This is a genomic window from Pseudosporangium ferrugineum, assembly GCF_003002065.1.
In the GTDB taxonomy this organism is placed as follows: domain Bacteria; phylum Actinomycetota; class Actinomycetes; order Mycobacteriales; family Micromonosporaceae; genus Actinoplanes; species Actinoplanes ferrugineus_A.
In genome coordinates this window covers 569,376-800,061 of record NZ_PVZG01000001.1, presented here as the reverse complement: position 1 = coordinate 800,061, position 230,686 = coordinate 569,376, and the positions used below count along the sequence as shown (strand labels likewise).

189 protein-coding genes, 2 pseudogenes and 1 riboswitch (1 of these 192 running past the window's edge) are annotated in these 230,686 nt (G+C 73.6%); of the genes and pseudogenes, 102 read left to right on the top strand and 89 right to left on the bottom strand.

All coding sequences use genetic code 11. From position 1 onward, the window contains the following. Positions 1 to 243 precede the first annotated feature (243 nt). Complete coding sequence (locus CLV70_RS03455; RefSeq protein WP_106124812.1) at positions 244 to 1,347, bottom strand: pentapeptide repeat-containing protein; 1,104 nt, start codon at positions 1,345 to 1,347, stop codon at positions 244 to 246. Positions 1,348 to 1,536: 189 nt separating this feature from the next. Between CLV70_RS03455 and CLV70_RS03450 the strand changes: the two genes are divergently transcribed. Together CLV70_RS03450 and CLV70_RS03445 are read left to right on the top strand one after the other, a co-directional pair. Then, positions 1,537 to 3,750 carry a glycoside hydrolase family 9 protein gene (locus tag CLV70_RS03450; protein ID WP_425440104.1) on the top strand — a complete coding sequence of 738 codons (2,214 nt, stop codon included), beginning with the start codon at positions 1,537 to 1,539 and terminating at the stop codon, positions 3,748 to 3,750. Positions 3,751 to 3,942: 192 nt separating this feature from the next. Further along, positions 3,943 to 7,227 carry a fibronectin type III domain-containing protein gene (locus tag CLV70_RS03445; RefSeq protein WP_106124810.1) on the top strand — a complete coding sequence of 1,095 codons (3,285 nt, stop codon included), beginning with the start codon at positions 3,943 to 3,945 and terminating at the stop codon, positions 7,225 to 7,227. A gap of 12 nt (positions 7,228 to 7,239) precedes the next feature. Here the strand turns inward: CLV70_RS03445 and CLV70_RS03440 are convergent, their stop codons facing one another. Further along, entirely contained in the window at positions 7,240 to 8,694 is a 1,455-nt protein-coding gene (locus CLV70_RS03440) for an XRE family transcriptional regulator (protein WP_106124809.1), read from the bottom strand. Positions 8,695 to 8,813: 119 nt separating this feature from the next. Here CLV70_RS03440 and aceA point away from each other — a divergent pair, with 119 nt between their 5' ends. From aceA to CLV70_RS03425, 3 genes are all read left to right on the top strand, one after another. Further along, positions 8,814 to 10,103: an isocitrate lyase gene (aceA, locus tag CLV70_RS03435; protein ID WP_106124808.1), complete on the top strand. Its 1,290-nt coding sequence runs from the start codon at positions 8,814 to 8,816 to the stop codon at positions 10,101 to 10,103. After that, a complete protein-coding gene (gene aceB, locus CLV70_RS03430; protein ID WP_106124807.1) occupies positions 10,103 to 11,719 on the top strand; it encodes a malate synthase A in 1,617 nt (538 codons plus the stop codon). Before aceA ends, aceB begins: the two co-directional genes overlap by 1 nt. Positions 11,720 to 11,876: 157 nt before the next feature. Then, complete coding sequence (locus tag CLV70_RS03425; RefSeq protein ID WP_106124806.1) at positions 11,877 to 13,355, top strand: mannitol dehydrogenase family protein; 1,479 nt, start codon at positions 11,877 to 11,879, stop codon at positions 13,353 to 13,355. Between the two features lie 18 nt (positions 13,356 to 13,373). Here CLV70_RS03425 and CLV70_RS03420 read toward each other — a convergent pair whose 3' ends face one another. After that, positions 13,374 to 14,621: a sensor domain-containing phosphodiesterase gene (locus CLV70_RS03420; protein WP_106124805.1), complete on the bottom strand. Its 1,248-nt coding sequence runs from the start codon at positions 14,619 to 14,621 to the stop codon at positions 13,374 to 13,376. A 217-nt stretch (positions 14,622 to 14,838) separates the two neighbouring features. Between CLV70_RS03420 and CLV70_RS03415 the strand changes: the two genes are divergently transcribed. The 4 genes from CLV70_RS03415 to CLV70_RS03400 are packed head-to-tail and all read left to right on the top strand — an operon-like array spanning position 14,839 to position 17,265. Continuing rightward, positions 14,839 to 15,579 (top strand): lytic polysaccharide monooxygenase, encoded by a 741-nt coding sequence (locus CLV70_RS03415; protein WP_106124804.1) that lies wholly within the window; start codon positions 14,839 to 14,841, stop codon positions 15,577 to 15,579. After that, positions 15,564 to 16,166, top strand: coding sequence for a DUF305 domain-containing protein (locus tag CLV70_RS03410; RefSeq protein ID WP_245907988.1), 603 nt, complete (start codon positions 15,564 to 15,566; stop codon positions 16,164 to 16,166). The genes CLV70_RS03415 and CLV70_RS03410 overlap by 16 nt, the downstream gene beginning before the upstream one ends. A 48-nt stretch (positions 16,167 to 16,214) precedes the next feature. Beyond that, entirely contained in the window at positions 16,215 to 16,724 is a 510-nt protein-coding gene (locus tag CLV70_RS03405) for a MarR family winged helix-turn-helix transcriptional regulator (protein ID WP_106124802.1), read from the top strand. Between the two features lie 10 nt (positions 16,725 to 16,734). After that, positions 16,735 to 17,265 carry a GNAT family N-acetyltransferase gene (locus tag CLV70_RS03400; protein WP_106124801.1) on the top strand — a complete coding sequence of 177 codons (531 nt, stop codon included), beginning with the start codon at positions 16,735 to 16,737 and terminating at the stop codon, positions 17,263 to 17,265. Here CLV70_RS03400 and CLV70_RS03395 read toward each other — a convergent pair. Continuing rightward, positions 17,249 to 17,893 carry an O-methyltransferase gene (locus CLV70_RS03395; protein WP_106124800.1) on the bottom strand — a complete coding sequence of 215 codons (645 nt, stop codon included), beginning with the start codon at positions 17,891 to 17,893 and terminating at the stop codon, positions 17,249 to 17,251. The genes CLV70_RS03400 and CLV70_RS03395 overlap by 17 nt on opposite strands. 50 nt (positions 17,894 to 17,943) lie before the next feature. Here CLV70_RS03395 and CLV70_RS03390 point away from each other — a divergent pair, with 50 nt between their 5' ends. Next, complete coding sequence (locus CLV70_RS03390) at positions 17,944 to 18,531, top strand: TetR/AcrR family transcriptional regulator (RefSeq protein ID WP_106124799.1); 588 nt, start codon at positions 17,944 to 17,946, stop codon at positions 18,529 to 18,531. Here CLV70_RS03390 and CLV70_RS41650 read toward each other — a convergent pair. From CLV70_RS41650 to CLV70_RS03375, 3 genes are all read right to left on the bottom strand, one after another. Next, entirely contained in the window at positions 18,494 to 19,663 is a 1,170-nt protein-coding gene (locus tag CLV70_RS41650; protein ID WP_106124798.1) for an outer membrane protein assembly factor BamB family protein, read from the bottom strand. The two genes, CLV70_RS03390 and CLV70_RS41650, sit on opposite strands and share 38 nt — an antisense overlap. Before the next feature lie 77 nt (positions 19,664 to 19,740). Then, complete coding sequence (locus tag CLV70_RS03380) at positions 19,741 to 20,379, bottom strand: response regulator (RefSeq protein ID WP_106124797.1); 639 nt, start codon at positions 20,377 to 20,379, stop codon at positions 19,741 to 19,743. Further along, positions 20,376 to 21,545: a sensor histidine kinase gene (locus CLV70_RS03375; protein ID WP_106124796.1), complete on the bottom strand. Its 1,170-nt coding sequence runs from the start codon at positions 21,543 to 21,545 to the stop codon at positions 20,376 to 20,378. The genes CLV70_RS03380 and CLV70_RS03375 overlap by 4 nt, the downstream gene beginning before the upstream one ends. Before the next feature lie 165 nt (positions 21,546 to 21,710). Here CLV70_RS03375 and CLV70_RS03370 point away from each other — a divergent pair, with 165 nt between their 5' ends. The 3 genes from CLV70_RS03370 to CLV70_RS03360 all read left to right on the top strand — a co-directional run bounded on the left by CLV70_RS03370 (position 21,711) and on the right by CLV70_RS03360 (position 25,711). Beyond that, entirely contained in the window at positions 21,711 to 22,502 is a 792-nt protein-coding gene (locus CLV70_RS03370) for an ABC transporter ATP-binding protein (RefSeq protein WP_106124795.1), read from the top strand. Beyond that, positions 22,499 to 25,057, top strand: a complete 2,559-nt coding sequence (locus tag CLV70_RS03365) for an ABC transporter permease (protein ID WP_106124794.1) — start codon at positions 22,499 to 22,501, stop codon at positions 25,055 to 25,057. Before CLV70_RS03370 ends, CLV70_RS03365 begins: the two co-directional genes overlap by 4 nt. Before the next feature lie 324 nt (positions 25,058 to 25,381). Continuing rightward, complete coding sequence (locus CLV70_RS03360) at positions 25,382 to 25,711, top strand: alpha/beta hydrolase (protein ID WP_245907987.1); 330 nt, start codon at positions 25,382 to 25,384, stop codon at positions 25,709 to 25,711. 9 nt (positions 25,712 to 25,720) lie between these two features. Here CLV70_RS03360 and CLV70_RS03355 read toward each other — a convergent pair whose 3' ends face one another. From CLV70_RS03355 to CLV70_RS03315, 9 genes are all read right to left on the bottom strand, one after another. Next, positions 25,721 to 26,023, bottom strand: coding sequence for a DUF427 domain-containing protein (locus tag CLV70_RS03355; RefSeq protein ID WP_106124792.1), 303 nt, complete (start codon positions 26,021 to 26,023; stop codon positions 25,721 to 25,723). A 9-nt stretch (positions 26,024 to 26,032) separates the two neighbouring features. Beyond that, on the bottom strand, positions 26,033 to 27,988 hold the full coding sequence (locus tag CLV70_RS03350; protein WP_106124791.1) for a response regulator: 1,956 nt from the start codon (positions 27,986 to 27,988) through the stop codon (positions 26,033 to 26,035). Further along, entirely contained in the window at positions 27,985 to 29,061 is a 1,077-nt protein-coding gene (cheB, locus tag CLV70_RS03345; protein WP_106124790.1) for a chemotaxis-specific protein-glutamate methyltransferase CheB, read from the bottom strand. The genes CLV70_RS03350 and cheB overlap by 4 nt, the downstream gene beginning before the upstream one ends. Beyond that, entirely contained in the window at positions 29,058 to 31,115 is a 2,058-nt protein-coding gene (locus tag CLV70_RS03340; protein WP_106124789.1) for a hybrid sensor histidine kinase/response regulator, read from the bottom strand. The genes cheB and CLV70_RS03340 overlap by 4 nt, the downstream gene beginning before the upstream one ends. Continuing rightward, positions 31,112 to 32,581 carry a HAMP domain-containing methyl-accepting chemotaxis protein gene (locus CLV70_RS03335; protein WP_106124788.1) on the bottom strand — a complete coding sequence of 490 codons (1,470 nt, stop codon included), beginning with the start codon at positions 32,579 to 32,581 and terminating at the stop codon, positions 31,112 to 31,114. Before CLV70_RS03335 ends, CLV70_RS03340 begins: the two co-directional genes overlap by 4 nt. Beyond that, positions 32,578 to 33,117 carry a chemotaxis protein CheW gene (locus CLV70_RS03330; RefSeq protein ID WP_106124787.1) on the bottom strand — a complete coding sequence of 180 codons (540 nt, stop codon included), beginning with the start codon at positions 33,115 to 33,117 and terminating at the stop codon, positions 32,578 to 32,580. Before CLV70_RS03330 ends, CLV70_RS03335 begins: the two co-directional genes overlap by 4 nt. After that, entirely contained in the window at positions 33,114 to 34,562 is a 1,449-nt protein-coding gene (locus tag CLV70_RS03325; RefSeq protein WP_106125031.1) for a CheR family methyltransferase, read from the bottom strand. Before CLV70_RS03325 ends, CLV70_RS03330 begins: the two co-directional genes overlap by 4 nt. Next, positions 34,559 to 35,050, bottom strand: a complete 492-nt coding sequence (locus CLV70_RS03320) for a chemotaxis protein CheW (protein ID WP_106124786.1) — start codon at positions 35,048 to 35,050, stop codon at positions 34,559 to 34,561. Before CLV70_RS03320 ends, CLV70_RS03325 begins: the two co-directional genes overlap by 4 nt. 64 nt (positions 35,051 to 35,114) lie before the next feature. Continuing rightward, positions 35,115 to 36,434 carry an acyltransferase family protein gene (locus CLV70_RS03315; RefSeq protein ID WP_106124785.1) on the bottom strand — a complete coding sequence of 440 codons (1,320 nt, stop codon included), beginning with the start codon at positions 36,432 to 36,434 and terminating at the stop codon, positions 35,115 to 35,117. A 188-nt stretch (positions 36,435 to 36,622) separates the two neighbouring features. Here CLV70_RS03315 and CLV70_RS03310 point away from each other — a divergent pair, with 188 nt between their 5' ends. Next, positions 36,623 to 37,474, top strand: coding sequence for a CAP domain-containing protein (locus tag CLV70_RS03310; protein WP_146163942.1), 852 nt, complete (start codon positions 36,623 to 36,625; stop codon positions 37,472 to 37,474). 103 nt (positions 37,475 to 37,577) lie between these two features. Next, a complete protein-coding gene (locus CLV70_RS03305) occupies positions 37,578 to 38,333 on the top strand; it encodes a L,D-transpeptidase family protein (protein ID WP_245908015.1) in 756 nt (251 codons plus the stop codon). Positions 38,334 to 38,395: 62 nt separating this feature from the next. Here the strand turns inward: CLV70_RS03305 and CLV70_RS03300 are convergent, their stop codons facing one another. After that, positions 38,396 to 38,614 (bottom strand): hypothetical protein, encoded by a 219-nt coding sequence (locus CLV70_RS03300; RefSeq protein WP_245907986.1) that lies wholly within the window; start codon positions 38,612 to 38,614, stop codon positions 38,396 to 38,398. 307 nt (positions 38,615 to 38,921) lie between these two features. Here CLV70_RS03300 and CLV70_RS03295 point away from each other — a divergent pair, with 307 nt between their 5' ends. From CLV70_RS03295 to CLV70_RS03275, 5 genes are read left to right on the top strand one after another with little or no spacing between them, the layout of a single operon-like run. Continuing rightward, complete coding sequence (locus CLV70_RS03295) at positions 38,922 to 40,265, top strand: efflux RND transporter periplasmic adaptor subunit (RefSeq protein ID WP_106125030.1); 1,344 nt, start codon at positions 38,922 to 38,924, stop codon at positions 40,263 to 40,265. Continuing rightward, positions 40,262 to 40,963: an ABC transporter ATP-binding protein gene (locus CLV70_RS03290; protein WP_106124781.1), complete on the top strand. Its 702-nt coding sequence runs from the start codon at positions 40,262 to 40,264 to the stop codon at positions 40,961 to 40,963. Before CLV70_RS03295 ends, CLV70_RS03290 begins: the two co-directional genes overlap by 4 nt. After that, positions 40,960 to 42,144 (top strand): ABC transporter permease, encoded by a 1,185-nt coding sequence (locus CLV70_RS03285; protein WP_106124780.1) that lies wholly within the window; start codon positions 40,960 to 40,962, stop codon positions 42,142 to 42,144. Before CLV70_RS03290 ends, CLV70_RS03285 begins: the two co-directional genes overlap by 4 nt. Continuing rightward, positions 42,141 to 43,004, top strand: a complete 864-nt coding sequence (locus CLV70_RS03280) for an EamA family transporter (protein ID WP_245907985.1) — start codon at positions 42,141 to 42,143, stop codon at positions 43,002 to 43,004. Before CLV70_RS03285 ends, CLV70_RS03280 begins: the two co-directional genes overlap by 4 nt. A gap of 37 nt (positions 43,005 to 43,041) precedes the next feature. Then, positions 43,042 to 44,118, top strand: coding sequence for a GGDEF domain-containing protein (locus tag CLV70_RS03275; protein ID WP_245907984.1), 1,077 nt, complete (start codon positions 43,042 to 43,044; stop codon positions 44,116 to 44,118). On the opposite strand, the gene CLV70_RS39565 is transcribed toward CLV70_RS03275, so the two are convergent. From CLV70_RS39565 to CLV70_RS03255, 4 genes are all read right to left on the bottom strand, one after another. Next, positions 44,087 to 49,450 carry a hypothetical protein gene (locus CLV70_RS39565; protein WP_158277689.1) on the bottom strand — a complete coding sequence of 1,788 codons (5,364 nt, stop codon included), beginning with the start codon at positions 49,448 to 49,450 and terminating at the stop codon, positions 44,087 to 44,089. The genes CLV70_RS03275 and CLV70_RS39565 overlap by 32 nt on opposite strands. A 739-nt stretch (positions 49,451 to 50,189) precedes the next feature. Then, positions 50,190 to 50,627, bottom strand: coding sequence for a hypothetical protein (locus tag CLV70_RS03265; RefSeq protein ID WP_211303611.1), 438 nt, complete (start codon positions 50,625 to 50,627; stop codon positions 50,190 to 50,192). 333 nt (positions 50,628 to 50,960) lie between these two features. After that, complete coding sequence (locus CLV70_RS03260; RefSeq protein ID WP_106124778.1) at positions 50,961 to 51,920, bottom strand: pirin family protein; 960 nt, start codon at positions 51,918 to 51,920, stop codon at positions 50,961 to 50,963. A 146-nt stretch (positions 51,921 to 52,066) separates the two neighbouring features. Then, positions 52,067 to 53,371, bottom strand: a complete 1,305-nt coding sequence (locus tag CLV70_RS03255; RefSeq protein WP_106124777.1) for an acyltransferase family protein — start codon at positions 53,369 to 53,371, stop codon at positions 52,067 to 52,069. Between the two features lie 140 nt (positions 53,372 to 53,511). Here CLV70_RS03255 and CLV70_RS03250 point away from each other — a divergent pair, with 140 nt between their 5' ends. Beyond that, on the top strand, positions 53,512 to 54,441 hold the full coding sequence (locus CLV70_RS03250) for a hypothetical protein (RefSeq protein ID WP_106124776.1): 930 nt from the start codon (positions 53,512 to 53,514) through the stop codon (positions 54,439 to 54,441). Here the strand turns inward: CLV70_RS03250 and CLV70_RS03245 are convergent. Both CLV70_RS03245 and CLV70_RS03240 read right to left on the bottom strand, forming a co-directional pair. After that, complete coding sequence (locus CLV70_RS03245; protein WP_211303610.1) at positions 54,428 to 54,835, bottom strand: pyridoxamine 5'-phosphate oxidase family protein; 408 nt, start codon at positions 54,833 to 54,835, stop codon at positions 54,428 to 54,430. The two genes, CLV70_RS03250 and CLV70_RS03245, sit on opposite strands and share 14 nt — an antisense overlap. Further along, positions 54,832 to 56,262, bottom strand: coding sequence for a DUF2252 domain-containing protein (locus tag CLV70_RS03240; protein ID WP_106124775.1), 1,431 nt, complete (start codon positions 56,260 to 56,262; stop codon positions 54,832 to 54,834). The genes CLV70_RS03245 and CLV70_RS03240 overlap by 4 nt, the downstream gene beginning before the upstream one ends. Before the next feature lie 310 nt (positions 56,263 to 56,572). On the opposite strand from CLV70_RS03240, the gene CLV70_RS03235 reads away from it, so the two are divergent. The 7 genes from CLV70_RS03235 (at position 56,573) to mmsB (ending at position 65,485) form a co-directional block, all read left to right on the top strand. Further along, complete coding sequence (locus CLV70_RS03235) at positions 56,573 to 57,559, top strand: LacI family DNA-binding transcriptional regulator (RefSeq protein ID WP_211303609.1); 987 nt, start codon at positions 56,573 to 56,575, stop codon at positions 57,557 to 57,559. A gap of 119 nt (positions 57,560 to 57,678) precedes the next feature. After that, the gene (gene araB, locus CLV70_RS03230) at positions 57,679 to 59,304 is read left to right on the top strand and encodes a ribulokinase (RefSeq protein WP_106124774.1); all 1,626 of its coding nucleotides are present in this window, start codon (positions 57,679 to 57,681) and stop codon (positions 59,302 to 59,304) included. Beyond that, complete coding sequence (locus tag CLV70_RS03225; RefSeq protein WP_211303608.1) at positions 59,301 to 59,975, top strand: L-ribulose-5-phosphate 4-epimerase; 675 nt, start codon at positions 59,301 to 59,303, stop codon at positions 59,973 to 59,975. Before araB ends, CLV70_RS03225 begins: the two co-directional genes overlap by 4 nt. Next, on the top strand, positions 59,972 to 61,459 hold the full coding sequence (gene araA, locus CLV70_RS03220) for an L-arabinose isomerase (protein ID WP_106124773.1): 1,488 nt from the start codon (positions 59,972 to 59,974) through the stop codon (positions 61,457 to 61,459). The genes CLV70_RS03225 and araA overlap by 4 nt, the downstream gene beginning before the upstream one ends. Positions 61,460 to 61,569: 110 nt before the next feature. Then, positions 61,570 to 62,697: a multiple monosaccharide ABC transporter substrate-binding protein gene (gene chvE / locus CLV70_RS03215; RefSeq protein ID WP_106124772.1), complete on the top strand. Its 1,128-nt coding sequence runs from the start codon at positions 61,570 to 61,572 to the stop codon at positions 62,695 to 62,697. A gap of 23 nt (positions 62,698 to 62,720) precedes the next feature. Further along, complete coding sequence (mmsA, locus tag CLV70_RS03210; RefSeq protein WP_106125023.1) at positions 62,721 to 64,238, top strand: multiple monosaccharide ABC transporter ATP-binding protein; 1,518 nt, start codon at positions 62,721 to 62,723, stop codon at positions 64,236 to 64,238. Then, positions 64,235 to 65,485, top strand: a complete 1,251-nt coding sequence (gene mmsB, locus CLV70_RS03205) for a multiple monosaccharide ABC transporter permease (protein ID WP_106124771.1) — start codon at positions 64,235 to 64,237, stop codon at positions 65,483 to 65,485. Before mmsA ends, mmsB begins: the two co-directional genes overlap by 4 nt. A 108-nt stretch (positions 65,486 to 65,593) precedes the next feature. Here mmsB and CLV70_RS03200 read toward each other — a convergent pair whose 3' ends face one another. The 3 genes from CLV70_RS03200 to CLV70_RS03190 form a co-directional block, all read right to left on the bottom strand. Further along, positions 65,594 to 67,267: a protein kinase domain-containing protein gene (locus CLV70_RS03200; RefSeq protein ID WP_106124770.1), complete on the bottom strand. Its 1,674-nt coding sequence runs from the start codon at positions 67,265 to 67,267 to the stop codon at positions 65,594 to 65,596. A 78-nt stretch (positions 67,268 to 67,345) separates the two neighbouring features. Next, positions 67,346 to 68,617: a DUF1501 domain-containing protein gene (locus CLV70_RS03195; RefSeq protein WP_106124769.1), complete on the bottom strand. Its 1,272-nt coding sequence runs from the start codon at positions 68,615 to 68,617 to the stop codon at positions 67,346 to 67,348. A gap of 2 nt (positions 68,618 to 68,619) precedes the next feature. Continuing rightward, positions 68,620 to 70,167, bottom strand: coding sequence for a DUF1800 domain-containing protein (locus CLV70_RS03190; RefSeq protein WP_170148560.1), 1,548 nt, complete (start codon positions 70,165 to 70,167; stop codon positions 68,620 to 68,622). A 115-nt stretch (positions 70,168 to 70,282) separates the two neighbouring features. On the opposite strand from CLV70_RS03190, the gene CLV70_RS03185 reads away from it, so the two are divergent. Beyond that, the gene (locus CLV70_RS03185; protein ID WP_211303607.1) at positions 70,283 to 71,323 is read left to right on the top strand and encodes an ROK family protein; all 1,041 of its coding nucleotides are present in this window, start codon (positions 70,283 to 70,285) and stop codon (positions 71,321 to 71,323) included. Positions 71,324 to 71,465: 142 nt separating this feature from the next. Then, positions 71,466 to 73,412: a PPC domain-containing protein gene (locus tag CLV70_RS03180; protein WP_106124767.1), complete on the top strand. Its 1,947-nt coding sequence runs from the start codon at positions 71,466 to 71,468 to the stop codon at positions 73,410 to 73,412. Between the two features lie 66 nt (positions 73,413 to 73,478). Here CLV70_RS03180 and CLV70_RS03175 read toward each other — a convergent pair whose 3' ends face one another. Both CLV70_RS03175 and CLV70_RS03170 read right to left on the bottom strand, forming a co-directional pair. Next, positions 73,479 to 73,871 (bottom strand): peptidase inhibitor family I36 protein, encoded by a 393-nt coding sequence (locus tag CLV70_RS03175; protein WP_158277688.1) that lies wholly within the window; start codon positions 73,869 to 73,871, stop codon positions 73,479 to 73,481. Positions 73,872 to 73,986: 115 nt separating this feature from the next. After that, entirely contained in the window at positions 73,987 to 74,319 is a 333-nt protein-coding gene (locus CLV70_RS03170; protein ID WP_106124765.1) for an STAS domain-containing protein, read from the bottom strand. Positions 74,320 to 74,445: 126 nt separating this feature from the next. Between CLV70_RS03170 and CLV70_RS03165 the strand changes: the two genes are divergently transcribed. Further along, the gene (locus tag CLV70_RS03165) at positions 74,446 to 74,922 is read left to right on the top strand and encodes a peroxiredoxin (protein WP_106124764.1); all 477 of its coding nucleotides are present in this window, start codon (positions 74,446 to 74,448) and stop codon (positions 74,920 to 74,922) included. Between the two features lie 84 nt (positions 74,923 to 75,006). Here CLV70_RS03165 and zwf read toward each other — a convergent pair whose 3' ends face one another. Beyond that, positions 75,007 to 76,500 (bottom strand): glucose-6-phosphate dehydrogenase, encoded by a 1,494-nt coding sequence (zwf, locus tag CLV70_RS03160; protein ID WP_106124763.1) that lies wholly within the window; start codon positions 76,498 to 76,500, stop codon positions 75,007 to 75,009. A gap of 158 nt (positions 76,501 to 76,658) precedes the next feature. Between zwf and CLV70_RS03155 the strand changes: the two genes are divergently transcribed. Continuing rightward, on the top strand, positions 76,659 to 77,603 hold the full coding sequence (locus CLV70_RS03155; protein WP_106124762.1) for an exopolyphosphatase: 945 nt from the start codon (positions 76,659 to 76,661) through the stop codon (positions 77,601 to 77,603). A 145-nt stretch (positions 77,604 to 77,748) separates the two neighbouring features. On the opposite strand, the gene CLV70_RS03150 is transcribed toward CLV70_RS03155, so the two are convergent. Beyond that, the gene (locus tag CLV70_RS03150; RefSeq protein ID WP_158277687.1) at positions 77,749 to 78,648 is read right to left on the bottom strand and encodes a DUF1775 domain-containing protein; all 900 of its coding nucleotides are present in this window, start codon (positions 78,646 to 78,648) and stop codon (positions 77,749 to 77,751) included. Positions 78,649 to 78,729: 81 nt separating this feature from the next. Between CLV70_RS03150 and CLV70_RS03145 the strand changes: the two genes are divergently transcribed. The 5 genes from CLV70_RS03145 (at position 78,730) to CLV70_RS03125 (ending at position 83,213) form a co-directional block, all read left to right on the top strand. Continuing rightward, a complete protein-coding gene (locus tag CLV70_RS03145) occupies positions 78,730 to 78,939 on the top strand; it encodes an RNA-binding S4 domain-containing protein (protein ID WP_106124760.1) in 210 nt (69 codons plus the stop codon). A gap of 148 nt (positions 78,940 to 79,087) precedes the next feature. Next, on the top strand, positions 79,088 to 80,461 hold the full coding sequence (locus CLV70_RS03140) for an ABC transporter substrate-binding protein (RefSeq protein WP_106124759.1): 1,374 nt from the start codon (positions 79,088 to 79,090) through the stop codon (positions 80,459 to 80,461). Between the two features lie 6 nt (positions 80,462 to 80,467). Beyond that, positions 80,468 to 81,427, top strand: a complete 960-nt coding sequence (locus CLV70_RS03135) for a carbohydrate ABC transporter permease (protein ID WP_106124758.1) — start codon at positions 80,468 to 80,470, stop codon at positions 81,425 to 81,427. Next, a complete protein-coding gene (locus CLV70_RS03130) occupies positions 81,424 to 82,275 on the top strand; it encodes a carbohydrate ABC transporter permease (RefSeq protein ID WP_106124757.1) in 852 nt (283 codons plus the stop codon). Before CLV70_RS03135 ends, CLV70_RS03130 begins: the two co-directional genes overlap by 4 nt. 56 nt (positions 82,276 to 82,331) lie before the next feature. Then, positions 82,332 to 83,213: a hypothetical protein gene (locus tag CLV70_RS03125; protein ID WP_106124756.1), complete on the top strand. Its 882-nt coding sequence runs from the start codon at positions 82,332 to 82,334 to the stop codon at positions 83,211 to 83,213. Positions 83,214 to 83,333: 120 nt separating this feature from the next. Here CLV70_RS03125 and CLV70_RS03120 read toward each other — a convergent pair whose 3' ends face one another. Continuing rightward, entirely contained in the window at positions 83,334 to 83,702 is a 369-nt protein-coding gene (locus tag CLV70_RS03120) for an FKBP-type peptidyl-prolyl cis-trans isomerase (RefSeq protein WP_106124755.1), read from the bottom strand. A gap of 155 nt (positions 83,703 to 83,857) precedes the next feature. On the opposite strand from CLV70_RS03120, the gene CLV70_RS03115 reads away from it, so the two are divergent. Further along, positions 83,858 to 84,799: a lytic polysaccharide monooxygenase gene (locus CLV70_RS03115; protein WP_106124754.1), complete on the top strand. Its 942-nt coding sequence runs from the start codon at positions 83,858 to 83,860 to the stop codon at positions 84,797 to 84,799. Between the two features lie 119 nt (positions 84,800 to 84,918). Here the strand turns inward: CLV70_RS03115 and CLV70_RS03110 are convergent, their stop codons facing one another. Then, the gene (locus CLV70_RS03110) at positions 84,919 to 86,124 is read right to left on the bottom strand and encodes a helix-turn-helix domain-containing protein (protein WP_106124753.1); all 1,206 of its coding nucleotides are present in this window, start codon (positions 86,122 to 86,124) and stop codon (positions 84,919 to 84,921) included. Between the two features lie 58 nt (positions 86,125 to 86,182). Then, complete coding sequence (locus tag CLV70_RS03105) at positions 86,183 to 87,091, bottom strand: TIGR03619 family F420-dependent LLM class oxidoreductase (RefSeq protein ID WP_106124752.1); 909 nt, start codon at positions 87,089 to 87,091, stop codon at positions 86,183 to 86,185. A gap of 199 nt (positions 87,092 to 87,290) precedes the next feature. Between CLV70_RS03105 and CLV70_RS03100 the strand changes: the two genes are divergently transcribed. Continuing rightward, on the top strand, positions 87,291 to 87,902 hold the full coding sequence (locus CLV70_RS03100) for an RNA polymerase sigma factor (protein WP_146163941.1): 612 nt from the start codon (positions 87,291 to 87,293) through the stop codon (positions 87,900 to 87,902). A gap of 11 nt (positions 87,903 to 87,913) precedes the next feature. Here the strand turns inward: CLV70_RS03100 and CLV70_RS03095 are convergent, their stop codons facing one another. Next, positions 87,914 to 90,640 (bottom strand): helix-turn-helix transcriptional regulator, encoded by a 2,727-nt coding sequence (locus CLV70_RS03095; protein ID WP_106124750.1) that lies wholly within the window; start codon positions 90,638 to 90,640, stop codon positions 87,914 to 87,916. 59 nt (positions 90,641 to 90,699) lie between these two features. Between CLV70_RS03095 and CLV70_RS03090 the strand changes: the two genes are divergently transcribed. After that, a complete protein-coding gene (locus tag CLV70_RS03090; RefSeq protein WP_106124749.1) occupies positions 90,700 to 91,278 on the top strand; it encodes a hypothetical protein in 579 nt (192 codons plus the stop codon). Beyond that, positions 91,262 to 93,070, top strand: a complete 1,809-nt coding sequence (locus tag CLV70_RS03085) for a Dyp-type peroxidase (RefSeq protein ID WP_146163940.1) — start codon at positions 91,262 to 91,264, stop codon at positions 93,068 to 93,070. Before CLV70_RS03090 ends, CLV70_RS03085 begins: the two co-directional genes overlap by 17 nt. A gap of 80 nt (positions 93,071 to 93,150) precedes the next feature. On the opposite strand, the gene CLV70_RS03080 is transcribed toward CLV70_RS03085, so the two are convergent. Next, complete coding sequence (locus tag CLV70_RS03080; protein WP_106124747.1) at positions 93,151 to 93,438, bottom strand: peptidoglycan-binding protein; 288 nt, start codon at positions 93,436 to 93,438, stop codon at positions 93,151 to 93,153. Between the two features lie 118 nt (positions 93,439 to 93,556). Continuing rightward, entirely contained in the window at positions 93,557 to 94,456 is a 900-nt protein-coding gene (locus CLV70_RS03075; RefSeq protein ID WP_106124746.1) for a LysR family transcriptional regulator, read from the bottom strand. A gap of 95 nt (positions 94,457 to 94,551) precedes the next feature. On the opposite strand from CLV70_RS03075, the gene CLV70_RS03070 reads away from it, so the two are divergent. After that, entirely contained in the window at positions 94,552 to 95,937 is a 1,386-nt protein-coding gene (locus CLV70_RS03070; protein WP_245907983.1) for an MFS transporter, read from the top strand. A 9-nt stretch (positions 95,938 to 95,946) separates the two neighbouring features. On the opposite strand, the gene CLV70_RS03065 is transcribed toward CLV70_RS03070, so the two are convergent. After that, positions 95,947 to 96,408 carry a DUF732 domain-containing protein gene (locus CLV70_RS03065; RefSeq protein ID WP_106124745.1) on the bottom strand — a complete coding sequence of 154 codons (462 nt, stop codon included), beginning with the start codon at positions 96,406 to 96,408 and terminating at the stop codon, positions 95,947 to 95,949. 155 nt (positions 96,409 to 96,563) lie between these two features. Between CLV70_RS03065 and CLV70_RS03060 the strand changes: the two genes are divergently transcribed. Beyond that, positions 96,564 to 97,436, top strand: coding sequence for a S1C family serine protease (locus CLV70_RS03060; protein WP_106125020.1), 873 nt, complete (start codon positions 96,564 to 96,566; stop codon positions 97,434 to 97,436). A 38-nt stretch (positions 97,437 to 97,474) separates the two neighbouring features. Here the strand turns inward: CLV70_RS03060 and CLV70_RS03055 are convergent, their stop codons facing one another. Continuing rightward, the gene (locus CLV70_RS03055; RefSeq protein ID WP_106124744.1) at positions 97,475 to 100,936 is read right to left on the bottom strand and encodes an ATP-binding cassette domain-containing protein; all 3,462 of its coding nucleotides are present in this window, start codon (positions 100,934 to 100,936) and stop codon (positions 97,475 to 97,477) included. A 113-nt stretch (positions 100,937 to 101,049) separates the two neighbouring features. Between CLV70_RS03055 and CLV70_RS03050 the strand changes: the two genes are divergently transcribed. Beyond that, entirely contained in the window at positions 101,050 to 101,973 is a 924-nt protein-coding gene (locus CLV70_RS03050; RefSeq protein ID WP_106124743.1) for an aminoglycoside phosphotransferase family protein, read from the top strand. Here CLV70_RS03050 and CLV70_RS03045 read toward each other — a convergent pair. Next, positions 101,941 to 104,037, bottom strand: coding sequence for a M1 family metallopeptidase (locus CLV70_RS03045; RefSeq protein WP_211303606.1), 2,097 nt, complete (start codon positions 104,035 to 104,037; stop codon positions 101,941 to 101,943). The genes CLV70_RS03050 and CLV70_RS03045 overlap by 33 nt on opposite strands. Before the next feature lie 115 nt (positions 104,038 to 104,152). On the opposite strand from CLV70_RS03045, the gene CLV70_RS03040 reads away from it, so the two are divergent. Together CLV70_RS03040 and CLV70_RS03035 are read left to right on the top strand one after the other, a co-directional pair. Further along, positions 104,153 to 108,688 carry a glycoside hydrolase family 2 TIM barrel-domain containing protein gene (locus CLV70_RS03040; RefSeq protein WP_245907982.1) on the top strand — a complete coding sequence of 1,512 codons (4,536 nt, stop codon included), beginning with the start codon at positions 104,153 to 104,155 and terminating at the stop codon, positions 108,686 to 108,688. Positions 108,689 to 108,826: 138 nt separating this feature from the next. Further along, entirely contained in the window at positions 108,827 to 112,240 is a 3,414-nt protein-coding gene (locus CLV70_RS03035) for an EAL domain-containing protein (RefSeq protein ID WP_146163939.1), read from the top strand. 293 nt (positions 112,241 to 112,533) lie between these two features. Here the strand turns inward: CLV70_RS03035 and CLV70_RS03030 are convergent, their stop codons facing one another. The 4 genes from CLV70_RS03030 to CLV70_RS03015 all read right to left on the bottom strand — a co-directional run bounded on the left by CLV70_RS03030 (position 112,534) and on the right by CLV70_RS03015 (position 115,399). Then, on the bottom strand, positions 112,534 to 113,715 hold the full coding sequence (locus tag CLV70_RS03030; protein ID WP_106124741.1) for a metallophosphoesterase: 1,182 nt from the start codon (positions 113,713 to 113,715) through the stop codon (positions 112,534 to 112,536). A gap of 24 nt (positions 113,716 to 113,739) precedes the next feature. Continuing rightward, positions 113,740 to 114,402 (bottom strand): nucleoside/nucleotide kinase family protein, encoded by a 663-nt coding sequence (locus CLV70_RS03025; protein WP_106124740.1) that lies wholly within the window; start codon positions 114,400 to 114,402, stop codon positions 113,740 to 113,742. Positions 114,403 to 114,439: 37 nt separating this feature from the next. Beyond that, entirely contained in the window at positions 114,440 to 115,090 is a 651-nt protein-coding gene (locus tag CLV70_RS03020; protein ID WP_106124739.1) for a hypothetical protein, read from the bottom strand. A 66-nt stretch (positions 115,091 to 115,156) separates the two neighbouring features. Continuing rightward, complete coding sequence (locus CLV70_RS03015; protein ID WP_106124738.1) at positions 115,157 to 115,399, bottom strand: hypothetical protein; 243 nt, start codon at positions 115,397 to 115,399, stop codon at positions 115,157 to 115,159. 176 nt (positions 115,400 to 115,575) lie between these two features. Here CLV70_RS03015 and CLV70_RS03010 point away from each other — a divergent pair, with 176 nt between their 5' ends. Next, a complete protein-coding gene (locus CLV70_RS03010; RefSeq protein ID WP_146163938.1) occupies positions 115,576 to 116,382 on the top strand; it encodes a polysaccharide deacetylase family protein in 807 nt (268 codons plus the stop codon). Then, the gene (locus CLV70_RS03005) at positions 116,379 to 117,434 is read left to right on the top strand and encodes a glycoside hydrolase family 26 protein (protein WP_106124736.1); all 1,056 of its coding nucleotides are present in this window, start codon (positions 116,379 to 116,381) and stop codon (positions 117,432 to 117,434) included. The genes CLV70_RS03010 and CLV70_RS03005 overlap by 4 nt, the downstream gene beginning before the upstream one ends. Here the strand turns inward: CLV70_RS03005 and CLV70_RS03000 are convergent. From CLV70_RS03000 to CLV70_RS02975, 6 genes are all read right to left on the bottom strand, one after another. Further along, positions 117,424 to 118,317, bottom strand: a complete 894-nt coding sequence (locus CLV70_RS03000) for a bifunctional 5,10-methylenetetrahydrofolate dehydrogenase/5,10-methenyltetrahydrofolate cyclohydrolase (protein WP_106124735.1) — start codon at positions 118,315 to 118,317, stop codon at positions 117,424 to 117,426. The two genes, CLV70_RS03005 and CLV70_RS03000, sit on opposite strands and share 11 nt — an antisense overlap. 15 nt (positions 118,318 to 118,332) lie before the next feature. After that, a riboswitch (ZMP/ZTP riboswitch) is annotated at positions 118,333 to 118,414 on the bottom strand. A gap of 52 nt (positions 118,415 to 118,466) precedes the next feature. Then, positions 118,467 to 119,336, bottom strand: a complete 870-nt coding sequence (locus tag CLV70_RS02995; protein WP_106124734.1) for a hypothetical protein — start codon at positions 119,334 to 119,336, stop codon at positions 118,467 to 118,469. Continuing rightward, the gene (locus CLV70_RS02990; protein WP_106124733.1) at positions 119,333 to 121,819 is read right to left on the bottom strand and encodes a hypothetical protein; all 2,487 of its coding nucleotides are present in this window, start codon (positions 121,817 to 121,819) and stop codon (positions 119,333 to 119,335) included. Before CLV70_RS02990 ends, CLV70_RS02995 begins: the two co-directional genes overlap by 4 nt. Positions 121,820 to 121,931: 112 nt before the next feature. Beyond that, entirely contained in the window at positions 121,932 to 123,296 is a 1,365-nt protein-coding gene (locus tag CLV70_RS02985) for a glycosyltransferase family 2 protein (protein ID WP_245907981.1), read from the bottom strand. After that, complete coding sequence (locus CLV70_RS02980) at positions 123,293 to 124,258, bottom strand: glycosyltransferase family 2 protein (RefSeq protein ID WP_158277686.1); 966 nt, start codon at positions 124,256 to 124,258, stop codon at positions 123,293 to 123,295. Before CLV70_RS02980 ends, CLV70_RS02985 begins: the two co-directional genes overlap by 4 nt. Before the next feature lie 74 nt (positions 124,259 to 124,332). Further along, complete coding sequence (locus tag CLV70_RS02975) at positions 124,333 to 125,394, bottom strand: glycosyltransferase family 2 protein (RefSeq protein WP_106124731.1); 1,062 nt, start codon at positions 125,392 to 125,394, stop codon at positions 124,333 to 124,335. Positions 125,395 to 125,904: 510 nt separating this feature from the next. Between CLV70_RS02975 and CLV70_RS39560 the strand changes: the two genes are divergently transcribed. The 5 genes from CLV70_RS39560 (at position 125,905) to CLV70_RS02955 (ending at position 130,113) form a co-directional block, all read left to right on the top strand. Further along, positions 125,905 to 126,045 carry a hypothetical protein gene (locus tag CLV70_RS39560; RefSeq protein ID WP_158277685.1) on the top strand — a complete coding sequence of 47 codons (141 nt, stop codon included), beginning with the start codon at positions 125,905 to 125,907 and terminating at the stop codon, positions 126,043 to 126,045. Between the two features lie 566 nt (positions 126,046 to 126,611). Next, positions 126,612 to 127,547 carry a sulfotransferase domain-containing protein gene (locus CLV70_RS02970; RefSeq protein WP_106124730.1) on the top strand — a complete coding sequence of 312 codons (936 nt, stop codon included), beginning with the start codon at positions 126,612 to 126,614 and terminating at the stop codon, positions 127,545 to 127,547. A 79-nt stretch (positions 127,548 to 127,626) separates the two neighbouring features. Then, positions 127,627 to 128,541 (top strand): glycoside hydrolase family protein, encoded by a 915-nt coding sequence (locus tag CLV70_RS02965; RefSeq protein ID WP_106124729.1) that lies wholly within the window; start codon positions 127,627 to 127,629, stop codon positions 128,539 to 128,541. A gap of 343 nt (positions 128,542 to 128,884) precedes the next feature. Next, positions 128,885 to 129,235 (top strand): S-adenosylmethionine decarboxylase, encoded by a 351-nt coding sequence (locus CLV70_RS02960; RefSeq protein ID WP_106124728.1) that lies wholly within the window; start codon positions 128,885 to 128,887, stop codon positions 129,233 to 129,235. Next, the gene (locus tag CLV70_RS02955) at positions 129,235 to 130,113 is read left to right on the top strand and encodes a hypothetical protein (protein ID WP_245907980.1); all 879 of its coding nucleotides are present in this window, start codon (positions 129,235 to 129,237) and stop codon (positions 130,111 to 130,113) included. The genes CLV70_RS02960 and CLV70_RS02955 overlap by 1 nt, the downstream gene beginning before the upstream one ends. Before the next feature lie 183 nt (positions 130,114 to 130,296). Here CLV70_RS02955 and CLV70_RS38930 read toward each other — a convergent pair whose 3' ends face one another. Further along, positions 130,297 to 130,479, bottom strand: coding sequence for a hypothetical protein (locus CLV70_RS38930; RefSeq protein WP_146163937.1), 183 nt, complete (start codon positions 130,477 to 130,479; stop codon positions 130,297 to 130,299). Between the two features lie 90 nt (positions 130,480 to 130,569). Here CLV70_RS38930 and CLV70_RS02945 point away from each other — a divergent pair, with 90 nt between their 5' ends. Continuing rightward, positions 130,570 to 131,538 carry a serine/threonine-protein kinase gene (locus CLV70_RS02945; protein WP_106124727.1) on the top strand — a complete coding sequence of 323 codons (969 nt, stop codon included), beginning with the start codon at positions 130,570 to 130,572 and terminating at the stop codon, positions 131,536 to 131,538. A gap of 39 nt (positions 131,539 to 131,577) precedes the next feature. Here the strand turns inward: CLV70_RS02945 and CLV70_RS02940 are convergent, their stop codons facing one another. Beyond that, the gene (locus CLV70_RS02940; RefSeq protein WP_106124726.1) at positions 131,578 to 132,447 is read right to left on the bottom strand and encodes a universal stress protein; all 870 of its coding nucleotides are present in this window, start codon (positions 132,445 to 132,447) and stop codon (positions 131,578 to 131,580) included. After that, complete coding sequence (locus CLV70_RS02935; protein ID WP_106124725.1) at positions 132,444 to 133,904, bottom strand: amino acid permease; 1,461 nt, start codon at positions 133,902 to 133,904, stop codon at positions 132,444 to 132,446. The genes CLV70_RS02940 and CLV70_RS02935 overlap by 4 nt, the downstream gene beginning before the upstream one ends. A gap of 331 nt (positions 133,905 to 134,235) precedes the next feature. Between CLV70_RS02935 and CLV70_RS02930 the strand changes: the two genes are divergently transcribed. The 7 genes from CLV70_RS02930 to CLV70_RS38925 are packed head-to-tail and all read left to right on the top strand — an operon-like array spanning position 134,236 to position 141,496. Then, positions 134,236 to 134,586 carry an STAS domain-containing protein gene (locus CLV70_RS02930; protein ID WP_106124724.1) on the top strand — a complete coding sequence of 117 codons (351 nt, stop codon included), beginning with the start codon at positions 134,236 to 134,238 and terminating at the stop codon, positions 134,584 to 134,586. Between the two features lie 28 nt (positions 134,587 to 134,614). Further along, complete coding sequence (locus CLV70_RS02925; protein WP_106124723.1) at positions 134,615 to 135,637, top strand: alpha/beta hydrolase; 1,023 nt, start codon at positions 134,615 to 134,617, stop codon at positions 135,635 to 135,637. Positions 135,638 to 135,650: 13 nt separating this feature from the next. Then, positions 135,651 to 136,886: an ATP-grasp domain-containing protein gene (locus CLV70_RS02920; RefSeq protein ID WP_106124722.1), complete on the top strand. Its 1,236-nt coding sequence runs from the start codon at positions 135,651 to 135,653 to the stop codon at positions 136,884 to 136,886. 29 nt (positions 136,887 to 136,915) lie between these two features. Continuing rightward, positions 136,916 to 137,359: a DUF5990 family protein gene (locus CLV70_RS02915; protein WP_106124721.1), complete on the top strand. Its 444-nt coding sequence runs from the start codon at positions 136,916 to 136,918 to the stop codon at positions 137,357 to 137,359. Then, complete coding sequence (locus CLV70_RS02910) at positions 137,356 to 140,478, top strand: DEAD/DEAH box helicase (protein WP_245907979.1); 3,123 nt, start codon at positions 137,356 to 137,358, stop codon at positions 140,476 to 140,478. Before CLV70_RS02915 ends, CLV70_RS02910 begins: the two co-directional genes overlap by 4 nt. Next, positions 140,471 to 141,208: an SWIM zinc finger family protein gene (locus CLV70_RS02905; RefSeq protein ID WP_245907978.1), complete on the top strand. Its 738-nt coding sequence runs from the start codon at positions 140,471 to 140,473 to the stop codon at positions 141,206 to 141,208. The genes CLV70_RS02910 and CLV70_RS02905 overlap by 8 nt, the downstream gene beginning before the upstream one ends. A 24-nt stretch (positions 141,209 to 141,232) precedes the next feature. Then, a complete protein-coding gene (locus CLV70_RS38925; protein ID WP_146163936.1) occupies positions 141,233 to 141,496 on the top strand; it encodes an MFS transporter in 264 nt (87 codons plus the stop codon). Between the two features lie 105 nt (positions 141,497 to 141,601). Here CLV70_RS38925 and CLV70_RS42060 read toward each other — a convergent pair. Then, positions 141,602 to 142,426: pseudogene (locus CLV70_RS42060) on the bottom strand (ricin-type beta-trefoil lectin domain protein); the annotation flags it as partial. 264 nt (positions 142,427 to 142,690) lie between these two features. Here CLV70_RS42060 and CLV70_RS02895 point away from each other — a divergent pair. Further along, positions 142,691 to 144,487 (top strand): alpha/beta fold hydrolase, encoded by a 1,797-nt coding sequence (locus CLV70_RS02895; RefSeq protein ID WP_106124720.1) that lies wholly within the window; start codon positions 142,691 to 142,693, stop codon positions 144,485 to 144,487. Between the two features lie 49 nt (positions 144,488 to 144,536). Here the strand turns inward: CLV70_RS02895 and CLV70_RS02890 are convergent, their stop codons facing one another. The 6 genes from CLV70_RS02890 to CLV70_RS02860 form a co-directional block, all read right to left on the bottom strand. Further along, on the bottom strand, positions 144,537 to 146,858 hold the full coding sequence (locus CLV70_RS02890; RefSeq protein ID WP_106124719.1) for a VIT domain-containing protein: 2,322 nt from the start codon (positions 146,856 to 146,858) through the stop codon (positions 144,537 to 144,539). Continuing rightward, positions 146,855 to 147,622: a MerR family transcriptional regulator gene (locus tag CLV70_RS40070; protein ID WP_245907976.1), complete on the bottom strand. Its 768-nt coding sequence runs from the start codon at positions 147,620 to 147,622 to the stop codon at positions 146,855 to 146,857. The genes CLV70_RS02890 and CLV70_RS40070 overlap by 4 nt, the downstream gene beginning before the upstream one ends. A gap of 32 nt (positions 147,623 to 147,654) precedes the next feature. Beyond that, entirely contained in the window at positions 147,655 to 149,763 is a 2,109-nt protein-coding gene (locus CLV70_RS02875) for a M6 family metallopeptidase (RefSeq protein ID WP_245907975.1), read from the bottom strand. Between the two features lie 48 nt (positions 149,764 to 149,811). Beyond that, complete coding sequence (locus CLV70_RS02870; protein WP_106124718.1) at positions 149,812 to 150,078, bottom strand: hypothetical protein; 267 nt, start codon at positions 150,076 to 150,078, stop codon at positions 149,812 to 149,814. Between the two features lie 28 nt (positions 150,079 to 150,106). Then, complete coding sequence (locus CLV70_RS02865; protein ID WP_106124717.1) at positions 150,107 to 150,895, bottom strand: polysaccharide deacetylase family protein; 789 nt, start codon at positions 150,893 to 150,895, stop codon at positions 150,107 to 150,109. Between the two features lie 73 nt (positions 150,896 to 150,968). Continuing rightward, positions 150,969 to 152,180 (bottom strand): dipeptidase, encoded by a 1,212-nt coding sequence (locus CLV70_RS02860; RefSeq protein ID WP_245907974.1) that lies wholly within the window; start codon positions 152,178 to 152,180, stop codon positions 150,969 to 150,971. A 193-nt stretch (positions 152,181 to 152,373) separates the two neighbouring features. On the opposite strand from CLV70_RS02860, the gene CLV70_RS38915 reads away from it, so the two are divergent. Continuing rightward, positions 152,374 to 154,317, top strand: coding sequence for a CBM96 family carbohydrate-binding protein (locus CLV70_RS38915; protein ID WP_245907973.1), 1,944 nt, complete (start codon positions 152,374 to 152,376; stop codon positions 154,315 to 154,317). A gap of 61 nt (positions 154,318 to 154,378) precedes the next feature. Here CLV70_RS38915 and CLV70_RS02850 read toward each other — a convergent pair whose 3' ends face one another. Genes CLV70_RS02850 through CLV70_RS02840 form a run of 3 tightly spaced genes read right to left on the bottom strand, consistent with a single transcriptional unit; the run spans position 154,379 to position 156,863 of the window. Beyond that, a complete protein-coding gene (locus CLV70_RS02850; RefSeq protein WP_106124716.1) occupies positions 154,379 to 155,173 on the bottom strand; it encodes a hypothetical protein in 795 nt (264 codons plus the stop codon). Next, positions 155,170 to 155,742 carry an RNA polymerase sigma factor gene (locus CLV70_RS02845; protein ID WP_106124715.1) on the bottom strand — a complete coding sequence of 191 codons (573 nt, stop codon included), beginning with the start codon at positions 155,740 to 155,742 and terminating at the stop codon, positions 155,170 to 155,172. Before CLV70_RS02845 ends, CLV70_RS02850 begins: the two co-directional genes overlap by 4 nt. Further along, the gene (locus tag CLV70_RS02840) at positions 155,739 to 156,863 is read right to left on the bottom strand and encodes an acyltransferase family protein (RefSeq protein WP_106124714.1); all 1,125 of its coding nucleotides are present in this window, start codon (positions 156,861 to 156,863) and stop codon (positions 155,739 to 155,741) included. The genes CLV70_RS02845 and CLV70_RS02840 overlap by 4 nt, the downstream gene beginning before the upstream one ends. Before the next feature lie 157 nt (positions 156,864 to 157,020). Here CLV70_RS02840 and CLV70_RS02835 point away from each other — a divergent pair, with 157 nt between their 5' ends. Beyond that, a complete protein-coding gene (locus tag CLV70_RS02835; RefSeq protein ID WP_106124713.1) occupies positions 157,021 to 157,899 on the top strand; it encodes an isocitrate lyase/phosphoenolpyruvate mutase family protein in 879 nt (292 codons plus the stop codon). A 22-nt stretch (positions 157,900 to 157,921) separates the two neighbouring features. Here the strand turns inward: CLV70_RS02835 and CLV70_RS02830 are convergent, their stop codons facing one another. Then, positions 157,922 to 158,482: a TetR/AcrR family transcriptional regulator gene (locus CLV70_RS02830; protein WP_106124712.1), complete on the bottom strand. Its 561-nt coding sequence runs from the start codon at positions 158,480 to 158,482 to the stop codon at positions 157,922 to 157,924. Between the two features lie 111 nt (positions 158,483 to 158,593). Between CLV70_RS02830 and CLV70_RS02825 the strand changes: the two genes are divergently transcribed. Further along, the gene (locus CLV70_RS02825; RefSeq protein ID WP_106124711.1) at positions 158,594 to 160,702 is read left to right on the top strand and encodes a putative bifunctional diguanylate cyclase/phosphodiesterase; all 2,109 of its coding nucleotides are present in this window, start codon (positions 158,594 to 158,596) and stop codon (positions 160,700 to 160,702) included. A gap of 1 nt (position 160,703) precedes the next feature. Here CLV70_RS02825 and CLV70_RS02820 read toward each other — a convergent pair whose 3' ends face one another. Then, positions 160,704 to 161,711: a zinc-dependent alcohol dehydrogenase gene (locus CLV70_RS02820; RefSeq protein ID WP_106124710.1), complete on the bottom strand. Its 1,008-nt coding sequence runs from the start codon at positions 161,709 to 161,711 to the stop codon at positions 160,704 to 160,706. Between the two features lie 127 nt (positions 161,712 to 161,838). Between CLV70_RS02820 and pgi the strand changes: the two genes are divergently transcribed. The 11 genes from pgi to CLV70_RS02765 all read left to right on the top strand — a co-directional run bounded on the left by pgi (position 161,839) and on the right by CLV70_RS02765 (position 175,291). Next, positions 161,839 to 163,470, top strand: coding sequence for a glucose-6-phosphate isomerase (gene pgi / locus CLV70_RS02815; protein ID WP_106124709.1), 1,632 nt, complete (start codon positions 161,839 to 161,841; stop codon positions 163,468 to 163,470). 12 nt (positions 163,471 to 163,482) lie between these two features. Next, positions 163,483 to 164,595: a winged helix DNA-binding domain-containing protein gene (locus CLV70_RS02810; RefSeq protein ID WP_425440106.1), complete on the top strand. Its 1,113-nt coding sequence runs from the start codon at positions 163,483 to 163,485 to the stop codon at positions 164,593 to 164,595. A gap of 34 nt (positions 164,596 to 164,629) precedes the next feature. After that, complete coding sequence (locus CLV70_RS41645) at positions 164,630 to 167,176, top strand: ATP-binding protein (protein WP_281260425.1); 2,547 nt, start codon at positions 164,630 to 164,632, stop codon at positions 167,174 to 167,176. A gap of 98 nt (positions 167,177 to 167,274) precedes the next feature. Then, on the top strand, positions 167,275 to 167,871 hold the full coding sequence (locus CLV70_RS02800; protein WP_146163935.1) for a hypothetical protein: 597 nt from the start codon (positions 167,275 to 167,277) through the stop codon (positions 167,869 to 167,871). 98 nt (positions 167,872 to 167,969) lie between these two features. After that, the gene (locus tag CLV70_RS02795; protein ID WP_106124705.1) at positions 167,970 to 169,292 is read left to right on the top strand and encodes a carbohydrate-binding protein; all 1,323 of its coding nucleotides are present in this window, start codon (positions 167,970 to 167,972) and stop codon (positions 169,290 to 169,292) included. 72 nt (positions 169,293 to 169,364) lie between these two features. After that, positions 169,365 to 170,114, top strand: a complete 750-nt coding sequence (locus CLV70_RS02790; protein WP_106124704.1) for an SDR family NAD(P)-dependent oxidoreductase — start codon at positions 169,365 to 169,367, stop codon at positions 170,112 to 170,114. A 74-nt stretch (positions 170,115 to 170,188) separates the two neighbouring features. Then, complete coding sequence (locus tag CLV70_RS02785; protein WP_106124703.1) at positions 170,189 to 172,114, top strand: glycoside hydrolase family 76 protein; 1,926 nt, start codon at positions 170,189 to 170,191, stop codon at positions 172,112 to 172,114. Continuing rightward, a complete protein-coding gene (locus CLV70_RS02780) occupies positions 172,089 to 172,874 on the top strand; it encodes a maleylpyruvate isomerase N-terminal domain-containing protein (protein WP_106124702.1) in 786 nt (261 codons plus the stop codon). The genes CLV70_RS02785 and CLV70_RS02780 overlap by 26 nt, the downstream gene beginning before the upstream one ends. Positions 172,875 to 172,967: 93 nt before the next feature. Further along, entirely contained in the window at positions 172,968 to 174,068 is a 1,101-nt protein-coding gene (locus tag CLV70_RS02775; RefSeq protein ID WP_106124701.1) for an LLM class flavin-dependent oxidoreductase, read from the top strand. Next, complete coding sequence (locus tag CLV70_RS02770) at positions 174,065 to 174,679, top strand: FMN reductase (RefSeq protein ID WP_106124700.1); 615 nt, start codon at positions 174,065 to 174,067, stop codon at positions 174,677 to 174,679. Before CLV70_RS02775 ends, CLV70_RS02770 begins: the two co-directional genes overlap by 4 nt. A gap of 45 nt (positions 174,680 to 174,724) precedes the next feature. After that, entirely contained in the window at positions 174,725 to 175,291 is a 567-nt protein-coding gene (locus tag CLV70_RS02765) for a histidine phosphatase family protein (protein ID WP_106124699.1), read from the top strand. A gap of 2 nt (positions 175,292 to 175,293) precedes the next feature. On the opposite strand, the gene CLV70_RS02760 is transcribed toward CLV70_RS02765, so the two are convergent. Genes CLV70_RS02760 through CLV70_RS02745 form a run of 4 tightly spaced genes read right to left on the bottom strand, consistent with a single transcriptional unit; the run spans position 175,294 to position 181,570 of the window. After that, positions 175,294 to 177,042, bottom strand: coding sequence for an L-lactate permease (locus CLV70_RS02760; protein ID WP_106124698.1), 1,749 nt, complete (start codon positions 177,040 to 177,042; stop codon positions 175,294 to 175,296). A gap of 46 nt (positions 177,043 to 177,088) precedes the next feature. Further along, on the bottom strand, positions 177,089 to 178,165 hold the full coding sequence (locus CLV70_RS02755; protein WP_106124697.1) for a carboxylate-amine ligase: 1,077 nt from the start codon (positions 178,163 to 178,165) through the stop codon (positions 177,089 to 177,091). Continuing rightward, positions 178,162 to 179,091 carry a methyltransferase gene (locus CLV70_RS02750; RefSeq protein ID WP_245907972.1) on the bottom strand — a complete coding sequence of 310 codons (930 nt, stop codon included), beginning with the start codon at positions 179,089 to 179,091 and terminating at the stop codon, positions 178,162 to 178,164. The genes CLV70_RS02755 and CLV70_RS02750 overlap by 4 nt, the downstream gene beginning before the upstream one ends. A 58-nt stretch (positions 179,092 to 179,149) precedes the next feature. Continuing rightward, positions 179,150 to 181,570, bottom strand: coding sequence for a glycoside hydrolase family 3 protein (locus tag CLV70_RS02745; RefSeq protein WP_106124695.1), 2,421 nt, complete (start codon positions 181,568 to 181,570; stop codon positions 179,150 to 179,152). Positions 181,571 to 181,688: 118 nt separating this feature from the next. Between CLV70_RS02745 and CLV70_RS02740 the strand changes: the two genes are divergently transcribed. Continuing rightward, positions 181,689 to 182,684 (top strand): LacI family DNA-binding transcriptional regulator, encoded by a 996-nt coding sequence (locus tag CLV70_RS02740; RefSeq protein WP_106124694.1) that lies wholly within the window; start codon positions 181,689 to 181,691, stop codon positions 182,682 to 182,684. Between the two features lie 169 nt (positions 182,685 to 182,853). Here the strand turns inward: CLV70_RS02740 and CLV70_RS02735 are convergent, their stop codons facing one another. Continuing rightward, complete coding sequence (locus CLV70_RS02735) at positions 182,854 to 183,747, bottom strand: helix-turn-helix domain-containing protein (RefSeq protein WP_106124693.1); 894 nt, start codon at positions 183,745 to 183,747, stop codon at positions 182,854 to 182,856. Between the two features lie 33 nt (positions 183,748 to 183,780). Beyond that, positions 183,781 to 184,593 (bottom strand): AraC family transcriptional regulator, encoded by an 813-nt coding sequence (locus CLV70_RS02730; RefSeq protein WP_342750353.1) that lies wholly within the window; start codon positions 184,591 to 184,593, stop codon positions 183,781 to 183,783. A 26-nt stretch (positions 184,594 to 184,619) separates the two neighbouring features. On the opposite strand from CLV70_RS02730, the gene CLV70_RS02725 reads away from it, so the two are divergent. Further along, positions 184,620 to 185,153, top strand: coding sequence for a VOC family protein (locus CLV70_RS02725; RefSeq protein ID WP_106124691.1), 534 nt, complete (start codon positions 184,620 to 184,622; stop codon positions 185,151 to 185,153). An 8-nt stretch (positions 185,154 to 185,161) separates the two neighbouring features. Here the strand turns inward: CLV70_RS02725 and CLV70_RS02720 are convergent, their stop codons facing one another. From CLV70_RS02720 to CLV70_RS02705, 4 genes are all read right to left on the bottom strand, one after another. Continuing rightward, the gene (locus CLV70_RS02720) at positions 185,162 to 186,289 is read right to left on the bottom strand and encodes a serine hydrolase domain-containing protein (protein WP_106124690.1); all 1,128 of its coding nucleotides are present in this window, start codon (positions 186,287 to 186,289) and stop codon (positions 185,162 to 185,164) included. A gap of 59 nt (positions 186,290 to 186,348) precedes the next feature. After that, positions 186,349 to 186,879 (bottom strand): hypothetical protein, encoded by a 531-nt coding sequence (locus tag CLV70_RS02715; protein ID WP_106124689.1) that lies wholly within the window; start codon positions 186,877 to 186,879, stop codon positions 186,349 to 186,351. 69 nt (positions 186,880 to 186,948) lie between these two features. Beyond that, positions 186,949 to 187,608, bottom strand: coding sequence for a lytic polysaccharide monooxygenase auxiliary activity family 9 protein (locus CLV70_RS02710; protein WP_245907971.1), 660 nt, complete (start codon positions 187,606 to 187,608; stop codon positions 186,949 to 186,951). 82 nt (positions 187,609 to 187,690) lie between these two features. Continuing rightward, positions 187,691 to 189,307: a histidine kinase N-terminal 7TM domain-containing diguanylate cyclase gene (locus CLV70_RS02705; RefSeq protein WP_158277684.1), complete on the bottom strand. Its 1,617-nt coding sequence runs from the start codon at positions 189,305 to 189,307 to the stop codon at positions 187,691 to 187,693. A gap of 148 nt (positions 189,308 to 189,455) precedes the next feature. On the opposite strand from CLV70_RS02705, the gene CLV70_RS02700 reads away from it, so the two are divergent. Beyond that, positions 189,456 to 189,920, top strand: a complete 465-nt coding sequence (locus CLV70_RS02700; RefSeq protein ID WP_106125012.1) for a hypothetical protein — start codon at positions 189,456 to 189,458, stop codon at positions 189,918 to 189,920. Between the two features lie 5 nt (positions 189,921 to 189,925). On the opposite strand, the gene CLV70_RS02695 is transcribed toward CLV70_RS02700, so the two are convergent. Continuing rightward, positions 189,926 to 190,753: a metallophosphoesterase family protein gene (locus CLV70_RS02695; protein ID WP_245907970.1), complete on the bottom strand. Its 828-nt coding sequence runs from the start codon at positions 190,751 to 190,753 to the stop codon at positions 189,926 to 189,928. A 136-nt stretch (positions 190,754 to 190,889) separates the two neighbouring features. Between CLV70_RS02695 and CLV70_RS02690 the strand changes: the two genes are divergently transcribed. Genes CLV70_RS02690 through CLV70_RS02680 form a run of 3 tightly spaced genes read left to right on the top strand, consistent with a single transcriptional unit; the run spans position 190,890 to position 194,460 of the window. Beyond that, the gene (locus CLV70_RS02690; protein ID WP_245907969.1) at positions 190,890 to 191,549 is read left to right on the top strand and encodes an RNA polymerase sigma factor; all 660 of its coding nucleotides are present in this window, start codon (positions 190,890 to 190,892) and stop codon (positions 191,547 to 191,549) included. Then, positions 191,549 to 193,636: a bifunctional diguanylate cyclase/phosphodiesterase gene (locus CLV70_RS02685; RefSeq protein ID WP_106124685.1), complete on the top strand. Its 2,088-nt coding sequence runs from the start codon at positions 191,549 to 191,551 to the stop codon at positions 193,634 to 193,636. Before CLV70_RS02690 ends, CLV70_RS02685 begins: the two co-directional genes overlap by 1 nt. A gap of 29 nt (positions 193,637 to 193,665) precedes the next feature. Then, positions 193,666 to 194,460, top strand: a complete 795-nt coding sequence (locus CLV70_RS02680) for an SAM-dependent methyltransferase (protein WP_106124684.1) — start codon at positions 193,666 to 193,668, stop codon at positions 194,458 to 194,460. 419 nt (positions 194,461 to 194,879) lie between these two features. Here the strand turns inward: CLV70_RS02680 and CLV70_RS02675 are convergent, their stop codons facing one another. After that, the gene (locus tag CLV70_RS02675) at positions 194,880 to 195,908 is read right to left on the bottom strand and encodes an LLM class flavin-dependent oxidoreductase (RefSeq protein ID WP_106124683.1); all 1,029 of its coding nucleotides are present in this window, start codon (positions 195,906 to 195,908) and stop codon (positions 194,880 to 194,882) included. A 162-nt stretch (positions 195,909 to 196,070) separates the two neighbouring features. On the opposite strand from CLV70_RS02675, the gene CLV70_RS02670 reads away from it, so the two are divergent. From CLV70_RS02670 to CLV70_RS02660, 3 genes are all read left to right on the top strand, one after another. Next, positions 196,071 to 196,748, top strand: a complete 678-nt coding sequence (locus CLV70_RS02670) for a hypothetical protein (protein ID WP_245907968.1) — start codon at positions 196,071 to 196,073, stop codon at positions 196,746 to 196,748. A gap of 15 nt (positions 196,749 to 196,763) precedes the next feature. Further along, on the top strand, positions 196,764 to 198,044 hold the full coding sequence (locus CLV70_RS02665; protein WP_106124681.1) for a copper amine oxidase: 1,281 nt from the start codon (positions 196,764 to 196,766) through the stop codon (positions 198,042 to 198,044). Between the two features lie 61 nt (positions 198,045 to 198,105). Next, the gene (locus tag CLV70_RS02660; protein WP_106124680.1) at positions 198,106 to 198,735 is read left to right on the top strand and encodes a DUF305 domain-containing protein; all 630 of its coding nucleotides are present in this window, start codon (positions 198,106 to 198,108) and stop codon (positions 198,733 to 198,735) included. Here the strand turns inward: CLV70_RS02660 and CLV70_RS02655 are convergent. Continuing rightward, positions 198,713 to 199,816: an acyltransferase family protein gene (locus CLV70_RS02655; protein ID WP_106124679.1), complete on the bottom strand. Its 1,104-nt coding sequence runs from the start codon at positions 199,814 to 199,816 to the stop codon at positions 198,713 to 198,715. The genes CLV70_RS02660 and CLV70_RS02655 overlap by 23 nt on opposite strands. 52 nt (positions 199,817 to 199,868) lie before the next feature. Beyond that, positions 199,869 to 202,847, bottom strand: a complete 2,979-nt coding sequence (locus tag CLV70_RS02650) for an MGH1-like glycoside hydrolase domain-containing protein (protein WP_106124678.1) — start codon at positions 202,845 to 202,847, stop codon at positions 199,869 to 199,871. 116 nt (positions 202,848 to 202,963) lie between these two features. On the opposite strand from CLV70_RS02650, the gene CLV70_RS02645 reads away from it, so the two are divergent. After that, a complete protein-coding gene (locus CLV70_RS02645) occupies positions 202,964 to 203,815 on the top strand; it encodes a GDSL-type esterase/lipase family protein (protein ID WP_106124677.1) in 852 nt (283 codons plus the stop codon). Here CLV70_RS02645 and CLV70_RS02640 read toward each other — a convergent pair. Beyond that, complete coding sequence (locus tag CLV70_RS02640) at positions 203,805 to 204,434, bottom strand: MarR family transcriptional regulator (RefSeq protein ID WP_106124676.1); 630 nt, start codon at positions 204,432 to 204,434, stop codon at positions 203,805 to 203,807. The genes CLV70_RS02645 and CLV70_RS02640 overlap by 11 nt on opposite strands. A gap of 94 nt (positions 204,435 to 204,528) precedes the next feature. Between CLV70_RS02640 and CLV70_RS02635 the strand changes: the two genes are divergently transcribed. From CLV70_RS02635 to manD, 6 genes are all read left to right on the top strand, one after another. Further along, complete coding sequence (locus CLV70_RS02635) at positions 204,529 to 205,371, top strand: MBL fold metallo-hydrolase (protein ID WP_106124675.1); 843 nt, start codon at positions 204,529 to 204,531, stop codon at positions 205,369 to 205,371. A 140-nt stretch (positions 205,372 to 205,511) separates the two neighbouring features. Beyond that, complete coding sequence (locus tag CLV70_RS02630; protein WP_106124674.1) at positions 205,512 to 206,723, top strand: extracellular solute-binding protein; 1,212 nt, start codon at positions 205,512 to 205,514, stop codon at positions 206,721 to 206,723. After that, a complete protein-coding gene (locus CLV70_RS02625; protein WP_106124673.1) occupies positions 206,720 to 207,781 on the top strand; it encodes an ABC transporter ATP-binding protein in 1,062 nt (353 codons plus the stop codon). The genes CLV70_RS02630 and CLV70_RS02625 overlap by 4 nt, the downstream gene beginning before the upstream one ends. Beyond that, entirely contained in the window at positions 207,778 to 208,650 is an 873-nt protein-coding gene (locus CLV70_RS02620) for an ABC transporter permease (RefSeq protein WP_106124672.1), read from the top strand. The genes CLV70_RS02625 and CLV70_RS02620 overlap by 4 nt, the downstream gene beginning before the upstream one ends. Then, entirely contained in the window at positions 208,650 to 209,492 is an 843-nt protein-coding gene (locus tag CLV70_RS02615; RefSeq protein WP_106124671.1) for an ABC transporter permease, read from the top strand. The genes CLV70_RS02620 and CLV70_RS02615 overlap by 1 nt, the downstream gene beginning before the upstream one ends. After that, positions 209,489 to 210,697, top strand: a complete 1,209-nt coding sequence (gene manD, locus CLV70_RS02610; RefSeq protein WP_106124670.1) for a D-mannonate dehydratase ManD — start codon at positions 209,489 to 209,491, stop codon at positions 210,695 to 210,697. Before CLV70_RS02615 ends, manD begins: the two co-directional genes overlap by 4 nt. Before the next feature lie 4 nt (positions 210,698 to 210,701). On the opposite strand, the gene CLV70_RS02605 is transcribed toward manD, so the two are convergent. The 4 genes from CLV70_RS02605 to CLV70_RS02590 form a co-directional block, all read right to left on the bottom strand. Beyond that, on the bottom strand, positions 210,702 to 212,324 hold the full coding sequence (locus tag CLV70_RS02605; protein ID WP_106124669.1) for a serine/threonine-protein kinase: 1,623 nt from the start codon (positions 212,322 to 212,324) through the stop codon (positions 210,702 to 210,704). A 96-nt stretch (positions 212,325 to 212,420) separates the two neighbouring features. Further along, the gene (locus CLV70_RS02600; protein WP_106124668.1) at positions 212,421 to 214,814 is read right to left on the bottom strand and encodes a penicillin-binding protein; all 2,394 of its coding nucleotides are present in this window, start codon (positions 214,812 to 214,814) and stop codon (positions 212,421 to 212,423) included. A 122-nt stretch (positions 214,815 to 214,936) separates the two neighbouring features. Further along, complete coding sequence (locus tag CLV70_RS02595) at positions 214,937 to 216,103, bottom strand: glycosyltransferase family 4 protein (protein ID WP_170148559.1); 1,167 nt, start codon at positions 216,101 to 216,103, stop codon at positions 214,937 to 214,939. Between the two features lie 129 nt (positions 216,104 to 216,232). Further along, positions 216,233 to 216,805 carry a DUF4304 domain-containing protein gene (locus CLV70_RS02590; RefSeq protein WP_146163934.1) on the bottom strand — a complete coding sequence of 191 codons (573 nt, stop codon included), beginning with the start codon at positions 216,803 to 216,805 and terminating at the stop codon, positions 216,233 to 216,235. A 90-nt stretch (positions 216,806 to 216,895) separates the two neighbouring features. Here CLV70_RS02590 and CLV70_RS02585 point away from each other — a divergent pair, with 90 nt between their 5' ends. The 4 genes from CLV70_RS02585 (at position 216,896) to CLV70_RS02570 (ending at position 219,870) form a co-directional block, all read left to right on the top strand. After that, positions 216,896 to 217,228, top strand: a complete 333-nt coding sequence (locus CLV70_RS02585) for a hypothetical protein (RefSeq protein ID WP_106124665.1) — start codon at positions 216,896 to 216,898, stop codon at positions 217,226 to 217,228. A 214-nt stretch (positions 217,229 to 217,442) separates the two neighbouring features. Further along, on the top strand, positions 217,443 to 218,480 hold the full coding sequence (locus CLV70_RS02580; RefSeq protein ID WP_146163932.1) for a hypothetical protein: 1,038 nt from the start codon (positions 217,443 to 217,445) through the stop codon (positions 218,478 to 218,480). Between the two features lie 155 nt (positions 218,481 to 218,635). After that, positions 218,636 to 219,262, top strand: a complete 627-nt coding sequence (locus tag CLV70_RS02575; RefSeq protein ID WP_106124663.1) for a ClpP family protease — start codon at positions 218,636 to 218,638, stop codon at positions 219,260 to 219,262. Next, on the top strand, positions 219,259 to 219,870 hold the full coding sequence (locus CLV70_RS02570; protein ID WP_106124662.1) for a ClpP family protease: 612 nt from the start codon (positions 219,259 to 219,261) through the stop codon (positions 219,868 to 219,870). Before CLV70_RS02575 ends, CLV70_RS02570 begins: the two co-directional genes overlap by 4 nt. A gap of 22 nt (positions 219,871 to 219,892) precedes the next feature. On the opposite strand, the gene CLV70_RS02565 is transcribed toward CLV70_RS02570, so the two are convergent. Next, positions 219,893 to 220,264: a helix-turn-helix domain-containing protein gene (locus tag CLV70_RS02565; RefSeq protein ID WP_106124661.1), complete on the bottom strand. Its 372-nt coding sequence runs from the start codon at positions 220,262 to 220,264 to the stop codon at positions 219,893 to 219,895. A 163-nt stretch (positions 220,265 to 220,427) separates the two neighbouring features. Here CLV70_RS02565 and CLV70_RS02560 point away from each other — a divergent pair, with 163 nt between their 5' ends. Next, positions 220,428 to 220,790 (top strand): nuclear transport factor 2 family protein, encoded by a 363-nt coding sequence (locus CLV70_RS02560; protein ID WP_106124660.1) that lies wholly within the window; start codon positions 220,428 to 220,430, stop codon positions 220,788 to 220,790. Between the two features lie 50 nt (positions 220,791 to 220,840). Here CLV70_RS02560 and CLV70_RS02555 read toward each other — a convergent pair whose 3' ends face one another. Continuing rightward, a complete protein-coding gene (locus tag CLV70_RS02555) occupies positions 220,841 to 222,220 on the bottom strand; it encodes a DUF11 domain-containing protein (RefSeq protein ID WP_146163931.1) in 1,380 nt (459 codons plus the stop codon). Between the two features lie 332 nt (positions 222,221 to 222,552). Here CLV70_RS02555 and CLV70_RS38910 point away from each other — a divergent pair, with 332 nt between their 5' ends. Further along, entirely contained in the window at positions 222,553 to 222,939 is a 387-nt protein-coding gene (locus tag CLV70_RS38910) for a hypothetical protein (protein WP_146163930.1), read from the top strand. 44 nt (positions 222,940 to 222,983) lie between these two features. On the opposite strand, the gene CLV70_RS02540 is transcribed toward CLV70_RS38910, so the two are convergent. Continuing rightward, positions 222,984 to 224,369 carry an SGNH/GDSL hydrolase family protein gene (locus tag CLV70_RS02540; protein ID WP_245907967.1) on the bottom strand — a complete coding sequence of 462 codons (1,386 nt, stop codon included), beginning with the start codon at positions 224,367 to 224,369 and terminating at the stop codon, positions 222,984 to 222,986. Positions 224,370 to 224,466: 97 nt separating this feature from the next. On the opposite strand from CLV70_RS02540, the gene CLV70_RS02535 reads away from it, so the two are divergent. The 3 genes and pseudogenes from CLV70_RS02535 to CLV70_RS02525 all read left to right on the top strand — a co-directional run. Further along, entirely contained in the window at positions 224,467 to 225,432 is a 966-nt protein-coding gene (locus CLV70_RS02535; protein ID WP_106124655.1) for an SAM-dependent methyltransferase, read from the top strand. A gap of 439 nt (positions 225,433 to 225,871) precedes the next feature. After that, positions 225,872 to 227,221 (top strand): glycoside hydrolase family 10 protein, encoded by a 1,350-nt coding sequence (locus CLV70_RS02530; RefSeq protein ID WP_106124654.1) that lies wholly within the window; start codon positions 225,872 to 225,874, stop codon positions 227,219 to 227,221. 11 nt (positions 227,222 to 227,232) lie between these two features. After that, positions 227,233 to 227,472 (top strand): annotated as a pseudogene (locus tag CLV70_RS02525) (extracellular catalytic domain type 1 short-chain-length polyhydroxyalkanoate depolymerase); the annotation flags it as partial. 45 nt (positions 227,473 to 227,517) lie between these two features. Here CLV70_RS02525 and CLV70_RS02520 read toward each other — a convergent pair. Continuing rightward, positions 227,518 to 228,639 (bottom strand): sugar ABC transporter substrate-binding protein, encoded by a 1,122-nt coding sequence (locus CLV70_RS02520; RefSeq protein WP_106124653.1) that lies wholly within the window; start codon positions 228,637 to 228,639, stop codon positions 227,518 to 227,520. A 119-nt stretch (positions 228,640 to 228,758) separates the two neighbouring features. Continuing rightward, positions 228,759 to 229,721, bottom strand: coding sequence for a SemiSWEET transporter (locus tag CLV70_RS02515; RefSeq protein WP_245907966.1), 963 nt, complete (start codon positions 229,719 to 229,721; stop codon positions 228,759 to 228,761). Positions 229,722 to 229,868: 147 nt separating this feature from the next. Here CLV70_RS02515 and fliQ point away from each other — a divergent pair, with 147 nt between their 5' ends. Next, positions 229,869 to 230,138, top strand: a complete 270-nt coding sequence (gene fliQ / locus CLV70_RS02510; protein ID WP_106124652.1) for a flagellar biosynthesis protein FliQ — start codon at positions 229,869 to 229,871, stop codon at positions 230,136 to 230,138. A gap of 51 nt (positions 230,139 to 230,189) precedes the next feature. On the opposite strand, the gene CLV70_RS02505 is transcribed toward fliQ, so the two are convergent. Further along, positions 230,190 to 230,686: the 3' end of a hypothetical protein gene (locus CLV70_RS02505; protein ID WP_106124651.1), read on the bottom strand. Its footprint extends 781 nt past the window's final position; 497 of the gene's 1,278 nt are visible here — the last part of the coding sequence; its start codon lies off the right edge, out of view; the stop codon is at positions 230,190 to 230,192.

Genomic DNA, 230,686 nt, shown 5'->3' with positions numbered 1-230,686 from the left:
CCGCGCCCCCTTCCGCCGGGCCCGGGCCTGCCTGCGCGAGACGCCGCTCACCCCTGACCGGAGCCGGGCCGGTCCGCACGGCCTCCGCGATGCAGCTCTGGCCGGAGCTGGTCCGGTCCGTGGGCGGCCTCGCCGGTCCGTGGCGCCGCCGGTCCGTGGGTGGCGCCGCCGGTCCGTGGCCTCGCCGGTCCGTGGGTGGCGTCGCCGGTTCGTGGCGTCGCCGGTCGTGGGTGGCTCGCCGGTTCAGCTCAGGCCGAGGCCGGGTGGGAGTTCGGTGTTGCCGTCGAGGCGGGCTGAGCGGAGTTGGCGGGCGGTGAGTCCGGTCGCGTCCGGTGGGGTCAGGACGGCGCCCTCGAGCCGGGCGTCGTCGAGGATGGTGCCGGTCAGGGCGGTGGAGGTCAGCACCGCGCCGCGGAGGTCGGCTCCGCTCAGGTCGGCGCCGCTCAGGTCGGCGGCGGTGAGCAGGGCGCCGGCCAGGGTCGCGCCGCGTAGCAGGGCGCCGCGCAGGTCGGCGCGCATGAGGTTGGTGTCGGTGAGGTCCGCTTCGGACAGTTCGGCGTCCCGCAGGTCGGCTCCGGGCAGCTCGGCCGTGGCCAGGAACGCCCCGGCGAGGCCGGCGCCGGGCAGGACGACCCCGGGCAGGGTGAGCGGGTGCCGTTCGGGCCGCCGGGGGCGCCGGCCGAGCACCGTCAGCGCGGTTCGCACGTCGGTCGGCAGCCCGCCTCCCGCGCCGCCGGGGAGTCTCTGGGCCTCCGCGCCGGTCGGCTCCGGCGGCTCGGCTCCGGTCGGCTCCGGCGGCTCGGCGCCGGGAGAGCGACCGGTGGCGGATGGTGGACCGCCGCCCGGGGCGCCGGGTGGGGCGGAGGTGCGGTCGCGGACGAAGGCGGCCAGGACCTCCATCACCGTGGTGTGGTTGCGGTCCGATTCGTGCATGAGGTGTTCGAGGGCGTAGATGCCGCCGACGCGTTCCACCAGGCGTTCGGAGGCCAGTTGGGACATGGCCTTGGCGTAGCGGTCGGCGATCTGGCCGCGGCGGGTGAGGAAGAACGAGCGGGCGGTGAAGGCGAGGCCGCCCAGCGCGAAGGCGCCGGCGATGCCCGCGAGCAGCACCTGGCGGGTGGCGTTCAGGGCGGCGGAGCGGTCCTTCGTGGCCACGCCGGCGAGCGGGGTGAGGGCGGCCGACACCGGTCCGAGCAGGACCGTGACCAGGGCGAGTCCACCGAGGACGGCGGCGGTCACGGTGAGGACCGGCCAGCGGCGGCGGGCGTCCGCGAGCCGGGCCAGGCGGGCCTCCGCGCGGTCGAGGGCGGCGCGGATCCCGCGGGATCCGGGGCGTGAGGCGCTCATCGCCCCAAGTATCGAGCACGGCGGAAGTCCCGAGGGCGGCGGAAAGTGCCGAGGGCGGCGGAAAGTGCCGAGGGCGGCGGAAAGGGTCCCGCCCGGCGTCACCGGATGTTTCGCTGGTGTTGACAGCGTGTGACCTGCGCATCAACATATGTCCACCAACCTATGGAAGCGCTCCCAAGGAGACTGTCCGTGAAACGCGCAATCGGTGCGGCCGCCGTTCTCGCGGCCGCCTTCTTGGTCGTACCGTCCGGGCCCGCCCTGGCCGACGAGGTCGAACAGGTCGTCAACGGCGGCTTCACGGCCGGCGTCGACCCCTGGTGGTCGAGCCCCGGCATGCCGATCACCCTCACCGACGGGCGGGCCTGCGTCACCGTGCCCGGCGGCACCACCGACAAGTGGGACGTGTCGGTCGGCCAGAACGACATCGATCTCGTGGCGGGGGAGACGTACCGGTTCTCGTTCACCGCCTCGGGCGCCCCGGAGGGCCACGTCGTACGGGCGATCACCGGCCTGTCCGTCGCGCCGTACGACACGTACTTCGAGGCCTCGCCCGCCCTGACCGTCGCGGGTGACTCGTACGCGTACACCTTCACCTCGGCGGTGACCACCGCCCAGGCGCAAGTGGCGTTCCAGCTCGGCGGAAGCGCCGAGTCCTGGGGTTTCTGCGTCGACGACGTGTCGCTGCTCGGCGGCGTCCCGCCGGAGGTCTACGAGCCGGACACCGGTCCCCGGGTACGCGTCAACCAGGTCGGCTACCTGCCGTCCGGGCCGAAGCGCGCCACCCTCGTCACCGCGGCCACCACCGCCCTGCCGTGGCAGTTGAAGAACTCGGCCGGCGCGACCGTGGCCCGCGGCCGCACCACCCCGCGCGGGACCGACGTGTCCTCCGGGCAGAACGTGCACTCGATCGACTTCAGCGGTTACCGCCGGGCCGGCACGGGCCTCACCCTGGTCGCGGACGGTGAGACGAGCCGGCCGTTCGATCTCGGGAAGCAGGCGTACGACCGGCTGCGCGCCGATTCGCTCAAGTTCTTCTACACCCAGCGCAGCGGCGCCGAGATCCGCGCGGACCTGCGCCCCGGGTACGCCCGCCCGGCCGGCCACGTCGACGTGGCGCCGAACCTCGGCGACGGCGACGTGCCCTGCCAGCCCGGCGTCTGCGACTACCGCCTCGACGTCACCGGCGGCTGGTACGACGCCGGCGACCACGGCAAGTACGTCGTCAACGGCGGCATCTCGACGTGGCAGCTGCTGAGCGAGTACGAGCGCGGCACCCGCGTGCACGCCCCGAACCCGTCGCTGGCGATCCCGGAGAGCGGCGACCGCGTCCCGGACATCCTCGACGAGACCCGCTGGGAGCTGGAGTTCCTGCTCAAGATGCAGGTGCCGGCGGGTCACCCGTACGCGGGCATGGCGCACCACAAGATCCACGACGCTGCCTGGACCGGGCTGCCGCTGCTGCCGCACCTGGATCCGCAGCAGCGTGAGCTGCACCCGGTCTCGACCGCCGCGACGCTGAACCTGGCCGCGACGGCGGCCCAGGCGGCCCGGCTCTACCGCCGCTTCGACCCGGCGTTCGCGAAGCGGTCGCTGGCCGCGGCCCGCACCGCCTTCACCGCGGCGCAGGCCAACCCGGCACTGTTCGCCCCGGTCACCGACGGCACCGGCGGCGGCGCGTACAACGACAGCGTCGTCGACGACGACTTCTACTGGGCCGCCGCGGAGCTGTACCTGACCACGGGCGAGAAGCGCTACGCCGACGTGATCCTGGCCTCGCCGGTGCACACCGCGGACATCTTCGGCGCGGGCGCCTTCGACTGGGCGAACACTGCGGCCGCGGGCCGCCTCGACCTGGCCCTCGTGCCCAGCAAGCTGCCCGGTCGCGCCGAGGTCAGGGCCTCGATCGTACGCGGCGCCGAGAAGTACCTGGCCATCCAGAAGGCGCACCCGTACGGCGTCCCCTACGCCCCGGCGAACAACATGTGGGACTGGGGCTCCAACAGCACCATCCTGAACAACATGGTGGTGCTGGCCTCGGCGTACGACCTCACCCACGACCGCCGGTTCCGCGACGCGGTCCTGGAGGGCATGGACTACCTCCTGGGCCGCAACGCCCTCAACATGTCCTACGTGACCGGCTACGGCGAGGTCAGCTCCCACAACCAGCACAGCCGCTGGTACGCCCACCAACTCGACCCGGCCCTGCCGAACCCCCCGGCCGGCTCCCTGGCCGGCGGCGCCAACTCGTCCATCCAGGACCCGTACGCCCAGAGCAAACTGACCGGCTGCGTCGGCCAGTTCTGCTACATCGACGACATCCAGTCCTGGTCGACGAACGAGCTGACGATCAACTGGAACTCGGCCCTCGCCTGGATCGCCGCCTTCACGGCCGGCCTCCACTGACCCCCTCCCGGCGCCGGGCGACCCGCAACGCCCGGCGCCGGCAGGGCCCCCGGCTGCCGGGTCCCCAGGGCGTCGACAATCATGGCAAACCGTCACGAATAGGGTGACGTTTAGCTATATTCCCGATGTCAGCCTTTCGGCACGGGGAGTCTCAGAATGCGCTCGGATCGCTCCGCCAGCAGTCAGCGCCGTATGTCCCGGCGGTGGGTCGTCGCATTCCGGGCAGTCTGCCGGCGGACCGCGGCCGTACTCGTCGTGTCGCTGGTGGCCAGCGGCCTCGTCGCCGGGGGCTCGGCCGGGCCCGCGGCGGCAGCCACCGGCTCCGACCCGTACGCCGACCTGTACATCGTCGGGCAGTACAACTCCTCGCTGCTGCGGATCGCGGCCGGCGGCGGGGAGACCAGCGTGGGCAGCGGGCTGAGCGACCCGTACCAGGTGAGCCGCGCGCGCGACGGCTCCCTCTACGTCGCCGACGCCGGCAACAACCGGATCGTCCGGATCGCCGCCGACGGCACCCAGACCACCGCCGTCACCGGGCTGAGCTATCCGAACGCGGTGAACATCGACTCGACCGGCACGATCTACGTCGGCCAGGGAAACCAGCTGCTCAAGGTCGTCGGCGGCGTGCAATCCACGATCACCGTCCCGGGCGGGGTCACCCCGTACGGCATCGCGGTCGATCCCAGCGACAACGTCTTCGTCGCCGACTACACGCGCAACCGCGTGATCAAGGTGACCAGCACCGGCATCGTGAGCGTGTACGCCACCGGCATCGCCTTCCCGACCGGCATCGTCGCCGACGCCAACGGCGTCGTGTACGTCACCAGCGCCACCGCCTACACCATCATCCGGATCGCGACCGACGGCACCTGGACGCCCTTCGCCACCGGCGTCCAGTACTCGTGGGGTCTGGCCATCGACGGCCGCGGCAACCTCTTCGCGTCCAGCAACGGTTCCAGCGCCGTGTACAAGATGCCCCCTGACTTCCCCGGCGGCAACGCGACCGCGATCGTCACCGGCCTGAACAGCCCGATCGGCCTGGTCGTCAGCTCCGCGCCGCCGCCGCCGACCGCCGTCGCCGGCACCCCGGGCGACACCAAGGTCACCGTCGACTGGACCGCGTCGGCGACCTACGGCGGCTGGCCCGTCACCAACTACACGGTGACGTCCAGCCCGGGCAACCACACGTGCACGACCAGCGGGGCCACCACCTGCGAGGTCACCGGCCTGACCAACGGGCAGGCGTACACCTTCACGGTCACCGCCACGAACAACGGTGGGGTCACCGGCCAGTCCGCGGTCAGCGACCCGTCCGCGCAGGTCACCCCGGCGGCGCCGGGGCCGCCCAGCGCGCCCGCGAGTCTGACGGTCGTTCCCGGCGCAGGCGAGCTGGACCTGAGCTTTCCGCCGGCCGGCGGTAGCGGGATCCTGCGGTACGAGGTGTCCGTCGACGGCGGCGCCTGGACAACCCTCACCACGGCCGGTACGGACCCGTTGAGCGCCACGGTCGGCAACCTGACCAACGGCACCACGTACGGCATCAGGGTCCGCGCTGTCAACGCGAACGGCGACGGCGGCGCGGTCGGCCCGGTCGACGGCACCCCACGCACCGTGCCCGGCGCACCGACCGGAGTCGGCACCACCGGCGGCAGCGAGTCGGCGACGGTGACGTTCACCCCGCCGGCCGACAACGGCGGCAGCTCCATCATCGACTACGAGGTGTCCACCGACGATGGCGGCACCTGGACGAGCGTGACGACCACCGCCGGCGCCAATGGCACCCGGGTGGCCACCCTGACCGGTCTGACCAACGGTACGGCGTATCAGGTGAAGGTCCGCGCGGTGAACGCCGCCGGCCCGGGCGCCGAGTCCCCGGCATCCTCGGTCACCCCGGCCGTCCCCGTCATCCCCCCGCCCGTCCCCAGCCCCCCGGCTGCGCCGGCGTCAGCGACCGCCACGGCGGGCACCTCGTCGATCGCGGTGTCCTGGCCGGCCGCGTCCGGCGCGGTCACCGGCTACACCGCGTACGCGTCACCCGGACCAGGGTCTTGCGCGACGACAGCGTCGGACACCTCGTGTGTGATCGGCGCCGTCGCCGGCACCAGCTACGTCGTGACGGTCATCGCCCAGGGGCCGGGCGGCAGCTCGGCGCCGTCGCCGGCGTCGAACGCGGTCATCCCGTCCGCGCCGGTGCCCCCGGCGCAGGTACCCGACGACGTGCCGCTGACGTTGACCACGGACAAGGGCCGGCTCGCGCTCGCCGCTCCGGCGCAGCAGATCACCGTCATCGGCACCGGGTTCGCGCCCTACTCCACGGTCCAGGTGAGCATCTACTCGGCGCCGATCCAGCTCGCGACGGTCACCACCGACGGCAACGGCACCTTCTCCATGCCGGTCACCGTCCCGGCGGACCTGGCGGCCGGACAGCACACCTTCCTGGCCGTCGGCGTCAACGAGGCCGGCACCGCCCGCAAGATCGGCCTGCCGGTGACCGTCCCACCGACCCGCTCCGGCAGCACCGGCACCAACTCCGACACCCAGCGGACAAACCTGCCCGTCCCGGCCGGCGGCGGCATCACCCTGCTCGACGCCGGCGGCCGGCCGGTCACCATGGTCACCATCGACGGACAGGGCACGTACGCACTCGACGCGACCACCGGTGTCATCACCTTCGTCCCCGTCGCCGGCTTCGCCGGCACCGCCAACTCCGTCACCTACCGCATCAGCGACGCCGTGGGGTCCGTGGTCACCGGCACCTACACCGCCGTCGTGACCGAGGGCGGCGCCGGGACTCCCGGACCGTCTCCGTCGACCGGCTCGGCGAAGGTCACGGTCACCAAGCTCATGGTCACCCGGGGCGCACCGGCCCGGGCCACGCTTCCGGTCATCGTCACCTTCACCTCGGCGATCAAGGGCCGCAACACCGTCGTGCTCTGGAGCACCGTCTCCGGCAAGCGCGTCATCCTCGGCACCGGCCGGGTCGGCATGACCACCGCCGGCCGCCGGGCCGCCGTCACGGTCAAGCTCAACCCACTCGGCCGGGCCATGGCCGCCACACCGGGCGGGTACCCGGTCGCCGTCGCCGGCACGACCGTACCCGCCACCGGCCGGACCCTGCGCGCCACCAGCCGCACCCGCCTGGTCCTCAACCAGTTCACCGTGCCCCGCTCGGTGTACTTCGGCACCGACTCCAGCCGCATCAGCGTCGCCCAGCAGCGCTACCTTGTGACGCTGCGAGCCAAACTCAGCGGAGCCCGGGCGGTGACCTGTATCGGCCGTACCGACGACCGCGGCAGCAAGAGCTACAGTCAGCGGCTCGGCAAACGCCGCGCGACGGCGGTCTGCCGGCTCGTCAGCACCCGCCCGAATCTCACGACGCACGCGATCTCCAAGGGCGAGGCGAACCCCACCGCCGGCAACGACACCGCCGCAGGAAGGGCCCGCAACCGCCGGGTGGACATCACCATCCACTACTGAGCGCGTACCCGGTCAGGGCTGGGCTCGGCGGTCCAGGAATTCGTAGACGTCCTGGGCGTCGACACCCGGGAAGGTGCCCGGCGGGAGGGCCGCCAGCAGGTGCGAGTGCACCCGGGCGCTCGGCCAGGCGTGGCCCGACCATTGCCGGACCAGGGCCGCCGGGGGGCGGCGGCAGCAGTCCGGGTCCGGGCAGCGGGAGACCGTGCGGCGGGCGGTGTCGCCGCCGCGGAACCAGCGGGCGTGTTCGTACGGGGTGCCGACCGTCACCGAGAATTCGCCCGAGCGGGTCGATTCCACGTGCACCGTGCACCAGTACGTGCCGCCGACGGTGTCGGTGAACTGGTAGAAGGACGAGTACGGGTCCGGGGCCTGGAAGACCGTGCGGGAGGCCCAGTTGCGGCAGACCGGCTGGCCCTCGATCGCGCCGGTCACGTCGGCGGGGAAGCGGACGCCGTCGTTCTCGTACGCCTTGTAGACCGTGCCGCTCTCGTGGACGCGGCAGAAGTGGACCGGGATGCCGAAGTGGTGGGTCGCCAGGTTGGTGAAGCGGTGCGCCGCCGTCTCGTAGGAGACCCCGAACGCGTCGCGGAAGTCGTCGATCGCCAGGGCCCGGTCGGCCTTCGCCTCGCTGAGGAATTCGACGGCGAACTTCTCCGGCATCAGCAGCGCCGCCGCGAAGTAGTTGGCCTCGACGCGCTGGCGGAGGAAGTCGCCGTAGTCCGCCGGGTCCTCGTGGCCGAGGACGAAGTGGCCGAGGGTCTGCAGCACCACGGCGCGCGGGTCGTGGCCCTTGTTGCTGGCCACCTGCGGCAGGTAGATGCGGCGGTTGCGCAGGTCGGTGACCGAGCGGGTGGAGCCGGGCAGGTCGGGCACGTAGTGCAGGCTGAAGCCGAGGTGGGCCGCGATGTCGAGGATGCCGCGCTGCGACAGCGGGCCGGTGGCGTGCTTGACCGACTGGAGGACCTTCGCCGCGGCCCGCTCGACGTCGGCGAAGTAGTTGTCGCGCCGGCGCATCCGTTCGCGCAGCTGCTGGTTGGCCCGCCGCGCCACCTCGGGCGTGGCACTCTGCTCGGTGAGCAGCCGGGTCAGCTCCCGGTGCAGGCCGATCAGCGACTCGAGGGCGTCCGCGGGCAGCCGCCGCCCGGCCCGCACGGCCGGCAGCCCCAGCGCCAGGTAGGCGGGTTCGCGCTGGAAATGGGCCAGCTCGATCTCCAGCCCGGCGCGCCGGCTCGGCGCTTCCGGCCGCAACAGATCCTGCATCGGTACGCCCAGAGCACCCGCGATCGCCTGCAGCACGCTGAGCTTGGGTTCCCGTTTGCCGTTCTCGATCAGGGACAACTGGGAGGGCGCCCGGCCCACCGCGGCGCTGAGCTGGTCGAGGGTCATGTTCTTCGACCGGCGCAGATGGCGCAGCCGCTGGCCGAGGGTCACGAGATCGACGCTGGCGTCGGAAGGTGAAGCCGTCACGGGTTTTTACGCTAGCAGAAGATTAACGATTCTTCTCCTCACAAACGGCTTCAGAGGGCGGGTGGGGCTGCGCAACAGTCGAGTTCTTCCACCGGGGAGCAGGGCGGAAAGGACAAGAGATGACTGATCAGCTGACCGACGTCAGGGGCGGTACCGCCGCGGACCTCACTCGGGCCTGGGCCGGCGATCCTCGATGGCTCGGCGTCAAGCGCAGCTACACCGCGCAGGACGTCGTCCGTCTGCGGGGCAGCTTGCAGGAACGGCACACCCTCGCCGAGCGCGGTGCGCAGCGGCTGTGGGAGCTGCTGCACGACGAGGAGTACATCAACGCGCTGGGCGCGCTCACCGGCGGGCAGGCGGTGCAGATGGTGCGGGCCGGCCTGAAGGCGATCTACCTCTCCGGCTGGCAGGTCGCCGCCGACGCGAACCTGTCCGGGCACACGTACCCGGACCAGAGCCTCTACCCGGCGAACTCGGTGCCGGCCGTGGTCCGCCGGATCAACAACGCCCTGCTGCGCGCCGACCAGATCGACACCGCCGCCGGCCGCCACGAGCGCGACTGGTTCGCACCGATCGTCGCCGACGCCGAGGCCGGCTTCGGCGGTCCGCTCAACGCGTTCGAGCTGATGAAGGCGATGATCGCCGCCGGCGCCGCGGGCGTGCACTGGGAGGACCAGCTGGCCTCCGAGAAGAAGTGCGGCCACCTGGGCGGCAAGGTGCTCATCCCGACCGCGCAGCACATCCGTACGCTCAACGCCGCCCGCCTCGCCGCGGACGTCGCCGGGGTGCCCAGCCTGATCATCGCCCGCACCGACGCGCTCGCCGCCGACCTGCTCACCACCGACGTCGACGAGCGGGACAAGCCGTTCCTCACCGGTGAGCGTACGGCCGAGGGGTTCTTCCGGGTGCGCAGCGGCCCGGAGTCCGCGATCGCCCGCGGGGTGGCGTACGCCGACTACGCCGACCTGCTCTGGGTCGAGACCGGCAAGCCCGACCTGGAGTTCGCGCGGTCCTTCGCCGAGGCGGTCCACAGGGTGCACCCGGACAAGATGCTGGCGTACAACTGCTCGCCGTCGTTCAACTGGAAGCGCAACCTCGACGACGCCACGATCGCCCGGTTCCAGAAGGAGCTCGGCGCGATGGGTTACAAGTTCCAGTTCGTCACGCTGGCCGGCTTCCACGCCCTGAACCACTCGATGTTCGAGCTGGCCAAGGGCTACTCCGAGACCGGCATGAGCGCGTACGTGAAGCTCCAGGAGGCCGAGTTCGCGGCCGAGTCCGAGGGCTACACCGCGACCAAGCACCAGGCCGAGGTCGGCACCGGCTACTTCGACGCCGTCTCGACCGCGCTGAACCCGGAGAGCTCCACGACGGCGCTGTCCGGCTCGACCGAGGCGGAGCAGTTCTGATGAGCGGCGAGGAGATCACCATCACCGGCGAGAGTCAGGGGCGCTATGCCGAGATCCTCACCCCCGAGGCGATCGACTTCGTCGTGGCGCTGGACCGCGAGTTCGGCGCGCGGCGGGTGCAGCTGCTCGAGCGGCGGCGCCGGCGGCGGGCCACCCGCACCACGGAGCTGGACTTCCTGCCGTCGACCGAGGCTGTCCGCAAGGACGACTCGTGGACGGTGGCACCGCCCGCCGAGGACCTGACCGACCGGCGGGTGGAGATCACCGGCCCGCCCGAGCGCAAGATGACGATCAACGCGCTCAACTCCGGCGCCAAGGTGTGGATGGCCGACTTCGAGGACGCCACGTCGCCGACCTGGGAGAACGTGGTGCTCGGCCAGCTCAACCTGCGCGACGCGCTGGACGGCAGGCTGGACTTCACCGCCCCGGACGGCAAGGAATACAGGGTCGGGGAGTCGATGCCGACCATCATGGTCCGGCCCCGCGGCTGGCACCTGCCCGAGTGCCACCTGCGGATCGGCGGTCGCGCGGTGTCGGCGTCGCTGTTCGACTTCGGCATGTACCTGTTCCACTGCGGCCGCAGGCAGCTCGACCGCGACAGCGGCCCGTACTTCTACCTGCCCAAGCTCGAGAACCACCTCGAGGCGCGGCTGTGGAACGACGTGTTCGTCTTCGCCCAGCAGCAGCTCGGCATCCCGCGCGGCACGATCCGGGCGACGGTGCTGATCGAGACCATCACCGCGGCCTTCGAGATGGACGAGATCCTGTACGAGCTGCGCGAGCACTCGGCCGGGCTCAACGCGGGCCGGTGGGACTACCTGTTCAGCATGATCAAGAACCGGCCGGACGTGGTGCTGCCGGAGCGCTCGCAGGTGACGATGACGGCGCCGTTCATGCGGGCGTACACGGAACTGCTGGTCCGGACCTGCCACCGGCGCGGCGCCCACGCGATCGGCGGCATGGCCGCCGTCGTGCCCAGCCGTGACCCGGTCGCCGCCAAGCGGGCCCTCAACCAGGTCCGGCAGGACAAGCGGCGCGAGGTCGGCGACGGCTTCGACGGCTCGTGGGTGGCCCACCCGGGCCTGGTCGAGACGTGCCGGGAGGTGTTCGATCAGTGGCTCGGCTTCGAGCCGCATCAGATCGTGCGCCGCCGCGACGATGTGCACGTCACCGCGGAGGACCTGCTCGACGTCAAGGAGACGGCCGTGGCGGTCAGCGAGGTGGCACTGCGCACCAACGCCAGCGTGGCGCTGCGGTACACGGCCGCGTGGCTCGGCGGCCGGGGCGCGGTGGCGCTCGGCGGGCTGATGGAGGACGCGGCGACCGCGGAGATCTGCCGTACCCAGCTCTGGCAGTGGATCTCGACCGGGACCCCGACCGACTACGGCGTGCCGGTGACCGCCGGGCTGGTGACCCGGATGCTCCGCGAGGAGCTGGACGTGCTCGCCGAGACCGGCGCGCTCGACGAGGACGCCGCCCGGCGCTTCGGGCAGGCCCGCACCCTGCTCACCGTGCTGCTCACGGAGCGGACCTGCCCGGAGTTCCTCACCCTGCCCGCCTATCTGCGGCATCTGACCGGCGACAAGCCCGCCCCGGCGCCGGTTCTGACCGCCTGAGCGGCGGGAACGGCACGGCCCGGCGGTGCACCACCGCCGGGCCGTGACCGTTTGCGCACGGCGCCCGCCCGGGTCGGCGGCCGGGCACCAGCGGGCGGCTCCGCGGGATGCGATGCTGGGGTTGTCCCAGGCCCCTCGCCGTGCGGGAGGACACCCGATGTTGCCGCTCAACGCCCGGAACCTGTCGTCATTGCCGGCCGGGTTGCCGGTCCCCGCGTACGACCGCGGCGCCCTGCGTACCGGGATCGTGCACTTCGGGGTCGGGGGGTTCCACCGGGCCCACGAGGCGATGTATCTCGATCGCCTGATGTCCGCGGGCAAGGCCCTCGACTGGGCGATCTGCGGGGTCGGGGTGATGCCCGCCGACCGGCGGATGCGTGACGTGCTCGCGGCCCAGGACGGCCTCTACACCCTGGTCGTCAAGGCGCCCGGCGGCACGCTGGAGCCCCGGATCGTCGGCGCCATCACCGAATACCTGTACGCGCCCGACGATCCCGAGGCCGTCATCGAGAAGATGGCCTCCGCCGGCGTCCGCATCGTCTCGCTGACCGTCACCGAGGGCGGCTACAACTTCAGCGCGGTCACGGGGGAGTTCCTCGCCGACAACCCGGACGTCCGGCACGATCTGCGGCCCGGCGCCGTGCCCCGGACCACCTTCGCGCTGATCACCGAGGCGCTGGCCCGCCGCCGCGCCCGCGGCCTGCCGCCCTTCACGATCATGAGCTGCGACAACATCCAGGGCAACGGGGACGCCGCCCGGCGCAGCTTCGTCGCCTTCGCCACGCTGCGCGACCCGGAACTCGGCTCCTGGGTGGACGGGAACGTCGCGTTCCCGAACAGCATGGTGGACCGGATCACCCCGGTGACCACCGACGACGATCGCGAGGAGGTCCGCAGCCGGTTCGGCGTGGACGACGCCTGGCCGGTGGTCTGCGAGCCCTTCACCCAGTGGGTGCTCGAGGACGCGTTCCCGCTCGGCCGGCCGCCGTTCGAGGACGCCGGGGTGCAGGTCGTGGCGGACGTCGAACCGTACGAGCTGATGAAGCTGCGCCTGCTCAACGCCGGCCACCAGGCGCTCTGCTACTTCGGCTACCTCAGCGGCTACCGGCTCGTGCACGACGCCGCCCAGGACCCGCTGTTCGCGGACTTCCTGCTGGCGTACATGGCCCGCGAGGCCGCCCCGACGCTGGCACCGGTGCCCGGCATCGACCTGGACGAGTACCAGCACCAGCTCATCGACCGCTTCTCCAACGCCCAGGTCAGGGACACGGTCGCGCGGTTGTGCGCGGAGAGCTCCGACCGGATCCCCAAGTGGCTGCTGCCGGTGATCCGCCACAACCTGCGTACCGGCGGCGAGATCCTCCGCGCGACCGCGGTGGTGGCGTCGTGGGCCCGCTACGCCGAGGGCGTGGACGAGCAGGGCAGGCCGATCGAGGTCGTGGACAACCTCCGCGAGCCCCTCATGGAGGCCGCCCGCCGCCAGCGCGAGGACCCCCTGGCCTTCCTCGCGAACCGCGACGTCTTCGGCGACCTGATCGACGACGAGCGCTTCGTGTCGGCGTACCGGTCGGTGCTCTCCTCCCTGCACACCAAGGGCGCCCGGGCCACCCTGGAGGATCTCGCCGCCGCGTCCTGAGCGCGACCGCCGGCCCGGTCAGGCCGGGGTGAGCAGGCCCGCGGCGTCGGCGCCCTCGGCCGGGGCGATGATGCGGAGCAGCGAGCGGGCCGCCGCTATCACCAGGTCGCGGTCGTGGGTCGTGGCGAACGCGAAGCGGCGGTCGCGGTCCGGACCGGTGTCGCCGAGGTCACGGGCCACCAGGGCGGCCGCGCGGTGCGGGCCCACGACGATGACGTTCCATTCGTCGCGCAGCGGATCGCCGGTCGTGAGCGAGGCGCCGCGGATGCCGGGGGCCGGTCGTTCCGGCAGGCCGACCCCGATCGCCGCGACCAGCGGGCTGTGCCGGGCGATGCGGGCGAAGCGGCGGGCGGTCGCGGGGGTGAAGTGCTGGGCGTCCTGGAAGCAGGCGAGCAGGACCGGGCCGTCCTCGGCGAGGGCCTCGAGGTGGCGGCTGATCGGCATCAGCTCCCCCTTGGTGGTCTCCACGACCGGGCGGCGCGGCGCGACGATCTCGTACGGCGTCCCCGCGATCGACGCCGGCCGGGACGCCGGCGTCAGGAGCGGTGCCGCGGCCGGGGCAGTGGCGGGCAGCGGTCCCGGCCGTCCGTAGCGCCACCCCTGACCGATCGTGGCGCCCATGGTCCGGGCGATGCGCTCGTGCACCGCGGTCTCCACGCCCTCGGCCAGGATCGTGGCCCCGCTGGCCTCCGCGTACGCCTGCACGGCCGCGACCACCTGCGCGGTGTACGGCTCCGACGGCGAGCGCAGCAGGCTCATGTCGAGCTTGACGACGTCGGGGTGGACGAACGGCATCAGGGCCAGCGACATGGGGTCGGCGCCCACGTCGTCGAGGGCCACGCCCCAGCCGGCCGCGCGGCAGTGCGCCGTGGCGGCCAGCAGCGCGGACGGGTCGTCGGCGATGGCGCGCTCGGTCATCTCGGTGACCACGCGCAGCCGGTCGTGGGCCGCGGCGACCACCCCGGCCAGGTCGGGCGGGCAGGGCGTACGCCAGGCCCGGGGTTCCATGTTGACGAACAGCGGGGTACGCAGGCCCGCCTCGAGCGCCACCCGGTACGCCGCCGCCCGGCACACCCAGTCGAGTTCCCCGTCCAGCCCCGCCTCGCGCGCGGCGGCGAACAGCGTCGCCGGGGCCTCCCAGCGGGTGCCGGCCGGTCCGCGGGCGAGGGCCTCGTAGCCGACCAGGGCGCCGGACGCCAGCGACACGAGCGGCTGGAACACCGGCGTGACCGCGCGGCCGCCGATCACGTCGCGAAGTTCACCCACGTCCTGCTGTTCGGCAGGCCCGCGGGGAAGCTGAGCGCGGGGAATACAGGGATCGAAAAACTTCACTATCTCTCTTTACTGTTAACAAGCTTTAACTTATGTTGAGCGAACAGCCGGGATCCCCCCAGTGCCCTTCCCGCGCACTTCCCGGACGTGTCCCGCGGCGGGCCGGGTCCCCCCAGCCCGGCTCGCCGTCCCCCATGAAGAGGAGCCCTTCATGAGACGCCGGATCGCCCTTCCCCTGCTCAGCGCCGCCACCATCGGAGCCTCGTTCTTCGTCGCCGTCGCACCCGCCTCGGCGCACGGCTACATCTCCTCGCCGCCCAGTCGGCAGGCCAACTGCGCCAGCGGCGCGGTGGCGAACTGCGGCGACATCATCTACGAGCCGCAGAGCGTCGAGGCCCCGAAGGGTTCCATGCAGTGCAACGGCGGCGGCAGCCGCTTCGCCGTCCTCAACGACAACGGCAAGAACTGGCCGGCCGCGTCGGTCGGGCGGACGGTGACGTTCAACTGGGTGCTCACCGCCCGGCACGCCACCAGCACGTGGGAGTACTTCATCGGCAACACCCGGCTCGCCTCCTTCAACGACGGCGGCGCGCAGCCCGGCGCCACCAAGTCGCACACGGTGAGCATGGGCAGCTTCTCCGGCCGGCAGACCCTGCTGGCCCGGTGGAACATCGCCGACACGGTGAACGCCTTCTACGCCTGCGTGGACCTCAACATCGGCGGCGGTGGCACCCAGCCGCCGCCCACGACGCCGCCGACCACCCCGCCGAACCCGCCGCCGACCACCCCGCCCACGACGCCGCCGGCCGGTGGCACCTGGCAGGCCGGTACGGCGTACGCGGTGGGCAGCACGGTCACCTACGGCGGGGCGACGTACCGCTGCCGCCAGGCGCACACCGCGCTCGCCGGCTGGGAGCCGCCGAACGTGCCGGCGCTGTGGGAACGGATCTGACGATGACCCCGGGGCGGGTCCACGGCCACCGGCGTGGACCCGCCCCGCGCGTCGTGGCGCTGCTCCTCGCGCTGCTGCTCGCGGGCTGCGGCGGCGCCGCCACGCCGGAGCCGGCGCCCGCTGCGGCGTACAACGGCACCGATGTGATGTTCCTGCAGATGAGCCTGGAGTACATCGCCCAGGGCGACCGGGTCGTCTCGCCCGCCGCGCGGCGGGCGGCGGACCCGCGGATCCGGGCGCTCGCGACCGAGCTCGGCGGGCAGTGGGCGGCCGAGGCCGCGACGATGCGCCGCTGGCTGACCGGCTGGCAGCAGCCGGCGTCCGCGGACCCGGACGCCGGCGCTCACGCCGGCCACGGAGACCTGCACTCGCTGCGGCCGTCCGACATCGCCGAGCTCACCGCGGCGAAGGGCGGCGACTTCGACCGTACGGCGGTCAGCCTGCTCCTCGGCCACCTGCACAACTGCGTCGAGGTGGCCCGGATGGAGTCCGCGGGCGGCCGGTACCCGCCGGCCCGGGACCTCGCCGGCCGGATGACCGTCGCCCGCCAGTCCCAGATCCAGCGCCTGCTGGGCCTGGCCGCGTAGCCCGTACGGGCCCTAGTTGAAGCTTCAAACTCACAGTACGATGGTGGCGTGAGTGCCGAACCCGCGCGACCGGCCCGCTGGCTGAGCAGCGAGGAGCTGGAGTCCTGGCTCCCGGTGGGCGGGCTGCTGCTGCGCCTGCCCGCGGCACTGGACGCCCAGATGCAGCGCGACTCCGGCCTCAACCACTTCGAGTATCTGGTGCTGGCCAACCTCTCCGAGGCCCCGGGGCGGACCCGCCGGATGAGCGCGCTGGCCGCCCTCGCCAACGGGTCGCTGTCCCGGCTGTCGCACGTGGTCAAGCGGCTCGAGGGGCGGGGCTGGATCGAGCGCCGGGCCTGCCCCGAGGACGGCCGGTACACCAACGCCGTGCTCACCGAGGCGGGGTGGCAGAAGGTGCGGGAGAGCGCCCCCGGCCACGTCGAGGCGGTGCGGTCGCTGGTCCTCGACGCCCTCTCCGGCGAGGAGCTGGCCGCCCTCGGCGACATGGCCCGCCGCGTCCTCGCCCGGCTCGAGGCGTCGGACCTGAATCAGGTGGCCGGTCCCGCACCGCGCCGTTAATCTGCCTGCCATGCCGCAGCTGATCGCGCCCACCGCCCGTCTGCACCGCCAGTGGCTCGCCGCGCGGGACGACTGGGGGCGCGGCGTCCACCAGGACGGGTCCGGGCTGCGGCCCGGGGACGAGGTGGACACCGCGGACGGCTTCGCCGCCTACGTCCGCAGGCTGCTGCGCGAGTCGGATCCCGAGGTGCCGCCGGTGCCGGGGTGGGTGCACTGCACCTATTGGTGGATCGTCGAGGGCGACGAGGTGCTGGGCACGATCTCGCTGCGGCACGAGCTCACCGAGGCGCTCCTGGACGGTGGCGGGCACATCGGTTACGGCGTACGCCCGGCGGCCCGCCGTCGTGGCCTCGCCTCGGCCGCGCTGGCGGAGGTTCTCGCGTACGCGAGGAAGCTCGGTCTTGATCGGGTGTTGCTGACGTGCAAGGTGGACAATCAGGGGTCGCGCCGGGTGATCGAGGCGAACGGCGGGGTGCTGGAGGACGTCCGGGACACCGCCTACGGCCCCGTGCGGCGCTACTGGATCACGCTGCCGGGGTGAAGCAGCTCAGCTCCATGCCGTCCGCGACCGGGAAGTCCACGGTGACGTATCCGTTCGCGGGATCGCGCACGTACGCCAGATAGTCGCCCATGCTCGCGAACGTGGTGTCGTCGGCGACCACGAGCGCTCCCGGCCGCAGCCGCGGTTCGAGCAGCCGCAGGACCGGCAGGCACAGCTCCTTCCAGCCGTCGAGCAGCACGAGGTCGACGGGGCCGGGCACGTCCGCGAGCGTCTCGAGGGCGTCGCCGGGCAGGATCGTGACGACGCCGGCCAGGCCCGCCCGCGCCAGATTGTCCCCCGCCGCGGCGACCTTGTCGGCGCTCAGTTCGGTGGTGAGGACGTGCCCCTCGCCGTTGTCGCTCACCGCCGCGGCCAGAAAGATCGTCGAGATGCCGTGCGACGTGCCGAACTCGACGACCGTGCGGGGGCGGCAGGTGCGGGCGAGCGCGTAGAGCAGTTCGCCGCCGCTGCGGGAGACCGGCATGTAGATGTCCCGCAGGGCGTCGGCCCGCTGCCGGGCGTCCGCGCGCGACAGATCGGGAACGGGACGGTCGTCGTCCCGCTCGGCGGCGGCGAAGAGCCTGTCGAGTACGGCGGCAGCGGCCGACCGTGTCAAGGTGGTGGTCATGGCAGTTAGAGTAGACGCAACGTTGCGTCTCGACAAGAAGGGCGTCGAGGATGAACCACCGGGGCAACCGGCACGGGCGGAGCGAGGAGGCCCGGCGCAGCGTGTTGCGGGCGGCCGACGACCTGCTCGCGGAGAAGGGCTTCGCCGCCCTGACCATCGAGGGCATCGCGGCCCGGGCCGGCGTCGCCAAGCAGACGATCTACCGGTGGTGGCCGTCGAAGACCGACGTGCTGCTCGACGCGTACGCCGAGGACGCGGCCGAGGATCTGACGCCGCCCGACACCGGGAACCTGGCGGACGATCTGCGGGGGTATCTGATCTCGCTGGCCCGGTATCTCACCGGCTCCGACGCCGGCGCGGTGTTCCGGGCGCTCGCCGGGCAGGCGCAGCACGATCCGGCGCTCGCGGCGCGGCTGCGCCAGGACCATCTGACGAGGCAGCGGGCGCGCGACCGCGGGCCGCTCGAACGCGCGGTGGCGCGTGGCGAGCTGCCCGCGGGCACGGACCTCGAGGTGCTGGTGGACCGCCTGGTCGGCCCGGTCTACTACCGGATCCTGGTGACCGGCCAGGAGGTCACCGAGGACTTCGTGGACGAGCTCGTCACGGCGTGTACGTCCGCACCGTCCGCCCGTTCGTGACGTACAGCCGCCCGGCGGAGAGGACCACGTGGTCGGTGGCGGTGCCGAACGTGCGGATCGTCTTGCCGCTCGTCGGCGCCAGCACCAGCAGCGACTTGCCGCTGGTCGCGTACAGCAGGCCGCCCGCGCGGACCAGGTGGCCCGGGGTCTTGAGCGCCCGCGTCCAGAGCAGCTTGCCCTTCGCCGTGTCGTACGCGTTGATCCGCCCGGCCGAGGCGACGTAGACCCGCCGCCCGTCGGTGGCCAGCTCGCCCGCCTCGTTCTTCACCGACCACAGCGTCTTGCCGCTGGTGGCGGCGAGGGCGCGCAGGCCGGCGGAGTTCGACACGTAGAACTGGGGGAGGGACGGGTCGGCGGCGCCGGCGGCGTACCGCAGGCCGGTGCCCCAGGTGCCGATGCCGGTCTTGATGGAGGCGTCCTCGGTGTACGCGCTGGTCGTGCCGGCGAGCAGGATGCGCCCGCCGCGGGAGACCGGGCCGGCCAGGACGGCGTTCGGTCGGCTCCACAGCGACGCGCCGTCGGACAGCCGGAAGGCCTGGACGCCGTGCTCCTCGTCGCAGATGCCGCAGTAGCCGGAGACCGCGACCGTCCCGGCGTCGACGACGACGGTGTCGGTGGTCCAGCCGGTGATGCTGCTCCACCGTTCATCGCCGGTGGCCGCGTCCAGCGCGATCACGTTGCTGTCGTAGTTGCTGTTGGAGTAGCAGGCGATGTCCGTGACGACGACCGTGTCGCCGGCGACCGCGAGCCCGGTGGCCTCCAGGTAGCCCGCGAAGTGGGCCCAGAGCTTCTTGCCGGTCTTCGTGTCGTACGCCCCCACGCCGTTGCCGTCCGGCTCCAGGACGAACATCCGGCCGTCGGCCACCACGGGTGCCACCGGGTTCAGCGGGCAGCTGTCCACGGCGGCCTTGGGGGTCACCGTCCAGCGGGTCTTCAACTTCTTGACCGTGCCGGAGTTGATCACGGATTCGGCGGGGTTGTAGAAGGTGTGGCCGGCCCCGTAGCCGTCCTGGTTCCAGTTCGCCGCCGGTGCGGCCGCCGCCGTCGGGGTGACGGCGGCGGCGAGGCCGGCGGTGGTCAGGAACGCTGTCGTCGCGGCCAGGCCGAGGCGCGCACTTCGCTTGAGCTGCATGGCCAAGATCGTCGGCGCGGGGCCGGTCGGCGCGGGCCTGTTTTGATGGACAAAGGGGAGGAATCCCCCGTTCAGGGTCAGCTCACCAGCCGACGCTCCCACGCCCACGCCGCGATCTCCACCCGGTTGCGGGCGCCCAGCTTGGTCTGCACGCTGCCGAGGTGCGTCTTCACCGTGCCGACGGAGATGAACAGCTGCGTGGCGATCTCGGCGTTGGTCAGCCCGCGGGCGGCGAGCTTGACCACGTCCAGCTCACGCGGGGAGAGGCCGCCGTCGTCGTCGCTGGGCGCCGGCGGGGACAGGTGCTCCAGCAGCCGTACGGTGATCGACGGGCTGATCAGCGCGTCCCCGGACACGGCCGCGCGGACGGCCTCGACGAGCAGCGACGGGCCGGAGTCCTTCAACAGGAAACCCGCGGCGCCGTTGCGCAGGGCCTGGTGCACGTACTCGTCGAGGTCGAAGGTGGTCACCACGACGACCTTCATCGGATCGGCGACGCCGGGGCCGGCCAGCAGCCGCAGCGCCTCCAGGCCGTCCATCCGGGGCATGCGGATGTCGAAGAGCGCCACGTCCGGCTTGAGCTTGCGGGCCATCGCCACCGCCTCGACGCCGTCGGCCGCCTCGCCGACGAGCTCCATGTCGGGCTGCGCACCGATGATCATGCCGAAGCCGGTGCGTACCATCGCCTGGTCGTCGGCGATCATCACGCGGATCACCGCGTCACCTCCTGGTCGAGCGGCAGGGCCGCGTCGACCACCCAGCCGCCGTCGATGCCCGGCCCGGCGGTGATGCGCCCGCCGACCGCGCGGACCCGCTCCTGCAGGCCCACGAGACCGTACCCCGGCGCCTCCCGGGTCGCGGGAGCCCTGGGGGGCAAACCGTCGTTCGCCACCCGGACGAGCAGCCAGTCGGGCGTACGCCGGACCCACACGTCGGCCACCCGGGCGCCCTGCGCGTGCCGGCGGATGTTGGTCAGCGCCTCCATCACCACCCGGTACGCCGAGGTCGACACCTCCACGGGCACGCCGGTGGTGCTGCCGTCCAGGTGCAGCCGGGCCAGCGGGCCGCCCGAGTTGGTGAACTGCTCCAGCAGCGGGCCCAGCTCGTCCACCCCGGCCAGCGGGGTCAGCGGCGCGTCCGGCTTCGCCTCGGGGTCGCGCAGGACGCCGACCATCCGGCGCATGGACGCCATCGTCTCCGCGCCCGCGGCCTCGATCTGCTCCAGCGCCAGCAGCACCCGCTTGGGGTCCTGCTCGGCGACGAAGCGGGCGCCCTGGGCCTGGATGACGATGCCGGTCACGTGGTGGGCGATGAAGTCGTGCAGGTCGCGGGCGAACTCGGCGCGTTGCTCCGCGCGTACCGAATCCATCGCCCGGCGGCGGGTCGCCTCGATGTTGCGCAGGTAGACGCCGAGGCCGATCACGGCCGTGGCGGCCAGGCCCTGGATCAGGCCGACGATGACCATCTCGTAGTCCAGCCCGCTGCGCAGCGGGAGGAAGCCGAGCGCCATCGACACCGCGAGCACCCCGCCGACGGCCCACTGCGCGTCGCCGCGGCGGCTGACCACGAAGAGGACGCCCAGCAGTCCGACGGTCTCGGCGAGGCCGTAACTGCCGCCCGTCCCGGAGTCGCCGGTCAGCACCATCGTCAGCAGCAGGGAGCCGATGCCGAGCGCCAGTGCGACTTTCGGCAGACGCTTCGAGCCCTGGCGATGGCGGGGCAGCCAGACGACCGCCGTCGCGATCGCGGTCAGGATCTGGATCAGCACGAAGGAGCCGCTGTTGGTCATGCCGTTGGCCAGGTCGAAGAGACCGAGGCAGGCCATGAGGAACAGGGCGGCGAGCTGGCCGAGGCGCAGCAGAAGCAGGCGTTGCGTCAACATCGTGACCCAGCGTAATGGCATCCTCCCGGCGCTCCATCGGCCGAAAGGCAGATCCACGCCGGACCGCGAGCCCCACCCCGGACCGATGTGCGGACCGGGTGCCCTCGCCCAGGATTCTCCCAGTTCCCCACTTGCGTCATCTCTTGCGATCTCGGAGGCAACCCCATGCACACCCAGTCCCCGGCCGACGTGCCGACGACACCCGCCGCGGGCGGCGCCGACGGCCGGCTCACCGCCGTCGCGGCCGTGGACCTGGTGAAGGTGTACGGCAGCGGCGACACCGCGGTGCGCGCCCTCGACGGCGTCACGGTCGGCTTCACCCGCGCCCAGTTCACCGCGATCATGGGCCCGTCCGGCTCCGGCAAGTCGACGCTGATGCACTGCCTCGCCGGGCTCGACACCGCGACCTCCGGCAAGGCCCTGCTCGGCGGCACCGACCTGACCGTGCAGCCGGACCGGGTGCTGACCAAGGTCCGCCGGGAGCGGATCGGCTTCGTCTTCCAGTCGTTCAACCTGCTCCCGCAGCTCACCGCCGAGCAGAACATCACGCTGCCGCTGGACCTGGCCGGCCGCACCGCCGAGCGCGGACTGCTCGCCCACCTCACCGGCGTGCTCGGCCTCGACGGCCGCCTCACCCACCGGCCCAGCGAGCTCTCCGGCGGCCAGCAGCAGCGGGTCGCGCTCGCCCGGGCCCTGGTGGCCCGCCCCGAGGTGGTCTTCGCCGACGAGCCGACCGGCAACCTCGACTCCCGCTCCGGCGCCGAGGTGCTGTCCTTCCTGCGCGGCTCGGTCCGCGACCTCGGCCAGACCATCGTCATGGTCACCCACGACCCGGGCGCGGCCGCGTACGCCGACCGCGTCGTCCTGCTCGCCGACGGCCGGATCGCCGGCGAGATCGACCGCCCCGACCGCGCCTCCGTCACCGAGGCCCTGCAGAGCCTGGGGAACCACCGGTGAAGGTCCTCGGAACCCAGCTGGCCGGCGTCGCCAAGCGCCCGGCCCGGCTCCTGCTGACCGGCCTCGCCGTGCTGGTCGCCTCGTTCGTCGTGTACGCCACCGTCCTCGCCCAGCAGATCACCGAGCGGACCGCGATCGAGGGGCTCAGCGGCACCCCGGCCGCGGTCGACCTGGTCATCGGCGCTCCGGCCGACAGCGGCGGCGGGGTGCAGATCCGCGCCGCCGACGTGGCCGCGCTGCGCGCCCTGCCCGGCGTCGCCGAGGCGGTCGGCCGGGCCGAGGGCGGCGGCGACCTGAACGGCGACTACCTCGCCGTGATGTCCGACCCGGGCAGCGGCCCGCTCGCCACCGTGAAGATCGCCAAGGGCGTGTACCCGTCGAAGCCCGGCGAGATCGCGGTGACCCCGCGGACCGCCGACCGCATGGGCCTGCCCGTCGGCAGCGCGGTCACCATCCACACCGACTGGGACGACAAGGGCCGGCCGATCAAGCCGGCGCAGGTCAAGGTCACCGGGATCGTCGACGCCGACAGCGACTACGGCTTCGTCGGGTACGCGCCGGAGAAGATCGTGACGGCGCTCTCGCGCGACAAGTACATGAGCCGCGTCGAACTGCGGCTCGCGCCGGGCACCGATCGAGCGGCCGTCACCACCGCCGCGGAGCGCATCATCGCCGCGGCCCCGGCACCCGCCGAGGGCGCCGACCGGGCGGCCGTCATGCAGGGCGACGACGTGCGCCTGGCCGAGGCCAACGAGGCCGCCTCCGACCTCGACGAGGTCTTCATCGCGGTGGGCGTGTTCGTGTTCGTCGCCGTCCTCGCGGCCGGCCTCGTCGCCACCTCGACGTTCCGGATCGTCTTCGCCCAGCGCATGCGGCAGCTGGCGCTGCTGCGCGCGGTCGGCGCGGGCCGCGGCTCCATCTGGCGTGCCCTCGCGGTGGAGGGCGCCCTGACCGGCTTCGTCGCGGGCACGGTGGGCGTCCTGGGCGCCCTGCTGGTCGGGTACGCGGTGCTGCCGCTCGCCGGCCTGTTCGACCTCGACCTGGTCGCTCCCGGCCTGCCGCTGATGCCCGCGCTCGGCGTGGTCGCGCTCGCCGTCGGCATCACCGTCCTGGCCGTGCTGGCACCCGCGTTCACCGCCGCGAAGGTGGCACCGCTCGAGGCGCTGCGCTCGGCGAGCACCACCGGCGGGCGCAAGAGCATCGGCGTGCTGCGGGGCGTGCTCGGCGTGTTGCTGCTCGGCGGGGCCGGGGTGCTGGCCGCGTACGTGTTCACCAACCTGCCGGGCCGTGACACCCGCAACTACAACCCCGAGCCGATGCTGCTCGCCACCGTCGGCTCCGGCGCCCTGGCGTTCCTGGCGCTGATGGCGCTCGGCCCGCTGCTCGTGCGCCCGGTGCTCGCCACGGTCGGCTGGCCGCTGCGCCGGCTCGGCCCGGTCGGGCGGCTCGCGGTCGGCGGCGTCGGCGGTGCCCCCCGCCGGGCGGCCGCCGTCTCGATCGTCGTCGCCCTCGGCGTCACGCTCATCGCCGGCGTGGTGGTGACGGGTGCCTCGGTCCGCGTCCTCGCCGGCCGGGAGATGGCCGTCTCGTCGCCCGCCGACTACGAACTGACCGCCAACGGCGACGAGAAGATCTCGCAGGCGGTGCTGGACCAGATCCGGCAGAGCCCCGACCTGGCGCACGTCTCGCCGTACCGCCGGCTGTCCGGCGTCCGGGTCGGCGCGACGGACGACGAGGCGGCCCCGACCGACCTCGTCATGTCCGGCCTGCCCGAGCTGCGCAAGGTCGACGCGACCGAGGGCTCGCTGGCCGCGCTCGGCCCCGGCAAGATCGTCCTGGCCGGCTACGCGGCCGAGAACCACGGCCTGCACGTCGGCGACACCACCACGCTCACCAAGGGCAAGAAGCAGGTCAAGCTCGAGGTCGTGGCCGTACTGCCGGACGACGGGCCGCTGCACGCGTACTTCATGCTCGACCCGTCGGACCTGACCAAGCTGGGCGCGACGGCCACGTACTCCGGCGTGCTGGCCGACGCGGCCAAGGACGGCGAGCAGGGCCGCACCGCGGGGCAGAAGGCGCTGCGCCAGGCCGTCCAGGGCCGCCCCGGGTACGGCGTCGAGGTGCTCGCCGACCAGCGCGACGAGTTCAACCTGGTGCTCAACGGCGTCCTCGCCGTCGTCATCGGCCTGGTCGGGCTGACCGTGCTGATCGCGGTCGTCGGCGTCGGCACCACGACCGCCCTCTCGGTGGTCGAACGGGTCCGCGAGTCCGGCCTGCTGCGCGCCGTCGGGCTCTCCCGCGGCGGCCTGCGGGCGATGCTCACCGCCGAGTCCAGCCTGTACGGCCTGATCGGCGCCACGATCGGGCTCGTGCTCGGCGTCCCGTACGCCTGGCTGTCGCTCAAGGCCCTCGGGGTGAACGCGCCGCTCGAACTGCCGGCCGGCCAGCTCCTGGTGGTGTTCCTGGCCCTGATCGTGTTCACCGCCGCCGCGGGCGTCCTGCCGGCCCGCCGCGCCGCGAAGGTCAGCCCGGTCGCGGCGCTCGCGACGGACTGACCGGACGGCGCCCCGGCCGGGTAACGTGCCGGGGGTGAGCGATCTCTCCGCCGTGGATCCCGGGTTGCGCGACGCGCTGCCCGGGATCCTCGCTGCCGGCCCGCGCCCGCTGACCCTCGAGACGCTGGCCACCCGGCGCGCGCTGGGCGCGGCGCAGCGGCTCACCGACGAGCAGGTCCGCCGCGGCGGCGCGGTGACCTTCGAGGAGCGGGACGACCTGCTGATCCTGCGGCCCGCCGGGGAGACCGGCCCGCTGCCGTGCGTGCTCTACCTGCACGGCGGCGGCATGGTCGCCGGGGACGAGCGCAGCGACCTGCCGTCAGGTTGGAGTCCGCGGTCCACGTCTCGTACGGCTGGACGGCGCTGCTCGGGACGGCGCGCGGCGGGGCGGACGTGCCGGCGTACGCGGCACCGGCCCGGGCGACGGACCTGTCCGGGCTGCCGCCGACCTTCCTGGACGTCGGCAGCGCGGACATCTTCCGCGACGAGGACGTCGACTACGTCCGGCGGATCTGGGCCGCCGGTGGCACCGCCGACCTGCACGTCTGGGCCGGCGGCTATCACGGCTTCGACGGCCTGGTGCCGGACGCGCCGATCTCCGTCGCCGCCCGCCGCACCCGCATCGACTGGCTGCGGCGAGTGCTGGCGGCGTAGCGGTGCGGCTCAGCCGATCTGCACCTGCGTCTTGTCGAAGGCCACGTAGCCGCTGTAGTCACGCCCGACCCGGTCGAACGACGCCGGGTACGGCTTCGGATAGCTCCACGCCGCGTCGTGGTAGGTCGTCCCGTCCACCGACACGTCGTGATACTGCGCGTCGCCCTTCCACGGGCAGTTGTACGGCGTCGGGCTGTCGCTGAACAGCTCGGCGGTGAGCGAGGACGGCGGGAAGTAGTAGTTGCCCTCGATGGTGATCAGATCCGGCTCGGCCGCGTCGGCGACGACGGTCCCATTGATGGTTGCCTGCATGCCCCCACGCTAGCTCGCCCTCCCCGGCGGAAGGGTGAACCAGAAGGTCGCGCCGCGCCCGTCCTCGCCCTCCGCGTGGATCTCGCCGCCGTGGCGTTCCACCGCGCGGTGGACGGTGGTCAGGCCGATACCGGTGCCGGGGAAGTCCTCGGCGCTGTGCAGGCGGGCGAACGGGCGGAACAGCTCGCCCGCCTTGCCCGCCGGGAAGCCCGCCCCGTTGTCGCGGATGTGGTAGCGGGCTTCGTCGTGCGGGCCGCTCCAGCCGACCTCGATCGACGGCTTCTCGATCCGGCGGGTGAACTTGCAGGCGTTGTTGACGAGGTTCTCCAGGATGACCCGGACCAGGCCCTCGTCCGCGTCGGCCGTCATCGCCTCGTCCACCCGGAACTCGATCTCGCGGCCCGGCTCGCGGGCCTCGACCTCGCGGATCACCTGCCAGGCCAGCTCGGTCATGTCGATGCGGTGGCGGCGCAGCTCACCGCGGCTGGCCCGGGCCAGGATCAGCAGCGACTCGACCAGGTCCGCCATCCGGCCCGCGGCCGCGTGGATGCGCTCCAGCCGGTGCCGGACCTGGGCGCTCAGCGGCTCGTCGTCCTCGTCCAGCATCGCCTCGGCGTAGCTGCTGATCACCTGCAGCGGCCCGCGCAGGTCGTGCGAGACCGAGCCGCTGAAGGCCTCCAGCTCGCGGTTGCGCCACTCGAGCTCCTCCACCAGGGCGGCCCGCGTCTCGGCGAGCTGGCGGGCGGCGCGTTCCCCGGCCGCGTCGAGCTCGCGGCGCATCAGCTCCTCGCGGATCCGCCGGCTCTCGTCCAGCGACTGCTTGCGGCGGATCTGGGCCCGTACGTGCGCCCGCAGCGTGTCCGCGCCGTCCGCCGAGCGCACGTAGTCGTCGGCGCCCGCGGCCAGGCACTCCAGCAGCGCGTCGTCCTCGTCGCCGGCCATCACCAGCGGGGTGTCGCGGATCTGCGGCACCTCCTTGACGCGCGCGCAGGTCCGCCGGGCGTCGTCGTCGAAGCCCAGCACGATGCAGTCGACCGGCTGCGCCGCGAGCAGGTCCAGCGCCTCGTCGCCGCTGCCCGCACCGACCACGTCGTAGCCGTCGGCGCGCAGGACGTCGCCCCACTCGTCGAGCCGCCGCCGGTCCGCGGTCACCGCCAGCACCTTGCCCGGGCCGTGCAGGCTGCCGATCACCTCGATGGGCAGCTGCTCGGCGCTGGTCCGCAGCACCGCCGCCAGCTTGGCGAGGACCACGGCGAGGTCCTGCTGCTTGCGGACGAACGCGTCGGCGCCCGCCTCCAGCATCTGCACCTCGGTCGCGTAGTCGTCGGCGGCCGTCATCAGCAGGCAGGGCGTGTCGCGTAGCGCCGGGTCGAGGCGCAGCCGCCGGATCACGGTCGCGCCGTCGATGCCCGGCATGATGCCGTCCACGATCACCGCGTGCGGCCGCCGGTCCGCCGCCGTCCGCAGCCCCTCCTCGCCGGAGGCGGCGGTCAGCACGGCGTACCCCTCGGGCTCGAGCAGCTGGCGCAGCCGTTCGCGGAACGTCAGGCTGTCGTCGATGACCAGCACGGTCGGCCGCGGGTCGGCTGCCGCGCCGTCCTCGCCGAGCAGCTGCCGCGAGCGGGCCACCACGTAGCCGGCGTCGTAGGGCTTGCCGACGTACTCGTCCGCGCCGGTGCGCAGGCCGAGCAGCCGGTCGGCGACCTCGGCCTCGCTGGACAGCAGCACCGTCACGGTGTGCTCGCGCCCGGGCAGGGAGCGCAGCTCGCGCAGCAGGTCCACGCCGTCGGCGTCGGGCAGCAGCACGTCCAGCACCGCCACGTCGAAGCCGCCCGCGACGAACGCCGCCCGCGCCTGCTCGCCGGTCGCGCAGAGGATCGTGGTGAAGCCGTCCGCCTCGAACGCCTCGTGCAGGTTCATCCGCACGGTCAGGCTGTCGTCGACGATCAGCACGGTGGGGCTCATGGGTGCACCCCCTCGCGCGGGGCGAGCTCGGCGAGCCGGGCGGCGATCCGGGCGGGCGGCAGCACGTACGCCGCCGCGCCGAGCAGCGCCGCCTCCCGCGGCATGCCGTAGACGATGCAGCTCGCCTCGTCCTGGGCGAACGTGAGGGCGCCGCGGGAACGCATCCGCAGCAGGCCGTCGGCGCCGTCCCGGCCCATGCCGGTGAGCAGGCAGCCGACGGCGGAGGAACCGTACTCCGCGGCCACCGACTCGAACAGGACGTCGACGGAGGGCCGGCACGAGTGCCGGGGCGGGGCGGTGCTGAGCCGTACCGCGCCGTCGGCCACGAGCAGGTGCCGGTCCGGCGGGGCGAGCAGGACCCGGCCGGCGAGCGCGGTCAGCGGCAGGCCGTCGGTGGCGTAGCTGACGTTGCGCCCGGTCTGCCCGGCCAGCCAGTCGGAGAACGCCACCGCGAAGGGTTCGCTCGCGGCGAGGTGCTGCACGCACAGCACCGGCGTCCGGAAGCCGACGGGCAGCGCGCGCAGCAGGTCGGTGATGGCGCCGGGTCCGCCCGTGGAGGCGCCGACCACGACGATCCGCGGCGCGGCGCCGTCCCGTACCGAGAAGGCCGCCGGAGCCGGCGCGGAAGGCCTGCTCTCCGGGCGGTTGCGGCCGTCGAGACGGGCCCGCGGGTGGGTGATGACCCGGATCCGCGAGACCAGGCGTACGGCCGAGCACAGCCGCCGCCCCCACCCGGCGTCGGACTCGTCGCCGCGCGGCTTCTCGAGCACGTCGACCGCCCCCGCCGCCAGGGCGTTGTACGTGCTGAACAGCTCCCGCCGGTCCGCCGACGACACCACCAGGATCGGGGTCGGGAACTCCGCCATGATGTGCTCGGTCGCCACCAGCCCGCTCATCGTCGGCAGGATCATGTCCATGGTCACCACGTCGGGGCGCAGCCGGCCGACCATCTCGACCGCCTGGGCGCCGTCCACCGCCTCGCCGACCACCCGCAGTTCGGGGTCGGCCGCGAGGGCGTTGCGCAGGTGGTGCCGCATTGTCGCCGAATCCTCCACCACCAGCACGCGGATCATGCGGGCACCAGCCGCCGGATGTGGGCCAGCAGTTCCTCCTGGTCGAACTCGCCCTTGACCACGTACGCGCTCGCCCCCACGTCCGCACCCCGGGCCCGGTCCTCGGCGCTGGCCCGCGAGCTGACCAGGATCGCCGGTACGCCGGACAGCTCCGGATCGGCGCGCGTCTCGGCGACGAAGGTGAACCCGTCGATGCCGGGCATGTCGATGTCGGTGAGGTACAGGCCGTACCGGCGGGAGCGGGCCTTCTCGAGCCCCTCCTCGCCGGAGGCGGCCAGGTCCACCTCGTAGCCGGCCGACTCGAGGATGCTGCGCTCCAGCATCCGGGTGGTGAGCGAGTCGTCGACCACGAGGATCGGCAGCCGCGGGGTGGCCGGTGACGGCACCGCGCCGAGGGTGCCCAGCCGGGCCGTCTCGGCGACCAGGCCCTGCGCGTCGAGCACGAGGCGCGGGTTGCCGTCGAGGTCCATGGACACGCCGCCGATCACCGGGGCCGCGGGCGCCAGCTCGGGCAGCGGGCGCACGACCAGGGTGGAGGTGCCGGCGAGGCGGTCCACGCCCACGGCCACGCACTCGTCGTCGGCGGCGACCACCACGGCCACGCCCGGTCCGGCGTTCTCCGGGACGGTGCTGCCGGCGTACAGGGCGCGGGCCAGGGGGAGGAAGGGCACCGCCTCGCCGTCGTACGCCAGCTTCCCGGTCATCACCGCGGCCGCGGCCTGCTCGGGGGCCAGCCGTACGCACGTGCGCACGGAGTCGAGCGGCACGCTGGCGACGGTCCCGGCCGCCTCCACGACGAGCCCGTGCAGCGACAGCAGGGCCAGCGGCAGCACCAGCTCGATCGTCGTGCCCCGGCCCGTGCCGGTCCGGACGCTCACGTGCCCGCCCAGCTGCTCGGCGACGTCGCGGGCCACGTCGAGCCCGATGCCGCGCCCGGCCACCTCGGTCACCGTGGGGGAGGTGCTGATCCCGCCGCGCAGGACGAGGTCGACCAGCGCGTCCTCGGCCGGTGCCGGGTCGCCCGGCGTGAGCAGCCCGCGGGCCTCGGCGGTGCGCCGGAGCGCGACCAGGTCGAAGCCGCGGCCGTCGTCCGTACAGAGGAATGCCGCGTAGCGGCCCCGGCGCTCGACCGTCACCAGGACCGTGCCCTCGGCGGGTTTGCCGGCCGTGACCCGCCGCTGCTCGGTCTCGATGCCGTGCACCACCGCGTTGCGCACGATGTGCAGCAACGCGCTGCCGGCCAGGGTGAGCACCTGGGGGTCGAGCCGCAGGTCGCCGCCGCGCCCCTCGAAGCGCACCCGCTTGCCCTCCGCGTCCGCGGCGTCGCGGACCGCTCGGTGCAGGGCGGTGAAGATGCCGGACGCCGCGACCAGCCGCAGCCGCTCGGCCCGGCCGCGCACCTCGTCCAGCTCGCGTTCGGCCTGCTCGACCGTGTCGGCCAGCTGCCGGCTGAAGGCGCCGAGGTCCACCGCCAGCCGGACGGCCGCCGCCCGCGCCGCCCGGGTGCCGGCCGTCGCCCGCCCGGTCCGCAGCTGATCGGCGAGGGTCTCGGCGGCCCGGTGCAGCCGTTCGAGGGAGAGCCCGCCGGTGCGCAGCGGGGCGAACCGGGCGTGCGCCTCGCCGATGGCGTCGAGCAGGTCGTCCACGTCGGCGGTGGCGGTCCGGGCCGCGGGGGCCGGCTCCGCCGCGTGCGCCTCGCGCGGTCCCGGTGCCTGGGGGTGCGGCGCCGGGGCGGGCTTCTCCCCGGGCTCGATCGCCGACACGTACGCCTCGATCTCGTCGTTGAGCCGCAGCAGTTCGCGCAGCTCGGCCGCCGGGAGCGGGCCCTCGTCGCTCCGGTGCGGCACCAGCACCTCCTCGAAGGCGTGGGCGCGGTCGGCGATCTCCTGCTGGCGGACGACCCGGGCGGCGCCCTTCAGGGTGTGGGCGAAGCGCAGCAGCCGGGCCACCGGTTCGGTGCCGGGGTGCTGGTCGAGGTCGAGGACGCCCGCGCTGATCTGATCGACCAGTTCGCGGGCCTCCACCCGGAAGTAGCGCAGCGGGTCCTGGCTCATGACCGCCCGTTGCCGACGAGGTCGAGCAGGTCGCCGGAGAGGTTCGACAGGTGCGCCGCGGTCTGCCGGGTCTGCACGGCGCTCGCCTCGGTCTCGCGGGTGACCCGGGCGGTGTCCGAGGCGGCGACGTTGACCTGCTCGACCGCCGTGGTCTGCTGCTTGGTGGAGAGCTCGATCTCCCGGGTCGCGTCGTTGGTGGTGGCCACGAGCTGCGCGATGCGCCGGAACGAGTCGGTGGCCTCGTCGAACTGGCGGGCGCCGGAGTCGACGGACTTGGCGCCGATCTCGGTCGCCATGACCGTCGTGTTGACCGCCCCCCGCACGTCGTCGATGAGGGCGCGGATCTCCTTGGCCGACCCGGCCGTCCGGTCGGCGAGCTTGCGGATCTCCTCGGCGACCACCGCGAACCGCCGGCCCCACTCGCCCGCGCCGCTGGCCTCGATGGTGGCGTTGATGGCCAGGATGTTGGTCTGTTCGGCCAGCTCGGACACCAGGTCGACGACCCCGCCGATCTGCTGCGACTTCTCGCCGAGGGTCAGCATGTGCTGGACGATCTGGTCCACCTGGTTGCGGATCGCGGAGATCGAGGCCCGGGTCTGGTCGATGGTGGCGTCGCCGGTGCGCGCGGCGGCCGACGTCTCCTCGGCGATCTGCGAGACCCGTTGCGCGCTGTCGGCGATCTGCCGGGAGGTGATCAGCAGCTCGCTGATGGTGGTGGTGATCTCGCTCATCGCGCTGGCCTGGTCCCGGCCGCCGCTGGCCTGCTGGGCGGCGGCGGCCTCCAGCTGGGCCGACGAGCTCTGGATGTGCCCGATCGCCGCGCCGACCTCGCGCCGCAGGTCGCGGTTGAGCTTCCAGGCGACCCAGGCGGCGAAGATCAGCGCCAGCACCCCCAGCCCGATGATCACGACGATCGCGCGGGAGGCCTCGGTGGAGGCCTCGCGCCGGGCCTGCTCGACGTTCTCGCGTACCCGGGCGGTCAGGGCGACGATGGAGTCCTGGAGGGCCTTGCGGGCGGGGGTGACGTCGGTGGCGTTCAGCTGCCCGACGTCGGTGAGGTTCGTGATCTCCTTGCGGCGCTCGATCACCGGGTCGAGGATCGCCGCGTGCGCCGCCTCCGCCGTCGACACCGCCTCGAGCAGGTTCTGCGCCGCCGGATCGGTCAGCGAGCCGCGCAGCTGGGTCACCAGGGCCAGGAACCGCTGGCGGTCGGCGGTGGTCTGGTCCAGATACTCCTGCCGTCCGTTGAGCAGGTACGCCCGGTAGTCCGCTATCCGGCTCTCGCCCTCGGTCCGTAACTGTTCCGACCGGGCGAGGTCGTCGACCGCCACCTTGATCGCGTTGTCCTTCGCGGTCATCACGAGGGACAGCGCGGCGACCGAGGCGGCGCAGATGACGATGGTCAGCGTCACCGTGACGCCGAAGCTGAGCGCCAGCTTGTTCCCGAAGGTGCGTCGGGCCTTCATGGCTCCTCCTGGACGTGCGGGTTGTGGCCGGTGAGCCGGTGCACCGCGGCGCGGGCGGCCGGCAGGTCGACGATCGGGCGGGTGCCGCCGGCCAGCGGGACCATGCCGCGCAGCACGTCCCGGCCGTCGTGGCCGCCGGCCTCCTCGACGATGTCCGTGGCGGGCACCCGCACGTGGCCGTCGAGGCCGTGGAAGGCGAGGGCCAGCGGGGGTGCGCCCGCGGCGAGCACGAGCCAGCGCGGCCGTTCCGGCAGCGCGTGCCCGAGCAGCGCGGCGAGGTCGTAGACGGGCACGATCGCGCCGCCGAAGCCGGCCACGCCGAGCAGCGCGGGCTGCGGGCCGGGCAGCGGCGTCACCGGGCGGTCCGAGTGCAGCCCGGAGGCCTGGGAGAGGCGCAGCGCGTACGGGCGGCCGCCGGCGTGCACGGCCAGGAGTTCGGCGTACTCGACGTCGTGGCGGCGGGCCGGCTCGGCGAACGAGCGGTCGAACTCCTCGCGCAGGCCGGCCAGCCGCACGCCCACATCGGCGGGGCTCACCGGGGCACCTGCGAGTCGAGCTCGGCCCGGCACAGGCTGGTCAGCGCGATCCGCCCGAAGCCGCCGCCGAACAGGGTCAGGCGCTCCTCCCGCTCCTGCTTGAGCAGGGCCAGCGCGCGTTCCAGCTCGGTGCGGGCGGTCCGGAGCTCGCCCCGGCGCCGGGCCAGCAGGCCGAGCCGCAGCCGCGGCATCGCGAAGCCGGGATCCAGGTACGCCGCCAGCCGGTAGTGCCCGATCGCCACGTCCACCGCGGCGCCGCCCTCGAGGCAGACGGCGAGCTGGTGGTGGGCGTCGGCGTACAGCCCGTCGACGTCGAGCAGCCGCCGGCAGACGATCTCGGCCTCCTCGAGGCGGCCGGCCTGGGCCAGCAGGACGCCGTGCAGCAGCAGGTCGCGCGGGGCCGGGCGGGCACCGAGCGCGTCCTCCACGGCGGCCAGCGCCTCCTCGAAGCGTTCGTCGCGCAACAGCCCCAGGGCCCTGCCGTACACATCACCCGGCGCGGCCGGCGCGGCTGGCGTCGCCGGCGCCTTCCGCGGCACCGCCCGGGCGGCCTCCTGCGAGGCGGGCGTGGGCTCCTGCCGGGCGGGTGGCCGGAGCCGGGGGGCCTGCGCGGCGAGGGTGGCGGCGCTCGGGGCCCGGCGGTAGTAGAACGCCTGGTGCGACTGCTGCGGCTCGAGCCCCTCCGGCTGGCTGCCGAGGGTGTCGGTGTGACCCAGGAACAGGCAGCCGCCCGGTGCCAGCGAGCGGGTCATCCGGCCGATCAGCGATTCGCGTACGTCCGGGGTCAGGTACATCAGCAGGTTCCGGCAGAAGATCACGTCGTACTGGCCGGAGTGCCACAGCTGCTCGTCCTCCGTGGCGACGTTGTACCGCCGGAACCGCACCGACGCGCGGATCGCGGGGTCGAGGATGTACTCCCCGTCCTCGGGGTGGAACCAGCGGGCGCGGACCGCGTCCGGGGTCTCGCGCAGCGCCCAGCCGGAGTACCGCGCCCGGGCCGCCTGCTCGAGCATGGCGGCGCTGGCGTCCAGGCCCAGCACGTCGAGGATCCAGCCGGGGTCGGACTGCGCCTCCCGCGCCACGATGGCCAGCGTGTACGCCTCCTCGCCGGAGGAGCAGCCGACGGAGAGCAGGCGCAGCATGCGCTGGGCGTACCGGTCCCGCAGCCGCTCGGGCAGCACCACCTCGGCCAGCGCGCGGAACTGCTCGCCGTGCCGGAAGAAGTACGTCTCGTTGATCGTCAGGTCCTCGGCGAGCGCGCCCAGCTCGGCGTCCCAGTCGCCGCGCGCCAGCCGCCGCAGGTACGCCCCGGGGTGCAGCCGCGCCGTCTCGACCCGGTCCCGCAGCACCTGGGCCAGCTGCGGCACGTCGTTGTCGTCGAACATCCACCCGAGCTGGGTGGCGAGCACCGTGCGGAACACGGTGACGTCGGGCGCCGTGCTCACGACGCGGCCGCCAGGTCGCCGGCCGCGGCCCACACCTCGTCGGGCACGAACCGCATGCCCTGCAGCACCAGGACCGGCTCGGCGTCCAGCGTGCCCACCGCCGCGATCAGCCGGGCCGGGGCGTCGCCGAGCAGGGCCTCGTGCCGGGCCGCCGGGTCGCCGCCGACCGGCCGTACGCCCTGGATCTCCCCGATCGCGAACGCCACGGGACCGCGTTCGGTGCGGACCGCGACGAACCGGCCGACCGGCGCGCTCGCCCCGCCCAGCAGCCGGGCGACGTCGACGACGAGGGTGGGAGCGCCGCGCATGATGCAGATCCCGGAGACGAACGGCGGGGTGCCGGCGAGGGGATGGGTGACGAGCGGCCGCATCGTCTCGATGACGTCGTCGATCCGCAGGGCACAGAGCAGCGGACCGGCCCGGAAGACCAGCGACGGCACACCGGCGGGCGTCCCCGCCGGTGCTCCGATATGCCCCGGGTGCACCATTCGCTCAGGTTAGCGGGCATTTTCCGCCGGACAGCGAGAATGTTTCAGTTCAGGACGGCCGGGATCACTCCCGCTCGGCACCACCGGCGAGCCAGGAGACCGCGGGTTCCTCGTACGCCGCCCGCCGGGCCTGCGGCGGCGCGGGCTGCTCCGCCCACGGCCCTCCCACCGGCGCCGCGGTTGCCGCAGTGCCGGCTGTCGCAGGGCCAGGCGCCGCAGTGCCGGCTATCGCAGGGCCCGGCGCCGCGGGGCCGGGTATCGCAGGGCCCGGTGCTGCGGGGCCGGGTATCGCGGGGTTGGGTGCCGCTGGGCCCTGTGCTGCGGGGACGGCTGCCGGGCGGCCGGGGGTCGCGTCCGCCGGCCACAGCCTCGGGCGCCGCCGTGCCGCCAGGTCCTCGGCCCAGCCGAACGCGAGCACCGCCACCCCGGTCAGCGCCAGCGTCGCGCCGAGCGTGACCGGACCCTCCATCGACCCGGTGTCGTCGAGCGTCAGCACCGTCAGCACCGGCCAGATCGCCGCGATCGCGATGTTGTGCCACAGGTACACGGTGACCGCGCGGGCGTTGAGCAGGTTCACGGCGCGGTCCAGCGGGCGTACGTACGACAGCCACGTCATGTCCGGCCGCCACCGCAGCGCCAGCAGCACGAACGCGAGCGACCACAGCGCCTGGGACTCGGGCACGTCGTTGAGGTCGTACCCGCCCTCGCCCGGGTGCCCGTGCAGCCAGTAGAGCGCCGCGACGCCGAGCACCGCGGCGGCCGCGCCGACCAGGCCGGGGCGGAGGCGGTGCAGGCGGCCGTCGTGGTGCGCGAAGCCGGCGATCCAGCAGGCGCCGTAGGTGGCGAAGTCCCACATCGCCGCGTCCGCGCGACCGAACGGCAGGGTGAGGCCGGTCTTGTCGAGCACCGCGATCAGCACGATCGGCGCGGCCACCGCGGCCCAGGCGATCTTCTTGTACGCGAGATACAGCAGCGGGGACAGCAGTACGAACCACAGGTACGCCCGGATGTACCAGAGCGGCTCCCAGGCGTCGATGCCCTCGGTGCTGCCCGGCGGGTCGCCCAGCGGCAGGATCCACAGCGCGAGCTTCCAGCTCCACGGCCGGTCGCCGCCCTCCTGAGCGGCCCAGCCGGCGTAGAGCATCGCCGGCACCACGATCAGGCCGAGCAGCCACAGCGGTGGCAGCAGGCGGCGCAGCCGGGAGGTGAGCACCGCACCCGCGGACCGGCGGTCCAGGGAGGCGGCGGTCAGGGATCCGGCCAGGGCGAACATGATGCCCATCGCGGGAAGCAGCAGGGAGAGCCACGGCCAGCCGAACAGGTGGTAGACGACGACGCGGACGATGGCGGCGGCCCGGAGAAGGTCCAGGTAGCGGTTGCGCACCGCGAAACGGTAGCCACGGCGCCGGTTACGGGGGACCGGTCGCCCGGTCGGCAACTACGCCCCGCCGGATGACCCCGAAAGAATGAAGTGTCGCATTTGTCGGTGCGACTGTGCGATCCCCGCGTTGGTCCTCCTCGAGGGCGGCGTGCACGGGGCGCGGCGCCACGAGCGCGAGAAGAGGGACAACGGTGCGCAAGCCTGCTGTCGTGGTGGCGGTCGCGGTGTCGGCGGTCCTGGTGGGCGGGGTCATGATCGCGACCACCGCGGGCGCGGAGACCACCCCGGACGTGCCGTCGACGGCGATCTCGGAGCTGCCGGCCGTGCCCCAGCTGCCCCCGGACGCCGGCGTGCCGGTGCTCCCCGCCGTACCCGATGCTCCCGATGCCGGGACGCCCGCGACCACCGCCGATGCGCCCGGACCGGCCGGCGGGGATGAGCCCGGACCGGCCGGCGGGGGTGAGCCCGCCGACCGGCCGGCGCCCGCACGGCCCGGGGGCACCCCGGACGCGAAGCCGGACCGGCCCGCCGGCGATCCGGCACCCGCCCGGCCCGCGCCGGCGAAGCCGGACAGGAACGCCGCACCGCAGAAGAACCCGGCCGCGGACGCCCACCGCGACGTGACCGCGGGCCAGGCGCTCTCCGCCGACCCCTCCGGCGACGTGCAGCAGCAGGCGTTGCGCCTGGTCAACGAGCACCGGCGGCGCGGCGGCTGCGACCCCCTCGGCGTCGACCGGCGGCTGATCGAGGCGGCCAACCGGCACGCGGCGGACATGGCCCGGCGCGGCTACTTCGCGCACGAGGACCCGCGCGGCGACCGGGCCGGCGAGCGGGTGCGCGCCGCCGGCTACGAGTGGTCCCGCTACGGCGAGAACATCGCCCGCGGCCAGGACAGCGTCCACGAGGTCGTGGACGGCTGGATGCGCAGCCCGGAGCACCGGGAGAACATCATGGACTGCCGCCTGCACGAGGTGGGTCTGGGCCTCGCGTTCTCCGCCGACCGGACGCCGTACTGGGTGCAGGACTTCGCCACGCCGCAGTGACGCACATACCGGTTGTGTGCCAGGGTCGTCCGGCCGACTCTCCCCGGAGCGCTCGTGTGCTTCGATGTGCCTCACAGATCTCCTGGGGAGGACGAATTTGGGAGTGCAGCGGGTTTCCGCGCGCCTCGCCGCCGCCGTCGTGGCGGCGGCGGTGGCCGGCGGGCTCGGCGCTGCCGTGGTGACCCCGGGTGCGGCAGCAGCCGCGTCCCCGGTCACCGCGGCGGCACCGGTCGCCGCCGTCGTCGTCACGAGGGCCGCCGCGGCCTCGTGCGCGACGGGCAGGTATCAGAAGCAGGTCGAGGGCTACCTCAAGAAGCTCGGCGGCTTCGGCGCCGTCACGGTGGACGGCCGGCAGTCCGCCGCCGACTGCAAGGCGATCAAGAAGTTCCAGAGCCGGTACGGCATCAGGCCGGCCGCCGGTCTCGCGGGCCCGACCACGCACGGTGTGGCCAAGCGGCTCGCGAACACCAAGACGTCGTCGTGCCGCGCCCCGCGTTCGGGGTGGCGGTTCTGCGTGGACCTCACGCACCAGACGACCTGGGTGATGAAGAACGGCAAGGTGTACCGCAAGCCGACCGTGACCCGTACGGGCATGAACGGCTACCGGACCCCGACCGGCACATACAAGATCAACAAGCGCACGAAGAAGGAGTGGTCGAACCCGTACGAGGTGTGGCTGCCGTACTGGCAGCGCTTCGTCGGCGGGATCGGCTTCCACCAGACGACCACGTACCTGCACGACGCGTGGCGCGGATCGCACGGCTGCGTCAACCTGCTGCCGTCGGACGCGAAGGCGTACTACAAGGTCGGCAAGATCGGCCGCAAGGTCAAGGTCATCGGGCGCCGTCCCGGCACCTGATCGACGCCGTACGCACAGCGGCCCGCCGGTTCTCCGGCGGGCCGTCGTCGTGCGGGCTCAGCTCAGGCGGCCAGGGGCGGATGGGCGTAGCGGACGTGGGTGGTCAGCACGTCGTGCGGCGGGAAGGCCTTCTCGTCCCCGCCGGCGGTGAGCACCCGCAGTCCGTCCCGGCTCAGCATGTAGGTGACGTCGGTGAACAGGCTGACCGTGTCGTCGTGGTGCACGACCGTCAGCTCGTCGGCGCGCAGCATCCCGGCGGCCGGTAATCCATGGAGCGACATGTCACACGTTCCTTCGCGTACGCGGGTGGGCACCGTGCTGGGGATTACGAGCGCGGAGGGACGCGCGGTTCATCTCGTCGGCCGATTGTCATCGTGGGCGGCCGGCGCGGACGCCGACCGGATCCCACGTTCTCAGCTCATGGTGGGATGCGCAGTCAAGGTCCCGCCACCGGCCGGGCGGATAGCTGACAACACCCGGGGTATCTGCTAGGGAAGTCCGATATCGTTCACCCCGCCGTTCGGCCGGGCCGTTCCCCGGCCATTCGGCCCGGCCCCGCGCCCCGGCCCGCGACATAGAGTGGCGTCCGTGTCCGGATCCCCCCGCCGCGCCGCCGTGCTGCTCGTCGCGTGCGTCCTGCTGCCGCCGCTGACCGCGGCCTCCTGCGGCGACGAGCCGTCCGGGGTGACCGTCGGCACGGCCGGGCGGGGCACCGTCGACGAGATCGTGGAGGCGTCCGGCGCCGTGACCGCGCGGGCCGCCGGGACGGTCACCGCGCCCGCCGAGGGCACCCTCGCCTTGCTGCGCGTCGACGCCGGTGACCGGGTGCGCAAGGGCCAGGTCGTCGCGGTCGTCGACTCACCCGCGGCCCGCAAGCGCCTGGACGCCGCCGCCGAGGCGCGGGACGCGGCCTCCGCAGGGGGAGTGCCCACCGGCGGCGGGGCGGCCGGCTTCACGGCGGCCCGGCAGCGCACCGACGCGAGCGCCGGCAAGGCCTTCGCCGAGGCCCGGGAGGCGGCCGGCGAGATCACCGACGAGACCCTGCGCACGGCGTTGCTCGCCCAGCTCGACGCCGCCCGGGAGCAGTACGCCGCCGTCTCCGCGGCCGCGGATGCCGCCGTACGCTCCCTCGAACGCGGGGTGGCGAGCGTGGGCGAGGCGGTGGCGGCCCTCTCGGCGGCGCAGCGGGTGCAGGCGCGGCAGGCGTACGACCTGGCGAAGGCCGCGGTCGACGCCCTCACCCTGCGGGCACCGGTGTCCGGTGTGGTGCAGCTGGGCGGCACCGCGGCGGCCGGCACCCCGTCGCTCACCGACCTGATCGCGGGCGCCGACCCGGCCGCCGCCGGCGCTCCCGCCGCCCGGGCCCCGCTGCCGGGCGTCGACGTGGCCGTTCCGGAGGGCGCCGCCGTGGGCCCGGGCACCCCGATCCTCACCGTCGTCGACACCGGCGGCCTCGGCGTCGCCGCGGAGGTGGACGAGACCGACGTGCTCCTGGTGAAGCCGGGCGGCACCGGCACCATCGAGCTCGACGCCGCCGCGGGTGCCACGTACGAGGCGAAGGTCCGCGCCGTCGACCTGCTCCCCACCACGTCGGCCCGCGGCGGCGTCTCCTACCGGGTGCGCCTCACCCTGGGCAGGGGCACGTACGCCGACGGCAGCCCCGCCCCCGGCCCCCGCCCCGGCATGAGCGCCATCGTGCGGCTGCGCGTACGCCAGGCCGCCGACGCGGTCACGGTGCCCGCCGGCGCGGTGGTCTCCAGCGACGGCCGGAACGTCGTCTGGGCGGTCCGCGGCGGCAAGGCCGAGCGCGTCGCGGTCAGCCTCGGCGTCCAGGGCGAGGACGTGGTGCAGGTCGTCTCCGGCCTCGACGCCGGGCAGCGGATCGTGGTGGCCGGCGCCGACCAGGTCAGCGCCGGGCAAGACCTGCCGTGACCGGCCCCGCCATCGTCGCCACCGGGGTCACCCGCACGTACGAGCTGGACGGCGTGTCGGTGCCCGCGCTGCGCGGCGTCTCCCTGACCGTGGCCGACGGCGACTACCTCGCCGTCGTGGGCACCTCCGGCTCCGGCAAGTCGACCCTGATGCACCTGCTCGGCGGGCTCGACCGGCCCACTGGCGGCACGCTGGTCATCGGCGGGCGCGACGTCACCTCGCTCTCCGCGCCCGAACTGGCCCGGCTGCGCAACGAGGTGATCGGCTTCGTCTTCCAGTCCTTCCACCTGCTGCCGCGCACGACCGCCCGGGACAACGTCGCGCTGCCCCTGGTCTACCGCGGCGTCGGCCGGCGGGAACGCCGGGCCCGCGCCGCCGCGCTGCTCGAACGCGTCGGCCTCGGGCACCGGATCGACCACCGGCCCAACCAGCTCTCCGGCGGTGAGCAGCAGCGGGTGGCGATCGCCCGCGCCCTGGTCACCGGGCCGTCGGTGCTGCTCGCCGACGAACCCACCGGGAACCTGGACTCGGCGACCGGCGAGGCGGTCCTGAGCCTGCTGGAGTCGCTCCACGCCGACGGCGTGGCGATCGTCCTGGTCACCCACGACAGCGAGGTGGCCGCCCGCGCCCACCGCCGGATCGTCATGCGCGACGGCCTCATCGTCGACCCGGCACCCACCCCGGGCGGGGACCGGTGAGGCTGGCCGAGGCGTGGCGGGTCGCGCTCGACGCGCTGCGGGCCAACCGGCTGCGCAGCATCCTCACCATGCTCGGCGTCGTCATCGGGGTCGCCGCGGTCGTCGCGCTGGTCGCCATCGGCACCGGCACCAAGCAGCAGATCGAGCAGCAGGTCGAGGGGCTCGGCTCCAACCTGCTCATCGTCGTGCCGGGCCGGCTCGAGGCGGGCTCCGTCCCGTCGGTCTCGACCCTGTCGCTCGACGACGTGGACGCGGTCAGCCGGGTGGTCGGCGACCGGTCGCGGGTCGCGGTCACCGTCGCTTCGGGGGAGACCGTACGCGCGGGCAGCCGCACCACCTTCTCCAGCCTCCAGGGCGTCCTCGAGACCACGCCGACGGTGTTCGTCCGCACCCTCGACCGGGGCAGCTACCTGACCCGCGCCGACGTCGGCACCGGACGGCGGGTGGCGGTCCTCGGCGCCGGCGTGGCCACCCAGCTCTTCGGCGACCGCGACCCCATCGGCCGGCAGATCACCATCGGCGGCGTACGGTTCCGGGTCATCGGCACCTTCGAGCGGCTCGGGCAGAGCCTCGGCGTGGACCGCGACAACGAGGTGCACGTGCCGGTCACGGCGGCGCAGCGGCTGCTCGGCACCGACCGCATCGACGGGCTCGCCATCCGCGCGCCGGACCGCGAGCGCATCGACGAGCTCGGCGCCGACATCGTGGCGACCCTCGGCGAACGGCACCCCGACACCGACTTCAGCGCCGTCACGCAGGAGCAGATCCTCGGCGTACTCGGGGACATCCTCGGCGTCCTCACCGGCGTGCTGGCCGCGATCGCCGGGATCAGCCTGCTCGTCGGCGGCGTCGGCGTCTCCAACATCATGCTGGTGTCGGTGCGGGAACGGACCCGTGAGATCGGCCTGCGCAAGGCGGTCGGCGCCCGGCCCCGCGACATCGGCCTGCAGTTCCTGCTGGAGGCGGTCCTGCTCACCACGCTCGGAGGAGTCCTCGGCATGGCCCTCGGCATCGGCGCGGCCCTGCTCGTCGACCGGCTGACCCCGGTGCCCGCCGCGATCACCTGGTGGTCGCTCGCGCTGGCGTTCGGCGTGTCGGCCACGGTCGGGATCGTCTTCGGCGTCGTGCCGGCCCAGCGCGCCGGGCGGCTCGACCCCGTCGTCGCGCTGCGCACCGAGTGACCGCCGTCGACCGGCGGCCGGGCCGGGTCGTGCCGGCGCCCCTGCTCGTGCTCGGAGCCATCGCGTCGGTGCAGGTCGGGAGCGCTGTGGCGGGTACCCTCTTCGATGATCTGGGCGCGGCGGGCGTGACCCTGCTGCGCCTCGCCGTGGCCGCCCTCGTGCTCGGGATCGCGTTCCGGCCGAAGGTCCGGACGTGGACCGCCGGGGCCTGGCGGGCCGCGGCCCTGCTCGGCGTCGCCATGGCCGGCATGAATCTGCTCTTCTACCTCGCCCTGCGCACGGTCCCGCTGGGCGTCGGCGTCACGGTCGAGTTCCTCGGCCCGCTGCTGCTGACCCTGGCGCAGACCCGCCGGCTGGCCGACCTGCTGTGGGCGCTGCTGGCCGGCGGCGGTGTCGCGCTGCTCGGGCTCGGCGCCGGCGTCTCCGCGCCGCTGGGCGGCCTGCTGCTGGCCTTCGCCGCGGGGCTCTGCTGGGCGGGCTACATCCTGGCGAGTGCCCACCTGGGCACCCTGGTCCCGGGTACGGGCGGACTGGCCGTCGCGCTCGCGGTGGCCGCGACGATCGTCCTGCCGTTCGGCGTACCCGGCGCCTCCGCGGTCCTGGACCACCCGCACCTGCTGATCGGGGCCGCCACGGTCGCGTTGCTGTCGTCGGTCCTCTCCTACGGGCTGGAGATCAACGCGCTGCGCCGGATGCCCACCCGGGTGTTCGGCATCCTGATGAGCCTCGAGCCGGCCGCCGCCGCCCTCGCCGGGCTCGTCGTCCTGCACCAGCGCCTGGGCCCGCGGGAGGTGGCCGCCCTGGTGCTCGTCAGCCTCGCCAGCCTCGGCGCCACCCTCGCCCATCGCGAGACCGGCTAAACGCTCACGTACGCCGCCCGGAGGCCGATCTGGGGGTGTGTTGTTCAGGACGGACCGCTCCGGAGAAGGGCTGCGTGACCTGCACGGGGCGTCCCGTTCGGTGGCGTACCTCGCGCTGGCCGCCGCCCCGTACCTGTTCTTCACCGGCATCCTGACACCGCGGATCACGACGTCCGGGATCGTCGCCGTCCTGGTGACCGCGCTCGTGGTGGCCGTCGCCGGCGTGGTCTGCCTGCGCCGCCCGGAGAGCCTGCCCCGGTCGTTCTGGCTCTTCGTGCCGGCGATCACCACCGTCGTCATCACGGCGCTGAACCTGGCCACCAACGACGCCAGCACCGGCGCGCAGTTCTTCTACCTCTGGCCCATCCTGTACGCGGCCAACTTCCTGCGCCGCCGCGCCATCTACCTCAACCTCGCGCTCGTCTCCGTGGGCGACGCCGCGGTGGTCCTCACCCTCCTCGGGCCGGCCCGGGGAACCGCCGACCTGGTGGCGACCGTGCTGGCGATGAGCATGACGGCGGTCGTGGTGTCGAGCCTGCGGGGTCGCGCCGACCGGCTGCGCCGGGTGCTGGAACGCCAGGCCAACGCGGACGCGCTCACCGGCCTGGCCAACCGCCGCTCGTTCACCGAGGCCCTGACCCGGGAGGGTGCGCGGGTCGCGGCGTCCGGCGGCAGCCTCGCGCTGGTCACGGTCGACCTGGACCACTTCAAGAGCATCAACGACACGTACGGCCACACCGAGGGCGACCGGGCCCTGCAAGCGGTCGCGTCGGCCATGCGTACGGTCACCGGCGACACGGGCGTCGCGGCCCGGCTCGGCGGCGACGAGTTCGTGATGCTGCTGCGTACGGGCCGCCGCACCGCGGTCACCGTGGCCGAGTCACTGACCCGGGCAGTCGCAGGCATCACCGACCTGCCCGGCGGCGCGCCCAGCCTCAGCATCGGCGTGGCGGTCCTGCCCGGCGACGCGGGTACGGTCGACGACCTGATCACGGCCTCCGACGCGGCGCTGTACCACGCCAAGACGTCCGGCCGGGGGAGGATCTCGGTGGCCGGCGAGCGGCTGGACCGCGTACCGGACGTCAGGAGCTTCGTTCCGCATCCCCGCCCTTGATCCCGAGGATCTCGCGGCGCAGCCGCGGATAGGGCCCCCATCCGTCCCGCAGCACGTGGATGTACACGGCCTCCAGCGCGACGTCGATCCGCTGGGCCAGCTCCTGATCGTCGGGCGACCCCAGCCGCACGGCCCGCGCGAAATGATCCAGCGCCTCCATGTGCCGCCCCTGGTCGTAGGCGCTGCGCCCGGCGTTCTCGTGCACGACGCTGCGCAGCACGTCCGGGGCGTCGGCGCCGGCGGCCTCCTCGAACAACCGGTCGGCCTCCTGGTAGTCACCCCGCAGCCGCAACACGTGCGCCAGCTCGGCCTGGGCGATGACGATCGCTTGCGTGTCCCCGGCGGACTCGGCGTGCGCGAGCGCCAACCGGCTCGCGGCGGCGGCGAGACCCAGCTCACCGAGCAACCGGTACACCTCGGCCCGCACACTGAGCAGCCCGGCCCGCGCGACGTTGTCCTTCTCGTCGGCGAGCGGCCCGTCGATCCGCTCCCCGAGCTCCCGCAGCGCGTCCCGGTCGTCGACGACCTCCTTGAGGGTGGCCCCGTCGAGCCGCCACCGGATCGCCGCGAGATCCTCCGGGCCGAGCGGGCGGTCCCCGTCCGGTTCCTTCTCCGGCGCTTGCGCCTTTTCCTGCACTGCCTGCGGGTCTTGCCGCGTCCCTTGCCGCGTCCCTTGCTGCGTCTCTTGCTGGTCTTGCAGCGTCTCTTGTTGCTCTTGCGGTCGCTTCTGCTGGTCTTGCGACGGCTCCTGCTGGTCCTGCGGCGGCTCTTGCGGGGTGCGGCCGGCCATCAGGTCGGTGATGTCCAGGTCTATGGATACCCCGGCCTCCGGCTTCCCGCCCGCCTTGTCGGTCTTGACGTCCTGCGCGCCGGTTTCGCCGTCCTTCTTGTCGGCCTTGGGCCCGAACCAGGTGGGCCCGAGATCCGAGTCGGCATACTTGCGCGGCCCGTCGGGCCCGAACGTGAGCAGCCGCCCGATCGGCTGCGCGTTGGCCGCCGGATTCGGCCCCGGCCGCGAGGCCGGAGGCACCGCCGAGACCGGCTGCGCGGCGGCCCCCGACCCGTCCCGCTGCAACGCCCGAGTGGCCTCCACCTGCCGCGCCGCCTCGGCCTGCCGATCGGCCTCGGACTGCCGGGTAGCCTCGGCCAGCCGCAGAGCCTCCTCGACCCGCCGCGCCGCCGCGGCGTCCCGGTCCATCTCCGCCTGCCGCGCAGCATCGGCCTGCCGCCGCGCTTCCTCCTGCCGCGCCGCCTCCGCCTGCCGAGCCACCTCGGCCAGCCGCGCGGCCTGCTCCTCCGCCTGCCGGGCAACCTCGGCCCGCCGCGCCGCCTCGGCCTCCTGGGCAACCTGAGCCTGCCGCGCCTCCTCGGCCTGACGGGCAGCCTGCTCCTGCCGGGCCACCTCGGCCTGACGGGCGGCGGCTGCCTGCCGGGCGGCCTCGGCCTGACGGATCTCCTCGGCCTGACGGGCAGCCTCGGCATGGCGCGCCGCCTGGGCGTGCCACGCTTCCTCCGCCTCGCGGGCCAGCTGCGCCTGCCGTGCCGCTTCCGCCTGGCGTGCCGCCTCCGCCTGGCGTGCCGCCTCCGCCTGGCGTGCCGCCTCCGCCTGGCGTGCCGCCTCCGCCTGGCGTGCCGCCTCCGCCTGGCGTGCCGCCTCCGCCTGGCGTGCCGCCTCCGCCTGGCGTGCCGCCTCCGCCTGGCGTGCCGCCTCCGCCTGGCGCGCGGCCTCCGCCTGGCGTGCTGCTTCTGCCTGGCGTGCGGCCTGCGCTTGACGCTCCGCCTCCGCCCGCCTCGTGGCCTCGGCCTGGCGTTCGGCCGCCAGGCGCTCTTCGTCGGCCCGGCGCGCGTCCTCCGCCCGGCGCGCGTCCTCCGCCCGGCGTGCAGCCTCGGCCTGGCGTGCGGCGTCGGCCTGGCGGGTCGCTTCGGCATGGCGGTCGAGCGCGGTGGACTGCATCGCCGCGGCGTCGAGCGGCCGGGCCGCCGGCACCTCACCGGTCGGCGTGCCCAGCACCCGCGGATCGACCACGGCCCGCCCGGTAACGGCCGAACCGTCCACCGGCACGTCCCGCCGCTCGTACCCGGGTGCGCCGCTCGTGGGCCGTTCCTGCCCGGGTGCGCCGCTCGCCGGCCACTCGTATCCGGGCGCGCCGCTCGTCGGCCGTTCCTGCCCGGGTGCGCCGCTGGTCGGGCGCTGGTATCCGGGCGCGCCGCTGGTCGGCCGCTGGTATCCGGGTGCGCCGCTGGTCGGGCGCTCGTGTCCGGGCGGTCCGCCGGCCGGGCGGCCCTGCCCCGGCGCGCCGCTGACCGGTCGTTCCTGGCCGGGTGAGCCGCCGGGCGGAGCGATCCGCGACGGCGGGCGCTGCGACGGCGGCACGAGCGTCGGCTCACCCGTGGACAGGATCATCGCGGTCCGCGGCCCACCCACGATCGGCCGCTCGGCAGTGGAAACGTCCCCGTCCTGCGCCCCCGGCTGCGGCGACGCGAAGCGTGCCCCCTCGGCGTCGGGCGCCGCCCGGTCGCCCCAGGGCGAGAAGCCCGACGGAGCGCGGGGAGCCTCGAAGGCCGGCCGCCCCCCGGCGGGACTCTGCGGCGCCGCGGTCGGCGGCACCGGCGGCGGAGCAACCGGCGGCATCGTCTGCGGCGCCGGCGCATACGCGGCTGCCGCACCCGTCCCGGCCCCCCAACCAACCCCGGCCTGAGCGGCACCGGCCTGAGCGGCACCGCCGTGCGCCGGACCGCCGTGCGCCGGACCGCCGTGCGCTGGACCGCCGTTCGCGGGACCAGCCTGAGCGGTGCCGCCGTGCGCGGGACCAACGTGCGCGGGACCTGCCTGTGCGGCATCGGCCTGAGTGGGAGCAGCCTGCGCCGGACCGCCCTGCGCCGGACCGCCCTGCGCCGGACCGCCCTGCGCCAGGCCGCCCTGCGCCAGGCCGCCCTGCGCCAGGCCGCCCTGCGCGGGACCGGCGTGCGCCGGACCGGTCTGCGTGGCGCCCGCACCGGCCTGGGGGCGGCCGTCGAGATGCTGTCCCTCGTACCCGGCGCCGGAAGCGGCCGGCTGCGCGCCGGTGGAGGGCGGTGTCCTGGGTATCGTCGGCGGCGCCGGGGTGACCACGCGCGGCGCGGCGGTCTGCGGCGGTGCGGCGACGACGCGGGGCTGGGCCGGCGGCTCGGCCTTCTTGATGACCTTCGGCTGGGCGGGCGGTGTCGCCTTGCTGAGGATCCGGGGCGCCGGCGGGGGAGTGGTCCGGCTGAGCACGCGCGGGCCCTCGCCCTCCCGTCCCGGACGCTCGCCCTCGCCCTCGTCCGGCCGCGATCCGGCCGGCTCCTCGGCGGCGGGACGCACGCTGGCCCGCCCGAACGCGGCAGCCTCCTCGTCCCGCCGATACGCCGCCACGTCCTCGTCCCGCCGGTACGCGAAACCCTCGTCGTCCTGCCGCCCCGCCGGCCCCTGCGCCTCCCGAGCGAAAGCCGCCGCGTCCTCCGGGTCCCGGGCGAACGCCGCGGGCTCGCGCGCCTCCCGGGCAAGGGCCGCCGCGTCCTGCGAGTCCCGCGTGAACGCCACCGCGTCCTGCACATCGCGCGTGAACGCCGCCGGCCCGCGCGAATACGTCCCCGGCTCCTCCGCATCCCCCGCGAAGGCCGCCGGCCCGCGCGTAAAGGCCGCCGGATCCTGCCCCTCGCCCGCGAACGCCTCAGGGTCCCGGAACGCGGCCGGGCTCTCCGGACGCGAACGACCGAAGCGTCGTCCCTCGCCCCGCCGTCCACCTTCCCGCCCGGCGCCACGCCCGCCGTCCCTGACCACATCCCGTCCGGCCGCCACATCCCGCCCGGCCGCCACATCCCGCCCGGCCGCCACATCCCGCCCGGCCGCCACATCGCGCCCGGGAACAACATCCCGGCCAGCGGCAACATCCCGGCCAGCCGCAACGTCCCGCCCAGCCGCAACATCCCGGCCAGCGGCAACGTCCCGCCCGACCCCGGCACCCCGTCCTGCTCCGCGCCCGAGCTTGCGGCCGCCGTCGCGCCGGTCCTCGGCCTCGCGGGCCGGGTCACGCACCTCGCCGGGCGTGCCGTAGACCGCCGCCGGGCGCTGGCCCCGTCCCTTCCGGGGTGGTTCCGGGGAGGTCCGTCCCTTCCGGACGGATTCGTCCTCAGTCTCCGGGGGCGTGACCCGCGCGCGCCCGGTGACCGGGGCTTCCGCGTTGCGGCGGCGGCCGCGGCGGGGCTGCTCCTCCGGTTCCTCCTGGTCGCCGTCCCAGAACGAGGAGGTCTCGATGCGGCGGGCGCGCTGGGCGGCCACGTACCGGCGCTGCGCCTCCCAGTCGGAGGCGTCGAACTCGCGGTCGTCGTACTCGAGTTCGTCGAAGTCGAGGCTGCGCATCTGCCAGCCGTCGACGCCGGGGGAGACCGGCGCCGCGTTGAGGTCGGCCTCCTCGAAGTCCGGGTCGTCGAGCCAGCTCGGCCGTTCGCCGTCGAACGCCTGCGTGATCTGCTTCTCGCGCTTCGGTGACCGCTGGTAGCCGGCCTGCCGTCGCTGCCGGCGCTCGGCGAGCTCGTCGACGCCCTGTTCCGGTGCGGGCGGCGGGGCCGTTTCCCGCGTACGCGAAATGCGCGCCGCATCCGCGAAGTCATCATCTTCGATGTATTGGGTCCGGGGTCGTTTCCGCGGTTCCGGCGGCCGGCGGGTCTCCGGCCCCCAGCGGGAAAGGACGGCCGCCTCCGCGTACGGGTCACGCGCCGTGACCGTGTTGTCCGCGTACGGAACGGGCCGCTCGTCGTCGTACTCGGCTTCCCAGTACTCGTCGTCCTCGTAGCTCATCGAGCCACCCCGGCACCCGGACGAAGCGCCACCCCGGCACCCGGACGCGCAGCGGGGTACGCCGAGCAGGCCCCATGCCGCATGCGTGTCCCCCCGTCCTCGCCGCCCCGTACGGCCGCGCGTCCGTTCCCCACCTTCCGCGCGGTCGAGTTGGAAGGTTAGCCACGGATTTGCGTGCCGCGCTACCGCCCGCGGAGGCGAGTCACCCGGCCCGCGGACGCCCCTCACGCCCGCCGGCCGGCCCGGCGCCGCGGCTCGCCGGGTGCCGACCTCAACAGACAGTACGGGCCCGGGCGCCCAGCGGTTCAGTTCACACGGGGCGGCGTACGGAAGGTCGGTCTGCTTTGACGCAGAGTGACGAACGGCGAAAGCCCGCCGGTCCATTCCAGAAAGCGCCCCGAATGTTTCCGGCCCGGATCCGGCCGCAGAACTTAAGCCATTCTTAAAGGGCAGCTCAGGAAACAGAGAAAGACCCCCTGCCGGGGGCGAAAGACCATTATCGGGTACGGACACAGAGCGTGACCGTGTTCAGGGACACGTCCGAAGTGCACGGATCATGGACGAGCGGGGTGTCACCGTGGAGGAGCGGGCCGGCCCGGCGCAGTGCCGGCCCCCACCGGAGCCCTTCGGAAGCAGCCGCGGCCGCCCCGGAACCGCCCGGCGAATGACAGAAACCCGACACCGATCGACAAGGAGCGACCATGCCGCGCCTGGAACTCGGCGCCGTACGCGCCACCGTCCGGTCGGCCCTGCGCCGCCTGGACACCTGGACCCTGTCCACCATGAACCCCCCGGCCGGTGCCAGCCACCCCCGCTGACCCACCGCCGGGCCGGAAACGGCGGCGGGTGCACCCGCCGCCGTTTCACCCCACCCGACCGCCCCCGCCCCCGCGGCAGGGGCGGTCGCCGCGCCAGAACCCCACCCGCCTCATCCACCGTCCACCCACGTAGCGCTCCCCGCGCCACCCACCTCGGCCGGGCGTGCCTTCTGGTGCCGCCCGCCTTCGCCTCGCGCTTCCCCGCATCGTCTGCCGTCGCGTCGTGCTTCCCCGCGTCGTCTGCCGTCGCGTCGTGCTTCCCCGCGTCGTCTGCCGTGACGTCGCGCTTCCCCACGTCGTCTGCCTTCGCGTCGCGCTTCCCCCGTGTCGCCTGCGTTCGCCGTGCCGCCGCCTTTGCGGCGCGCGTCATCGCGCCGCCCGACCTCGTGTGGCGCGTGCCTCGCGGCCCGCGCACGCCCGGCGTCCCGGCACTGTCAGAGGCGGCCGCCGCGGGTGAAGTGGCCGACCGAGGCCGGCAGGACCAGGCCCGCGTCCGCGAGGGCGTGCAGCAGCGCGGCCAGTTCGCTCCGGGTCAGCTCCCCGGGCCGGTCCGGCGTGCGGTGCGGCACGTCGAGGGCCTGCGCGGTCTCCACCGCCCGTACGCCGATCGCCGCCTCGACCGCCCACAGCCGGTGGGCGAGCATCGCGATGTGGGCCGAGCGGGTCAGCTCGTCGTGCAGGCGGAGCAGGCGGCGGAGGTCGGCGGCGAGTCGCTCGATCGGCGGGCCGAGCGGGCGGGGCTCGCGGGCCGCCCGCTCCTGCCAGGCTTCGGTGAGCCGGGCGCCCCAGCGCGGCGCGTAGACGAGCGTTGCGCCGAGCAGGGTCGGCGTCAGCGTGATCAGGGCGAGTTTCCCCAGGTCGAGCAGGCTCATGGCACTCCTTGCGGGCCATGGCGGTCACGCAGCGCACCGAGCGGATACGGCCCCGCGTGGTCACCGGCTGTCCGTCCGACGATCCGCCGCCCCACGACCAGCGTCAAGCCGGTTCTGTGCGATCCGCGAAGTCGATCTCCCACCCGCGAACGCGCCCCGCGAACGCGCCCCGCGAACGCGCCCCGCGAACGCGCCCCGCCAACGCGCCTTGCGAACGCGCCGCGGACGCGCCTTGCGGACGCGCCCCACGAACGCGCCGCGAATGCGCCCCAAGAACGCGCCCCGCGAACGACCGTCACCGGCCCGGCCGCCGGCGCGGGTGGGGGCGGACCGTCAGCGGACGCGGCCCCGGGCGACCAGCCGGGTGATCGGCATCGGTGGTGCCGGGATCGCCGGGCCGTCGTAGCCGTGCACCTCGCCGTACCGTCCGTCGGGGGTCTCCCAGGCCGCGCGGGCTTCCACGATCTCCTCGTGGGTGCGGCCCACGAAGTTCCACCACATCACCAGCCGCTCCTCGAACGGTTCCCCGCCGAGCAGCATCAGGCGGCTGTCCGTGCCGGCCGCCAGCGACAGCGACGACCGGCCCGTGCCGAGGTAGGTCAGGGGTCCCGGTCCGGCGCGGTGTCCGGCCACGGTCACCGCGCCGTCGAGCGGGAGGATCGCGTACTCGAAGTCGGGGCGCAGGGGCAGCACCGTGTCCGTGCCCGCCGCGAGGGTGAGCTCGGCGCCGACCAGCGGGGTGTAGCAGCGGGCCGGCGACACCGCGCCGGCCAGGTCGCCCATCAGCACGGTCGCGGTGAGGCCGCCGTCGGTGAGGACCGGCAGATCCGCGTGGTGGGCGAACGACGGTGCCACGTCGCGGTCGCTGCCGGGCAGGGCAACCCACAGCTGTACGCCCTGAAGCACCGCACCGTGCACCGGCGGCGTCTCCTCGGAGTGCGAGATCCCCCGGCCCGCGGTCATCAGGTTGAGCTGCCCGGGCCGGATCTCCTGCCGGCTGCCGAGGCTGTCGCGGTGCAGGATCTCGCCGCTGACCAGCCAGCTCACCGTCTGCAGGCCGGTGTGTGGGTGCGGCCCCACGCGCATCCCGGCGGTCCCGGCGAGCTGCTGCGGCCCGTACGCGTCGAGGAAGCACCAGGCTCCCACCATGCGCCGCTGCTTGTTGGGCAGGGTGCGGACGACCTCCATGCCGCGCGGGCCGCCCAGGGCCACCGGAGCGCCCTCGAGCACCTCGACGACCGACGCCCGGGTGACCGCGCCGCTGACCTCGGGATCCGCCTCCAGGCTGCTCACGCCCCCAACCTACCGCCGCCGCCCCCGCGACAGCCACGACCGGCCCCGGAGCCGCCGGTCCCCCGGCGAGTCCGACCGGTCCCGGCGCCGCCGGCCCCGCGGCGAGTCCGACCGGCGCCGGCGACGTCGGCCCGCGGGGAGCGCGATCAGCGCCGGAGACGCCGGGCGCGCAGCAGCCACGCGCCGAGGATGATCAGCGCCAGAGCCGCCGGGGCCGTCAGCGGCACCCCCGCCACCAGCGCGCTCCGCCCCTCGAGCAGCCCGCCGAACCCCACCGCCGAGACCCCGAACATCCCTACCGTGCAGGCCACCGCCCCGGCCACCGCCGGCCCGGTCGCCGCGCCCGGTTCGACGGTCGCCGGGCGGGGTGCGTCGAAGCGCCGGAACACCGTCACGAACCCGGCCGTGATCGCCGCCGCGGCGGCCAGCCACAGCGGGCGGGTCAGCCACCACGATGCCGTGCCGGGCGCCCCGCCGATGCCGGTGCGGAACACCGCCAGCAGCACGAACGCCGCGCTCAGGTGCCACAGGAACGCCGTCATCGCCAGGCCGTTGGCCGCCACCACGCCGCGCCAGACCCGGGCGCGGTCCAGCCGGCGGGTCGCCGGGCCGCGCAGCAGCATGGCCAGACCGGTGAGCCAGAGGGCGTGGGCGGCGAGCGCCATCGTCGGCGGCGACATGTTGGACACCGGTTGCCCGGGTACGCCCACCATGGACACCGGGTACGGCCCCACGGTCGTGAGAAGCAGCAACGCCGCCAGCCCGCCGCCCGCGAGCGGGGCGCCGTACCGCTGGAGGGTGCCGTCCGCGTACAGGAAACCCAGCTGGTGCACGGCGGCCCAGACGAGGAGCAGGTTGAGGACGGCCGGTCCGGCGTACCCCTGGAAGCGGAGCAGGTCCACGACGGCGGCCGCGGCGAGCAGCGCGACCGGGACCCGCCCGCCGAATCTGCGGTGCAGCCGCAGCATGACCGGGGCGAGCGCGACCAGCGCGAGGTACACGCCGAGGAACCACAGGGGTTGCACGACGGTCCGCAGCGCGACCCGGACGATGCCGTGGTCCTGGCCGGCCAGGGCGGCGCCGAGCGCCACCGCCAGCCACACGCCGAGGAACACGGCCGCCGGGCGCAGCAGCCGGGAGATCCGGGAGCGGGCGAAGTCCGCGTAGCCGCCGCCGCGCCGGTCGAGGGAGGCCAGGGCGGTGGCGTGCGCGAAGCCGCCGACCAGGAAGAACAGCGGCATGACCTGGAGCAGCCAGGTCAGCGGCCGGAGCACGGGCACGACGGCGAGGACGTTGGTGATCCGGTCGCCGCCCGCCTCGGGTACGGCCATGAGCCAGTGCCCGGCGATCACGACGCCGAGCGACACGACCCGGAGCAGGTCGACGTAGCGGTCCCGGGCGGCGGGGGTGCGGGCCGCGAGCCCGGCCGCAAAGAGCGTGGCGGAGGTCATGACAGAAGACCCTGCCGGGGGCGCGGCCTGCGCGGATGAGCCCGCATACCCAACCTCGCCCGGGTACGGCCACTTTCGTGCGCTGCCGGCCCGGGCGGTCCGCAGTAGGGTGGCCCGGTCCCGCCGACAAGGAGGTCGAGGTGCTGGCCCGCCGTGCTGTTTCCGTCCTGACCGTCGCCGTCCTCGCGGGCTGCGGCGCCGACAAGCCTCCGGCGCAGAAGGGGCAACCGTCCCCTTCGGCCGTTGCTCCCTCAGCGGCGCCGAGTGCCGCGCCCGCTCCCGCGGCGCCGAAGGAACTGCCGCTGGGCGGCACGAAGATCTTCCCGGCGTACCGGGTGGTCGCCTACTACGGGACGGCCGGCAACAGCGCGCTCGGCGTGCTGGGGGAGGGCAGCCCCGACGCCATGCTGCCGAAGCTGCGTCGCGCCGCGAAGCCGTTCGCCGGCGACCGCAAGGTCCAGGTGGCGTACGAGCTGATCGCCAGCGTCGCCCAGGCAGGCCCGGGCAAGGACGGCGACTACAGCCGGATGATCCCGCTGGAGCGCATCCAGGAGTACGTGGACCAGGCGAAACGCCACAAGGTCATGGTCGTGCTGGACCTGCAGCCGGGCCGCGGGGACTTCCTGCCCCAGGCGCGGCAGCTCGAGCGGTTCCTCAAGGAGCCGCACGTCGGGCTGGCCCTGGACCCGGAGTGGCGGATGCCGCCGGGCAAGGTGCCGGGCAGGACCATCGGCAGGGTGAGCCCGGCCGAGGTGAACCGGGTCTCGGAGTACGTCGCCGGCCTGGTGGAGCGGCACGAGCTGCCGGAGAAGCTGTTCGTGCTGCACCAGTTCCGGGCGTCGATGCTGCCGGACGTGGCGAAGATCGCCAAGCGGCCCGGTCTGGCCATGGTGCAGCACATCGACGGCTTCGGCACCCGCTCGGAGAAGGACGCGACCTGGAACAGGCTGCGCCGCCCGCAGCAGTTCCACCTGGGCTACAAGCTCTTCTACGACGAGGACGTCAAGCGGTACGGCGCCGGCGACCTGCTGAGGTTCAAGGACGTCCCGGAGCTGATCAGCTTCCAGTGAGCCGGGCGGAGCCGAGCACCTTCGTGATGGTCACCTCGAGCACGACCCGTTCGGGGTTGGGCCGCGGCTGCCGGTAGCGCTCGGCGTAGCGGCGTACCGCCTCGGCGACGGCCGCCGGGTCGTCGCGGACCACGGCGAGGCCCTCGACCGTGCACCACCGGGCGCCGTCGACCTGGCAGACCGCGACCCGCCGGGCGCCGGCGAGCACGTGGCGTACCTTCGCCGACGTCCGCGACGCGGTGACCCGCAGCAGGCCGGCTCCGGGGTCGAGGGTCGCCCCGACCGGCACGACGTGCGGCGAGCCGTCACCGCGCAGCGTGGTCAGCGTGCACAGGTGCCGTTCGCGCCAGAATTCCCGGACCTCGGGGGTGTCCAGGCTGATCCGCCCGCTCATGCGTGCACCGCCGGCAGGACGCCGCCGCGCACCGCGGCGACGAGGCGTTCGTGGTCGCTCTCGACCTGGTCCGCGTACGCCCGCGCGAACCGGCACAGCATGTCGTCGAGCTTGTCGCTGCCCCCGATGTACCCGGCGATCATGGACGCGCCGCTGGTCCGGGCGTGGCTCTTGGCCAGCAGGTAGCCGCAGATCCCGGCGTAGTCGGCCAGCGCCGCGGCGTTGATGTCCTCGATGATGATCGCGCCCTTCATGTCGCGGAACTGCCGCACGTAGTACTGGGTGTCGCCGACCGTGGCCCAGCCGAGCAGCGGGTCGCTCACCGTCTGGAGCGCCTGCTGGTACTCCACCACCCGCTGGCCCTGGTGCCGGTGCCAGGCCGCCGCGCCGTGCTGGTGCCGGGCCACCACCGACCGCCGGGCCTGCTTGAGCTGCAGGAACACCACGTCGTCCGGGCTGCTGCCCTCGCACAGGGCGACGTACGCCCGCAGCCCCACCGACCCGACTCCGACGACCTTGTGCGCGATGTCGACGATCCGGTAGCCGGCCAGGATCCGCGCCCAGTGCGGCGGCAGCGTGTTGAGGTAGCCGTCGAGCGCCGCGGCGAGGTGCGCGAGGTCGGTGTCGCTGGGCCGGGTGATCAGCGGCGGCTCCTGCACGAGTTGCACGGTGCCGTCGCGCTGCTCGGTGAAGCGCGGCAGCGCCCGGTCGCTGGTCCGGCGCCGGGCGCGGCGGGCGGCGCGCTCGATCTCGTCCTTGAAGCTGGCCTTGGTGGCCGCCTTGCGCAGGTCGTCGACGTCGACGGTGTCGAAGGAGCGGGCCAGCAGCGGCTGCTCGGCGAGGTGGCCGATCTGCTCCCGGTACTCCTCGACGCAGTGCCGTACGGCGTCGGCGCAGGCGTGTTCGCGGAAGCCGTTCTGCCGCCCGGCGACCCACACGCTGGTGACCAGCCGGCGCAGGTCCCACTCCCACGCGCCGGGGTGGGCCTCGTCGAAGTCGTTGAGGTCGAAGACCAGCTCGCGTTCCGGCGACGCGTAGAAGCCGAAGTTGCCGAGGTGGGCGTCGCCGCAGATCACCGGGGTGATGCCGGTGCGCGGCAGGGACGCGAAGTCGTCCGCCATGATGTTCGCGGAGCCGCGCAGGAACGCGTACGGGGAGGCGGCCATGCGCCCGACCCGCACCGGGATCAGCCAGTCCAGCCGCCCCTCGTGCGCCGCGGCGAGCTGGTCGACGGGGTCGGCCCGGTCCGGCGGCGGCGTCCAGTGCGCGAGGTCGGAGCGGGGTGAGCGCTCGCGCAGGGACCGGCCCAGGTCGTACCGCTCCGCGCGCGGGCGGGCGGGCCGGCGCAGGGAGGTGAAGCCGCCGTCGTGTGCGCCGTCGATGACGACATGGCCGCCCAGGGGCGGGAAGTCGGTGCTCGCGTCCATCACCGCCGAGCGTACGCATGTCCGCCGGGCCGGACGGGCCGACCGCGCCGGAACGCGGGACGGCGGATCGACGTCGCTCCCGGCGCACCGGGACGCGGCGGGTGCCGCCGCCCGGTTGACGCCGATCTTGTTATCGCTAACAATGCATCGCAGGACGGGACGCACGGTGCGTCGACGGCCCGCTCACCCACGGCGATACGATGCGGCCCTCGGCGTGCGCCGGGCGGTGACCGTGCTGCCGGGCGCGGGCAGCCGGAGCGGCCGGGAATCGGGGTACGAGATGGACGTCAGGTCGACGCGCAGTCCGGCCATGACCGACGTCGCCAAGCTCGCCGGGGTCTCGCACCAGACGGTGTCCCGGGTGCTCAACGACCACCCGAACGTGCGCGAGCAGACCCGGCTGCGGGTCCGCGCGGCCATCGCCGAGCTCGGCTACCGCCCGAACCGTGCCGCCCGTGCCCTGGTCACGGGCCGCTCCCAGCTCATCGGCATCGTCGCGCAGAACAGCACCCTGTACGGCCCGGCCTCGCTGCTGGCCGCCTTCGAGCAGGCCGCGGCGGAGGCCGGCTTCGCGGTCAGCGTGGGCAGCGTGGGCCGCCTGGACCGGGAGTCGATCGCGGGTGCCGTGGAGCGCCACCTCGACCAGCGCGTCGCCGGGCTGGTGGTGATCGCGCCGGTGGCCTCGGCGGACGACGCGCTCGAGGACATGCCGGCCGGGGTGCCGCTGGTGACCATCGACGGCGATCCCGCCCGCCCGCACGCGCTGGTGACCGTGGATCAGGCGGCCGGCGCCCGGCTGGCCACCGAGCGGCTGCTGCGGGCCGGCCACCGTACGGTCTGGCACGTCTCCGGCCCGGCGGACTGGTACGACGCCGCCGGCCGCATCGAGGGCTGGCGGGCGTCCCTGGAGGCGGCGGGTGCCGAGGTGCCGCCGCTGGTGCCGGGCGACTGGTCGGCCGCCTCGGGCTACGACGCCGGTCAGATGCTGGCCCGGATGCCGGAGGTCACCGCGGTCTTCGCGGCCAACGACCACCAGGCGCTGGGCCTGCTCAGGGCGTTCAGCGAGCGGGGCCGCCGGGTGCCGGACGACGTCAGCGTGATCGGCTTCGACGACGTGCCGGAGGCCGCCTTCCTCATCCCGCCGCTGACCACGGTCCGGCCCGCCTTCGACGCGGTGGCGCACGCCGGGCTCGACCTGCTGCTGGGCCAGATCACCGGGGAGAACGAGGGGCCGGAGCGGGTCGTCATCGCTCCGACGCTGGTGGAGCGCGCCAGCGTCGCCAACATTTCCGCGTGATTGCGACCTTGTTGCCGCAGACCCGTTGACACGCGAATTGTTAGCGTTCACACTCGACGCACGCCGCCCGGTGTGTGGCCTGTGACACGCCGGTTTCCCCTCCGCGGAGGTACCTCACCATGTCCGACGCACCGTCCGGCCCCTATGTGATCGGGGTCGACTACGGCACGCTCTCCGGGCGCGCCGTCGTCGTCCGGGTCGCCGACGGCGCCGAGCTCGGGTCCGCCGTGCACGAGTACCCGCACGCCGTGCTCACCGAGGCGCTGCCCGGCGGCACCCGGCTGGGCCACGACTGGGCGCTCCAGGTGCCCGCCGACTACGTCGAGGTGCTGCGGCACGCCGTGCCCGCCGCGGTGGCCGCCGCCGGCATCGACCCGGCCGAGGTCATCGGCATCGGCACCGACTTCACCGCCTGCACGATGGTGCCCACCACGGCCGACGGCACGCCGCTCAACGAGCTGCCGCAGTTCGCCGACCGGCCGCACGCGTACGTGAAGCTCTGGAAGCACCACGCCGCCCAGCCGCAGGCCGACCGGATCAACCGGCTCGCCGCGAAGCGTGCCGAGCCGTGGCTGGCCCGCTACGGCGGGCTGATCTCCTCCGAGTGGGAGTTCGCCAAGGGCCTCCAGGTGCTGGAGGAGGACGCCGAGGTCTACGCGGCCATGGACCGCTGGGTCGAGGCGGCCGACTGGATCGTCTGGCAGCTGACCGGCAGCTACGTCCGCAACGCCTGCACGGCCGGCTACAAGGGCATCCGGCAGGACGGGCGCTACCCGTCGCCGGAGTTCCTGGGCGAGCTCAACCCGGCCTTCGCCGGCTTCGTCGCCGCTAAGCTGGACCAGCCGATCGGGCAGCTGGGCGAGGCCGCCGGCACGCTGAGCGCCCGCGCCGCGGAGTGGACCGGGCTGCGCGAGGGCATCGCCGTCGCGGTCGGCAACGTCGACGCGCACGTCACCTCCGCCGCCGCCCAGGCGCTGGAGCCGGGACAGATGGTGGCCATCATGGGCACCTCGACCTGCCACGTCATGAACGGCGACGAGGTGGCCGTGGTGCCCGGCATGTGCGGGGTCGTCGACGGCGGGATCGTCGCCGGGCTGTGGGGCTACGAGGCGGGGCAGAGCGGCGTCGGCGACATCTTCGCCCACTACGTGCCGCCGACCTACACCCACGAGCGGCTGACCGAGCTCGCCGCGGCGCAGCGCCCGGGCGAGCACGGCCTGCTGGTGCTCGACTGGCACAGCGGCAACCGCTCGGTGCTGGTCGACCACGAGCTGTCCGGGCTGGTGGTGGGGGAGACCCTGGCGACCCGGCCGGAGGACGTCTACCGCGCGGTCGTCGAGGCCACGGCCTTCGGCACCCGGACCATCGTCGAGACCTTCGACCGGGCCGGCGTGCCCGTACGCGAGTTCGTCGTCGCCGGCGGCCTCATGAAGAACGCGCTGGTCATGCAGATCTACGCGGACGTGCTGAAGCGCCCGCTGTCGGTGATCGGCTCCGACCAGGGCCCGGCCCTGGGCTCGGCCATCCACGCCGCCGCGGCCGCCGGGGCCTATCCGGACGTGCGCGCCGCCGCCGCGGTGATGGGCCGCAAGCGGGAGGCGGTGTGGACCCCCGACCCGGAGGCGAGCGCCGTCTACGACGAGCTGTTCGAGGAGTACACCCGCCTGCACGACTACTTCGGGCGCGGGGAGAACAAGGTCATGCGCAAGCTGCGGGCCATCCAGCGACGGGTGGCGGCCCGGTGAGCGCCACGAGCCTGATCAAGGAGCTGCGCGAGCAGGTCGCGCGGCTGCACGCCGAGCTGCCGCGCAACGAGCTGGTGGTCTGGACGGCCGGGAACGTGTCGGCCCGGGTGCCCGGCGAGGACCTGCTGGTCATCAAGCCGTCCGGCGTGCGGTACGAGGACATCACCCCGGACAACATGGTGGTCACCGACCTCGAGGGCAACCTCGTCGAGGGCGATCTGAGCCCGTCCAGCGACACCGCGGCGCACGCGTACGTCTACAAGCACATGCCCGAGGTCGGCGGCGTGGTGCACACCCACTCGACGTACGCGACCGCCTGGTCCGCCCGGGGCGAGGCGATCCCCTGCGTGCTCACGATGATCGCCGACGAGTTCGGCGGCGAGATCCCGGTCGGGCCGTTCGCGCTGATCGGCGACGACTCGATCGGCCGGGGCATCGTCGCGACGCTGCGGGGCCACCGGTCGCCGGCCGTGCTCATGCGCAACCACGGCGTCTTCACCATCGGCCGGAACGCCGGTGCCGCCGTGAAGGCCGCCGTCATGTGCGAGGACGTCGCGCGCACCGTGCACATCTCGCGCCAGATCGGCGAGCCGGTGCCGATCGCCCAGGCCGACATCGACTCGCTCTACGCCCGCTACCAGAACGTCTACGGACAGGAGCCCGCCAAGTGAAGCCCGAGATCTGGTTCCTGACCGGAAGCCAGCACCTCTACGGGCCGGAGACCCTCGATCAGGTCGCCGCCCAGTCGCAGGAGATCCAGCAGCTGCTGGTCGCGGGCGGGCTCAACGCCGAGATCGTCGGCAAGCCCGTGCTCACCGACAGCGCCGCCATCCGTACGGTCATGCTCGAGGCCAACGCCGACCCGGCCTGCCTGGGCGTGATCGCCTGGATGCACACGTTCTCGCCGGCCAAGATGTGGATCACCGGGCTGGACGCGCTGCGCAAGCCGCTGCTGCACCTGCACACCCAGCTCAACCGCACGCTGCCGTGGGCGTCCATCGACATGGACTTCATGAACCTGAACCAGGCGGCGCACGGCGACCGGGAGTTCGGCTACATCCAGACCCGCCTCGGGGTGGCCCGCAAGACCATCGCCGGGCACGCCGCCGACCCGTCGGTCGTCGCGCGCATCGACGGCTGGGTGCGGGCGGCAGCCGGGGTGGCGCACCTGCGCGGCCTGCGGCTGGCGCGCTTCGGCGACAACATGCGCGACGTCGCGGTCACCGAGGGCGACAAGGTCGAGGCCGAGCTGCGATTCGGCGTCTCGGTCAACACGTACGGCGTGAACGACCTGGTCGAGGTGGTGGACGCGGTCGAGGACAAGGCCGTGGACGCCCTGGTGGCGGAGTACGCGGACGCGTACACGCTGGCGCCGGAGCTGGGCCGCGGCGGCGACCGGCACGCGTCGCTGCGCTACGCCGCCCGAATCGAGGCGGGGCTGCGGCAGTTCCTCACCGCCGGCGGCTTCGGCGCGTTCACCACCAACTTCGAGGACCTCGGCGGGCTGCGTCAGCTTCCCGGCCTGGCCGTGCAGCGGCTGATGGCGGACGGCTACGGCTTCGGCGGCGAGGGCGACTGGAAGACCTCGGCGCTGCTCGCGGCCGTGAAGGCGATGGGTACGGGCACCGGCGCGGGCACCTCGTTCATGGAGGACTACACGTACCATTTCGGGCCCGGCGAGCAGAAGATCCTGGGCGCGCACATGCTCGAGGTCTGCCCCAGCATCGCCGCGGACCGGCCGTCCTGCGAGATCCATCCGCTGGGCATCGGCAACCGCGAGGATCCCGTACGCCTGGTCTTCGACGCGGCAGCCGGCCCCGGCGTGGTGATCGGCATGGCCGACCTCGGGGACCGCTTCCGGCTGGTGGCCAACGCGATCGAGGTGACCGCCCCGGACGAGCCCCTGCCGCGGCTGCCGGTCGCCCGGGCCGTGTGGAAGCCGGCCCCGTCGCTGTCGACGTCGGCCGAGTCGTGGCTGACCGCCGGCGGCCCGCACCACACGGTGCTGACCCAGGCCGTGGGCGTCGAGCCGCTGCGCGACTTCGCCCAGATGCTGCACACCGAACTGCTCGTGATCGACGAGAACACCACCACCCACGACTTCGCGGACCGCGTGCGCTGGAACCAGGCGTATTACCGGCAGTTCGCGAGGTAGGCGAGAAGGTAACACCCCGCTAACGAACATGTCCGTACCTGTTCACTTCTGATCGGACGTGCGGGAAAGTCGTCCCCTGCGTCCACGCTGCCATATCCCAAGGAGAAACGATGAAGTTCACCCGGCTTGCGTCCGTGGCCACGGCCATGACGCTCGCGGCGGCGCTGGCCGCCTGCGGTAACGCTGAGAAGACGGTCGACCAGAAGGGTGGCGCCGCGGACAACAAGGGCGCGCTCGTCGGTGTGACCATGCCGACCCGGTCGTCCGAGCGCTGGATCAGCGACGGCGACAACGTCAAGAAGCAGCTCGAGGCGCTCGGCTACAAGGTCGACCTCCAGTACGCCGAGGACAACATCCCGACCCAGACCCAGCAGCTCGACAACCAGATCACCAAGGGCGCCAAGCTGCTGATCATCGCCTCGATCGACGGCACCGCGATCACCACCCAGCTGGAGAACGCCAAGGCCGCCAACATCCCGGTCATCGCGTACGACCGGCTGATCCGCAACTCGCCGAACGTGGACTACTACGCCACCTTCGACAACTTCAAGGTCGGCGTGCAGCAGGCGACGTCGCTGCTCACCGGGCTCAAGGTGCTCAACGCCGACGGCTCGAAGGGCACCGCGAAGGGCCCGCTGAACATCGAGCTGTTCGCCGGCTCGCCGGACGACAACAACGCCACGTTCTTCTTCAACGGCGCGATGAGCGTGCTCAAGCCGCACATCGACAACGGCACCCTGGTCGTCAAGAGCGGCCAGACCGACTTCAACAAGGTCGCCACGCTGCGCTGGCAGCCCGCCGTCGCCCAGGACCGCATGGAGAACCTGCTGACCTCGACCTACCGGGGCGGCGCGAAGGTCAACGGCGTGCTCTCGCCGTACGACGGCCTCTCCATCGGCATCCTGTCGGCGCTGAAGAGCAACGGTTACGGCACCGCCGGCCAGCCGTTCCCGGTCGTCACCGGTCAGGACGCCGAGCAGGCGTCGGTGAAGTCGATCATCAAGGGTGAGCAGTACAGCACCATCTACAAGGACACCCGGGCACTGGCCAAGACCACCGTCGAGATGGCCGACGCCGTCCTCAAGGGCCAGACGCCGCAGACGAACAACACCAAGGACTACGACAACGGCAACAAGGTCGTCCCCTCGATGCTGCTCGACTCGGTGATCGTCGACAAGAGCAACTACAAGAAGGAGCTCGTCGACTCCGGCTACTACACCGAGGCCGACCTGAAGTGACCGGCGCCGACACCATCCTTCACATGCAGGGCATCACCAAGACGTTCCCCGGCGTCAAGGCCCTGCAGGACGTCAACCTGGACGTGCGCCGCGGAGAGATCCACGCGATCTGCGGGGAGAACGGCGCCGGCAAGTCCACGCTGATGAAGGTGCTGTCGGGCGTGTACCCGCACGGCTCGTACGACGGAGAGATCATCTTCGACGGCGAGCCGTGCCGGTTCTCCGGCATCCGCGACAGTGAGAGCCGCGGCATCGTCATCATCCACCAGGAGCTGGCGCTCGCCCCGAACCTGTCGATCGCCGAGAACATCTTCCTCGGTAACGAGCAGGCCAGCCGGGGGCTCATCGATTGGAACAAGACCAACGCGGCGGCGGCCGAGCTGCTGCGGCGGGTCGGCCTGCGGGAGAACCCGACCACCCAGGTGCTCGACCTGGGCGTCGGCAAGCAGCAGCTGGTGGAGATCGCCAAGGCGGTGTCCAAGCGGGTCCGGCTGCTCATCCTCGACGAGCCCACCGCGGCGCTCAACGACGAGGACTCCGAGCACCTGCTCGACCTGCTCCGCGGGCTGCGGGACGAGGGCATCACCTGCGTGATCATCTCGCACAAGCTCAACGAGGTGATGGCCATCGCGGACCGGGTCACGATCCTGCGCGACGGCCGGACCATCAGCACGCTGAGCATCGTCGAGGACGAGGTGACCGAGGACCGGATCATCTCCGGCATGGTCGGGCGCGACCTCGATCACCGGTTCCCGCCGCACGAGCCGCAGATCGGCGAGGAGGTGCTGCGCATCGAGGACTGGACGGTGCACAGCCCCACCCAGCACGGCCGCGTCGTCGTGCAGGGCGCCAACCTGTCGGTGCGCCGGGGCGAGATCGTCGGGCTGGCCGGCCTGATGGGCGCCGGCCGCACCGAGCTGGCGATGAGCGTCTTCGGGCGGTCGTACGGCACCGACATCTCGGGCCGGGTCTTCAAGGACGGCCAGGAGATCCACCTGCGCTCGGTGCGCGAGGCCATCGACCACGGCATCGCGTACGCGACGGAGGACCGCAAGCGCTACGGCCTCAACCTGATCGAGGACATCAAGCGCAACGTGTCCGCCGCGGGCCTGCGCAAGCTGGCCAAGGGCGGCTGGGTCGACGACAACGAGGAGTTCAAGGTCGCCGACGAGTACCGGCAGTCGATGAACATCAAGGCGCCCAGCGTCGCGAGCATCACCGGCAAGCTCTCCGGCGGCAACCAGCAGAAGGTCGTGCTGTCCAAGTGGATCTTCACCGATCCGGACGTGCTGATCCTCGACGAGCCCACCCGTGGCATCGACGTGGGTGCCAAGTACGAGATCTACACGATCATCAACCGCCTCGCCGACGCCGGTAAGGGCGTGCTCGTGATCTCCAGCGAGCTTCCCGAGCTCCTCGGCCTCTGCGACCGCATCTACACGCTGTCGGAGGGACGCATCACCGGTGAGGTGTCCCGGGCCGACGCCACCCAGGAAGGCCTCATGACCCTCATGACCATCGGACAGGAGGTCGCGCGGTGACGAGCGTGGCACCCACCAACGCCGACCTCGCGCTCGGCACGCCCTCGGCCTCGCAGCCGGGCGACTCGCCGCGGCGGTTCAACTTCAACCTGCGGCAGAGCGGCATCTACATCGCGTTCGCGCTGATCGTCGCGCTGTTCACGGTGCTGACCGGCGGCGACATGCTGGCGCCGCAGAACATCAGCAACATCGTGGTGCAGAACTCCTACATCCTGATCCTGGCCATCGGCATGATCATGGTCATCATCGCCGGGCACATCGACCTGTCGGTCGGCTCGGTGGTGGCGGCCAGCGGCGCGTTCGCGGCCGTCATGATGGTCGACTGGGGCCTGCCCTGGCCGCTCGCGCTGCTGATCACGCTGATCTTCGGCGGCCTGATCGGCGCGTGGCAGGGCTACTGGATCGCCTACTTCGGGATCCCGGCGTTCATCGTCACGCTCGCGGGCATGCTGCTGTTCCGCGCGGTGACGCTGCTGATCCTCGGCAACCGCGGCATCGGCCCGTTCCCGGACGAGGTGCGGACCCTGGCCAACGGCTTCACCGACGGCTACCTCGGCAACATCGGGCTGGGCGCGCTCGGCGGCGCCGACCTGTTCAGCATCCTGGTCGGCCTGGTCGCGGTCGGGGCGATCGTTCTCACCCAGTGGCGTACGCGCAAAGCCCGCCAGAACTACCTCCAGGCGGTCGAGCCGCTGTCGCTGTTCATCGCGAAGATCGCCATCGCCGCGGTGATCCTGATGTTCGTGATCGTGCAGCTGGCCCGGTTCCGCAACCTGCCGTGGGTGCTGGTGCTGCTGGCCGCGCTGGTGATCGGCTACTCGGTGCTGACCAACCGGGCGGTCTTCGGCCGGCAGATCTACGCCGTGGGCGGCAACCTGCAGGCCGCGACGCTCTCCGGCGTCAAGGTGAAGAGCGTCGTCTTCTGGCTCTTCGTCAACATGGGCGTGCTCGCCGCCGTCGCCGGCATCATCTTCGCGGGCCGGCTCAACCAGGCCAACCCGACCGCGGGCAACGCGTTCGAGCTGGACGCGATCGCGGCGGCCTTCATCGGCGGCGCGGCGGTCCAGGGTGGCGTCGGCAAGGTGGTCGGCGCGATCACCGGCGGTCTGATCATGGGTGTCATCAACAACGGCATGAGCCTCATCGGCGCCCCGAGCGAGCAGGTCATGCTGGTCAAGGGCGCGGTGCTGCTGGCCGCGGTGGCCTTCGACGTGTGGACCAAGCGCCGCGCCGGCGCGTCCCGCTGAGATGTCCGTGCCGGTGCCGCCCTGGTGAAGCGGGGCCGGTCGGAGGGTGAAAGGGGATGAAGGGGGCGGCTGCGGCCGCCCCCTTCGCATTGCCCCACGACGCGCCGGTCACCACGCTACGGTGCCCTGAGGGCTCGGCTGGAGCGTGCCCAGCTGCAGCGAGGCCATCGTGATGGCGCTCTGCACGGGTGCGGGGAAGCCCTCCAGCTCCGCCACCACGCCGGCTCCCGAGGCCTCGAGGCTGCCCCGGAGCGTGTTGCCGGCCGGGCAGTCGGCGTCGTCGCGGTCGCAGGCCTGCCACTTGATGCCCTGGAACGCCCCGCCGTTCGGCCGCAGCACCATCTCGACGGCCGGGCCCGGCTCGTCGACGTTGCGGACCGGCACCGGCACCGCCTCGTCGGCGGAGTTGTAGAGGCGGATGCGGACCCGCCCGTCGACCCGGCAGGAGCTGCCCGACTCGTTGACGAGCGAGACCAGGCCCCGCTGGGCGCCGAGCGCCGTCGGGTTCTCGCTCTGCGCCGTGACCGTGATGCTGACGTCCTCGCTGCGGCAGAGACCCACCGGCTTCCGGCTGGGGGCCGCGGAGATCGTGATCGGGCCGTCCTCGCCGGCCGCGGCGGCGGAGGCGGAGGCGGAGGCCCACGCGGAGCGCTTACCCACCGGGCGGCCGGGCGGCGCCGACCGGGCGGCCGCGGACGAGGGGGCGGCCGCCGGCGCTGCCCTCGTCGGCACGGCGCTCTCCGGCTCGTCGGTGCCGAACAGCAGGTCCGGTGCCGGGCTGAGGGCCAGCAGGCCGGCGGCGAGGACGGCGACCGCCGAGGCCGCCAGAACCGGTGCCGTGCGCCGCCACCGCCGGGAACCCACCCCGGTCCGGGTGGGGCCGGAGAGCTGCACCGCCCGCGCCGCCCGCCGCAGCTCCGGCCGGTCGGCGAGATCCCCGGTGGCCGGCGCCTCCTGGGTGTCCGCGGCCAGCAGCATGTCGAGCAACTCGGCGGCGGTGGGCCGGCGCGCCGGATCCTTCTCCAGGGTCATCGCGACGAGATCGCGCAGCGGCGCCGGCAACCCGTCCAGCCGCGGCCGCTGGGTGAGGATGGCGGCGGCCGTCGCGGCCGGCGAGTCGGCGGCGAACGGGGTCCGGCCGGTCCCGGCGTACGTCACGACGACACCCCACGCGAACACGTCAGCGGCTGGTCCGACGCTGCGGGCCGCGTCCGCGTCGAACCGCTCCGGCGCCATGTACGCGACCGTCCCGACCATCTGATCGGTGCCGGTGTGATGGCTGGTGGCCTCGAACGCCCGCGCGATCCCGAAGTCGATGACCTTCGGGCTGCCCAGCGCGAACAGCACGTTGCCCGGTTTCAGGTCCCGGTGGATCACCCCGGCGCCGTGGATCGCCGCGAGCGCGGTCGCCACCCCCACCGCGACGCTGTACAGGCTCCCGCGGCTCAGCGGCCCCTGATCGGCGACCACCTCGGCGAGGCTGGGCCCGTCGACGTACTCGACCACCAGGTACGGCGTCTCGTGGTCGGCGTCCGCGTCCAGCACCTCGGCGGTGCAGAACGGCGGCACCTGCCGCGCCCGGTTGACCTCACTGCGGAACCGTTCGCGGAACTGTCTCTCGTACGCGTACTCGGGCTTGATGACCTTGACGGCCACCGGGCGCCCGGTCGCGTCCCGCCCGAGATACACGGTGCCCATGCCGCCCTGGCCGAGGCGGCTCTCGAGGCGGTAGCCGCCGAGCCTGCGTGGATCGGCCGGCCGCAGCGGCCCTCTTCTCGACATCGAGGTCGATCATACCGCCCTCCCTGGGCGAAGCCTGAGGTCAGCGGGCCGCGGGGAGGCCACGTCGGCGGCGAGCGGTCAGCGGGCCGCCGCGAGGCCGAAGGAGGCCGGGGTCACGCCGGGGAAGACGTCGGTGAGGGAGCCGAAGCCGCAGCGCTTCTGCAGGATCTCGCCGATCACCGCACGGTAGTCGGTCGTCGCCGCCAGGTCGCCGTCGATCAGGGCACCCGGGGCCAGGCCCGGCCAGTTGGCGTACACGGTGCCGCCGCGGACGCCGCCGCCCAGCAGCAGCATGGCGTTGCCGTGGCCGTGATCGACGCCCTTGGAGGCGTTCTCGGCGACGCGGCGGCCGAACTCGCTGACCGTCACCACGGTGACCGAGGCCATGCCGTCGGGGCCGAGGTCGGCGGCGAAGGCGGCCAGGGCGTTCGCCGTCGCGGCCAGGTTGTCGTACATCCGCTGGCCCTTCACGGCGGTGCCGAGGCCCTCGTGCATGTCCCAGTCGCCGGAGTCGACGGCCGCCGCGACCAGCCCGGCCCTGGCCTTCACCAGCCGGGCCACGTCGCGCAGCGCGGTGCCGAGCGGCGTCTTCGGGTAGACCGCGCCGTTCGCCGGCGTGTAGGGCGTGGCCCGCACCGAGGCCGTGGCGGTCAGGGCGGAGTGCGCGGCCAGCGCCGGGGCCGCGAGCTGGTCCGGGGCCGACTGGTACATCCGGCGCAGGGCGGCGGCCATCGGGCGTTTCGCGCTCTCGCCGGCGACCGTGAAGCCGTCGATGGCCGGCATCGAGATGTCGGCCGCGGGGCCCGCCAGCAGCCGGGCGGGCATGGCGCTGCCGAGCGAGACGCCGGCGAGCGGGCCGGTCGCGCCGGAGACGCCGAGCATCCGGTCGAGCCAGCCGCTGCGCACCGACGTGCCGGCCGCGGCCCGTTCCATCTCCTCCATCGCGGCGAAGTGCGAGCGGGTGGGGTTCGGCTGGCCGACCGCGTGCACCGCGGCCAGACTGCCGTTCTTCCACAGCGGCAGCAGCGGCGCCAGCGCCGGGTGCAGGCCGAACATCGCGTTGCCGCCGATGGCCTGGCTCTTCGGCAGGGCGATCGACGGGCGGGCCCGGTAGTAGTCGGCGTCGCCGATCGGCGCGATCGCGGACAGCCCGTCGAAGCCGCCGCGCAGCGACAGCACCACCAGCGTGTCGCCGGTGTAGGTGCCCGCCGCGAAGGCCAGCTGGGTGGACAGACCCTCGCCGGCCAGGCCGGCCAGGGCGCCGGCGGCACCGGCGGCGAGGCCGCGGCCCAGCACGCCCCGGCGGGTCAGGGTCTTGATCTCGTCGCAGCCGCACGCGGTCGTGGTCATGGTCACCTCAGCTGGAAGGTCGGCGAGTCGAGGACGAGGGCGATCAGGTACGGCAGGTTGCCGCTCACCGACGTGTCCTTCGCGGTCAAAGGACTGGTCGGCAGCTTGCCCGCGACACTGAGCACGGCCGCGACATGGTCGGCCGGGAGCCGGGTGCCGGTCAGCCGCACCGCGAGCGCGTCGATCAGGCCGCCGTACGTGGGGGGCAGGACGGGCACGAGCGCCTTGAGCAGATCCGCGGGGCGGGTGAGCTGCTTGGGGTACCAGCCGGTGGCCAGGTTGAGGTGCAGATTGCAGCGCAGCAGGAAGGCCGACGGCGAGGCCCAGGCGGCGGCGACGTCCGGGAAGCCGTTCGGCGGGGCCCAGCGGAACGGGGCGTTGCCGGCGTTGACCAGCGCGTTGTAGAGGGCGTCGAGGCCGGCCACGCCGGCGGCCTCCGGGCCCAGCCCGAGCGCGCGGACGGTGGCGGCGAGGTCCTCGAACGGCGTGCGCACCTTGCGGCCCACCGCGGCGGCGAACTCCGGGGAGGTGAAGAGCGCCTTCAGGACGGGGGCGACGGCCGTACCGTTGTCCAGGTAGATCTTGGCGAGCCGGGCCACCAGCGTGGCCGGCGCCTCGTCGGCGACGAAGCGCACGCACAGCTTGGTGGCGATCCGCTCGGCGGTCGCGGGGTGGGTCGCCAGGTGGTCGAGGAACGCCAGGGCCGCCGCCTCCCCGCCCTCCGCGGTGGCGTTGGCGTGGCTGAAGCCGAGGATGCTGACCGCGCCGGTGGCGTGCTTGGCGGCGCTGTACGCGTACAGCCCGTCCGAGCCCACGGTCATGCCGCTCAGCAGCCGCGCCGCCGCCTTCACGTCCGCCTCGCTGTAGATCATCCCGACGGTGTGCAGCTCCATCAGTTCGCGCGCGTAGTTCTCGTTCGGCTGCTTCTTCGTCGACGTGCGGTTGTCCAGGTACGTCAGCATCGAGGGGTGCCGCGCGGACGCCTTGAGCATGTCGGCGAACCGGCCGAAGGTGAACTTCCGGATGACCGAGGCGTCGTAGTCGGGCCGGCTGTCCCAGACCCCGCCGGAGGGCGCGGCGACGTGCAGGTGGTTGGCCCAGAACGCGGCGGTCGTCTCGAACAGCTGCCGGTTGCTCCAGATGGCCCGGGCCACCGTGGCGCGGCCGAGCTGGCCGAACGCCTCGTAGGAGTGCAGCGGGAGCTTGGCGCGTACGGTGGCGATCCCGGCGCCGGCCAGCGGCAGCCGGCCGAGCAGCGCGTCCAGCTCGCCGTCGGCGATCCCGGCCGGGTCGAGCTGGCGGTCGAGCCAGCCGGCGACGCCCAGCTTCGCCGCCTCGGCCAGCGCGGCCGGGGTCGGCCCGAAGGTGGCCCGGCGCAGCAGGTGCGCGATCGGGTCGGCGGAGACGAGGTCGATCGCGGCGGCCGGCGCGGCGGCGGCGGGCACGGCCAGCGCCGCGTCGAGCGCGAGGCCCCCGACGGCGGTCGCGGCCACGGCCGCGGCGCCACCGAGAACGGCGCGGCGGGTCGGCTGGGGCATCGTCGTCTGCATGCCGGGCTCTTCGGCCCGTACGGACCGGGCCGTCGGCCCCGCAACCAGGCGCTCCCGACCCGCAATCCGGGTGCACCCGTCGCTTCCGGGCCCGCGGAAACGTACGCTCGCAGTTGTGGATCAGATCGATGCGGTGCGTACCCCTGCCTCCTGGGTCGTGGTCGGGCTCGACAACGGCGGAACCTGCAACAACGCCACCGTGCTGGACGCGACGGGGCAGTTCCTCGTCGACCGGCTGGTGGAGAATCCGAGCCGGGTCCAGGACGGTCCCGAGTCGGCCGTCGAGTCGCTCGCCGAGGCCCTCACCGGCATCCTGACGATGACCAGCACGCCGCTGAGCCTGGTGCGCGCCGTCGGGCTGGACACCCCCGGCCCGGCCAGCGCCGACGGGGTCATCTCGTCCAAGGGATCGACGAACTTCTCCCAGGTCTCCTGGCACGGCTTCGACATCCGCGGTGCCCTCGAGGCGCGCATCGGCCTGCCGGTGATCTACCACAACGACGCCAACGCGGCGGCCCTGTACGCCCACCACCGGCACTTCGGCGCGGACGCGATGAACCGGTCCTCGGTCGCCGCGATCGTCGGCACCGGCCTCGGCGGCGGGGTGGTCGAGGCGGGCAAGGTGATCAGCGGTGCGGCGGGCATGGCCGGCGAGCTGGGCCACGTGCAGATCCCGTTGCACGGCGTGCTGGAGGAGGGGCAGGACGTACCGGTCTGCAACTGCGGCTTCGAGGGCGACGTGGAGAGCATCGCCTCGCTCACCGGCATCACCAAGAACCTGCTCCCGTACTGGCTGACCAGGTTCCCGGAGCACCCGCTGGCGGCCGAGCCGATCGGCCGGGCGGCGAAGCTGCTGCGCGGGTACGGCGAGAAGGAGGACCCGCTCGCCCTCGCGGTCTTCGGCCAGCAGGCCCGGGCCATCGGCAAGCTCTTCACGATCGCGGCGAACTTCACCGACCCGGCCGCGTACTTCCTCGGCGGGGGAGTGGTGGAGGCGGCACCGCACTTCCGGCAGTGGTTCCTCAACACCGTGCGGGAGCACACCCAGCTGCGCCGCGAGCAGCAGGCGGCGGCCACCTTCGCGCTGGTGCCCGATCTGGACATGGCCGGTGCGCGGGGCGCGGCGGTGGCGGCTCTGGAGGCGGTGTCCGGCTGACGGTCCCCAGTGGACCGTGGTCGTACCCCTCGCCACAGGTGTTAAGGGGTCATTGACAGCCCTAGATATTGATGGGCCTCTTCAGTAGCGTCCACACTGCCGTCCGCGGCGGGGGCCCGGACGTGCTGAAGGGGGATTCCTGATGCGACGAAGCATCGCGACCGTCGGCGCGGTCGTGCTAGGGCTCGCCACGCTCCTGCCGGGCGTGGCACAGGCCGCACCGAAACCGTCCGATCCGGGGCTCAGCCCCGCCGACCAGGTCTCGCTGGCCGCCGGCATCCCGGTGGCTCCGAAGGCCGCCCTGGGTGCCCGGCCCGCCGGGCCGAACCCGTACCTCTCCATGCTCCCGGACGCGGCGAAGGCCGACTACAGCGGCTGGGCCAACTACGCGAAGAAGCAGGCCGCGGGCAAGCTCGCGGCCCGGCTCAAGGCCCAGGGCGCGCCGTCCGCCGCCGCGAAGGCCGCCTCGGCGGTCGTCGTCGACGAGAACGAGCCCGACGGCACGTTCGGCTCCAACGACAACCCGGCGTCCGCCCAGCTCATCAAGAACTTCGGCACCGGGAAGAAGCAGGACGCGGCGATCCGCATCCTCGGCTCGCTCGACCCCGAGTCGGCCACCCCGCAGAGCCGGGCGGCGACCCCGGAGGACGACGGTTCCATCCCGCTCGCCGGGGAGACCGGCATCGGCAGCAGCCGGGCCGCGATCGTCACCTCGGCCCAGGTCGGCGACGGTCCGCACGGCTCGGCCGGCACCGGCACCAACGACTTCGACTTCTACAAGCTGGCCGCCACGGCGGGCCAGACCATCACCGTCGACACCGACACTCCCACCGGCGACCTCGACACGCTCGTCGCCCTCTACACGCCGGACGGCACGATCGTCGCCGCCAACGACGACGCCGACGGGTTCGACAGCCTGCTGAAGTACGACGTGCCCACCTCGGGGACGTACTACGCGGTCGTCGCCGCCTACAGTGGCCTGCCGGCCGATCCGTTCGACCCGGCCAGCGGCGACGGCGGGGCGAGCGAGGGCCCGTACACGGTGACCATCACGGCGGCCTCGTCGGACGTGGACTTCTTCGCCGTGAACCTCAAGGCCGGCGACGTGCTCGGCGCGTCGTCGAAGGGCGCGGCGGCGTACCTGACCGTCTACGACACCGACCCGCGTGAGGCGCACGGCTCCGACCAGGACCTCACCTTCATCTACCCGATGGACAGCAAGCTGCCGGGCGGCGGCCGGGCTGTCACCGACTACGTCGCGACGAAGGCGGGCTGGCACTACATCGGCGTCTCCCAGGGCAAGGGCAGCTACGACATCACCGTCGAGGGCTACCGGCCGCCGCTGGAGGGCGACAAGCCCACCCAGACGCTGTTCCTCGACTTCGACGGGGAGCGGGTCAACACCGGCGTCTTCGGCGGTACGGGCAACGTCACGCTGAGCCCGTTCTCGGCCTTCCTCGCCAAGTGGGGCATCCCGAGCGTGCAGGAGGACGCGCTCATCGACACGGTGGTCGCCACGGTCACCGAGAACCTCAAGCAGGACCTGATCGAGAGCGGCCTCAACAGCAGGTTCAAGCTGAAGATCCTCAACAGCAAGGACCACGCGGACCCGTGGGGTCAGAAGAACGTCAGCCGGATCATCATCGGCGGCACCATCGACGAGTCCGGCGTGCCCACCATCGGCATCGCGCAGAGCATCGACCCGGGCAACTTCGAGACCGAGGAGACCGCCCTGGTGCTGCAGGACGTGCTCAGTGAACCGGCCGGCAGCGCGCCCTCGCTGAACACGTACCTCACCGCCGACAGCGACCGGATCGCGTTCGTGGGCCAGGCCGTCGGCAACGTGACCGCCCACGAGGCGGGCCACTTCTTCGGCAACTGGCACACCGACAACGCCGACGAGACGCCCAACCTCATGGACGCCGGCGGCATCAACTTCGACGTGCTCTTCGGCGTCGGCCCGGACGGCGTCGGCGGTACGGCCGACGACCCCGACGTCGACTTCGTCCACGACCGGTTCAGCCCGGCCGAGGGCTTCGCCGGCACGGAGGACACGCTGGGTCGGATCGTCTTCGGCGTCACCAGCTGACCCGTTCGTGACACCGCCGGCCCGCCCCTCGGGGCGGGCCGGCGGAGGACCGTCCGGTCCGCAACGTCAGGCGACGCAGCCGGTCGCGCTCGACACCCAGCGGTGCGAGCGCAGATAGACGTTCTCGTCGTTGCGGAGGGTGCCCTGCGGGACGCACCAGTGGAAGTTCTGATAGTTCGCCGCCCGGTAGAGCGCCACCCCGGCGTAGCTGCTGTTCGTGCCGTTGTTGTAGATCGAACGGACCGGCTGGCTCGCGGCCCACGAGCACCTGATCCCGCCGGCCTGCCAGTCGTTGTCCGCGTCGCTCCACAGGCAGCGCGAGCCGGTGCCGTAGGAGCCGGTCCAGACGCAGACGTTGCCCGACGGGCACTCCCAGGCGAGCGCCCGCTGCCCGGCCGACGCGGGAACAGCGCCGGTCGCGGTGGCCGCGACGACGCCGGCGGACAGTGCCGCGGTCATGATCGAACGTCTGAAGAAGAGCCTCATGCCGACCTCCCGTGGTCCAACTGTCAGCCGAGCATAGGAGTGCCGGGATCGCGCAGGCATCGACTGTCGTTGATCCGCCGGGGGCGGGTCAGTCCTTCAGCGCGGTCTCCACGTCGTCGTGCAGCGACAGGTAGTCGGTGAGGCCCAGCGTGTGCAGCAGCCGGTGCAGGAAGCCCGACGGCGTGGCGAGGCGCACCCAGCCGCCGCGCTCCATGGCCCGGCCGTGCGCCGTGACCAGCACACCGACCCCCATCGAGTCGCAGAAATCCAGGCCCGAGAGGTCGACCACGACCCGGGGGCTGGGCCGGTCCACGAGGCGGCTCAGGTTGGCCTTGAGCGAGGGCGCGGTGTCGATGTCGAGCGAGCCGCGCAGCGTCAGCACGGCCGTGTTCGGTGGGTGGTGAGCGACCGAGACCTGCATGGGGGGTGTCGCTTTCGTCGGGGGCGGGCAGGGGTCAGCCGTGGTTCGCCGGGGCGGATCGGTGGGTGGCTCCAGCCTAGGCGAGCTGTACCGCGCGGGCGAATTCACGGCGCGTACGGTTGCCGGGTGACGATCGACAAAGGTGACTCCGCGCCCGACTTCTCCCTCCCCGACCAGCACGGCGAGCAGCGCCGGCTGAGCGAGCTGCTGGCCGCCGGGCCGGTGGTGCTGTTCTTCTACCCCGCGGCGATGACCAACGTGTGCACGGCCGAGGCCTGCATGTTCCGTGACCTCGCCGCGGAGTTCCGGGAGGCGGGCGTGCAGCGCGTCGGCATCAGCCGGGACGCGGTCGAGCGGCAGAAGGAGTTCGCCGACCTGAACGGCTTCGACTATCCGCTGCTCGCCGACGTCGGCAGCGAGGTGGCCGCGGCGTACGGGGTCAAGCGCAAGCTGCCGCTCGGCCCGCTCAGCACCAAGCGGATGACCTTCGTCATCGACACCGACCGCACGGTGCTCGAGGTGATCCACGCCGAACGCGACCCGAACGTCCATGCCGACTCCGCCTTGGCCGCGCTTCGCGCGGCCGGGATTCCGCCCCGATGAAGTCGGTGGCGGGGACACCGGGAACGACGCCCAGCCGTTCCCGGCGCCCTCGCCACCGGTGGGCGGAATCCGCCGGTGGCCGCCCTACAGCTCGTTGCGCCACTTGCGGCCGCTGCGGCCGATGAGGCGGTCGGCGTCGGTGGGACCCCAGGAGGCCGCCTCGTACGTCGGGATCGGGGACTGGTCGTTGGCCCAGTGCTCGATGATCGGGTCGACGATGCGCCAGCACTGCTCGACCTCGTCGGTGCGGATGAACAGCGTGGGGTCGCCGAGCAGGGCGTCGAGCAGCAGCCGCTCGTAGGCCTCCGGGGACTCCTCGCGGAACGTCTGCTCGTACGAGAAGTCCATGCTGGCCGTGCGCACCCGGAACGAGTGGCCCGGGACCTTGGCACCGAAGCGCAGCGAGATGCCCTCGTTGGGCTGGATCCGCAGGATCAGCGCGTCGGCGTCGAGCTCGGTGAGCTGCGCGGTCGGGATCGGCAGGTGCGGCGGGCGCTGGAACTGCAGCGCGACCTCGGTGACCCGGGCCGGCAGCCGCTTGCCGGTACGCACGTAGAACGGCACCCCCGCCCACCGCCAGTTGTCGACGTTGAGCCGCATGGCCGCGTACGTCTCCGTGCGCGACAGCGGGTCGACGCCGACCTCCTCGCGGTAGCCGGCCATCAGGTCCTCGCGCGTGCCGCCCCGGGTGTACTGCCCGCGCACCGCCAGGTCGGCGATGTCGCGATCGGTGGGGAGGCGGATCGCCTGGAGCAGCTTGACCTTCTCGTTGCGCAGCCCCTCGGCGTCGAACGAGGCCGGCGGCTCCATCAGCGCGAGCGCGAGGACCTGGAGCACGTGGTTCTGCACGATGTCGCGCATCGCGCCGGCGTGCTCGTAGAACCCGCCGCGGGTGCCGACGCCCAGCGTCTCGGCGACCGTGATCTGCACGTGGTCGACCCAGGAGCGGTTCCAGATGGGCTGGAAGATCGCGTTGGCGAAGCGCAGCGCCAGCACGTTCTGGACGGTGTCCTTGCCCAGGTAGTGGTCGATGCGGAAGACCTGAGGCTCGTCGAACGCGGCATGCACGATGCCGTCGAGCTGGCGGGCGGTGTCGAGGTTCTTGCCGTACGGCTTCTCGATGACGAGCCGGGAGAACGAGCCCTCGCGCGCGTGGTTCAGCCCCGCGCCGGCCAGGCCGTTGATCACCGGCTCGAACGCCTCGGCGGGGGTGGAGAGGTAGAAGATGCGGTTGCCGGACGTGCCCCGGGTGGCGTCCAGCTCGTCGAGCACCTCGGCGAGCCGCTTGTACGTCGCCGGGTCGTCGTAGCCGCCCGAGACGTACCTGATTCCGCCCTGGAGTTGCGGTTTGTCCGCCAGGCTGCGGCTGCCGAGGGCGCTGTCGGCGAACTGCTGGTCCTCCATCGGCGTGCGGGCGACGCCGACGAGCGCGAACTCGCCGGGGAGCCGGTTGTGCCGCGCCAGGCTCTCGACGGCCGGCAGCAGCTTGCGGCGGGTCAGGTCGCCGGACGCGCCGAAGATCACCAGCGTGGCGGGCGGGGCGTTGCGGTCCTGTGCGAGCTGGGGAACGTTGTCCATCGTCAGGTCTTCCTCCGACCGCGTACGTGAGCTTCCGCCTGAACTTTACGCAGCGCGAGCGCTCCCCGGATCAAACCGGTACGCCGATGCGACCAGGGCCATAGCCTCAAAAGTGGCAAAGTAGGAAGTAAGCCGCCGCCCGGCAGAGGGAGAAGCTCGTGAGGTACCGGCTCGTGACCCGCAGTGACATGGACGGCCTGGTCTGCGCCGTGCTGCTCAAGTTCATGAACGTCATCGACATCGACGACATCAAGTTCGTGCACCCGAAGGACGTCCAGGACGGCACGGCCGATATCACTGAGCGTGACATTCTTACCAACCTGCCGTATCACCCCCGTGCCCACCTGGTGTTCGACCACCATCACTCCGAGACGTTGCGTAACCAGGGGGACCGGCCGAACCACATCATCAATGCCGACGCGCCCTCGGCGGCCCGCGTCGTCTTCGAGTACTACGGCGGCGCCGAGCGCTTCCCGGAGGTGCCCGACGACCTCATGCGCGCCGTGGACCAGGCCGACTCGGCCGACTACACCATCGACGACATCCTGAATCCCACCGGCTGGACATTGCTCAACTTCATCATGGACAGCCGTACGGGCCTGGGCCGCTTCCGCGAGTTCCGGGTCGGCAACTTCGAGCTGATGCGCACGCTCATCGACGCGTGCATCCAGATGGGCATCGACGAGATCCTGCGGATGCCCGACGTGGCCGAGCGGGTGGACATGTACCGCGACTCGTCCGCCATGTTCGTCGAGCAGCTCCAGCGGGTCTGCCGGATGGATGGCGACGTCGTGGTGGTGGACCTGCGGGAGGAGGAGACGATCTTCGCCGGCAACCGGTTCATGGTGTACGCGCTGTTCCCGGAGGCGCGGGTGTCCGTGCACGTCATCTGGGGCTTCCAGCGGCAGAACACGGTGTTCGCGTGCGGCAAGTCGATCCTCGACCGCACGTCGCCGGTGGACATCGGCGAGGTGATGCTCCGCTACGGCGGCGGCGGCCACCTCGCGGCCGGCACGTGCCAGGTCCCGCACGACCGGGCCGACCGCGTCCAGCAGGAGATCATCGAGGCCCTTCGGACCCCGCGCACCGTCTCGGTGCAGTAGAACCACAGCGGGGCGGAGAAGTGGCCTTCTCCGCCCCGCCGTACGCAGGTCGTGGGTCTTGCCCTGGACCCCACCCGCATGTCGTGGTCAGCGCCCCACGCGCGTCATCACGACAGGCCCGCGCCCACCTTGCGCGGGACGTCCGTCATTCCTCCGGGCCGTCCTTGTACCTCCACGCGGTGACCCGCGGCTTACCCGCCGGCACCAGCTCGCGTTCCGCCGCCGCTTCCCCGGCCGGAGCAGCCGTTCCCCCGGCCGGAGCGGCCGTTTCCCCGGTAGGAGCGGCCGATTCCCCGGCCGGAGCCGCCGGGGAAGTTTCGGTGCGGCGCCGCGAGCGCAGGACCGCGACGGCCCCGCCCGCCGCGGCGAGGGCCGCGACGACCCAGCCGGCGATGGTCCAGAAGCCCGGCCCGTCGTCCGCCGCGTCCGCCATGGCCGCGAAGGTCGCCGCGTCGGCGTCGGAGCCGGTCGTGTCCCCGGCCGCCGTGCCGCCGTGGCCGCCGTGCCCGGCCGCCGCCTGGCCCGGGGCGGCCGGCGTCAGGTTCAGCACGACCGGCGGCATGGGTGCGCCCTTGGCCGGGTCCGCGTACGTCGGCTGCACGGTGAAGCTCATGTGCGAGCCGGTCGTCGGCAGCGGCCCGAGCGCGACGGTCAGGTCGGCCGACCGGCCCGGCGGCAGCGTCTTGCCGGGCATCGCGATCCACGTGATCGAGGCGGCGGTCTCGGTGACCTGGGTGCCGCCGCCGTGGATGCTGTCCAGTGGCTTGTCCAGCTTGCGGTGCTCGATCTGCGGCGCCCAGTCCGGCACGGAGAGCGGATAGACCTCGGCGACCGGCTGGTCCGCGGGCAGAACCAGCCTGACCCGGGTGATCGGGCTCTGCCCCGTGTTGGTCACGGTGAACGCGACGTTCTGGCCGCTGCCCTGGGGCACGGCGGCCGGGCTGACCGTCGCGTCGGCCGCGGCCGGGGCCGCGAGGCCGAGCACGCCCGCGGCGGTGGTGGCGGCGAGCACGCCCGCCCGGCGGTGCTTCTCGAGTCGAGTCACGCCGGGTAGTTCGGCTCGCGGGCGCGAATGGTTCAACGCCGCGCCGAAAATCTTCCCGGGGCCGTGGCGCATGATGGTCGCATGCGAGAGGTGCCCGTCGGCAGCGACATGATCAGACTCGGACAGTTTCTCAAGCTCGCCGATCTCATCGACACCGGGGGAGAGGCGAAGATCCTGATCGCCTCCGGAGACGTGACCGTGAACGGTGAAGTGGACACACGGCGGGGCCGGCAATTGCGGCCCGGCGACGTGGTGGCGGTGCGCGGCCGGGCGGCGCGGGTGATCGTCTGAGGACGGTCATCATGATGTAGACGGTCATTTATGCAGCAGAACGTGACCAACGGTTGACATTGTGTCGATCACAGGCATGTACTGATCCCCGGAATGTTACCGGCGTCACAGTCGCCGGTCTCGATGTCCGCCTCGCCGGGGAGGGCCCATGGCTCGCGCACGGATCCGGGTGGCCCTGACCGGGGCAGCCGCCGCCCTCCTCGTCGCGGCGCCGGCCGGATGCGCGGGGTGGGGCGGCACCGGTGCCGGCTCCGGCGGGGCGAACAGCATCGACGTCCTCATGGTCAACAACCCGCAGATGATCGACCTGCAGCGGCTCACCGCCGAGCACTTCACCCGCGAGACGGGGATCGGCGTCAACTTCACCGTGCTGCCGGAGAACGACGTCCGCGACAAGATCAGCCAGGAGTTCTCCAGCCAGGCCGGACAGTACGACGTCGCGTCGCTGAGCAACTTCGAGATCCCGATCTACGCGAAGAGCAAGTGGATCGCCCCGCTCGACGACTATCTGGCCGCGGACCCGGAGTTCGACCAGGCCGACATCCTGCCGCCGATGACCGGGTCGCTGACCGCCGACGACGGCAAGCTCTACGGCGAGCCCTTCTACGGCGAATCCTCGTTCCTCATGTACCGCAAGGACGTCCTGGACGCGGCGGGGATCACGATGCCACCGAGGCCGACGTGGCAGCAGGTGGCCGACATCGCCGCCCGGGTGGACGGCAGGCAGCCCGGCATGGCCGGCATCTGCCTGCGCGGCCAGCCCGGCTGGGGCCAGATCTTCGCCCCGCTCACCACGGTCGTGAACACCTTCGGGGGTACGTGGTTCGACGCCGGATGGAACGCCCGGGTCGACGCCCCCGAGTTCCGCCAGGCCACCGAGTTCTACGTCGACCTGGTGCGGACGTACGGCGAGACCGGCGCACCGCAGGCCGGCTTCACCGAGTGCCTCAACAACCTCGTCCAGGGCAACGCCGCCATGTGGTACGACGCCACCAGCGCCGCGGGCACCCTCGAGGCGGACGGCTCCCCGGTCAAGGGCCGGATCGGGTACGCGGCCGCCCCGGTGGTCCGCACCCCCGCCTCCGGCTGGCTCTACGCGTGGTCCTGGAGCATCCAGCAGGCCAGCGAGAAGAGGGACAACGCCTGGAAGTTCATCTCCTGGGCCTCGTCCAAGCGGTACGAGCAACTCGTCGGCGACCGGCTCGGCTGGTCCCGCGTGCCGGCCGGCAAGCGGGCGTCCACGTACGGGAACCAGGAGTACCTCAAGGTGGCGGCGGCGTTCGCCGAGCCGACCCGGGACGCCATCGCGAGCGCCGACCCGCGCAACCCCGGGGTGCAGCCCCGGCCCGCGCTCGGCATCCAGTTCGTCGACATCCCCGAGTTCACCGACCTCGGTACCCAGGTCTCGCAGTACGTCAGCTCCGCGATAGCCGGGCAGATGAGCGTGGGCGAGGCCCTCGAGCGCGGTCAGCGGCTGGCCGAGGATGTCGCCGAGCGCTACCGGTCGCGCAAGGAGGGCTGAGGTGTGATGACGTCCGTCGCCGAACAGGCCGGCACCCGGTCCGGCGCAGCGGGGCGCCCGCCCGGCAAAGCCCGCCGCGCGGCCGGGTGGGCCCGCCGCGCCCCGCTGCTCCCCGCGCTGATCTTCATGATCGTGGTGACCCAGCTGCCGTTCGTGGCGACCCTGGTCATCTCCTTCATGGACTGGAACGCGTACTACCCGGACGAGGTCGGCTTCGCCGGGGTGGACAACTTCCGGAGGGTCTTCACCGACGTCAACATGCGCGACGCCGTGTGGACCACCATCCTGCTGACCGCCGGCGTGGTGCTGATCAGCCTGCTGCTGGGCCTGGGGATCGCCCTGCTGCTGGACCGCAGGTTCCGGGGGCGGGGCGCGGTGCGCACCATGATGATCGCCCCGTTCCTGGTGGTGCCGGTCGCGGCGGCGCTGCTGTGGAAGCACGCCCTCTACAACCCCGAGTACGGCCTCTTCAACGGCGCGCTGACCGGGCTCTGGAAGCTGTTCGGCGCGGACGACCCGCCCCAGCCCGACTGGATCAGCAACATGCCGCTCTGGTCGGTGATCTTCGCGCTGGTGTGGCAGTGGACGCCGTTCATGATGCTGATCCTGCTCGCCGGTCTCCAGGGGCGCCCGCTGGACGTGGTGGAGGCGGCGCGCATCGACGGCGCCGGCGGCTGGCAGATCTTCCGCAGCATGACGCTGCCGCACCTGCGTCAGTACCTGGAGCTCGGCGCGCTGCTCGGCTCGATCTACATCGTCCAGAACTTCGACGCGGTCTTCACGATCACCTCCGGCGGATTGGGTACGGCGAACCTCCCGTACACGATCTACCAGATCTTCTACCAGGCCCACGACTACGGACGGGCCTCGGCCGCCGCGGTCGTGGTGGTGCTCGGCACGATCATCATCGCGACGTTCGCCCTGCGTACCGTCTCGTCGCTGTTCAGAGCGGACACGGGCCGATGAGCAGCACCGGCACCGCCCCGGCAGGCAAGCGCCGCGAACGCGGCGGAGCCTGGCTGACCCTGCTGGCCTGGATCGTCGGCATCCTGTTCGTGCTGCCCGTGGTCTGGATGGTGCTGACCTCCCTCCACAGCGAGGCGGACGCCGCGACCAACCCGCCGTCCGTGCTGGCGCCGCTGACGCTGGAGGGCTACCGGGAGTTCTTCGGCGGTGGAGCCAGTCCGTGGCCGCCACTGCTGAACTCGCTCACCGCGAGCGTCCTGTCGACGGCCCTGGTGCTGCTGCTCGCGTTCCCCGCCGCGTACGCCCTCAGCATCCGCCCGGTGAAGAAGTGGACCGACGTCCTGTTCTTCTTCCTCTCCACCAAGATGCTCCCGGTCGTCGCGGGCCTGCTCCCGCTGTACCTGTTCGCCCAGAACGCCCGCCTGCTCGACAACATCTGGCTGCTCGTCGTCTTCTATACCTCGATGAACCTGCCGATCGCGGTCTGGATGATGCGCTCGTTCCTGTCCGAGGTGCCGGTGGAGATGCTCGAGGCCGCGTCCATGGACGGCGCGAACCTGAGCCGGACCCTGCGCTCGGTGATCGCCCCGGTGGTCATGCCCGGCATCGCGGCGACCGCGCTGATCTGCTTCATCTTCAGCTGGAACGAGCTGCTCTTCGCCCGGGTGCTGACCGCCACCGTCGCGGAGACCGCCCCGGTGTTCCTGACCAGCTTCGTCACCAGCCAGGGACTGTTCCTGGCCCAGCTGTGCGCCGCCGCCTTCGTGGTCTCGCTGCCCGTGCTGGTGGCCGGGTTCGCCGCCCAGGACAAACTGGTGCAGGGGTTGTCCCTCGGTTCGGTGAAGTAGCCGGATTTTTCCCGCGCGGGTGGGAACCGGACGGCCGGGGGGTACGTCGGACGGTCATGACGTCACTTCGCGGCCTGCGTACGGCCGCTGCCGCCGCCACGCTGATCCTCCTCGGGGCCTGCGCTCAGCCGGCCGCCGACGCCCCCGGCGACTCCCCGTCGCCCGCGGCGCCGCCCGGCCCGTCCGCGGGCCCCGACGCGCTGGTCCTGCGGGTGGCGCAGACCGGCGGCTTCGTCGGCCCGGACGCGCTCGCCGGCCGGCTGCCCGACCTCAGCGTGTACGCCGACGGCCGGGTGATCTTCACCGGCCCGACCACGGCGATCTACCCCGGCCCCGCCCTGCCGAACGTCCTGGTTCGGACGATCTCCGCGGCGCAGGTGGCCGAGCTGACCCGGCAGGCCGTCGCGGCCGGGGTCCGGCAGGGCGCCGACTACGGGCAGCCCGGTGTCGCCGACGCCACCACGACCGAGGTGACCGTGGTCACCGATGCGGGCGAGCAGAGGGTAGCCGCCAACGCCCTGCGCGAGGCGCGGCCCGACGACGCCCGGCTCACCGCGGCGCAGAAGCAGGCCCGCACGAAACTGGCCGGGTTCCTCGACAGCGCGGAGAAGCTCGCCGCCGGGCCCGGCGCGAAGCCGTACGAGCCCGAGATCCTGGCCGCCGTCGTCCGGCCGTACGTGGAACCCGGCGACGACCTGCCGGCGCGGCCGAAGACGGTCGAGTGGCCCGGGCCGGCGCTGCCCGGCGAGCCGCTGACCGCGGCGCTGAAGCTCAGCTGCGTGACCGTGACCGGCGAGCAGCGCGACGCGGTCCTCGCCGCGGCGAAGGACGCGCACGCCACCACGCCGTGGATCTCCGGCGGCAACGGCTGGACCCTCACCTTCCGCCCGCTGCTGCCCGGCGAGACCGGCTGCGCCGACCTCAAGGCGGCCCGATGATCCCCCTCGGCGAGCCGTTCGACCCGGCCCCGCACCCCCACCAGGCCCCGGGGAACACCGACAGTAACGGGCCGGAGCAGGCGACGCCCGTCCCGGCCCGTACGGCCTGCCGGCCCTGGCTCAGCGCACGCCGAGCAGGTCCACCACAAAGATGAGGGTCTCGTTCGGCTTGATCACGCCGCCGGCGCCGCGCGCGCCGTAGCCCAGGTGCGGGGGAATGGTGAGCTTGCGGCGGCCACCGACCTTCATGCCGGCCACGCCCTGGTCCCATCCGCTGATGACCTGCCCGCCACCGAGGCCGAACTCGAAGGCCGAGCCGCGGTTGTACGACGCGTCGAACTCCTTGCCCGAGGAGAACGCGACGCCCACGTAGTGGACGCTGACCTGGTGTCCGGGCTTGGCCTCGTCGCCGTCGCCGACGACGAGGTCCTCCACGACGAGCTCGGCCGGCGGCTCACCGGTGATGGGGCCGACGTCGGGCTTTTCCATGTGTCCTCCTGTGTTGATTGCCTGCATGGCCATGCAACCACAGCCCGCTGTGCTTTCGGGCAGCGCCACCCGGCGTGGTGAACGATCGAGGGCCGCCCTCCGTACTGTCCGCCGTGGGCCCGCTCAGCCCGCGCGGGTGCCGCCGAGGAGGTCGCATGAGGTCCGTCCGCCGTATCGCCGCTCTCGCCGTCTCGGGTGGGATCGCCGCGGCCGTGGCCGTGCTTCCGGCGGTGCCGGCGCTGGCCCACGGCGCCCCGACCTCCCCGATCAGCCGCACGGCGGCCTGCGCCGCGGGCGGCGAGGAGGCGGACGCCGCGGCGTGCCGGGCGGCGCGGGCCGCGAACGGCCGTCCGTTCGGCAGCTTCGACAACCTGCGGGTGCCCGACGTCGCCGGCAAGGACCGCCAGTTCATCCCGGACGGCAACCTGTGCAGCGGCGACCTGCCCGAATTCCAGGGCCTGGACCTGCCCCGCACCGACTGGCCGTCGACCAGGGTCGCCGCCGGCACCACGCTGAGCGTCACGTACGCCGGGACGATCCCGCACGAGGGCACGTTCCGGCTCTACCTGACCGGCGCCGGCTACGACCCGCGCAAGCCGCTGGGCTGGGGCGATCTGACGCCGCTGGCCGAGATCAAGGATCCGCCGCTGCGCGGGGGCGCGTACCGGATGAGCGTGAAGCTGCCGAAGGACCGGTCCGGCCGGCACGTGCTCTACACGGTGTGGCAGACGTCCAGCACGCCGGACACCTATTACTCCTGCTCCGACCTGGTGTTCAAGCAGGCGCGGACGAGGACCGCCGTGGCGGGGCCGGCGAAGAAGCCCACCCCGAAGGCGTCCCGGTCGGCCGAGCCCGGGGCGGTGGCCGTACCCCCGGACGCTCAGAGCCCGGCAGCCGCCGCGGCCGCGCCGCCCGCCGGGCGCGAGTCCTGGCTGAGCCCGGCCGCCGCCGAGTCGCAGGACCGGGTGGCGCTCGGGCACCAGATCGTGATCGCGGCGCTGATCGTCATCACCGGCGTCTCGGCGGGCGCGGGCTTCCTGCGCCTGCGCGCCTCCCGCAGCCAGGCCCACCACTTCGGCCCGCCGCGCCGGCAATGAGGGCCCGCCCGCGCCGGCGGTGTGGGGCCCGCCGCGCCGGCAGTGAGGGCCCGTCCGCGCCGGCAGGGAGGGCCCGCGGCGCCGGCGTGAGGGCCCGCGGCGCCGGCGGGGGTGAGGGGTCAGGCCACCTGCATGCGTTCGCACAGGCCGCGTAGCTCGGTGCCGCCGGCCTGGCGGCGGGAACGATCCAGCAGGGCCCGGGTCGTCTCCCGGGCCAGGGCCGAGGTGTGCACGTGCTGCGGGGCCAGGCGCTCGGCGACGAGCAGGAAGCGGATCGCCTCCCGGTCCCGGCCGCGCAGCCGGGCCAGGGCGCGGGCCGTGTCGGCGTAGTAGTACACCTGCCGGAACCCCGCCGGGATCGCCGACGGCTCGGTGGCGCGGGCGACCTGCGCCGCGCGGCCCGGGTCCCCGCCGTCGACCTCGATGCCGATGCGCCAGATCCCGACGTTGATGGGCCCGAAGTACAGGCCCATCGTGGTGGTCTCGCCGGTGCGCCGGGCCAGCGCCGCCGCGTCGTCCGCCCAGGCGCGGCTGTCGTCCGGGCGCCGGCTGCCCCGGGCCGCGTACGCGCAGAGCAGCTGCAACGAGCCGAGGACCGCCGTGCCGCCCGGCTGCCCCGCGTGCGGGCGCAGCTCGTCCACCGCCCGCCCGGCCAGGGCGAGTCCCCGGTCGTACGAGCCGCAGGCGGTGGCCGCGGTGGCCCGTGCGTAGGCGGCGTACCCCCGCAGCACCGGGTCCCCGGCGGCGTCGGCCGCGTCGCGGCACCGCTCGGCGCCGAGCCACGCCTCCGCGGGATGCCCCAGGTTGCGCAGCACCGACGAGGCGATGAAGGCGGCGTCGCAGAGCAGGCGCAGCGCCCGCCCGCGGTCCGGGCCGCCCGCCGCCGCGTGCAGGTCCCGCAGCAGGCCGGGGGCCAGCCGGGCGGTCCCGGCGTAGTCGCAGGCCTGCCGCAGGGTGTCGGCGAGGGCCAGGGTCCGCGCGAGCCCGTCCACCGCGGGGGCGGGCCGGTCGGCCGGTTCCCCGAGGTCGAGGTCGACCAGCGCCCGACGGACGGCCTGCACCGCCGCCTGCGCGGCCACGGCGGCCCGGTCGGCGGCCGGGACTCCGGTGCCGGCGAGGTCGGCCGGTGCGCAGTCCAGCGCCCCGGCGATCTCGGCCAGCACGAACCGGTTGTCGGCCGCCTGGAGCCCCCGTTCGATGCGGCTCCAGGAGGGGTGGGACAGGCCGGCGCGGCTGGCGGCGTACCGGATGCTCCATCCGCGGAGCTGGCGGCGGGCCCGGATGCGCTCGCCGATGGTGGGGTCCGCGGTCGGTCGTGGCGTCATGGGGGCGACCGTAACGCCGCCGGCCCGGGGTGGTGGTGCATGCCTGTACCGGCGCCGCTCAGCCCGCCCGCATCAGCTCGAGGAAGGTCCCGGCGACGTCGAGCATCTCGGCCTCGGAGCTCACCGTCAGGCTGAGGTCGACGAAGACCTCGTCCGCGGCGGCGGCCTTCGCGTAGTCGGCGATCTGCCGCAGCGTCCCGGTCGCCGGCACCCGGGCGGGGTCCGCCGGCGAGCCGGACAGCCGCGGGTTGAGGCGCTGCACCACCCGCAGCGCGCCCGGGTCGCGGCCGGCCGCCTCCGCCTCGGTGCGGGCCTGCTGCCGGAGCGCGCGCAGGTAGGGCAGCGGCAGGCCGACCGCGAGCCAGCCGTCGGCGCGCCGGGCGATGCGGCTCATGGCCCGGGGCGTGAGGCCCGCGAGCAGGATCGGCGGCCTCGGCCGTTGCGCGGGCTTGGGCAGGATCCGGCTCTCCGCTACGCGGAAGGCCGCCCCCTCGTGCGCGACGACCTCCTGCCCCCAGATCTTCTCGAGGACGTCGAGGGTCTCGTCGAGGCGCGCGCCCCGCTCGGACCAGGGCACGCCGACCGCCGCGTACTCGTCGCGCTGCCAGCCGAGCCCGAGACCCACGTCGAGCCGGCCGCGGCTGAGCACGTCGAGGGTGGTGAGCGTACGGGCCAGCAGCACCGGCGGATACCAGGGCGCGTTGAGGGTGCTGGTGCCGAGCCGGATGCGCGACGTACCTGCGGCGGCGAAGGCGAGCGCCGTGAGCGGGTCCAGATAGGTCACCATCTCGGCGGGCATGACGCCGTCGCCGCCCGGGTAGCGGTCGGTGGGCCGCAGCGGGGCGAGGATCCGGTCGCCGGTCCACAGGCTGTCGAAGCCGAGGTCCTCCGCCGCGCGGCTCACCCCGGAGACGGCCTCGGGGCTCGTCAGCGAGCCGTAGTGCGGGAGGTTGAGGCCGATACGCACGAACTGTCCTTCCGGAGCGGGAGAGCACTGTGGACGGCCACCCTACGGCTGCCGGACGGCCCGCGTGATACAGCCCATCGACCCCGAACCGATCGGATCACCGACACCACCCTTTAGTACGTACCCCAGGGTGTGAGGTCCTCGGGACTAGGGTCGCGCCCGGATTCCCCGGGGTGCCGCGATCCCTAGCGTCGAACGGGTGGGTGAGACGGCTCGGGCGAAGGGCACGACGATGGTGATCGACGACTCCGACGGCAGCCGGACAACGATCCGGGAGGCGCAGGCCGGCGACCGGCGGGCCTGCGAGAAGCTGATCAAGCGGTACGAGGCGCTGGTGTGGTGGACGGTCCGGGCGTTCCGGCTGTCCGAGGCCGACGCCGAGGACGCCGTGCAGAACACCTGGCTGCGCATGGTCGAGCACCTCGGCGACCTGCGGGACCCGGACCGGGTCGGCGGCTGGCTCGCGACCGTCGCCCGGCGCGAGTGCCTCCAGCTGCTGCGCCACTCCCGGCGTGAGGTCGTCGGCCTGGAGCAGCAGCCCGACCGGCCCGACGAGCGGGAGCCGCAGCCGGAGCGGGCGGCCCTCGACCGCAGCATGCACGCCCTGCTCTGGCAGCACGTCGACCGGCTGCCACCGCCGGCCCGGACGCTGCTCGTCTCGCTCAGCGCCAACAACGCCCCGGGCTACGCCGAGTTCGCCCGGATCAATCACATGCCGGTGGGCAGCATCGGTCCCACCCGGATGCGCTCGCTGCGCAAACTGCGGACCGAGCTCGAGGGCAGCGGCCTGGGGTCCGGCGCGTGGCACTGAACCCGGGGGTCTCAGGCCTCCCCGCCGGCCGCGATGCCCGCCAGCTCCGTACGGGAGCGGATGTTGGTCTTGCGGTAGATGTTGCTGAGGTGGTACTCGATCGTCTTCTGGCTCAGGAAGAGGGTCGCCGCCGCCTCGTGGTTGGTGGCGCCGCGCCCCACCACCAGCGCCACCTGAAGCTCCTGCGGGGTGAGGCCGGGCAGGGCCGCGGTGGACCGGGCGACCGTGCTGCCGGTGGCCCGCAGCTCCGAGCGGGTCTTGTCCGCCCACGGGCGGGCGCCCAGGCGCTCGAACGTCTCCAGCGCGTCCTCGAGCCGGCGCCGGGCCTGCGCGCGCTGCCGGTTCCGGCGCAGCCGCTCCCCGTAGCAGAGCTGGGTGCGGGCCCGTTCGAACGGCATGAGCGCGCACGCCTCCGCCGCCAGCGCGGCCTCGAAGGCGGCCTCCATCTCGGCCGGCCCGGCGAGCAGGGCCCGGCACCGCAGCGCCGCCGCCCGCGTCCAGGGGCCGTCGCCCGCGGCCTCCGGCGCGTCGAGCAGCGCCCGCGCCTCGTCCGTACGCCCGGCCCGGACGTACGCCTCCACCAGGTCGAACACCCAGCCGACGATGGCCGGCTCGCGGATCTGGCGCACCACCGGGAGCGCGCGCACCGCCTCCAGCCGGACGATCGCCTCCGCGGCGTCGCCCTGCCCGAGCGCCAGCAACCCCAGCTCGTGGCCGGTGTAGAGGGACATGCAGTCGATGCCGAGCCGCTGCGCCACCTCGTCGGTGCGGGCCACCCGGCGCCGGCAGTCGTCCGGGCGTCCCTGCACCGCGTCGAGGCGGCCGGCGAAGAACAGGCCGTACAGATTGGCCGACCGGGTCTCGCTCGCCAGCCGCAGGCTCTCCGCGGCGCTGGCCCGGGCGTCGTGCCAGCGCCCCACCCGGAAATGCAGCTCGGACTCGATGCCCAGCGCCTGCGGCAGTACGCCCACCGCGCCGGTCGAGCGGGCCGCGTCGATCACCCGGTCCACCAGCTCGCCCGCCCGGTCGTAGCCCTCCAGCCAGATCCAGGTCAGCGCGGCGTGGCAGATCTCCTGGGCGCGGACCAGCGGGTCGGCGCGCAGCAGCTCGGGGTGGGAGTCCTCGAGCAGCCGGACGGCGTGCTCCCGCTCGCCGGCCAGCGCCCGGCCGCCGGCGTACGCGACCGTGGCGACCAGCCGGGCCGCGCCGCCGACCCGGACGCCCAGCTCGTGCGCCCGCCCGACCGCCGCCTGCAACTCGTCCAGCCGGCCGACCATGAAGTACGGGATCGCGGCGTCGGAATACATCAGTGCGGCCCGGTTCGGGTCCGCGCGCTCGACGGCCTCGGCATCCGCGGTCAGGTGCTCCAGCGCCTGGTCGGGGCGGGCACGCCACATCCGCACGTACGCGCTCATGTGCTGGATCAGCGCCCGGCGGCTCGGATCGGTGGTCAGCGGCAGCGCCTCGTCCAGCAGCGGCAGCACCTGGTCGTTGCGGCCGGCGAGCTGCCAGCACCGGGCCGCGCGCAGCAGCCGGCGCGGCCGGTCCGGGCCGAGGCTGAGCCGGGCGGCGTGCGCGAACGCGCGGGCGGCGGCGACGTAGCCGGCCCGGCCGCTCGCCCGCTTCGCGGCCTCCTCCAGCTCCGCGGCCACCTCGTCGTCCGGTTCCAGGGTCGCGGCGGCCAGGTGCCAGGCGCGGGCGTCGGCGGCGGCGTCCCCGGGCACCCCGGCGAAGGCGGCGGCCAGCGCGGTGTGGGCGGCGCACCGGTCGTCCATCGAGGCGCCGTAGTAGACCACCGAGCGCAGCAGCGGATGCCGGAAGTCGATCCGCCGCTCGTCGATGGTGACCAGGTCGGCCTTCTCCGCCGGGGCGAAGTCGCGCAGGCCGAGCCCGGAGGCGCGGGCCGCGGCCAGCAGGGTGCCGATGTCGCCGCCGACCGCCGCCGCGGCCAGCACCAGCGCCCGGCGGGTGGGCTCGGGCACCTGCGCGAGCCGCGAGCCCAGGGCCCGCTCGATCCGCGACCCGGTCGGCATCAGCGGCGCGCCGATGAGGTCGTCGAGCGGGTCCGTCCATTCGCGGCACAGCTCGATCACGCCGAGCGGGTTGCCGGCCGTCGCGGCGTGCAGGCGCGCGGCGGCGCCGGCCGGCGGGGCGGGCATCGAGGCCCGGGCCAGCGTCTCCACCTCGTCGAGGGTCAGCCCGCTCAGCGCGAGCTGCGGCGAGCGCAGCTCGGCCGCGTCGGCCGGGTCGCGGGTGGCCAGCAGCAGGGCGATGCCGTCGGCCTGCAGCCGCCGGCCGGCGAAGAGCACCGCCTCCCGCGAGGAGGCGTCCAGCCACTGGAGGTCGTCGACCACGACCAGCAGCGGCGTCTCCTCGGCCGCCGCGGCGAGGATGCCGACCGTGGCGGCGCACACCGAGAAGCGGTCGCCGGCCACCGGCGGTCCCAGGGCGAGCGCGCTGCGCAGGGCCGCCGCCTGCGGGCCGGGCAGGGTGTCCAGCTCGGACAGCACCGGGCGCAGCAGATCGGCGAGGCCGGCGAACGGGATCTCCGACTCCGCCTCGAAGCCCCGGGCGCGCAGCACCCGCATGCCCTCGGCCTGCTCGATCGCATACTTGACCAGCGTCGTCTTGCCGATGCCGGGCTCGCCGGTAACGACCAGGGCGTCGCTGCGCCCCTCGCGGGCTCCTGTCAGAAGGGCGTCGATCAATGCGCGTTCGGCGGTCCGTCCGAGCATCATCGGCCGAGTGTATTCCGGTCGCCGCCGGGCCCGTCCGGCCGACCTGGGAGGGGAACAGCATGACCGTCACCGCCCGCTCGGGCAGGGGCACGGCGCTCACCGTGCTCAGCCCGATGCCGCGCCTGTGGGCCGGGCCCCTGCGGGCCGTCCTGTACGTCCGCAAGCTCCTCGGCCCCAGCCGTGACCTGCAGCGGATGTCCTTCATCCACTTCGCGCACTGGAGCGTGATCACCCGGTTCCCGTTCCAGGAGCGCCGCTCGCGGTACGCGTACCTGCTCTTCCGCAGCGACTTCAACGGGTCCTGGGACGAGTACATCGACGCGTTCTCCATCGTCATCCCGCGGCGGATGGCGCTGATCTGGGGCTGGTCGTACGGCTTCCCCGGGGCGCTGCCGACCGAGCCGTTCCGCCGCTACATCCGGCACAACGACCTGCCGGTCGACCACTACTGGGCGGCCTACCCGGAGTCGTCGGTGACCGAGGTGGCCGCCGCGCTGCGGGTGCGGGACGCGTACCGGGGGCACTTCGGCGACCTCGACCCGGAGGCGGCCCCGGACCATCCGGCCTGGCCGCGGTTCCTGCACGACGTCCAGAGCGACCTCTACACCTGGGAGCGCGACGATGCCCCGGCTACCTGACAGTGGCACCCGGTCCGTGACCGTCCTGGCCCGCGTCGCGGACGGCCGCGCGGCCGAACTGCGCAAGGCCCTGCACGGCATCGGTACGCCCTTCGCCCACGTCCCCGGTGTCCACTTCGCCCGGCTGGTCGTGGTGGAGCACGCCGTCGCGCAGACCCGGCCGGCGGTGTGGGGCCGCCGGGCGCGGTTGCTGGACCTCGTCGTGCACGGCGGCCGGGCGCCCCGGCCGGACGACCTGCCGCACCCGTACCTGCTGATGACGGCCACCGTGGACGGTCCGGCGGAGCGGTTCTTCGCGGGCCTGCGCGCGCTGGGGCCGGAGGCCGACGCGATCTGGGGCCACTGCGCGGGCTACCCGGGCCACGAACGGGCGGAGGACTTCGTCCGGTTCTTCGCCGACCGCAGCGAGCGCGCCGACTACACGTTCGGCGGCGCCCCCGACGGTACGGTCGCCGAGCTGCGCGACGCCGTGGCGCTGCGCCGCCGGCTGGCCGCGCTCGCCGCGGCCGGCGACCGGGGCCGGATCCCCCCGCTGACCTTCTCGGCCCGGCCGCCCGCGCCGGTCCGCGCGCCGGGGCGCAGCCCGCTGCCGCTCGACGACATCCAGGGCATGGTGCTGCGCGGGTACGGCCACCATCACGCCGCGACGCACCTGTTCCTGCGCTTCACCGACCGCCCGGCGGCCCGCGCCTGGCTGGCCGCGGTGGCCCCCCGCGTCACGTCCGCGGCCGACGTCCAGGAGCGCCCGAACCGCGCCCTGCACCTCGGCCTGAGCCACGACGGCCTGGCCGCCCTGGGCGTGGACGGGCTGGACCGGTTCCCGGAGGAGTTCCGGGCCGGCATGGCCGCCCGCGAGCCGGCGTTGTCCCCCGGCCGCGCGACGGAACCCTGGACCGCGCCGTTCACCGGCACCGAGGGCGTGCACGCCGTGCTGATGGTGTCGGCCACGAACCCGGACATCCTCGGCGCGGTCGTCCGCGAGCTGCGCGCGGGCGTCACGGCCGCGGGTGGCGTCGAGATCACGGGTACGAGCGAGGGCCGGCGCCTGCGGGAGCCCGGCGGCACGTTCATCGAGCACTTCGGCTTCGCCGACGGCCTCTCCACCCCGTTGGTCGAGGGGTACGACCGGGGAGCGCCCGAGGACCTGCTGCCGCCGGGGGAGTTCGTGCTCGGCCTGCCGGACGTCGACGGGGACCGGGCCGGACGGGAGCTCCCCGCCGACCTGGTGCGGCACGGCAGCTTCCTGGTCTACCGCAAGCTGGAGCAGGACGTGGCCGCGTTCCGGGAGACGGTCGCGGCTGTGGCGGGCCACTTCGCGGGCGGCGCCGGCGATGCGGCGGCCGCGCTGGTCGGCCGCGGGCGCGACGGCCGCACCCTGGACGGCTGCCCGGTGGCGTCCCACGTACGCCGGGCCAACCCGCTGGACACCCTGCCCGGCGGCCGCAAGCTGTCGCGCCGGCACCTGATGCTGCGGCGGGGCATCCCGTACGGTCCGTACCTGCCGGAGGGCGAGCCGGACGACGGCCGGGAGCGGGGCCTGCTGTTCCTGGCGGTGGTGGGAGACATCCGCCGCCAGTTCGAGTTCGTGCAGACGGAGTGGATGGCCGACGGCAACGTCTTCGGGCGCGGCGGCGAACAGGACGTGTTCACCACGGCCGGAGGGCCGCACGCGCGGGTGCTGGTCGAGGGCGAGTCGCCGGTGCACGTGCCGGTCCGGCGTCCGCTGGTGACCTGCCGGGGCGGGGAGTACTTCCTGCTCCCCGGGCTGGCCGCGCTGCGCTCGCTGACCTGATCCCGGTCCGGCCGCCGCCGGTGCCGGCGTTCCTCGCCGGTCCGGGCCGGTCAGGCGGGTCTTCTCGCCGGTCCGGCCGGTCAGGCGGCGTGCTCGAAGCGGTGCAGTTCGCGGGCTTCCTTGGCATAGCGGGCGAGCAGGTGCACCGTGCGCGGGCCCGCCACGCCGTCGGTCTCCAGGCCGACCCGGGCCTGGAACCGGCGCACGGCCGCGGCCAGCGACTCCTCGTCCGCGCCGACGACCAGGCCGAGCTGGGCGAAGAGCTCGCGCACCGCGGCCGGGTCGGCGGCGGGGGCCGGGTCCTCGGTCCAGCCGATGAGGCCGCCCACGGCCGTACCGACCACGCTCAGCATTCCTCGTGCCGACATCGCATCCTCCTGGGCTTCTCGCGGGGTGACTCCAAGAATCCGCGCCGAGCCTGTGCCCGGCATCGGACCGCGGTCCCGAACTCCTGGGCGTTCCCTGCGACTTTCGGCCGATCCGCGATCAGCCGGACTCGTCCGCGCGGCACACCTGGAGCACACGCTCGCGCAGCCAGCGGTGGGCCGGGTCGGCGTCGAGCCGGGCGTGCCACAGCAGCGACACCGTCACCTCGGGGGCGCGGAACGGCAGCTCGAAGGAGTGCAGGCCGTGCCGCAGGTTCTCGGTGTGGCGCCGGGGGACCGTCGCCACCAGGTCGCAGGCGCGGGCCAGCGCGACCGCGGCGGCGAAGCCGTCCACGATCGTCACAATGTCGCGGCGGTGGCCGGTCGGGCGCAGGGCCTCGTCGATCAGGCCCTCGTCCGGGCCGCGCCGGGACACGTGCACGTGGCGGGCGGCGGCGTAGCGCGCGGTCGTCGGCCTTCCGGTGCCGAGCGGGTGATCGGGGCGTACCACGGCGACGAACCGGTCGGTGAACAGCGGGCGGCTGTGGATGCCGGGCGGGACCGGCTCGTCGAGCACGCCGGTCTCCAGGTCGATGGCGTCGCGCAGCTGCCCGAGCGCCTTCCTCGTCTTCCGGAGCAGCCGCAGCCGTACGCCCGGCGCCTCCCGCCCGGCCGACTCCACCAGCGCGGGGCCGAACCGCTCCACGAAGCCGTCGCTGCTGCGTACGGTGAACGTCCTCGTCAGGGTGGCCAGGTCGAGCCCGGCGGCGGGCCGCAGCACCTCGCCGGCGTCGCGCACCAGGGCCCGCACCCGCTCGCGCAGCTCGACGGCCCGCGGGGTCGGCACCAGCCCGCGCCCCGAGCGGACCAGCAGCGGGTCGCCGGTCGCCCGCCGCAGCCGCGCGAGCGACCGGCTCATCGCGGACGGGCTCAGCGCGAGGCGCTCCCCGGCGCGGGTCACGCTGCCCTCCTCGAGCAGGACGTCGAGGGTGACGAGGAGGTTGAGGTCGGGGCGCATCATCGGCCGATGATGGCACGAGACATGGCGTTGCGTGCACAGGTCGCTTCACATCTTTGCGCGTTCCGCCCGGTCCCGATCGCTCCTACGGTCGGATCGTGACCAACTCGGCGACCCGGCGTGCCCTGACCGCCCTCTCCCTGTCCATGCTGCTGCCGTCGCTCGGCACCAGCGTCGCCAACGTGGGCCTGCCCGCCATCGCCGCCGGCCTCGGCGCCGGCTTCGGCACGGTCCAGTGGGTCGTCCTCGGCTACCTGCTCGCCGTCACCACCCTGATCGTCGGCGCGGGCCGGCTCGGGGATCTGATCGGCCGGCGCCGCCTGCTCCTCGGCAGCATCGCGCTGTTCACCGGCGCGACGCTGCTCTGCGGCCTCGCGCCCGGGACGACCGTCCTGATCGCCGCCCGGGTGCTCCAGGGCGCGGGCGCCGCGGGCATGATGGCGCTGACCACGGCCCTCGTCGGGGAGAGCGTGCCCGCGGACCGCACCGGCAGCGCCATGGGCCTGCTCGGCTCGGTGTCCGCGGTCGGTACGGCGCTCGGGCCGTCGCTCGGCGGCGCGCTCGTGGCCGGCTTCGGCTGGCGGGCGATCTTCCTCGCCGTCGTCCCGCTGGGCCTCGCCGCGCTCGTGCTGGCGGTGCGCGCACTGCCCCGGCCGGCGCCGGCGGCCCGTGCGGGCGGCCGGCGGTTCGATCCGGTGGGCACCGCGTTGCTGGCGGTGACCCTGGGCGCGTACGCGCTGGCGACGACCGCCGGCACCGGGGCGGTGGGCCTGCTCGCCGTGGCCGCGGCCGGCCTGGTGCTGTTCGTGATCGCCGAGAACCGCGTCGCGTCGCCGCTGCTGTCCCCGCGCGTCGTGCGGGAACCGGGCCTCGCCGCCGGCCTGGCGACCAGCGCGCTGGTCTCGACCGTCATGATGACCACCCTGGTGGTGGGGCCGTTCCACCTGGCCGGGGCGCTGGGTCTCGGCCCGGCGGCGGCCGGCCTGGTGATGTCGGCCGGCCCGGCGGTGGCGGCGCTCGCGGGCGTACCGGCGGGCCGGGCGGCCGACCGCTGGGGGACGCGGGCCACGGTGGTCACGGGCCTGGCGGCCATCGCCGGGGGCGCCGTCGCGCTGGCCGTGCTGCCGGTGTCGGCCGGCGTACCGGGTTATCTGCTGCCGCTGCTCGTCGTGACCGCCGGGTACGCGGTGTTCCAGGCGGCGAACAACACGGCGGTGCTGCGCGACGTGGCGCCCCGGCGGCGCGGCCTGGTGTCGGGCATGCTCCACCTGTCGCGCAACGTGGGGCTGATGACCGGGGCGTCGGTGATGGGGGCGGTCTTCGCGTACGCCGGCCCGGGCGGCAGCGCGGTCGCGCCGCCGGCGGTGATCGCCCGGGGGACCCACGCCGCCTTCGCCGTCGCGGCTCTGCTGGTGGGTGCGGGGCTGGTCCTGGCGCTGACGCGGCGACCGGCGGCGGCCGTAACACCCTCGCCGGTGTCGTGACGGCGCGGCTCAGAACTCGGTGACGCGGCGGCTCTGGCCCGGGCAGGCCGTGTCGATGGCCAGCTTGATGATCTCGCGGGCGGTGGCCTGGTCGGTCGCCTCCGCGTCGATCGTGCCGAGGCTACGGGTCCCGGCCACCACCGTGCCGGCGGGCGCGTTCGCGGCCAGCGAGGCGCACGCCTGCTCGGCGATCAGGGCGATCTCGTCGTCGCGGCGGTCGAGGGCCAGCTCGGGGAGCTTCTCGCGGAAGGTGCCGATGAAGGCGCCGGGGTCCGCCGCGGCCGGCTCCGGGGCCCGCGGCCGGTTCGCCGCCGGGGTGCTCTCCGTCGCCAGGGCGCGGGACGGCGCCCCGCCGGTCGTGGTGGCCGTGGTTACCGGTACGGGGACGGTCGCCGGTTCCGCCTCCCCGCCGCTGCTGCACCCGCCCGTGGCCAGCAGAAGCACGGTCGCGGCCCACCAGATCCTCTTCATCGGTCCCTCCCCGTCGTCGGTTGCGCTGCCGCAGACCTAACGGCCGCCGCGCGCCCGGGCGACGGGTGGCTGCCCGCACGGGTGAACCGGGACGTCCAGGGAACCCACAGACGGCTCACCGGAAGCTGAAAGGGGACGGGGGAACAGTGAAGGTCATGACTGATCTGCTGACCCGCCCCGCGTACGCCGACGACCCGATGACCGCCACGCCGCCGCCCGTTCCGCCGTTGCCGCCGCACGTGGTGAGTCACCGGGGAGGGGGAGGAGGGCGGTGGCCCCGGCGGATCGCCGGCGGCGCGGTGCTGCTCGCCCTGATCGGGGGCGGGGGTACGGCCGGAGCCCTCGTGGCCGGGCACTACGCGGACACCCCGGCCGCCGCCGCGACGGCCACCACCACCGCCACCGGCGCCGCGACGTCCTCCGGGCTCGCCGCCGTGGCCGCCAAGGTGTCGCCGAGCATCGTGACCGTGCTGGTCGACGGGCCCGAGGGGTCCTCGCTCGGCTCCGGCGTCATCCTCGGCGCGGACGGGCTGATGCTGACCAACAACCACGTGATCGCGTCGGGCGGCACGGTCAGCGTGCGGCTGGCGGACGGGCGTACGGTGCCCGCCTCGGTCGTCGCGGCCGATGCCACCCACGACCTCGCGCTGGTGCGGGCGACCGGCGCGTCCGGGCTGACTCCGGCCACGTTCGGCACGGACGGCAGCGTCGCGGTCGGCGACACGGTGCTGGCCTTCGGCGCGCCGCTGGGCCTGGCGGGCACGGTGACCTCGGGCATCGTGTCGGCGCTGGACCGCGAGGTCGACACCGGCGGCGAGAAGCTGACCGGCCTGCTGCAGACCGACGCCGCCATCAACGAGGGGAACTCGGGCGGGGCGCTGGTCGACACGTCCGGCACCGTGGTCGGCATCAACGTGGCCATCGCGACCGCGAGCGACCGCAGCACCGGCAACGTCGGCGTCGGCTTCGCCATCCCGGCCGGCACCGTCACGCAGGTGGTCCGGCAGCTCGAGGCGCAGGCCCGCTGAGCCCGGCCGGGTGCCGGCCGGGCTCACCGGACCCCTGGTCAGCCGGCCAGATGGCCGTAGCGGTCCTCGAGCTCGCGCCACGTGCCCTGGGCCACCGACCGGCCGCCGATCAGCACGACCACCCGGTCCGCCCGGGACAGGGCCGCGCGTTTCGAGGTCGAGCCGACCACCGTGACGCCGTGCTCGCGCAGGGCACGCCAGAGCTCCAGCTCCGTCGTGACGTCCAGCGCCGACGACACGTCGTCCGCGATGAGCAGCTCCGTGCGCGGGGCCAGCGCCCGGGCCAGGGCCAGCCGCTGGAGCTGGCCGCCGGAGAGCCGGGTGCCCTTGTGGCCGATCAGCAGTTGCAGGCCGCCGCCGGCCGCCGCCAGGTCGTGCTCCAGCTGGGCGGTGGTGACCGCGTCCGCCGCGTCGACCTTGTGGCCCAGCGCGATGTTGTCCGCCACCGTGCCGGACAGCACCCGGGGCAGCTGGGCGACGTACCCGACCTGGTTGGGGCGCAGGAACGTCTCCGGCTCGTCCACCGGCCGGCCGTTCCAGGCCAGCGTGCCGGTGTGGTGCACGATCCCGGCGAGGGCCCGCAGCAGCGAGGACTTGCCGGCGCCGACCGGCCCGACCACCAGCACCAGCTCGCCGCGGTCCACGGTCAGGTCCACGTCCTTCGCGCCCACCGTGCCGTTCTCGTGCACCGCGCTGAAGCCCGAGAGCTCCAGCCGGCGCAGCGGGATGCGCGGGGCCTCCGGCGGGGCGTCGGCCGTGCCCGCCGCCAGGTCCACGCCCGGCACCTCCGACGAGTACGCCGACACGCCCGCCATCGCCGTCGTCCGCCGCGTCCACACCCGCGCCGACGGGAAGTGCGAGACGAGCGACGCCGTGGTCCACGCGAACCAGCTCGCCGCGCCGAGCACCGCCACCGCGATCAGGGTGGCCGCCGCCGACAGGTCGCCGGACAGGTACATGGCCCACGCCGCGATCGGCAGCAGGCCGCTGAGCAGCGCCGGGGTGGAGCGTGCCCACACCTGGATGGCGATCTCGTGGCGCTGGCGCTCGCTGCGTACGGTGTCGAGCCGGGCCAGGTGCGCCAGGACCGGCACGGTCGCACCGGCCAGCTTGACCGTGCGGGCCGCCGAGAGCGACGACACCAGCGCGGTCGCGAACGAGGCGCGGGCGGCGACCGTGTGCCGGGCGGCCCGTTCCAGCCGCGGGCCGAACAGCGTGGCCGCGAGCCCCGAGACCACCATCGTGCCGGCGAAGAACAGCGCCGGCACCCATGAGCGGGACGCCAGGGTCATGGCGACGATCATCACCAGGCCGATCGCGGTGTCGATGAGGTTGTCGGCGAGCATGACGACTCGTTCGGTGTCGCCGCCCTGCGCCACCACCTCGGCCGGGGTGTGCTTGGTGATCCGGCGCGGGCCGATCTGGCCGTGCACCAGCCGCATGCTGATCCGCAGCATCTGCCGCACCCACCACTCCGGGAACCACGCCCCGGTGTAGTAGAGCGTCGGGATGGCGACGATCAGCGTGGCCGCGATGCCCAGCGCCGGCCACATCGGATCGCCGGTGCCGTCGACCACCCGCGACCACAGCAGCGGCAGGATCGCGCCGTCGAGGCCGAGCAGCACCAGCACCGCGAACAGGGCGACCGCGGCGAGGCCGTACCGGGCGTCGTTGGTGGTCAGCCGGAAGATCTCCCGCATGGTGTGGGTCCGCGGCGGCTCCGGCAGCGGCGGGGGGTCGGCCAGCGGCAGGCTGTTGCCCAGCTCGGCGCTCACCGGCTCCTGCGGCTCGCGTTCGAGCAGCGCCACGCCGCCGCCGCTGCGGGCCGGCGCCACCACGTTGGAGCTGGCCAGCAGCTCGGCGAAGCGGCGGGACCCGGCCAGCGGGCCGGCCTCGAGGACTTCGCCGTCGGCCAGCACCACGACCTCGTCGCAGCGGCGCACCGAGGACAGCCGGTGCGCCACGATGACGCCGATGCGGCCCTCCAGCAGCCGGTCGGTGGCGCGCTGCACCCACGCCTCGGTGACCGGGTCCATCCGCGCGGTGGCCTCGTCGAGGATCACCACGTGCGGGTCGCGGACCAGGATCCGGGCGAACGCGACGAGCTGCTCCTGGCCGGCGGAGAGCACGTAGCCGCCCTCGCCGAGCTTGGTGCCGATGCCGTCCGGCAGGCTCTCCACCCAGCTGCCCAGGCCCAGCTCGTCGACGGCGGTGGCGGCCCGGGGCAGCAGCTCCTCGTCGAACAGGGCGATGTTCTCGGCCAGGGTGCCGGCCAGGATCTCGGTGCGCTGCGGCACGATCGCGGTGAACCGGCGCAGCCCCTCGACGTCGAGGTCGTTGAGGTCGGTGCCGGCGAAGAAGACGGTGCCGCGGGGCACGTCGACCGCCCGGGTCAGCACCTTCGCCAGGGTGGACTTGCCCGAGCCGGTGCGCCCGATCAGCGCGTACGAGCGCCCGCGCCGGAAGGTCAGGCTGACGTCGCGCAACGCGGGCGGCCGGCCGGAGCCGGCTTCGCCGTACCGGAAGGTGAGGTCGCGGACGGTGAGGTCGCCGTCGGCGGGCGGGAGGCCGCCGGCCGGTTCCTGCGGCACGCCGCGCAGCAGCTGCACCCGGCTCCAGGCGCCCAGCGCGTTCTGCAGCTCGGGGACCATCCGGGTGACGTGCTCGAGGGTGCCGCCGAAGCCCAGCGCCAGCAGCCAGACCGCGGTCAGCCGGGCGCCGCCGATGTGCCCGGCGGCCAGCGCCCAGGCGCCGCCGACGACCAGGACGGCGATGAGCGTACGGGTGACCGCCCCGGCGCCCATGGTGATCCGCGACGACATCGTCCAGACCCGCCGGCCGCGTTCGAGCACCTCGCGGGCCCGCTGGGCGTAGAGCCGCCGCACGTACGGGGCGGCGAGGCTGGTGCGCACGTCGTCCTGGCCGTGGACCGCCTCCTCCATCACGGCGGCGAGATCGGACCAGGCCTCCTCCTCGCTGATCCGGGCCGGGGAGATGCGCTGGATCGGCTTGTTCATGAGGACGACGAGCAGGATCGACACCAGCACCATGCCGATGCCGGCCGGCCACCAGGCGAAGAAGGCGGTGGCGATCGACAGGACCGCCACGGCGAGCGACTGGGCCAGCCGTACGCCGCTGCCGCGCAGCTCGGAGCCGACCTGGTAGACGTCGCTGTCGATGCGGTCGAGCAGCTCGCCGACCGGGGTGTTCTCCAGCGTCGGTACGTCCTGCCCGAAGGCCACCCGGCACAGCCCGCGGCGCACGGCGGCGGCCCAGTCGGCGGTCAGCCGCGCGGCGACCAGGCCGACGACGACGTCGCTGAACACGGAGAGGACGAGGGCGGCGGCGAGCACGCCGAAGACGGGCACGGAGCGGTTGACCAGCACGGCACCGGCGAGGCCGAGGGCCGCCGCCTGACCGGCCGCACCGAGCACGATGAGGACGGCGATGAAGGCGGTGCGACGGGGCGAAGTAGCCCATAAGTCGCGGAGCAGGCGCATCGGGAGTCCTCAGGCAGCAGGGGAGGGGCGGTCTCCCCATCCTGCGGGGGCCGCTCCGGCGGCTCAACGCAATTACGTCGCCCCCGAGGGTCACGTGTGTCACGATCGCGGCCGTGCACATTCCGCCGGTGGTCGCCGCCAAGGCCCACGCCGCGGGGGCCGGGGAGTGGCTCGCGGCCCTGCCCTCGCTGATCGGTGCGCTCGCCGCGGAGTGGGGGTTCGAGGCCGGCGCGCCGTACGGGGACGCGACCGAGGCCTACGTCACCCCGGTCACGCTCGCCGACGGTTCTCCCGCCGTGCTGAAGCTCCTCGTGCCGCGGCGGGGCGGGCCCGCGGCGCACGAGATCACGGTGCTGCGGCTGGCCGGCGGCGACGGTTGCGTACGGCTGCTGCGCGCCGACGAGTCCCGTGCGGCGCTGCTGCTCGAGCGCCTGGGCCCGTCGATGGCGGACCTGGACCTGCCCCTCGGCGAACGGCTCCGGGTGCTCACCGGGCTGGCCCGCCGGGTGTGGCGCCCGGTCCCGGACGCCGGCCTGCCGACCGGCGCGGACAAGGGCCGATGGCTGATCGGGCGCATCGAGCGGCGCTGGGAGGAGCTGGGCCGGCCGTGCGCCCGGCGTACGGTCGAGCACGCGGTCGCCTGCGCGCGCCGCAGGATCGCGGCCCACGACGACGCCCGGGCGGTCCTGGTGCACGGCGACGTGCACCGGTGGAACGCGCTGCGGTGCGGCGACGGGTGGCGGCTGGTCGACCCCGACGGCCTGCTCGCCGAGCCCGAGTACGACCTCGGCGTGCTCATGCGCGAGGACCCGGCGGAGCTGATGGCCGGCGACCCGTGGGACCGCGCCCGCGAACTGGCGGCGGCCACCGGACTCGACGCCACCGCCGTGTGGGAGTGGGGCGTCGCCGAGCGGGTGTCCACCGGCCTGCTCGCGGCCGGCATCGGGTTGCAGCCGGTGGGGGACCTGATGCTGGCCGCCGCGGACGCGATCGCGGCGGCCGGCTCAGCGCACCAGGGCCTGCCGCACGATCGGTGACGTGACGACCGGGCGGTGCGGGCCGCTCCGCACGGCCCGGGCGGGAACCTCGGGCCGGGTCGGGCTGAACAGCCACGCGGTGAAGAGGTCGTCGAGCTGCCGCCCGGAGACCTTCTCGGCGTGGGCGATGAACTGCGCGGTGGTGACCGTGCCGCCGGCCCGCGACGTCGCCCAGCTCCGCATGATGCGGAAGAACGCGTCGTCGCCCACCTCGGTGCGCAGGGCGTGCAGCGTCATCGCGCCCCGCACGTAGACCTGCCCGTCGAAGAGGTGCCGCGGTCCCGGGTCGCCGATCGGCAGGGCCCAGAACTCCGGTTCGTCGGCGAACAGCTCGTAGAGGTCGTCGAAGGTCTCCTGGGCGGTGCCCTGGCCCTGCTCCTCCTCCCACAGCCACTCGGCGTAGCTGGCGAAGCCCTCGTTGAGCCAGATGTCGCGCCACAGGTCGACGGAGAGGCTGTCGCCGTACCACTGGTGGGCCAGCTCGTGGACCACGACGCCGGCCGACCCGGGGAAGGAGAAGAAGCCCGGCGCGTAGACCGGGCGGGTCTGGTTCTCCAGCGCGAAGCCGAACGCGTCGGAGCTGTCCACGATGCCGCCGGAGGCGCGGAACGGGTACGGCCCGAACCGGTCGGAGAGGAAGCGGAGGATCTCGGGTTCCCGGGCCAGGGCGGCCGCCGCGTTGTCGCCGGTGGTGGGCGGCTCGTCCGCGACCGTGCCCGAGCTCCACGTGGTCGCCGGGTTGGGCGGGCTGCCGGCGGGCGGGCCGCCCGGCGTCCAGCCGCCGAGGCCGTCCTCGAAGGAGGTGCTGCCCTCGCCGGCGGAGACGACGACGTCGTCGACGAACACGCCGCTGTCGGTGATGATCTCGTCGTTCACCGCGGTGAGCGACACCTCGACGGACCGGCCCGCCCAGGCCGACAGGTCCACCGACCACTGCTCGTAGCCGTCGCTCGCGCCGGTGGCCGCGTGCCAGCTGCCGGTGCTTCCGGTCGGCAGGCAGTCCGGCTCGTCCGAGGTGACGTAGTGCAGCAGGAAGGGGTGCAGCGTGGGCGCGTACGTGCAGACCGCCCCGGCCCAGGTGTCGCTGTGCCCGTTGGCGTCCGGGAGGGTGGTCCAGTCGTCCGCGCCGGGCGTGTGCGCCTCGACCAGGAAGAAGTCCCAGCCCTGCTCGGTGGCGCGGGTGACGTGGAAGGACAGGTTCGCGCCGCCGGCCGGCACCGCGAGGGTCCGGCTGAGCCGCTTGTACGCCGGCTCGCCCTGCAACGACATCGCCAGCCGGTCGCCGGTGCGCGGCGGCGCGATCGGCGCGAACAGCTTCGGATCGAGGGCGTCCCAGTAGCGGATGCCGTCCTTGCGGTACGCGTTCACCCGGTATTCCCCGACCGTCGCGGTCGCCAGGTACGGCGCCATCGGCTCCCGGGCGTCCCAGGTCCAGGTCGTCCAGCCCGGCCGGGTGGAGCGGCCGAGGAGCACGCCGTTGGAGATCGCCTCCAGGCCCTCGGGGGCGGTGATGCGGATCGTGTACGCCGCCTTGTCCCGCGGGTGGTCGTTCACCGGGAACCACGTCGACGCCACCTCGGGCTCCCCGACGATGACCATGCCGTCGTCGGTGCGGAACACGCCGGTCGTGCCGAGGATCGGGTCCTCGATCGGCTCGGGCACACCGTCGTAGCGGGCGACGACGGTGAACTTGTGCCCCTTGCGCAACCCGCGTCCCGGCGTGACGGTCAGCTCGCCGTCCGCGCGGTGCCACGCCGCGGCGCGGCCGTCGACGGTCAGCGAGCGCAGGGTGAGGCCGTCGAAGTCGAGGTTGAAGGCGGAGAGGTTCTGGGTGGCGGTGGCGGAGATCGTGGCCACCCCGTTCAGCATGCCTGTTTCCGGCGTGTAGGTGATGGCGAGCCCGTAGTGTCGGACGTCGTAGCCACCGTTGCCGGCGAGCGGGAAGTAGGGGTCGCCGATCCCCGGGGCCCCGGGGCGGAACGTGGCTCCGGCGGCGGCCGGCGCGGCACCGGCCAGGACGAGGGCGAGGGCGGCGGTGGAAGCGAGAACGGCTCGGCGTGCCATCCCCGCACCGTAACCCACCGGCCACAGGGGACGGTGGGTCACGTTGACAGTTTTTCGCGGGCGGGAAAGTATCAACCCTGCTCGATGTTCGCCGCCGGATCGTCAGGAGCACCCTGTGCGCCGTCTCGCCGCCGCTGCCGCCGTCCTGATGATGGCCTCATCGCTGGTGGCGGGCCCGGCCGCGCCCGCCACCGCCGGGCCCGGCGGCCCGCAGAGCGTCGCCGACGTGTACCGCTACCTGGAGGATCCGGAGCTCACCGCCGAGGGGCAGGAGCCGCCGCACGCCGATCTGCGGCCGTACGCCTCGATTTCGCAGGCCGCCGCCGACGTGACCGAGCACGACGGGCCCAGCCCGTACGTGCGGTCCCTGGACGGCGACTGGCGGCTGAAGATCTTCGACCGGCCGGACGACGTGCCGGCCGCGTTTAACGAGGAGGGCTTCGACGGGTCCGCGTGGCCCTCGGTGCGGGTGCCGCACACCTGGCAGTCCGACTTCGCCGACCACCCGGTGTTCCGCAACATCCCCACCGAGATCGTGCCCGACGACCCGCCCCGGGTGCCCCGCGACGTGAACCCGACGGGCGCCTACCTGCGGACGGTGGACCTGCCGGCGTCCTGGCGCGGCGGCCGGGTCTTCCTCCGCTTCGAGGGCGTGACCAGCAACTACCTGGTCTGGGTCAACGGCGCCTACGTCGGGTACGACCAGGGCGGCTACACCCCCGCCGAGTTCGACGTCACCGACCGGCTGCGGCCGGGACGCAACACCATCGCCGTGCAGGTGCACCGCTGGGGCTCGGGGGCGTACCTCGAGGACTTCGACCAGTGGCGGTACAGCGGCATCTTCCGCGACGTCGTGCTCTACCGCACCGAGCAGACCCGCCTGCGGGACGCGTACGTGACGACCGACCTGGACGCCTCCTACACCGACGCCGTCCTCTCCGCCCGGGTCGAGGTGGCCGGCGCCCCCGGCGCCTTCACCGTCCGCGGCACCCTGCTGGACGGCGCCGGCCGGACCGTCACCACCGCGCAGGGCTCGACCGGCGGCGGGCGGGTGACCCTGACCGCGCCCGTCGCGAACCCGGCGAAGTGGAGTGCCGAGGAACCGAACCTCTACACGCTGGCGCTGCAACTGCTCGACGGGCACGGGCGCGTGCTGCAGACCACCGCGCAGGCCGTGGGCTTCCGCGAGGTCGAGGTGCGCGACCGGCAGATCCTGGTCAACGGCCGGCGGATCCTGATCAAGGGCACCAACCGGGCGGAGACGGATCCGGACACCGGCCGGCACGTCACCCGGCAGGCGCAGCGCGACGACGTGTTCCTGATGAAGCGGCTGCACATCAACGCCGTCCGCACCTCGCACTACCCGTCGGACCCGTACCTGTACGACCTCGCCGACCGCCACGGCCTGTGGGTGGACGACGAGGTCGACATCGAGACGCACAACCGGGAGAGCTGCCCGTCGGTGTGCCTCGCCGACCGGCCGGAGTGGCAGAAGGCGTTCGCCGACCGGTTCCGGGCCATGGTCGAGCGCGACAAGAACCACCCGAGCGTCATCTTCTGGGACACCGGCAACGAGGCCGGCCTCGGCGCCGCGCACTACGCGATGGCGGAGTGGGCCGACGCCAACGAGCCCACCCGGCTGCTCTACCACCAGTCCAACGACCCGGACGGCGACGCACCGTTCGCCGACGTCGACGGCCCCCGCTATCCGACCCCGGCCCGGCTGGAGGCGCGCACGCTGAGCAGCACCAAGCCGATCGTGATGGGCGAGTACGCCCACGCCATGGGCAACGGGCTGGGCAACTTCGACCAGTTCTGGGCGCTGGCCCGCAAGCATCCGCCGATGCAGGGCGGCTTCATCTGGGACTGGGCCGAGCAGAACCTGCGCCAGCCGCTCGTGCTCACCCCCGACTCCGGCCCCGGGCACCTCCAGGCCTTCCTCGTCGGCAAGCCGGGCCAGGAGCAGGGGCGGCGCGGCAAGGCCGTCGCGCTCTCCAGCCTCGACGACTTCGTCGACGTGTTCCGCGACCCGCGCCTCGACCTCACCGGCCCGCTCACCCTCGACGCGTGGGTCAAGCCGGGCGAGTGGGCCGGCAGCTTCCCGATCCTCACCAAGGGCCAGGGGTACGCCCTGCAGATGCGTGACCGCGACACCCTGGAGTTCGGTGCCGACATCAACGGCTGGGCCGCCGTCGCCGCGGACGTCCCGGCCGACTGGTACGGCGCCTGGCACCGGGTCACCGGCGTGTACGACGGCAGCGCGCTGCACCTCTACATCGACGGCTCCCGGGTGGCCACGGCGCCCCGGACCGGCGCCGTCGACCCCGGCCTGTACGAGGTCAACCTGGGCCACAACGCCGAGACCCAGCAGGACAACGACCTGCGCAACGCCCGCCTCGGCCGCGGGCTGATCGACGACGCCCGCATCCACGGCGTGGCGCTGACCCCGGAGCAGCTCGCCGCCGGCGCCGACCCGTCCGGCACGGCGGTCCTCGCGCTCGACTTCGACACCTTCCAGCGCCGGGGTGACTTCCTCAGCCTCGGCATCAGCCTGTCCGGCACCGACGGCCTGGTCGGCTCCGACCGGTACGTGCAGCCGGAGACCGCCGAGATGGCGTGGGCGCACGCGCCCGTGCGGATCAGCGCCGCCGACGCCGCCGCGGGCCGCATCAGCCTGCGCAACGAGCAGCAGGCGGGCGCGCTCGAGGTGCGGGTGCGGTGGAGGCTGACCGAGCAGGAACGGACGCTGCGGTCGGGCACCCGTACCCTCGTCCTCGGTCCCTCCGGGTCGGCCGACCTCGACGTCGGGGCGGTCCCGGCGAACCCGGCGGACCGCGAGCGCTTCCTGACCGTGACCGCGGAGAGCACCCGCGATCTGCCCTGGGCGCGGCGCGGCTGGGTGCTGGGCCAGGACCAGTTCGCGGTCGGGGGTACGGCGGTGCCGGGCGTCCGGACCCCGCCCCTGTCCGGCGCGCCCGCGCTGACCACCGACGGCGGGACGGTCAAGGTGTCCGGGCCGGGCTTCACCTACCGCTTCGAGGACGGCGAGCTGGTGTCGCTGCGGACGAGGGGCCGGGAGCTGCTGCACGGCGGCCCGCGGCTCGACGTGTGGCGCCCGCCGACCAGCAACGAGACGTACGACTGGGGCACCGACGACCGCCGCGTCTGGCACGACACCGGCCTCGACGCGCTCACCTCCTCGACCACCGGGGTCAGGACCACCACCGAGGGCGACGCGGCCGTCGTCGAGGTACGCACCCGCGAGGCCGGCCGGACGATCGCCTTCGACCAGACCCTGCGCTACCGCATCGACCGGCGCGGCACCATCACGCTGCGCCAGGACGTGATGCCGTCCGGGGCGGGGCTCGGCTCGCTGCCGTACCTGCCGCGCGTCGGGCTGGCGCTGCGGGTCCCCGACGAGATGCAGCAGTTCGCGTACTACGGGCGCGGGCCGCAGGAGTCGTACAACGACCGGCGCAGCGGGGCCCCGATGGGCGTCTACCGCAGCACCGTCGGCAAGGAGTACGTGCGGTACTCGCGGCCGCAGGCGAACGGCAACCACACCGACGCGCGCTGGGCGTCGCTCACCGACGGGCGCGCGGGCCTGCTGGTCGGCGGGATGCGGGACGTCAGCGTCTCCGCGTACGACCGCCTCGACCGCGCCGAGTACGACCACCAGCTGCCGCTGGTCCGCAACCGCGGCTGGGTGACCCTGCACGCCGCCGCGGGGGAGACCGGCATGGGGGAGACGCCGAACTCGGTGCTGACGCCGTACCGGTTGTCGCCGTCGGTGCCGTATTCGCAGGAGCTGGTGCTGCGGCCGCTGACCCGGCCGGAGGCCGCCGCCGGGGGCGTACCCGATTCGGACGTGCCGGCGCCGTGCCCGCCGTCGCTCGCCGCGACCACGGACGGCACGGTGCAGGCCGGCACCGCGGAACCGGTCCAGGTCACCGTCACCGCCCGGTGCGCGTCGGGCCTCAACACCGCCACCGTACGCCTGAGCGCGCCGGAGGGCTGGACCGTCGAACCGGCCACGGTCGAGCTCGGCACGGTGAAGTACGGCACCCCGGCCACGGCGACGTTCCGGGTCACCCCGCCGGCGGACACCGACGTGGGCACGTACGCCCTGACCGCCACCGCGGTGACCACCACGCCCGACGGCTTCTCCTCGACGACGTCCGCGACGGTCAGCACCGCCGCACCGCTGCCGCCGGGCTGGTCCTGGCTGAGCGACCGGCCGTACACCCCGCAGACCAACGGCTGGGGACCGGCGGAGAAGGACCGCAGCAACGGCGAGCAGGAGGCGGGCGACGGCGGCCCGATCACCATCGCCGGTACGGAGTACCCGAAGGGCCTGGGCGTGCACGCGGCCTCCCGGATCACCGTGCCGCTCGACGGCGGCTGTTCCCGCCTGCGCGCGGTGGTGGGCGTCGACGACGAGACCGGCAGCGGCGGCTCGGTGGTCTTCTCGGTGTGGCTGGACGGCGTCCGCCGCTACGAGTCTGCCGTGCTGACCGGGGACAGCCCGGCCACCTCGGTGAACGTGGACCTGACCGGCGCGGCGACGATGGAGTTGCGGGTCGACGACGGCGGGAACGGCAACGGCCTGGACCACGCGGACTGGGCGGCGGCCCGGGTGGCCTGTGCCTGACCGCGCGGGCCGGCAAACGGCGTATCCGGCGAAAAAGTTCGCAATAGTGGCGATCCGGCGATAACTCTCTTGACAGGGTTTTGCGTAGCCCCTTAGCTCATCGCCGTGAGCGCCGATCTTGATGGTGTGGCGGGTGGCGTGAAACGAGGCACGACGGTCGGGTTCGTCGCGCCGTTCGTCCACGGCTACTTCTGGGGCAACATCCTGGCCGGCGCGCTCCAGGCCGCCGCGCCCCGCGGCGCCCGCATCATCGCGATCCAGACGTTCGACGCCGGCCTACAGGGCTACCGGGACGAGGACTTCCGGACGCCGATCGGCTGGGACCACTTCGACGCCCTCGTCGCCGGCCAGGCGTCGCTGCCCGACCAGGTCCTGGAGGACTTCGCCCGCACCGGAAGGCCGGTGCTGACGGTCTTCCGCAAGCCGGAGTTCGACTGCCCGATCGTGGTGCCGGACAACGACGGCGGCATCGCCCTCGCCGTCGACCACCTCGTCGGGCACGGCCACCGCGACATCGCCTTCGTCGGGCGGGACCCGGCCGACGCCGACGACGTCATCCGGTTCGCCGCCTACCGGGCGGCCATGGCGCGCCACGGCCTGACACCGCGCCCGAAGGCGGCCGTCGACTGGACGCTCGACGAGTCCTACGACGCCACCCGGGCGGTGGCCCAGCTGCGGGCCGGCGGCCGGCTGCCCGCCGCCGCGGTGGCCGTCACCGACCTGGTCGCCATGGCGCTGATCCGGTCCCTGGCCGAGGTGGGCGTCAAGGTGCCCGCCGACATGGCGGTCATCGGCTTCGACGACGTCGCCGAGGCCGCCGCCTGCGAGCCGCCGCTGTCCACCATCTCGCAGAGCTTCCTGGTCGCCGGAGCCACCGTCTGCAACCTCGCCCTCGACGCCGCCGAGGGCCTCCCGGTCGCGCCGGGGGCGCACTGCACCCCGGTCACGTTCGTACGGCGCGAGTCGTGCGGTTGCCGCCCGGAGAGCGGTTTCACGGCGGCGCCGGGCGCGCCGGACGAGGATCTGATCCGCGCGAGCCTCATCGACGGCCTGGCGGAGGCCGCCCACGACGTCCGGGAGCTGACCTGGTCGCAGCGGCAGGTGCTGTCCGGGGTCGCCGACCGCCTCGGTGCGCTGCTCACCGCGGTCGCGCACGGGCCGGGGACCGGCCACGCCGACGACCTGCGGACGACGACGGCCGACCTGCGCCGGCTCGTGGCGGAGTCGCCGAACCCGCTGCAGATCGTCAACGCCGTCCGTACGTTCGCCCAGGCGTTGGCCGCGCGGCTCGCCCCGGACGACCTCGCGGTCGCGAACCGCTTCGAGCGCCTCGTGTTCGACCTGGCCCTGCTCCTGCTCGAGGACCGCGACCTCGACGTGCGGGGCCGGCCGACGGTGTACCACGACCGCGAGATCCAGCGCCGCTACTTCATGATCGGCACGGATCTGGTGCGGCAGCCCACGCTCGCCGGCCACTCCCTGGAATGGCTGGCGGACACCGAGTTCCGCACCGGCTGCCTGGGGCTGTGGGACGGCCGGCCCGGCTCGGACACCCTCCGCGTGGTCAGCACGTACGACCGGGCGGGCCGGCTGCCCGCCCTGCCGGAGACCTGCGCCGTCTCCGCCTTCCCGCCGTTGCCGCTGGTCGGCCTCGCCGACGAGCAGGGCGACGACTTCCGCTACGTGTACGTCCTGCCGGTGCGTTTCGCCGGCAGCGACTGGGGTTTCCTCGCCCTGGCCGGCCCCCTCGACCCGCGCGCCGAGGCCGCGTTCGAGCGGTACAACCACTGGGCGGTGCTGATGGCGGTGGCGCTGACCAACGAGCAGGCCATCCACTCGGAGAAGACGCTGCTCGACGAGATCCGGACCAGCGAGGAGCGGTACGCGCTCGCGGCGGAGGCCGCCAACGACGGGTTGTGGGACTGGGACCTCGCCTCCGGCACCGTCTTCTACTCCAGCCGCTGGAAGGCGCTGCTCGGCTGCGCCGACCACGAGATCACCACGAAGCCGGACGAGTGGATCTCCCGGGTGCACCCCGAGGACCGGGCCGCCGTCCACGCCATGCTCTCCGGGCACCTCTCGGGGCGTACGCCGACCACCGAACTGGAGCACCGGCTGCGCGCCGCCGACGGCAGTTACCGGTGGATGCTCAACCACGGCCGGTCGATGTGCGACGACGACGGGCAGGTCATCCGGCTGGTCGGCTCGATCACCGACATCACCGACCGCAAGCTGCTCGAGGGGCAGCTCCGGCACGACGCGTACTACGACCAGCTCACCGGCCTGCCCAACCGCTCGCTCTTCCTGGAACGGCTGGAGCAGGCGGTACGCCGTGCCGAACGGCAGAGCGGCTACCTGTTCGCGGTGGTCTTCCTCGACCTCGACGGCTTCAAGCTCATCAACGACAGCCTCGGCCACCAGGTCGGCGACCAGGTCCTGGTGCACGTGGCCGAACGCCTCGCCCAGGTGGTACGCCGCAACGACCTGGTGTCCCGCTTCGGCGGCGACGAGTTCGTGCTGCTGCTGGAGGACCTCGACGATCCGGGCGCGGCGCAGAACACCGTGGTGCGGGTCCTGTCGGTCATCTCGGCGCCGATCGACGTCGACGGCCGTACCCTCGCGGTCAGCTCGGCCGCCGGCATCGCCACCAGCGCGACCGGCCACCACACCGCCGACGAGTACCTGCGCGACGCCGACACCGCCATGTACCGGGCGAAGGCCGCTGGGAGCGGCAGCTACGTGCTCTTCGACGGGTCGATGCACGCCGGGGTCGTGCAGCAGCTGCAACTGGAGTCCGACCTGCGGCAGGCCATCGAGGGCGGCCAGTTCGACCTGCACTACCAGCCGATCCTGCGCCTGCACGACCGGCGCACGGTGGGGACCGAGGCGCTGATCCGCTGGCAGCACCCGAGGCGGGGAATGATCAGCCCGAACGACTTCCTGCCGGCCGCCGAGTCGACCGGGCTGATCCGCGACCTCGGGCACTGGACCATCGAGGCCGTCGCCCGCCAGGCCCGGGCCTGGCTGGACGACAACCCGGCGTGGGGCGACCTGGCCGTCAGCGTCAACCTCTCCAACCGGCAGTTCTGGGACCCCGAACTGCGGACGTTCGTCAACGAGACGCTGGAGAAGTTCGCCGTACCCTCGTCCATGGTCATCTTCGAGATCACCGAGGGCGTCATCATGCACAACCAGGACGTCGCCAGCACCCTCATGCGCCAGCTCAACGAGGACGGCTTCAAGCTGCACCTCGACGACTTCGGCACGGGATACTCGTCACTCGCCGCGCTGCACCGGTTCCCCCTCGACGCCCTGAAGATCGACCGCTCCTTCGTCTCCCGGATGCGGACCGACCCCCGCAGCCGCAAGCTGGTCCGGCTGATGATCGCCATGGGCCTCGACCTCGGCATCCAGGTCATCGCCGAGGGCATCGAGACCGAGGAGGAGGCGGCGGCCCTCGCCGAACTCGGCTGCTCGTACGTGCAGGGCTACCTCTTCTCCCGCCCGCTCCCGGCCGCCGAGGTCACCCGGCACTTCCCCGCCCACCCCTGAGCCGGCCGCCATGGGGGTGTGCCAAACTCCTCCGGCTCGCTGGCGGTCCCGTCGCCGTGCGCACACCATGGGCCACATGACCGATTTTCCTGAGCCGGAGCACGGGCTGACGCCCGTGGATCAGATTCCGGCGGAAGAACGCGCGGATCAGCGTGGAGCTACGCCTCCCGCCGACGTTCCCGACGCACCGAAGAGTCCGGTGCCCCGGTATCGCGAAGTTCCGGGCGCCGGCGGGCGGGGCGAGGACGAACCGCCACGTCCCACCACGACCGAGCCCTTCAGGTAGGCCGCGGTCATCCGGCGCGGAGGGTGAGGAGGGTGATCTCGCTCGGGGCGAAGATGCGGAACGGTGGCCCCCAGAAGCCCGTGCCGCGGGAGGTGTAGAGGTGGGTGCGTTCGCCGTGGTGGCTCAGGCCTTGGAGGACCGGCTGGTCGAGGCGGACGAGGTAGTGGAACGGCCACATCTGGCCGCCGTGGGTGTGGCCGGAGAGTTGGAGGTCGATGCCGTGGGCGACCGCTCCGGTGAGTTGCTGGGGCTGGTGGGCCAGGAGGAGGATCGGCAGGGACGGGTCGGTGCCGCGCAGGGCCGCGTCGTGGTCCATGTGGTGGCCGGGTACGCCCGAGCCCGCCGCCGTGCGGTCGTCCACGCCGGCGACGATCAGGCTGCTGCCGCCGCGGGTCACGACCACGTGCCGGTTGTGCAGCGCCTCCCAGCCCAGCGAGGCCATGTGTTCCACCCAGCGCTGGGCGCCGCTGAAGTATTCGTGGTTGCCGGTGACGTACACCCGGGCCAGTTTCGCGCGGACGTCGCCGAGGGGTGCCGCCTGCTCGCGGCGCTGGGACACCTCGCCGTCCGCGATGTCGCCGGTGTGCGCGACGATGTCCGGCTCCAGCGAGTTGACCACCTCCACGACGCCCCGCGACCAGCGGGCCCGGTCGATCGGGCCGTAGTGGGTGTCGGTCAGCAGCACGACCCGCAGGCCGTCGAGCCCGGCGCCGAGGCGGGGCAGGGTCACCTCCACCCGGCGTACCCGGGACACCCGCATCGCTTCGGCGTACCCCCAGAGGAGCAGGACCAGCGCGACCAGCGCGACCACCGCCGTGACGATGCGGGAGCGGTCCGGGTCGGCGACGCCCGCGACCGCCAGGACCGCGCGCAGCACCAGGCTCAGCACCGACCAGGTGAAGAGGACCCACACGACGCCGAGCAGGGTGTCGGCCGCGCGGGCGGCGCCGTCGCGGTGGTGCGGGCCGTGGCCGGTGAACATGAGCACCGGGAAGGCCGCGGCGAGCGCGACGACGAGGATCGTGCCCACCGCGAAGACCGGGCCGGGCCAGTGGTTGCCGGCGGCGACCAGCGTCCACCAGGGCACACCGAACAGCAGTAGCAGGATCGCTGTGATGATGAGGCCGAAGCGGGCGGCCCGGCCGGGCCGTCGCCGGGGTGCCGTCTCGACGGTTTCACCGACTGTCACGCGTGAAGTCTGCCACGGGCGGCGTCACGGTGGCGGGTTGCCGATGCTCCGGATCAGCGCCGGGGGCACGAGCAGATCGGCCCGATCCCGGGTGGCCTCGATGATCGCGGCGTTGCGCCCGTCGGTGCCGGTCGCCCACGCGACGGCCGCCTGCTCGTCCTTGCCGAAGCGGCGGTGCCGGCTGATCAGGCGCGCGAGGCGGGACTCGGGGTCGAGGTCGGCGTACCAGACCTCGTCGAGCAGCGGGCGTACGGCGCCCCAGCGGTCGTCGTCGACGAGCAGGTAGTTGCCCTCGGAGACGATGAGGCGGGCGGCGCGGTGCACCGGGATCGCGCCGGCGATCGGCTGCTCGATGACGCGTTCGAAGCCGGGGGCGTACACGATCTCGTCGGTGTCCTCCCGCAGCCGGCGCAGCAGGGCCGCGTAGCCGAGGGCGTCGAAGGTGTCCGGCGCGCCCTTGCGGTCGCGGCTGCCGAGCCGTTCCAGCTCCACGTCGGCCAGGTGGAAGCCGTCCATCGGCACGTGCGCGACCCACCCCGGCGGGCCCTGCGCCGCGATCGCCGCGACGAGTTCCTCGGCCAGGGTGGTCTTGCCGGCGGCGGGCGCGCCGGCGATGCCGAGGATGGCCCGGCGCCCGTCCGTCACGAGCGCGCGGGCCCGCCGCACCAGGTCGTCGAAGGATCGCATCCCGCCATTGTCTCCGCCGCCCGGCCGGGCCGCGCGGCTAGAGACCGAGACGCAGGGCGGTGACGCCGGCCGGGGACAGCGGGCGGGACGTGGCCCGGCTCAGGTCGGCGTGGATGCCGACGGGCAGCTGGGTGCCGAGCGCGCACAGCGCCGGATAGTGGTCCAGCACGTCCCGGTGGCTGAGCGCGCCTACCCCGATCAGCAGGCCGTTGACGGCGCTGGGCGTACGGGCCAGCTCGGCGCACAGCTCCATCCGCCACACCGGGTCGTCGATGTGCTGGGCGAACTCCCGGGCGATCCGGTTGCCCACCGAGCAGTTCTCCTCGGGGGCGGCATGGCGGCCGGACGGTGCCATCACCGGCGCGAGGCGTACCGCGACGCCGAGGCGGATCGCCAGCTCGGGCAGGGTCAGCACGTCGAGGCCGAAGGAACAGGTGTCGCAGAGCCGCTGGAAGGTCTCGGCGTGCACGACGACGGCCGGTCTCGGACAGTTCACCGCGGGCCCGCAGGCGGTGTCCATCACGATCTCGGCCAGCCGCCCCGACTCGTCGAAGCGGCCCACGCCGAAGAACATCGCCGGTGTCTCTCGGTAACGGGCCAGCGCGGCCCGCTCGCTGCCGTAGCCGTCGGGATCCACGCCGATGCGGGGAACGCCGTGCTGCGCGTGGAGTTGGATGAGTCGGAACATCCTGGTCACTCCCGGGGGTGTCGAAGGACGGTGCATCCCGGGGTACGGGCCAGGAGGTCCTACGGTTCATTCCTTACGCTGGGTATAAGAAAAGCTGCCCTTTTGGCGCTGGGCGGTCAGCCTGAAGCAGTCGAACGTGACTGCGTGTAGCGCGTAGGTCGCGGCGGTGAGCCCGGCGAACATTCCGGCCAGGATCACGATGAGCTCGCCGTCCAGGGCGCGCCAGGCGGTCGGCAGCGCCGTGAGGCCGAGCACGAGCCCGGCTTCACAGGCGGCCTCGGCGAGGCGGCGCGCGCGGTCTGATGTCATGGGTATCACCCTGCCGTCACCGACCGTGCCCGCGCTTCCCTCCGAAGCCTGATCGGCGCCTATGACTTTCGGCAGAGGCCGGGCCCCCGTGGACGAGTTCGGTGAACCCCGAAGCTCGCCCGGTCGCCGACCGATAATGGTCATAGCCGAGCGGGTGGGGGAGGATTGCGGTGACCGTGGCTGCGCGGCCTGCGTGGGAGACCATGCCGGCGCTCATGTACCACTCGGTGTCCGCCGTCGCCGGGCCGCTGCGCGACCTGGCGGTGCCCCCGGCGCGCCTCGCGGAGCACCTCGCCGCGCTCACCGCGGCCGGTTACCGGCTGGTCGGGCTGACCGAGGCGCTCGACCTGCTCGACGCCGGCTGCACCGACCGGCTGCTCGCCGTCACCTTCGACGACGGCTACCGCGACTTCCTGACGGCGGCCGTGCCGGTGCTCGCCGAGGCCGGCGCCGGCGCCACCCTGTACGCCTCCGTCGGCCACCTCGGCCGGCACGCCGACTGGCTCGGCCGCTGGTCACCGGACTTCGGCGCGCTGCTCAGCTGGGAGGAGCTGGCCGAGGTCGCCGACGCCGGGGTCGAGATCGGCAACCACAGCCTCGTGCACCACCCGCTCGACGTGCTGCCCGCCGCCCAGCTGCGCGAGGAGACCGTACGCAGCAAGGACGAGCTGGAGCAGCGCCTCGGCAGGCGGGTGCGCAGCTTCGCCTACCCGCACGGCTACAACGGCGCCAAGGTGCGGGCCGCCGTGCTCGCCGCGGGGCACGACAACGCGACCGAGGTCGGCCGGCGGCTGCACACGCCGGGGGAGCGGCGGTTCGCCGTACCCCGCCTGCAGCCCACCCCCGACCTGACCGGCGCCGACCTGGTGGCCCTGGTGGCCGGCGGGGGTTCGCCGCTGGTGCCCCGGCTCAAGCGGCTGGCCCAGCCGGGCTGGCGGGTGGCCCGCCGACTGGCCCGGGCCGCCGGGCGGAACCTGACATGAGCCCCGCCCACCGCGCACCGCGTCGCATGCTGGCCCGGCGCCACGTCCTCGGCCTCACCGCGCTGGCGGCGGTGCCCGTGGCCGCCGTGGCCGCGTTCCGCTTCCGCCCGGAGGACACCCCGGCGGAGGCGACCAGCTCCCCGGGCCGGACCGCGTCCGGCACGCCGCGCCCGCCGGCCGCCCCGCCGCCCGCCGTGGTGACCCGCGGCGGCGGCCCGGTGCCGTTCCGCCCCGGCCGGGCGCTGCTCGGCGCGTACCTGGACCTGTCCGGGCGGACCCGCACCGAGGCGCAGGCGCTGCGCCGCACCCAGACCGGCCGCGACGAGCGGATCCTGCACGTCTTCTACGACTGGGAGGATCTGCTGCCGCGCTCGATCGAGGGCCTGCCGGGGCACGCGTTCCCGATGGTGTCCTGGCGCGGCACCCGGTACGACGCCATCACCTCCGGCGCCAGCGACGCCCTGATCGCGCGTGCCGCCCGGCGGCTCAAGTCGTTCGGCCGCCCGCTGCTGCTGCGCTGGGCCTGGGAGATGAACGGCGACTGGTACGGCTGGGGCGCCGCCCGCAACGACAAGGACCCCGGCGGCTTCATCGAGTCCTGGCGGCGGCTGCACCGCATCTTCGGCGAGCAGGGCGCGGACAACGTCTCCTGGGTGTGGAGCCCCAACTGGAACTCCGCGCCGGTCGCGGACTGGAACACGTACGCCACCCTCTACCCCGGCGACAAGTACGTCGACTGGGTCGGCGTCTCCGGCTACAACCTGCACCACGAGAAGCCGGAGACGCTGTTCGGGCCGATCTACCGCTCGTACGCCGCCCGCAAGCCGATCCTGATCACCGAGGTGGGCGCGGTGGACCGGGGCGGCCGGACGAAGGCGGACTGGATCACGCTGTTCGCGAAGTGGGTGCAGGCGCACCCGGCGGTGGGCGGGGTGACCTGGTTCGACACCGACACCCACCCCGGGTACACGGAGAAGTGGCGCATCGACACCGACGCCGAGTCGCTGGCGGCGTACGTGGCGATGGCGAAGAGCGCCCGCTTCAGCGGCTGACGCCGGCCGCCTTCTCCGCGGCCTCGATCGCGTTGCGGAACAGCATGGCGACGGTGGTCGGGCCGACGCCCCCGATCCGCGGCGTCACGGCGCCGGCGACCCGCGCGACCTCCTCGGCCACGTCGGGCAGCAGGCGGCGGCCCTCGTACCGGACCCCGGCGCCGATCACCGTGGCGCCCGGCCGTACGTGCTCCGGCTGGATGATGCCCGGCACGCCGGCGGCGGCGACCAGGATCTCGGCCCGCCGGGTGTAGCGCTCCCAGTCCGGCACGCCGGTGTGCACGACGGTCACCGCCGCGTTGGCGGTCGGGCGCTTCTGCGCCAGCATCATGGCCAGCGGCCGGCCGATGGTCGCGCCGCGGCCGAGAATGACCACCTCGCGCCCGGCGACCGGGATCTCGTGGTGCGCCAGCAGCGCCTCGATGCCGGCCGGGGTGCAGGGCCGCGGGCCGGGAAGCCCGACCGACAGCCGGCCGAGGTTCAGCGGGTGCATGCCGTCGACGTCCTTGTCCGGGTCGACGGTCATCAGCGCCGCGTCGTAGTCGAGGTGCGCGGGCGGCGGGTACTGGATCAGCAGGGCGTGCACCGCCGGGTCGGCGTTGAGCCGGTCGATCACCCGGTGCAGGTCGTCCTGGGTGGCGGTGGCGCTCAGGTGCTCGTGCGGGGAGACGAAGCCGAGCTCGGCCGCCTGGCGCTGCTTGATCCGGATGTAGCCGGCGCTGGCGTCGTCGTCGCCGACCAGCACGGTGGCGAGCGCGGGCTGGACGCCGCCCTCGCGCAGCTTGGCGACCCGCTGGGCCACGTCGGCCAGGACCGCGTCGGCCACCGGCTTGCCGGGCAGCAGCCGGGCCTCGTGAGCCGGCGCCGCGGGGGTTTCGGACATGCGCGTCTCCCAGTGCGTGGGCACCCAGGCGGACGGCGCCCACGACGTGCTCCCCGATGGTGGTCCATCCTCGATGCCGCCAGTCGCGTGTCGCCGACCAGTATGCCGTGCCGTGCCGCGCGACCTCGACCGGTGTCACCCGCGGGGCGCTACTCCACCGCGCTGATCGCCAGGGTCCGGTACGCCGCCGTGTCGCCCGCCCGGTACAGGTTCACGGTCACCCGCTCGTCGCCGGGCAGGGTCAGGTTCTCGCTCCAGGCGCCGTCGCGGCCCGGGGTGATGATCCGGCGGATCGGCGCGGTGCCGGCCGCCCCGGTGACGGTCAGGGTGTACGGCCCGTCCGCCGCGACCAGCCCCGACGCCGCCATCGCCACCACCCGGTCGCCCGCCGCGTCGACCGGCCCGGACGGCGCCGCGGACAGCGCGGTCACGGTCGTCTCGTACGTCTCCCGCGACGTCCCGAACGACAGCCAGCTGGCGCCGCCGAGCACCGCCAGGACCAGCACCAGCGGCAGCAACTGCTTCACCAGCCGGATCCGCCGCGCCTTGTCGTCGGCGTCCGCGGGTTCCTCGAAGGTGTGCGGGGCCACCGTCATCACCACGGTCCGCCCCTCGGCGACCGCAGCCGCCTCCCACGAGCCCGCCGGCACCGGCGCCGCCTCCTCGGCGGGCGGCCCGGCCACGGCTGGGCCGGGCAGCACGACCTGGACGGCCAGCGCCAGCAGCGCGATCCCGCCGGTGGCCACGGTCCACGACCACCGGTTCAGCGGCAGCCGGCACAGGTGCACGAGCAGGCCGCCGACGACCAGCGTGGCCAGGCTCAGGGCCGGGGCGAGCAGGGTGCGTTCGACGGCGGTGAGCGTACGGCCGCGCAGCAGCGCCCCGGTGAGCGCCGCACCCGGCAGGACGAAGCCGAGCAGCAGCCCGCCCGCCACGGCCAGCGGCGCCGGCCCGGCCAGCACGCCCGCGGCGGCCAGCACGGTGGCGGCGGCGAGGACGCGGACGTGCAGCGCGGTCACGGTTCCCCCATGCGGTAGACGCGGACCGTGCCGTTGTCGTAAAGCCGGTCCACGGCGGTCAGGGTGTCGAACTTGGCGATCTGGGTGGCGGTCAGCGGCCGGGTGATGGCGCCGGCGTTCGGGTCGTTCTCGAAGTACGCCTCGCCCTCGGGCAACTGCTCGGACAGGCGCCGGTCCACGACGAGGTACTGGATCGCCAGGTCGTCGACGAACTGCTCCTGGTCCAGGCCCCACTGGTCGGCGTAGTACAGCGGGCCCACCTCGCGGACCGGGTCCTGGCGGCCGTACGTGGACGCCAGCGACACCGACGTCACGTCCCCGCCGACCCGGTTGCCCGGCCCGAGGACCCGCCGCTGCCAGTCCGCGGTGTCGACCCCGTACACGTCGACCGAGCGCTCGAAGCCCCCGGCCAGGTACGGGCCCGGCAGGATGGAGCCCAGCGGCGGCCAGCCGCCCGCCCGGGCGCCGATCATCAGCAGGGTGATCAGGGCCGACCCGGCGGCGACCCGGCTGTAGAGGTTCCAGCCGCCGGGCGCGACCACGTCGATGGCCGGCGCCGCGGCCCGCCACCGGTGCCCGTCGGCGTCCCTGGCCGGGATCAGCTGCACGCCCCGGACCAGGGCGATCGCGGCGAGGATCGAGATCGGCACGTACGTGAAGGTGGAGAGGCGCCCGGCGATCTCCGGCCCGTTCTGGCCGAGGAAGCGCACGCCGTTGCCGGCGAAGAACACCGCGCCGCCGACGACCGCCGCCCACCGCCAGGAGTCCCGGTCCCGCCGGTGGATCATGTCGCGGACCAGGGCCGCGTAGAGCACGAACAGCCCGAGCAGGCCGGTGCCCTGCACGACCAGCTGCCCGACGCTGACCGCGGCGGTCGTGGACGACGCCTCGTCACGGCCGCTCAGCAGGTCGGAGACGGTCTGACCGACCTGGTCGATGGGCGCCTCGAGGTAGCCGAGCACGTCGCGGGCCACGGTCAGCATCCAGCCGGCCACCACGACCGTCGCGACGGCGGGCAGCACGAGCGCGTTCCAGCGCCGCGGCCGGTCCACCGCCAGCTCCGCGACGGCGAGCAGGAGCAGCGTGATGACCAGCGCGAACGCCGTGACGTGGTGGCTGACCGTGGTGAGCGCGGCCGAGCACACCGCGAGCGTCAGGAAGGACCATCCGCCCTCGGCCCGCCACCGCCGGGTCGCCCAGATCGTCAGCATGAAGAAGGGCAGCGCCGCGGTCTGGTAGAGGAACATCGAGTTGAAGAACAGATAGTGCAGGGCGGTCGCGTACGTCGCACAGCAGACGCCCGCCACGGCGGGGGAGTTGCTCGCCCGGAGCACCGCCGCGAACAGCACGGCCACGAACACCAGGTGCGCCACGCCGGCCACGATGACCCCGGCGGCGGTGACCGGCAGGCCGGTCATCGAGGTGACCGCCGCGCCCATCTCGGCGAGCCCGGGGAAGTGCACCGCGGGCGGCAGGGCCGGGTTCGGCCGGAACAGCTCGCCGGACTCCACGATGATCGTCGTCGCCAGCCAGTGCTGGAGCTCGTCGGGGAAGCGGAACTGGTCCGGGCTGTACATCCACTTGAGCAGGTACTGGTGCAGCGCCAGGCCCATGACCAGCACGAACGACTCGGCGACCCCGGCCATCCGGCGGCTGAGCAGCCGGACGACCACGGGCGTGAAGACCACGACCTGCCCCACCCAGTACGCGAACTGCGAGGTGCCGGTGCCGACCCGGCCGCCGGCGTACGCGAGCGCCACCATGAGCACGCCCAGCGCGGAGATCGTCAGGACGGCCGGGGCGTGGCCCAGGTCGAGCGGGGCCCGGCGGGGACGGGCGGGCCGGGGCGTCCGCGCCGGACCGGCGACGCCCTCGCCGTCCTCGCGTCCCGGGACGATCGGGATGAGGACGGTGGCCTCGCCGGGCGGCGGGATCACGACGGTGTCGTCGGCGGAGGGCCGGGCCAGGAGGGCGGCGGGAATCACGACGGTCTCGTCGGCGGGCCGGGTCAGCACCACCATGGTCTCGTCGGGGTCGGACCGAGGGCCGCCCGCCTCCCCGTCCTCTTCCGTTTCTCCCGTTTCCCTCGGCTCAACGGCCTCCGCCGGCTCCGCCGGTTCTTCCGGCTGCTCGAGCTCCGGCTCCTCCGGCTCTGCCGGTTCTTCCGGCTCCTCGGGCTCCGGCTCCGCCGGCTTCTGGGGCTCGGGGGCGTCGGGGATGGGCTTCTTGGGCACGCCGGACGTCGTCTGGATGTCCGAGCGGGCCGCGGCGTCCGCACCCTCCGGCGCCGCCGGGCGTACCCGGGCCGGCGTGGCCGGTGCCGCGTCGGTGGCGGGCTGGTCAGCCACGGGTACGGCCTCCACGGCGGGTTCGGGGGCCCCGGGCGGGACGAGTTCGTCGCTCGGGGCCTCGACGTGCTGGATCGAGGTCAGGGGTGCGGCCGGGCGCAGGGCCGGCTCGCCGGGTTCGGGCACGGTCAGCATGGCGCCGTCCCGCGGGAGGGGGCGGCGCGCCGGATGCTGACGATTCGCCACATATGTACCGAGAATGCCGCGTCGTCGGGCGACTGTCCGGGGAACGGCGGAGTCACCACGATCAGCGGCCGCTCCGGGCCTTGGCCCGTGCCGCCCGCCGTCCCCGCAGGTACGCCCGGGGCCCGGCCAGCATCCCGCGCCGGTTGGCGGTCAGCAGCTCGCGCGGGAAGTCCTCGCGCAGGGTCGACACCCGCAGGCTGTCCTTGCTCGTCAGGTCGCGCAGGGCGCCCGGCGCCAGCCGCAGCAGCGGCCACAGCAGCCCCGGCCGCCGCAGCAGCAGGCTCGTGTACGCGGCGGTGAGCCCGGCGCCGTACCCGACCATCTGCTTGTGCAGGCCCTCGAGGTCGCGCCGGTGGTAGTGGTGGGTGACCGCGGTCGGCTGGTAGACGATCGTGCCGCCGCCGACCAGGACCTGGGTGAACGCGAGGGTGTCCTCCGAGCCCATGGCCGGCGTGCCGGCGCCCAGCGCGGTGTCCCAGCCGCCGATCCGCTCGATCACGCCGGGCCGGAACGTCATGTTCGCGCCGGTGCCGAACGGCGGCAGCGGGTAGAGCGGGCTCTGCCGGTGGGCGGTCGCCGGGCTGAACACGTCGGGCGTGAAGCCCCGGCCCTTGCTGTGGCCGCCGAACTGCTCGAACCACAGCTGCGCCTGCGTCTCCAGCTCCGCCGGGACGATCACCCCGGAGACCACGTCGGCCTCGGGGTGGTCGGCGAGGGCGCGGGCGATCTCGGCCAGCCAGTTCGGGTCGGCGTACTCGTCGTCGTCGATCCAGGCCAGGATCTCGCCCGGCGCGGCGGCGACCGCGGCGTTGCGGGCGAACGACAGCCCGGCCTTCGGCTCCAGCAGGTAGCTGACCGGACCGCGGCGGGCCGCCGCGCGGACCACCTCGGCGGTGGCGTCGGAGACCGGCGCGTTGTCGACGACCAGCACCCGGAAGTCCGGGTACGCCTGGGTGAGCAGGCTGTCGAGGCAGCGGGCGAGCGCGCCGGGCCGTTCCCGGGTGCAGATGACCACGGTGATCGGCGGGGCGTCCGCCAGCACCTCGCGGCGGCGGGCCAGGAAGGCGGGCTCGGCGGCCGGGGTGATGCCGTCGACCGGCACGTCGCTCATGCCCAGGCCGGCGAGGCGCGGCGCCAGCGCGGTGCCCAGCTCGGCGCCGATCGCGCCGGCCAGGTCGGCGGGACACAGACCCTGCTCCGGTACGTCGGCCAGCACGGTGCCCAGCGGCTCGGTGAACAGGCGTACGAGCAGCCAGGCCTGGCGTACCCGGCGGCCGTCGGGGCCCACGGCGGCGACCGCGGGCAGCGGCTCGGAGAGCTCGACGTCGAGGACGACGGCGGGGCGCACCTCGCCGGTCGCCTCGAACGCGGGGGCGGTGATCATCTCGTCGGCCCGCAGCGCGGGCTCCCAGACCTTGCCGTTCATCGGGTCGCTCCCACCGTCTCGGGCCGGCGCTCCGTGCGCCGGGCGGTCACCGTCTCCACCACGCCGCCCCAGCCCGCGGCGGCGACGCCGGCGAGCACCCCGCCGGCCTTGAGGGCGTGCGCGAAGCCCCGGCCCCGGCCCGCGTGGGCCAGGTTGCGCAGGACCGCCCTCGGCAGCGAGCGCAGGTAGTCACGCTCGGAACCCAGGCTCTCGGTGCCGTCGAGCAGGCCGGCCATCGCGACCTTGCCCCGGCCCTCGGCGTAGCAGCGGCGCAGGAACCAGGCGAAGGTGGACCGCTCGGCGGGCACCTCGTGGCGGATCATCGCGTCCGGTACGTACATCCAGTGGCCGCCGTCGAGGGCGCTCATCCGCAGGCACAGCTCGGTGTCCTCGGGGCGGTTGCGGTCGCCGAGCTTGCCGAAGCCGGTGCGGAACCCGCCGACCGCCAGGAACGCCGAGCGCCGGACGACCATGCCGGCCGACCAGACGTTGCGGACCCGGCTCGTGGTGGTGGGCAGGCCGGCGTACGAGCCGCCGACGGCCCAGAGGAACTCCTCCGGCATCCAGCGCGGCTCGGGGCCCTCCCACGCCGGGGCGATGCCGCCGCCGGCGCCGATGACCCGCGGGTCGGCGAACGGTACGACCAGGCTGCCGAGCCAGTCCGTACCCATGATCACGTCGTCGTCGACGAACGCGATGAGCGACGTCGAGGTGTGGAACGCGCCGGTGTTGCGGTTGCCGGAGACGCCCTGGCCGTAGAGGTTCTCCAGGACGGTCACGCCGCCCAGGTCGCGGCGGGCCCGGCGGTACAGCGCGGGGTTGTGATCGACCACGACGATGATCTCGGCCGGCGTGTACCGCTGCGACTTGACGGCCGCGACGGTACGCACGAGCGAGGCCCAGCGCTGCTCGCTGTGGGTGGGGATCACGATGCTGACGGCGGGACGGGGGGTGGGTTCCACGCGGGGTGTGCTCCTCGGGCGCAGGTGGTGAGCGGTGGCGGCGGTCGGGGCGGGCGGGAGGTCCCGCGCTCCGATCAGTCCTCGCGGGCGGCGTGGCGCAGGCCGGCGACCTCGTCGCGGCGGCTGGCGACGACCTCGTCGCGGCGCGGGCCGGGGATCTCCTCGTGGCGCACGGCGGCGGTCTCGTCGCGGCGCAGGCCGCGGTTCAGGTGCGCGACGTGCTGCCGGGGATCGGTGGCGGGGGAGACGCTCGCCGCCGGCGGCCGGTTGACGACCTTGGCGAGGGCGTGCCGCGGCGGGTTGTTCGCCGAGGTCCCGGCGGTGCGCTGGTGCACGCGTACGCCGTTGCCGGTCACGCCGAGGCGGCGACGGCGGCGCATCCGGCCGTACTCGCTGAAGATCGTCCGCAGCACCCGGAAGCCGTCCCGGAACGTGTTGAGGTTGCTCTGCCCGTGGATGCGGGCGTGCTCGACGCTGCCGACCTCACCGACCCGCATGCCGTCCGCGGCCGCCCGGATGTTGATCATCGTCTCGATCTCGAAGCCGTCGCCCCACAGCTTGGCGCCGTCGGCGGGGCGGGGCAGCGTGGTGTCGGGCAGGTCCAGCACCGGCACGACCCGGCGCCAGAAGGCGTTGTAGCCGTAGCAGAGGTCGGTGAAGCGGGTCCCGAAGAGCACGTTCACGACCAGGTTCAGCCCGTCGTTGCCGAGCTTGCGCAGCCGGGTGATGTCGTGGCTGTGCCCGCCGTGGGAGAACCGCGAGCCCTTGACGAAGTCGGCGCCGTCGACCAGCTGCGCGACGAAGAGCGGGATCTCGGCCGGGTCGGTCGAGCCGTCCGCGTCGATCATCACGATCAGGTCGCCGGTGCAGGCGGCGAAGCCACAGGCCAGCGCGTTGCCCTTGCCGGTACGCGTCTGCTGCACGATCACCACGTCCGGCCGCAGCTCCCGCGCCACCTCGACGGTGCGGTCCACCGAGCCGCCGTCGACCACGATCACCTCGTCGATGCCGGCCGGCAGCTTCGCGAAGACGTGCGGCAGATTCCGTTCCTCGTTGAGCGTCGGGATGACAACGCTTACGGTCGGTGACGAGTGGCCGTTACTGGGCGTAGTGCCAGGGGTCGAGGAGTGCGGCATGTCGGTCCCTTCGGGGCGGGGCAGATGCGACAGAATCGGCGGTTTCCGGGGGCAGAACCGCAAGTCGCTCGCTTCTGCCGATAAATCTAGCGGCACGCTACGTAGCGTCAACTAACCGAAGGGCCAGGGTGCCTGCATCCGTGTGGTGAACCCTGACCAGACGTATGAGCAGGGATTATGCACACGGGCCACAGAAGTGCCCGTCCGCCTCGACAGTCACATTTAGTAACGGACAGCCGGGTCGGGACCGCCGCAGGGAGGCCGGGACGGCGCGGTCGGGCCGCGGCGGGCCGGGAGTGACCTTCCGTGGCAGGAAATCCCGATGTCCGACTTGTCGGAGTGACATAGGTCACTCTCAGTGTTGTCACACAGCGTAGGGTGACGGTTGCCGGACGGTTGTTTCGGCGTGCCCACGGCGAAAATCCGGGTCGATGCCTAGGCTGAGGCCATGACCAGCCGCCGGCCCGGGCACCCCCGCCGACGGGCGTCCGCACCCTGCGTGAGGCCGCGATGACGGGAACTGCGCTGTGTGTCTGCGGCCATCAGCGGGCCGCCCACGAGCACCACCGCCGCGGCACGGACTGCGCGCTCTGCGGGCCGGACGTCTGCCCCCGCTTCCGCCGCCGCACCTGGTGGCGCCGCTCCTCCTGAGCCCCTGCCGTCCGCACCCGTCCGCTGCCCTCGCCCACCACGGTCCCGCGCTGTCCCCCTGTGCCGGGCCTTTCCGCCCGTGCCGCACCGTCTCGTTGTGCCGCGCTGTCCCGCTGTGCCGCGCTTGCCCGCTGTGCCGCGCTGTCCCGCGCTTGCCCGCTGTGCCGCGTTGCCTGCTGTGCCGCGCTGCCCGCTGTCCCGCTGTCCCGCTGTGCCCCGCTGTGCCCCGCTGTCCCGCGCTGTCCCGCTGTGCCCCGCTGTGTCCCGCTGTCCCGCGTCCTGGCGCTGGCGCGGGCGCGGCCGGCGCGGCGAGGAACGCGCCGCGGGGATCACCCGGCCGTGGCGCGACGGGCCGGGGACGTGAGGAAGCCGTGCCCGGCGGCCGGCGGTGATTCGGGCGGAATCGCCCAGTGGCGGCGCTGCTCTCCCGCGTGTGTCGGCGGGGCTGCGGTGTGTGCGAGGGCGCGCCCGGGGGTATCAGTGCCGTTCGCAGGGTGGGCACCGGCTTCCCATTGCCTACTAAGTCTGTAGGCTAACTTCACTTAGCGGCACGAGGAGGGACCCCCATGCCACTTCCCGACTTCCTGATCGCCGGTGTGCCCAAGGCGGGGACGACCGCGCTGCACGCGGCCCTGGTCCGGCATCCGCAGCTGTTCCTGCCCGCGGTCAAGGAGCCCAAGTTCTTTCTCACCGACGGCCGCCCGCCCGTCACCGGTGGGCCCGGCGACGTGCAGACGTACCAGGAGCACGTGTGGCGCCGGGCCGACTATGAGGCGCTCTTCGACCCCGCGCCGCCCGGCGCGCTGAAGGGCGAGGCAACCCCGTTCTATCTGTACGAGCACAGCACGCACGAGCGCATCCACGCCCTGATCCCCGGCGTACGGCTGATTCTGCTGCTCCGTGACCCGGTCGACCGGGCGCACTCCAACTGGACGCATCTGTGGAACGCCGGTCTGGAGCCGGAGGCGGACTTCCTCGCCGCCTGCCGCGCGGAGGAGTGGCGCAGAGAGCAGGGCTGGGCCGACTTCTGGCACTACGTCGGCCTCGGCCTGTACGGGCGCCAGGTGCAGCACCTCTTCAAGGTGTTCCCGCGCGAGCAGGTGCTGCTGCTGCGCTACCGGGAGCTCAAGGACGCGCCGGCGGCCACCCTCGACCGGGTGTGCGACTTCCTCGGGGTGCGGACCGGCGTGCTGCACGAGATCCCCAGGGAGAACGTCAACCGCCACGTGGTCGAGGACAACCGGGTCAACGCGGTGCTGCGGGGGCTGCTCCGGGCGGGTGGCAGGGTCGGGCACCGGTTCCCCGTACCGTTGCGGCTGGCCGCCCGGGGCCCGCTGCTGACCCTGCTGCACCGCAAGCGGGGGACCCGGCCGGTGACCACGCCGGCCGAGCGGGCCGCGCTGCTCCCGCTGTTCGCGGACGACATCGCGCTGCTGCAGGACGTCACGGGCGAGCGGTACGACGACTGGCTCTCGGTGGACCGACACGCGAGCGCGTCGTAATCCCTATCTTGCCCATAGATAATGCACACTTGAGCGGATACCCTTCGCTGTGCCGTCGACGCCACGAAACGGAGCCGCCTTGTCCATCGGAACCCAGAGCCTGTCGCTGCCTCGCTGGGAGGACTCGACCGTGGTGGTCGAGCCGCCCGGTGACGAACCGGGAGCGTGGGCGGGTGCCCCGTCCTCGATCGTCGCTGACGGTCACATCTACCTTGCGTACCGTCTGCGGCTGCCGATCGGGGAGGGCCGGGGAATCTCCAACGTGGTGGCCCGGTCGGGCGACGGCGTGACCTTCACGGTCGTCGCCACGGTGGACAAGGACAGGTTCGGCGCCGAGTCGCTGGAGCGCCCGGCCCTCGTGCGTACGCCGGAGGGGCGGTGGCGGCTCTACGTCAGCGCGGCCACGCCCGGCACCAAGCACTGGCGGGTCGACCTGCTGGAGGCGGACACCCCCGAGGGGCTGGCGACGGCGCCGTCCCGGACGGTGCTGGCGGGCGACGAGACGGCCGGCGTGAAGGACCCGGTGCTGCACCACGACGGGTACGGCTGGCACCTCTGGGCGTCGGTGCACCCCCTCGAGTCCTGGGACGACGCCGACCGGATGACCACCGAGTACGCGACCAGTCCCGACGGCGTGCACTGGACCTGGCGCGGCACGGCGCTGGCGGGCCGGCCGGGCGAGTGGGACGCCCGTGGTGTGCGGGTCTCCTCGGTGTCCGTCGAGGGCGACACCATCCTGGCGGCGTACGACGGGCGGGCGACGGCGGGGGAGAACTGGGAGGAGCGCACCGGCGTGGCCCGGGGCGTACGCCTGCTGGACGGCAGTTTCGGCGAGCTGACCGCGGAGGGCGGCGAGCCGCTCGGCAGCCCGCACGCGCCCCACGGCCTGCGCTACCTGAGCCTGGTGGCGCTGCCCGGTGGTGGCCGGCGCCTCTACTACGAGGCCACCCGCGCCGACGGTGCGCACGACCTGCGTACCGAAGTCGTCGCATGAATCGGTGACGGTGAGAGCGGGGTCACCCGCGCGGCCCCCGCGGGCCGCGGGTGATCGACTTCGCCTACCGTCAACCGCATAACGCCCGGTCCTCCGGCGCCGCCATCAAAACCCGGCGGCTGCGAGGTGAGTGACCGCCCATGGCGGAGCCCGTCCCACGAGGACGGGCTCCGCCATGTTTGTTTTCCGGCCCCGACATCGTCCGACGGTGCGTGATCTTTCCGCTCCGGGGGTTGACGCTGCGTAATGTCGGGCTACATTTGGTACGAGGCGGACAACGCAGACCAAGGTCGCGAAGCGGACTCTCCGTAACCGCACCGGATGACTCTCAGTAAGGAAGCGCATGCTGGACTTCAAGGACCTCGCCCCGGCCATCACCCGTCAGCGGATGGTCGTCGAGGGGTACCCGACGTTCGTGATCGCCGACGCGCACATCCGGGACTACCTGCGGCGGCTCTCCGACGTCACCGACATGATCACGATCATCGAGCCGGTGACCCACGTCAGCGAGCTGTACGGCTGGGCCGGCTGGATCCACTGGGAGACCTCCGGCGCCCACTTCTACTCGTGGGAGCGCCCGATCTCGTTCTTCAGCGTGGACATCTACACGTGCAAGGCATTCGACCCCCGCACGGTCCTCGACTTCACCCGCGCGTATTTCCGCACCACCGAGATCGTCGCGAAGGAGTTCTGATGGCCGCCGCGACCCGCGCCCGCTACGACCTCGGCCCGGCCGAGGCCCGCCGGATCGCCGGGGAGTTCCTCGCCGCGCACCCGGCGCCGCGCGGGCGCTTCATCAGCGTGGTCGCCGGTCCGGACTCCCCGCTCGCCGGGGTGGGGCGGGCGCTCGAGCGGCAGGTGTTCGAGAGCACGTTCGGCAACGACGCGGCGGTGATGGCCGCCGAGTACGGCCCGTACGAGGCGACCAGCCTGTTCTTCGTGGTCCTGGACCGGCGGCGGGGCGTGCCGGCCGGGGTGGCCCGGATGATCGGCGGCACCGGCCGGGGCGTCAAGACCATCGACGACGCCCCCCGGTACATCGGCGCCGACGTCGCGACCATCCTCGCCGCGCACGGCATGGACGGCGGCCTGATCTGGGACTGCGCGACGCTGGCCGTGCTGCCCGGGTACCGTGGCGGGCGCTCCGGCCTCGTCGTCAGCTCCCTGCTCTACCGCACGTTCCTGGTCGAGGGCCGCCGCCGCGGCGTCCGCCACGCCGTGTCCATGCTGGACCGCGGGGCCCACCGCAACATCGCCCTGATGGGTACGCCCCTGCGGCCGCTGGCCGGCTCCGGCCCCTTCGCCTACCTGGGCTCACCGGAGAACCGCGCCGTGTACATGGACTTCCCGGCCATCGCCCCCGCCGTCGCCGCCCGCGCCGCCGCCCACCGCCGGGCCGGCCGCCTCACCCTCGCCGCCCTGAGCCCCACCGGCCTGCGCCGCATCCTCACCCGCCGCGTCGCCGCCACCGTCTCCCACCGGGTCGGCACCGGCGCCGACCTTGACCCCCTGATCGTGGTCGAGGCTCAGGCCCTGCCGGACGCGGACCGCCGCCCGGCGGCGCCACGCTGACCCGGGCGGGCCGGAGCGTCCAGGTGGGCCCGCCCGCGTGCGCGCTCACCACCGGGTCGGAGCCGGCCACGTCTGCCTGCATGTCGTCGGCGTCGGCGCGGGCCGGTGGCGGGAGTTGGCCGTCCTCACCTCCTGACCCCCGGCAGGCGTCCGGCCTGCTGTGCAACACCGGGCGGCGGAAGGTCAGCCGTCGGCAAGGGCCGACAGCAGGCTGCGCATGGCCCGGTGAACGGCCCGCAGGTCGTCGGGTTCGACCGCCGACAGCGCAGCCTGCTCGGTCCGGGTGGCGGTGCTGACTGCCGCGCCCAGGGCTGCCACGCCGGTCTCGCTGAGGGTGAGGGCGCGGGCCGCGACCACCCCCGGCAAGATCGAGTTTGTGCTGTCCGCGCCGGGGGTAACGAGGCGGGCATCGCGGCGCGGGCGGGCGCCGCGCGAGGAACCATTGGGGGTTGGCCGATGCGCACGCTCGGCGGGCGGTACCAGCTCGTACAGCGCATCGGGATCGGCGGGATGTCCGAGGTGTGGCGCGGCCACGACCGGGTGCTCGACCGGCCCGTCGCGGTGAAGATCATGGCGCCCGCGGTCGAGGGCACGCTGGGTGACGGCAACGGGGTCGACCTCGTCCGCACCGAGGCCCGGTCGGCGGCCCGGCTCGCCCACCCCAACGTCGCCAACGTGCACGACTTCGGCACCAGCCCGGCGCCGGACCGCGAGGTGCCGTACATCGTCATGGAGCTGGTCGACGGGCAGACCCTCATGGAACATCTCGCCGGGGGGCGGCTCGACTGGCGCATCGCCGTACGCGTCTGCGCCGAGGTCGCCGCCGCCCTGGCCGCCGCCCACGCCGAGCATGTCGTGCACCGCGACATCAAGCCGGCCAACATCATGCTCACCCCGTCCGGCGCCAAGGTCCTCGACTTCGGCATCGCGGCCGCGGCCGGCAGCCACGACCCGGACCCGGACGGGCCGGTCATGGGAACGCCCGCGTACGTCGCCCCGGAACGGTTCGACGGGGTGCCGGCGACCCCGGCCTCCGACATGTACTCGCTGGGCGTGCTGCTCTACCACTGCCTGTCCGGCCGGTTGCCGTGGCAGGCCGCGTCCGGCACCGAGCTCGTCCGCGCCCAGCGCTTCACCGACCCGGACCCGCTGCCGGCCATCGACGGGCTGGCCCCCGAGGTGCTCGACCTGTGCTCGCGCTGCCTGCACCGCGATCCGGCCGAGCGGCCCACCGCGCTGGTCGCCGCCCTGCTGCTCGCCGAGGCCGTGGACGCCCGCGTGTACGTGCCCCTGGCCGACCTGGGCACCCGGGTGCCGAAGGTGTCGCCGTGGGACCCGCGTGCCGCCGAGGCGGCCACCGACATGGCGCTGCCGGGCGACGACGCGACGGCGTACCAGGAACGGCCCGGACGCCACCGGGCCTGACCCCGCCCGCGGGAGCGGCCCGCGGGCGGGACCGGGCGGTCAGCCGCTGCGGGGCACCACCACCACCGGGCGCCGGGCGCGGCGGACCAGCCGCGCCGACACGCCGCCGAGCAGCACCCGCCGGGCCGGGCCGTACCCGCGGGAACCGCAGAACAGCACGTCCACGTCCTCGAGCTCGGCGAGCTGGTCGACCACGTCGCCGACCAGGACCTTCCAGTCCACCGTCACGTCCGGCACCGACTCCGCCGCGGTGGTCAGCGACTGCTCGTACGTCTCCCGCGCGGTCTCCAGGAACGCCTGCTCGGCGTCCTGCCCGACCAGGAACGGCAGGGTCGCGTCCGCGTCCGCCACCACCGTGAGCAGCCGGATCGCGCTGCCGGTACGGGCCGCCAGCCGCGCGGCACCGGCCAGCGCCGCCCGGCCGTCCGGGGTGTCCACGTACGCGACGCCGATGCGGCCCACCGAGCCGGGCGGCACCTCCATCCCCGACGGCGCGACCGCCACCGGGCACATGCTGCCGGCCAGGAGCCGGTCGGCCGTGCTGCCGGCGAAGAGCCGGTGGCGCGGGCCCGCCCGCCCCGAGCCGACCACGATGACCTCCGCGTCCAGCTCCTCGGCCAGGTCGTGCAGCCCGTGCGCGGCCGAGGTCGAGGCCACCGTGCGGTACTCGACCTCGCAGGGCGCGCCGGCGAGCAGCGTGCGGGCGCCGTCGAGCACGGCCGCCGCCGCCCGGTGCCGGTCCGCGACCCACTCCGCGTCGACCCGGCCGGACCCCAGCGCGGACGGCGCCGGATGCACCACCGCGACGACCAGCCGGGCGCCGAGCACCGACGCGGCCCACCGGCCCAGCACCACGGCGTCCTCGGCGGACGGACCGCCGTCCACCCCCACGATCACCGGTGACGTCATGACTGCTCGTCCTCCCGGGCCCAGCCGGGCGTGCCGTCGGTGTGCTCACGACGCAGCCGGGAGTTGCGGTAGCCGTACAGGAAGTAGATGAGCATGCCGACGACCAGCCAGACCACGAACCGGATCCAGGTGTCGAGCGGCAGGTCACTCATCAGGTAGACGGCGAACAGGACGCCCAGGATCGGCAGCACCGGCGACCACGGCACCCGGTACGGGCGGGGCATCTCCGGCCGCGTCCGCCGCAGCACGATCACGCCGATGTTGACCAGCACGAACGCGAAGAGCGTACCGATGTTGACGAGCTTGACGATCTCCGAGAGCGGGACCAGGGCCGCCAGGATCGCGATGAGGACGCCGAGGCCGATGGTGAGCCGGGCCGGGGTGCCGTACCGCTGGTTGACCGTGGCGAGCCGCCGCGGGAGCAGGCCGTCGCGGCACATGGCGAAGAAGATGCGGGTCTGGCCGTACATGATGACCAGGACGACGCTGGTGATCGCGACGACCGCGCCCAGCGCCAGGATGCCGGCCGCCCAGCTGATGCCCGCGCCCTGATCGAGGGCCGCGGCCAGCGGCGCGTCGCTGTCCTCGAGCTGCTGCGGGCTGGCGATGCCGATCGCGCCCAGCGCCGTCAGCACGTAGAAGATCGTGCAGATGACCAGCGAGCCGATGATCGCCCGGGGCAGGTCCTTGGCCGGGTTGCGGGCCTCCTCGCTGCCGGTGGAGACCGCGTCGAAGCCGATGTACGCGAAGAAGATGATCGCCGCCGCCGCGGTCACCCCGTCCACGCCGTCCGGGGCGAACGGCTGGAAGTTCCCGGTGCCGAAGTTGAACAGCGCCACCACGATGAAGAACGCCAGCACGACCAGCTTCACCGCGACCATGACCAGGTTGACCCGGGCGCTCTCGGTCACCCCGCGGACCAGGAGCGCCGTGATGGCCAGCACGATGAAGACCGCCGGCAGGTTGAAGACGCCGCCGTCCTCCGGCGACTTGGCGATCGCGTCGGGCAGCGTCCACCCGAAGGCGGCGTCCAGGAAGGCGTTGAGGTTGCCGCCCCAGCCGACCGCGATCGCGGCGACGCTGACGCCGTACTCGAGGATCAGGTCCCATCCGATGATCCACGCGACGATCTCGCCGAGCGTGGCGTACGTGTAGGTGTAGGCGCTGCCGGAGACCGGGATCGACGACGCGAGCTCGGCGTACGACAGGGCGGAGAACGCGCAGGCCACGGCGGCCAGCACGAAGGACAGGATGACCGCCGGACCGGCCACGCCGGCGCCCTCGCCGATGACGACGAAGATACCGGTGCCGATGATCGCGCCGACGCCCATCGCGGTCAGCTGCCAGGAGCCGACGGCCTTCTTCAGGCCGTGGCCCTCCTCGGCGGTCTCGGTGATCAGCGACCGGACGTCGCGGATCGCGAAGATGCCCGGTTTCTGGCTGGAACTCGTTGTCATAGTCCACCCTCCACAGGGGCGGCGGCCGCGCCGTGTCCGCCGCGGTGGCACCACACCCGGCCGCGCCCGGGTGAGCGGCCCCGACATCACGACGCCCGTCGATGACCACCCGGTGTCACCGTGTCTTTCACCTGCGTATACCGCAAGATGATCTGCGTTATGCGGGAAACTTTCCTCCGCCGCTTGCCGATCGTGGCGGCAATGGGTAGTTGACCCGTGACCTCCGCCGGACAGGGTGTCCGACGTGATCACCCAGTTGCGCGGCAACCTGCGGAGGACACGGCGGACGTTGTACCGTGAAGCGACCGGAGCGGATCTTAAGGTGGGGCGCATGGGCGAGGCCGTCATGACCACGCGGCGCCAGGCCGACGGCGCCATCGTGGTCGACGTGCGCGGCACCCTCGACGCCGCCACCGTCGACGCCCTCCGGGAAGCCCTCGTCGGCACCCTGCACTCCGACCGGCCGGCCAGCATGATCGTCGATCTGACCTACGTCACGTTCATGGATTCGCAGGGCGTCGGCGCGCTGGTCACCGGCTACAACACCGCGCGCGAGACCGGCACCCGGTTCGTGCTGCGCAACCCCAGCGAGTTCGTGCACCGCCAGCTGCGCGTCACCGGCCTCGCGGAGATGTTCGGGCTGCCGGCCGCGCCGGCCGGCCGGCAGACGTACACGCCCTGAACCGCCCGCGAGCGGTTAAGGTTCCGTCATGGAACCGGTGGCCGGAGCGTGGTGCACGACCACCGAGGTCGGGTTCCGGCTGCGTGACCACGACCGCCGGCTCGCTTCCGTACGCCTGGAGTCGTCCGTCCTGACCGGCGACTTCCGCTACCGCGACGACCTGCGGGCCTGGGAACTGCGCGCGCCCCGCCCCGCCGTGGACCGCCTCGAATACCGGCTCGCGCTCGGCCACCCCGGCGGCGGGGGCGAGACGGTCAGCGACCCCGACAACCCGCTCAGCCACGGCGACGCGTCCGTGCTCGAGTGCCCCGGTTACCGCGAGCCCGGCTGGCTCCACCTGCCGCAGAGCCCCGGCGGCCGGCGTGAGGTGTACGTGCCGCTGCCCGGCGTCCGTGGCGAGATGGTGGTCCGCATCTGGTCGCCGCCGGAGGACACCGACCGCGTCGTCGTCGCCCACGACGGCCCCGACTACCACCGGTACGGCGAGCTCGGCCGGTACACCGCCGCCATGATCGGCGCCGGGCGGGTGCCGCCGTACCACCTGGTGCTGCTGCCGCCCGGGGAACGGCTCGAGTGGTATTCGGCGAGTCCGGCGTACGCCCGCGCCCTGGCCCGCGACGTGCTCCCGCGGATCGCTGCCGAGCTCGGCACCGACCGGCCGGTGGTCGGGGTCGGCGCCAGCCTCGGCGCGCTCGCCATGCTGCACGCCCAGCGCCGCCACCCCGAGGCCTTCGCCGGCCTCTTCCTGCAGTCCGGCAGCTTCTTCCGGCCGCGGCACGACCGGCAGGAGTCCGGCTTCCGCCGCTACCTGCGGATCGTGCGGTTCACCGGGCAGGTGGTCCGGGCCGGCGACGGCCCCGGCGTGCCGGCCGCGCTCACCTGCGGCACGGTGGAGGAGAACCTGGCCAACAACCGGGACATGGCCCGCGCCCTGGGCGACCAGGGGTACGCCGTGACCTTCGACGAGGTGCCGGACGCGCACAACTGGACCGCCTGGCGGGACTCGCTCGACCCGTACCTCACCGCGCTGCTGCAGAAGGTGTTCAACTAGCAAGGAGGCGCCAATGGCCGACGTCGAGCACACCATCGGACTGCTGCTGGGGACCGAGGATGACTGGCCTCGGGCGTACGAGGCGCTGCTGCGGCGGGTCGGCGCGGTCACGGACGGCTCCGGGCGTACCCATCGGACCCGCAGTGTGCGCGTCACCATCGAACCCTTCAACCTGCGCGACTCGCCGCGGCACGACCTGGTCATCGACCGGCTCGCCTACTGGTACTACCACCCGCGCGAGTGGCTCAAGAAGATCGCGCTGATGGACGACGTGTACCTGCTGAACAGCCCGTTCACGTTCCAGTCGATGGAGAAGCACGCGGCGTACTGCGCGATGATGCGGCTCGGGCTCAAGGTGCCCGAGACGGTGCTGGTGCCGTTCAAGAACCCCCTGGACAACTCGCGGTACGCCTACACCTCCGCGCGCTACAACCAGCCCTTCGACCTGGAGGCGCTGGCCGAGTCCGTGGGCTACCCGATGTTCATGAAGCCGTACGACGGCGGCGCCTGGGTCGGCGTCTCCAAGATCCGGAACCGGGACGAGCTGCACGCGGCGTACGACGCCTCCGGGGAACGGCTGATGCACCTTCAGGCGGCGGTCGAGGACTACGACGTCTTCGCCCGCTCCCTCACCATCGGCCCCGAGACGATGGTCATGAAGTTCCGCCCCGAGCTGCCCATGCACGAGCGGTACGCCGTCGACCACGACTTCCTCAGCCCGAAGACCGGCGACGAGGTCGTCACCATCTCCCGCGTGGTCAACGCGTTCTTCCGCTGGGAGTTCAACTCGTGCGAATCGCTGGTCAAGGGCGACGAGGTCCACCCCATCGACTACGCCAACGCGTGCCCCGACGTGGCCGTGACGTCGCTGCACTACTACTTCCCGTGGGCCATGGCGGCGCTGCTGCGCTGGACCGTCTACTGCGTGGTCACCGGCCGCAAACCCCGGCTCGACATGGACTCGTCGGCCTACTTCGCCGTCGCCGACGACCCTTCCCTTTCGTACGACGACAAGCTCGCCCTCTACCGCAAGCTGGCGGACGACTACTTCGAGACGGCCCGGTACGAGGAATTCTGCGAGAAACACCTGTCCCACGTCGACGAGATGGTCCACGACTGGGTGGGCTCGCCCGACTTCCGCTCCCTGCTCACCGAGACCGTACGCGCCCAGTACCCGCCCCACGAGCACGAGCGTTTCCTGGGCCACTTCGGCGGCCTGATCGACGCCTGGCTCCGCGACAACGCCTGAATGTCAGGGGGCCGCTCTAGAGTGCAGGCGTGCACATCCGGATCGAGGGACACGACCTGCCCGGCCGCCGCGGCGGGCCCGGCGCCGACGCCCTGCGCCGCGACAACGTCCAGGTCGGGGTGCAGCGCAAGAACGAGGTCATCGACCGCTTCCCCGCCGACGCCGAGGAGGTGGCCTGGGAGTTCGAGATCACGTCCCGCGAGGTCGACGAGCTGCTCGACGTCGGCGGGCCGTACGTCCACGGCCGCCCGGGCGCCCGCTTCCTCTACCTGAGCTGGGGCGCGGTCCACGGCACGCTCTTCCACGGCTTCCGCCGCGCCAAGCTGATGTTCGGCGACGTGCCGACGGCGGTGCTCCGGACCGTCCACGACGACGGCGGCCTGCTGGTGGGGCGGCTCGGCCTGACCGACGAGCGCGGCGGCCCCCGCTGCGCCCGCGTCCGGCCGCCCGACATCGTGTGGCAGGCCCGGTGACCGGCACCGAGGTGACGGTGCTGCACGGCTTCATCACCCGCGACGGCGCTCCGGCCCTCTGGCTCGAGACCGGCACGGACCGTTCCCCGGAGGAGGTGCGCGGTGCCCACCCGCGGGCCGTCGCCGTCCCGGACGCCGGGGAGCCGCGGGTCTCGGCCCTGCTGCTGCCCTCCACCTCCGCCGGGCCGCTGCCCTCGCCGCAGCTGGGGCTGGCGCCGCGACGCGGGAAGCCGCGGCTGAAGGCGTGGCGGGTGCCCGCCGTCGTCACCCCCTTCGTCGCGGCCGAGCTCGCCGACGAGCTGGGGGCCCGGCCCGCGCCCTCCCTGCTGTACCTCGCCGAGGTGTGCGCCTTCGCGGTCGATCTGGTCGCGCGCGGCCGGGTGCTGCCGGCCCTGCGCACCGACGGGCCACGGGCACGCGCCCTCTGGCGGCCCGTGCTCACCGGAGCCGACGCGTCGCGCCTCGCCGAGCTGACCGCCGCCATGCCCCCCGCCTGCCGCGCCGAACGAGGCCACCCCGGCGACCTCGACGGCCTGCCCGCCGCGGACACCCTGTACACCGCCCTGGAACGGCTGGTCGACGGCCTGGTCCGCACCCGCCTCGCCGAGGCCGGCCGCACCCTGGCCGGCGCGCCCTGGCTCGCCGCCCTCACCGCCGACGCGGCGACGATCGAGGGCCGGCCCGGCGAGTTCGACGCGGTCGCCGACGCGCTGGAGCAGTGGCACGCCGACGCGACCAGCGGCGCCGCCGTCCGGGTCGTGTTCCGGCTCAGCCGCCTCGACGAACCCGAGCCCGACGAGCCCGACGCCACCACCGTCGACGTCACCGCTGCTCCCGCCCCCACGACTGCCGGCGCGGCCGTCGGGGGCCCGGCCCCTGCGCCCGGCGTCACCGAACCGGGCGTCCTTGCTTCCGCTGCCGCCGGCCCCGGCGCCGCTGACCGCCGGGCCCTCGCCGTCGATGCCGCCCTTGCCGGGGAGGGCGGCGATGGCTGGCTGCTGGAGTTCCTGCTCCAGCCGCTCGACGAGCCGAGCCTGCTGGTGCCCGCCGCCGAGGTGTGGCGGGATGCCGTCGCGCCGTTGCGGCGGTGGACGCATCGGCCTCAGGAGCGGCTGATCGCCGGGCTGGGGCGGGCCGCGCGGCTCTTCGCGCCCCTCGAGGACGCCCTGCGGATGGCCCGGCCCGTCGAGCTGGAGTTCGACACCGAGGGGGCGTACGCGTTCCTCGGCCACGCCGCGCTGCTGGAGCAGGCCGGGTTCGGGGTGCTGCTGCCCGCCTGGTGGCGGGAGCCGCAGCGGCTGGGGCTCGCGCTGGAGGTGCGCACGCCGCCGGCCGCCGCGCCGGTGTTGCGGGACGAGACCACCGATCTGCGCGCGCTCGTCGCGTACCGGTGGGGGCTGTCGCTGGGCGGGCGGGTGCTGACCGAGGACGAGCTCGCGGAGCTGGCCCGGGTCAAGGTTCCGCTGGTGCGGCTGCGCGGGCGCTGGGTGTATCTCGACGCCGGGCGGCTGCGGGCGGGCCTGGAGTTCCTGCGGCGCGGCGGCGGCACGATGACCGCCGGGGACGCGTTGCGGATGGTGCGGTTGCTGCCGCCGGAGGAGGTGCCGCTGCCGGTCACCGAGGTGCGCGGCCGGGGGTGGGTCGCCGACCTGCTGGCCGGGCGGCTGGGGGAGAGCCTGGAACTGCTCGACCCGCCCGCGGGGCTGACCGGGGTGCTCCGGCCGTACCAGAGACGGGGTTTCTCGTGGTTGGCCTTTCTCGACGGCCTGGGCCTGGGCGCCTGCCTCGCCGACGACATGGGCCTGGGCAAGACCGTGCAGCTGCTGGCCCTGCTGCTGCACCGGCGCACCGGACCCACCCTGCTGATCTGCCCGCTGTCGGTGCTCGGGAACTGGCAGCGCGAGGCCGCCCGGTTCGCGCCGTCGCTGCGGGTCCGGGTGCTGCACGGCGCCGACCGGGCGGATCCGGCGCGGCTCGCCGACGGGGCCGACGTCGTGCTCACCACGTACGCGACGGCCACGCTCGATGCCGACGCGCTCGCCGCCGTCGCGTGGGACCGGGTGGTGCTGGACGAGGCGCAGCACATCAAGAACAGTTCCGGGGGTGCGGCGCGGGCGGTGCGGCGGTTCCCGGCGCGGCAGCGGGTGGCGCTGACCGGCACGCCGGTCGAGAACCGGCTGACCGAGCTGTGGTCCATCCTGGACTTCCTCAATCCGGGCCTGCTGGGCAGCGCCAACACCTTCCGCAACCGGTACGCCGTGCCGATCGAACGGTACGCCGACGAGGACGCGGCGGCCCGGCTGCGCCACGCCACCCGGCCGTTCCTGCTGCGGCGGATGAAGACCGAGCCGTCCGTCATCGACGACCTGCCCGACAAGCGCCACACCCGGCACCTGTGCGGCCTGACCGTCGAGCAGGCCACCCTCTACCAGGCCGTGCTCGACGACATGATGCTGCGGATGAAGGAGGCCACCGAGACCCGGCGCAAGGGGTTCGTGCTGGCCGCGATGACCCGGCTCAAGCAGGTCTGCAACCATCCCGCCCAGCTGCTCGGCGACGGCTCGCCGCTGCCCGGGCGCTCCGGCAAGCTCGAGCGTCTGGAGGAGATCCTCGACGCCGCGCTGGCCGAGCGCGAGAGCGTGCTGTGCTTCACCCAGTTCGCCCGGTTCGGGTCGATGCTGGTGCCGCACCTCGCGGCGCGTTTCGGCGTGCCGGTCCGTTACCTGCACGGGGGTACGCCGCGCGGCGCCCGCGACGAGATGGTGGCGGCGTTCCAGGCCGACCGCCGCCCCGGCATCTTCGTGCTGTCGCTGAAGGCCGGCGGTACGGGCCTCAACCTCACCGCCGCCAACCACGTCGTGCACATCGACCGCTGGTGGAACCCGGCCGCCGAGGCGCAGGCCACCGACCGGGCGTTCCGCATCGGCCAGCGCCGCGACGTCCAGGTGCACACCCTGGTGTGCCTCGGCACCCTGGAGGAACGCATCGACCGCCTGCTCGCCGACAAGGGTGTGCTCGCCGAGCGGGTGGTCGGCAACGGCGAGGGCTGGCTCACCGCCCTGTCCACCGACGAGCTGCGGGACCTGACCCGGCTGGACCCGGAGGCGATCGGTGACTGACCACTTCGCCACCCCGTTCGTGGCCATGTTCGAGGCGCTCCGGATGGCGCCGACGTTCGCCCGCGGCCGCCGCGACGCCCGCGCCGGGCACGTCCGCAGCCTGTCGATCTCCTCCAGCCTGGTCACCGCGCAGGTCCGGGGCCCGGACGACACCCACGCGTTCCGGTCCCGGGTCGCGGTCCGGGCGTTCGGCGCCGCGGAGTGGGCCCGGGTGGAGGACGAGCTCGCGGCCCAGGCCCGATACGTGGCGGACCTGCTCGCGGGCCGGATGCCGCACGACATCGACACCGTTTTCCGTACGGCCGGGCTGACCCTGCTGCCGCTGTCCCTCGACGAGATCGCGATGGACTGCTCCTGCGAGCGCTGGCCGCTGCCGTGCGTCCACCTGGCCGCCACCTGCTACGCCCTGGCCGCGTCGTTCGGTACCGACCCGTTCGGCGCCTTCGCGTGGCGCGGCCGGGGACGCGACGAGCTGCTCACCCGCCTGAGCGACCTCCGCAGCACCTCCGCCCCCGAGCCGGACCCGGCCCCCGCCCCCGAGCCGGCCTCCCTCGGCGCCGTCGAGGACTTCTGGGGTACGCCCCCGGCCCCGCACCCGCCGGCCCCCGCCCCGCGCCCGGACCTGCTCCTCGACCAGCTCGACGCGCCGCCCCTCGCGTACGGCGGGGTGCCGCTCACGGAGCTCCTGCGCCCGGCATATCTGGCGCTGCCGCCGGAGGGCACCCGCTGACCGCCCGGCGCGCGGTGGCGGTCGGTGGCAGAAAAGCGGGCGGCCGTCATTCCGGCAGCTGCACCTGCACGAGGTGGCGTCGATGTCACCCGGGCGGGCGGCGGCGGTCCTGGTGTCGCAGGCCGTGGGCGCGACCGCCAACAGGTCGCGATCGTGGTCGTGCCGCCGGTGCTCGGGCTGTTGCGCGACGCCACCGGCAGTTTCGCGGCGTCGTGGGGGATGCTGATCGCCCTGACCGGCCTGGCGGTGGCGGGAAGCGGCGTGGCTCAGGGCAGGCGCCACCGCTGATTGTCGGCGCCGGTGCAGTCGCCGACCCGTACGGCGGAGCCGGAGACGGTCCCCTTGGCCGGATCGGTGAGGCACCCCCCCGCTGGCCAGGTGCACGAGGGACTGCTCCGGCCCGGGGCGCCACTGGGCCGTACGGCGGCCGTCGCAGCCCGTGACGCGCACGCTCCCGTCGTCCGCCGGCGCGACGCAGACCCCCGCGACCCGCAGCGTGCCGTCGGTGGCCAGGGTCCAGACCTGGGCGTACGTGCGGTTGCACCCGAAGACCTGGATGTGGTTGCCCTCGAACGGCAGGGCGCTGCTGAGGTCGAGGCAGAGCCCGCCCGCGCCGCTGATGGTGCCGGTGCGCGCGGTGCCCGGGGCCGGGGCGAGGGCCGGCGGCGCACTGGACAGCAGCACGTCCGGGACGGCGGCCGGGGGAGTCGTGGCCTTCGCGGCGGCGGAGGAGGGTGCCGGCGGGACCGGTGCCGAGGCGGTGACGCTCGCCGAGGGCGAGGAGGCCGGCGGCCGGGCACCGGGCACGAGCGGGTCCACGGCGGCCGGGGAGGATCCCGCGGGCGCCGGCCGGGCCGACGCCGGGGTGGTGAGCGGCGGCAGGCTGACGTCGGTGAAGGCCTGCGGGTGGCGGTCCCGCTCCGGTGGCAGGGCGGCGACCAGGCCGGCCACGCCGAGCGCGGCCAGCAGGGCGAGGCCCCCGGCGACCAGCACCAGCCGCCGGCGGGGTCGCCGGGTGCCGGCGGCCGGGGTGCCGGGGCCGGCCGGGACGGGGGTGGGCAGGACCACGGTGGCGGCGGGGTCGGGTGCCGAGCCGGGCCAGGTCGGTGCCGAGGCGTCCGGCGCGGGCGCACCGGGCTCGTCGCGCAGGTACGGCCGGACCAGCAACGGGTCCGCGTCCTCCGGGAGCCCGTCCGCCGTCCCGTCCCCTGCCGTCATCTGCCGCCTCGCCGCCGTGGGTGATCCACCGGGAAACCTACCCCGTGCGGCGCCGTGCCGCCGGTCCGGTGGAACGGTCCTTTCAGGAGCAGCCGGGTAGCGGCCGTCCGCACCCCGCCGGCAACCCGCCGTAACCGCTGTGACCTGCGGAGACTCCTGGGACCAAGACCGGCCGAACGGCCAGGGTACGGCCACCGGAACGGCGTACCGGAGGTAAGCGATCTTTACCTACCTTTCTCGTACCTACTGGTGAAAGGCGCGCGAATGCCGCTCTCCCTCCGACTGCTCGCCGCGGGCGTCGCCGGGCTCGTTCTCGCCGGAACCGCCTCGGTGCCGGCCACGGCCGGCCCGCACGCCCCCGCCCCGCGGACCGCCGCGACGCAGGCCACGGTGACCGCCGCCGAGGCGGGCGCGGCGGCGCGGAGGACCGCGGTGACCAGCGCCGCCGAGGCACGCCGGGTGGACGCCGTCGCCACCCCGCACCTGCGGTGGTTCCCGTGCTACAGCTGGGCGCAGTGCGCGACCACCAGGGTGCCGCTCGACTACGACCACCCGTACGGCGAGCAGACCACGATCGCGCTGCTGCGGGTGCGCGCGAAGGACCGGAAGCACCGGATCGGCAGCCTCTTCGTCAACCCGGGCGGCCCCGGCGTCTCGGCCACCTCGCTGGCCCTCGCGGCGCCGATGGTCTTCAGCGCCGGACTGCTGGAGCGGTTCGACATCGTCGGCGTGGACCCGCGGGGCATCGGCGCCAGCGACAACGTCTCGTGCTTCGCCGACACCGGCCGGCAGATGGCCGCGCTCAAGGGCATGGACGTCGCGTTCCCGGTGGGTGCGAAGCAGACGAAGGCGTACCTGAGGAGCGCGCGCAAGCTGGCGACCGGCTGCTCCACCACCGGGCGCCGGCTCGCCGGGGCGATGTCGACCGCCGAGGTCGCCCGCGACATGGAGGTCCTGCGCCGCGCGGTCGGCGACCGCAAGCTGAGCTACCTCGGGTTCAGCTACGGCACCGTGCTCGGCCAGTACTACGCGGCGATGTTCCCGGACCGCTTCCGTGCCATCGCCGTCGACGGCGTCATCAACCCGCGCTCGTGGGTGGGCTCGGCCGGCACCCGGGGGGTGATCCAGGACGAGCGGCTGCACTCGGCCCAGGGCGCGGAGAAGGCGCTGCGGCGCATCCTCGTGCTGTGCGACCGGGCCGGCGAGACCCGCTGCGCGTTCGCCGCGGGACGCCCGCTGCAGCGGTTCGCCACCCTCGCCCGGCGGCTGAAGGCGAAGCCGGTCACGGTCGAGGGCACCCGGATCACGTACGCGACCTTCATCGGTTACGTCCTCGGCGCGCTCTACGGCGACGACGCTCCCGCGGAGGTCACCGGCCTCGCCGCCGACCTGTGGAAGCTGACGTCCACGCACCCGGCGGCGGCCTCGGTGCCGGCGCTCACCTCGGCCGTGCTGAAGCGGCGGGCGCGGGCGTTCCCGTACGACAACTCGATCGACGCGTACGCCTCCGTGATGTGCACCGACGGGCAGCACCCCGCGAAGGCCTCCTCGTGGCCGGCGAAGGTCGCGAAGGCCACCGCGCGGGCGCCGTACTTCGGCCCGGCCTGGGCGTGGGCGAGCGTGCCGTGCGCGCGCGACACCTGGCGGGTACGCGACGAGGACGCGTTCACCGGCCCCTTCACCCGGCCGGCCCGCAACCCCGTGCTGGTCGTCGGCAGCTACTGGGACCCGGCGACGAACTACTACCAGGCGGTCGGCTCGGCCCGCCTGCTCCCCGGCGCCCGGCTGCTCAGCAGCGACAACTTCGGGCACACCGCGTACGGGACGTCCCCGTGCGTGACCGCCGCGATGGACCGCTACCTGCTGCACAAGACGCTGCCGGCCCGGGGCACCGTCTGCACCGCCGAGCAGCCGTTCCGCACGACGCTGGACGACGAGGGCGGTGCGGAGGCGGTCGCCCTCGACCTCGCCCGCGCCACCAAGGAGGAGATCGCCGCGCAGGGTCTGCCGCCGGCCGGCGCGCCGAAGCAGCAGCCCCCGGTGGGCACCTTCCCGTTCTGAGCCGCCGGCGCCCGGCCCGCGGGGACTCCGCGGGCCGGGCACCGCACGGTCAGCGCTTCCAGAACGCCTTGCGCTCCGGCTCCGCGGGGGCGAACGCCTCCAGCACCCGCCGGGCGTACGCCCAGTCGTCCGCCGGGTCACCACCGGCCCGGAGCCGCTCGGCCAGCTCGCGCAGCGGGGCGATCCCGGCGTCGCTCATGCCCTCGATCAGGGCGCTGAGCCGGGTCCCGAGGTCGGCGAGCAGTTCGCGGCGCTCCGCGGCCGGCCGGTCCTCCGCCTCGCGCAGCCGTCGCGCCTCGACCGCCACGATGGCGGTGAGGTCGGCGAGCGACAGTCCGGTGGCGGCCGGGGCGGCCATCTTCCGGCTGCTGCCGCGCGCCATCATCGAGGACGGTACGGCCGCGAACGACTGCGGGCCGCGGGCCGACTGCGCGCGTACGGGCGCGAAGCCGGGCCGGCCTCCCGCGGGCGCGGCGGGCGCGGGCATCGGCGCCGCGGCACCCGCGGCCAGGAAGGACGGCGGCTGGGCCGACTCGAACATCTCCCATCCGGACGGCGACTCCACCGGCTGGGTCACCCGCCGGCCCGGTGCGCCCTCGGTGACCATCCGGCTGTCCACCGCGACGAACGCGGTGAACCGGCACAGCACGCCGAAGCGCAGGGACGTGGTCACGATCTCCCGTTCGAGGTCGTGGGCGCCGGCGGCGTACCGGTCCTCGAGCTCGCGCAGCCGGGCCCGCGCCCACTGGGCCGTCACGGCCGGCTCGTCGCCGCGGGTGGCGGCCACCTCGACGGTGAAGGGGCTGTCGTCGCGGTGGCGTCCGTGCACGGTCACCGACGCCGGCACCGCGCCGGCGTAGCGGCCGAAGAGGACCAGCGGCACGCCGGGGAAGATCGACTGCGGCCGCTGGGGCTCGAACCCGGCCACGGTGACGTCGGTGACCAGCGGGGAACCGATCCGGCGGTGGATCTGCTCCATCGCCTCGTCCAGCCGGTCCTCGCTCTCGACCAGCTCGCACCGGCCGGCGCCGAGCGCGGCGAGCCGCCCGAGGAAGCCCGCGTTCACCGCCCGGTCGATGCCGACGGTGTGCACGCGCGTCGTGCCGATCAGCGGGGTCACCTCGGCGAGGATCTGGTCCTCGTTGCCGACCTGCCCGTCGGTGACCAGCACGAGCACCCGGTCCCGCCCGGTGGAGTCCGCGAGCAGCGCGAGCCCGTCGCGCAGCGGCGCGAGCATCTCGGTGCCGCCGCGGGCGCCGGCCCGGGCCAGGTGCTCGACCGCGCGGAAACGGTGCCGGTCGGTCGCCTCGGACAGGCCCGTGCCGAGGTCGTCGGGGCGCGACACCTGGTGGTCGAAGGTCAGCACGGCGAACCGGTCGTCGGTGGTCAGCGTGTCGACCACGCGGGCCGCGGCGCGCCGGGCGGCGACCATCTTCCAGCCGCCCATGCTGCCCGAGCGGTCCAGCAGCAGCACCACGTCCTTGGGCCGCGGCGGGGCGGCGCCGGCCTCGGGCGGCAGCACCACGAGCTGGTACGTCCCCTCGTCGCCCTCGTCGTCGGGCACGAGCACCGCCCCCGAGCCGTTCCCGGCGTACGGCAGCCGCAGCACGAAGTCCCGGTCGGCGCGTTCCCCGGCGGCGATCTCGATCCGGCCCTCCCGGGTCGTCACGGTGTGCAGGCTGGAGCGGACCTCGCCGAGCGGCAGCCCGGCGGTGTCGACGTCGACGCCGATCGACAGCCGCAGCGGGTTCGGGAAGCCGGGCAGCAGCACCGGGGGAGTGATCCGGGAGGCGTCCGGGACGGCGTCGGTGTCCCGGGCCTGGCCGCTGCCGACCGGGGTGGCGGCCAGCGGCGTGCCGGGCACGTACCGGGGGGCGACCACGAGCGGGAAACGGAAGGTCGCCGCGCCGTCCTCCCACGGCAGCGGGCCGGCCAGCGTCAGCTCCACGGTCACCCGCTCGCCCGGGAGGATGTTGCCGACGCGCATGGTGAAGACGTCGGGACGTTCCTCCTCCGCGATGGACGCCCGCTGCCCCGCCTCGACGGCCCGGTCGTACGCCTCCCGCGCGGCGCCGCGCTCCTGCAGTTCCGCCCGGACGGTGCGCCCGTCGGCGGTCATCGTCATCCCGGTGACGGCGGCCCGGTCGGGCAGCGGGAAGACGTACGTGGCCTCCAGCGCCGTGTCGTACGCGTTGACGAACTCGGTGGTGACCGTCGTCCGGGCGACCAGCCCGCTGATCCGGGCGCGCACGTCGAGCCGGTCCAGCGGCAGGTTGCCCCGGTCGGTGCGCAGGGCGCCGAGGCCGGCGTCGGGCAGGACGCGGATGCGGCAGAGCTCCGCCGGCTCCATCGGGGTGACGGACAGGGTCATGACGGGCTCCCATCATCGGTACGGGCGGAATCCAGCAGCCCGCGGGCGGCCAGCAGGTCGAGCAGGGGTCGGGCGGCGGCGGCTATGTCGCGGTGGTCGGCGGGCTCCGGGCGTACGGGAAGGACCAGGATCGCGCCGCCACCCAGATCGACCCCGCCCACCTCCCGGACCGGCGCCGGAGCGGGCGGCGTCGCCCAGAACCGTGGCCGCGCCGGCGCGGCGGGTGCGGCGGGTGCGGCGGGCGCGGGTGCGGCGGGTGCGGGTGCGGTGGGTGCGGGTGCGGTGGGTGCGGCGGGCGTCGGCTCGACGAGGCCGGCGAGCAACTCCGGCGCCCGCTCGGCAGACGAGAGCGCGGCAGGCGAGAGCTCAGCGGGCGAGAGCTCAGCGGGCGAAAGCCCGGGAGGCAGAAGCTCGGCGGGCGGGAGGTCGGCCGCGCCGTCGAGGAGCTCCGCGGGCACCCGGGCCGCGGTGGCGAGGTCGGCGTCGTCGGCGCCGGCCAGCTCCGCCTGGATCGCGGCCAGCGAGTGGCCCTGCGCCTGGCGCCGCTTGAGCGCCACCAGCTGCATCAGGTGCCGGGGGCCGTAGAGGGCGGTGCGCCCGCGCATGCCGGACGGGCGGTCGACCAGGCCGATGGTGGTGTACCACCGGATGGCCCGCCGGTCGGGCACGTCGCGGACCCGGCCGTTGGGCGCGCCGGGGTATTCGGCGGCCAGCGCCCGGCGCACCCGCTCGACCAGCTCGTCCATCGTCCACATGACGACCATAGTGACACTGTCAATATGACAGTGTCAACGTGTCACGGCTGGCCGCCGCCCGGCTGCACGACCCCGTTCACGGTCAGCGTGTAGGGCGCGTACCGGTCGAGCTCGCCGGTCGGCTCGTCGTAGGCGATCACCGCGACCACCTTCGGGTACGCCCGCAGCAGCGCGAACCGCTCCACGGGCACCTGCCGGACGCGCCGCCCCGCCTCGTCGAGACCGACCAGCCGGGCAGCCCACGCGTGCACCGGCACGGGCGCGATCTGCGTGGGCGACCGGAAGCCGCGCAGTGAGGAGCCGTCGCTGAGGGTCCGGCCGCCGAGCGCGACGTCGTCGACGTACCAGCCGCCCTCGTTCACGCCGGCGTCGCTGACGTAGCGGAAGCCGAGGAGGACGCGCCTGCCGGCGTACGCGGAAAGGTCGTAGGTGTGCCGCTCGAAGCCGTCGGTGCTCCCGGTGACGCCGGGGCCGAGGGGTCCCGCCACGGTCCGGTCGCCGGCTACGGCCCGGTACGTCCGCCCGCCGTCCGCCGACACTGTCACATAGCCGTAGTCGTAGCCCTTCTCGGCGCCGTACCGGGCGCGCAGGGTGAGCGTCGCCCCGCGGGCCGGCACCTTCACCGCCAGCACCGCCGCGGCGTCGGTGCCGCTCGCGTCGCCGGAGAACAGGGCGCCGTCGCGGACCGTCCACGTCAGCGGGAGCGGCGGCAGCGTCCGGGCGCCCCGGAACACCACCGACCGGAGCTCCGCCCCGCGCAGCGCCCGCCCGTCCGCACCCCGCAGCCGCACGTAGTCGGCGCCGTTCGGGGCCGCACCGGGCCGGTCGTACGACGCCGGGTTCGCGAGGTTCACCGTGGAGCGCAGGCTCGGCGCGGTCACCCGCTCCCGGGGTACGCCCACCGCCGTGCCGTCCCCGGCGACCTTGTCGACCAGCGTCATCGTCTGGAAGTCGTGCAGGACGCCGGCCAGGCGCACGTCCGGGCCGAGAGCCGCCCGGACCGCGGCGAGCCCCCGGTGGCGGCCGTCGCGGTGCAGCCGCGACAGCACCCCCGGCCCGAACCGGTCGTGCAGATACAGCAGGAACTGGTACGCGTGCCCGTAGTCGGCGAGCACCTCGGCGGGCTCACCCTCGTTCCACAGGTTCAGCGAGTTCTGCGCCCCGCCGCACTCGCGCGGGTTGGTGTTGAAGGCGGTCCGTACGACGGCGAAGCCCTGGAAGCACACCAGGTGGGTGTCGGCGCCCCGCTGATGCACCGTGGCCGTGGTGTCGGCGTAACCCACGAGGCTCTGCGCGTAGTCGGACAGGCCCTCGTCGAGCCACTGTTCCTCGTCCGGGTCGGTGTAGTGCTGGAGCAGGTGCTGCCACTCGTGGGCGAACGTCCCCTCGTACATCCGGGGCCGCGCCGGGCGGCTCGTGCAGAGGTCGCCGGTCGGCTCGTCGGGCGGGGTCGCTCCGGTGCGGTGCTGCCAGTCGTACGCGTCGATCGTCATGACGTTGCGGTCGACCAGGTCGTTGAGCTGCGCCGAGAAGAACCCGGCGACGTACGTGGCCGACGCGGGAAAGTCGTAGAAGTTGTCGTCGCGGACGTTGTCGACGAGCGTGACCGTCCGCCCGCCGGCCCCGGTGAAGTCCCCGGCGAGCTGCGGATCGCTGCCGTCACGCGCGGGTGGAGTGCTGAACGCCGCGGTCTCCCGCGGGTGGATCCGGCTGTCGAACTCCCGCACGAGCGAGGCGACCTGCGCGTCGGTCACCACCGTGGACGCGGCCGGCCGGCAGTCACCGGCGGGGAACGCGATGTCCCGGGCCACCCAGACCTCGACGTGCTCGCCGACGCCGCGCAGCGTGTAGTCCTTGCGGTAGAAACGGCCGTTCACCTCGTCGAGCGCGGGCCACTGCCGCACCGTCCCGGCCGCGGGCGTGACCGCCCCCGCCAGCCGGACCCCGGGCGCGGCGAACCCGGGCGCGGCGAGCCCGGGCCGGCGCCGCTCCAGGCCGTCGGTGGAGAACGTCCGCCGCGCCGGTTCCCGGGCATCGAGGATCAGCGGCACCGCGTCCCGCCCGGGCGCGGCCACCCCGGGCCCGGCGGGCGGCACCAGCGGCGAGACGAGCAACAGAACAGCGGCGGCAAAGCGCAAGGAGGCACGCACAGCACGGAACGGTACAGGGACTTACCGCCCAAAAGGGTCAGGACGCGACTACTCGAACAACGAGTGGTCGCGGCCGCCGTCGGTGCGGGCTCGGGCGCGGCGGCGGAGCTGGACCACCGCCGCGTCGGCCGCCGCTACCGCCGCCCAGGCCGCCAGGAGCCAGCCGGGGATCGTCAGGCCGGCGCGGAACAGGAGCACGGACAGGACGGTGCACACGACGAAGCCGAACGCGGCGAGGACGAGGCGCAGGTTCAGCGGGCTGTACGGCTCGTCGACCGTGCCGCGGCGGCCGGGAGGCTGGGCACCGATCGGCATGCCCCGAGCCTACCCCCGGCCGGGCGGCCTACGGCCGGGTGCTCAGGGCGGTGAGTTCGCTGACCGTGGCGAAGCGGAAGCCGCGCCGCTTCAGCCCGTCGAACATCTCGCCGAGGTGGCGCAGGGCGACCAGCCGCCGGTCGGCGCCGACGTCGTGGGCGAGGATGATCGAGCCCGGGCGTACGGCGTCCACGATCGCCTTGACCTGCCCGGCCGGGTCGTCCTGGTACTGGCGTTCGCGCATCTGCTCGGACCAGAGCACGATGTCGTAGCCCAGCGAGTCCGCGGCCAGCAGCGTGGATCCGCCCAGGTGCCCGTACGGCGGCCGCATCAGCGTCGGCGTCCGCCCGGTCACCCGCTGGATCGTCTCGTGGGTGCGGCTCAGCTCGGTGCCGGCGTCGGCCAGGTCCAGGGTCGCGAGGTCCGGGTGGGACCACGAGTGGTTGCCGATCTCGTGCGGCCCGAGCCGGTCGCGCACCAGGCCGCCGTGCTTCTCGAGGTTGCGCCCCACCATGAAGAACGTGGCCGGCACCCGCGCCGCCTCGAGGGCGTCGAGCACCATCGGCGTCCACCGCGGGCCGGGCCCGTCGTCGAAGGTGAACGCGACCACCGGTTCCTCGGTCTGCACGTAGTAGCGCACCGTCACCTCGGGCCGGGTCAGCCCGGCGAGCCGGTCCGCCGCCGCGGCGTAGCCGCCGCCGAGCGGCGGCTTGTCCCAGCCGCACCAGCTTGGCACCCGGTCGGCGCCGACCGCGCCCACCCCCAGCCCGGCCGCCGCCAGCAGAGCCCCCCGCAACACACTTCGTCGATCTGCCATGATGCGAATCAGCTTCGCTGTTGCGCGCAACCCCCGGTATCCGGCTGCGGTGGGAGATCAACCGCGGGCCGCCTCAGCCCAAAGTCGTAGCCGGCCACATCGGCTCGGTGGCGTGCGCCTCCGCCTCGCGCATCACCCGCAGCACGTTGCGCCCGGTCAGCTTCTCCAGCTCCGCCGCGGTCCAGCCGCGGTCCGCCAGCTCGGCGAGCAGCCGCGGGTAGCCCGACACGTCCTCCAGGCCGACGGGCAGCCGGTCGCAGCCGTCGTAGTCGCCGCCGATCCCGACGTGGTCCGGGCCGGCCACCTCGCGTACGTGCTCGACATGGTCCGCGACCTGCGCGATCGTCGCCTCCGGGCGGGGGTTGGCGGCCAGCCAGGGCCGGAACTCGGCGGGCGGGTCCTCGCCGGCCGGGGTCCGCTCCGGTTCCGGCCGCGCCGGGATCTCCTCGCCCGGCCGCGGCGCCCGGGGCCACCCGCCCAGCGGGTCGGCCAGGCCCAGCCGCTGCCATTCGGCGTCGGCCGCCACGGTCCAGGCGGCGACCTCCGCGGAGACGAACGGCGGCACGAAGGTCACCATGCACACGCCGCCGTTGCCGCGCAGCCGGGCGAGCACGTCGTCGGGCACGTTGCGGCGGTGGTCGGTGAGCGCCCGCGCCGACGAGTGGCTGAAGATCACCGGGGCGGTCGCGACGTCGAGGGCCGCGTGCATGGTGGTGACCGCCACGTGGGAGAGGTCCACCAGCACGCCGAGCCGCTGCATCTCGGCCACGACGGCGCGCCCCTCGTCGCTGAGCCCGCCGCTGCGCGGCTCGTCGGTGGCCGAGTCCGCCCACGCCGTGTTGTGGTTGTGGGTCAGGGTGACGTAGCGGACCCCGAGCCGGGCGAAGGCGCGCAGCACGCCGAGCGAGGTCCCCAGGCTGTGGCCGCCCTCGATGCCGATCAGCGACGCGATCCGTCCCGCCCCGATCGCCGCCGTGACGTCCGCCGAGGTGTACGCGATCGCCAGGTCGTCCGGGTACGCCGCCACCAGCCGGTACACCGCGTCGATCTGCTCCATCGTCGCCGCCACCGCCTCGGGCTCGGGCAGGTCGGAGGGGACGTACACGGACCAGAACTGCCCGCCCACCCCGCCGGAGCGCAGCCGGGCCAGGTCGGTGTGGAACTCCGTGCGGCCGGCGGCGAGGCCGTCGACCCGGTACCCGGCGTGCGTCCGCAGCCGCGAGGGCAGGTCGTTGTGCCCGTCGACCACGGGCATGGCCGCCAGGACGGCGCCGATGTCGGTCACAGGAACCCCTCCGTACGGCGATGATCTACGGCCCGAAGCATAGGACCCCGGGCCGGGAAATCCTCAAGTGCCGCCGTCCGTACGGTTCGCAACCTGCCCGCACCGGTACGGGCACCGGCCGCGCACCGCCCGCCCCGGAATCTTCTCTCCATGCCCGGCCGAGACGCGGCCGGACAACTCGGGGGAGAAGAATTTGCGTCGCTCGAAGCTGCACCTGACCGCGCTGGCCGCCGTGTTCACCGGCGCCGGCCTGCTCGCCGCCCCGGCCGCCGCCGCCCCGGCCGCCGCCGCCCCGGCCGCCGCCGCCCCGGCCGCCGCCGCCCCGGCCGCTCCGGAGCTGAAGCTCGCCGCCACCGACGACACGTACGTCTCCAGCGGCCGCGTGGACGCCACGTTCGGTGACGAGGACAAGCTGGCGGTCGGCCGGCTCGGGCGCGACTCGAAGATCGCCTACCTGAAGTTCCTGGTCCCGGCCGGCGCCAAGGTCACCGGCGCGCGGCTGAAGCTGATCACGGTCGGCGACGTCGGCGGCCCGGTCACGGTCAGCCGGGTCGCGGACGCCGGCTGGTCGGAGCGCAAGCTCACCGCCCGTACGGCCCCGCAGCCGGGCGCCCCGGCCGGCACGGCGTCCCCCGCCGCCGATGCCGCCGAGGTCTCGATCGACCTGCGTACGGCCGTGACCGGCCCGGGCGCCTACTCCTTCGCGGTCCGGTCGTCGGCGTCGAGCGTCACGCGCTTCCGCTCGTCCGAGGCCAAGGGCGGCGGCCCGGAGCTGATCATCACCACCGCCCAGCCCGCGAAGCCCGCGCCGGCCAAGCCCGGTCCCACGACCCCGGCGCCCACCAAGCCCGCTCCCACGACCCCGGCGCCCACCAAGCCCGCTCCCACGACCCCGGCGCCCACCAAGCCCGCTCCCACCACCCCGGCGCCCACCAAGCCCGTCCCGGCCACTCCCGCGCCGACGAAGCCGGCCCCGACGCAGGCGACCCCGACGCCGGCGCCGGCCAAGCCGTCCCCGTCGCAGCCGGCGCCCGTGCCGAGCACCCCGCCGACGCAGTCCGCCCCCGCGCCGACCACCTCGCCGTCCCCGTCGCAGCCGGCGCCCGCACCGACCACGCCGCCGACCCAGTCCTCGCCGGCGCCGACGACTCCGCCCGCGACCCCGATCGAGGACGAGGACATGCCCCCGCCGGCGACCGGCGACTGCGTGACCGGTGACCTGCTGGTGCCCTCGTGCGGTGTCCTGTGGGGTGCCGCCGCCGGTGGTTTCACCGACGCGCCGCGTGACCAGGCGTTGAAGGATTGGGAGAAGCTCAGTGGTCGTACCGCGAGTATTTTCCACGCGTATCACAAGGGTGATGAGCCGTTCCCGACGAAGTCGGAGATGGCGATGGCGCGCGACGCGGCGAAGCCGCGGGTGTTGCTGTTGAACTGGAAGATCGCGTACGGGTCGACGTGGGCGAAGGTGGCCAAGGGTGAGCAGGACGCCCGGATCGACAGGTTCGCCGCGCGGATCCAGTCGACGTTCCCGGAGAAGTTCTTCCTGGTCCTGAACCACGAGCCGGAGAACGACGTGATCGCCAAGCCGGGTTCGGGCTGGGAGGCCAAGGACTTCGCCGCGATGTACCGCCACACCATCCTGCGGCTGCGGGCCAAGGGTGTGACCAACGCGATCAATGTGATGGCGTACATGGGTAACGAGAAGTGGATGGCCCAGTCCTGGTGGAAGGATCTGTACCCGGGTGACGACGTCGTCGACTGGATGGGCCTGGACTCCTACGTCAGCGCGGAGAAGGGTTACTACCACTACGGCACGTTCGCGGATCTGCTGGACCGTAAGGCCCCGAACGGCCCCACCTTTTACGACTGGGCGACCAGCAAGCACGCGAGTAAGCCGTTGATGATCGCCGAGTGGGGTGTGTACCACCGGGTCGGTAGGGCGACGGACAAGACGGCCGGGTTCAACAGTGTGTTGCCGGAGCTGCGTAAGCGTCCGAACATCAAGGCGATCGTGTATTTCGACACGAAGTCCGACGATGAGGGTGACCGCGACATCAGCATCGACAGCACGAAGGCCAACCTCGCCGCGTTCCGCACCCTCGCCGCCGACCCGATCTTCAACGTTAAGCTGCGCTGATCCTCTTCGGACTCACGAGCCGCCCGGCGGGCCTGCCGGGCGGCTCGTGCCGTGTTCTGTTTCAGTCCGTGACGGGTGCGTCGTGGAGGTCCTTCGCGGACAGGCCCTCGACCGTACGACCGTCGGCGAGGCGCAGCGTCACGGTGGTCCCGTGGCCCTGCCCCTTCTCCGGGTACCAGGCCAGGAAGTAGCCGTCCTCGACGGTGGCCTGCACGACCCGCGGCCCGCCCCGGCCCTCCGGCACCGTGATCTCCACCCCGGTGACCTGGGCACCGACGTGCCCGGTCATCAGCCGGCAGAGGCCCTCCCCGGTGCGCAGCTGCGCCCACGACTGCATCTCCACGCCCGCGCCGCCCAGCGTCGCGGCGCCGACCGGGGCCATCATGATGCTCGCCTGGCGGACCGCGCCGTCGCGGTCGCGGAAACACGTCGCGGTCCACGCCGGGGTCACGACACTCACGTACGCGTAGTCGCCGCGCTTCTCCCCGTGGACGATCGACGGGGCGCCGTCGACGCCCTGGAACGTCGCGCGGACCTGGGCCGCGCAGCGGTCGCCGAGGTCGGCGCGGTCGGCGGCCGGGAGCGGGGCCGGCCGGGGCGTCCAGGACGCGTACGCGGCCCCGGCACCCAGGTTCGGCACGAGGAAAGCGGCCGCGGCGGCGACCCCGGCGGCGAGGACCGCGAGCACGGTCCGGCGGGTGCGCCGTACGGCCCGCGGGGACAGGCCGTCGGTGCGGGCGGCCGGGGGCGGGACCGGCGAGGTGACGATGCTCTCGAGCAGCCGGCGGGCGGGCGGCTGTCCGACGCGGGGCGGCACCGGCTCGGCGGCGTCCCGGAGCGCTTGGTCGAGGTTCATGCTGACGTTCCGATCTCGGTGGTGGTGCCGGGGTGGGGTGGGCGGTTCAGGGCGACGGCCTCGTGCGGTGACCGCAGGTGGCGGCGGAGCCGTCGCCGGGCGCGCAGCAGCCGGAGGCTGAACGCGGGGCGGGAGATGCCGAGGACCCTGCCGGCCTGGGCGCCGGTGAGGCCCTCGAAGGCGGTGAGCGTGATGGCCTGCTGCTCGTCGGGGGACAGGCGCTGCCAGGCCCGGACGAGGTCGACCCGGGCGGCCACGCCCTCGGCCTCGGCCCCGCTCACCGCGTCCGGCTCCCGCAGGATGCGCAGCACCAGGCCCTGGTGCCGGTTCTCGCTGCGGTGCCGGTTGCGCAGCACGTTGTGCGCTACGCCGAAGAGCCAGGCCCGCGCCTCGTCGAGCGGCGCGGGCACGTCCCCGAGGCGCCGCCACGCGGTCAGGAACGTCTCCGCCACCACGTCGTCGGCGAGCGCCGGGTGGATCCGGCGCTCGGCGAAGAGCAGCAGGTCGTCGTACGTCGCCTGGTACAGCTCGCGGAACACGGCCTCGGGATCCGGCGTACTTCGGTTCATGACCTGCCCATGTCCGGCACCCCACCGCCTGCTACATCTTTGTTCCGGCCGCCGAGAATAGATCTCCGGAGCAACGGGGCGAGCGGGCGTTCGACCAGGCGGTGCACCAGCCAGGCCAGGGCGAGCAGCAGCGCCACCGCGCCGGCGATGAGGACCGGCGCGGGCAGGCCGGTGGCGGCGTGCGCGGTGCGGATGAGGCTGTATCCGATCCGCTGGTGCAGCAGGTAGAACGGGTAGGTGAGGGCGCCGGCGGTGGCGAGCCAGCGCAGGCGGAGCCGGTCGGTCGCCCCGAGGGCGATGCCGAGCAGGATCGCGTACGCGACGCAGAGCAGCACGAACGCCGGCCAGACGGGTACGGCGAAGCCGGGCTTGAGGTCGAGGGCGCGCACGTACACGCGCTGGAGGCTGACCAGCCAGCACCCGGCGAGCAGCGCCCACGACCAGCGGTCGGCGGGGGAGCGGCGCAGCAGGTACATCGTGAGGCCGGCGATGAAGTACGGGGCGAAGTCCGGCATGACGACCTCGTGCAGGAACCCGCGCGGGAAGGCGGGGAGCACCACGGCCGCGGCCAGCCACGCCGTACCGAAGACCCGCACCCGCCGTTCGGTCAGCCCGGCGCCGACCAGGCAGGCGAAGATCAGGTAGAACCGCAGCTCCACCCAGAGCGTCCAGTACACGGTGTCGACCAGCGGCGTCCGCAGCGGCTCGGCCAGCATGGTCAGATTGACGGCCACCTCGCCCGGCCCCGGTACGCCGGTCACGGGCAGCCCGCCGGTGATCGGCAGCACGTTGAGCACCAGCGCGGTGAGGAGCACCCCGGCCCAGAACGCGGGATACAGCCGGGCGGCGCGCGAGGCCACGAACCCGCGGACCGTGCTGCCCCACCCGCTCATGCCGATGACGAACCCGCTGATCAGGAAGAACACCTCGACGCCGAGGAACCCGTAGATCAGCACCGGAGCGGCGTGCGGCAGGAAGTGGGCCGGCGGGTGCACCCCGTCCAGCCGCCAGGAGTCGCCGAAGTGGTAACCGGCGACGGCCAGCGCGCAGATCAGGCGCAGGCCGTCGAGCGCGTAGAGCCGGGTCGTGCGCCGTACGCGTACCTCGGTGGCCAATGCCATCAGCTGCTCCCGCCGGTTCCGGGTGCTCCAGGCGCACCCGGGACGTACATGTGCGGGACCCCGGCCGCTGCTACAAGGCCGCCCTGATCGGTGGATCGCGATGCGCCGATGGCTTTGCCATGATCGACGGCATGACCGCCACCGAGGGACGCCGCCCGTGACCGCCGCCGGGGTGCGGGCCCTGCTCGCCGCCGACCACGTGACCCACGTGCCGGGGGTCCACGACCCGGCCACCGCCGCGCTCGCCGTCCGGGCCGGGCACCGCGCGGTCCACCTGGCCGGGGCGGCGATCGCGGCCACGATGCTGTCCCGCGCCGTGCCCCCGGGCGCGGCCGGCACCGCCGTGCCCCCGGGTACGGCCCGGACCGCCACGCCGCCCACGGCCCGCGCTGCCGCGCCGGGACCGGCCGAGTTCGCCGACCGGGCCGCGGTGCTCGCCCCGGCCGTGGGCGGCGTGCCGCTGCTCGCCGACGCGGACGCCGGATTCGGTACGCCGGACCACGCCGTCTGGACCGCCCTCGCCTACCACCGGGCCGGCGTCGGCGGCATCGTCCTCGGCGACGGCGGGAACGCGACCCCGGCCGTCCTGCGGATCAGGGCCCTGGCCACGCGGGCACCCGAGGTGGCCGTCGTCGCGGAGGCCACCGGTGACGACCTCGCCACCACGATCGAGCGGTGCCGCCTGTACGCCCGGGCCGGCGCGGACGCGGTCCTGGTGTCCGGCGTGCGGCCGGGCGAGCTGGGCCGGCTACGGGCCGGGCTGCCCGGCGTGCCCCTGGTGCTGAGCCGCGCCGAGACCGGCGCCGGGGAACCGTGGCCGGGCGACGCCGAACTGGCGCGGCTGGGGGTCCGCCTCGTGCTGCACCCCCTCGCGGCCGTGCTGGCGGCGCTGCGGGCGGCGTCTCTCGCCTACCGCGCGATCCTTGAGGAGGGCACCGCGGACCGCGTCGACCGCCTCCCGCCGGCCGCCCTGGCCGCGCTGATCGACCGCCCGGAGGACCACGGCGGCCCGGGATTCCGGCGGCTGGACACCTGAGGCGGAGCGGGGACCTGGGGTCTCAGCGCGGGCGCAGCCCGTCCAGGAGCAGGTCGAGCAGGCGCCCGGCCCGCTCCCGGCCGTCCGGCCCGCCCGCGGCGAGGGTGATCCCGCTGAGCCCGGTCAGCACGTCCAGCACCGGCACGTCGTCGCGCAGGGTGCCCGCCGCGGCGCCCGCCGCCAGCAACGGGGTGAGGGCCGCGAGCAGCAGGTCGCGGCTGAGGGCGTACGCGGGGCCGCCGGAGGCGATGACCATCCGCAGGGCGTCGGACATGCCCGGTCTGGTGGCCGTGTAGTCGGCGAACCGGCCCATCCAGGCGCGCAGGGCGGCCTCGGGCGCGAGCGCGCGCAGCAGGTCCGGCGCGGACGCGCACAGGCGGTCGAGCTCGCTGCGGTAGGCCGCGTCGACCAGCGCCTCCCGGGTGGGGAAGTGCCGGTAGAGGGTGCCGATGCCGGCGCCGGCGGTCCGGGCGATCGTCTCGAGCGGCACGCCGGGGCCGCCGGTGGAGAGGGCCTCGACCGCCACGCCGAGCAGCCGGTCGCGGTTGCGGCGGGCGTCGGCCCGCGACGGTCGGAGGCTCATCCGGGACAAATCTAGCGGTAACGGGCGGCGGATTCCTCAAGTCGCCGATCGGGCGCCCGATCTCAAGGCGTACGGGGAGACTCGACGGACCGCGGGAGGGGGAGGCGCAGGATGGCCGGCACCCGTCGCGCGGTCCGCCTCGCCGACGCCGCGATGGTCGTCTGCTCGCTGGTGCTGGTCGGCTGGATCGTGGCGTTCGACCCGCTGGTGCGGCGGACGTACGACTCGGGCGGCGCGCTGGCCACCGGCTGGTTCCTCGCGTTCGCGCTGCTCTTCCTCGCCGCCTGCCTCCCGGCCGGTGCGCCCTCGCCGCCGGTCCGGCAGTGGTTCGCGGTGCTGGCGCCGTACGTGGCCGTGTCCGCCGCCCTGGCCTGCGCCGCCGTGGCCGCCGCGGTCACCGGCCGGACCAGCGTCTTCGCCACCTGGTGCGGCAGCGCGCTGGTCCTGCTCCTCGTGGCGCGGCAACTGCTCACCCTGCACGAGACCCGGCGCCTCACCCGCGTGCTGGAGTCGCGGGTGGCGGCGCGCACCGCCGAGCTGCGGACCAGCGAGGCGAGGTTCCGGGCGCTGGTGCAGCGCAGCTCGGAGGCGGTCGCCGTCATCGACGCCGACTCGACCATGCGCTACCAGAGCGAGTCCGTCGAGCGGATCTTCGGCTGGCCGGCCCGCGGGCTGCTCGGACGCCGGCTCGTCGACATCGCCGGACCCCGGTCGGGCCCGCGCATCGCGGCGGCCATCGACGCCGTCGTCGCCGGGCCGGAGACCGTCACGGTCCTCGAGGTGCCGATGCCCCACCGCGACGGCCGGGTGCGGTACGCCGAGATGACCATCACCAACCTGCTCGGCGACCCGGCGGTGGCGGGCCTGGTGCTCAACACACGCGACGTGCACGACGCCCGGGAACTGCAGGACCGGCTGGTGCACGAGGCGTACCACGACGCGCTGACCGGGCTGCCCAGCCGGGCCCTGTTCCGGGAGCGGCTGGCCGGGGCGCTCGGCCGCGGCGCGGGCCCGGACGACGTCGCGATCCTCTTCCTCGACCTCGACGGCTTCAAGGAGGTCAACGACAGCCTCGGCCATGCCGCCGGCGACCGGCTGCTGCTCGACGTGGCCGAGCGGCTGCGCGCCGCGGTCCGCGAGGGCGACACGGTGGCCCGCTTCGGCGGCGACGAGTTCGGCGTGATCGTGGAGTCGGTGACCGCGCGGGCCGACGCGGAGGCGGTGGCGGGCCGCATCGCCGCCGCGCTGAGGGAGCCGTTCTGCGCCGGCGGCCGGGAGCTGCACGTCGCCGTGAGTATCGGCCTGGCCTGCGCGTCGGACGCCGCGGACGTCGAGCACCTGCTGCGCAACGCCGACCTGGCCATGTACCGGGCGAAGTCGGGCGGCGGCGACGGGCTGGCCGCGTACGACCCGGCGATGCTGGCCGGGCTGGTGAGCCGCCTGGAGCTGGAGGCGGACCTGCGGGCCGCGCTGGCCCGCGACGAGCTGGCCCTGCACTACCAGCCGACCGTCGACCTGCGGACCGGGGAGATCACCGGCTTCGAGGCGCTGGTCCGCTGGCACCACCCGGCCCGCGGCACGGTGCCGCCGCTCGACTTCATCGGCACCGCCGAGGCCACCGGCCTGATCGTGCCGCTGGGCCGGTGGGTGCTGGCCGAGGCGTGCCGCCAGGCGGTCGCCTGGGGTGCGGGGACGACCCGGCGGCTCAAGATGGCGGTCAACGTGTCGGTCCGCCAGTTCGAGCTGACCGACCTCGCCGCGACGGTCGCCGAGGTGCTCGCCGAGAGCGGCCTGCCGGCGGACCAGCTCTGCCTGGAGATGACCGAGAGCGTGCTGCTCACCGACACCGACGAGAACCTCGCCCAGCTGCAACGGCTCCGGGCCCTGGGGGTCACCCTGGCCATGGACGACTTCGGTACGGGCTACTCCTCGCTGGCGTACCTGCGCCGCTTCCCGCTGGACATCCTGAAGATCGACCGCTCGTTCGTGGACCGGCTCGGCGGCGACGACCGCGACGAGGCCCTGGTCCGCACCATCGTCCGGCTGGGCCGCAGCCTCGGCATGGCCACGGTCGCCGAGGGCATCGAGGACGCGGCGCAGCTGTCGGTCCTGCGCGAGCTGCGCTGCGACTTCGCCCAGGGCTTCTACCTCTCCCGGCCGCTGCCGCCCGCCCAGGCCACCCGCGTCCTCACCGGCGGCATCGCGGCGGCCGCCGGCTGAGTCACCCGCGGGACGGGTCGATGTGGATCTTCGGGGCCGGGCCCCACTCCGGGCGCCGCTCGCCGGCCAGCACCGCGCCCGCGTCGGCCAGCGCGACGGTGGCCGCGACCAGCGGGCGGGGGTCGACCGCCCCGGACGCGTACAGTCCGGCCGTGCCCGCCAGGGCGCCCGAACCGCTGAGCACGCCCACCGCGGTCACGTCCTTGAGGACCAGCTCGCGGGTGTCGACCGGGCTCGGCCGGGCGGCGAGGCCGATGAACACCACCCGGCCGCCGGGCTCGACCAGCTCCACGGCCCGCGCCGGGATCCCGCTGCCGTTGGACGCGTCGATGACCGCGTCCCAGCGCAGGCCGGGCACGTCGGCGGCGGTCCAGGCCCGCTCGACGCCCACCCGCCGGGCGAAGTCGGTGGTCTCGCCCAGGACGTGGACCTCGGCGCCCTGGGCGGCGGCGATCAGCGCGGTCAGCAGCCCGATCGTGCCCGGCCCGGCGACCAGGAGGCGGTCGCCGCGGGAGAGTTCGGCAGCGCGGACCGCCCGCAGCGCGTTCGCACCCGGCTCGACCAGCGCACCCAGCGTCGCGTCCACCGAGCCGGGCAACGGCACCAGGGCCTTCTCGGGTACGGGCAGCCGCTCCGCCAGCGCCCCCGGCCACCCGTTGCGGATGCCGATCTCGTACCGGTCGGCGCAGAGATGCTGGCGCCCGCCGCGGCACCGCCGGCAGCGCCCGCAGCCGAGCATCGTGTCGCCGGTGACCCGCCGCCCGCGCCACGCCGGGTCGACGCCGGCGCCGACCGCCGTGACCGTGCCGCACCACTCGTGCCCGATCCGCACCGGGTACGCCGCCTGCCCGGTGTGCAGGTACGTCATGTGCCCGGAGTAGAACTCGGCGTCCGTGCCGCAGACCCCGGCCCGTTCGACGGCCACGACCACCTCGCCCGGCCCGGCGACCGGTTCCTCGACCTGCTCGACGCCCGCGGTGCCGGGGCCGGTGACGACGAATGCGCGCATCCCCTCATCCTTCCGCCCCGCCGCGCCGTTCTCTCCCTGTGACCGGTTTCGCGCCCGGCGATTCACGGCGGGCAGGGGGTATCCGTGCCACGATGGCACCGATAGTTCGGTTCAGGCGGGAGTTTCCATGAGCGAGCACGTTTCCGACAGCGCCGAGTGGCAGGCGGTGCAGGGCCACGCCGAGAAGTTCGCGGGCGTGCACCTGCGCGAGCTGTTCGACAGCGACCCGCGGCGCGGCGAGCGGCTCACCGCGCAGGTCGCGGACCTCTACGTCGACTACAGCAAGAACCTGGTCACCGACGAGGTCATCGGCGCGCTGGTGGCGCTCGCCGAGCGGGCCGGGCTGCGCGAGCGCACCGCGGCCATGTTCGCGGGTGAGCACATCAACGTCACCGAGGACCGGGCGGTCCTGCACACCGCGCTGCGGCTGCCGCGCGACGCGAGCCTGGTCGTCGACGGTCAGGACGTGGTGCGCGACGTGCACGAGGTGCTCGACCGGATGGGCGCGTTCAGCGACAAGGTCCGCTCCGGCGAGTGGCGCGGCGCGACCGGCGAGCGCATCCGCACGGTGGTCAACATCGGCATCGGCGGTTCCGACCTCGGGCCGGTGATGGCGTACGAGGCGCTCAAGGCGTACGCGGAGCCCGGGATCGAATGCCGTTTCGTCTCCAACATCGATCCCACCGATCTGTACGCGAAGACGCACGACCTCGACCCCGCCAGCACCCTGTTCGTGGTCGTGTCCAAGACCTTCGGCACGCAGGAGACGCTGACCAACGCGACCGAGGCGCGCAACTGGCTGCTCGCCGGGCTGGGCGGCGACCGGTCCGCGGTGGCCCGGCACTTCGTCGCGGTCAGCACCAACGCGCAGCGGGTCGCCGACTTCGGCATCGACACCGAGAACATGTTCGGGTTCTGGGACTGGGTCGGCGGGCGCTACTCGCTGCCCTCGGCGGTCGGACTCTCCGTCATGATCGCGATCGGCAAGGAGCATTTCGGCGAGATGCTCGCCGGCTACCATGCCGTGGACCAGCACTTCCTCACCACGCCGCTGGAGCGCAACGTGCCGGCCCTGCTGGGCCTGCTCAACGTCTGGTACGACACGTTCCTGGGCGCCCAGTCGCACGCCGTGCTGCCGTACTCGCAGTATCTGCACCGGTTCGCGGCGTACCTGCAGCAGCTGACCATGGAGAGCAACGGCAAGCACGTGCGCCTGGATGGCTCGGCGGCCGGCTACCAGACCGGCGAGGTGTTCTGGGGCGAGCCCGGCACCAACGGCCAGCACGCCTTCTACCAGCTCATCCACCAGGGCACCAAGCTCATCCCGGCGGACTTCATCGGCTTCAGCGTGCCCAACCACGACACCGGTGCGATGCACGACCTGTTCATGAGCAACTTCTTCGCGCAGACCGGGGCGCTGGCGTTCGGGCGTACGGCGGAGCAGATCGAGGCCGAGGGCGTCGCGGCCGCGATCGTGCCGCACAAGGTCATGCCCGGCAACCACCCGACGACGACGATCCTGGCGGAGAAGCTCACCCCGTCCACGTTCGGCCAGCTCGTCGCCCTGTACGAGCACATCACCTTCACCCAGGGCACGATCTGGGAGATCAACTCCTTCGACCAGTGGGGCGTCGAGCTCGGCAAGGTCATGGCCAACCAGCTCGCCCCGCTGCTCACCGGCGAGGCGGACGCCGCGACCGCCACCGACTCGTCGACCGGCACCCTGATCGCGCGCTACCGCGCCCAGCGGGGCCGCTGAGTTCCGGTGGACCTGACGACCGGGGAAGCCCTGGCCGTACGCCTGCACAGCCTGCTGCTCACCCCGGGGCGGCGGCTGGGCAGCGTCGCCGCGATCGTCGAATGGTTCGGCGCGATGCAGGCGCAGGACATGGCGAGCGGCCTGTGGTCGCTCGGCGTGCGCCTGCCGGGCTCGGTGGCCGCCGACGTGGAGGCGGCCCTCGAACGCCGCGAGGCGATCCGCACCTGGCCGATGCGCGGCACGGTGCACCTCGTCCCGCCGGCCGACGCGCGCTGGATGCTCGACCTCATGGGCGTACGCGCCCTGGCCGGCGCCGCGAAACGCCGGGCCACCATCGGCCTGTCCGAGCGGACCGCCGACCGGGGCGTCGAGGTCCTCGCCGAGGCCCTCGCCGGCGGCAAACGCCTCACCCGGGCCGCGTGCCTGGACGCGCTCGCCGCCGGGGGAGTCACGCCGGGCGGTCAGCTCGGCTACCACCTCCTCTGGTACGCGAGCCAGCGCGGCGTCACCTGCATCGCGCCGCACGTCGGCAAGGAACAGACGTTCGTCCTGCTCGACGAGTGGGTGCCGGAACCGAACCGGCCGTCCCGCGAGGAGGCCCTGGGCCTGATCGTGCGGCGCTACTTCCGCAGCCACGGCCCCGCCACCCGGCAGGACTTCGTCCGCTGGACCGGCCTCACCCTGGCCGACACGAGGACCGGCCTCGCGGTGGCCGGCGACACGCTCACCACGGTCCGCGTCGACGGCACCGAGATGATCGCGGACCCCGCGGCCCTGGCGGCCGGCACCACCACCCGCGACGACTGGGCCGCGCTGCCCGGCTTCGACGAGTACATGCTGGGCTACAAGGACCGCGCCCTGATGGTGGACAAGCACCACCTCGACCGGATCGTGCCGGGCGGCAACGGCGTCTTCCAGTCCACCCTGGTCGCCGCGGGCCGCACGGTGGCGACCTGGAAGCGCACCCTCGGCAGGAAGGCGGTGACGGTGGACGTCTTCCCGCTGGCCCCGCTCGCCGCCGCGGCCCGGACCCGCGCGGAGGCGGCCCTGGAACCGTACGCCGCGTTCGTCGGCCTGCCCCTGCGGGTCCGCTGGTCCGAAGTGGAGCCCGCCGCCACCGGGTGACCACGCTCCGCCGTTGTACGCTGCCAGGGTGCTGATGCTGGTCGGCCGGGAGACGCAGCTCGGCCTGCTGGCCTCCGCGGTGGACCGGGCGCGGGCGGGTGGCTTCGCCGTCGTGGAGTTGTCCGGCGAGCCCGGCATCGGCAAGACCCGGATGCTCGGCGAGCTGGCCCGGCTCGCCGTCGCGGCGGGGCTGACCGTCCACACCTGCCTCGCCACCGAGTTCGAGCAGGACGTCCCGTACGGGCTCTTCGCCGACGTGCTGCCGGGGGTGCGGACCCCCGCCCAGCTGCGTCCGTTGATCACCGGCGCCGCGTTGCTCGCCGACGACGTGCACTGGTCCGACACGGCGTCGCAGGCCCTGCTCGAGCAGCTGATCCGCAAGCCGCCGCCCGGCCCGGCCCTGATCGCGGTCACCTACCGCACCGGGCGGGCGCCGCTGCGGCTGGCCGGGGCCATCGCCCGGCATCCCGGCGTCGCCACCCGGGTGCCGCTGCCGCCGCTGAGCCCCGCCGAGGCCGGGCGCCTCCTGGCGGAGCTCCCCGCGCCGCGGCAGCGGCTCGTGGCCCGGGCCGGCGGCGGAAATCCGCTGTTCCTGCACACCCTGGCGACGATGCCGGAGGAGGTCCTGGCCGGCGTGCTGGCCCCGGCCCCGGGGGACCGCGAGAACACCCACCGCCAGGTGCTGATCGGGCTGGCGGCCGAGGTCGCCGCCCAGCCGGCCCCGGTGCGCCACGTGGCGGAGACCGCCGCGGTGGTGGGCGGGCACGCCGGCGTGGACCTGATAGCCGAGGTGGCCCGGCTCGACGCCGGCACGGTCGCGGACGCGATCGACCGGCTGCACCGGATCGGCGTCGTCGACGTGCGCGGCACCCGACTGCGGTTCCGGCACCCGCTCATCCGAGCCGCCGTCTACGAGCTGACCGGCCCGGCGCGGCGGCGGGACATCCACGCCCGTACGGCCGCGCACCTGCACGCCGTCCGCGGCGAGCAGCACCTGCTCGCGCACCACGTCGCGCTCTCCGCCCGGGACGGCGACAAGCAGGCGGCCGAGGTGCTGCTCGGGGCGGGGCGGGCGTACGCGTACCGGGCACCGGCGCAGGCCGCCCGCTGGCTCGGCACGGCGCTGCGCATCATGCCGCATGACGGACCGCACGACGGGCGACGCGCCGGCGCGGCCCTCTGGTACGCCCGCGCGCTGGCCCGCGGCGGCCGGCTCGAGCGCAGCCGTGCGGTGCTGGAGGAGCTGCGCGACGGCCCGCGCCGACGGGAAGCGGAGATGGTGTGCGTGGTCGTCGCCCGGCAGCTGGGTGACTTCGCGGAGGCCGGCGCGCTGCTCGAACGCCTGCTCGCGGGAACGCCCGGATCGCCGGCCGAGGAGGGGCGCCTGCGGCTGGAGCTGGCCACCGTCGAGGCGTTCCGGGAGGAGCCGGAGGCCTCCGCCGCGCACGCCGCCCGGGCGTTGACCCTGCTCGCGAGCGACCGGCCCGGCCTCGTCGCCTCCGCCCACGTGCTGCGGGCACTGGCCGCCCTGTACGCCGGCGACGACACGGGCGCGGACCTGGCCACGGCCACCCGCCACATCGACACCGCGGGCGACGCCGAGCTCCGCCCGTACGTGGAGGTCTTCGCGCCGCTCGCCCTGGCCGAACTCGGGTACGGCCGCCTGCCCGACGCCGCCCACCACCTGTCACGCGCCCGGCGGATGACCGACGACCTCGGCACCCACAGCGCCGTGCCGTACCTGCTGATGTTCGACGCGATGCTGCACACCCGGCTGGGCCGGCCCGGCGAGGCGCTCGTCCTGGCCGATGACGCTGCGGCCGCCGCCCGCGACAGCGGCAGCCCGGAGATGGCGGCGATGGCGGAGACCGTACGGATGCGGCCGCTGCTCTGGGTGGACGGCCCGGAGGTGGCCACCGAGCTGGCGGGCCGTCTGCTGAGGGAGCGGCGCCCCCGGTCACCGGCGTGGCGGCGGATCCTGTGCGGGGAGGCGGCGCTGGCGCGGCTCGCCGCCGGTGATCCGCGCGGCTGCCTGGAGCTGCTTCCCGCGTCCACCCCCGCACACCGGCAGTTGCGGGTGTTCTTCCAGGCGCTGCGCGCGGTCGCGTCGGCGCGGGTGGGTGACACCGCGGCGGCGGCCGGGTGCGGCGCCGACGCGGTCGCCACCGCCGTGTCGCCGTACGACCGCGGGGTCGCGACGCACGCGCAGGCGGTGATGGCGGGCCGTTCCGGCGACGCCCGTGCGGCCGCGGCCCGCGCCGCCCGGTGGTTCGCGGAGGCGGGTACGCCGGTGGAGGCCGCCGTGTGCCGGGGCCTGGCGGGTGACGGTACGGCCGCCGCGGACCTCGCCGGCCTGGGCGCGACCTGGCTTGCCGGTACGGGCGGGCATCCGGCGGTGCTGACCGTCCGCGAGCGCGAGGTGGCGGGGCTGGTCGTCGAGGGGCTGTCCAACCGGGAGATCGCCGAACGGCTGTTCCTGAGCCGGCGCACCGTCGAGTCTCACCTCAACCGGGTCTTCGCCAAGCTGGGCGTACGCTCGCGCACCGCGATGGCCCGCCGGCTCGGTTCCGGCGGCCCGTAAAGCTGGTAGCCCGTTGGGTGTTTTCACCGAAGCCTCCGCGGTGCGCGGTCCCGCATGCTCGGCGCCGGACCACCTTCCCGCTACCCCGAGGAGCCGTTGTGTCGCAGCGATCCGTCTTCCGATCCATCGTGGTGTCCGCCGTCGTGCTCACCGTGCTCGGCGGCTCCCTGCCGGCCCGGGCCGGGGCCCGTACGGCCGAGCGCCCTCCCGTCGTCACCGTAGGGGACGCCGGCGTCCCGCCCGAGGTGCTGGCCGCCGCGCGCGACCTGGCGGCGAGGACCCGCGCGAACGCCGGGCCCGTACGCCTGACCGGCGGGGGCGCCCGAGCCCTGGACCTGCCGCCGATCAACTGCCTGTCCCAGGCGCAGTTCCCCCACGCGTCGACCCAGGGCATGCCCGGCTCGGTCGACGGCAAGGCGGTCACCAGCTGCAGCGCGCCGGTGAACCAGCTCCAGGCCCAGGCCTCCCTGTACGAGTTCGTCTCCGGCTACGGCTTCCTGTTCTCGGGCCGCGGCGCGTTGCAGTATCAGATGGGCTCTGCCGGCCCCGTCACGTCGGTCGCGTTCGCGGTGTGCGTCGGTTCGCCGCGGTACTACGTCACGACCGGCTACCACTTCATCGTGGCGCCGCCGTATTACAGCCCGCCGACGGTCACGGTGAACACGCAGACGCCGGTCGTCACCGTGAGTTGCTGATCCCCGCCCTCACGCCCGTATCTGTTAACAACCCTTGATAAAGAAGTTCACGAACGTCAAGATGTGGGGGACCTGCCCGGTCATCGACAGGAGCCGCCATGAGGAAACGTCGTACCGTCTTCGCGCTGGTCGCCGGGGCCGCCATGACTCTGACCACAGTGGTCCTGGCGCCCGCCGGGATGGCCGCCGTCTCCGGCCCGGCGGTGCGGGCCGCCGCCGTGGCGTGCACCGCGCCGGCCTGGGCGGAGGGGAACACCTACACGGCCGGAGCCCAGGTGACGTACAGCAGCCGCCTCTACTCGGCCCTGGTGACCCACACCGCGCACGCGGGCGCCGGCTGGAACCCGGCGGCGACCCCGTCCCTCTGGCGTGACCTCGGCGAATGTACGGGTGGCACCCCGTCCACCCCACCGTCGACGCCGACCACGCCGCCGACCACTCCGCCCACGACGCCGCCGGCCGGGGGTGCCTGCGCGGTCAAGTCGAAGCCGGCCGGGAAGGTGCTCGTCGGCTACTGGGAGAACTGGGACGGCGCGAGCAACGGGGTGCACCCCGGCCTCGGCTGGGTGCCCATCACCGACGCCCGGCTCCGGCAGCACGGCTACAACGTCATCAACGCCGCCTTCCCGGTCATCCGCTCCGACGGCACGGTGCTGTGGGAGGACGGCATGGACGCCGGCGTCAAGGTGGCCACCCCGGCGGAGATGTGCCAGGCCAAGGCGGACGGCGCCACGCTGCTGATGTCGATCGGCGGCGCGGCGGCGGGCATCGACCTCAGTTCCGCCGCGGTCGCGGACCGGTTCGTGGCCACCGTCGTGCCGATCCTCAAGCGGTACAACTTCGACGGCATCGACATCGACATCGAGACCGGCCTCACCGGCAGCGGCAGCATCACCACGCTGTCCACGTCGCAGGCCAACCTGATCCGGATCATCGACGGGGTGCTGGCCCAGATGCCGTCGAACTTCGGCCTCACGATGGCGCCGGAGACCGCGTACGTCACCGGCGGCAGCGTCGTGTACGGCTCGATCTGGGGCTCCTACCTGCCGATCATCAAGAAGTACGCGGACAACGGCCGCCTCTGGTGGCTGAACATGCAGTACTACAACGGCAGCATGTACGGCTGCTCCGGCGACTCGTACCCGGCCGGCGCGGTGCAGGGCTTCGTCGCCCAGACCCAGTGCCTCAACAACGGCCTGACGATCCAGGGCACCACGATCCGGATCCCGTACGACAAGCAGGTCCCCGGCCTGCCGGCCCAGCCCGGTGCCGGCGGCGGCTACCTGAGCCCGTCGCTGGTGCAACAGTCCTGGAACAGCTTCAACGGCGGCCTGAAGGGCCTGATGACCTGGTCGGCCAACTGGGACGGCTCCCGCGGCTGGACCTTCGGCGACACCGTCAAGGCCCTGCAGGGCCGCTGACGTCCGGCCGGGTTTTTGCCGACCCGGCAAGCGTTCTTGGCGTCGTCATGGGCCGGGCCTAGCGTCCGGTCCATGACGACAGAGAGTTTCGAGGGCAGGACCGCCCTGGTCACCGGTTCGACCAGCGGGATCGGCCGGGCCGTCGCGCGGACCCTGGCGGAGCGCGGGGCGTTCGTGATCGTCTCCGGGCGTGACCACCTGCGTGGCAAGGAGGCCGTCGAGGAGATCCTCGGGGGCGGTGGCCGGGCCACCTATCTGCCCGCCGATCTGTCCACGGTGGCCGGTGTGCGGGAGCTGGCTGCGGCATCGCGTACGGTGACCGGCGCGGTCGATGTCCTGGTCAACAATGCCGGCATCTTCTCGTTCGGGCCGACGAGCGCGTCGACCGAGACCGACATCGACCTGATGTACGCGGTCAACGTGCGGGCGCCGTACCTGTTGGTGCAGGACCTCGTCCCCGGCATGGTCGAGGCGGGTTCCGGCGCGGTGGTCAACGTGCTGACCGGCGCCGCCTTCCGGGGAACCGCGCAGGCCGGGCTCTACGGGTCGGGCAAGGCGGCGCTGAAGCTGCTGACCCAGGCCTGGGCGGCGGAGTTCGGCCCGGCCGGGGTCCGGGTGAACGCGGTCAGCCCGGGGCCGATCCGCACCGAGGGGACCGGGTTCGGTGCGGGCCTGGAGGCCGTGGCCGATGCCCTGCCCGCCCGGCGCCTGGGCGAGGCGGCCGAGGTGGCCGCCGCGGTGGCGTTCCTGGCCTCCGGCGAGGCCTCCTACGTCCACGGCGCGGTGCTGCCGGTGGACGGAGGTGCGGTGGCGGCGGCCTGATCCGGCGCGCGGGCCCCTTGCCTCAAGACGTTGATGAACGTCAATATTTGGGGAAGAGAAGCGGAGGACCGCGCATGAGCCGAGCCATCCTCACCGTCATCGCCCTCGCCGTCACCTTCCTCACCCCGTCGCCCGCCGCCGCCGACCCCGGCGCGGCACCCCCGGCCGCCCTGGCCGGGGGTGTCTGCGCCGTGTCCTGTGACACCCGGGACCCCTCCACCGCCCGTCAGGACACCTTTCCGGTGCCGGACCGCATCCAGAACGGCCGGCGGATCTCGCTGCACCTCTCCGACGCCGACGCGATGGTGTGGGGCAGCATCGACAACGGCACCGCCGGCGACGCGGTCTGGCTGGACCGCAGCTGGGACGGCGGAGCGACCTGGGACGGGCTGCTCGGCCGGGCGAGCATCCCCGGCACGTGGACCGGCACCCGCACCCTGATGTACAACCTGGCCGATCCCGCCGCCCACCGGCGTGGCGTGGTCCGGGCGTGCGGCGACGCGGCCGGCGTCCAGTGCACCGAGTGGGTGCGGCTCAAGGCCTGCGACGCCCTCTGCGACGGTGCGACCGGCAATGTCGGCGACAGCCAGCCGGTCGCGCCCACCACGCTGAGCGGGCGCACGATCGCCCTGCACGCCGACAGCCGGGGGATGATCTGGGGCACGATCTCCGGCGGCACGGCCGGCGACGAGATCTGGCTCGACCGCTCGTGGGACGAGGGCGCGGGCTGGCCCGGCGGCTCGTCGCTCGGCCGCACCAGCACCCCGGCCGGGTCGGGCTCCGCGCGCACCGCACTCTTCGCGGCCCGCGACCCCAGGGTGCTGCTGTACGGCGGTGCGCTGCGGGCCTGCGGCCGGGCGGCCGAGGGTAACAACGGCAGCTGTACGGCGTGGGCCAGGCCGGGCGGTGACCGGGCCGCGGCCGCCGCCGACGCGCTGATGCAGCAGTACCGCCCGGACACCGCGTGGTGGCCGTCGAGCTGGTGGAACTCCGCGGTGGCCGTCACGACGCTGATGGACTGGATGGGGCGCTCCGGGCGTACGGATCATCGGTGGATCGTCGATCGGACCTTCGAGGTCAACAAGGTGGCGTTCCCGGCCGGGGAGAAGAGCAGCGACCCCATCGAGGGGCACTTCATCAGCCGGGCGATCGACGACGCCGGCTGGTGGGGCCTCGCCTGGGTACGCGCCTACGACCTCACCGGCGACCCGAAGTACCGCGCCGAGGCCGTCACCATCGCCACCTACATGCACCAGTACTGGGACACCTCGTCGTGCGGCGGCGGCGTGTGGTGGGACCGCGAGCGTACGTACAAGAACGCGGTCACCGCCGGCCTCTACATCCGCCTCGCCGCGGCCCTGCACAACCGCCTTCCGGGCGACACGACCTGGGGGAGCCGAGCGGTGACGGGGTGGAACTGGTTCGCCGCCAGCGGCCTGATCAACGGTGCCGGGCTGGTCAACGACGGGCTCAACGGCTCGTGCCGCAACAACAACGGCACGGTCTGGACGTACAACCAGGGGCTGGCCATCGGCGCCGCGCTGGAGGTGTACCGCGCCACCGGGAATCCGTCGGTGCTCGCGGCGTCGCGACGCCTCGCGGACGCGGCGATCGCGCCCGGGGTGCTGACGAAGAACGGCATCCTCACCGAGGCGTGCGACGCCCCGGACCGGACCTGCGACGACAACGGCAAGCAGTTCAAGGGCATCTTCATGCGCTACCTCGGCGACCTGGCCGACGCGACCGGGGAGCCCCGCTACCGGGCGTACGCCCGTACGCAGGCCGACAGCATCTGGAACGCCGACCGTGACGGGATGAACCGGATCGGGGAGCGCTGGAACGGGCAGACGTCGGACGCCTACCCGAACGCCCGCGACTGGCGCACCCAGGCATCGGGCCTGGGCGCGCTGATCGCCGCCGCGCCGGCCCGAAAATCGGTGTCCGGTCGCCGAGACGCGGTGATAGAAAGCCGGGGTGCGCAAGAATCTCACGTTCAGTGATCATCTAAGGCTGATCGAGGAACGGTCGACCGCTTTCGCCGCCGCGGTCGCGGCGGCGCCCAGCCTCGATGTCCCGGTCCCCACCCATCCCGGGCGCACGCTGTACGACCTCGTGCACCACGTCGGCATGGGCCGCCGCAAATCGGCCGCCGTCGTCGCGGCGGGGCCCGCGGACGGGCCCCCGGGGAAGTCGGCCTGGGACGACGGCACGGGTGCGCCTCGTGAACGCGACGCTCTGCTGGGCTGGTGGGCCGAGTCGGTCGAGCGGCTGACGAGCGCGTTGCGCGAGGCCGGCCCGGACCGTGGCTGCTGGACGTGGTGGAACGACTGCGACGCACCGCAATCCTCGGGTGCCTGGGCGCGGCGCCAGGTTCCCGAGATCGCGGTGTACGCCTATGATGCCCAGCTCACCGTGGGGGTCGCGCAGCCGCTGCCGGAGGAGGTCGCCCTCGACGGTTTCGACGAATGCCAGTTCACCCTGGTCGCCACGACGGTCGCCTGGCCGCACGAGCCCGCCGTCGTCGACTACCACGCCACCGAGGGCCCCTCCTGGCGCATCCGGCTCTCCGGCGACGGCGCGCGGGTCGTCCGCCTGACGCCCGCTGCCGGCGAGGACTCGGACCCGGCCGGTGTCTCGGCCCGCGGCACGGCCAGTGACCTGGTCCTGTTCTTCTACGGCCGGATACCGCTGGATTCCGTGCGGTGGGACGGCGACCGTCGCATCTTCGACCAGCTCATCGCCTGGGACCCGGCCGCCTGACCACTCCTTGACTGTGAAATAATTGACCAGTCAAGGATGTTGTGCGGGGCAGTCCGGGGCCGGCAGGTCCCGACCGAGAGCGCGGGAGCGGTCATGCAGTTCGGGATCTTCACCGTCGGCGACGTCACGCCCGACCCCACGAACGGGCGGGAGCCGACCGAGCACGAGCGGATCAAGGCGATGGTGGCGATCGCCCGCAAGGCGGAGGAGGTGGGCCTGGACGTCTTCGCGACGGGCGAGCACCACAACGAGCCCTTCGTGCCGTCCTCGCCCACCACCATGCTCGGCTACATCGCCGCGCAGACCGAGAAGCTGCTGCTCAGTACGGCCACGACGCTGATCACGACCAACGACCCGGTCAAGATCGCCGAGGACTACGCGATGCTCCAGCACCTGGCCGACGGCCGCGTGGACCTGATGATGGGCCGCGGCAACACCGGCCCGGTGTACCCGTGGTTCGGCAAGGACATCCGCGCCGGCATCCCGCTCGCCGTCGAGAACTACGCCCTGCTGCACCGGCTGTGGCGCGAGCACGTGGTCGACTGGAAGGGCAGGTACCGTACGCCGTTGCAGTCGTTCACCTCGACCCCGCGCCCGCTCGACGGCATCCCGCCGTTCGTGTGGCACGGCTCGATCCGCAGCCCGGAGATCGCCGAGCAGGCCGCGTTCTACGGCGACGGCTTCTTCGCCAACCACATCTTCTGGCCGGCGTCGCACACGCAGCGTATGGTCGCGCTCTACCGGGAGCGCTTCGCGCACTACGGTCACGGCGACCCCGACCAGGCCATCGTCGGCCTCGGTGGGCACGTGTTCATGCGCCGCAACAGCCAGGACGCGGTCCGCGAGTTCCGTCCGTACTTCGACAACGCGCCGGTCTACGGCCACGGCCCGTCGCTGGAGGAGTTCGCCCGCGAGACGCCGATGACCGTCGGCAGCCCGCAGGAGGTCATCGACCGTACGCTCGGCTTCCGCGACTACGTCGGCGACTACCAGCGGCAGCTGTTCGTGGTCGACCACGCCGGCCTGCCGCTCAAGACCGTGCTGGAGCAGCTCGACCTGCTCGGCGAGGAGGTGGTCCCGGTGCTGCGCAAGGAGTTCGCCGCGCTCAAGCCCGCCCACGTGCCCGAGGCGCCCACCCACGCCTCCCTGCTCGCCGCCCGCGAGGCCGGCGAGAAGGCGGAGGTGACGGCATGAGGCAGCGCACCCTCGTGGTGATCTCGGGCGGCCTGAGCCGGCCGTCCTCCACCCGCCTGCTCGCGGACCGGTTGTCCGCGGCGGCGGCGGAGCGGGCGGCCGGCCTGGGCGTGGCGGTGAGCGTACGGGTCGTGGAACTGCGCGACCTGGCCCACGACCTGATGAACCACCTGCTGACCGGCTTCCCGCCGGCGCCGCTGCGCGAGGTCCTGGACGCGGTGGAGGCGGCGGACGGGCTGATCGCCGTGACGCCGATCTTCAACGCCTCGTACAGCGGGCTCTTCAAGTCCTTCTTCGACGTGCTGGGCAAGGACACCCTGGACGGCAAGCCGGTGCTGCTCGCCGCGACCGGCGGTACGGCCCGGCACTCGCTGGCGCTGGAGCACGCGGTGCGCCCGATGTTCGCGTACCTGCGGGCGGCGCCGGTGCCGACATCGGTCTTCGCGGCCTCGCAGGACTGGGGCGGCGACGAGGCGGAGGGCCAGCTGCGCGTGCGGGTCGCGCGGGCGGCGGAGGAGCTCGCCCGGGAGATCGAGCGCCGGGAACCCGCCGCCGTGGCCGACCCGTTCGCGCTGACGACGTCGTTCGAGGAACTGCTGGCCGGCGGCTGAACCCGGGCCGGCGGGGGTAAGTAGCGCGGGACGACAGGGGGCATCATGGCGGAGATCGTGCTCATCCGGCACGGGCAGACCGAGTGGAGCGCGGCCGGCCGGCACACCTCGTACACGGATCTGGATCTGACCCCGGACGGGGAGGAACAGGCCCGGCTCGTGGGCGAGCGGCTGCGCGGCCGCGGCTTCGCGGCGGTGATCTCCAGCCCGCGCAAGCGGGCGCTGCGCACCGCCGGACTCGCCGGGCTGACCGTCACCGCGACCTCGGACGACCTGACCGAGTGGAACTACGGCGAGTACGAGGGCGTGACCTCCGCGACGATCCGGGAGACCCGCCCCTCCTGGTCGTTGTGGACCGACGGCTGCCCCGGCGGCGAGTCGCCGCGGCAGGTGGGCGCCCGCCTGGACCGGGTGCTCGAGGAGGCCCGCGGGTGGCTGGACCGCGGGGACGTGGCGCTCGTCGCGCACGGGCACTCGCTGCGGGTGGCGGGCGCCCGCTGGATCGGCCTGCCACCCGGCGGGGGAGGGCTGCTGCGCCTGGACACGGCGACCCTGTCGACGCTCGGCTTCGAGCACGGCACCCCGGTCATCGGCACCTGGAACGCGGCCTGACCTCAGGGCACCATCCAGTCGAGCACCGGGGTGCCCTGCAGCGTCACCAGGACGCACATGAGCAGCAGGAGCAGCAGGCTCCAGCCCACCACGCGACGGAAGATGTCGCCCTCGCGGCCGGCCATGCCCACGGCCGACGCGGCGATCGCCAGGTTCTGCGGGCTGATCATCTTGCCGAGCACGCCGCCCGAGGAGTTGGCCGCGGCCAGCAGCACCGGGTCCAGGCCGGCCCGCTCGGCGGTCTGGACCTGCAGCGCGCCGAAGAGCGCGTTGGCCGACGTGTCCGAGCCGGTGACCGCGACGCCGATCCAGCCGAGCATCGACGACAGGAAGACGAAGAAGCCGCCGGCGGCGGCCAGGAACTCGCCCAGCGTGCCGGTCTGGCCGGACTGGTTGAGCACGTACGCGAGGGCGAGCACGGCCATCACGGTCACGATGGCGTGGCGCAGCTCGGCGTAGGTTCGCCCGTAGGCGCGCAGGGCCGCACCCGGCCGGACCCGCAGGACCAGGGCGGTGAGCAGGCCGGCGAGGATCATCAGGGTGCCGGCCGCCGGGAGCCAGCCGAGGGTGAAGGTGGTCGACGACAGCGGCTTGCCGCCCGTGCCGAGCACGTGCAGGCCGGGCCAGCCGAACGCGACGGTCCACGGCTCCCGGGCCAGCGCCGACTTGACCGGGCCCAGGTTCGCGATCGAGAAGATGGCGATGATGATCAGGTACGGCGCATAGGCCCGCACCACCTCCACGGGCGTGTCCCGCCGCTCGGCCACCACCGCCGCCGCCCGGCCGGCCGGGCCCGTTCCGTCCGCCGGGCGGGCGTCCGGCGGGTCCTTCTCGTCCCCTGAGCGGGTACCCGCCGCGCCGGCCGGCCGCGCTTGCGCGACCCGCAGGTCGGGGGACTCGGCCGGCCGCCACACGCGCAGGAGCAGCACCACGGCCGCCGCCGCCATCAGGGCCGCGATGATGTCGGTCAGCGGCACCGAGATGTAGTTCGACGCCAGGAACTGGCCGATCGCGAAGACCACGCCCGCCACCAGCGCCGCCGGCCAGGCCTGGCGGACGCCGCGGCGGCCGTCGATCACCGCGACCAGGACCAGCGGGACGACCACCGCCAGCAGCGGGGTCTGCCGCCCGACCATCGCGCCCAGCGTCTCGGTCGTCAGCCGGGCGTCGTCGCCGGCGCCCGAGGTCACCGTGCCGAGCGTGACGATCGGCGTGGCGAGCGCGCCGAACGCCACCGGGGCGGTGTTGGCGATCAGCGCCACCGACGCCGCCCGCAGCGGCGGGAAGCCGAGCGCCATCAGCATCACCACGGTGACGGCCACCGGCGTGCCGAACCCGGCGAGCGCCTCCAGCAGCGCCCCGAAGCAGAACGCGACGATGATCGCCTGGACCCGCATGTCCGGGCTGATCCGTGCCATCGAGCGGCGCAGGACGTCGAAGTGCCCGCTGACGACGGTGAGGTTGTAGACCCAGATGGCGTTGATGACGATCCACAGGATCGGGAAGAAGCCGAACGCCGCGCCCTCGCTCGCCGACAGCAGCGCGGTGCCGACCGGCATCGAGTAGATCCCGACGGCCACCACCAGCGCCACCAGCAGCGAGATCGACCCCGCCAGCCAGGCCCGCATCCGTACGGCGCCGAGCAGCACGAACAGGGTCAGCAGCGGCAGCACCGCGAACAGGGCCGAGAGGGCCACGGAATTTCCGACGGGGTCCGTCACGATCGTGAACTGATCCGACATGGCAGCCATCCAGGATCGTCGATGATTCCTGACTGGCAATGTAACCGCTCGGTAGCTACGGCGAAACCGTCACCTCGGCGAGGGCGGCCTGGAGGCCACCGGCCGAGGCGGCGCGGCGCTGGCGGTCGGCCCCGGTGCCGCCGGCGCGTACCCGGTCCAGCGCGGCGAGCACCGCGGGTGCGTCGCCGAGCCGGTGCAGCGCCGGCCCGACCAGGGCGACCAGCTCGCCGACCAGGTCCCAGGCCGGGCGGGCGGTGCCCGTACGCGCGTCGAGCAGCGTGCCGCCGAGGCCCGTGTGCGCGGCGTTCCAGTGCGCCGCCTCCAGCACGTGGTCCGGTACGCGCCCGGCCGGCCCGCCCGCCTCCAGCACCGTCGCGACCAGGGCCCGGATCAGCCCCGCGAGCAGCACCGTGTCGCCCGGCGTGGCGCAGACGTCGGCCACCCGGATCTCCAGCGTCGGATAGGTCGCGGAGGGGCGGGCGTACCAGAGGATCATGGTGTCGTCGAGCATCGCGCCCGAGGACACGAGCGTCGCCACGGTGCGGTCCCAGTCCGCGGCGGAGGCGAACTCGGGCGTCGGTCCCAGCGCCGGCCAGCGCTTGAGCTGCAGCGACCGCCAGCTCGCGTGCCCGGTGTCGGCACCCGCGTAGAACGGCGAGTTGACGGTCAGCGCCTGGAGCACCGGCAGCCACGGGCGGACCCGGTTGGCCACGGCGATGGCGGTCTCCCGGTCCGGCACCCCGACGTGCACGTGGCAGCCGCACACCGCGGCGTCGTACGCGACCGGGCCGTAGTGCCGGGCGATGTCCCGGAAGCGCGGGTTGCCGGTCGGCTCGCGGACCGGATCGGCGATCGGGGTGGCCCCCACGGCCACGAGCCGGGCGCCCGCCTCCGCCGCCGCCTCGGCCGCCGCCCGGCGCAGCACGGCCAGCCGCCCGGCCAGCTCCGTCACGTCCGCGCAGACCGGCGTGACCATCTCCAGCATGCTGTGCCGGAACTCGAGCCGGGCCTGCCCGCGCAGGTCGTCCGGCAGCGCGGCGAGAACCTTCTCCACGATCGGGGCGTTGTGCCCGGTGACGGGGTCGAGCAGCAGGAACTCCTCCTCGACCCCGAGGGTGAGCGCCGCGGTCATGCCCGGGTGGCGGTGAGCACGACGACGGCGATCCGCTCGGCGTGCGCGTACGCCGCACCGTCGAGCTCCTCGCCGTATACGTCCGGGTCGGCCTCCCGGTACGTCCAGCGCAGATCCGTGTCCGCGAGCCGCTTCCCGGCCGCCGTGAGCAGCGGGTCGTGGCCGTCGACGATGCCCGTGCCGCTGAACAGCACGAGCGAGCCGCCCGGGGCGAGCCGTTCGGCGGCCGCGTCGAGGATCGCCAGGGACAGCCCGTGCCCCTCGGGGCCGCCGCCGTCGCGGTACGCCCGCCCGGCCGGGTCGATCATGAACGGCGGGTTGGAGACGATCAGGTCGAAGTCGCCGTCGACGCCCGAGAGCAGGTCGCTGTGGCACGGCCGGACGCCCGGGGTGCCGGCCAGCGCCAGGTTGACGTCGGTGAAGCGCAGCGCGGCCTCGTTGATGTCGACCGCCAGCACCTCCGCGCCCGGCGCCCGCTTCGCCACCGTGATCGCGCCGGCGCCCGTGCCGCAGCCGATGTCCACGGCCCGGCGTACCGGCCGGTTCCGGCCCTCGACGTGCGCGGCGGCGGCGTCGGCCATCCGGTAGGTGTCCGGCCCGAAGAACACGGAGTCCGCGGCGCTGGTCGGGAACGCCGAGTGCACGAACAGCTCGTCGTCGTACGTGGAGAACCGCACCCGGCTGCGCCAGTGGTCGCCGTCGCGGTCCAGCATCCCGGCCACGTCCAGCAGCGCGGTGATCGCGGCGGGCAGGAGGTCCGGGTCGAACGGGCGGCTCCAGCCGAGGACGTCGCGCAGGTCACGGGCCAGGGCGTTCTCCGGGCGGCGGTTCACCCGGGCGTGCGTGGCGGGGGTGACCGTGGTGAAGGCGTACCCCAGGTCCTTGAGTGCCGTGCCCAGCTCGCGGAGCGCGGCCACGGCGGTCATCGTCGTGATCATGGCGCGCTGATTGCCCACGTACGCCCGGGTTATTCCGGTGGCCGGCTCAGCCGAGCGGCAGGACCGCCCGGACGTCGCCGAGCCCGCGCGCGACCAGCAGCTCGCCGCCCGCCGCCACGCTGCCCCAGGCGCCCGTGGCGGCGTCCCACCGGCGCCACATCCGGCGATCGGTCGCCACGACGACCCGGGCCGACCCGCCCGCCGGCACGGTGGCGGCGGCCCAGCCGGCCAGGCGCACGGGCTCGTCCCGCGCGGCCGGCTGGAAGTAGACCTGGACCACCTCGCGGCTCTCCCGCGGGCCGGTGTTGGTGACCGTGACGGTGACACCGGGGGAGTCGCCGGTGACGACGCGGGCGTCCGCGTACTCCCAGCGGCCGTAGCCGAGGCCGTGGCCCAGCCAGAAGGCCGGCTCCGGCGCCCGGCCGGCGTGGTGCCCGCGATAACCGAGGAACGGGCCCTCCGCGTACGCGAGCACGCCGTCGGCCGGGGTGACCGACCACGCGGGTGACCGGCCGTCGCCGGTGGGGAACGTGGTGACCAGGCGCCCGGCCGGTTCGACGGTGCCGAGCAGGGCCGCCGCGACCGCGTGCCCGGCCTCCTGGCCCGGCAGGCCGGCCCAGACGATCGCGTCGACCCGCTCGCGCCAGGGCATGATCACCGGCGTCGCCGCGTTCACCACCACGACCGTACGGCGTGCCGCCCCGGCGACCGCCTCCACCAGGGCGTCCTGCGCGCCCGGCAGGTGCAGCGTGTGCTTGTCGACGGACTCGGTCTCCTGCTCCTCCGTCAGCCCCACCACGACCACGGCCACGTCCGCCGCGGCAGCCGCCCGGACCGCCTCGTCGATGACGTCCACGGCCGGGCGGGACGCGCCGTGCCCGATCAGCCCGAACTGCGCGACGCCGCCGAACCAGTCGGCGCCGTGGGGCAGCTCGACGGTCGCGTGGAACACGGTGCCCTCGCTCAGGTCGTACGCGTGGGTGGAGATCGGCGGGGTGAGCACCTCCTCGCCGAAGCCCTTGCCGGAGGTGCGCAGCGCGAACGACCGCTCGTCGCCGGCGACCCGCACGGTCCACCCGCCGACGCCCATGACGCCGAGCTCGACCGCGCCGGAGCGGGTGACCGTGCCGGAGAGCTCGGCGGTGGCGACCGTGCCCTCGAAGTCGTCGTCCATCCCGACCATCGTCGTGGCGGCGGCGACGTGCCGCTGCTCCAGCTCGGTGCCGGCCGCGTCGCGCAGCACCACCCGGATGCCGGGCGCGCCGGTGACGGGGTCGGTCAGGAAGCCGCCGCGCGCCGGCACCGGCCGGGTCCGCACGTCGACGCCGTCCACCACGGTGAGCCGGTCGAGCACCGCCCCCAGCCCCTCCGCGATGCTCACCTGGTACGGCGGGTTGACCTGCGCCGAGCCGCCGCCCATGCCGATCGTCTCGACGGCGTGCCGCCCGATCAGCGCCACGCTCAGCGCGGGGTCGAGCGGCAGCACCTCGCTCTCGTTGCGCAGCACCGTCATGCCCTGGGCGGCGAGGCGGGTGAGCTGCTCGCGGCGTACGGCGCTGTCCGGGGCCGGCAGCTCGTCCGGGTAGTCGCGCGGGGTGCCCAGGGCGCCGACCCGCTCGGCGAGCAGCAAGAGCCGCGCGAGGTGGTCGTCGACCACGGCCTCGTCGACCTCTCCGGCGCGCACGGCGGCCACCAGCGCGTCGCCCCACGGCCCGTCCGGCCCGGGCATCACCAGATCCAGCCCGCCGTTCGCGGCCGCCGCGGCGGTGCGGGTGGCGAACCAGTCGGACATGATCAGCCCGCGGTAGCCCCACTCGCCCTTCACGATCCCGTTGTTCACGTGCCCGTGCTCGGTCGCGGGAACCCCGTTGACCCGGTTGTACGCCCCCATGACCGACCACGCGTCCGCGTCGTCGATCGCGATCTCGAACGGCAGCAGGTACACCTCCCGCAGGGTGGCCTCGTCGACCACGCTGTCGACGGTGTCGCGCTCCGTCTCGCTCTCGTTCGCCACCAGGTGCTTGAGGGTGGCGCCGACGCCGAGGGACTGCAGGCCGCGCACGTACGCCGCCGCGAGCCTGCCGGTCAGCAGCGGATCCTCCGAGAACGCCTCGAACAGCCGGCCGCCGAGCGGGCTGCGGTGCAGGTTCACGGTCGGCCCGAGCACCACGTGGATGCGCTGGGCGAGCGCCTCCTCGGCGAGCAGCCGGCCCACCTCGGCCAGGCTCTCCTCGCTCCACGAGGAGGCCAGCAGCGTCGCGTTGGGCAGCAGCGCGACCACCCGGCCGCCGCTGAACTTGAGGCCGCGCACGCCGGTCGGCCCGTCGGAGAGGCGCACCTCGCCCAGCCCCACGGCCGGCTCCGGCGCGAGGGTGAACGTCGTCGCGCCGGTGAGCAGGGCGACCTTGGCGGGCAGATCCAGCGACTTGACGAGGGCGGCGTGGTCGGATTCCGAAGCAGTACTCATGCGGGCCTCTCCGCGCTCTCCGGGGTCGCCCCGCGGAACTGACACGTGTAACTTGCTCGTTTCAGTACGGTAGACACCCGCGAGCGCCCACGGCAAGACCGCCGGGAGGAGAGCGCCCATGACAGATCCCACGCCCCGCCGCGTCACGAGCGCCGACGTGGCCCGCATCGCCGGGGTCTCCCGCGCGACCGTCAGCTATGTGCTCAACAACACCCCCCACCAGACCATCTCGGCGGGCACCCGGGCCCGGGTCCTCGACGCCGCGGCCGGGCTCGGGTACGCGCCGTCGGCCGCCGCCCGTACCCTGCGCACCGGGCGCTCGGACGTGGTCCTGTGCCTGCTGCCGGACTGGCCCATCGGCCAGGAGGTCGGCGCCCTGCTCGGCAACCTCTCGGCCGAGCTGGACCGGGCCGGCCTGACCCTCCTCGCCCACCCCGGCACCCGCGCCGGCCGCCCGGTCACCCAGCTGTGGCGCGGGATCACCCCGGCGGCGGTGCTGGCCTTCAGCGGCTTCTCCGGCACCGAGGCCCGGGCCATGCGCGCGGCGGGGGTCGCGCTGGTGGAGGCGCCGCTCGGCCGCCCCGGCCCGGAAACCCCGGAAGGGGCGCAACACCGGGTCGGCGCGCTCCAGGCGGACCATCTCGCGGCGTCGGGCCACACCCGGATCGGGTACGCGTACCCCGACGACGACCGGGTCCGCGTCTTCGCCGAGCCGCGGCTGGACGGCGTACGCGCCCGCTGCGCCGCGCTGCACCTGCCACCCCCGCTGGTCCGCACGGTGCCCCTCGAACCGGACCCGGCGGCGGAGGCGGTCCGCACCTGGCACGGGTCCGGCGTGACTGCGGTGTGCGCCTACAACGACGAGGTGGCCCTGGCGGTCCTCGCGGGCCTGCGCCCGGCCGGCCTGACCGCCCCGGCCGACCTCGCCGTGATCGGCGTCGACGACCTCCCGGCGGGCCGCCTCGCGGACCCGGCCCTGACCACCGTGACCACCGACCAGGCAACGGTCGCCGCCCACCTGGTGACGGCCGTGCTGGCGGCGGTGCACGGCGAAACGTCACCGGCCCTCGACCTGACCTCCGCGATCCGCGTCCTGGCCCGCGCCTCGGCCTGACCTCCGCGGCCGGCGCCGCCCCCGCGCCGCTGCCGGCGAGCCTGCGCTGTCAGGCCGCGACGGCGTTCCGCAGGGCCGCCCCCGCGCCGCTTGCGGCGAGTCTGCGCTGTCAGGCCGCGGCGGCGTTCCTCAGGGCCGCCCCCGCGCCGCTTGCGGCGAGTTTGTGCTGTCAGGCCGCGACGGCGTTCCGTAGGGCCGCCGCCAGCCAGCGCAGGTCGTCCGTGGCGTCCCGGGAGGCGCGCTGTCCGCGTACCCGGGAGACCAGTATGCGGTATTTTTCCATGTCGGCCGCCAGCCCGGCCTCCAGGCAGGCCAGCACCTCGGTCAGGTCGGCGTCGCCGAACAGGCCGGCGATCAGGGGCGCGGGGTCGCCGGGCCGCGATCGGGCCTCCGCGACGGCTTCCACCACCTGCCGGGCCCACCAGATGGTCGAGCCGGGTGGGCGGGGGTGGCCGGGTGCCGGGGTGCTCAGCAGGAGGAACGTGCGCATGCGCGTACGGAAATCGGGATCCTGGGTCAGCTCGGCCAGCTCGATCCAGGCGTCGACCTGGTCGGGGGTGGGGTCGTCCGGCAGGTCGATCCGGAGGTCGCGGATGCGGTCGCGCAGCCGGGGTTCGAGGTCGAGGCCGCCGAAGACGTCCGCCTTGAAGTCGTCGATGATGCGCAGGCGTTCGGTGGCGGAGAGGCGGGCGAGGCGGTTCATCAGGGCTGTCTCCTCAGCGGTGGAGTCGCGTTTCGACACGGTGGACAGCACGGCCCGGCTGACCTTGAGGGAGCGGATCCGGGCGTCGATCGCGGCGATGTGGGCGCGGGCGACGTCGGCGACGGTCGTCCCGCCGTCGAGCACCCGGCACACCTCGTCGAGGCCGAGGCCGAGTTCGCGCAGGGTGCGGACGAGTTCGACGCGCGCCACGCTCGCGGCGTCGTAGAGGCGGTAGCCGCTCGCCGAGCGGGCCACGGGCGGTACCGCTCCCTCGTCTGACCAGAAGCGCAGGGTGCGTGCGGCCAGGCCGGTGCGCTGCGCGAGCTGGCCGATGGTCAGCAGGCCGGGGTGTGCGTCCATGGATGAATCGTCGACCTTGCAGCCGCTGGAAGGTCAAGCGTCCGGCGCGGTCCGCTGCCGGTAGTCGCTGAGGGTGAGGCCGAGCACCGACCGGAACTCGTTGGCGAGGTGGGCGTGGTCGCTGTAGCCGAGGTCGGCGGCGACGGTGGCCAGGGTCGTGCCCGGCTCGTCGCGCAGGCGTCCCGCGGCCTCCTGCAGCCGGCGCCGGCGGATCATGGCCGACGGCGGCAACCCCACGTACCGGCCGGCGAGCCGTTGCAGGGTCCGGGCCGGGATGCCCAGGCGTGCGGTTGCGTCGGTGACCGTACGGATCGACGGGTCGGAGTCGATGGCGGCGGCCATCTCGTTGGCCAGCAGCGCCTCCGGGCCGGGCGGTGGCACCTCGCCGGCGAGCCAGGCGGCGAAGGCGCCGACGGCCCGGCGGTGCCGATCGTGGCGTTCGCCCGGCCCGTTCATGGCCTCGGCCACCGGCCGGTGCAGCCCCGGAAGCTCCATTTTCCGGTACGCGTCCCGCAGCGTTGCCGGGTTCCCGGCGAGGTGCGGCACCGCGGCCGGCCGCAGCAGCGCCCCGACGCCCCACCCGGTGCCGGTCAGATCCCGGTGCGAGCGGCGCGTCGTCGGCCCGGCGAGCCCGACGGCGTCCGGCTCGACGACGAGGTTGCAGGCCGGGAAGGCGATGACGTGCTGGCGGGAGGTGCGCCCGGGCTGGATCCGCCACTCGGGGATCCAGAACCACCGCACCAGGTGCGCCACCTCGAGGGGCGCCGGAATCCGGTCGAGGGTGGGCAGCCGCGCCGGATAGAGCACGCCCCGGGGATCCTGTCGCGTATCTTCAAGCCGCTCCAGGCCGGGCATACCTACGATCCTCACCTATGACCGAGACTGAGACCGAGACCGAGACTGAGACGAACCACCGGGCCGCCGACGGCCAGTACACCACGAACGGCACCCCGCACGGCGCCACCAGCCTGACGCCCTTCCTGGCGATCCCGGGCGCTCGCGGGGCCATCGACTTCTACCGCACGATCTTCGGGGCCCGGGTCGTCGACGTGACCGAGATCGGCGGGGTGGTGGCCCACGCGGTCCTCGACTTCGGCAACGGCCTGCTCCAGCTGGGCGAGCCGATGCCCGACTACGGCCTGGTCGCGCCGCCGGAGGGGGATCAGGACTGCTACTCCATCGGCCTGTACCGCCCGGACGTCGACGCCGTCGTGGCCCGCGCGGAGGAGGCGGGCGCCGTCGTCCGGGAGGCGCCGTCGACCTTCGTGTCGGGCGACCGCTTCGCCAGCATCCGGGACCCGTACGGCGTACGGTGGTCGATCCTGACCCGGGTCGAGGACCTCTCGGAGCAGGAGAGCGCCCGGCGGGTCGCCGAATGGGCCGCGCAGCAGGGGCAGGCGGGCTGAGACCGGCCTCATCTCCCGGCGACGGCGTCCCAGGCGGCGGAGATGGGCGCGAAGGCGCGCAGATCGCCGAGGCCCCCACCCATCTTGTTCATCGTGTACGCGTACGTCGCCCGGGCGTCGAGGTCGATGACGGCGAGCGAGCCGCCGGCGCCGCCCCAGTACAGGGTGTTCGGGCCGGGCATGAAGTCGCCGCCGACGGCGAAGCCGAGCCCGAAGCGGACCGACATGCCGAGGATCAGGTCCGGACCCTCGACCTGCACCTCGAGGGCCCTGCGGCAGGTCGCCTCGGACAGGAAGCGCCGGCCGCCGGCCACCCCGGCGTTGGCGAGGATGGCGTGCACCCCGGCGACGGACCGCGCGTTGCCGGTGCCGCCGCCGGCGGGGATTTCGGCGGCCCGCCATGCCCGCGAGTTGACCGTCGATGTCTCGATCCGGGGGTTGTGCGCCGCGTTGTCCTGCAACTCCGTCACGTCGCCGGAGAAGGGCTCCTCCGCGTACGGGATCAGCTCGGCGACCCGCGGCTCCCCGGATTCCGGCAGCCCGATGTGGAAGTCGGCGCCGAGCGGCCCGGCGATCTCCTCGCGGAACACCGTGCCCAGCGTCCGGCCGGTGATCCGCCGGACGATCTCGCCGATCAGGAAGCCCTGGGTGACCACGTGGTACCCGGACGCGGTCCCCGGTTTCCAGAACGGCTCCTGGGCCGCCAGCGCCGCGGTCGCCCGCTCCCAGTCGTACAGGTCCTCGGGCCGCAGCGGCTCACGCCAGCCGGACAGTCCCGCGGAGTGGCTCATCACCTGCGCCACCGTGATCCCGTCCTTGCCGCCGGCCGCGAACTCGGGCCAGTAGCGGGCGACCGGCGCGCCGAAGTCGAGCTCGCCGCGGTCGGCGATCAGCAGCGCGGTGAGGGCCGCCATGGTCTTGGTGATCGAGAAGACGTTGACGACGGTGTCCGGCTGCCAGGGCCGGGTGCGGGCGGCGTCGGCGTACCCGCCCCAGAGGTCGGCGACCGTCTCGCCGCCGACGGTGGCGCAGAAGCTCGCGCCCACCTCGGCACCGTCGGTGAAATTCCGCTCGAAGGCGGTGCGCACGCCCGCCATGTCCGCGCGGACGGAACCGCACACTTCCCCGTCGGCCATCGCCACACTGTCCGCGCCGGCCCGGCTCCCGGCAACGCATTTTGCGGCGTCCGGTGCGTTCAGAGCCGGGCGGCGGTGTCGTAGCGGCGGCGCAGGCCGGTCATCTCCGCGTCGGTCAGCGCCTCCCTGCGTGCCAGGTCCGCGTACGGGGGCGGGAACAGCTGTCCCAGCCGGTCGGCGTACGGGACGCCGTCGGTCGCCTCGACCACCTGGATGCCCGGCGGCCGGGTCGACAGGTCCACGATCACCGGGCCGGCCAGCTTGACCGCGACGTCCCACGGGCGCTTCTCCTCGGCCACCCCGCACAGGTGGAAGCCGTAGATCCGGCGCACCTCGGCGAGGGCGGTGGCCGAGGCCGGCTCGTGGCCGTACACCCGGACCCCGCAGATCACCGGCGCTCGTTCCGCGGGCTGGTGACCGGCATGGCGGTGCTGCTCCGGCGTGGTCTGCTCGAGCGTCGTACGCAGCAGGTCCGAGAGCTGTCCCCGCAGGTCGGCCGGGGCGGCCGGGCGGAGCAGGACGGCCGCGCCGGCGGTCGCCAGGAGGGTCGTCGCCGCCCACACGTAGCGGTTGCGGATCCAGGAAGTCATGGGTACGCCTCACCTCGTCGCCGCGGGTGCCGGTCCGCGGCCCGGGGAGTCCCGGGCCGCGGCGGCCGGTCAGGAGAACGTCACATCGCTGCACCACATGTAGGCCTGGTCCAGGTGCGAGGCCTGCCAGATGACGAAGAGGATGTGGTGCCCGGTGTAGCCCGACGTCGAGATGTTGAACGAGATGTTCTGCGCCGGCGCGTACCTGCCGGTCTGCGTGATGAAGTCGAGGTTGCCCCAGCCGAGGCGCTGCGTGGCCGGGTTGTACCCCTGCTTGCTGACGTAGACGCGGAAGTAGTCGGCGCCGTGACTGGCCTGGTCGTACAGCTTGACGGTGAAGTTGCGCGAGACGCTGGTGGTCTTCCAGGCGCCCGGCTGGTTCAGGCTGTCGTTGCGGGTCAGGGCGTTGCTGCAGAGCTGGCCGTCCGGCGTACGGGCCTGGAACTGACCGCCGAGGCCGTCCCGCAGCGCGCTCATCCAGTTCCACATGGTGTCGGGGTTGGCCTGGAAGGCCTGCCAGCACATGGGGTCCTGCTGCTGCATGGCCGGGTTGGTGTGCTGGCTTCCCCAGGTCTGCCAGCACTGGTAGGCGCGGCTGGCCGGGCTCACGATGGTGCCGTGCGCCTGGGCCGCGCCGGCGTAGGGGAGCAGGCCGGCGACCAGCGCGAGCAGGACGACCAGCACGCGGACGGGGTGGCGGACGGCTGAGCGGGACTCGTGTGGGGGCACGGTGGGTCCTCCGTTCATCGGGGGTCGAGAGCATGGGAGCGCTCCCAGACAGGGTGGCACCTCGATGTCCGAATATCAACCATCATCTATCGATCGAGGAACGCCCTCGACGCGGGCCGGCCTTTGTCAGTACGTTCCCACCATGGGGGGAGCCGCCGCCGGTTCCACCCGGTTGCGGCCGCAGCGCTTGGCCTCGTACAGGGCGTCGTCGGCCCGGCGCAGGAGGTCCTCGGCGGAGCCGCCCGCCGCACCGGCGATGCCGGCCGAGAAGGGTGACCGTCAGCGGCAGGCCGGTGTCGATGCGGGCTACCTGCTCGCGCAGGGCGTCGATGCGGCACCGGGCGGTTTCGGCGTCCGCCCCGGTGAACGCGACGACGAACTCCTCGCCCCCGTACCGGGCCACCACCGCGTGCGGGCCCGCCCCGGCCTCCAGCAGGCGGGCGAAGGCGGCGAGCACGGTGTCGCCGACGGCGTGCCCGTACATGTCGTTGATCTGCTTGAAGTGGTCCAGGTCGAGCAGCGCGAGGCTGGCCGGCGGCGCCTCGCGGAGCCGGTCCATGAGATACCGGCGGTTGTGCAGCCCGGTGAGCACGTCCCGGGTGGCCTGCTCGGCCAGGTCCGCCCGCAGCGCCTCGATCGTCGCGAGCTGCTCGCGCAGCTCGGACGCGGCCCGCTCGGCCTGCCGGCGGCGCAGGTTGAGCTCGGTGATGTCGCGCGCGACGAGCGCCCAGCCGAGGCAGCGGCCGCGCCGGTCGTGCAGCGGGGTGATCTGCACGTGCAGGTCGATTCCGGTGTCCCGGGGGCCGTTGACGGTCTGCTCGGTGGCGCGCAGCTCGTCCAGCCGGAGCGGGATGCCGGCGTCGACGGGCAGGCCGGTCACGTCCGCGGGCAGGCCCGGGACCAGGCGGTGGTAGATCCGGCGGGCGGCCGGGTTGACCTCGATGATCCGGGTCTCCCGGTCGATGACCATCACGCCGTCGGACATCGTGGCGAAGATGTGCCGGTGCGCGATCGGGATGAACTGCGGCAGCCCGCCGGCCAGCACCAGCTGGATGTAGACCATGCAGATCGCCTGGCCCAGGGGGATGAGGTCGATGAGCGTCACCGGCAGCGCCGGGGTCACCAGGGCGATGACCGTGCAGGGCACGTACGTCCCCAGCACCAGCAGCGAGATCCGGCGCTGGCCGGCCGAGGTGGAGCGGCGGATGAGCACGACGACCCGCGCGACCGTGCCGACGATGAGCGCCTGGATGTAGAAGGCGTTCAGCCAGAACGTCGGCCCCGGCACCGTCAGGAGCATGCCGTTCCAGCCGGTCGGCTCCACGCCGGTGAAGTGCAGGTGCAGCCACGGGTCGGTGACCACCGCCCCCAGGATCAGCACCGGCTCGGCCAGCAGCAGCGCGGTACGCCGGGAGAGACGCCAGGCCCGGTCCGAGAGGGCGAGCGCCATGCACGAGACCGACGCCATCACGAGCGGTGACACCACGGCCTGCACCGAGCCGACGACCCACACGGTCGTCCGGTCCGGCACCAGCAGCTGCACCGCGCTCAGCGCGTTGATCAGCGCCACCCCGGCGCCCATGAACGCGACGATCGGCAGGATGGCGGAGCCGGCCCGGGAGCTGCGCAGGCCGGACACGGCCACGGTGGCGGCGGTCACGGCGGCCACGCCGAACGCCACGACCAGCGCAGTTGTCATGCCCGCCCTGATCGGTGTGCCGGTGGCCGACCTGAGGGAACCGGCGGGCGGCGTCATTGCCAACAGACCCACAGGTACGGCACAAGCCCAGCTCAGGCTCGCACGCGAGGGTAGGTGCCCAGGGACGAACGGCGTGGGGGAGTCCGAGATGCTTGTGCAGCTGAACCGCAGTGACCTGAACCGGGCGTTCGCGCCGAACTCGACCGCCGTGCCGGTCCCGGGGCTCGACCGGCAGCGGCCGGACCCCGTGGTCGCGGTGCTCGGGCCGGCCGGGCGGGTCATCGCCCTCGGCTCGCACCTGCCCGCCGGCTGGACCGTACGGTTCGCGGCGGGCGTGGACGACGTCCGCCCCGACGAGATCGTGCTGATCAGCGGCGCCCGCGAGGACGCCGTCCGGCAGGCGCGCACGCTGCTGCCCGCCCGCACCCGGATCGTGGCCCTGGTCGACGAGGGCGCCCGCGCCGAAGCGGTGGCCGCCGTGCTGACCGCCGGTGCCGACGCCTGCGTCCGCGGCGGTCAGCCGGCGATCCTGGCCAGTCACCTGGTGGCCTGCCGGCGCCGGCAGCTCACCGACCGGTGGGTGAACCTGGGGGCGTCGCTGCCCCGGCCCTGAGCGGCTCAGTCCTCGAAGACCTTCTTCAGCAGCACCGGCGTGCCGGCCCGCTTCTTCCACTCACGCGGGTAACCCAGCGACACCTCCTGGAACGGCACGCCGTCCTGCGACGTCCGCCGCGGGATGTGCAGGTGCCCGTAGACGGCGGCCGCCGCCCGGAAACGCAGGTGCCAGTCGGCGGTGAGCTCGGTGCCGCACCACTGGGCGAACTCCGGGTACCACAGCACCTCGGTCGGGTGCCGGTGCAGCGGCCAGTGGCTGATCAGCACCGTGCGCAGCCCGGGGTCGACCGCGGCCAGCCGGGCCTCGGTGGCGGCCACGCGGGCCCGGCACCACGACTCCCGGTCCGGGTACGGGTCCGGGTGCAGCAACTCCTCGTCCGTGCACACCACACCCGTGCGGTACGCGTACGCCAGCGACTCCTCCTTCGTGGACGTTCCCGGTGCGCGGAACGTGTAGTCGTACAGCAGGAACAGGGGCGCGACCACGGCCGGGCCGCCGTCGCCGTGCCAGACCGCGTACTCGTCCTCGGGGGTGCGCACCCCGATCTCCCGGCACATGGCGACCAGGGCGTCGTAGCGCTCGACGCCCCGCAGCCGCACCGGATCCTTGGCGTGTGTCCACAGTTCATGGTTGCCCGGCGCCCAGATCACCTCGGCGAAGCGCGAGCGCAGCAGCCGCAGGGTCGCCTCGACGTGCGAGAACATCTCCGCGACGTCGCCCGCCACGATCAGCCAGTCGTCCGGGGAGACGGGGTGCAGGCTCTCCACGAGCGCACGGTTCTCCGCGTACGCGACGTGCAGATCGCTGACGGCGTACAGGGTGCCCGCCACGAGCGCCTCCTCATGATCCCTCGATGGCCCTGACCATGATCCTGCCAGCCGTCGGAAAGAATCTTGGCCGCGGCTGTCACGCCGGAGGGCTCCCGGAGACCCAACAAGGGGGACTTCCCGGCGGACGGAGGATTCGGTGGTCGACGCGCAGGACGCGCACGACGTGGGCAGCGACCACGCGGACACCGCCTCCGGGGCCGTCCCGCGCGGCTCGGCGGGTGACGAGCCGGTCCCGGCGCGGCGGCTCATCCCCGATCCGCCGCCGGCGGCCGAGATCGAGGAGTTCTTCCGTCGCTACTGGGAAGGCCTCGTCCGCAACCTGCTGCGCGAGGGCGCCAACCGGTGGGAGGCGCAGGACGCGGTCGCCGAGGCCATCCGCGAGGCGCTGCGGCGCTGGCCGGAGCTGACCCACCCGGTCGCCTGGGTGCGCACCGCGGCCCGCTCGCACTGGCTCAAGCAGCGCCGCGCCATCGGGCAGGGCGACCTCGAGGTGCTGGTGGCCGACGTCACCGAGCTCGACGAGGCGCGCGCCGACGACCCGGAGCTGGTCGCGTACGAGCTGGAGGAGTGGTTCTCCGGCGTGCTGGCCCAGCTGCCGCCCGCCCGCCGCGAGGCCCTCGAACTGTCCGCACAGGGGCTCACGCCCACCGAGATCGCCGCCCGGGTCGGCAAGTCGCCCGAGGCGGTGCGTACCGCGCTCAAGCTCGGCCGCAAGCAGGCCGTCGCGCTCTGGCAGGCGATACCCGGCCAGCGTACGGGCAAGCGCCCGGCCGACCCGGAGGGAGGCGAGCACTGATGGCGCAGCACGGCCCGCACGACGAACCGTCCGAACACGACGAACCGGTGCTCACCCACGCCATGATGATCGCCGCCCTCAACGGGGTGCTCGCCGACTGCGGCTATCCGCCGGTCGCCGAGGACGACCCCGGGCCGGCGCCGCTGCCCCGCGACAATCCCGCCGACCGCCTGATCGAGGACGCGCGGCACCGCGCCGACGGCATCGTCGCCGCCGCCCTCGAGACTGCGGTCCAGTACACCGACGCCGCGCTCGACCGGGCCGCCCGTACGGTGATCAGCGCCCGCCGGACGATCGCCGGCACGGTGCCCGCACCGCCGGATCTCGCGCCGCTGCCCCCGGCGGACGACTCCGGCCGCCCGGTCGGGCGGCGCTGGCTGGCGGCGGCCACCGCGGCGGGCGTCTACCTGCCCATCGCCGACGCCGTCGCGGCGCAGACCCTCGACGTGTTCGCGGCCTGCCTGCACGACGCCACGCATGCGGTGCCGGCGGACCTCGACGCCGCGTACCGGGTGGGGACCGAGGTCGTCGCGCTCGGCATCGGGCGGCCCGAGGCGCTGCCGGCGACGATGAGCCTTGTGCTCGACCACCTCGCCGACGGGGAGGTCCTGGGCCGCCCGGCGCGCCAGGTCGCCGCCACCTTCGCCGCCGGGTTCGCCGCCGCGCTGCAGGCCCGCACCCTCGCCCAGCAGGAGTCGCTGCACCGGGCCACCCAGCGGGCCGCCCGGGAGTTCCAGCTCGCCCTGCAGCACAGCGAGGCCCGGTACCGCCGGCTCGCCTACTACGACCCGGTCACCGGGCTCGCGAGCAAGGCGCGGCTGGTGCAGCGGTTGCGGCAGGCGGCGCACGGCGACGACCCCGAACGGCACGCCGGCGTCTGCCTGATCGAGCTCGGCGGGTACGGCGCCATCGGCGAGCAGTTCGGCGCGGAGGCCGGCGACCACGTGCTCGCCGAGGTCGGCCGCCGGCTGCGGACGGTAGCCCAGCACCCCGACTACCTGATCGCCCGGCACGGCCCGCACACCTTCGCGATCCTGGTGCAGGACAGCGGCGGCGTGGCGCATCTGGCGGACCTGGCCGAACGGGTCGCGGTCGCGCTCGCCGAGCCGGCGTCGCTGCCCGGCACCGGCCTGACCGCCCCGCTGCAGGCCCACATCGGCGTCGTCGACGTCGCCGCCGCCGGCCTCGACGCCGGCCAGGTGCTGGTCGACGCCGAGATCGCGCTGCGGCAGGCGCGGGCCGGCACCGGGCGCTGGGCCGTCTACGACCCGCAGCCGGGGCCGGCCGGGCGTACCGGCGGGACGAGCGTGACCGGCCTGGTCACCGGGCCGCCGACGTACCAGCCGATCGTCAAGCTGGGCTCGGGGCGGATCGCCGGCCTGCACACCCGGATGGCGTGGCGGCACCCGCACCTGGGCACCCTCGACCTCAACCGGATCGGCCAGCTGACCGGCGACCGGGACACCACCACCCGGCTGGCCGGCAGCCTGCTGCACCAGGCCTGCCGCCAGGCGATGCAGTGGGACGGCGGCAAGAAGGGCCCGTTCATCGGCGTCGACCTGCCCGTGCACCAGATCGGCTACCCGGACATCGCCGACCTCGTCCGCGAGGCGCTCACCGGCAGCGGCCTGCCGCCCAAGCGGCTCCACCTGCACCTGTCCGGCATCGACGCGGTGCCCGCCGGGGAACACAGCCATGCCGTGCTGAGTGCGCTGGCCGCGCTGGGCGTCCGCCTGGTCCTCGACGATTTCGGTACGGGGTACAGCAGCCTCGCGTACCTGCGTGACCTGCCGGTGCACGGCCTGCGGACGCCCGCCGGCCTGCTGCACCCCACTCCGGCGGGCGCCGAGGCCGACCGCGAACTCGTCACCGGCATGGCGCGGGTGGCGCACGCGCTGGGCCTCACCCTCACCGTGCACGGCGTCGACGACGACGTCCGCGCGGCCACCCTGATCGGCACGGGCTGCGACGGCGCCCAGGGCCTGCGCTACGGCGCGCCGACGACCCCGCACCAGGTGCCCGTGCTGCTGCGCGGATCGACCCTGCGCCCGCTCCTCGGACGGGAGAACGGACTGGTGGCGTCGTGACCGACCACAGTGGAGTAAGCTTCCCCGGTATGGCGAACGCCGACACGGACCCGGCGGGCCGGCCCAGCAGCGCCCGCATCTACGACGCCCTGCTCGGCGGCAACCACAACTTCGCCGCCGACCGTGAGGCCGCCCAGCACCTGCTGGCCGCGATCCCGGGCGCGGGGGAGATGGCCCGCGCCAACCGGGCGTTCCTGAACCGGGCCGTGCAGTTCCTGCTGGACCGCGGCGTCCACCAGTTCCTCGACATCGGCAGCGGCATCCCGACGGTCGGCAACGTCCACGAGATCGCCCAGCGCCGCATCCCCGACGCCCGCGTGGTCTACGTGGACATCGACCCGGTGGCGGTGGCGCACAGCAACGACATCCTCAAGGACAACCCGTGGGCGGTGGCGGTCCAGGCCGACATGCGCTTCCCGGAGGCGATCCTCGACCACCCGGGCGTCCGCCGCCTGCTCGACCTCGGCGAACCGGTCGGCCTGCTGCTGGTCGCCATGCTCCACTTCGTCCCCGACGACGACGCCTACCCGGCGGTGGAACGCCTCCGCGCCGCCCTGCCCCCCGGCTCCTACATCGTCATCTCGCACGGCGTCTCCGACACCCCCTCCGACGCCGCCCTCGACAAGGTGACCGCCCTCTACCGCCGCACGGACGTGTCCACCGCCCACGGCCGCGACCGCGAGTCGATCCTGCGCTTCTTCGGCGACGCCGACCTGGTCCCCCCGGGCCTGGTCTGGGTCCACGAGTGGCCGGACCCGGCCGACGGCGACCCGCACGGCATGGCGGTGGTCGCGGCGGTGGGCCGGATAACGCCGCCCTCCTGAACATTCCTCCCGGCACCCCACCCCTCCGCCGCCCCCGCAGGGGTGGGGTGCGCCCACCAACCCGGACCCCGCCCGGCCCGCCCGCCGAGCCGGCCCTCCACGAGCCGGTCCCGCGATCCGCTCGCTGGGTCGATCTGCTCGCTGGGCCGATCCCCTCGCGTCTCCGTGCGCCGGGTCGGCACGGCCCGTGTGCCCGTGTGCCCGGCCGGCCGGTCGCCTCCGTCCGGTCCGCGCGCGGTGGTCGAGGGGTGAGCCTGCTCTCGTCCGGTCCGCTCGCCGGGCCGGCTGGCGGGGTGGATATGCGGCTGTCGCGAAGAGCTGCCGTCCCACAGGCGCACCGGCCGCGCGGGGTGGTTGTGCGGTGCGACGGCCGCGTGCGGGGTGGTTGTGCGGCGGGGCTGAGCTGCGGCCCGGGGGGATCAGGCGAGGAGTTCGCGGACGCGGGGGATCACCTCGGTGCCGTAGAGGTGGATGGCCGACATCAGGTCCTCGTGGGGCAGGGTGCCCACCGAGTACTTCAGGTCGAAGCGTTGCGCGCCCACCTCGCGTACCGTGCGGGCGATCTTGGTGGCCACCGTCTCCGGGGAGCCGACGTGCCAGGCGCCCTCCGTCACGTCCGCCTCGAAGCGGTCGCGGGTCAGGGGTGGCCAGCCGCGCTCGGCGCCGATCCGGGTGATGACCTTGCGGGCGTGCGGCCAGACCGTCTCCACCGCCTCCTCGTCCGTGGCCGCCACGAAGCCCGGCGCGTGCACCGCCACGGGGAGGCGGTCGCGGCCGAACTCGGCGAGGGCCCGGTGGTAGAGGCCGACGTACGGGGCGAAGCGGGCCGGGTCGCCGCCGATGATGGCCAGGACCAGCGGGAAGCCCAGGCGGGCGGCGCGGACCACCGACTCGGGGCTGCCGCCGACGCCGATCCACGTGGGAATCGTGCCTGCCTCCGTCTTGGGGTAGACGTGCTGGTCGCGCAGCGGCGGGCGGACGGTGCCCTGCCAGGTCACCGGCTTCTCGGTGAGCAGCTCGGCCATGAGGTCCGCCTTCTCGGCGAAGAGGCGTTCGTAGTCGCCGAGGTCGTAGCCGAAGAGCGGGAACGACTCGGTGAACGAGCCGCGGCCCAGGGTGATCTCCGCACGGCCCTGCGACACCGCGGCCAGTGTGGCGAAGCGTTCGTAGACGCGTACGGGCTCGTCGGAGCTGAGCACCGTCACCGCGGTGCCCAGCTTGATCCGTCGGGTGCGGCCGGCGATCGTGGCGAGGACGATCTCCGGCGCTGACACGGCGTAGTCGTCGCGGTGGTGCTCGCCGAGCCCGAACACGTCCACGCCCACCTCGTCGGCGAGGACTGCCTGCTCGACCACGTTACGGATCACCTGGCCGTACGGCAGGAGCTCGCCGTCGGGTCCTGCGGTGACGTCACCGAACGTGTCGAGGCCGAATTCCACGGAGGTCATGCCGCGATCCTAGATCGTTACCGGGCTTTGACATTTATGGCCGTTCGGCTCACGTCCCCCTCACGCATCGACCGGCATGATCTGGGCGCACCGCTGATATGGGGGAGGATGCCGACAGTGCGGCAGTATCGGAAATGGGGCTGGGGCCTCGGAATCGCTTCGGTGACCGCGGTCATCGCCTTCGGGGTGGCGTCGTGGCAGGTGAACGCCGCGCCCACGCCCGGCGCGTCCCCGGGGGCGGAGCAGCCGCGGGTGTCCGACCCGGATCCGGGTCCGGAGCCCACGGCCGGCACCGGCAACGACGCCCTGACGAGCGCCGAGGTGGAGAAGGCCCGCGAGATCGCGGTCACACCGGAGCTGAAGGAGAAGGCCAAGGACGCTTCCGGGGCGGCCGGTCCGGAGTTCCTGTCCGCGGACATCGTGGACACCGACGGGGGACGCCGGGCCGAGGTGTACTTGTACGACTATGCGACGAACAACCTGATCAAGCAGGTCGTGGACCTGGGCGGCAGCAAGCTCACGGACTCGTACTCGGCGGCCGGGCTCCATCTGCCGGCGTCGGCCCACGAGGTCGACACCGCGCTGGACCTGCTGCTCGCCGACCCGCTCGCGTCCGAGTTCAAGGATGCGTACGCGAAGGCCACCGGCAGTCAGTTCGCCGGCAAGGACGGGCTGAAGACCACCGCGCACGTGTTCAAGGCGCAGGCCGCCGACCCGGCCGTGGCGCAGTGCGGCGAGCACCGCTGCCTGAGGCTCATCGTCGAGGCGAAAGGTCGCTACCTCGACCTCGGCCACCTGATCATCGACCTTTCCGGGCGCACCGTCGCCCGCCTGAGCTAACGGGGAACCGGCAGCATGACGTACCGAAAGACAGCGGGCGCCGCCGCGGCGCTGCTGACCGTCGCCTCGCTCGGCCTCGCGGGAACGCCCGCGGCCGCCAAGGCGCCCGTCGCCGTCGCGCAGTGCGCGGCGTCCTCGACGGTCAAGGAGACCCTGCCGAACGGCACGACCTGGCAGCTGTGCTGGCGCGTCCAGGACCGGGCGGGCCTGGTCCTGGACGACGTCTTCGTCTCCTCGAAGCGCTATCCCACGCCGGTCCAGGTGCTGGACTCGATCCGGCTCGGGCAGCTCAACGTGCCGTACGACTCGGGCGAGACCGAGTACAACGACCTGACCGAGTACGGCTTCGGCGGCAGCAACCTGGAGACCCTCGGCGGCGAGGACTGCAAGGGCGGCTCGGCGCGCGAGGGTTCCGACGGCGGCCCGGAGGCGCGGCGCCGCAAGGTGCTCTGCGTCAGTGCGGAGCCGTCCGGGCTGGCGTACCGGCTGAAGGACTACAACTACGAGACCGGAGCCGACAAACTCTACTCGAAGCAGGGCCACGACCTGGTGCTGCGGACGATCAGCAAGGTCGGCTGGTACGAGTACGTGTCCGAGTACCGCCTGGCCGACGACGGCCAGATCTCGGTGCGGCTCGGCGCGACCGGTGACCTGTCGCCCGGCGACTACGTCAAGGCGGATCGGGGCTGGCCGATCGGCAAGGGTGCCCGCGACTACGCCTCGATGCACTACCACAGCGCGATCTGGCGGGTCGACACCAACATCGACGGCAAGGGCGGCGAGAAGGTCGAGCAGTACGACACCAAGACGGACGGGCGCGGTTCGATGGCGGCCAAGCTCAAGACGAGCATGACCAAGATCGACAAGGAGGGCACCTTCACCAAGGCGAACCGCCGCTGGTGGCGGGTGGTCAGCGAGGCGAGCAAGAACAAGGACAGCCACAAGCGCTCGCTCGAGCTGGTGACCGGCGCGGACGACCGCTACGAGGCCAACCCGGCGACGACGCCGGACGTGACCTTCACCGAGGCGCGCGGCTGCGAGAAGTTCGCCACCGACAACGCCGACCCGCAGTGCAAGACCATGAAGACGATTCTCGACTACGTGAAGGACAAGCAGACCCTCAAGAACCCGGTGATGTGGGTTCGCGTCGGCTTCCACCACGTCCCCCGCGACGAGGACCAGAGCCCGATGCCGCTGCACTGGCAGGGCTTCGACCTGCTGCCGCGCGACTTCACCGACATGAACCCGCTGACTCCGGCCGACCGGAACGGCGTCAACGGGCAGACGGACAACTGATCGACGGCCCGGCCCGGTCCCCGCGACCGGGCCGGGCCGCGCCGTGAGGAGAGGCAAGACCTTGCCCGTACGCCGCCTGGCCGCCGCCCTGGTGCTGGCCGCCACCGCGCTGACCGTGGTGACCTTCGCCGCCCGCGGCGGGGGCGACGGCGACCCGCCGGACCAGCCGCAGCGCAGGCCGGTCGCGGTGGCCTCGGTGACCCCGCCCGCCCCGGCCGACCTGCGGTACGCCCGGGAGATGGTCGCGCACCACGAGCAGGCGGTGCGGATGAGCCGGTCGATGCTCGCCAAGCCGGGCCTGCCGGAGCGGATCCGGGACCTGGCCGGCTTCATCGCCCAGGACCAGCAGCGGGAGATCGACGAGACGAACGCCTGGCTGACCGCGTGGGGAGAGCAGTCCGCCGCGGGTCACGAGCACGGTCACGGTGCCGGCGCCGGGATGCTCACCCCGGCGCAGTTGACCTCGATCGACGCCGCGGCCGGCGGGACCGCGGTGCGGCTGTACCTGACCGGCATGATCGAGCACCACCGGGGCGCCGTCACGATGTCCCGCGAGCTGCTCGACGGCGGCGGGCGCAACGTCTACATCCACGGCCTCGCCAAGCACGTCATCAACGAGCAGACGACCGAGATCGACGCCATGACCGGCATGCTGCCCGCCGGGACCGTCAGCGGGGCAGCGGGCGCGTGAGGTGGCGGCGCAGCAGCTGGGCCGCCGGCCGTTCGACGTAGCGGTGCAGCAGCCACGCCGCCGCGGTGACCACGGCGACCACGATCGCCAGGGTGGCGTAGCGCGGCAGGTGCGGGTGCAGGGCCGCGATCAGCGTCCAGCCGGCGTACTCGTGCACCAGGTAGAGCGGGTACGTGAGCGTCCCCGCCACGGTCAGCCAGCGCCACCGGATCCGGTCCGCGCGGCCGGTCGCCACCAGCGCCATGATCGCGAAGATGGCGGCGAGCAGGAGCAGCGCCGGCGCCACCGGTAGCGGCCTGCCGAGGACGTCCCGGGAGACGTGCACGACCTGCCCGGCCACGTCGTGCTGGGCCATCAGGAACGCCGCCCCGCACAGCGCCCAGAGCGTGACGTGGCCGCCGCCGCGGTGCACCAGGAACAGCGCGATCCCGGCGACGAAGTACGGCGCGTGCCGGGGCATCACGATCACGTCGAGGGCCGGCACGTCCGCCTGGGTCGCGACGGCCGCCGCCACCAGCCAGCCGTAGCCGAACAGCGTCGCGGAGCGCGGAGTGAGCCCGCGCCACACCACGATCGCGAACAGCAGGTAGAAGCGCGCCTCGACCCACAGCGTCCAGTAGACGGCGTCGACCGGGCGTACGCCCAGCGGCTCCTGCAGCATCGTCAGGTTGACCAGCAGGTCGCTGACGCCGACGGGTTCGCGGACCACCGGCCACAGGCTCAGCACGGCGAAGGTGAGCAGGGCGGCCGCCCAGTACGCCGGGTACAGCCGGATCACCCGCGACCGCAGGAATTCCCCGGGCGTACGGCCCCACGCGCTCAGGCAGATCACGAAGCCGCTGATCAGGAAGAACAATTGGACGCCCAGCCAGCCGTACGAGGCCGGCAGCGACAGCCACGGGAAGACCCGTTCGGCGCCGGCGCCCCAGGGCAGGACCGTGCCGCGGTCGTACGCGATGAAGTGGTAGGCGACCACCATGAGCGCGGCGACCAGCCGCAGCCCGTCGAGCACCGCGATCCGGGTCCGCGGTGCCGGGGTGCCGGCCGGGCGCCGTTGCTGAGGGGTCTCGAGAACAGCCACGCACGAACAACCCGCGGGCGTGCTCCCGGGCAACGGGCCCGGCCGGGTCAGCTCACCGGCCGAGCACCGTGAACCGGTCGAGCGCGATCGTGCCGCGGTCGAGCCGGAGCCCGACCGCCGGCGACCAGGCGCCGAGGTCGGCGGGCGGGACGGCGTTGCCGACCGGCGCGTCGTGCAGCCCGGTCCACCGCCCCTCGTGCTCCAGCCAGGTGGTCAGGTGCCCGCCCTGCAGCACGACGGCGAAGCGGTCGCCGGGCTGCCAGCGTACGGCCGCACAGCACCCGCCGGTCGCCTCCGGACGGTCCGCGCCGGCCACCCGCACATCCGCGCCGGAGCTGCCGAAGTGGTTGTTGTACCAGGCCATGGCGTTGTCGCGGGAGGACGCCGACAGGCCGAGGAAGAGGCTGTCCTCGGGGTCCGCGCCGGAGAACGACCGGGGTTCGACCACGATCGCGGCGCCCCGGGTGCCGGTGGCGACAGGCGCGGCGAGCACGCCGAACGCGCGGCGGTCCGTCCCGGCGGTCAGCGCGCCGCCGGACACGCCGAGGACCGGGTCGGCCTCGCCGGGCACCGGCTTGTCGAGCCGGTATCCGGCCGTACGGTCGGTGGAGAAGTCGTCGTCCCAGAGGGTGACCGGGAAGTCGGCCGGGTCGAAGACGTAGCGGGTGGGTGCGACCGCGCCGCTGACGCCGTCGCGGCCGGTGGCCAGCGCCCGGATCGGCGGGCCCGCGCCGAGGTCCGCGTCGGCGGGCACGGTGATCCGCCAGGTGGTGCGCGTCCCGTGCCGCTGCGCCCGGACGGCGGTCCAGCCGCGCGGCACGTGCAGGGACACCTCGGCCCGGCCGGTCACCCGGGTCGTGGCGGTGACGGTGGCGCCCGCCTTGACGGCGATCGCGCCGTCGGTGAGGCCCTCGAAGGCGACGGAGACGCCCGGATCGGGCTTGCGCCACACCTGGAGGGCGGTGATGCCGACCGCGCCGCCGTCGGTGCGGCTGGTCACCACGCGCAGCCGGTCGGTGGTCAGCGGCGGGTCGACCAGGACCCGGTTGATCGCGCGGCCCACCGGGACGGCCGGGTCGCGGCGCTGGCCGGGCACGTCGCGCCAGGTGCCGTCGGCGGCCTGGTACTGCAGCGCGTACGCCTGCGGGGTGCGTACCCCGCCGCCGTCGTCGTAGAAGACGATCCGTACGTCGGAGACGACCGTCGCCGCGCCGAGGTCGACCGCCAGCCAGTCGCTGGGGTTCGGGGAGGCGTACGTGGTCCAGCGGGTCGCCGGCACGTCGAGGTGGAAGTCCTGCCCGTCGATCGCGTCCGCCGCCTTGTCGCCGCGCCACGTGTACGACGCGGTGGCCGCCGGATAGCCGGTCTCGGTGACGTTGGCGGCGTCGTCGACAAGGCCGGGCAGCGCCTGCGGCCGGGCGCCGAACGTGACGGTCACCGGCCGCAGCGAACCCTGCGCGTGCCGGAGCACCCCGTCGATCCAGACCCGCAGACCCTTGCCCTTTCCGTACGCGGTCCCGTCGCGGTCCCAGACCACCGTGAGGTTCCGACCGTGGTACGGCACGTTCTCGGCGGCGAAGTGGTCCCAGCTCGCCGGGGCCAGCGGGGCCAGCCGCACCGAGTCGCCGTCCTGGGGCCGGATCCCGAGCAGTCCGGAGAGCACGATGTCGTTGAACGTGGAGTGGTTGTAGTCCTCGCTGTGGCCGCGCCCGTCGTAGATCCAGCGGTCCTCGTCGGGGTGGTGCGCCTCGGCGACGTACGGGCGGCCGTCCTTGCGCTGGGTGAGGGCGTAGCCGCGGAGGATGTCGTAGAAGTCGCCGGCGTCCACGTACGGCTGGGCCGGGTAGTCGATGAGCTGGTTGGCGAGCGCCGTCAGCGTCTGGCTGGTGGCGAAGGGCCAGCTCGGGCCGTCCCAGCGGCAGCAGCCGGCGAGGGCGTCGTGCATGAACCAGGGGCTGCGCCGCTCGGTGGTGGTGGGCCCGTACGGTGCCGCGAAGCCCTGGGGGTCGGTGAGCTGCTGCCAGGCGACCGCGTCCCGCGCCGGGGGCATGTGGAAGTACCACGGCACGAAGCCGATCTGCTCGCGGTCGGCGATCGGGGTGAGCTGCGGGTTCCCGTCGCGCATGACGTGCTTGTAGAAGGACGACCGCGGGTCCCACAGGTGCTTCTCGGTGGCGCGGCGCAGCGCCTCGGCCTCGCGGTCGTAGCGCGCGGCCTTCCGCGGGTCGCCGATCTTGCGCGCGAGCTCGGCCAGCGCGCGGGCGTCGCCGTACTGGTACGCGTTGAGCGTGGGCCGGTACCCGTCGCCGCCGTGGTACGGATCGTCGCTCTGGTACGAGCTCGCCGTGAACTCCATCGCGTCCCACACCGGCGTCTGCCAGTACAGCCCGAGCTCGCTGTCGAAGTTGGTCGCCTTCCAGCCGGCGTACTGGCGTTCCAGCTCCGGCATCCGCTCGGCCACGAACCGCCAGTCGCCGGTCACCTCGGCGCGCGCGACGGCCGCGTCGACCGCCCAGAACGAGTACTGGTGGGCCCAGTCGGTGGTGTTGTCGTTGAGCTGGTCGGTGGCGGGCTTGGGACCGGCCCCCGACCCGCGCAGCCAGTAGTCGAGGTAGTCGTCGACGTAGCGGCGGTCGCGCAGCCAGCGTCCCTCGTAGACGTGGTGGCCGGCGGCGGCGTTGATGCCGCCGTACGGCGCGGAGTAGCCGACCGGGCCGAGGAACTCCGAGACGATCCATCCGTCGCCGGGGCCCGCGTACTTCAGCGCCTCCTTGTAGGTGCGCCACCGGTAGTAGTACGTCGCCTGGATGTCGGCGTCGGGCAGGTCGACGAACGGGATGTTCGCCTCGTACCACTGCGGCTCCGCGACGTCGCCGAGCAGCGCGGCATGGTCCAGGAAGCGGGTGGCCGGCCCCACCGCCGGATACACGGGTACGTCGGCGGCGCGGCCCGCTTGCGCGGCCGGTGCCGGGGCGGCGAGGGAGACGAGCACTGTCACGCACGCGGCGAGGCCGGCGGTCCACTTCGACATGTGACGCATCTCAACAAAGTCACACAGGAAATGTCAACAACTCACAGGCCGCGGGAGTCCGACGTGGATGGCTTAGGGTGTCCGGATAGGTGCAATCCGTGACAGTTGGAGGTCCCGTGCCGCACCGGTGGCAGGTCGTCGTCCTGGCCGTCCTCAGTGCCGTCGCGCTCGCCTGCGAGGGTGCCGGCAACGCGGGTCCCGCGCCGACCGGGAAGCCGAAGCCCAAGCCCGGCCGCCCGTCGTCGATGGTCGCGCTGGGCGACTCCATCACGGCCGGGTTCGGCAGCTGCACCATCTTCGTGGCGTGCAGCCGCAATTCCTGGGCGACCGGGAGCGCGGACGCGGTGGACAGCCACTACCGCCGGATCCGCGAGGCGAACCCGGCGATCAAGGGCCATGCCCGCAACCTCGCCGTGCCCGGCGCGCAGGCCGCGGACCTGCCCGGCCAGGCGGCGTCCGCGGTGGACAGCGGCGCCGAGTACGTGACCGTGCTCATCGGCGCCAACGACGCCTGCTCCGGCGGCGTGGACGAGATGACGCCGGTCCGCACCTTCCGCGGACACCTCGACAAGGCCTTCGGGCGGCTGCGCAAGGGCCTGCCCCGGTCCCGGGTCCTCGTGGTGAGCATTCCCGACGTCCACCGGCTGTGGCAGCTCGGCCACGACGACCCCGGGGCGGTCCGTGCCTGGCGCCGCGGCATCTGCCCGGCCATGCTGGCGAACCCGACGTCGACGGCCGCCGCGGACCAGGATCGCCGGCGCCGGGTGGCCGACCGCATCGACGCCTACAACGACCAGCTCGCCCGCGCCTGCGACGCGTACGGCGACCGCTGCCGCTGGGACGGCGGCGCGGCCCACGGGATCCGCTTCTCCCTGGACCTGGTCAACAGGACCGACTACTTCCACCCCAACGTGGCCGGCCAGAACCGCCTCGCCGACGCCACGTACCCCGTCCGCTTCACCTGGTGACCGGTGGTTCCTTCAGCCGGAACGGCGGGTTGCCCGGCGGCGGCGGGGCGTCGAAGGCGGCGACGGTGTCGCGCAGCTGTTGCAGGTTGGCCTGGTCGAAGTACAGCTGACGGATCGTGTAGTCCGAGACGGCCGCGCTGAACCGGCGGTCCGGGTGGGGCGTCAGGCCCATCGCGTCGCCGCGCCGGCGTCCCTGCAACACCTCCGCCAGGTCGGCGCCGACCTGCCGCAGGCGACGATCGATGATCTTGAGGACGTCCTCGGCCGGGATGGCGCGCCCGAGGAAGATGCGCAGCAGCAGGGGATTGCGGATCACCACGGCGTCGTCGGCCGCGTCCTGCGCGACCCAGTCCCGCAGGCGCCGCTCGCCCGGCCCGGTGGTCTGGTACGCCTGCGCCCTGCGCACGCCGCCCAGCGGGATCTCGTGCTCCTCGACCAGGCCGAGGGCGAGCATGCGCTGCAGCTCCCGGCGGATGTGGCTGACGGCGGGGGAGCCCCAGAAGAAGCGCAGGGCGTAGGTGGCCCGCTGCTTGATCTCGCCCGCCGTCAGCAGTTCGCCGTTCATCGACAGGACTCCCAGCACGGCGTACGCGGTCAGGGACAGCTCGTCATCCTCCACGCACGCAGCTTAGGCCTACGACTATTAGTCTGGTCTTTCAAGGGTCATGGGCCGGATCTGAGTGCTCTTGAACCGGACTACTAGTCTCACCGGCATGAATCGCTTCCAGGTTGCCGGCACCGTCCGTACCCACCAGATCGGCCGGTTGCGGGTGAGCTACGTGCCCGACGGCCTCGTCAAGATGGTGCCCGGCTTCCTCTTCCCCGCCACGACGCCCGAGGACTGGGTCGCCGGGGCGCGCTTCCTCGATGCCGACGGGTGGCTGACGGTCAGCAGCGGTGGCCTGCTCGTCGAGCACGAGCGGCGCGCGATCCTGCTCGAATCCGGATACGGACCCCACCCCGAGCCGGTGTCCAGCCCGGAGCACGGCACGGCCCTGATGTACGGCGGCGCGTTCGTCGACAACCTCCGCGAGCTGGGCCGGCGGCCGGACCAGATCGAGGCCGTGGCCATCTCGCATCTGCACCTGGAGCACTTCGGATGGGCGGCCCAGCCGCAGTTCGCCCACGCCGAGGTGCTGCTGTCGGAGGCCGAGTGGGCGGCGCGCGACGCCGGCTTCGGAGTCACGCCGCAGGTCGTCGCGGCGCTGGAGCCCCGCTTCCGCGCCATCACCGCCGGCGAGGAGATCTTCCCCGGCGTCACCGCGCTGGCGCTGCCCGGCCACACCGCCGGCCAGACCGGCTTCGTGCTCGACGGCGGCGACGGCACCCGCCTGCTGGTCTTCGCCGACGTCATGCACTCCCCGATCCAGGTGACCCACCCCGGCTGGCACCTGGTCGGCGAGCCCGACCCGCAGCGCTCCGAACAGACGCGCCGGGAGATCCTGCGGCAGCTGAAGGACGAATCCACGATCGGCTTCGGCATCCACTTCGCCGACGCCCAGTTCGGCCGCCCCCGCGAGACCCCCGACGGCCTGATCTGGGAACCCCTGCCCTGACCCTTCCGGAAGTTGCGGGAACGGATTAGCGGGGGCTGAGCTGGGGTTTCCCGCCGTACGAATATCAACTGTCTTGAATGTGGCGAAACTTCTTCGTAACTTGAGGGTCCCCCTTCCATCACCGAGACAGGGGAACCGTCATGTCGCCGCACCCCCGGACCGGCCGTGCCGCCGGTGCCCTGACCGTCCTGCTGCTGCTCGCCGCGTGCAGTGCCCCGGACTCCGGCGGGTCCGCGCCGGCCGGCGGGGACGCTCCCGCGAAGCCCTCCCGGGCGGTGACCCTGAACGTGCTCGACGTCGCCGGGAACCTGCAGCTCACCCAGGGCATGATCGAGGACTTCGTGGCCGGCCACACCGACGTGATCTCCCGGGTCACGTACGCGAAGGCGACCGCGCCCGAGCTCGTCGGCAAGATCAAGGCGCAGCAGGACGCCGGCCGGGTCGACATCGACCTGGTGCTGACCGGGGTGGACGGCCTCTCCGCCGGGATCCAGCAGGGACTGTGGACCCCGCTGCTGCCCAAGTACGCCGACCGCCTGCCCGGCATGCGCGAGTACCTGACCGGTGCCGCCGCCATGCAGAAGCTCGCCGGCGACTCCGGGGTCACCGTCACCTACTACCCGTCCGGGCCGCTGATCGAATACCTGCCCGGCAAGGTGCCGGACCCGCCGAAGAGCGCCCAGGCCCTGCTCGACTACGCCAGGGCCAACCCCGGCGCCGTGCAGTACGCCCGCCCCTCCAACTCCGGGCCGGGCCGCACGTTCCTCATGGGCCTGCCGTACCTGCTGGGCGACATGGACCCGAAGGACCCGGTCAACGGCTGGGAGAAGACCTGGGCCTACCTCAAGGAGCTGGACAAGAACATCACGCTGTACCCGTCGGGCACCAGCGAGACGATGAAGAACCTGGCCAACGGCTCGGCGAAGATCATCGCCACGACGACCGGCTGGGACATCAACCCGCGGGTGCTCGGGACGGTGCCCAAGGAGGCCCGGGTGGGTGCCCTCGACGGCTTCCACTGGGTCACCGACGCGCACTACGCCGTCATCCCGCGCGGCGTGCCCGCCGACGACCAGGCCGCCGTGCTGATGCTGCTCGCCCACATGCTCACCCGGGAACAGCAGGCCAAGGCGTACGACCAGGGCTACTTCTATCCCGGCCCGGCGGTGCGGGGCGTCGAACTCTCGGCGGCCCCGGCGGACAGCCGCGAGGCGATCGAGGAGTACGGCCGCCCCGAGTACGCCGGCCTCATCGCCGGCCACCCGCTCGAGGTGCCGCTCGGCGCCGAGCAGCTGGTCGCCGCGTTCGACCGCTGGGACCGGGAGATCGGCGGCGCCAAGGTGAAGAAGTGAGCGGGACCGGCTTCACCGAGCTGCGGCTGGACCGGGTCAGCCGCAGCTTCGCCGGGCGTGACGCGCTCGCCGAGCTGACCCTGACGATCCGCAAGGGCGAGTTCATCGCCCTGCTCGGGCCGTCCGGCTGCGGCAAGTCCACCGCGCTCAACTGCCTCGCCGGGCTGCTGCCGCTGAGCCGCGGCAGCATCTGGCGCGACGACGTCCGGCTCGACACCGTGCCGCCGGAACGCCGCGGCTTCGGCATGGTCTTTCAGAACTACGCGCTGTTCCCGCACCTGTCGGTGCGCCGCAACATCGCCTTCGGGCTGCAGATGCGCCGGGTCGCGCGGGCCGAGGCCAGGCGCCGCGTCGACGCCGCGATCCGCCTGGTGCACCTCGAGGAGCACGCCGGCAAGCTGCCCGGCCAGCTCTCCGGCGGCCAGCAGCAGCGGGTGGCGATCGCCCGGGCGGTCGTGCTCGAACCGTCGCTGGTGCTCATGGACGAGCCGCTGTCCAACCTCGACGCCAAGTTGCGGCTGGAGATGCGTACGGAGATCCGCCGCCTGCACCAGACGCTCGGCCTGACCACCGTCTACGTGACCCACGACCAGGAGGAGGCGCTGTCGCTGGCCGACCGGCTCGTGGTGCTGCGCGACGGCGAGGTGCAGCAGGTCGGCACGCCCGAGGAGGTCCACACCGCCCCGGTCAACCGGCACGTCGCCGCGTTCATGGGCTACCGCAACCTGCTGCCGCTGCGGGCCGCGGGCGGCGCCGGCGCCGGGATCCGCGTCGAGGGCGACGGCATCTCGCTGGTCGGCACGCCGGTCGGCACGGTGGCACCGGGCACCGGCGTGCTCGCCGCGGCCCGGCCCGAGGACCTGCGGATCGCCGCCGACGGGGTGCCCGCGGTCGTCGAGGTGGTCGAGTACCAGGGGCGCGAGGTGGCGGTGGAGGCGCGGACGGACGCCGGCACGCCCCTGTTCCTGCGCAGCGCCGAGCGGCCCGCGCCGGGCGACCGCATCCACGTGACCGCCGCCCCCGACCGGCTGCTCGTCTTCCCCGGGGAGCCCGGATGACCGCGCTGCGGCACCGGCTCGCCGACCGCGGCGTCGACCGCAACCTGCTCCTGCTGCTGCCCGCCGCCGGGTTCGTCGTGGTGCTGTTCGTCTACCCCTTCCTGTACGGCATCGGCCTGTCTCTGCGACCGCCGGAGGGTGGCCCGCTGGGGGCGTACCGGAGGTTCCTCACCGACCCGTACCTGCGCGACACGGTGACCACGACGCTGGGTCTGTCCCTGCCCGCCGCGCTGCTCAACGTGCTGGCGTCGGTGCCCATCGCGTACCGGATGCGCGGCCGTTATCGCGGCAAGCGGGTGCTGACCACCCTGCTGGTCCTGCCGATCACCCTGGGCACCGTGCTCACCGCCCAGGGCCTGCTGAACTTCCTCGGCCCGACCGGCTGGTTCAACCGCGCGCTGCTCGGCGCCGGCCTGATCGACGAGCCGGTACGCCTGACCCACAACTACTGGGGCGTCTTCCTCTCCCTGGTCATCACCGGCTTCCCGTTCGCTTTCCTGCTGGTCAGCTCGTACCTGTCGGGGATCGACCCGACGCTGGAACGGGCGGCGGCGACGCTCGGCGCCAACGCCCGGCAGCGCTTCCGCCGGATTACCCTGCCGCTGCTCGCCCCCGGCCTGGCCACCACGTTCTGCCTCAGCTTCGTGCTGGCCTTCAGCGTCTTCCCGTCGGCGGTGCTGGTCGGCGACCCGGCGGGGGAGACCCGGGTCATCTCGATCGCCGCGTACGAGGCCGCGTACGTGCAGTACGACTACGTGCTCGCCAGCGCCCTCGCCGTGATCATGGGCGTGGTCGAGCTGGTCGTCATCGGCCTCGTGCTGGGCTGGCGCGCGCTGCTCTACACCGGCTCGACCATAGGCAAGGGCTGATGGAGCTCCGCGGACGCCGCATCGTCGCCTCCCCGGCCGGCTGGCTGATCTGGGGGGCGGTGCTGTTCTTCTTCGTCATGCTGGCCGGGGTGATCGCCTCGGTCGTGGTCAGCTCCTTCGGCACCCGCTGGTTCGACACCTGGCTGCCCCAGGGGTGGACCGCCGGCTGGTACGGCCGGGCCTGGGACGACTTCACCCTCGGGCCGGTCCTGGTCGTGACGCTGGAGGTGGCGGTGCTCGTGGTCGGGCTGTCGCTGCTCATCGGGGTGCCGGCCGCGTACACGCTGGCCCGCCGGTCCTTCCCGGGCCGGCGCCTGCTGCAGCTGCTGTTCCTGCTGCCGATCCTGATGCCGCCGATCACGTACGGCATCCCGCTGGCGACGGTGCTCTACAAGTACGGCTTCGCCGGCCACCTCAGCGGCGTGGTGCTCGCCAACCTCGTGCCGTCGGTGCCGTTCGTCATCCTCACCATGACGCCGTTCATCGAGCAGATCGATCCGCAGCTCGAGCGCGCCGCCCGGATGTGCGGCGCGACCACCCGGCAGATCTTCCTGCGCGTGCTGGCGCCCCTGCTGGTGCCCGGCATCCTCGCCGCCGCCATCCTGGTGCTGGTCCGCACGGTCGGGATGTTCGAGCTGACCTTCCTCACCGCCGGGCCGGACTCGCAGACCCTGGTCGTGGCGCTCTACTACTCGATGTCGTCGGCCGGCATCCGGGCCCAGCAGTCGGTCGACGCCATGGCGGTGATCTACACGTCGATGATGCTGGTGCTGCTGGTCGTGGCGCTGCGCTTCGTCAACCCGACCCAGCTCGTGGCCCGCGTCCGCGACGAGGACCCGTGAGGATCGCGGCGGCCCGGGTGATCGTCACCTGCCCGGGGCGCAACTTCGTCACGCTGAAGGTCGTCACCGACGAGGGGGTCACCGGGGTCGGCGACGCCACCCTCAACGGGCGGGAGCTGGCCGTCGCCGCGTACCTGCGGGAGCACGTCGTGCCGGCCCTGATCGGCCGCGACCCGGCGCGCATCGAGGACACCTGGCAGTACCTCTACAAGGGCGCGTACTGGCGGCGCGGGCCGGTGACGATGACCGCCGTCGCGGCCGTCGACACCGCGCTCTGGGACATCAAGGGCAAGGTCGCCGGCCTGCCGGTCTACCAACTGCTGGGCGGGCGGTCCCGCGAGGGGGTCACCGTGTACGCCCACGCGAACGCCGCCACGACCGCCGACGTCCTCGCCGAGGTGGGCCGGCAGGTCGAGCGGGGCTACCGCGCCGTACGCGTCCAGACCGGCGTCCCCGGCCTGGCCACCACGTACGGGGTGAGCGCCGGTGGGCGCACCTACGAGCCGGCCGACGCCGCGGTGCCGTCCGAGGCCACCTGGTCGACCCGGCGCTACCTGGCCCACGTGCCCTCGGTGTTCCGCCGGGTCCGCGAGGAGTTCGGCCCGGAGCTGATGCTGCTGCACGACGTGCACCACCGGCTCACGCCCATCGAGGCGGCGCGGCTGGGGCGGGCGCTCGAGCCGTACGACCTGACCTGGATGGAGGATCCGGTCCCGGCGGAACTGCCGGAGGGCTTCCGGCTGATCCGGCAGCACACCACCACCCCGATCGCGGTCGGCGAGGTCTTCAACTCCGTGTGGGACTGCCGGCAGCTGATCACGGAACAGCTGATCGATTACGTACGGACGACCGTGGTGCACGCCGGCGGCATTACGCACCTGCGCCGGATCTTCGACCTGGCGAGCCTGTACCACGTGCGCAGCGGCTCGCACGGCGCCACCGACCTGTCGCCGGTGTGCCTGGCCGCCGCCCTGCACGTCGACCTCAGCATCCCGAACTTCGGCCTCCAGGAGCACATGCCGCACACCGCCGAGACCGACGCGGTGTTCCCGCACGGCTACCGCTTCGCGGACGGCTACCTGCACCCCTCCGAGGAGCCGGGGCTGGGCGTCGACCTCGACGAGGAGCTCGCGGCGCGGTATCCGTACCGGGCCGCCTCGCTGCCGGTGAACCGCCTGGAGGACGGCACGCTGCACAGCTGGTGACCGGTCAGGAGGACGAGGCGACCCCGCCGGAGCAGGTGACGGTCAGCCGGTCCAGCCGGTTGCCGTGCTTGAAGGTCACCGACGGCGCCGACGACGGCCCGGGGTCGGTCTCCTGCACCTTGTACGGCTTGGCCGCCGACCAGTCGAGCAGTTCGGCGCGGTCCGGCCCGGCGCAGGTGGCGCGCACGCTGCCGCCGGTCGACGAGAACGTCCACTCGTGGGTCTCCGGCTCGGTGGGTTCCGTGGTGCGCACCGGCGGGCTGGTCGTGGGGGTGCCCGTGCCGGTGGGGCCCGCGCCGGCCCCGGGGCTGCTCGTGCCGGGTGCCGGCCGCCCGCCCGCGGGAGTCCCGCCGGCGGTGGGCCGGTCCGCACCGGGGCCGTCGTCGCCGGGGGCCTCGGTGGCGGTGGTGTCGTCCGAGGCGTTGGCGGCGGCGCGGGCCGCCGTGGTGGGGGCCGAGCGGACGGGCGGTGGTTGCGCGTCCGCGGACCGGCCGGCGGTCTCGCGGGGGAGGACCGACCAGAGCACGGCGGCGAGGGCGACGAGCAGGGCCAGGCCGGTGATGATCCAGGCCCGGCGGTCGCGGCGGGCCCGCTCCCGGCGCGCGTGCCGGCCCATCGGCGCCGCGACACCGTGCCCGCTGCCGGCTTCCGGCGCGGGGATCTCCGCCGCGGGCGGCGTGGGCGGCGGCGCGAGGTCCGCCGCCGCTCCCGTCGGGCCGGGGCCCGGGTCGCGGCGGATGAGGACCGACGGGGTGGGGTCGATCAGGGTGGCGCCGGGCACCGGTGCCGGCGAGTCCGCGACGACGCGCAGGCCGGCCGCCTGGGCGAGCAGGGCCGCCACCTCCCGGGCGCTCGGGCGCAGGGTGAGGTCCTTGCTCAGGCACCGGTTGCAGAGCTCGGTGACGTATCCGGGCACCTCCGGCAGCGGCACGAGCGGCTCGGGATCGACGTAGATGTGCGCGGACAGCATCTGCGTGGTCGTGTCCGCCGACCACGGCGAATGGCCCGAGAGGAGGCGGTAGAGCAGCACGCCGAGGGCGTAGACGTCGGACGCCGGGTCGACCGCGTCGTCGATCAGCCGCTCGGGCGCCAGGTAGGCCGGGGTGCCGAACACCTCGGCGTCGGGGTCGCCCGAGCCGGACGGGTTGATCGCCGCCGCGATGCCGAAGTCGACGACCTTGGCGCCGGACGGCGTCAGCATCACGTTGGCGGGCTTGATGTCGCGGTGGACCAGCCCGTCGGCGTGCGCGGCGGCCAGCGCCGCCGCCACCTCCGCGCCGACGCGCATCGCGAACTTCGGCGGGACCGGCTGGGCCATCCGGTCCTGCAAGGTGCCGCCCCGGACCAGTTCCATCACCACGTACGGCGTGGTCGAGGCGCCGTCGGGCTGTTCGCCGTAGTCGTACACCTGGGTGATGTTGGGGTGCGACAGCGCGGCCGCGGCCCGGGCCTCGTGCCGGATCCGGGCCCGCGACTCCGGGTCGCCCGCGTGCCGGGCGGCGAGAACCTTGACCGCTACCGTACGGCCGAGAACCTCGTCGTGCGCCCGCCACACCACCGCCATCCCGCCGTGGCCGAGCGGAGCGAGCAGGGTGTAGCGGTCGCCGAGCTTACGGTGCACCTCCATGCCGAGGCAGTCTGCCAATATCGACGCCGGTCTGCATCCCCGCCCCCCTCCCGGTGGGACGGCGCGGGACGAACCGCAGGCCGGCGCCGATCCGGCTCAGCGGGGCCCGGGTCCGCCGGGCCCGCCCGGGCCACCCGGACCGCCGGGGCCCGCGTTGGCCGGCCCGCCGCTGATCTGGATGCTCACGAAGCCACCCTTGATCGTGGTGCCGGAGGGCTCCGTGCCCGCCGCCTGACCCTTCGGGCAGCTCGACGGGACCTCCGAGCCGGTCGCCGCGGTGAAACCGGCGCCGGTGATCCGGGACTTGGCCTCCGCGACGCTGGTGCACTTCACGTCCGGGATCGAGCGCTGTTCGCCGCGCGCGATCTTCGAGCCCGACGGCTTCTTGAACTGCTTCCTCCGCTCGCCCTTCATGATGTCGCGCACCGCATCCTGCACCGCCGGGTTCACGATGTCGTGGCTCATCTTCCACGGGTGGTTCTGGTAGTCCGGGTTGACCAGGTAGCCCGCCACCACCACGGACGTGGTGCCGACGATCAGCGACGCCGTCTTGTCGTTGTCCGTGGTGCCGGTCTTGCCGAACACCGGGTGGTCGACGATGCCGTGCGTGCCCCCGGCCGTACTCTTGCCCGCGCAGCTGCCCAGCTGTGGGGAGTCGCCGACCGGGCAGCGGGCCGCGTCGATGGTCGCGCGGGCCACGTCCTTGGAGACGGCGCGCCGGCAGTGCGGCTTGGCGACGTCCAGCTTCTCGCCGGACATCGTGGTGATCTGCTGCACCGGCAGGGGCTCGCAGTACATGCCGTCGCCGGCCAGCGTCGCGTACGCGTTGGCCATCTCCAGCGGCGTCGAGCTGGACACGCCGAGGGTGAACGCGCCCCACGTGTGGGCGGCGGCTTCCTGATCCTTGTCGACCTGGGTGCGGAACTGCACGCCCATGCGCTTGGCCACGTCGACGACCTTCTCCGCGCCGACGCTCTCCTCCAGCGGGACGAAGTAGGTGTTCACCGAGCCGCCGAACGCGGACCACATGTTGAACATGCCCTGCGTTTTGCTCGAGGAGTTCGACGGACAGTAGTAGCCGCCGCACCCGGCGGAGCTGCCGTCCCGGTAGGTGTGTGAGATGTACTTCGGCTTGGTGTTGATCGGGTGCGCCAGCGGGTAGCCGTTCTCCAGCGCCGCCGCGATGGTGAACATCTTGAACACCGAGCCGGCCTGGTAGCCGGTGATGTCGCCGCCGCCGCTGAGCAGCGGGTTGGTGGTGTTCGGGTACGTGCCGCGGATGCCCCGCTCGGCCAGCTTGGGGTCGGAGTGCTTCTTGTTCTGCGGGTGCGACGGATCGTCGATCTTGTAACGGCGGTTGGCGCCCAGCGCCCGTACGTGACCGGTGCCGGGCTCGATCGCGGCCAGCAGCAGCGCGTCGCGGTCCTTGATGCTCATCCGCTTCGAGATGCTCTTGCGCAGCGCCGCCTGCGCCTTGATGTCGAGCGAGGTACGGATCGTGTAGCCGCCGCTCTTGAGCCGCCGCTCCCGGTCGTACGTGGTCGCGCCGAACTCGTTGCGCCCGAGCCACCACCGGTAGAAGTAGTCGCAGAAGAAGCCCCAGCTGTTGGTCTTCACCGAGCTGCACCCGTTGCCGCTGCGCTGCACCGTCCGGCCCAGCTTGACCTTGGTCGCGTCCTCCGCGGCCTTCGGCGTGATCATGCCCAGGTCGCGCATGTTGCCGATCACCCAGTTGCGCCGGTCGAGCGCCTTCGGGTAGCCGGCCGTCGTGGTCGGGTCGAAGCCCGAGGGCGCCTTCACCATGCTGGCGAGCAGGGCGGCCTGCGGGATCGTCAGGTCCTTGGCCTTCTTCTGGAAGTAGACCTGGCTGGCGGCGGCGATACCGTACGCGCCGTTACCGAAGGGCGCCGTGTTGAGGTAACGCTCGAGGATCTGCTGCTTGGTGAGCTGCTTCTCCACCTGCAGGGCGTACTTCATCTCATTGATCTTGCGCTTGGGCTTGTCCGCCGTGGCGTCCACCACCTCCTGCGGGGTGGTCGCCGAGTACGCGAGCGACATCTTCACGTACTGCATCGTCAGCGTGGAGGCGCCCTGCTGGCCGTTGTTCTTGCCGCTGTTGCTGACGAACGCGCGGGCCACGCCCTTGAGGTCGACGCCGTTGTGCTTGAAGAACTCGTGGTCCTCGGCGGCCACGATGGCGTCCTGCATGTTCTTCGAGATGCCGTTCAGCGGGACGTCGCTGCGGAACTCGTCCCAGAAGACCGCGACCTGGGTCTTGCCGTCGGCGGCGACCGCCCGGCTGACCTGTGGCGCGGTGGTCTGCTTGAGCTGGCTGGGCAGGCTCGCGAAGGACTCGCCGCCGGCCTTGGCCGCGAGCCCGGACATCGCGACCGCCGGGAAGGCGGCGGCCGCCACGACCACGCCGGAGGCCAGGCCGCAGATCAGCAGGGAGCTCGCGTTCCTGAAGAGCGAGTGCTCGCGTACGCGCATCGGGATCAAGTGTCCAAACTTAGATATACGTCAACGTCGTGGTGCTCGGTGCTACCGCCCGGGCGGAGAATAACGATCACGCGCAAGTGCCGTCCCCGCGCGCGACCCCGTGGGGATCTTCGTCACCGCCGTGCCAGGTCCGCGAAGAGGCGCTCCCACTGCCGCGCCACGGCGGGCATCGCGTATGCGCCGCTGGTCTCCCGGGCGGCGCGGCCCATCGCCTCCCGCCCGTCGGCGTCCTCGATCATCCGGCACAGCCCCTCGGCCAGGGCGGCCGTGTCCTCCGCCGGCACGAGCAGGCCGTTGCGGCCGTCCCGCACCACCTCCGCGGGCCCGGTCGGGCAGTCGAACGCGACCACCGGCACGGCGGCGGCCATCGCCTCCAGCAGCACCATCGGCAGCCCCTCGAACCGCGAGCTCAGCGCGAAGACGGAGGCGGCGGCCAGTTCCCGGTCGAGCGTACGGGTGAGCCCGCGCAGCCGGACGGCCCCGCCGAGCCCCCGGTCCTCGATCTGCGCGGCGAGCCGCGCCCGCAGCTTGCCCTCGCCGAAGATGTGCAGCTGCCACTCCGGATGCCGGGCGTGCACCGTCCCGAACGCGTCGATGAGCAGGTCGAAGCCCTTCTGCCGGCCCAGCCGCCCCGCGGCCACCACGGTGGGGGTGCGCCCGGTCGCCGGCCCGGGATCCCGCGCCGGCACCCCGTTCGGTATGCGTTCCAGCCGCACGCGCCCGTCCAGAACCTCCCGGTACGCGGCCAGATCCGCCTCGGTCAGGACGGCCACCGCGTCGAGCCGCGGGTACGCCCGCAGCATCGCCTCCCGCAGCGCCGGCTTGTACGTCCCCAGATTCATGTGATCCTGGGCGACCCGCACCAGCCCCCGCGGCGCGAACCAGGCGGACAGCAGGTTGAGCCCCGGCCGGGTGGTCACCAGCACCCCGGACCGCTCCGCCCGCAGATACCGCACCACGGCGGCGTCGACCTGCGGATCCCACCGCTTGTAGCGGAAGTCGTGCCGGTGCGGCAGCCGGTTGCGGAACCACCGGGTCTTGCGCGCGAGCCGGGAATTCGTCCCCGAAGGATCCGTCCACCGTGAACCGTCCTCGCGCAACTGCGTCAGCGTGACGACCCGCACCCGCGGATCTATGGCGAAGACCGGCGCCTCCTTGGTCCGATAGACACTGGCGATCTCGACATCATGCGTCGCGCACAGGGCATTCGCCTGATTGATGACGGTACGCACTGTTCCGCCGGTCCCGTACACGTTGTGGAGCACATACCGAATCCGCACCGGGCCCAAGGTATTGACGCCGTCAATACCCGGCCGGTCATCCCGTCGGCGGCATGCCCGGTTCCGGGCGCCCAGACGCACCCTGTCGGCGACGCACCCGGAGGTTGGCCGCCGACGTCCGCGGCCCGTTCACGCTCCCGGTCCGCGCCCGCCCTTGATCGCCGGGACGGCGTGATCCCGGATCGCGGTGATCAGATCGGCAGCCACGTCGCCGGTCGGAAACCCTGCCCAGACCGCCCACCAGTGGTCGCCGCCGTGATGGCTGATCGAACCCAGCCGGGCGGTCCCACCGGACCCCGCCACGCTGACGTCGGCGGTGAACTTCACGCCCATCCACGTGTTGCCCCGCGACTGCTGGAACGCGATCGTCCCCGCATGCTTCCCGGCCCGCATCGTGAACCGGCGCCCCGAACCGCTGAAACCGAGCCGCCGCAACTCCGGCACCACCACCGACCGCATCATCAGCACATACCCGTCCCGGGCCGACGGACCGACCTGCGGCACGAAGCCCGCCTGAACAACCCCGGTCGTCTTGTCCACCCGCGCGCAGAACTCCCCGAGATGAGTCCCGGGCCGGCCCGCCACCGCCCGCCACACCGGACCACCGTCGGCCACCGCCTTGACCCGGAACCCCTCGGCCCCGGCCAGCGAGTCCAACCACCCCTGAACAGCCGCCGAAGCCGCCGCCTCCGTGTCGATCACGCCCAGCATTGTGCGCTCCCACCCCCACCCCGCCAAGGCCGACCGCGAGCCAGCTGCGCCTACAGTCTGGTGCGTATTCAAGGACCGGGGGTGTCGTTGGACGTGGAGCAGAACCGGATGACGGCCGTAGCGGAACTCTGGAGGGCGCACCGCGAGGCGACTCTCCCCGCCCGCTCGAGATCCACCGAGGTAGCCGGCGTTGACATGGTCACGCTCGATGCGAACGTCGCCGGCTGCGTCAGTAGCTGGCTGCAGAACGGCGGCGCGATCGATGACCGGCGGTGGGATGTCCTCGCGACCTGCGAGCGCCAACTCGAGTGTGTGATACCCGAGCTGCCCGGCGACGAAGCCGGCTATCACACAAGGCTGCTGGACATGGCGGCGCTGGTTCTGGGTGCACCGCGGGGTTCGCCGTCCGCTTGAGATGGCGCGCTCCTCCGGCCCCTCGGCTACCGGTGGGAGAAGTAGTTCGGCCATCTCCCGAACGCTCCACCGCGAGCGGATGGCCGGTCGGTTCGAGGACCACATGGGGCCTTGGCCGCGGCCTTCCTGCTGCCCGCCGGGTGGGCGCAGCCCTGGCGCCGATCGCGTCGGTGACCTTCCGATCACCGGAGTCGTCGTGCCATACTCCGCGGCCATGGGGACGCGTCGATCTGCCATGCTCATGGCCCTTCTCCTCGGCGGGGTGGCCGCGATGGGCGCGGCACGGGCGCCGGAGGATCGCACGCTGTACCTGATCGCTCCCGATGAGGCGCCGATCGGCCACACGGCGGAGCTGCTGTTCCAGGCCCGTGGCATCACCTCCGACGCGGAGGCCGACGGCCTCGTGCTGACGCTGACACTGCCGGACGGCATGACGTACGTGTCACCCGAGCCGTACGCGTACAACACCTCGAACGGCAACTACAACGCCGGACCCTGTACGCCGGCCGGGCAGATCGTGACGTGCCGCATCGACCGGCACGACGTCCTGATCGGTTCGGACACCGCGGCCTGGACGGCGACCGTCGGCATCGGCGAGGACGTGGCCCCGGGCACCCGATTGACCGTACGTGTCGGCGCCGACGGCAAGACCCAGGACGCGACGACCACCGCGGTGGCGGGGGCCGATCTCACGGTGCGCGCCGAACCGCCGAGGAACCCGGTCACCGCCGGCCAGCCGGTGGAGTTCACCGCGATAGTCCGCAACAACGGGCCCGCCACGATCCGGCACTTCACGCTCTTCGAATCGTACGAGGGCCGCTGGTACGGCGGAGGCCGCGTCACCAACCCCGAGGCGGACTGCTTCGCCGACCCGGGCAGCTTCATCTGCGACGTCTACCGCGAGGTGAAACCGGGCGAGGAGGTCCGGCTGCGGCACAGCATGCCGTCCCGCGCGAACGCCGACACCTGGGGCACCCGCAACCGCGTAGGCCTGCGCGTCGACGACGTGCCGAGCAGGATCGACGGCACGAACGACAGCACAACCTTCCAGGTACGGTTCTCGAAGAAGCCCCCGCAGACCCCCTCACACCCGCCATCGCCCGCACCGAGCGCGGTCGCGGGCGGCACGGGCGGCGGTGGCGGCAGCCTCCCGATCACCGGCCCGGCCACCCTGCCCCTGACCGCAGCCGGCCTCCTGCTGCTCCTCACCGGCGCCGTGGCGCTGCGGACCGGCCGTACCCGTCGGCAGTGATGCCCTTTCCTTCGTCGAATGCGTCGGTCAGGGTGACCGCTCGACCCGGCGTTCGTTCGTTGCCGGCCATCCGCTGACAGCAGATTTGCTTGGTGTGTCGGCGTTTTCCGGCCGATCGTGGAGGCCACCACGGCGAACACGAGGAGACGGCGAGCATGCAACTCACGAATGGGGTCAGCCCCTGGACCGCGGGGTCCATCGACGACCAGGTGGCCGCTCGGCTGCTGCATCAGCGGATCATCGTGCTCGGCAGTGAGGTTGACGATCCGGTGGCGAACCGGCTGTGCGGGCAGCTTCTGCTGCTCTCCGCGGAGGACCCGCTCGGCACGATCAGCCTCTACATCAACTCGCCGGGAGGGTCGGTCAGCGCCGGGCTTGCCATCTACGACACCATGCGGCTGATTCCGAACGACGTCAGCACCCTCGCCCTCGGTCTGGCCGGAAGCATGGGCCAGTTCCTGCTCACCGCGGGTACGCCAGGGAAACGCTTCAGCCTCCCGCACGCGCAGGTTCTCATGCATCAGGGCTCCGCCGGCTTCGGCGGCACCGCCGCCGACGTGGAGATCTACGCCGACCAGCTGGAACGCATCGGGACCACGCTGCTGCGACTGACCGCCGAGCACACCGGGCAGAGCATGGCGACCATCGAACGCGACAGCAGGCGGGACCGGTGGTTCACCGCGGAAGAGGCCCGGGAGTACGGACTCATCGACCACATTCTCGGCAGCGTCGACGACGTGCGCCCCACGGTCCAGCGTTTGCCGATGGGGCTGAGCGCATGAGCCAGTACACGATTCCCACCGTGGTGGAGAAGACGCCGACCGGCGAGCGCGCCTACGACATCTACTCCCGGTTGCTCTCCGACCGCATCATCTTCCTCGGCACCGAGATCGACGACGGTGTCGCGAACGTGGTGATCGCCCAGCTGCTGCACCTCGAGTCGGCCGGCGAGCAGGAGATCGCGCTGTACATCAACTCGCCGGGCGGATCGTTCAGTGCGCTCACGGCGATCTACGACACCATGAACTTCATCCGCTGTGACGTCACGACCTTCTGCGTCGGGCAGGCGTCGTCAGCGGCGGCGGCTCTGCTGGCGGCCGGCGCCCCAGGTAAGCGCTCGGTGCTGCGGCACGCCAAGGTGACGCTGCACCAGCCATCGAGCCAGGCCCGCGGCACCCTGCCCGACCTGGCGGTCGAGGCGAAAGAGGTGGCGAAGGTACGGGCCGAGATGGACCGGATACTCGCCGACCACACCGGCCACTCGACAGCGAAGATTCGGGAGGACACGGACCGCAGCATGGCGCTGACCGCGGCGGAGGCGGTCGCCTACGGCCTGGCCGACCAGGTGATCACCACCCGGCCCTCCCGCACATACCGCCTGAGCGCGTAGAGGGCGGGCCACCCCGCACGGATCAGGCAGCGAGCAGCACGACGTCGCCGCCGCGCCGGGAGCGAATCGGCGCCGGCGCCGGCTCTGCCCGGCGCAAGGGGACGGTGCCGAACCGCAGCACGGTGGCCCGGCCGCCGGTGAGATCCTGTCGCACCTGGTCGAGCAGGTCGACCAGCTCGAAGCTCAACGAGTCGCAGACCGCCGCCACGATCTCCGAGCTGGGCTCCTTGAGCCCGCGCTCGATCTCGGAAAGGTACTGCACCGAGACGTTCGCGTCGCGGGCCACCTCGGCGAGAGTGCGGTGCTGTTCCAGCCGCCGGCGTCGCAACACCTCGCCGACCACCGTGCGCAACAGCGGCCGGCGATGACCATCGGTGTGCCGCAGGTCCGCCATAGGCTCACCATAGGACGACACCTCGCCTTCTCGAGGTCCCGGCCGTTAAGCCAGGAGCGAAGTCGCGCGGGCTGCGTGTCCGGCTTGCGGGGCCTCGGCTCCGGGACGGGGCAGCGGCAGGATCACGGCCCGGTGCTGGTGCCCGGTCAGGCATGATCCGGTCATGCTTGGGGACATTCAACGGCTGGCGCGGGCCTTCGATGAGGCCGAGTCCAGCGGCGACACGGAGTCGTTGAGCCGGCTGCTGGCCGACGATTTCCGCTCCATCGGCGAACAGGGCTATGTGCTCGACAAGGCGCAATGGCTCGGCAAGTTCGGGGAGTTCGCGTACGAGAGCCTTGAGAGCAGCGACGTGGAGGTGTCGTTCTACGGTCACGCGGCGATCGTCCGGTGCGTCCAGCGTAGCCGTTCGCGCTGGCGTGGGCAGGCCATGACGTTGACCGTCCGGGTCGGCCAGACGTGGGTCGAGTTGCCCGAGGGCTGGCGCCTGGCCGGCCTTCAGTTCAGCTCTCTCGGCAGCGACTGACGCGCCGGCCTGCCGAGTCCTGCGGGGGTGCGGCGGTCGTGCCGTGATGGTCAGGTGCGGCCGCCCGCGGTGGTGGTGGCGGTGTTGTTCGCCGGGCGGGGGTCGGGGTGGTCGCTGGTGACGGTGAGGGTGGCGCGGACCGTGCCTCCGTCGGCCGGTCGGACCCGTACGTCGATGGGCACGGTGCCGCCCGGTGGTATGCGGCCCAGGTCGCATCGGAGGCCGGCGCGGGCGGGGGAGCAGCGTACGCCGGGCGGGGCCTGCACCGCGGTCAGGTCGACGGTCGTGCCGGTGAAGGTGAGGGTCGCGCGGGCCTCCGCCGACAGGCGGGCGTCCGCGTTGCGCAGGCGGGCGGTCCAGGTGTACGCCGGGCCGGCCGCGGTGGTCACGGCGAGCGCCGCCTGCAGGTCGAGGTACGGCAGTTGGGGCACGGTGCCGACGGCGAAGCCCTGGGGTGCGGGGGAGAGGCCGGACAGCAGGGCGGTGGTGACGCCGGTGGTGGTGTCGACGCGGTGGACGGTGGTGCCGGAGCCGCTGGTGGCGGCGACGTACACCCGGGTTGCCGCGGCGCCGAGCTGGAGGGATTTCGGGGTGCCGGGTACGGCGCCGACGTGGTGGACGGCGGCGGTGTCGCGGTCCAGGGTGACGACCTGGCCGTTGTCGTAGAGGTGGAAGAGCCGCTTGTCGCCGGGCAGCGAGGCCAGGCCGGTGCCGTACTCGACGACGCTGCCCAGCACGAACCGGTTCTGCCGTACGAACGTCCGGGGGTCGGCGGCGTACAGCGTGAGTTCGGAGTACTCGTACGCCCATAGTTGGTGGGTTTCGGGGTCCACGACCAGGCCGGCGAGCGCGCCGTCGCCGTGCACCTGGCCGTGCAGCACCTCGCCGGTCGAGAACGTGAGCGAGGTGGCCTCGCCGGTGTGGCAGACCGCCGTGGCGAGAGCGGGCGTGACGCCGATCCGGCAGGAGTTCCCCTTGAGGTCGATGCCGAGCTGCTGGACGGCGCCGGTCGGCAGGTTCACGAAGGCCGGCCGCTCGGTGAAGGACGAGGCGGGCCGGTGGGTGAACCAGAGCCGCTGACCGTCGGGCGAGAGGGCGAGCCACGACGGGTCGCCCGGCAACGGCACGCTGCCCACGACCTTGCCGGCCACGGTGTCGATGATCGAGATCGACGGGGCGCCGCCGCGGTGGGCGACGTAGGCCCGCAGCCCGTCGGGGGACAGCACGATCGCCATGGCACCGGGCGCCACGGGGATGACCGCCTCCGCGGAGTTCGGCTTCGCCGGGTCGAGGACGGCCACCAGGTTGCCGCCCACGCCGAGCGCGTACACCGTCTCCCGGTCGTAGGCCGCGGCCGGTCCGGCCCCGAGAACGACGGCGCCCGGGAGCACCACGACGAGAACGAGAAACGTACGGACCCACCGGAGCATGTCACTCAGGGTAGCTGTGCCCTCGCCGCTACGCCCGCAGGACGTCACGTTGCGCGCTCCGCTGCCGGTGGGCGAGGATCACGGGCATGACGGTGGAGAAGGGCGCGCGGTCCCGCCCTTGAGCGGTGGGGAATCGTGGGAAGAGGGCATCGTGTCGGGCGATGTCCTGGTTCCGGGCAGCGAGGCGCGGGCATCCGTCTTTCGCTGAGCCGAGGCCGATCGCGATGAGCCGCTGACCCGCCACCTCCTGACCTTCACCACGGACTCCCGCCCGGCGGTGCGGCGCCGACGAGTATCTCGCCGGGCGGCCGCGGGAGCTTCGCCGCGGAGGCGTGGCGCCGGCCCTGCTGACCTGGCTCGCTGGGCACGGCGGGCTCACCGGGCGTCAACACGAACAGCTGCGTAGCCTGTTCCGGCGGCCAGGTCTGGCGCAGGTGGACACGGCGGGCGCACTGTGGCAGCACGAAGGCCCCACGGCGGCCGATGAACTCCTCGACCTCCTCCCGCGATACCTGTCCGACGACCTGCACGGACGCAGGGCACTGCCGGTCCTGGCCGCTATGGGCCCGCACGCACGGCCGATTCTCGACCGGCTGGATCGGTTCATCGCCTCCGGGCATCGACTCCCGGGCACCATCGGCGACGACGACGCCGAGCTGCGCGCGGACGAGATGATGCTCGCCGCCGCGATCGCCGCCCGGGAGCGGATCGCGGGATGAGGGACCTGGCTCGACCGCGCCGATGCCGGTGGGCTTCCTTGCGGCTACCCGGTGGTGAAGAGCCGGAGGGGGACCGCCTCGGCGAGGGCGTGGTAGCCCGCCGGGTTCAGGTGGAGGTGGTCGCCGGTGTCGTATTCGGGGCGGAGGCGGGACGGGGCGGCCGGGTCGCGGACGGCCGCGTCGAAGTCGGCCAGCACGTCGAAGCGGGCGGCGGAGCGGATCCAGGCGTTGACCGTACGGCGGGTGTCCTCGCGCAGGCCGGCGTCGTCGTCGTAGCCGGTGTTGCCGCCGAAGGGCAGCAGGGTGGCGCCGCAGACGTCGAGGTCGCGGGCGTGGCAGCGGGTGATGATCTGGTCGTACGCGGTCAGGAGCTCCTCCGTGATCCGGCGCTGGCCGTCCGGGGTGGCTTCCGCCGTACCGATGTCGTTGATGCCTTCGAAGAGGATCACCCAGGCCGGGGCGCTCTGGGCCAGGACGTCGCGGTCCAGCCGGGCCAGGGCGTTGGGGCCGAGGCCGTCGCGCAGGACCCGGTTGCCGCCCGCCGCCTCGTTGACCACCGCCACGTGGCGGGTGCGCGCCGCGCGGTGCAGCCGGTCGAAGAGCTGGTCGGGCCAGCGGTCGTTACCGTTCGTGGTGGAGCCGCGCCCGTCGGTCAGGGAGTCGCCGACGACGACCACCGCCCGGGTGCGCGCTCCGGCCGGCACCTCGAGCCCGCTCAGCAGGTACCAGTGGTCCACCGGGGTCGCGCCGGTCAGCGTGAGGTCCGCGGTGTGGTCGCCCGCGACCAGGTACGACGTCGTCCGGGAGCCGGGGTGGGAGGTGAGCGCCGGGCCGGGCTGGCCGTCGCGGAGGTACGTCGTGACGGTCACGTTGCTGCCCGGCTCCACGCCCAGCTCGACGGGGTCGGACACGATCTGGGCGCCGGCCGGCACCACGACGGACGGCACGCCGCGGAATGTCACGGTGCGGCCGGTGCCCTCGCGGATCGCCGGTACGCCGGCCCGGCCGTCCGCGGGCAGCGCCACCCGTACCGTGGTGATCGGCAGGTCGGCGCCGCCGAAGGCGTTGGAGAAGCGCAGCCGCAACCGGTCGCCACCGGCGGTGACCCGTACGGTCTGGCGCAGGGTGGTGTCCGGCAGCGAGACGCCGTCGCGGACGTACGGCGCCGGCGGCATGTTGCCGGGCTCGGTCAGCTGGGGCATTGACGCCCACGACGTCACCCAGGGTGATCGGTGCCGGCCGGGGGTGCGGGGCCCGGCGGCGGCCGGCGCGGGCACGGCGGCGGCCACGGCGGTTCCGGTCACGGCGGCGAGCAGGCCTCGCCGGGTCGGGCGGTACGGCTTCTCGGGCGTCACGGTGGCCTCCTCGCCGGTGGTGCCGGAGCCCGGCACCTCACCCGCAACCTGCCACAGGGGGTCGACAAGCCTCAATGGAAGCGCTCCCAATTTCCGCGCATGGTGCGAAGAGATCGGGACGCGGAGCGGGCGGCCGGCCGTCGCGCTTGACTCCAGCCACGACGATACGGGCATGTCAAATGATCTATTGAACTCCTGGGGACATGGCGCGCGGGCCTTCGCGCTGCTGGCGGCCGTCAACCGGCACGGCTGGCTGCGTTTCCTGGCGGAGCCGCGCGAGCAGGCCGAGGTCGCGGAGTTCGCCGGCCTTTCCGTCGAGCGAACCGGCGACATCCTCGAGGCGCTGGTCGCGAACGGCGTCGCCGGCCGGGACGGCGACCGGTACCGGCTCGCCGCCTCGTTCGCGGAGCTGCTCGACGACGGCGCGGCGTTCGACGTCGAGGCGCAGATCGAGGCCGACGCGTTGCGGGTCAGGCAGATCGCCGACATCGTGGGCACCGGCAGCGCCCCCGCGACCGAACAGGACGCCCTGGTCATCGCCAGGTCGTTCGGTCTGCGCCCCGTCGAGAGCGCGCGCGGGCTGATCCCGGCCCTGCTCGAGCCGATGCCCGAGGTGTTGCCCGCGATGCGGGAGGGCCGCTATCTCGACGTCGGCAGCGGCGTGGGCGGCTTCCTGCTCAACGCGGCCGTGGTCCACCCGGGCGTGCGGATCACCGCCGTCGAGCGGATCCCCGCTGTCGCCGCCGAGTTGTCGCGCCGGGCCAAGGAGGCCGGTGTGGAGGACCGCGTGGAGGTCCGCCTCGCGGACGCCCGCACTCTGGACGAGGCCGACGCCTACGACGCCGCCTTCTGGGCGCATGCGTTCTTCCCCGCGCCGACCCGCGCCGAGTCGCTCGCGGCGGTCCGGCGCGCGCTGCGTCCCGGGGGCTGGCTGATCCTGCAGGAGATGGTCGCCGACTCGTCGAGCGAAGCCGCGCGGGCGGATTTCGCCCTGAACCGGCTCGTCGCCCACGCGCAGGAACTGCCCTTCTCGCGGCCGGCCGAGGAGCTGGCGAAGGAGGCCGAGGCCGGCGGCTTCGAGTTCGTCCGCGTCGTCCAGCTCCCCTTCGGCCGCGTGGCGCTCCTGCGCAAGCCCTGACCGGCAGCGCCGCCGGTCGAGGGTCCGCGATATCACTCACGGTGATCGATGCCGGTCGAAGGTGAGGCTCGGCGGGTGCGGGAACGGCCACTGCCGTGGCCGTGCCGGGTGGGGGGCGGCGAGCGGGTTCAGCCGGGTGGGCGGTGCGTCTCCTGGGCGTCCAGGGTGCGTGGCGCCTCCCCGGCAACCCGCGGTGCGATGCCGGCGAGATCGGATGGAAGCGCTCCCAATTCTCCGCATGGTGCGAAGAAACCGAAACTTCCGGATCGCTCTTGTCCTATATGCGCAGTGAAATATCCCCTAAGGAGGCCTTTGTGTGCTCGGCAGGCATCGCGGGGTGCCGTTGAAGTTTCGGGAGTGTTTCGTTAGCGTCCGGCCACCCGTCGATCGATCCGGATGGATCGCTCCCGGCGCTACCTCCCCGACGAAAGGCTCCCCCATGACAAACCCCGCACGGACCGCCGGCGTCGCGGCGGCGGCGCTCGCGGTCGCCCTCGGCGGCGTGCTCGTCGCCACCGCCTCGGCCGAGGCAGCGACTACGCTCGGTGCGTCGGCGGCGGCCACCGGCCGGTACTTCGGCACGGCCGTCGCCGCCGGCAAGCTTTCCGACAGCACGTACGCCGGCATCCTCGACCGCGAGTTCGACATGGTGACCGCCGAGAACGAGATGAAGTGGGACGCCACCGAGCCCTCGCAGAACTCGTTCAGCTACAGCCGCGCGGAGCCGATCGTCAGCCACGCCCGTTCGCACAACCAGCGGATCCGGGGCCACGCGCTGGCCTGGCACCAGCAGCAGCCCGGCTGGGCGCAGAGCATGAGCGGCACGGCGCTGCGTAACGCGATGGTCAACCACATCACCCAGGTCGCCACCCACTACAGGGGACAGATCTACGCCTGGGACGTGGTGAACGAGGCGTTCGACGACGGCGGCAACGGCGCCCGCCGCGACTCCAACCTGCAGCGCACCGGCAACGACTGGATCGAGGTGGCGTTCCGTACCGCGCGGGCCGCCGACCCCTCCGCCAAGCTCTGCTACAACGACTACAACACCGACGGGCAGAACGCGAAGAGCAATGCCGTGTACGCCATGGTGCAGGACTTCAAGGCGCGGGGCGTACCGATCGACTGCGTCGGTTTCCAGTCGCATTTCAACCAGGCCTCCCCGGTGCCGAGCGACTACCAGGCCAACCTGCAGCGCTTCGCCAACCTGGGCCTGGACGTGCAGATCACCGAGCTCGACATCGAGGGATCCGGCCAGGCGCAGGCCGACAACTACGCCCGCGTGGTCCGGGCCTGCCTCGCGGTGACCCGGTGCAACGGCATCACCGTGTGGGGCATCCGCGACACCGACTCGTGGCGGGCCGGCGGGACCCCGCTGCTCTTCGACGGCAACGGCAACAAGAAGGCGGCGTACACGTCCACGCTGAACGCGCTCAACGCGGGCGGGCCGGTCGACCCCAGCACGCCGCCGAGTTCGCCCAGCACCCCGCCCGATCCCACGGGCGCCTGCACGGCGACGGTGTCGCTCAACTCGTGGAACGGCGGGTTCGTGGCCACCGTACGCGTCACCGCCGGCGGCTCGGCGCTCTCCGGATGGGCCGTCACCGTCGCCCTTCCCTCCGGTGCCGCCGTCACGAACACGTGGAGCGCGCAGAACAGCGGCACGACGGGCACCGTCCGCTTCACCAACGCCGCCTACAACGGCACCGTGCCGGCCTCCGGCAGCACCGAGTTCGGCTTCCAGGGCACCGGCACCGGACCCTCCGCCGCCACCTGCGCGGCGAGCTGAGCGCGGCCGCCATGCGCGGAATCGTGAAGGCGGTCCTCGCCGCGGTGGCGGCGCTGGCGGTGCTGGTGCCCCCGGCGGTGGCACAGGCCGCGTCGCTGCAGGAGGTGACCGGCTTCGGCGCCAACCCGAGTGGGCTGCGGATGCACCTGTACGTCCCGGACCGGGTGGCGAGCCGGCCGGCGCTGCTCGTCGCCGTGCACTACTGCACCGGCTCGGGCCCGGCGTTCTACTCGGGCACCGAGTTCGCGTCCTGACGCGACCACGGGGGACGGCCCGGCGGCCGTCCCCCGTGCGCGTCACTTGATGCCGTTCTCCTCGCACAGCGCCGCGAAGCGCCCGGCGCAGACCGCCTTCTTGGAGACGAACCCGTCCTTGATGACCTTGCCGACGTCCTCCTTGAAGATGGCGATCGGCTCGAGCAGCACGGCGGGCACGTACGCGGCGGACTCCGGGTCCTTGACCGACTCCGTCGTCTTGACCTGCTGACCCTTGAAGATGGCGATCGCCAGCCGGGCCGCCGCGTCCGCCTCCTTCTTGATCGGCTTGTAGACGGTCATGCACTGGTCGCCGGCGAGCACGTTCTGCAGGCCCTGCGTCTCGGCGTCCTGCCCGGTCACCGGCACCCGGCCGTTGAGGCCGCGCTCGCGCAGCACGCTGATCGCCGCGCCGCCCAGGCCGTCGTTCGCGGCCAGCACGCCGTCGATGCCCTGGTCCTTGAACTGGTCGTACATCTCGAGGAAGATCGAGCGGCCCAGCTTGGGGTCCCACTTGTCGACCGACTGGTCGGGGCCCTTGAGGTAGCTGCCGTCGTCGTACTTGGGCTGCAGGACCGAGTTGTAGCCCTGCATGAAGAGCCGGGCGTTGTTGTCGCTCAGCGAACCGTTGAGGTAGGCGATCCGCGGCGGGCCCTCGCCGGCCTTGCGCTTCTGCTCCGACAGGCACCGCACCAGGCCCTGGCCCTGGAGCTCGCCGACCTTGACGTTGTCGAAGCTGACGTAGAAGTTCGCGCCGGCGTTGAGGGTCAGCCGGTCGTAGTCGATCGTGCGCACCCCGGCCGCCTTGGCCTTGTCGAGCACGTACTTGCCGCTGGCCGGGTCGAGGTTGGCGGTGATCAGCACGGTGGCGCCCTCGGCGATCATCCGGTCGCCGATGCGCTGGAAGTTCGCCGGGTCGCCCTGGGCGTTCTGGATGTCGACCGGGACGCCGGCCGCGTCGAACGCCGCCTTCAGCAGCCGCGGGTCGTCGGAGCCCCAGCGCTGCGAGCTGGTCGTGTCGGGCATGATCACCCCGACCTTGCCCGTGCCGTCGCCGCCGCGGACCGGGACCTTGGTGCCGTCCCCGTCGTCGTCGGTGCAGGCGGCGAGGCCGCTCATGGTCAGCATCCCGACCGTCACAAGAGCCAGCAGGTTCCGGCGCACGTCTTCTCCTCCATGGGGCGAAAAGCGCGGCAAGGGTACCAGTGGTCCGGGCCCGGGCTTTCCCGGTAGAGGATCTTCGTGACGGAAGTGTTGCGCGGAGTGCCATCCGGCCTGCCCGATCAGACCGGAACGCCCCGGGAGGCCCGGACGGTGCGGGGGCCGGCGGCCGGTCCGGTGACCGGACGGGCGGAACGGGCGGCGGCGGAGGCCGGCCGGACGATGCGGGCGGACGAGGGGCGCGCGACCGGCCGCGGGACGACGGTGGCCGCCTCACCCGCCGCGCCGGCCGGGCGGACCACCCGGGCGGTGCCGCGCGCCGGCCGGATGATCAGCGTCGCCGCCCGGACCGTAACCGCGGCGACCGTACGGGTGGCCCGCGCGGGCCGCAGGAACCAGCAGACGATCAGGGCGCTGGCCAGGCCGACCACCGCCGACAACCAGACCGCCGGCTGGGCGGTGACGAGCCCGTACGCCATCCAGCACGCGCAGGAACCCGCGGCCAGCCGCCAGCGCAGCGGCGAGAGGCCAGCGAGGTCCTGACCCCGGTCGCGGAGCAGCGCCAGCGGCTGGGGGATCGACGACAGGATGGCCGCGACCGCGAGGACCGTGCCGAGGAACGTCGCCACGTGCGCGCCGGTCGCCTCGGTCAGCACGGCGACGGCGGCGCTGCCCCCGGCGGCGGCCACCACGCCGGCCGCACCGGCCGCGGTGATCAGCAGCCGGCGCGCGCTCCGCAGCTCGCCCCGCTTCACCAGGATGGTGACCAGCACCGCCAGCCCGGCCGAGCCGGTCACGGCGTTCGTCACCACCTGCACGATCTCGCCGGTCAGGAGCCCGTACGTGATCCAGCCGACCGGCATCGCGGCGCCCATCCAGCAGGCGGTCGCCGACAGGCCGCCGGTGCGGCCCTGAGCGCACGAGCGCCAGACCTGGGGCCAGGGGAGAGTCATGGACAGGGCAGCGCCGAACCAGCCGAGCAGAGCAGAGGAGTGCATGATCCATTTCCGGTCGTCACGATCGAGGAGGGCCGGGATGTTCACGGCCACCTGCTCCATCGGCGCGACGCGCGGCGCGGCTGACAAGATCCATCGGTGAGAGGCGACACGGCCGGAAACCACCGTTTCGCAACCAGGGCCCGACTTGAGGGTTTTGCGGGCCTGCACCGAACGGCAACCGTCGTCTTCCTGTTGTGCACTCCGGGGTGGGGGTGGGGGCCCGAAGGGGATGGCATGACGGACACGCAGATCGTGGAGCTGGGCCTGCAGGCGATGACCATTGCGGCGAAGATGTGTGCGCCGGTGTTGCTGACGGCGTTGCTGATCGGTTTTGCGATCTCGTTGTTCCAGTCGGTGACGCAGATTCAGGAGGCGACGCTGTCGTTCGTGCCGAAGGCGATCGCGGTGGGTGCGGCGATTCTGTTCAGTGGGAACTGGATGTTGCACGAGATGGTGACGTACACGACGCAGTTGTTCGAGAAGATTCCGTCGCTGCTGAGCTGAACTTGCGCAAGAAGAAAGGGCCGCCCTGGAGGGCGGCCCTTTTCCGTGTTCTCAGGCGGCGGCGCCGGCCGCCCGGACCAGGGCGACCGTCTGGTCGACCGTCGCGGCCCGGTCCGCCGAGAACGCGTCGTTGATCACGACCAGCGGGTTCGCGGGGTACACCAGCGCGGAGATGTGCAGGTGGCCGCCCGGCAGGCCGGTCCTGCCCAGCTCGAGCCGCAGCCGGTTGGAGCGGTACATGCTCTCGTTCGACAGATAGTCGCCGCCCCCGCCGGACTGTGCCTGGCTGCCGGGGGAGGGGCCGTCGGTGCGGCACTGCACCGGGCCGGTCGGCCGGGTGCCCGCCGCCCATTCGCACAGGCGCGGGTTGAGCGCGGTCGGCCACGGGCCGGTGCCGGCGTCGATCATCGCGCCGTACGGAAGCGTGGTCTCGATGAACTCCGGGGTGGGCGACGGCTGCGGCCAGCCCGGCGCCGGCGGGATCAGCTCCGCCTCGCCCTCGTTGTTGTTGTCCGGGGAGCCGCCGCGCCAGGCGCCCGCCCACTGCT

Excerpts from the sequence above, each read along its gene's own strand:
- CLV70_RS03455 (WP_106124812.1), bottom strand. The coding sequence starts at position 1,347 with ATGAGCGCCTCACGCCCCGGATCCCGCGGGATCCGCGCCGCCCTCGAC.
- CLV70_RS03445 (WP_106124810.1), top strand. The coding sequence starts at position 3,943 with ATGTCCCGGCGGTGGGTCGTCGCATTCCGGGCAGTCTGCCGGCGGACC.
- aceA (WP_106124808.1), top strand. The coding sequence starts at position 8,814 with ATGACTGATCAGCTGACCGACGTCAGGGGCGGTACCGCCGCGGACCTC.
- aceB (WP_106124807.1), top strand. The coding sequence starts at position 10,103 with ATGAGCGGCGAGGAGATCACCATCACCGGCGAGAGTCAGGGGCGCTAT.
- CLV70_RS03425 (WP_106124806.1), top strand. The coding sequence starts at position 11,877 with ATGTTGCCGCTCAACGCCCGGAACCTGTCGTCATTGCCGGCCGGGTTG.
- CLV70_RS03415 (WP_106124804.1), top strand. The coding sequence starts at position 14,839 with ATGAGACGCCGGATCGCCCTTCCCCTGCTCAGCGCCGCCACCATCGGA.
- CLV70_RS03400 (WP_106124801.1), top strand. The coding sequence starts at position 16,735 with ATGCCGCAGCTGATCGCGCCCACCGCCCGTCTGCACCGCCAGTGGCTC.
- CLV70_RS03395 (WP_106124800.1), bottom strand. The coding sequence starts at position 17,893 with ATGACCACCACCTTGACACGGTCGGCCGCTGCCGCCGTACTCGACAGG.
- CLV70_RS03390 (WP_106124799.1), top strand. The coding sequence starts at position 17,944 with ATGAACCACCGGGGCAACCGGCACGGGCGGAGCGAGGAGGCCCGGCGC.
- CLV70_RS41650 (WP_106124798.1), bottom strand. The coding sequence starts at position 19,663 with ATGCAGCTCAAGCGAAGTGCGCGCCTCGGCCTGGCCGCGACGACAGCG.
- CLV70_RS03375 (WP_106124796.1), bottom strand. The coding sequence starts at position 21,545 with ATGTTGACGCAACGCCTGCTTCTGCTGCGCCTCGGCCAGCTCGCCGCC.
- CLV70_RS03370 (WP_106124795.1), top strand. The coding sequence starts at position 21,711 with ATGCACACCCAGTCCCCGGCCGACGTGCCGACGACACCCGCCGCGGGC.
- CLV70_RS03355 (WP_106124792.1), bottom strand. The coding sequence starts at position 26,023 with ATGCAGGCAACCATCAATGGGACCGTCGTCGCCGACGCGGCCGAGCCG.
- CLV70_RS03350 (WP_106124791.1), bottom strand. The coding sequence starts at position 27,988 with ATGAGCCCCACCGTGCTGATCGTCGACGACAGCCTGACCGTGCGGATG.
- cheB (WP_106124790.1), bottom strand. The coding sequence starts at position 29,061 with ATGATCCGCGTGCTGGTGGTGGAGGATTCGGCGACAATGCGGCACCAC.
- CLV70_RS03340 (WP_106124789.1), bottom strand. The coding sequence starts at position 31,115 with ATGAGCCAGGACCCGCTGCGCTACTTCCGGGTGGAGGCCCGCGAACTG.
- CLV70_RS03335 (WP_106124788.1), bottom strand. The coding sequence starts at position 32,581 with ATGAAGGCCCGACGCACCTTCGGGAACAAGCTGGCGCTCAGCTTCGGC.
- CLV70_RS03320 (WP_106124786.1), bottom strand. The coding sequence starts at position 35,050 with ATGGTGCACCCGGGGCATATCGGAGCACCGGCGGGGACGCCCGCCGGT.
- CLV70_RS03300 (WP_245907986.1), bottom strand. The coding sequence starts at position 38,614 with ATGTCGCTCCATGGATTACCGGCCGCCGGGATGCTGCGCGCCGACGAG.
- CLV70_RS03265 (WP_211303611.1), bottom strand. The coding sequence starts at position 50,627 with ATGAGCCTGCTCGACCTGGGGAAACTCGCCCTGATCACGCTGACGCCG.
- CLV70_RS03255 (WP_106124777.1), bottom strand. The coding sequence starts at position 53,371 with ATGACCTCCGCCACGCTCTTTGCGGCCGGGCTCGCGGCCCGCACCCCC.
- CLV70_RS03245 (WP_211303610.1), bottom strand. The coding sequence starts at position 54,835 with ATGAGCGGGCGGATCAGCCTGGACACCCCCGAGGTCCGGGAATTCTGG.
- CLV70_RS03240 (WP_106124775.1), bottom strand. The coding sequence starts at position 56,262 with ATGGACGCGAGCACCGACTTCCCGCCCCTGGGCGGCCATGTCGTCATC.
- CLV70_RS03235 (WP_211303609.1), top strand. The coding sequence starts at position 56,573 with ATGACCGACGTCGCCAAGCTCGCCGGGGTCTCGCACCAGACGGTGTCC.
- araB (WP_106124774.1), top strand. The coding sequence starts at position 57,679 with ATGTCCGACGCACCGTCCGGCCCCTATGTGATCGGGGTCGACTACGGC.
- chvE (WP_106124772.1), top strand. The coding sequence starts at position 61,570 with ATGAAGTTCACCCGGCTTGCGTCCGTGGCCACGGCCATGACGCTCGCG.
- mmsA (WP_106125023.1), top strand. The coding sequence starts at position 62,721 with ATGCAGGGCATCACCAAGACGTTCCCCGGCGTCAAGGCCCTGCAGGAC.
- CLV70_RS03200 (WP_106124770.1), bottom strand. The coding sequence starts at position 67,267 with ATGTCGAGAAGAGGGCCGCTGCGGCCGGCCGATCCACGCAGGCTCGGC.
- CLV70_RS03195 (WP_106124769.1), bottom strand. The coding sequence starts at position 68,617 with ATGACCACGACCGCGTGCGGCTGCGACGAGATCAAGACCCTGACCCGC.
- CLV70_RS03190 (WP_170148560.1), bottom strand. The coding sequence starts at position 70,167 with ATGCAGACGACGATGCCCCAGCCGACCCGCCGCGCCGTTCTCGGTGGC.
- CLV70_RS03180 (WP_106124767.1), top strand. The coding sequence starts at position 71,466 with ATGCGACGAAGCATCGCGACCGTCGGCGCGGTCGTGCTAGGGCTCGCC.
- CLV70_RS03175 (WP_158277688.1), bottom strand. The coding sequence starts at position 73,871 with ATGACCGCGGCACTGTCCGCCGGCGTCGTCGCGGCCACCGCGACCGGC.
- CLV70_RS03170 (WP_106124765.1), bottom strand. The coding sequence starts at position 74,319 with ATGCAGGTCTCGGTCGCTCACCACCCACCGAACACGGCCGTGCTGACG.
- zwf (WP_106124763.1), bottom strand. The coding sequence starts at position 76,500 with ATGGACAACGTTCCCCAGCTCGCACAGGACCGCAACGCCCCGCCCGCC.
- CLV70_RS03145 (WP_106124760.1), top strand. The coding sequence starts at position 78,730 with ATGCGAGAGGTGCCCGTCGGCAGCGACATGATCAGACTCGGACAGTTT.
- CLV70_RS03140 (WP_106124759.1), top strand. The coding sequence starts at position 79,088 with ATGGCTCGCGCACGGATCCGGGTGGCCCTGACCGGGGCAGCCGCCGCC.
- CLV70_RS03135 (WP_106124758.1), top strand. The coding sequence starts at position 80,468 with ATGACGTCCGTCGCCGAACAGGCCGGCACCCGGTCCGGCGCAGCGGGG.
- CLV70_RS03130 (WP_106124757.1), top strand. The coding sequence starts at position 81,424 with ATGAGCAGCACCGGCACCGCCCCGGCAGGCAAGCGCCGCGAACGCGGC.
- CLV70_RS03125 (WP_106124756.1), top strand. The coding sequence starts at position 82,332 with ATGACGTCACTTCGCGGCCTGCGTACGGCCGCTGCCGCCGCCACGCTG.
- CLV70_RS03120 (WP_106124755.1), bottom strand. The coding sequence starts at position 83,702 with ATGGAAAAGCCCGACGTCGGCCCCATCACCGGTGAGCCGCCGGCCGAG.
- CLV70_RS03115 (WP_106124754.1), top strand. The coding sequence starts at position 83,858 with ATGAGGTCCGTCCGCCGTATCGCCGCTCTCGCCGTCTCGGGTGGGATC.
- CLV70_RS03110 (WP_106124753.1), bottom strand. The coding sequence starts at position 86,124 with ATGACGCCACGACCGACCGCGGACCCCACCATCGGCGAGCGCATCCGG.
- CLV70_RS03095 (WP_106124750.1), bottom strand. The coding sequence starts at position 90,640 with ATGATGCTCGGACGGACCGCCGAACGCGCATTGATCGACGCCCTTCTG.
- CLV70_RS03090 (WP_106124749.1), top strand. The coding sequence starts at position 90,700 with ATGACCGTCACCGCCCGCTCGGGCAGGGGCACGGCGCTCACCGTGCTC.
- CLV70_RS03085 (WP_146163940.1), top strand. The coding sequence starts at position 91,262 with ATGCCCCGGCTACCTGACAGTGGCACCCGGTCCGTGACCGTCCTGGCC.
- CLV70_RS03080 (WP_106124747.1), bottom strand. The coding sequence starts at position 93,438 with ATGTCGGCACGAGGAATGCTGAGCGTGGTCGGTACGGCCGTGGGCGGC.
- CLV70_RS03075 (WP_106124746.1), bottom strand. The coding sequence starts at position 94,456 with ATGATGCGCCCCGACCTCAACCTCCTCGTCACCCTCGACGTCCTGCTC.
- CLV70_RS03065 (WP_106124745.1), bottom strand. The coding sequence starts at position 96,408 with ATGAAGAGGATCTGGTGGGCCGCGACCGTGCTTCTGCTGGCCACGGGC.
- CLV70_RS03060 (WP_106125020.1), top strand. The coding sequence starts at position 96,564 with ATGACTGATCTGCTGACCCGCCCCGCGTACGCCGACGACCCGATGACC.
- CLV70_RS03055 (WP_106124744.1), bottom strand. The coding sequence starts at position 100,936 with ATGCGCCTGCTCCGCGACTTATGGGCTACTTCGCCCCGTCGCACCGCC.
- CLV70_RS03045 (WP_211303606.1), bottom strand. The coding sequence starts at position 104,037 with ATGGCACGCCGAGCCGTTCTCGCTTCCACCGCCGCCCTCGCCCTCGTC.
- CLV70_RS03025 (WP_106124740.1), bottom strand. The coding sequence starts at position 114,402 with ATGCGATCCTTCGACGACCTGGTGCGGCGGGCCCGCGCGCTCGTGACG.
- CLV70_RS03020 (WP_106124739.1), bottom strand. The coding sequence starts at position 115,090 with ATGTTCCGACTCATCCAACTCCACGCGCAGCACGGCGTTCCCCGCATC.
- CLV70_RS03015 (WP_106124738.1), bottom strand. The coding sequence starts at position 115,399 with ATGACATCAGACCGCGCGCGCCGCCTCGCCGAGGCCGCCTGTGAAGCC.
- CLV70_RS03005 (WP_106124736.1), top strand. The coding sequence starts at position 116,379 with ATGAGCCCCGCCCACCGCGCACCGCGTCGCATGCTGGCCCGGCGCCAC.
- CLV70_RS03000 (WP_106124735.1), bottom strand. The coding sequence starts at position 118,317 with ATGTCCGAAACCCCCGCGGCGCCGGCTCACGAGGCCCGGCTGCTGCCC.
- CLV70_RS02990 (WP_106124733.1), bottom strand. The coding sequence starts at position 121,819 with ATGCTGACCGTGCCCGAACCCGGCGAGCCGGCCCTGCGCCCGGCCGCA.
- CLV70_RS02985 (WP_245907981.1), bottom strand. The coding sequence starts at position 123,296 with ATGAACGGCAAGGTCTGGGAGCCCGCGCTGCGGGCCGACGAGATGATC.
- CLV70_RS02975 (WP_106124731.1), bottom strand. The coding sequence starts at position 125,394 with ATGCCGCACTCCTCGACCCCTGGCACTACGCCCAGTAACGGCCACTCG.
- CLV70_RS39560 (WP_158277685.1), top strand. The coding sequence starts at position 125,905 with ATGACGGGAACTGCGCTGTGTGTCTGCGGCCATCAGCGGGCCGCCCAC.
- CLV70_RS02970 (WP_106124730.1), top strand. The coding sequence starts at position 126,612 with ATGCCACTTCCCGACTTCCTGATCGCCGGTGTGCCCAAGGCGGGGACG.
- CLV70_RS02960 (WP_106124728.1), top strand. The coding sequence starts at position 128,885 with ATGCTGGACTTCAAGGACCTCGCCCCGGCCATCACCCGTCAGCGGATG.
- CLV70_RS02955 (WP_245907980.1), top strand. The coding sequence starts at position 129,235 with ATGGCCGCCGCGACCCGCGCCCGCTACGACCTCGGCCCGGCCGAGGCC.
- CLV70_RS02945 (WP_106124727.1), top strand. The coding sequence starts at position 130,570 with ATGCGCACGCTCGGCGGGCGGTACCAGCTCGTACAGCGCATCGGGATC.
- CLV70_RS02940 (WP_106124726.1), bottom strand. The coding sequence starts at position 132,447 with ATGACGTCACCGGTGATCGTGGGGGTGGACGGCGGTCCGTCCGCCGAG.
- CLV70_RS02935 (WP_106124725.1), bottom strand. The coding sequence starts at position 133,904 with ATGACAACGAGTTCCAGCCAGAAACCGGGCATCTTCGCGATCCGCGAC.
- CLV70_RS02930 (WP_106124724.1), top strand. The coding sequence starts at position 134,236 with ATGGGCGAGGCCGTCATGACCACGCGGCGCCAGGCCGACGGCGCCATC.
- CLV70_RS02925 (WP_106124723.1), top strand. The coding sequence starts at position 134,615 with ATGGAACCGGTGGCCGGAGCGTGGTGCACGACCACCGAGGTCGGGTTC.
- CLV70_RS02920 (WP_106124722.1), top strand. The coding sequence starts at position 135,651 with ATGGCCGACGTCGAGCACACCATCGGACTGCTGCTGGGGACCGAGGAT.
- CLV70_RS02895 (WP_106124720.1), top strand. The coding sequence starts at position 142,691 with ATGCCGCTCTCCCTCCGACTGCTCGCCGCGGGCGTCGCCGGGCTCGTT.
- CLV70_RS02890 (WP_106124719.1), bottom strand. The coding sequence starts at position 146,858 with ATGACCCTGTCCGTCACCCCGATGGAGCCGGCGGAGCTCTGCCGCATC.
- CLV70_RS40070 (WP_245907976.1), bottom strand. The coding sequence starts at position 147,622 with ATGGTCGTCATGTGGACGATGGACGAGCTGGTCGAGCGGGTGCGCCGG.
- CLV70_RS02870 (WP_106124718.1), bottom strand. The coding sequence starts at position 150,078 with ATGCCGATCGGTGCCCAGCCTCCCGGCCGCCGCGGCACGGTCGACGAG.
- CLV70_RS02865 (WP_106124717.1), bottom strand. The coding sequence starts at position 150,895 with ATGGCAGATCGACGAAGTGTGTTGCGGGGGGCTCTGCTGGCGGCGGCC.
- CLV70_RS02850 (WP_106124716.1), bottom strand. The coding sequence starts at position 155,173 with ATGAACCTCGACCAAGCGCTCCGGGACGCCGCCGAGCCGGTGCCGCCC.
- CLV70_RS02845 (WP_106124715.1), bottom strand. The coding sequence starts at position 155,742 with ATGAACCGAAGTACGCCGGATCCCGAGGCCGTGTTCCGCGAGCTGTAC.
- CLV70_RS02840 (WP_106124714.1), bottom strand. The coding sequence starts at position 156,863 with ATGGCATTGGCCACCGAGGTACGCGTACGGCGCACGACCCGGCTCTAC.
- CLV70_RS02830 (WP_106124712.1), bottom strand. The coding sequence starts at position 158,482 with ATGAGCCTCCGACCGTCGCGGGCCGACGCCCGCCGCAACCGCGACCGG.
- CLV70_RS02825 (WP_106124711.1), top strand. The coding sequence starts at position 158,594 with ATGGCCGGCACCCGTCGCGCGGTCCGCCTCGCCGACGCCGCGATGGTC.
- CLV70_RS02820 (WP_106124710.1), bottom strand. The coding sequence starts at position 161,711 with ATGCGCGCATTCGTCGTCACCGGCCCCGGCACCGCGGGCGTCGAGCAG.
- pgi (WP_106124709.1), top strand. The coding sequence starts at position 161,839 with ATGAGCGAGCACGTTTCCGACAGCGCCGAGTGGCAGGCGGTGCAGGGC.
- CLV70_RS41645 (WP_281260425.1), top strand. The coding sequence starts at position 164,630 with ATGCTGGTCGGCCGGGAGACGCAGCTCGGCCTGCTGGCCTCCGCGGTG.
- CLV70_RS02795 (WP_106124705.1), top strand. The coding sequence starts at position 167,970 with ATGAGGAAACGTCGTACCGTCTTCGCGCTGGTCGCCGGGGCCGCCATG.
- CLV70_RS02790 (WP_106124704.1), top strand. The coding sequence starts at position 169,365 with ATGACGACAGAGAGTTTCGAGGGCAGGACCGCCCTGGTCACCGGTTCG.
- CLV70_RS02785 (WP_106124703.1), top strand. The coding sequence starts at position 170,189 with ATGAGCCGAGCCATCCTCACCGTCATCGCCCTCGCCGTCACCTTCCTC.
- CLV70_RS02775 (WP_106124701.1), top strand. The coding sequence starts at position 172,968 with ATGCAGTTCGGGATCTTCACCGTCGGCGACGTCACGCCCGACCCCACG.
- CLV70_RS02770 (WP_106124700.1), top strand. The coding sequence starts at position 174,065 with ATGAGGCAGCGCACCCTCGTGGTGATCTCGGGCGGCCTGAGCCGGCCG.
- CLV70_RS02765 (WP_106124699.1), top strand. The coding sequence starts at position 174,725 with ATGGCGGAGATCGTGCTCATCCGGCACGGGCAGACCGAGTGGAGCGCG.
- CLV70_RS02760 (WP_106124698.1), bottom strand. The coding sequence starts at position 177,042 with ATGGCTGCCATGTCGGATCAGTTCACGATCGTGACGGACCCCGTCGGA.
- CLV70_RS02755 (WP_106124697.1), bottom strand. The coding sequence starts at position 178,165 with ATGACCGCGGCGCTCACCCTCGGGGTCGAGGAGGAGTTCCTGCTGCTC.
- CLV70_RS02750 (WP_245907972.1), bottom strand. The coding sequence starts at position 179,091 with ATGACCGCCGTGGCCGCGCTCCGCGAGCTGGGCACGGCACTCAAGGAC.
- CLV70_RS02745 (WP_106124695.1), bottom strand. The coding sequence starts at position 181,570 with ATGAGTACTGCTTCGGAATCCGACCACGCCGCCCTCGTCAAGTCGCTG.
- CLV70_RS02740 (WP_106124694.1), top strand. The coding sequence starts at position 181,689 with ATGACAGATCCCACGCCCCGCCGCGTCACGAGCGCCGACGTGGCCCGC.
- CLV70_RS02735 (WP_106124693.1), bottom strand. The coding sequence starts at position 183,747 with ATGGACGCACACCCCGGCCTGCTGACCATCGGCCAGCTCGCGCAGCGC.
- CLV70_RS02725 (WP_106124691.1), top strand. The coding sequence starts at position 184,620 with ATGACCGAGACTGAGACCGAGACCGAGACTGAGACGAACCACCGGGCC.
- CLV70_RS02720 (WP_106124690.1), bottom strand. The coding sequence starts at position 186,289 with ATGGCCGACGGGGAAGTGTGCGGTTCCGTCCGCGCGGACATGGCGGGC.
- CLV70_RS02715 (WP_106124689.1), bottom strand. The coding sequence starts at position 186,879 with ATGACTTCCTGGATCCGCAACCGCTACGTGTGGGCGGCGACGACCCTC.
- CLV70_RS02705 (WP_158277684.1), bottom strand. The coding sequence starts at position 189,307 with ATGACAACTGCGCTGGTCGTGGCGTTCGGCGTGGCCGCCGTGACCGCC.
- CLV70_RS02700 (WP_106125012.1), top strand. The coding sequence starts at position 189,456 with ATGCTTGTGCAGCTGAACCGCAGTGACCTGAACCGGGCGTTCGCGCCG.
- CLV70_RS02685 (WP_106124685.1), top strand. The coding sequence starts at position 191,549 with ATGGCGCAGCACGGCCCGCACGACGAACCGTCCGAACACGACGAACCG.
- CLV70_RS02680 (WP_106124684.1), top strand. The coding sequence starts at position 193,666 with ATGGCGAACGCCGACACGGACCCGGCGGGCCGGCCCAGCAGCGCCCGC.
- CLV70_RS02675 (WP_106124683.1), bottom strand. The coding sequence starts at position 195,908 with ATGACCTCCGTGGAATTCGGCCTCGACACGTTCGGTGACGTCACCGCA.
- CLV70_RS02665 (WP_106124681.1), top strand. The coding sequence starts at position 196,764 with ATGACGTACCGAAAGACAGCGGGCGCCGCCGCGGCGCTGCTGACCGTC.
- CLV70_RS02650 (WP_106124678.1), bottom strand. The coding sequence starts at position 202,847 with ATGTCGAAGTGGACCGCCGGCCTCGCCGCGTGCGTGACAGTGCTCGTC.
- CLV70_RS02635 (WP_106124675.1), top strand. The coding sequence starts at position 204,529 with ATGAATCGCTTCCAGGTTGCCGGCACCGTCCGTACCCACCAGATCGGC.
- CLV70_RS02630 (WP_106124674.1), top strand. The coding sequence starts at position 205,512 with ATGTCGCCGCACCCCCGGACCGGCCGTGCCGCCGGTGCCCTGACCGTC.
- CLV70_RS02620 (WP_106124672.1), top strand. The coding sequence starts at position 207,778 with ATGACCGCGCTGCGGCACCGGCTCGCCGACCGCGGCGTCGACCGCAAC.
- CLV70_RS02615 (WP_106124671.1), top strand. The coding sequence starts at position 208,650 with ATGGAGCTCCGCGGACGCCGCATCGTCGCCTCCCCGGCCGGCTGGCTG.
- CLV70_RS02605 (WP_106124669.1), bottom strand. The coding sequence starts at position 212,324 with ATGGAGGTGCACCGTAAGCTCGGCGACCGCTACACCCTGCTCGCTCCG.
- CLV70_RS02600 (WP_106124668.1), bottom strand. The coding sequence starts at position 214,814 with ATGCGCGTACGCGAGCACTCGCTCTTCAGGAACGCGAGCTCCCTGCTG.
- CLV70_RS02580 (WP_146163932.1), top strand. The coding sequence starts at position 217,443 with ATGGGGACGCGTCGATCTGCCATGCTCATGGCCCTTCTCCTCGGCGGG.
- CLV70_RS02575 (WP_106124663.1), top strand. The coding sequence starts at position 218,636 with ATGCAACTCACGAATGGGGTCAGCCCCTGGACCGCGGGGTCCATCGAC.
- CLV70_RS02570 (WP_106124662.1), top strand. The coding sequence starts at position 219,259 with ATGAGCCAGTACACGATTCCCACCGTGGTGGAGAAGACGCCGACCGGC.
- CLV70_RS02565 (WP_106124661.1), bottom strand. The coding sequence starts at position 220,264 with ATGGCGGACCTGCGGCACACCGATGGTCATCGCCGGCCGCTGTTGCGC.
- CLV70_RS02560 (WP_106124660.1), top strand. The coding sequence starts at position 220,428 with ATGCTTGGGGACATTCAACGGCTGGCGCGGGCCTTCGATGAGGCCGAG.
- CLV70_RS02555 (WP_146163931.1), bottom strand. The coding sequence starts at position 222,220 with ATGCTCCGGTGGGTCCGTACGTTTCTCGTTCTCGTCGTGGTGCTCCCG.
- CLV70_RS02535 (WP_106124655.1), top strand. The coding sequence starts at position 224,467 with ATGTCAAATGATCTATTGAACTCCTGGGGACATGGCGCGCGGGCCTTC.
- CLV70_RS02530 (WP_106124654.1), top strand. The coding sequence starts at position 225,872 with ATGACAAACCCCGCACGGACCGCCGGCGTCGCGGCGGCGGCGCTCGCG.
- fliQ (WP_106124652.1), top strand. The coding sequence starts at position 229,869 with ATGACGGACACGCAGATCGTGGAGCTGGGCCTGCAGGCGATGACCATT.